The following is a 230,686-nucleotide window of genomic DNA, read 5'->3' on the forward strand; positions in this document are numbered from 1 at the left end:
TGCTGTCACTGAAAATAATACTGATGTAGCGCTAGCGTTATCAGATAATAGTGATGATACATACATTAGTAGCACGCTACCGGCTGATGCGGTGCTTAGTGTAAATGATAGCAATATATCCAATGTTTACGCGCTTAAAATGGCAACCCGAGGTAAATCGGAAACGACAGGCGTCACAGTGCTGTCTCTTGAAGACAGCAACGGCAAAGATATATTGAGAGAGAATGCTGTTGCATTTACTCGGGGTTTATCGAGCTACTCATTTCCTGCAGAAGTATCAACAAATTCAAAAACAACAGCCGATAAAATCAATTCAGGTGCGTTGTTAAGGATTAAGACGTAATGACACATATTACAGCGACTAACATCGATATGTTGAGTCGAGAAAGTGGTGCGCACATCACCGAAGTAAACGTTGATGTGTTGACTCGAGAAAGTGGTGCGCACATCAACGCAGTAAATGTTGATATGTTGACTAGAGAAAGTGGTGCGCATATCAGCGCAGTAAACGTTGATCTATTACACATGCAATTATTACCGTCTGTGCGTATTGCTGCTATTTATTTCAATACTGGCAATGTGTCATTACGCGAAATTTTTGATAAGCAAAATTCAGCAAGTTTTATGGCATTAGTTAATCGTGAAAATGGGGTTGTAACATGAGTGAAGTAAAGCATTACACAATCGTGACAACTCGCGGTCTTGAAAAAATACAATCGAAGTACCAAAATAATGAAACGGTCAATTTAACGCACATGGGATTTGGTGGTACAAATCAATACACGGCGCCGGATGAGTCTGCGATTGCCGTTCCCAATCAATGGGCTAAAATCCCACTTGAGCGCCACCCTGACACGGGGTTTATAGGTGGTGGTGCAACGATTACGAATCAAGACGAGTACAAAGGACAATGGATAGCTAACGTTGGTATTTATGATGAAGATGATGAGCTTATTATTATTTCAGCGACGCCGCTTATTGAAATGTCATTAGATAGTTCTGTTGTTGCATCATATCCAATTGATATTTTTACGGTCTTAGATAATACAGTAAATGTCATTGTCGTTACGGATACATCTATCACGCATCCCACACATGATGAATTAAATGTGGCAATAAATGAAGTGAAAGAAAACACATTATTCGTTGTTGAACGATTATTTCCTGTCGGGCACGTACACATTACGGTTAATGAAGCTAACCCTGCTACTTATGGCTATCCGGGGCTGTGGGAGATGCAAGGTGCAGATATGACGCTATTAACAACACGAACAGCGTCCGACGTTAATCAGGTGCTCGGTACAAATACGCCATCAGTGCCGCTATTGCAACATAGCCACACAGCTCAATTTAGTGGTGATAGGCTTCCTGAACACTCACATTCACAAGATAATAGAACTGCACTGGTATCACCAAATTCAGGAAACTCAGACCCAACATCTGGATCGCCATCGGGATCTAGAGGGGGCACTACATCTGGAGAGTCTGGCGGAACACCAACTGGCCACGTGAGTGTATCTAGTGCGGGTGTTGAAAACGCGACGCTAGATGTGCGTGGTAAGCACTTAACAGTGTATGTCTTTTTGCGTACTGCGTGATGATATTAACTCCTATTTAATATTAACGAAACCCAGCATTTACGCTGGGTTTTCTACATCTACATTATAGAAACTGCATAAATATCAACATCTATCTTCGCGCGATACACTAAAAATCAAATGAGCAGATAGAGAATGCCATGCCAGGAGAAGACATTGCGCGTATCGATGCAACGATGAGTAATCTTGTCGACTTGACGCGTGAGCAGAACATCACACTAAATAAAATGTTAGTCATGCAAACCACGACAAGCACTAATCAAATGGCTGATTCAAAGCGCATTGATAAACTTGAATCTGATAGAACGTGGGGTGCAAGGCTGATTATCGGCGCATTAATTAGCGCTGCAATAATTGCTTTCAAGGTAGGATAAGATGAATAAATTTAGTAAAAATAGCGCGACACGATTAGCGACTTGCCACCCTGATTTACGGCGTGTATTTACCAAAGTACTTCAGGTTTTCGATTGCTCAATTCTTTGTGGTCATCGTAGCGAAGAAGAACAAAACGCACTACCAGATGATAAAACCCAAGTTAAGTTTCCTGACAGTATGCATAACTCATTACCGAGTAAAGCCGTTGATGTTGCACCATATCCGATCGATTGGGATGACCGAGAGCGCCTTAGTTACTTTGCAGGCATTGTGATTGGCGTTGGTGCTTCAATGGGCGTTGCTATTCGCTGGGGCGGTGATTGGGATAAAGATAATGAACTCAACGATAATAACTTTGATGACTTGGTCCACTTTGAACTTATTTAAGCTTAAGAGGCGTTATGATGGGAATATTTAGTAAGATTTTCGGTACTGACTCCGCTATTCAATCGGGCTTAGATATGATTGCCAATGCCGGTGACGCCATTGTGTTTACCGATGAAGAAAAAGCACAGCAAAAAGTAACATTGCTCAAAGCGTATGAGCCATTTAAATTGATCCAACGTTTTATTGTGATGGTGTTTTGTGTGCCCTACGTGAGTTTGCACGTTGTGGTGATTGTAGGCCAATTACTTGGCATGAACTGGGGCGATATAAGCATCATGATTAATGATGCTTTTGGTTATCCAGTGCTTGCGGCTGTTGGCTTATACCTTACCGGAGGCGTAATACCCAGTCGTAAATAATTCACGAAAGGGGATTGATGAGCTTATACAGCCACCGGCTCTAAGCTCACATAATCATTGATCGTCACAACCTCTATGCCCACAAAATCATTCAACTCACAGACCGATTCAAGCAGTGGCACTAATTCATTTTTGTAAAAGATACGGTCTACTTTATTCAAATCATTACTGGTACTAAACCCTTCACGTGCAATGCTCATTAAATCTAACGGAATGCGGTGACTGGCAAGTACATCATTGGTTGTCATACTCTTGATGTCTTTGAATGCATCTTTCGCTTCAACCTGACCAATTGGCGTGAGTTCGGGTGCTTTACCATCCTTACCTTTACCGTTAATGAATAAGTTTTTAAACGCGCCTAAGCCTGCTTGTTGCTTTAACTTATTCTGAATAGCCTCTTCTTGCGCATCTGTTATGTTCGGGTCGTTCATATAAAGCAAATAACCGGCATGCGCACCATTGAGGTAATACTTACGGCGAAACAGTGTTGCATCTTCATTAAGCCAGACTGAGCTTAATGCGGCAATGTGTTGCGGCATACCGTATATTTCTTGGCAAATATCATATTCAGACAAATGAAATACTTGTCTCGCCTTGTAATCTATTCTGCCATCATCATTGAACTCATTTGGTTTGTAAGTGTAAAGACCAATGGTTGCTTGCGCGCGCATATACAGCGCGGGTAAATGTTTGATGCAAACAACATCCCCCAGAGCATTTCTAATGACGGATAAATAGCTATTACCAAACGTCAAAAAGTCATACAAAAAACGCTTAAAATCAGGTTTACTCAATAATGATGATAGCGTGACAGAACTCGCGGCCATGTTACGTTTTACATATAAGGCAGAGCCATGCATCGAATTGGCGCGGTTTGCTTTAGCTAATGTATCTAAAGGGATCGGCGGCTCATATAAGCCATCAACTAAAGCGACTTCCATATAGCTGAGAATATCACTGGCCATTACGCTTTGTGGTGTATCAAAAGTTATCAAAATAGTCTCTCTTATAAGAATGAAATAGTGGTTGAGTCATCGCGTAAAATGTCGATTGGCTCCCAGTGTAAAACGTGCATTGCAGCCCAGGCTAAATCAGCATGCGAGCCTATTTTGTTACGTGCAGAAATAAAGGTGATCTGATTACTCTTCACTGTCGTGTGTTGCCGTATCATCAAGAAGGAATGCACTAAATCATCCCATTCATCATCAAATTGCAAACGTCCTGCATTGATGATTTCACGGGCTTTATACGCCATCATGCGTTTTATCTCGGGTGAGTAATCCAGCATGGTCAGTCCTGGATAGAATTTTCTGACCAGTTCCGCGACCGCAGAGCCCACGCCGCCGATATCAATAGCCAAATAAACCACCGTGTACTTTTCACAAATACCTTGAATAGCGTTAGCCTGGTCTTCATAGCTTGAGCCTTTTAAACGAAGGCGCTCAATTATGCGAAACGAGCCCCCTTTGATAGCAGGTTTTAAGGCAACAACTAACCCCGCATCGTCAGAGCCTTCACCTTGCCCGCCGCCGCGCGGGTCATAACCCACTAATACCTCACGCCTACCAACAGGGTGAAGCGCATCAAAATCAACATCACTCCATAATGATGTATCTGCTTTACAGGCAAGCAATGCCTTAATGCTAAAGAATGAGGATGCATCGTCTAAAAATACGCAGCGCAGTAAGTTATCAAATACTGTTTTATCCGGATATTTACGGCGTAGTTTATCCATGTTGAAAAAGTTAGCGCCACCGGCTATCGCATCATCCACGGTTATCATCTGACGGAAAATACCATCAACGCCTAGCGCACCAGCTTTAAGTGCTTTATGGCTTATTTCAATTTTTAAATCTTTTCTGCCGGACCATTTTGAATATGCTTCATGGGCGGTACTCGATGGCGTCGATAAATACGTTGTGCGGTACTTGGATTGAATTGTCAGACCACCAATAAGGTCGTCTAGCTCTTTGAACTTTGGGATCCAAAATGCTTCATCAATATATAAATGGCCGTTAAAACCTTGACCTGTGCGAGCGTTCGTTGATAAGAACGTTAAACTTGCGCCATTACTGAGTTGTAAATCATCTTTCCCTTTTAATTCCACATCGCCAAGTTCAAGTGCAAATTTACGAATGTAGTTTTTAAATATCTCACTTTGCTTACGCGATGCAGATAAAAACACCTGGTTATCGCCGGTTAATATCGCATCTTCAAACGCTTCAAATGCAAAATAAAATGTTAAACCAATTTGACGAGACTTAAGGTAAAAACGCATCTCGTTAATGTCGTTATTACACTTATGATCGTGAATATTTTTTTGATACTCAAAGAACGTCTTTTCTCTGAAATTCGCCAATATATCAGGCGTGATACCTGAGATATCATTTTTAGTTTTATTGCTTGGCCTGCCACGTCGCTGTTCTGAATGACTGTCGTTATGACTGGTTTTTTTCTTACGGCGCTCAGCGGTGTCGCGTTTGTGTTTCTGCTCAAGCAGTATTTCGAGTTCTTTGATTTGCGATTCGTGCTTTCTGTCAACCCAAAGCAGGTACGCAATACGCTGACGAAGCATTAATTCAACGGGCGCATCATCGCGCATTTGCTTCCAACCAAATTTAGATATCCATTGTTGGATTGTTCTTGGCGCAATCACTAGTGCATCGGCAATCTCGGCTGTTTTATATTGGCGTAAGTAATACCCCAATGCATGCGTTTGCATCTGGGTATAAATTGGTTTTTCTGGTGGCGTTGCAATTAAATTTATCTTCATCGTTACAGTGTGCAATAACAACGGAAATACCTCAGTAAATCAAGTTTCTACATTCCCTATATAGAAATAGGTTCGATATTAAAAGAGGGCATATTTCGGTAAATTAAAATGACGCATTACAGGAGATTAACGGCATGTTTCAATCTGAACCCCTTTGTATTTTGACCGCTGGCCCTACGGTCGACGGTCGTTTAATCGAGCAACAAGTTATTGATGATATTGCAGAGCAATATGATCCGAAAACATATAACGCCCGCATTAATGAAGACCATTGGTCATGGGGCGCTAAGTTCGGTTCTGTACTGTCCGTTGAAAAACGTGAAAACCAACTATTTGCGATATTAAAACCAAATGCATTGTTCTTAAACATGATTGAACAGGGGCAACTGCTGCATACGTCATGTGAAATTACACACGATTTTGCCAAGACGGGTAAAAGCTACCTGACAGGCCTTGCATTAACAGATGAACCTGCATCATTGGGGACCACTGAGATTCATTTATCAGCCAAAGATAAAAACAAACATAAAGATGAAAACAAAGAAAGCTTAAGCAGTGGGGCAACCGTTGGTGAAAATAAAATTATTGCACCTGAAGTACCCGATGAAAAAGAAGATTTAAAGCTACTCGCAAGAATTAAAAAAATATTCAGCATAAGCCCTGAGCCAATCACGCAACTCGAACAAGAAGAGAATGAACCCATGGATAAAGAGACAAAAGAATTACTCGCAACACAAACCGAAAATATCACTGCGTTAACTGCGGCGGTGACACTGTTAGCCTCGACGACTAAACCTGTCATACCAGTGCCTGAAACAGTGCCAGAAACCGTTCCAATTGCACCTGCCGTACCAGAAAAACCGGAAGAGAGTGAAGTCTCAAAACTGTCAGCGAAGGTTGATGACTTGGTTGAAAAGCTCAACAAAATAACGGATGAAAACCCACGCGACCCAGCGGGTAAACAAGATGAATCGGGTTACTTGTAAATCATGGTGTATTTGGTTTCTCATTCTCTTTTTAATGTATTTATTATTGGATTTTAACTATGCAAGAAATAACAAAAATAGCGGTTGAAGGTTATAAAAAAGCCGTTGCAAAGCAAAACAATGTCGCTGATGTGACTGAAAAATTCAGTGTTACACCAGCGGCAACACAAAAAATAATCGCCGTTATTCGTGAGAACAATTGGTTCCTGAGCAAAATTAATATTATGCCCGTAAGCAACCAAAAGGGTGAAGCGCTTGGTTTAGGTGTCTCGGGCATGATTGCGAGCCGTACTAATACTAAAGCGGGCTCAGAGCGTAAACCGAAAGCTGTGTATAGCATGACGCCGATGCCGTATCTGTGTGAACAAGTAAACTTTGATTCACATATTCGTTACGATCAATTAGATGCATTCGCGCACTTAAATAACTTCAATAAAATCATTGCATCACAAACCCGTGAGCAAATTGATTTAAACAAAGTGACTATCGGTTTTCATGGTGAACGTAGCGCGCCTGATACAGATGCGAGCGCAAACCCAAATGGTGAAGATGTGTGTAAAGGTTGGTTGCAGGCTATTCGTGAACATAATTCTGATGCCATGCTCACCGAAGGTAAAACAGCGAGTGAAATTCGCATCGGCGAAGGTGAACCAGTGGGCGATGGTTCGGGCGCTGGTTTAGGTGATTTCATTAACCTCGATTTAGCCGTGATGAATGTAAAAGCGTTACTCGGTGATGAGTGTGCCAACGATTCTGATTTAGTGGCGTTAATCGGCTCTGATTTACTGGCTTTTGATAAAGCCAAATTCTATGCCGCACATGGTAATACGCCCAGTGAAAAATCAAAGATTGAAGATAAACAAGTGATCGGCACTTATGGAGGTTTACCGTCTGCGTGTCCACCATCATTCCCACCAACCGGCATTCTTGTTACTAGTTTCAAGAACCTGTCGATTTATATTCAAAAAGATTCGATTCGTCGTACTGCTGCAATCAAGAATGACCGACTTGATCAGCTTGAAAATTTTGAATCCATGAACATGGCTTATGTGGTCGAGCAGTTACCCAAAGCCGCCGCGCTTGAGTTTGATAACGTGAAGTTATGGATTGATGGCCAATGGGTTTAATACCCGAAAATAACGCCCTGTAAAATAACACCCCCCATGCAGGCTTTCGCTGCTTTATCAACACCGATTACGTGTTGCTATTAGCCAAGCGTTAAGCCTGCACCTAAGAGGCTTTTATGCAATTTGTCGGAAATAAAGACGATATATATGGCTCGATACTGCCCGCAACAACGCTATATCCAGAGTTGAGCATTGCAGAGTTTCAGCGTGTGTTTCATTTTTTAAGTAATGAAACAGAGGCTGGTATTTTGCACCACGCCAGGGTTGCTCGAATTACGGTTAATCAAGAGTTACTCGACACGGTAAAACCATTTAACGGCCTTGCTGGACTATCACTCGAGCGTTTTGACGAAACTGAAACGGGTGACGTTTTATATAAACAGGCTGTTTTTGCGTTAACTGCAAATAACTTAGTTGAGAATCAGTTGAGTATGAATGCCACGGTTGAAGCGACAGATCGACAAGAAGCTATACAGGCCAAAGCTGACCATTGTTTAGTGCAGTATCGTCAAGCAATCGACTTGTTACTTAACGCCAAAGCAACCTATCGGTTTGAGATAGTTTAAGGGATAGCTTATGGAAGCATTACAAAGTTTAACTGCGCTCTTTACTCAACATGTCACGGATGCAAAAAGCCTTGATGTGTGGGCTGAAGACGGTGAATTGATTTGCACCCAGGGCAGTTTTGTTGATGGTTTTGATATCGCGTACACGGTGAACATTAATATGACAGGCGTCGATGTTCAGCCGCATATATTGATGATGCACCTTGTTACCTGGTTCAATAAATACGATATGAACCGAGATGAGAAAGGCTTACCAACCCCATCATTCGCGACAGAGCTGCTGGATAAAGGCAAGTGTGACATCAAATTGAAAATTGATATTCGAGAGAGCTATTCATTGAATGAAAATGTCTTGGGCAATTGGCAGCAAAATGAGACGCGTTATGAATGTATCAGTGATTTTCATCAAGCCGTAACCGAAGACGAGTTACCAACGCTTGAGTTTATTAAAGGACCTGAAGGTGATCTTCCGTTATGCAGTTAAATAGTCCTGAACATTTAACGCATGCCATTAATGATTTGATACTAACCGGTCCTGAGAAGTTTGATTTAAACCGACGCTTGGCAAACCGTACACGGCAAACATTTCGGGCTCAAATACGCGCGCAGCGTGATATTGACGATAACCCATATCAAAAACGAACAAGGCGCAAGATAAGCACGGTTTATAAAACGGGCTCATGGGAAACCGCTAAGAATACGCAAAACAACAAAAACATGCTGGCAGGTTTTGGGCGAGCATTGAAGACGCGTGTTGATGAAAAGAGCTTTGAAGTTGGGCTAGCTGGTCTTGTGGGGAAAATGGCAAGGCTACATAACGAAGGACAAAATGTGTCATTCACGACGCGGGTTAACGGTTATTACAATACCAGGACAAGCAGATGGGAAGGCGGGACAAAAGTAAAAAATAATTACCGAATGCCAAAGCGGACATTTATCGGTTGGACACCAGCACTTGAGCGCGATCTACTTGCAATGGTTGCTGAACAATTTTTACCAGGCGTGGAGAATTAAATGCGTGAGATTAAAGTTAAACCAAAGAAAGGGTTACTCGTACGTGATCCGAATACCCGTGAACCATTAAAAGCCGCGGGCGAACTTAAGCCCCGTAATACCTATTGGTTACGTCGAATCAACGATGCTGATGTACTACTGGTTACTGAATCAAAAAAGGAAACTAAATCATGAGCATTAGTTTTGCCGCAGTCCCGAACAATGCGAGAGTTCCAGGCGTTTATATTGAAATTGATAACAGCCTGGCAAACAGCGCAGAAGCACAGCAAATTGTATTAGTGATTGGTAATGCGGTGGCTAATGCACCTGTTGGGCCGAACACGGTCGTACTTTGCATGAATGAAGATTCTGCGCGTAAGCAGTTTGGTGAGTCAGATATCACATCGATGTTGAAGTATTTCACCAAGCAAAATGAAACCCTGCCTATTTATGCGGTGAGTGTTGATGCAAGCGATACGATGAATGCCCTTGCTGCACTGGGGGATAAGCAATATCACCATATCATTTGCTCATTAAATGACGATACCACGGTGCGTGATTTAGGTGAGTTTTTAGATGCTCGTTATGAAGCGCTGCAAATGATCCCTGGTATCGCGTACTTACCCAAAAAAGGCACGCATGCGGAATTAGTGACTTATGGCGAAAAGTCTAATTGCCCATTAATTAGTTTTATCTCTATCAACGATGTGGGTGATTCGGGCAATAAACCATTGAGTGACGCCGAAGTCGTTGCAGCCTGGGCGGGACAAATAGCGCCGTCACTTGCTAACGATCCTTGTCGACCACTACAAACGCTGAAAATGAAGGGTGTGTACTCAATCGCAAGCAGTGAGTTTGACTGGGCTGAACGTAATTTACTGTTACATGAAGGGATGGGAACATATACGGTCACTGCGACTGGTGAAGTACAAGTTGAGCGACCAGTAACCGCCTATACCGAAAACGCCGCTGGTGTTGCTGATAACAGCTATTTAGATGTGATGACACCTGCAACCGCAATGTATTTTCGTGAAAAACAGCGTTCACTTATTCAAAGTAAATATGGTCGACATAAATTAGCGAAAGACGGTACTAACTTTGCACCTGGTCAAGCGATTGCAACGCCAAGCATGATTAAGGGTGAACTACTTACGTTGTACAGATCGTTGGAATACAAAGGTATTGTTCAAGACTTTGAGGGTTACAAAAAATCATTAATCGTTGAGTTAGATGACACAAATAAAGCCCGTATTAACTACCTCGATAGTCCGCAGTTTATCAACGGCCTGATCATCACAGCGGGTAAAATTCAATTTAGAAAGTAACTCAATCATTGGGTTTTGGGAGTAAATAATGAGTACGAAAATAACCAGCCGTGGTTTTTTAGATGCCGGTTCTTTAGGTCGATTACCGACGAAAGAAGGTGCCACCGTTAACTTTGGTAATATGAAACGTGATCCCGTTCTGGGTGATGCGGGGGTGCTTGGATACAGTGAAGTATTTGAAGGTGCGCCCAGTATTAAGGCCACGATTGTTCATGCTACCACCACCGATGAAACCGCTATCAAAAATTTCACTAGTGAAAATATTACGCTCAATACCAACAGTGGTAAAAGCTACACCTTGATGGATGCTTGGGTTGGTGAAGCACTTGAACTAACCGTTAAAGATGGTCAGTTAGACGTGATGTTCTTTGGTACTGAACTCATACCACAATAGTATCGAAGGGGGTTGTCATGTTATCGATATTAATAAAGCGAAAAGCGCGAGCAAGAAAAAAACAAGAAAATGAAGATAAGCCAATTCAAAGCGACATATTATCAATTAAAAGTAGCGGTAAGCAACGCGTAACACTTGAAGATAAGCCCTGGTCTGAAGTGCAAAACACCTTAAAAAGGGATTTAGAGTATTCAAGAACCTTGGCTGGCTCGCAAGAAAAAATACCGTTTAAAAAAGAACTCATTAAAAAATACAAACCATTAGTCACCAAGTTGCTTGCAACCCATGAAAATTTAGATGGGTTGGATGTCGTGTGGTGGTTCTATCAATGGCAGATTGATTGTGGCCTGTTGCCGTTAATGCACGACGCTTTTAAAGCGGCGGTGCTAAAAGGTTTAGATACACCGGCTAATTGGAAGTCGAATGGACAAACGGCGTATTGCGATATTGTTTTTAAATATTCGCATGAAGCACATAAAGCGAATATCGAATTTAATACCGCGTATTTAAGCGGTGCAATCAATGATTTGTTAGCGGGTAGTATTGCCACTAATCCACCGTTAAAAGTTAAAATGTTCCGTTTAGCGGGCGATTTATTATTACAAGCGGGTAACGCTGAAGACGCATTAACCTTGTATAACGTTGTCATGAAAATAGACCCGCAAAAAGGCGGTCGTAAAACCAAAGTGAAAGAATTAAAGGAAGCATTAGGCCATGAGTAAAGCATTAGAGTTAACGTCAACAAATTCGAAAATGGTCGCGCTCGCGTCACCAATGACTGTGGGCGGTGAAGAAGTTAACGAAATTGAACTGCGTAAACCTAACGCGGGTAATTTACGTGGATTAAATTTAATCAGTGTTGTTGAAATGCACTTTGATGCTGCGATGGTATTACTCCCCCGTATATCGAAATTAAATGAACGTGACATTTTGAATATGGAACCGGAAAACTTTGCGCCATTGATGACGGAAATAGCGGGTTTTTTCGTGAATACGGAACACTAATAGAGCGCGTAGAAACCTACTACGCCGATATTGCTATGGTGTTTCATTGGCCCCCAAGTGAAATAGACATACTCAGTCTTGATGATTTATTGCTCTTTAGAGAAGAAGCGCGAATTCGTCATGAACCAGAAAGCGCCTAGTGCGCTTTTTTTATACCTAAAAGAGAGCTAAACCGATGAAGATGAATCTATCCGTGGTGATGGGCATAGTAGATAAAACCAGTAAACCACTGCAAGGCATGGCAAGTGATTCTGATTATTACGCCAAGAAAATAAAAAAAATACAAAGTGCACAATCAGATGATTCCAGTGCATTAACCATGATTGCCTCTTACCAGAAAATCCAAAAAGAATTAGATAAAAATGCATTGGAAGGTGAAGAGGCAACAGAAAAACTTGCCAAGCTAAAAGCGCAAATGGCGGCTACAAAAGAGCCAAGCGCCGCACTGACGAATCGCCTTGCTAAGCAAACTGAAAAAGTAGCCAAACTGTCTGCTAACAATGATAAATACGAAAACAGTCTTCACCAAACAAGCAAGCAGATGAAGAAAGCAGGCGTTAATGTTCGTCATCTTGACAGTGAGTTTGATCGCCTGTCACAGAGCCAGCGCGATAATGCCAAACAGGTTGAAGCTGTCAGTAATAAATATAAACGATTACGCACTGCGATGGCGCCGGTTCAAAGACTGAGTCAGTCAATTAAAATGCCTAACCTTAAATCGGCGGCATTGGGTGAAGGGGCGGCTATATTAGGCGGGTTAAGCCTGGGCGGATTATTTAGTCAGATGAATAGCGCGGCAGCTGAAATGGACAAACTGTCTAAAGCGGCGAATAACTTAAATATGCCGGTTGAAGAACTGCAAGCGATGCAGTCTCAAGCGGAGCATGCGGGGGTGAGCTCGGACACGATGAGCGCAGCTATGGTGCGGTTTACCAAGCGGTTGGGTGTACTGCAAACTACGGGCAAGGGCGCAATGGGTTCGTTTTTACAGAAGGGTAAAAATCCATTATATAGAGAGCTAAAGGGCGCGAAGGATACACAGCAAGCTTATGACAGTGTGCTTGAGTCATTTTCAAAGTTAAAGACTAACCAGGAACAGATGGCTTTTGCTGATGCCGCGTTTGGACAAGATGGACGGAAAATGTTGATCATGCTACGTGACGGCACAAAGGGCTTAACCCTTGCGCGTAAAGAATTCAATGAAACGGGTGGAGGAGTAACATCGGAAGATGCCGCCAAAGCCGAAGCGTACAATGATGCCATGCAAAAAGTGCAGGAAAGCATTAGTTCAGTGAAGTTTGCCGTATTAGCACCGGTGATGATGAGGCTCACTGAAGTATTTACAGTATTTTCCAATAAATTTAAGGATGTAAAATGGCGCACGGATTTAATTGAAAAAATCAAAGCCGCAGTTAACGCGCTTTACGATGGATTTAAGTTTTTAGGCAACATCATTTTATTTATATCTCAGAATTTCAAAGGCATGATTGCTGTGCTCGCTATCTTCAAAATAGCGATGATTGCGATTAACGCAGCCGTTATGGCAAACCCAATCGGTCTTATGGTTGCGGCCATTGGAGCGGCCATTATTGCAATCGTTTACCTTATTGATAAATTTGTTGGCTTTGACGTGATTTTAAAAGCGGTGGGTGAGGCTATCGGTTGGGTATGGGACGGTATCAAGGCATTGATAAACATGTTGCCGGATGCTTTAATCCCCGATGGTTGGAAAGCCTCTGCAGAAGCGGCAGGGGGGGAAGTCGATAAGCTCAATGAAAAACTAAATACGATTAAAGACAAAAATGCCAAGTTAGGTATCACCACAGATGAAACCATTAATCAGACCACAACAAGTAAATCCAATGAGCAACGAAAACAAGGCTTGTCAGGGAATATTATCCCTATGTCAAAAGCAACGCCGTTAACAAACCAAACATTAAAAAGCCAAGCAGAGGTTGCAGTGACGATTAAATCAGAAAAGCCAATCAGCATAGACAAAGCAACCAGTGAGAAGGGGACTAATTTAAATTTGAATGTCGGGGATATGATGATGAGTTATTGAGTGGCAATGTAGACGCTCAATAAGGTATAGCCCTATCCATATGTATCCAATACAACCATCCTGTGCCGCCTTTTGAAATAATAAATTATGATGTTATAAGATATTATTTGTTTCTAGCATTAAGTCTCACTTTGTCAGGTAAAAGTCTTGTTTTCCTTTCATATAAAATAAAAGTATAATAAAATCAGTTGTATATGAAGTGTTGTAAATAATTAACAAGACTTTAATAATAAATAACAGGACTGCACACTTTCCCAGAACAGATTTAAATGTCAGATTTATGTTTTATCTTCTTTTTCATTGCATTAGTCGTTATTGACTAGGGTTAATTGATTTGGGGAATTGAGACGTCCTGCTATACAAATGTTATGTTCTCGAAGGTCATTTAACATTGGAGTTGTAGTGAAACTTTTATATAAATATATGTCGAATCCTGAGTATTTTCTGAAAGAAGGCTATATCAGAGCTTCTCAGTTATCTGCGTTAAATGATCCCTTTGAGGCTACCTATTGCAAAGAAGCTTTGTCTGACCTCTGTCCTCATTTTGAAATATGTGATTCACCGAGCGAGTTAATTTCCTATATTGAGGAAAACAAAAATAAAATTGGCGTGATTAGCTTAACTGAAGCTAAAGATAATTTGTTAATGTGGTCGCATTACGCTAATGAACATAAAGGTGCGGTTATCGGCTTCTGGGCAAAATCTGCTTTTAACGGCAACATGTTTACTCATTTACATGAGCCTAGATTCAACTCAACTAGCTTGTTTGACGGTTTTGAAATGTTCCATGGTGAGTGCCTTCCTGTCATGTATCGAAAACAACCTAGATACCGTGTTGATCGTTTTGACTTTGATTATTCAAACATTTCAGCGGAAGGTCAGGACAGAATCCTATTCGAAATTTTCCAACAGAAAAGCGACGAATGGATTTACGAAAAAGAGCACCGAGTTACTCTTCGGTTAGATCAAGCTGACAAAATTGTTGTGACTGATGTACATCGTTTAAAAAATAAACATGTGTTAAGCAAGCTACTTGGTATAGGTAGCGAAGATGAAAATGGTAGGTTCACCGTTTATCTGGATAAAATATCAGATGAAATAGTACGAGAAGCATATGCTAACAATTTAGTTGAGCTTAGCTTTGATCCTAGTAGTTTGTATCTATTTAAAGTAGGTCATGTTAATTCCATAATCTATGGGCTAAATGTTAGTCAAAGTACGATCGATGGTTATCAAGAGGAGCTCTATAACTATCGCAACATAGAGCAATGGAAAGCATCTTTAAATCATGACTTTTATACTTTAGAGTTCAGTGAAATAGAACGAACATAACAAACAATTTAAGAGTGATTCAGCACGCTTGGCATTTTTTGGTTTGGGTCAAGTTTAGTGATTAAGGTGTTCAAATTGAGTGTCGTGGTAGCGTACTTCACACCTTAATTGGGCGTTATAATTTCAAAGGTATTCATGCAACATTTCTTATATAAATATACCAAGTTAAGAGAGGACTTTTTTGTAGAGCCTTTCATTAGAGCAACACAGGTCGAAAGCCTGAATGATCCTTTCGAAGTAAAAGTTACTTTGCAACAAATAATCAAAGCAAGAATGGCTAGTAATACTTTTCATGGCATCGAAGAAGAGCTTGATAAGGAAAACTTTGAGTACATGATGGATGAGTTTCTTGGTATTTCTCAGCAAGACCTATCTGAAATTGGAATTATTTCTTTGACTGAAGATCCAGTGAATACACTTATGTGGTCTCATTATGCAGATGAGCATCGTGGGATTGCTGTTCAGTTTCGGTCGAATGGATCATTTTTTGATGGGGCAATTGAAGATTTTGCTGGAATCAGAAATAAGTACCGCGAAGACTATTCTGGTCTTGTGAATGAAACGCCGCAGGTTATTGCATATAGAAAAAACAGGCCACAGTTCGATTTCATCGAAGAAGTAGCAGCTAAAGACCGTGGTGACTACCCTCATAAAAAGTTTAATCAGCAATTAATTTATACGAAAGCAAATGATTGGATCTATGAAAAAGAGAGGCGAAGTGTAGTTTATCTTTATGATGCAGATAGAATTGTTTGTGATGTATCTGATGATATTGTAGAAATATGTAAAAAAAACAACATTGAACATACGGTAGAAAATCTACGTATTGAAATTAATTATCCTACCAACTTTGGTTATTCACCAGATATCTTGGATGTTCCTGATGAAATATATGACCAAAAAGAAATTAAACATGACGTTTACCACCTTTCAAGGAAAAGGAATGCATTCTATTTTTTCAAATTATCAAAAGATATGATACCGGCAATAGTTTTTGGCTGTAATGTAGATAAGCAAGTGGTTGAAAATATAAAGAAAAAATTAACCTGGAATCCAGAGCTATTTATAACAAAACCATCAGTTGACACATTTGAACTAGAGATAGAAAAATTATAACAAGGCCTTTAAACGGAACAAAAACAGTTGGCTTTGTTTCGTACCTCAACAAGTTTAGCCAACAATTTTTGTCCGCTTAGGCGGCGTTAGGCGAATCAATAAAATTTGGAGTATTTAAGTGGGAATTGATTTCTTTGAGTCAGGTCTGATGACCATTTGTGATGATGTAAAAAGATCTTTTTGGGAAATTGAGCGTTTTCATGATCTGACAGAAACAAACTGGAAGCAAAAAGACAAAGAGCTGCAAGAACATATCAGCGAGCTATTAAGTGATGTTCCAGAAGAACGTCATCATGATTATATCTCTAGTTATGGAGAAGATTTACATGAGAATCAGATACTCTTTCCTAAAATTCATCGAGCTTCAATTGTAATTTCAATTAGTAGTTATTTTGAAGATTATCTTAATCAAATAGCCCAGATTATCGAATCTGCAGTCCCTAATGCTAAAAAATATAAGCACTTTCAATTCGAGTATAAGAAAAAAAGACAGGGGTCGACAATTGCTTGTGCCAAAGACTATATTTTAAAATTTGGAAGTCTTGACTTAAAAAGTGTTGAGGGTTGCTGGGAAGATCTACAACAGATTAATCGCTTAAGGAATCAATTAGTCCATGAGGCTGGCTATTTACCTAGCTCTAGTGCGAACATACTAAACAAATATGTTTCTAAAAATAAAAACCTTTCTGGGCTGCCGAATAATAAAGTTGTTATTAGGTCTGGATTTATAACTAGCTATATCAACCTTTTGGTAAGTTTTTTTGAAGCGCTTGATAAAGAGCTTGTTAAGTTTATGAATGCATAATTAGCCTAACAAGCAGTTCAACAATGGGAGCGTAAACGGCTGCCATCGTTTTTGCAAAAGAATAATTTCGTTAGCTGTGGTCAGTATGTGGACGAAAATAAATTAAATTCATTCTATTTCAATCACTTGCAGGCACAAAAAAGCCCCAAAAAAGGGGCTTTTTTAATTATTTATACAATTTAAATAAACTTTAAAATACTGAAGTATCTTGGAATAAACCAACTTTAAGATCTTTAGCTGTGTAAATCACTTTGCCATCTACAAGCATCTCAGCATCTGCGATACCCATTACTAGGCGACGTAGTACAACGCGCTTCATTACAATCTTATAAGTTACTTTCTTATTCGTAGGCAATACTTGGCCTGTGAATTTAACTTCACCCACACCCAGAGCACGTCCTTTACCTTTAGCGCCATTCCAACCTAGGAAGAAGCCAACTAATTGCCACATAGCGTCTAGGCCTAAGCAGCCTGGCATAACAGGATCACTGTCGAAGTGACAGTCGAAAAACCACAAATCAGGAGTGATGTCTAGCTCTGCAACGATTTCGCCTTTACCGAACTCACCGCTTGTCGCATCAATATTTAGAATGCGATCCATCATCAACATATTATCTTTTGGAAGACGAATATCTGAATCGAACAATTCACCGTTACCACATTTAACTAAGTCTTCTTTATTGAAGCTATTGCGTTCTGTTGCTGACATAGGTACCACTTCAACCTCTAATTCGTTAATCATAATTATATCCTTGTTATATGGGCGTTATCTTAGCGTACATCTGTACGCCTAACAAGTCCAATCAGTTGTATCATCCCTGTTTACCAATGATTCTAGCGCATAATTGTGTAAGTTTGTTGACGAAACCAGCTTCATCGCTATCTAATTTATCTTCGTTTTCATCTGCGAGTTGCTGAATGATGTAGTAGAGACTACCTTCTTCATCTATTTTACCCGCGTTAATGTCCATTAATAGTTCAATGGCTTGTTCGATATGCGTGACAGGGTAGATGGCGAGCTGCTGGTTATTTACTGCCTCGACAACTTTATCACTTAAGTTTAGGTTGATGGTATTTGCTGCTGGGATCAGAACCCCCATATCTGTTTGACCGTTTAATTCACAGATCCGCAAAAAGCCTTCTAGTTTTTCGTTAATACCGCCAACGGCTAGTACTGTACCAAATTGATCGATAGCACCCGTTACGGCCAGGTTTTGAGCTATCGGTTTTTGCGCTAGCACAGAGAGTAGGGCGCAGGTACCAGCTAGAGCAGCACTATCACCGTCTATTTCGCCATATGATTGTTCAAATACTAAATTGGCACTAATCGGCAATGGCAATGGCTTAGCGAATGCATGGGTGAAAAAGCCTTGAATAATCATCATAGACTTAGCGTGTATGTTACCTGCCAATTCAGCCTTGCGTTCAACATCAGAGATATCGCCATCACCATTTAGGTGGCCTGTCGCGGTAATACGGATTGGCTCACCAAAACTTTCCGGGTGACCATCTATCTCAAGAACCGATAAGCCATTAATTTGGCCAATTTTACTGCCGCTTGTTTCAAGTATAATTTGTTTTTCAATAATACCTTCATTACTTAAACGAATATGACCATTAAGCGCTTCATGCTGTAGTGTTAACACTGTGTTTAAGGTCACACTATCAATAGATGTTAGCTTGTTAGTGATCGCGATTTGATGGCTATAGCTTAATAGTGTTTTTAATTTTGATTCATTAAGACTCAGGTAATTATTATGCTCACACCAACGACTACTAAGCTGTAGTAATCGTTTTAGGCCACACCCAGAGAGAGGAAGTAAATTCGCATCAGTGAGCAACAGTTTAATATAACCAATATAGTGAGCTATATTTTGTTCCGTTATGTTAAATTCAGGCGAAAAATCAATAAATGAACTAGTCAGGCTTGATAGCTCTCTGTCACCGTCTGCTATTTGGCTGATCGCTAATCGGTCACCCAGTAGGATAATCTTAACGTCAATCGGTGCCGCATCTGGTTTTAGTTCAGTTTGTATCGCTTGATTACTTGACGTCCAGGCTAATGACTGTTGCTTGATGACTGATTTTAATTGATACCACAAGGCTGAGTTATTCAGTAGCTCATCGATTTTAATTGCAATATAGCCACCATGAGCTTGATGTAACAGCCCCGGTATCAATTGAGCGACATGACTAACGTAACTGTTATTTTGGTATAAGGTATCTAAGTTACCGAATAATGTCGTCGCGTCTAAATTACTTGCATCAATGATATTCACATCACTTGACGCATCACCTAAGATTTTAAATGATTGCTCGACGTTAAACTCATTCAAGTTCGCAAGTAGAGGTACTAAACGAGGGTAATCTTTAATCAGACAGGTATTTAGCTGTTTATACGAACATTCGCCCGTAGCAATAATTTGTTCAATGAGTTGCTTAAACAGGTCGGTCTTATCTCGCCATATTTCAAATGCGTGTGCAGCACCCGTTGTTGTTACATCTTCAACATAACAAATGGATTTCGCGCGCTTATTTGGTAGATGCTGAAGCATATTTGAGAACGATTCGATGTGATTAAAGCCGTCAAAATCAGTTACGACAAGTAATTTAGCAGCTAAAGTCTCATGAAATAGTGCAAATAGTTCATTATTTTGGGGAAATAATTGATCACGCGTAGCTATATCAAACTCTTCAAGTTTGTAGGCGGTGCCAAGATCAAAGATAGGGACAAGTTTATCAGCAGTAATTTTCTCAGTTAACAAGGCTATCACTCATTGTAAGGTAGATAATCAAATTATATGAGATTGTCTTATAAACAGATAGGTTTATTCACAGCTTGAATCAAATAGTCGGCTTTCCAGCAGAATTAATAACCAGATTCGATACGGTTAACATAAATAATGTAGGGCTGAAGTGTTGGAATGACTAGCTCGCTTAAGGCAAAGCCTGATGACGATGACCTTAAGCGAGCTATTAGTAACGATCTTAGGCTTTGATTACCACATTAAATCGTCAGGGATTTGGAAGTCTGCATACGGGTCGTCGTCTTCAACTTCTGTTGTAGTATTTTCATTCAGAACAAGTACGTAAGCTTCATCTACCGCTCTAATTTTATCGATAGCAACACCAGGCATAACATAAGACTTACCGTCAAGTACGCATAAGCCAATCTGACCTCTGGTTAACGCATTGTAGCTCGGTTGGTCAACAGCGAGCGTTTTAACTTTTTTATCAAGTACATAGTTAAATGAAAGTTCACCTGCAAAATCTGTAATGTGAAGTTGCTGGATCATTTGTTTCACTTTACCATGCTCAGACTTTAGCTCTATCTTGTCTTGAATAGTTTTGTTACGTTCTGCATCTAATTGCGCTTGAGCGACTTTTTTAGCTTTGATTTCATCTTGTAAAGTAGTATCTGCGCTTTGTTGATTTTTACGCACGGCTTTATTTGTTTTATTCTTTTCTTTACGGATTTTTTTTGCTTTTTTTTCATCGCCTAAGCCGGCTTTTAAAAGCTGATCTTGAAGTGAAGCCATGTTTATAATTCCTATCGATTTGTTTTATGTGCGGATCATAGCAGTGTTGCCTTTAATTCGCTAGCGCCAAACGTTGGTCGTTAATATACAGAAGGAAGAAGTAAAAGCTGGGATCAAAAAAGGCGGTGATTAGCCGCCTTTTAACTTATTTACTGTCTTATTCTACGCGTGGGGTAATTATTGCTCGATACCCGTAATTAACCATGGCGCGTTTGCTTGCGTTAGATCACGCTCTAAATGCCAAACTTCGTTGATGTCAGCTTCTACATCTTCGTGGCTATCACGGTAACGCCCGCTGAATTTTACACTCACTTGTGAAAGTGATGCCGTTGATTCTGCACGAACTAACTCAGCATCAAGGAACATTACTTCTGTGTGTTGTGTGCCATCAAGTTCTTTACGTTGAACACGAAGTTCATTGTACAGTTCGATAGACACATATTCCTGAATTGTTTCTAAATCGTTTTCATTCCAAGCTGTTTGTAGCGTTTTGTAATGGCTACGAGCGCCAGTTAAGAAGTTAGTCAAATCAAAATCAGCTGGTAGATTGAATGGTACATCGTTACTTGAACCAGCGAAGCCACCTTGGCTAGCAGAATTAAACGTTGCGTCAGTCTGTGCTTCTTGTTTAAAAGCTGGACCTGATGCTGGTTGCGGACCGCCTTGCTGTGATGCAGCTTTAGCTTGCATCATGCCTTTAAATAAGCGGAATAGTAAGAAGGCAACACCAGCCATGATAATCATGTCCATAAATTGGAAACCCTCAAAGGCACCACCAAACATAGATGCGATCAAACCACCAACAAGTAAACCACCTAACATACCACCAAGCATACCTTTTTTGCTCATTCCTTGCTTCGCTGGTGTAGCTGCCGCTGGCGTTTGTTTTTGTGGCGCCGTTTTGTAGCTCTTACCAAAAGACTTACCACCACCGAATTTTTTCGCGTGAACTTCAGGTGCCGCTAATGAGAAAGCGAATACCATCATTAGAACAGTTAAAATATTTTTCATTATATCCCTTCAATTAATACATATGTTATTTACGTTTTTATGTAATCAGCATAATAGCAATGGTGCAGTGTGCGTCAATTGTCTTTGGTTACTATTTACACTAGTTGACATAAAATGTCCTAAGATTTGATATTTAAATTAATAAAGTGATCTGAACACGATTTATAGCACCCCATTTTTAAGTTAATCCAAATAAAGTACGTGACATGTATTCATACTTAGCCCTCTTAGCACTATAATTACCTATATAAAATGATAACAAACAAAGCTCAGCCATCGCTGCAATGTAATTTAGTCGAGGTTAATTTGATGCGAACTAAAGCGATAACAATTTCCGCAATAATATCACTCTCATTAAGCGCTAATGCGAACGATGACATTATGCCTTATGTCGTGGGTGGTGTGGATAGTAAAGCATTAGAGTTACCATGGCAGGTGTATATCGAAATTGATAAAAATGGGTCTAGATATGCGTGCGGGGGAACTTTAATTACAGATACTTGGGTCGTTACAGCAGCACACTGCTTAAATGATAGTAAATCATCATTTACTGCAGTTGATAGTAGTCAGGTAACGGTATATTCAGGTGGTATCGATAGGTCAAATAGTGGTAATCAGTCTCCTAATACATTGGTTAATCTCATTGTTCATCCGAGTTATAGTAGAGTCACCAACACCGACGATATAGCATTATTGCAATTATCAGCTCCTGTTGCATCTCCAGCACAGGCGATAAAATTAATGGATAACGGGTTACAAATCGATGCTGATATTGAATTCAAAGCTGGAATTGGTAATAACTTACTCCTATCTGGCTGGGGACGTACGTCAACAGATGGTAATCAAAGTACTGATATACTTCAAAAATCGGCCGTTACCGGTATTTCAGATGATAGCTGTGCAATCACTTGGAGATGGACTGGACGGGAGGCTAATTATATTTGCGCTAATGCCTTTAACCGGGGATCTTGTAATGGTGATTCCGGTGGCCCACTTATATGGCAAGATAAAAGCGCCACTAGTGATCGTGACCTTGGTTACCGATTAGCGGGTGTTGTGAGCTTTGGTCATGTAGATCAATGCGCGAAGAATGATACACCTGACGTCTACACTGAAGTGAGTACTTATCGTAAGTGGTTAGTGGATACAATTGATTTGAGTGGGCGTTATCAAGCGCCAGATCCTTTATTTACTCAGGACATTTTTGATGTTTCAAATTATCCTAAAGAAGAGAAGGACGGAGGGAGCCTAGGCTATTCACTTTTGCTTTTACTGACTGGATTATTGTTGTATCGCCGCTCTTAATACGTGTTTAATTATTGTGCCTATAATTATCCTATAAGACATCACTTAAAGGTGTAAGCATGCCTACGATTAGTGAATCGAGACGTCATTTCCGTATTACTGTATTGGCGATGCTATTTTATTTTTATACCCCAAGTATTCATTCACAACAATATATTTTACCTGAATCTGGTTCAAGGCTGATTGGCGAACGGGTACAACATGAAGTAAAAGTGGGTGATTATTTTCACTCTCTTTCACAGCAATATAATATTGGCCTGATCGCATTGATGGCCTCCAACCCAACCGTTGATCCATTTCTTCCTTTACCTGGCACGATATTGGAGTTACCAACTAGGATGTTGCTGCCAAACGTCCGGCATAGTGGCATAGTCATTAATTTACCAGAACTGAGATTGTATTATTTTCCTAAAAATACTAATAAGGTGCACGTTTTTCCAGTTGGTATCGGTCGAGAAGGTCGGGCAACCCCAGAAATGGATAGCTTTATTCAAAGTAAGATTAAAAACCCAGCTTGGACACCGACATCAAGAACACGCGCTGAATATTTAGAAAAGTACAAAACGGTGCTGCCGCCGACTGTACATGCGGGTGAACATAACCCGTTAGGTGATTTTGCGTTAAGGTTAGCTCATGGTCACAGTAATTATCTCATTCATGGTACGAATCAAGAATTTGGGGTTGGAATGCGAATTAGTGCGGGGTGTATTCGGATGAATCCAGTTGATATCGAGTGGTTATTTAACAATGTTAGTATTAATGATCCGGTTAAGATCATTAATAAACCGATCAAGTACACATTAGAACCGGATGGAAAGCGTTACTTGGAGGTGCATTCACCTCTGTCTTCTGACATATTATCTAACGATGATGATGAAAATAACATACTGAAACAGCTTGAACTTGATAATCGCGTAGATAAAATGGCCATAGATAAAGTCTTATTACTCCATCACGGATTGCCAATTAATATCAGTATTTAGCAGTTAATGTTTATAGCACTCATATAAAAAGGCCTTAAGGTAGAACAGCACTATACTGCAGATCTAACTTAAGACATTGGAGAGTTTATTTGCTGTAGGAAGCGGCTATATTGTCAATACGCATGTTGGCACGTTCGGCTTCTTCTTGGGCTTGTTTAGCCGCATCTGTTGCTGATTGCACCATGGATTTTAGCGCATCTTGTTCTGATTGTAATGATTGTACTTGGGCTGTTAATTCACTGACTTCAGAATTCAAACCACCAACACTATCTTTAAGATCGGCCTTGTTGTTTGCGCAGCCTGTAAGTAGTACTGCTGTCGTGATAACGCCAGCAATGAGTAATTTATTCATCATTGAAATTCCTCTCTCGATTAGTCTTAATAATCACACAGATTTGATTTGTGTCACCGTTAAGTATGTCAGAGGTTTTGGAATTTTCCACTATACAGGGTTAATAGTCAGGTAATGACTGTGTCAGATGCTCTATATCTCGATGTAATAACGCATCATCGGCTAAGTTTAATTGAACCAAACGTCGTAATTCAGAAATACTGTTAATATCAATACGTGTACAACGCATACCTAATACATGTTCTTCATTATGGATAAGAACCGCTTCCATTATTATGACTTGTTCTGCTGATAATTGAATGCTTAACGTGATGAGTTGGTTTATATCAAAGACAACATTTCTTGGTCTAGTGCAAGAAAGCCCACGCAGAGATAGATCTATTACATTTGTTTCCCACTGATGCCCATTACAGGTTAATGAAGCATCGTGGCTGAATAACACACGTTGAAACTGACGCTTATTGTTCATAATCGCACCTATTAATTAACTATATAACTTAATATATTAGGCTAAAAATGATCATTTGGCTGGTGGTTAAATCCCAAAAATTAACTATCATTATGATTATATTAAATGCATTCAATCGACGGCGGTTTGTAGTGATACAGTGAATAATTTAATGTCGTGATGAGCCCTGTGCTTACGCTTCGGTTTTTTATGATTTAAATATAACTATCTTAGTGGATTATTATCACGTACTAAACATCATAACTCTTAGTTATAAAGGCATAATTCTTCGTTACAAAAATACAGTTATTAGTCACAAAAACACAGTTGTTGCTTAAAAGATCATGGTGTAACATGGCGCAACTAACAGTTAGTCAGAATTACGAGTGGCCATAAATGCAGATTGAAGATTCATTTTTACCAATTTTAATCGTCCAAGACGGTCAAGTTAACTCTTGTAATCAAGTGTTTTCGGCATTATTAAATCTGACTATTTCTGACATTATTGATTTAAACATCAGTGGTTTATTACACCTAAAGGTTAATGGTGAATGTCGTGATATCAATACCTTATTTGATGATTCGAACGGTATTATTGAAGATGAAATTCACAGTGGTGAACTTGTAGACTGTAATTATTATCATATAAAAGTCCAATTTTATTGTAAAAAAATTGAGATTAGCACCTTTAAGTTATGTTTTAAAATCATTGAGAATAAAGCCATTGATCCCATTTCTGGGTTACCAAATGGATGGGCTATGAGTGCTCGAGCAACGCATTTATTCAACACTTCGAATCCCCTTAACCTTCGGATGCTAGTCGTCAGTGTCGATAACTTTTCTACGATAAACTTTCGTTATGGCTTTGATGCAGGCGATGAATATCTTGGCGTTTTTGGTCAACACCTGCAATCTAGATTGCAGCATGAAGGCTTAGTTGTTCGTTTTTCAAATGCCCGCTTTGGTATTTTAATCGAAAACAGAGACTATTTATCATCACTGGACTTTATTGATCATATTACGGCTATTTGCCAAAACCTATGTAACTGGTCATTAGAACCATTATGCTTAACCAGTAATCTGATGGTGAACAAATCAATTAGTATTGGTGTCAGCGCCGATCATAGCGAATATGATAATTATTTCGCGATGGAGATTGCTGCTGAGACTGCAATGAGAGAATCAGAGCGACACAGTAACTCGCACTATTGCTTTGCGAAAACAACTATTAAACCTGACTTGATGATGAATAAGTTGATTATTGATGAGTTTCCAGCGGCTATTGAAAACTCGCTGATCAAGATACATTATCAACCACAGTATGAGCTTACAAACAATAAATTAGTTGGTTTTGAGGCTCTGTCTCGTTGGATTCATCAGGATCTAGGTTACATAGCCCCCGATGTTTTTGTTCGTATTGCCGAAGATATAGGACTGCATTTCGAGTTTGATTTATGGGTATTTTCGCAAGTTTGTAAACAGCTAGTTCAATGGCGAGAAATGGATGTTTACAGCCCAAGAGTTGCGATTAATATATCCTTTAAAACGTTGGAAATGACCAATTTTGTTACTCGCTTACAAGCTATTATTGCAAAAACTGGCTGTCCTAAACATTTACTTGAAATTGAAGTCACTGAAACGGCTTCTATCACTAATATGCTGACGCTAATAGACAATGTTAGAGCGGTTAAAGACCTTGGATTACACATAGCCATTGATGATTTTGGAACCGGCTACTCATCATTAAGCTTGGTTAGAACACTCCGCTCATCTCTAGATACTTTAAAAATAGATCGTTCATTAATTGCTGACATATGTGATTCAAAGTTAGACCGAGAATTTGCACGTAAAGTGATTGGCCTAGGGGAAGTGTTAGAAGTAAAAGTACTTGCCGAAGGTGTTGAAACATTAGCGCAGCGTGATCTGTTACAAGCACTTGGTTGTGATTATGCACAAGGCTATTATTTTGATAAAGCGCTTTCTGATATAGAAGCTAAAAAGTTAATCATTAACCAAAACAGTGATTAAACTTTTCTTCTATCTATTTATAAATATTTGATAATGTAAGGATAGATTTCAATTTGTGGCTGTCTGACTGTCAATGATAGTTAACAATGATGAATAGAGGTTATCCTTATGAACAGATATTTACTTGCGACAGTTTTGACTGCGAGTTCTTTTATTTCTCCAAGCTTGATGGCTGCAGATGTAAGTTTCCCTCATTTAGAAACAACAGGAATAGGAGAAATCGTAACACCGCCAGATATGGCTCTGTTTAGTGTTCAAGTTTCAGAACTAGGTAAGACAGCAAAAGATGCTAAGAATGCTGTTGATGCCGCAATCGCAGCATTTAACCAACGCTTAGCAAACGAAGGTGTAGTGAGAACTGATATTGAAAGTTCAAACATCTCCCTTCGTCCTGAATACCTTTATAAAAAAGACAACAAGCCAGAGTTGATTGGTTACCGTGCAAATAGGCATGTCACCGTTACAGTGCGTGAGTTAGATAAATTAAATCAATTTTTGGATGGTGCGCTTGGTGATGGTATTAACAATATTAATAGCATTGAATTGAAAGTCAGTAATGAATCTCAGTATATAGAGCAAGCTCGCCAAGCTGCAATTAAAGATGCAAAACAAAAGGCACAATCTCTTGCCAGCGGTTTTGATGAGAAAGTTGACGGGGTGTGGAAGATTTCATATCGTCAATCTCAATCACGACCTGTAATGATGAGAGCGATGGCGATGGATAGTAGTGCTAATATTGAGTCATCATATCAAGATACAAAAATTGTTATTCGTGATCAGGTTGATGTTGTATTCCGCCTTAAAGATTAAGGTTCGTAGCCATTGATGTAAAAAATCAGGCCTTGCAATAGAAGGCCTGATATATTATTTATCACCAGATTATTTAGAATAACTCAGTGGCCCTGTACTTAGTGTAAAGTGATCTAAGTAAGCTGTTGAATCACGATCTACAGCCCATTTATTATCATTACCACCATGCCATAGCTGGGTAAATTGGTAATTGATTGCATGTATACCGCTTTCAGAAAATGTCATGTCTTTACGCTCAAGTACTTTAAAACCATTTACGTAAATAGTCACAATACCATTTGCTTGATGAGCGTCGTTCATTTTCACATACTGTTCGATAAGGTATGTTTTTTCACGCTTGAATGAAAAGTTTTTACCTTCATGTTGATAATCAATTTCATCACCACATGTCTTGGTCTTATCTTGATGGTAGAAGTAACCAATTGCCCGGCCATCTTCACGGAACATTGAACGTAAGCTAAAACCTTCGTCTTCACCTACAGTTGAACAACCATCGGGCTTTTCCTTCACTGCTGGATTTAAACCTGCAAGTCCTGGCATTTTACCGCCCATCGAAAAGTCATAGTCTTTACCAAAATTAATTTGGTATGAGAAATACAATTCGTTATATTCAGTTAGTTCCTTTCCTGCAGTTATTCCTTCTTTGAACTTACCTTTTGGATGAGTTACCGCTAACTTATTTGAGCCATCCATCGTGATGATATTTGCTCTGGCGTTATCAGTAACGCTTCCCCATTCGTTCTTAAAATCTGAATTAAACATTGATGAAGTATATTCACCATTCTGCTGGTTCTCGAAATCGATACTATCGATGATACCTTGCGCATTGTTATAATCAACATTTGGTACAACGTCGTGAATCTGACTTGGATCTGTTGGACTAGGATCTGGAAGCGGAGATGGATCCGGATCTGGAACCGGAAGTGGCAATGGATCTGGAGTCGGTAATGGATCTGTTTGAGCGTTGTCACCACTTGATGAAGAACCGCCACATGCAACTAAAAATGTACCTGTAAATATGCAAAGTAATAACTTTTTCAAATGAACTCCTAATTCGTCGTTGTTTAATTTTTAGGCATGCTACCGTCGTTTTTCGTACTGTGCAAGTTCGTAAAACGAGCGTTTATTGTGTTTTATGTTTGTAAGTCCTTGGTTTAGACTTCTAAGTAATTGACGTTAAAAGGGCTAAAATTATTTAAAAAATAATTTCATTTTATAGTGTTATATCTCATTTATGTGCTACCGGAAGTGATTTATATAAATGGGTGTGGGTTGATAGCATTCAATACGCTATTTTTATCCGTCGTTGTATATCACAAAAAAAACCTTATAAATCGAATCTAAACATACAAAGTGATATTAAAATGAGTAAGTCCAAAGGGTACCTTTGGGAGGCTAGGGAACTTTGCATTGTATAAAAATACGGCGTTTACAGGTGGGGATAATACATTCTTATCGTGTGCTATTTGTCATTTACGAAGTAGGGCAGATTAATAATTATTTAAAGACAAAAAAACAAAATAAATGATGTTTAAAAATAGACTGACATTTACGATTGATATATACATATTTTACAGAACAGCCCTAACATTCAGAATGTCACCCGTTAACATAGCGCATAAAAATCAGGCCTCGCAACAGCAAGGCCTGATCTCTAATTAATAACCAGATTATTTAGAATAACTCAGTGGTTCTGTACTTAGCGTAAAGTGATCTAAGTAAGCTGTTGAATCACGATCTACAGCCCAATCATCATTATTACCACCATGCCATAGCTGGGTATATTGGTAATTGATTGCATGTATACCGTTTTCAGAAAATGTCATATTCTTACGTTCAAGGACTTTAAAACCATTGACGTAAATAGTGACAATACCATTGGCTTGATTAGCGTCGTTCATTTTCACATACTGTTCGATAAGATATGTCTTTTCACGTTTGAATGAAAAGTTTTTACCTTCATGTTGATAATCAATTTCATCACCGCAATCTTTGGTCTTATCCTGATGATAGAAGTAACCAATTGCCCGGCCATTTTCACGGAACATTGAGCGTAAGCTAAAGCCCTCGTCTTTACCTACTGTTGAACAGCCATCGGGTTTGTCATTAACATTCGGGTTTAAACCTGCAAGTCCTGGCAATTTACCGCCCATCGAAAAGTCATAGTCTTTACCAAAATTAATCTGGTATGAGAAATACAATTCGTTATGCTCGGTTAGCTCCTTACCTGCATTTATCCCTTTTTTGTAAGTACCTTTTGGGTGAGTTACCGCTAACTTGTTTGAACCATCCATCGTGATGATATTTGCTCTACCAGTAACGTCGCCCCATTCATTATTAAAATCTGAATTAAACATTGATGAAGTATATTCACCATTCTGCTGGTTTTCGAAATCGATACTATCGATGATACCTTGCGCGTTGTTATAATCAACATTGGGTACAACGTCATGAATTTGACTCGGATCAAGTGGGCCTGTTTGAGGATTTTCATCAGTTGATGAAGAACCACCGCACGCAACTAAAAATGTACCTGTAAATATGCAAAGTAATAATTTTTTCAAATGAACTCCTAACTCGTCATCGTTTAATTTTCAAGCATGTTACCGTCGTTTTTTGTACGGAGCAAGCTCGCTAAGTGAGCGTTTTTATGTTTTATGTTTGTAAGTCCTTGGTTTGGACTTCTAAGTGATTGACCCTAAAAGGGCTAAAATTATTTTTAAAATAATTCAACTTTATAGTGTTATATCTCACTTATGTGCTACTGGAAGTGATTTATATAAATAGCAATGTGTTTTTAACTATAAATATGCTATTTCCTTCACCGTTTTATACCACTAGATAAACGTTATAAATTGAGTTGGAGCGGGCTAAGTGGCATTGAAATGAATAAATTCAAGGTATGTTTGTAAATGGAGGTGCTTTACACTGTATAAAAATACGGCTTTGTCACGTGGTAATAATGCATTATTACCACGTGGTATTTGTCATTTACCAAGCAAGGGTATTAACAATCATTTAAAAATAAATATAATGGATGGCTAAAAATAGGCAGGCATTTACCACTGACTTACGTGTATTTCTACAGGAGTACGCTAATATTCAGTATGTCACCCGCTAACATAGAAGGCATCAAATGATTATCCGTGATAAACCAAGTGTATTTAAATTATTTTTTATTCTAGAAGGTTCTATTATTCCGCTGGTATTTCCACAAATATTATTTATTGCGTTACTCAGTACCTTGGTCGCGGTTGCACAATACAATTTCCCTATTATATTTCCAACTTATACGATTGCACCATTTACCCTTTTAGGTGTGGCATTATCCTTGTTTTTAGGTTTCCGTAATAATGCATGTTATGAACGTTGGTGGGAGGCTAGAAAACAATGGGGGCAGTTAATAGTCGATTCTCGTAGTTTAGCGAGACAAGTACATTCATTTATAGATAGTAATAAAGAGGGTGGTGAGTTAATGCAAAAGCGATTAGTTAATCTGACCATCGCTTTTAATCATGCATTGCGACATCATCTACGCAAAACAGAACCTTGGGATGATATACGAAAATTTCTAGAACAAGAAGATATCGATTATCTTAAGAAATCCTATAACATTCCAGATTCGATATTGCGCTTGATGGGGGCAAAACTTGGTACATGTAGACATAAAAAATTATTGTCTGATTTTCTAGTTCAAAGTATCGATGAACACATTACATCGATGACAAGTGTGCAAGCTGCATGTGAACGAATCGATAATACGCCATTACCATTTGCATATAGATTACTTGTTCAACGTACATCTTATTTATATTGCATCATATTACCCTTTGGACTTGTTGCGTCTCAAGGATTTGCCACACCACTATTTTGTGCAATAGTCGCGTATACATTTTTTGGATTAGATGCATTAAGTGAAGAGTTAGAAAAACCATTTGGTTTATCTTCTAATGACTTACCACTGCACGCAATGACTCGCTCATTAGAAATTAGTCTTTTGGAATTGATGGGGGAAACTGACTTACCCGAGCCTATTAAACCTAAATCTCATTTAATAGAATAGGTATTCTCTATAATTTATAGTACTTACTTTCTATAATTATTGAGAGTAAGCACTGTAAATTAGCAAGCTAAGCTGTTTTCATTTTCAATAAATATTTAGGACCCACGCGATAAATCAACAGTGAAAACAATATTAAGCAACAACCTATCAATTTTGTCATTCCCATCGTTTCACCGTACCAAAGCATGCTTAAAATTACAGTCCACACTGGTTCTAAAATCATAATGATCGCCGCATTTGCCGTGGTAGTATTTTTTTGACCTGCAGTTTGTAATGCATAGCGTAAGCTCGTTGCAATAAATACACTCATCGCTAACCAACCCCAGGTTTCAATACCGATTAATTCTGGCCAATTTTCGGTGAGTAATGAAACGGTAATACCTAAAAGACCAGTAACAAATAATTGAATACAGGTAAGTACTAGAGTTGGTATCTTTTGAGAAAAGTGACTGTTTAGATTAAACTGAATAGCTAACATGAATGCTGCAATTGCAAACCAGATTTGGCTACCTGATAACGACCAAACACTACCTTGAGATAAGAATATCAAACCTGAAATCGCGAAGGGTAATGAAAACCAAAACATACGAGGAGGTCTATTTTTAAATAATAACCAAGCAACAATAGGTACTAACAGCATAGACAAACTCATGATAAAGGCACCTTCACCTAATGAGTCACTGATCGATATGGCATATATCCAAAGTAATATTGCAGCGCCAAGAAAGCAGCCAACGGTTGAAGCTTGAAGTAACGTTTTACGATCTAACGATAACAGACCTCGATAACAAAAAGGCAGTAATAATAATGACGCAAGAATAAACCTTAAACCGATGAAACCTGCACTGGGTAACCCTTGAATAGCTTCACTAGAAAATATCCAGCCGGCAGATGCGAGTAAGGTAGTGATAACCAATATAGAGTCGGCTTTATGGCTTTTTAACATTATGTTCCTAGAAGTAAGTTTTAGTTGGTCATGATTAGATCCGTATTTTAACGCCATTCTTTTCAACTTCCCATTGTAGGCGCTATATTTAATGAATTATATTTGCTTAGTTGATTATGGATGAAGATCGCATCAGACATTAATAAGTGCCACACTTAGTTTTTTACCAACTAGTAATAATCGCACGGTATTCACTCCTATTAATCTAAAATAAGCTTCATTAGATCGCGCTTTAGTGTTCTCGTCAACTTTAAAATGACGATTGTAAGCTGTTGTATTATAAGTATTAAATCAGATTTTGTAATTGAATGGTGAATTTAAGGTCGTGTTTTTACGACATATTAAATCTACCTGTATGTATATACAGCTATATTGGTGTTCTAAATTTAGCCACTAACGAGTCGTATGAATAGTAAAGTTATAATTAACGCCTTAAATAGTGGGGGTTTTATTAATATCTGGCAGTATATAGATGAAGAACAGCTTAAATACATTCATTTAAAATAAAAATAAATACTCTAAGCTGTTGAATTTTAATATTAAAAGAGTGATTATTTGAAATTGATAGGCGTGCTGTGTAGATTCTATTAATCCTGATGGGTAATCATAGCCAAAAATCAAAAATAGGGGGCTAAAATAGATTGAGCATAATTGGTTGTGTGAACAGTCCTAATTTCAATCGTATAAATGATTATTTGATGTAAATATTAAAATCTAATTATAATTTATTATTGTATCTTATATTTTTATTATGAATTTAAACTTTAAGTCTTTATTTGATTAATTAGTCTGCACTAGTTTAGTTCAAATTGAGAGGGGTTTTAATTCTTAATGTGCATTTATATTTGATGTATATAATTCACCCGTGATTGGGTGGTAATCTCTTTATTTCGTATAATGACCGTTAACAGAAATAAAGACTTTATATTTCAGTGTTTTAGCGCTGAATTGTTTAAGGTTGTAATGTGGTCGTTTAATGGTTGTGAAATTGAAATTGAAATGTAATTTAATACGTTCACTAATATCAAGCCTATGCATTCTAAAATTAGTCTACTAGTGAAGTAATAATTAAGGCATTAAATTAGTTATATATTAAAATGTAGAGTTAAGTTATAAGTCTTAAATGAACTTGAATTTATGTTATTATGTATTCACTTTAATTCTATTTTACATGAAATAGAATTTTACTAACTCATAGACTCAATGGTATAAATATGAAGATTAAGCCTGACGCAACCAGAAAGAACAGCACGATAAGAATGTATGAAGATTTACTCGAAAAATTAGAAAGAATAAGCGAACAATGTAATGTTTCCAAAAGTCAGTTTGTTGAAGGTATGCTTGCGGATGTTTTTGAACATGGCATGAACAAACTACTATTGGGAACCGGGATTATTACCGTACACCTGAGTAATAAGATTACAAGGAAGCATGCAGAAAATGTGTTGTTAGAAAACTATCCACAAATTAAAAATACGTTGTATATAGAAACAGATAATGATGATACTGAAATTACAGTTAACTTAAATGGTAATGAGTTCAGTCATGATGATGTTAGCTGCATGTTTCATGCAACGCTTAATGAAATGGTTCAGCTAATTGATAGCTAAGTTTCTATTAATGAACTGTAGTTTCTGGAATGGAAAGGCGAATGTCTTTCCATTATTTACATAGCTATTGTTACAGAATCTTGTTGTAGCTCTGAACCATATAGTTTTATGATAGGATTTTTTAAACCTTGCATACGAGTAGCGACGTTGGTCAGATTTAATCGGCGTTAGTTATTGTTTCCAGGCGTTCTCTAAATTCTCTAACCGTCGCAAATTTATTATTCACACCACGAGTGTAGAGCTCTACCATTCTTAATGTTTTCCATCTTCCTGCTCGCATAACTAATGAGTCATCAAAACCTGCGCTAACAAGATCGCAAGATGCACCAACTCGAGCCGAGTGACCGCTAAAAGGTCGTTCCGGTAAATCGATATGTTCTTCGAAACTAAGTGCTAGATTATGTGTGGTAATAGCATGCCATGTGTTAGCAAATACCAGTTCAACCGTTTTCGTCGATATTGGTTTATCATACGGATTAGGTGTTATATCACTCAGCTTTAGCGTTTCTAATTTACCACCTCGTGGGGTAATTCGTTTAAACAGAAATTGGCCATGGTGTGTAGCTACCTTCTGTAAATATAAAGGCAGTAATTTAGAAGTGAATTTGCTTAAATGTACAATCGAACCGTCTAATGATTTATCCGTTTTGGAATTAGTAATATTGATATTATATAGACCATTCACTTTTTGAACTTGATCGATAAACAAATTACAGGCTTCACTTTCACGTAGCAAACCGTCATAGCAAATGTTCAATAGTAAAACATTACGTATGGAAATCAGTGAGTTGATGTTAAGTTGGTCATTTACAAATCTAAGGTGATTATATGAAAAGGCCACGGCTTGCTTACGCTTTACACCTAGTTTGACCTCTTGTTTTGAGATTATTTTTAAACGAGCGGTGATCACTGTTTTGAAATAAGGGATCTCTAATCCTGCTAAACTGTGTATTTTAGAAACTGCCCAGGCATAAATACGTAACGTTTGCGCTTTGCAACCACGTTCATTTTCTTTGATAAGAAAAGATTCAAGTACAGTCGCATCTTGTAGAGGCAAGGGGATCACATTACGGCTAGCACAATAATCATTAAATTTACTCACATGGAAATGTAACGATTTTAGCGTGTTTTTTTCTAACTGTTCTTTACGATCACTGAACCTAATTAGGTTTTCAATGTGTTCTTCGCTTAAATTATTAGATGCAACAATCGATTTATTACTTATATTTATCAATGCTTTAGGCATTATACATCCGCATTTATCAAAGACCTTAAATATTTACGCGACAATTATAGCATTAACAACTGTATAAGCAAACAGTATAAATGGCTTGTTTTTTCGTGCGCTATGTGAAATCTGACGTTGTGTTCAGTATCCTAGCTAGTAGATTTCACGTATGGACGCGTAAATGACTCATTCATATAGCAATTATACGAAATAATAGAATTTATTTCAGACCGTGTTAAGGCCGTTTTACTTTCCGTCATAAGGTTTATGGTTAGTCATTACGCTAAGTTTGTTAATTCCATCTCACATGTTAATTGATAGAAATTCAATTACTACACTTTATTAACAACCATGCTTGCATACAGACCGGCCGGTCTGTATAGTGGGTTATACAAGTTCTGATAGATGTTTATTAATTTAAGTCATTATCAGTGACCCGTATTTGTAGTCAATAGAGAAATATATGGTCGACATTCGAGATTCAGAATTAACAAGACAAACCATTTTAGATATAACTGCTGGTGAAATGTGGCAGCACGGTTATAAAGCGACGAGCTTGTCAGAGATTATCAAAAAGGCAAATGTTTCTAAAGGTGCACTTTATCATCATTTTAAAAACAAACAGGCTCTGGGTTATGCTGTTTTTGAAGAGATTTTTGCAGCTCAATTTCACGAAATGTTCGAACCTGTTTTAGCACAAGATGATGCAATTACGGCTTTAACCGAATTATTTGCTGTTATGCCATCTATGGGTTGTGAAGAAGATATGATTGGTGGTTGCCCAGTTAATACGATATCTCAAGAAATGTCATCGCAAGATGAAGGCTTTAGAGAACTTGCTAATAACATGTACCAGAAGAAAGTTAGAATGTTTGCTGAATCTTTTGAGCGAATGCAACAGTCCGGTAGTATTAAACAGGATGTTGATTGCAGATCATCGGCTTTACTCATCGTATCTTGTTTTCAAGGTATGATGAGCTTGATAAAAGTATCTCGTGATAAACAGCAAATGATTGATTTACTTGATGGAATGAAGAATTACTTAAATGGTCTTAGAGCTTAGTTAAACCAGTAATTTAGGCATAAGTTAAGAATAATAGCGAATAACATTCGCTTAAATTAGTATTTATGTCTACTATTTACTGTAATAGTGAATTTTAACGTATTGTAAGAATAGAGTTTAAACATTGTTTTATGGAGCAATATTTAAGCTTTTTTTTGAACTTGAAACATACCGAGCGGTCGGTATTTAAGTTGAAAGTTTATTTGTATAAATACCTATTTTATAAGAAGGAAATAAAATGAAACAACAAATGGATGTTAACAACGATAAATTTAGTCGTTATGCTGAATGGGTAGTTAAGTGGCGTTGGCTGTTAATCGTCACCTCCGTAATGTCTGTTTTAGCATTTAGTACTGGTAGCCGGTTACTTGCGTTTAACAATGATTACCGTATATTTTTTAGTCCAGACAACCCACAACTTATTGAATATGAGCAATTACAACGCACTTATACTCAAATAGATAACATACTCTTTGCGGTTGTCCCTGAAAACGGTGATGTATTTTCAACAGAGGCTTTAGCTGCGTTGGAGGAATTAACAAATCAAACATGGCAATTGCCGTACACGTTACGTGTCGATTCACCGACAAACTTTCAACATACAACATCTGAAAACGATGATCTTTGGGTTCGTGATTTGGTCTCTGATGCGACAGATATGTCTGAAAAACAAAGGCAATCTGCCCGTGATGTTGCATTAGCTGAGCCGTTTTTAAACGGACAATTAATCAATCCTTCAACGTCTATTGCCGGTGTTAACGTTACTTTTCAGTTACCACAAAAATCTCTAGATGAAATTCCACAGTTGGTTGAAAAGGCACGTTTATTAGTGCAAGACATTGAAAGTAAATATAAAGTTAAAATTCATTTAGCGGGTATGATCATGCTAAGTAACTCATTTTTTGAGGCCGCAACTTTGGATATGTCGACACTTGTACCAGCTATGTATCTCATTATTTTATTCGTCGCCTTATTATTATTACGTTCATTTACTGCAACCTTGGGTACCTTAGTTGTCATTATGTTTTCAATTATGTCTGGCATGGGGATCGCGGGTTACATGGGGGTACAATTAACGCCGCCAGCATTAGCATCAATGACAATTATAATGACGCTATCTGTTGCCGATTCGATTCATATATTAAGCACCATTATTGCCAGTATGCGTAAGGGTGTTGATAAATTAACAGCAATCAAAAATAGCATTCGTATCAATGCATCACCGGTAATTTTAACATCGGTAACGACTGCAATTGGTTTCCTATCAATGAACTTCAGTGAATCACCACCATTTCATGACTTAGGTAATATTACCGCCGTTGGTGTCATGGCCGCTATGTTATTGTCCTTAACATTACTGCCTGCGATGATGCTCGTTTTACCATTACGTATAAAAAAGGTAGAAACACAATCAAATAAAAAAATGGAAAGGTTAGGTAGTTGGGTTATCCATAAACAAAAACCTATTTTGATCGCATCGACATTAGTCTCTGTATTGCTATTGTCCTTCATTCCTAAAAATACATTAAACGACAACTTTGTTGATTATTTTGATGAATCCATGGTGTTCAGACAAGCGAGTGAAATCATCGATGAGAAGTTTACAGGTGTTTATCAGATCCAATACTCACTCGATTCAGGTCAAACGAATGGTGTAAGTCAGCCTGAATTTCTCAATAAAGTAAGTGATTTCACAGACTGGTTACGTGAACAACCCGAGGTAAGACATGTAAATACCATTACAGACACTTTCAAACGCTTGAACATGAACTTGCATGGCGATGATAAATCTTTCTACCGTCTACCTGAAGATGCGGAGTCCGCTGCACAATATCTATTGTTATATGAACTGTCTCTTCCTTATGGTCTTGATCTAAACAACCAACTTAATGTTAGTAAATCTTCAACCCAAGTAATTGTTACTGTGAGTAATATGCCATCTGGAGATCTAGTTGATATCGCAGAACGTGGTACGGATTGGTTGCAAGTCAATGCCAATATTAGGGCCATAGGTGTTGGTCCTGCAGTGATGTTCTCGCATATATCAGAACGCAATATCGATAGTATGATCGGCGGTACCTTGATTGCGGTGATTATTATTTCACTGTTAATAGGTATTGCATTGCGCAGTGTGAAGTTGGGTATCGTTAGCTTAATTCCTAACTTATTACCTGCAGGATTAGCGTTTGGATTATGGGGACTATTTGTTGGAGAAGTGAATCTTGCAGTTGCGATGGTAACAGGCATGGTGCTTGGGATTGTGGTTGACGATACCATCCACTTTTTAAGTAAGTATCAACGAGCGCGGACTGAAAAACTGTTGGCACCTGAAGCTGCGGTTCTCTATGCATTTTCAACCGTGGGCACTGCAATTGTTGTGACTTCCTTTATCTTAATTGCCGGGTTTAGCGTGTTGGCACAATCAAGTTTTGGTATGAATTCTAACATGGCCATTTTAACCGCCATTGCCATTGCGATTGCGATGATTGCCGACTTCTTATTGTTGCCGGTTCTTTTACTCAAGATGGAAGCAAGAAGTAAAGATCACAAAGATGAAAACATGCCAAGCAAACATCTAAAAGCGGCAGATAAAAGCAAAGTTAATAAGCACACACATAAATTAGCATCTGAATAATATAAGGATATAAATCATGAGACTAGAAACAAACGAAAAACATGTAAATATAAAATATGGACTAAAATTAACCTTGTTGTTCAGTGTATTAATCACTGTATTTAATACATCATTTGCAATGGCTGAAACAACCCAAGAAAAAGGGTTATCCATTGTTGTCGAAGCAGACAAACGCGATCAAGGGTTTGGTGACTCGTCTGCATCAATGGAAATGATTTTAACTAATCGCCATGGTGAACAATCAATACGTATCATGCGTAACAAAACCATGGAACAGAAAAATGACGGTGATAAATCTCAGATCATATTTGATAATCCGCGCGATGTAAAAGGAACCGCGTTTTTGTCCTACACGCATCGAGAAGGTGCTGATGATCAGTGGCTGTATTTACCCGCGTTAAAACGAGTTAAACGTATTGCATCCAGTAACAAGTCAGGCCCTTTCATGGGCAGTGAGTTTGCATTTGAAGATATAGCCTCGCAAGAAGTCAGTAAATATACTTATAACTACATGAAGAATGAAACCTTTGATGGGCGTGAACATTTTGTTGTTGAGTTTGATCCAAAAGATAGCAAATCGGGATACTCACGTCAGGAAGTATTCATTGATACTCAAGAGTATCGCGTTTGGAAAGTAAATTACTTTAACCGTGGTGGAGAGTTACTCAAAACACTGTCAGTAAGTGATTTTAATCAATACCTTGGGCAGTACTGGCGTGCAGATACATGGACGATGATAAATCATAAAACCAGTAAAAAGACGGTGCTAAATTTCCAAAATTGGCAGTTCGATAATGGCTTCAGTGATCGTGATTTTAGCCGTAATAGTCTGTCTCGTGCGAGGTAATGAAAGGATGCATAAATCAGTAGTTTTACTTACAGTGTTAGCTTTAACTGGTTCAATTACGATCGGCGTAACAGGTGAATTATCAGGGAATGTCGGCATTGAATCGACGGCATTTTTTGAATCACCTTTGTATGAAAAACAAGAAGACCTGTATCTTTCATTGAGTACTGATATCGATTATTACCATGACTGGGATAATGGCGACCAACGCTTTGAGGTCAGTGTGTTTGGTCGTATTGATAGCGTTGACGATGAGAGAAATCATGCTGATATTAGGGAGCTTTATTATTGGCGCGCGTTTAACCGTTTTGAGTTATATGCAGGGGTTAGACAAGTATTTTGGGGGGTTACGGAATCAGCACATCTTGTTGATATTGTTAACCAAACGGATTTAGTAGAGAGTATAGATGGAGAAGAAAAACTTGGCCAACCTATGATCAATACGTTCTTTGAAACTGACCATGGTGCTTATGAAATATTCATTTTACCTGGGTTCAGAGAGCGCACATTCACAGGTGAAGCAGGGCGATTACGTCCGGGTATTAATGTCGATCAGGACAATACGATTTATGAATCAGGCCAGGAACAATCTCATATTGATTATGCATTTCGTTGGAGTCACGTTATTGATGTGTGGGATGTTGGGTTAAGTTACTTTAATGGCACGGATAGAACACCAATACTGATGCCGACAACGAATGGTAATAGTGCTGTACTGTTAACGCCTTATTACCGACAGATCCAACAATACGGTGTAGATTTACAGGCTACAATAGAAGACTGGGCTTGGAAAATGGAGACTATCGGCGTGAAGCCAGATTCTGACACCGATTACTTTGCCTCTGTTGCAGGGTTTGAATATACCCTGGTTGGATTAGCTGGAAGTAGCGCAGACTTGGGATTAATCGTTGAATATCAGTATGATCAAAGGGATGATGACACAGCTAGTCTACAGCAAAACGATGTTGTTCTTGGCACTCGTTGGGTATTAAACAATGCTGATAGTACCGAAATACTATTGATTGGCAGTACTGATTTAGATGACAATTCAGTCATGATGTCCGTTGAAGCACAACATAGATTAACAGACAGTTGGAGTATGAGTGTTGAAGCTAGGTATTTTGGCAATGCAGTGTTAGGCAATCCCACTTACGACTTGCGTAACGACAGCTATGCTAGAGTTGAGTTTAATGGTTATTTTTAACCTCGGATGTAAGTAACTCATGAGTCTTTACTTTCAGCTATGTTACCTTTACGAATAGTTATGTAATAATAGGTCCTTGTCTCGTGCTTTCATTGACAACAAGGACCTTATCAATGGACCAACCAAACCAAAAAAATGGATTTTTCTACGAACATGCCGCACTTTTAATATCAAGTTACCAACGCCTAACGGGTAGACGGCTCATTGACTGTCACGATAGTGATATTGGCGAGGCCTTGTTTAATGCTGACTTTGTGCTGGTGTCTCATGGTACTGAAAATGATCCAATATTCAATTATGGTAACAAGTCAGCATTAAAGTCATTCGAGTTAAGCTGGTCTGAATTTATTGCTTTACCATCAAGGAAATCAGCAAAGCCGATGGATCGTGATGAAAGAGCGGATCTACTGGCAAGAGTCACTCAGTTTGGTTTTATCGATGATTATCGCGGTTTACGTATATCCGCTAGCGGTCGTACTTTTTGGATAGAAAATGCAACTGTGTGAAACCTTATTGATAACAATGGGTCTTTTTGCGGTCAAGCTGCTATGTTTAAACCATAGACTTGCTAAATTACATTCTGTACAATCAGTTTCAAACTAATACTGCATTTCAATTGTGGTATTAGTTTTCCCTTCGTATAACCCTAATGATATGGATTAGGGGTCTCTACCAGGAACCTATAATTCCTGATTACGAAGAGTTTAGTACTTTAGTGCTTTTCTCTTTGTAGTGTCTGTTATTAAAGAGAAGTGCTTAATAAATCTTATTAGGAACTTAATCATGAAACAATTTATTCAAGACTTACCAAAAGTAGAACTCCATTTACATATCGAAGGCACGCTTGAGCCTGAACTCATGTTTGAACTTGCTGCGCGCAATAATATCACCATTCCATTCGAGTCATTTGAAGATGTCAGAGATGCTTATAACTTTCACAACCTGCAATCGTTTTTAGATATCTATTATCAAGGGGCGAATGTTCTTATTACAGAACAAGATTTTTTTGACCTGACTTGGGCTTATCTACTGCGCTGCAAAAACGATAATGTTGTTCATACCGAAATATTCTTCGATCCACAAACTCACACTGAACGCGGGATAAGTTTTGATACTGTCGTTAACGGTATTGAACGAGCATTATCGAAAGCGGTATCTGAACTCAATATTACCAGTCAGCTAATCATGTGTTTCTTACGCCACCTGGATGAAGAGTCTGCATTTACAACATTAGAGCAAGCATTGCAGCATAAGGACAAGATTATCGCTGTCGGGTTAGACTCATCTGAAAATGGTAATCCAGCAGGTAAATTTGAGCGCGTGTTTAAGCGTGCATTAAATGAAGGTTTTTTAACTGTTGCCCATGCCGGTGAAGAAGGTCCTGCCAGTAGTATTCGAGATGCGTTAGATTTGTTACAGATAACACGGATTGATCATGGTGTACGCTGCTCGGATGACGAGGCCTTTGTCCAAGAATTAGCACGTAAAAAGACACCGCTGACTGTTTGTCCGTTATCTAACATCAAGCTAAAAGTATTTGAGGAAATGTCTGAACACAATATTGTCGAGCTTTTGCGTAAAGGCGTTTGCGTTACGATAAATTCAGATGACCCTGCATACTTCGGTGGTTACATGACTGACAACTTTATGGCCGTTTCAGATGCACATAACATGACGAAAGCTGAAATAGCGCAATTTACTTTTAATGCGATTGATGCCAGTTTCATTTCAGCTCTTGAAAAAAAGCGGCTGTTCGCAATTAACGAAGCTTATTTAACCCTTCATCATTCATAAATAGCACTTAATCATGAGTAAAACTCCCGTAAAGTGCCATTTTTACGGGGGGATAAATTACACTGTATATATATACAGTGCAATTTCATGTTACGTGAAATCGATACTTATCTTCTTAAAACCAATCTTTTGTGCATTTGCTGCGGCAGCATCAATTGTCTTAAATGCTCGTGGTGTATTGGACTCTTCACGTTGAGAAGTCATCACATGCACATTTTTATTCGTGGTTTGGGCAATAATAATATACCCATTCATCAAAGGTGCTCGTTTTACTGTTATTTTCTTCAGGCCGCCATTATCAAACAAAACCTTTAATTCTTTAAGTTCCAAGCTATTAAATCTCTATAAATAGGGTCAAATTACAGCGTATATCTTACAATCAAAACTAAGTTTTTAGCAATCAAATTTAGAATTTGATTTGGTGTGTATATGGTAACTATATAGTAATTATGCGGCTATTTATGAGCGTCACGTTCAGAATCAGTGGTTTAAATTAAAAAAGCCCAGCTATGTTATTAGCTGGGCTTTTTATCATTAGAGTCAGTCGTTTAAATTAAAACGTTAAAAATTAGTCTTTTAACTGTTTAGATACCAACACAGCTTCTTTACTGTAATCTTTGATTTCACCTGATTGAACACGGGAAATAAACGATTGTAGTTCTTTTTTCACTACCGGCATTAAGAAATACAAACCGATAATATTGAAGATAGACATTGCAAAGATAGCGGCATCAGAGAAGTCGATAACAGCACCAAAGCTTACACTTGCGCCGATGACAACAAAACAACAGAACATAATTTTGTATACAAGCTCAGTCGTTTTACCTTCACCAAACAGGTAAGTCCATGCTTTAAGACCATAATAAGACCACGAAATCATTGTCGAGAACGCAAACATCACAACAGCTACAGCGAGCACGTATTGGAATATGTCCGCCGTTTCAGTAAATGCTGCTGCAGTCAGTGTTACACCACTTAGTTCGCCATTGTTCATGCCTGAGATTGTAATGACTAAGGCTGTCATCGTACAAATAACAACAGTATCAATGAAAGGTTCGAGTACTGAAACTAAGCCTTCTGTGATTGGCTCTTTGGTTTTTACCGCTGCATGGGCAATCGCAGCTGAACCAACACCGGCTTCATTCGAGAATGTCGCACGTTTCATACCTTGGATTAATGCACCAACAAATCCACCAGCAACACCCGAACCCGTAAAGGCACCATCAATAATTTGGGCAAATGCATCACCAATCATAGATGCGTTAGATGCTAATACAATCACTGACATACCGACATACAATAACGCCATCGTAGGGACAAGCTTACCCGTTACTTTTGCGATTGATGGCATACCACCGATAATAACCGATGCAACCATACACGCTAGAATAACACCCGTTACCCAACCATAACCTTCAGGTAGACCCAATGTTTGCACTATCATTGCATTCGCTTGGTTGCCTTGGAACATGTTGCCACCACCAAGCGCACCCAGAATAGTCATGATTGCAAAACCTACAGCTAGGAATTTACCTAAATTTGTAAAGCCGCGTTCTTTTAAACCACGGCTCAGATAATACATTGGACCACCCGATACATCACCATTTGGTAACTGGTTGCGATATTTTACACCAAGGGTACATTCACAAAACTTAGATGCCATACCTAACAGGCCACAGAGGATCATCCAAAACGTCGCGCCGGGACCACCAATAGCAAGGGCTGCACCAACACCGGCAATATTACCTAATCCGACAGTACCTGACAGCGCCGTAGTTAATGCCTGGAAGTGGGAAACTTGTCCTGGTTCGTCTTTATTCGGATCCGTGAAGTCACCTTTAACGATCTTAACTGCAAGACCAAAGCGTTTGAACTGCACAAAACCAAAATAGAAGGTGAAGATAATAGCGGCGACGAATAACCAGCCAACGATGATAGGGAAGTTTGCCCCATTAACAGGGACTGAGGTGAAAATAGTGTTAGCAAACCAACTGAGGTTTTCATTAAAGAACTGATCCACAGCCTTATCAAACCCAACTGATTCACTGGCGGCAAAAGCCGAAGAGGTAAACATGCTTAACATTACGATAATGTAGCGACTAACCTTTGTGATCATATTCAATTCCATCCATGTTTTATCTTATTTAAGCGATACCAATAGAATAATTCACTATTCAACACTGTATTTACCGCTCCATGGCAAAATAAATTAGCAATAAATAAACATTCCAGCAACAATTCACAGTGTTTCGTAGTGAATTTTTATACTTCCGTATTTATTTAGTTTAGTTTTATAGTCCACTAAAGTGGGGTATATCCAGTCGTTAAATCTAAGTATTAACTGTTGTTAGATGATCTGCTATTAACGTTTTATTGCTTACGATCTGTTAAGTTTATCACCTTTTATCAGCATAATACTCTAAATTAGTTAGTTGGTTCGGGCGTAAATACTTAAAAAGAGTTAGTCTATTTACGATCTTAAATCTAGTTTTTAAAGGTTCTAATTTTACTTAATTTGTCATTAATGCTATTACCTATTTCGGTTTTAGTCATCGATGTTTATAGCTTAATCCGCCTATTTAATTGACTCAATCGCGTATAATTAGTGTTGTGTGGCTATTTTAGTGATACATCACACTGCGAGAATAATTTTGATTTGCAATTGATAATAAATCTCATTAAGATTGATTGTCTTATAGATTTGAGGTGGATTATGGAATTGCAGCAATGCTGGATGCGTTACCTGAAGGCAGAAAAGTTAATAGAACATGGTTATTGGTCTGAAGCTCATGAGTTATATACGGAGGTATTAGACAATCTGCCGATACATATTCATCAGGCATTAGAAAATGAGAATATTAAACCGTGCCAATTTTCATGTTTGATATCAGGATTAAGAGATGCCACTGTCGCACAGTCTGAAATTCTCAATAAAATGGGGCAACAACACAGCGCATTTGCAACGTTGAACCAATCTTATGCGCTACTTCAGTTCATATCACTTGAAACAAGTAACCTTGTTCAACGAACGATGACGCTAATCGATAATAAGAGTGAAGATATTCTACGTCATATGGGCGCTTTTTGTCACGCTCAACGCGATGCTCAGTGGATGCTTAAATACGAACATATCCAGAAAGCACATCATCACTTTGCTAAGTTAAGAGTCACCTCAGATCAAGCCAATTCAACGCATTTGTTAAATTGATAAGGACGTATTATGCTAAAGCAAACTATTCTTCGCGTTCGTAATCTTTCCGTCAGTTTTACTACCAATGACGGAATGGTTGATGCGGTTAAAAATGTTAACTTTGATTTAAAATCCGGTGAAACACTGGCTATTGTCGGTGAATCGGGTTCAGGTAAATCTGTATCATCCAATGCTTTGATGTGCCTACTACCAGATAATGGTGTTGTATCTTCTCAATCGAGCATTGTCTTTGAAGGACAATCGATCTTAGATAAAACAGAGCGTCAAATGCAGTCTATCAGAGGCGAGCGAATTGGCATGATCTTCCAAGAACCTATGACGTCTCTGAACCCCTATTTGCGAGTGGGAATTCAGGTTGCAGAAGCCATTATGTGCCATCGTAAAGTGTCTAAAAAGCAGGCTCAAATACGTGTTTTAGAACTGTTTGTTCTGGTTCATTTACCAAACCCTGAACAAGCTTACAGCAAGTTTCCACACGAATTTTCAGGCGGTCAGTTGCAACGTATTATGATTGCAATGGCACTGATAAATGAACCTGACATTCTAATTGCCGATGAACCGACCACTGCGCTAGATGTGACCGTACAGGCCGAAGTCTTGGATTTAATAAAAGAAATCCAGAATAAAATGGGCATGGCTATTTTATTCATTACGCACGATCTTGGCGTTGTTAAACATCTTGCAGACCGAGTGCTGGTGATGTGCAAAGGTGAAATTGTGGAAGAAGGGGAAACAGGACTACTTTTCCAGGAACCACAACACGAATATACCAAGATGCTGATTAATTCAGTCCCGAAAGGTCAAAAAGAGCCAATCGAAGCAACGGCTCCAGAACTGCTTCGAGCTGAAAATATTCAGGTTAAATTCCTGATTAAATCTCATTTTATACCCAGTAGATGTGAATATTTTGAAGCGGTGAAAGGTATCTCGCTTACACTGAAACAAGGTGAAACCTTGGGCATTGTTGGTGAGTCAGGCTCAGGTAAATCGACTCTGGGACGTGCCATTATTGGCCTACTGCCATTCTCTGGTAACCTTTCTTATAAAGGTCAAGACCTCAGCTTACTGAGTGATAAGGACAGGTTTGATCTGAAAAAAGACGTTCAGATGGTTTTTCAGGACCCGTACGGCTCTTTGTCACCACGTATGACCGTTGGCGAAATAATTACTGAAGGCTTAAGGGTGCACAAACCCCTGATGTCTAAACAGGAAAGGTTACAAAAAGCCTGTCTCGCGCTTGAAGAAGTACGCTTAGAGCCGAACTCAATCAATCGTTATCCGCACGAGTTTTCTGGTGGTCAGCGTCAGCGTATTGCAATTGCTAGAGCGCTGATCTTGAAACCGTCATTTATCTTGTTGGATGAACCAACCTCGGCACTCGACCGATCTGTTCAGCTCACCGTGATTGATTTACTTAAAGAGATCCAGGTTAAAAACAACATTGGTTTCATCTTCATCAGTCATGACCTTTCAGTCGTCAAAGCATTATCTGATCGGGTATTAGTAATGCAAAAAGGTAGAGTGATGGAGCAGGGAACAGCTGAGGACATATTCCATAACCCGCAGCACGATTACACTAAAAAACTTATCAATGCGTCGTTTGACTTGGATGAAGAGGCTATCGAGAGTGTAGCTTAGCTTTCATTAATGAAAAATGAGATGCCGCAATACGCGGCATTTTTTATACCTACGCTATGTTGAACTCTAATATAGCCATATATTTGCTTTATGTTAGCTTGTATTTTGCAATCAATTGTTCTCTTTTTATCGGTAGCATATTGATTTTGGAAACATCTCCGTCTGTAATATTGACGATGCGTTTATCCATCACTTTAAACCATAACCAGGGGATATACGCGATTGGATACATACCAAAATAACCGTTTGGTAGTGTCGGTAATCCGTTGAAGTGACGTAGAGATTGATAGCTACGGGTCGCATTAGCATGATGATCAGAATGACGTTGTAAATGGAATAAAGCCCAGTTTGAAAACACGTGGTTACTGTTCCAGCTATGATGAGGCTGAGGCCGTTCATACTTGCCATTAGGGAGCTTCTTCCTTAACAGACCGTAGTGCTCGATATAGTTTGCTGAAGTGAGTTGCCACATTGACCAGAATGCGGAGATGAACAAATAGGGGATGACTCCCGAACCTAACCAAACGGCTAAACTGGCATAGATAGTAAAGCTCAATAATATGGATTGAAAAAATTCGTTTTTGAAAGAGTACGTTGATTTACCTAACTTATTTAAGCGTCGTTTTTCTAGGTGGTAGGCTCTTAAGATCGCACCAGGTAATTCTCTTATTGCAAAGTGATAGATGTTTTCGCCCATTTTTGAAGATGCAGGATCCTCTGGTGTCGCCACGTGCTTATGGTGACCTTGGTTATGCTCTATAAAAAAATGGCCGTAAGCAGCTACAGCGAGGACTAGCTTAGCTAATTTACGGTCAAACTTATTTTTCTTGTGGCCTAATTCGTGGCCTATATTTAAGCCATGTCCACCCACATTACCAGCCAAAAGCGCCGTCGCTAGATAACCACTCCAGCTCAGTTCATAATTGCCAATAAACCAGCCGCAGAATATAAATATAACGATAACAACTGGTACGTGCAAAATAGTGATATGACGATAAAAGGGGTCGGCTTCAAGCTGAGGAATGATAACCTCAGGGGGATTACTGGTATCTTCACCCATGACATGATCCATGATAGGGAAGAAACCATAACTAAAAAGGAAAAAGAACCAGAGTATGAATTCATGGTTAAAAGCCATAAACAAAAGTGGACCAGCAGCTGCGATACTTGGTAATAGGAGAGATAATAACCAAAAGTATCTCTTTTTATCGGTATAAGTAGTGCCATCATGAGCTGTAAAAGTCCCTAAATATTTCATACTTCACCCTCTATGAAATTAATGTGATTGTGCATTTCGATTATTTGTACTTGTTTATAATAGTCTGACTCAGGATAAGCGCTAGGTTTGATTTTATGGAGGTCGTTCAGCAAATTTGTAGTTTCCAATAATATGTTGCAACTGGTATGACCTTACGTACAATGTTATTGATATGTTACTTGGACGAGTGAGTTTGAAATGGATAATTTTTTAATAGATGACGTAGACGTTTATTGCCAAGATGGCTACAAGCTTTCGGCTACACTGTTTAAGCCCACAAGCGAAGTAAAAGCAGCAATATTGATCTGTCCTGCGACTGGAATAATTCAGCAATTTTACAAAAGCTTCGCTTGTTTTTTAGCTGAGCATGGATATGCAGTGCTCACCTTTGATAATCGAGGCATTGGACAGTCACTTACGGGGAAAGTCAGTTCAAGTACCGCATCATTACAGTGTTGGGGAGAGCAAGATATGCCTGCAGTCCTTGAATTTCTCAAAACAACCTATCCAGATAGTACTTATCACCTGATTGGCCACAGCGCTGGTGGCCAATTGGTTGGCTTAATGCATAATGCAGGAGATCTTAGATCCATCTTCACTTTTGCCAGCTCTTCAGGTCAGTTAAGAAATATGAAAATGCCGTATGCATTAAAAGCACATTTCTTTATGAATCTTTTCATACCTATGAGCAACCTACTTTTTGGTCACACTAAGTCCCAGTTACTTGGGATGGGAGAACCCTTACCTAGAGGAGTTGCCCAGCAATGGCGTCATTGGTGTAATGGACAAGGTTATGTAAAGACAGCTTTTGGGAAATCGATACATAATCATCAGTACAACACTCTCTCTACACCTTCGCTATGGGTGAATGCCACCGACGATGACATCGCGATTGATGTAAATGTGGCCGATATGTTGACCGTGTTTGAAAATATGGACGCTGAGAGACTGACCTTATCGCCAGAAGCTTGTAATTTAAGTGAAATAGGCCATATGAAGTTTTTTAGTCGTAAGGCAAGTCATTTATGGGAACACCCTTTATCTTGGTTAGAAAATAATAGCCCCCTGCAGTAAACTAAGTTATAAAAGTATTATGTGTATAAGATAAGCTGGGTTGCTTAAAATGTTCGAGTTACCGACACACATCTTGATAAAGCTGCTCGGCTAATTGCTGTATGGTATTTCCTTCAGGGTGTGTGTGGGCAAATGTTCTTAAACCATATATTCCCATCATTAGATAGTGAGCGCGTGAATCAGCGTTTCGGTCACTTACAATTTCTTTTTGATCAATTGCCGTTTGCAGCACCTGGGTAATCGCTTGTTGCCAGTTAGCTAAATGAAGCGTGATAATGTCATGTACTTCTGCATCTTGTTCTGCGACTTCATTCAGCGCTTTAGTCAGTAAGCAAGCACGAGAGGCATCGCAGCTCTGACACTCTAAAACAATATGATCCAGATAGGCTTTAAGCTCTGTAAGGACTGGGCGTTGACCACTAAAAATACCAGCGAACTCAGCATTTCTATCGAGGTGGTACTGCTCTAGTGCCGCTAACAGAAGGCCACGTTTATTCTCGAACGCACAATAGATAGAACCAGGGTGTAAACCTGTGGCTTGTTTCAAGTCTTGCATACTTGTCTTACCGTAACCTTTATCCATGAAGGAGGTCATAGCAGATCTCAGTACTTTTTCTCTATCAAATTCTGCAATACGCATGGCTAATCATTAACTCTTAGTGAGACTCTTTATATCAGAGTCATGTTGTGCAATGTCACTATTATAATCAATTTTGAATGTTTATTCAAAAATAGTTCTTGAATGATCATTCAAAAAAGAATATCTTGAACGTTCATTCAAGAATAGATTATTAATAATCAGAGGCACTATATGACTGCTAACTTATTTCAAACTTATGAACTTAATAAGACTTTATCTTTAAAAAATCGCATTCTTATGGCGCCGCTGACTCGCTGTATGGCTGATGATGAATTAGTACCGACTCAAGATATGGCTGACTACTATGGCCGTCGAGGCGAAGCGGGGTTAATTATTTCAGAAGCTGTGATCATTCGTCCTGATGGCCAAGGTTATCCAAATACCCCTGGTATCTTTACGCCAGCACAAATTGATGGTTGGAGAACAGTGACTGATGCAGTTCATCAAAATGATGGTAAAATTTTTGCACAGCTTTGGCATACAGGTCGTGTAGCACACCCACACTTTTATCAAGCAACAGGTAGTCAAGATGTAATGGCACCTTCTGCAGTCGGTGTCGATGGCACTGTTCCTCGAATGCGTGAACTGACTTACAAAACACCTAAGGCGGTAACGGTTGAAGAGATTACTCAGTTAGTGAGTGATTATGCTCAAGCTGCAGCTAACGCTATCGATGCTGGTTTTGATGGTGTTGAAATTCACGGTGCTAATGGTTATTTAATTGACCAATTCTTACATCATGACAGTAACCGTCGTAGTGATGAATATGGCGAGACTCCAGAGAACATGTCGCGTTTCGCGCTTGAAGTAGTAGATGCAATCGTTGCTCGTATCGGTAATGACAGAACGGCACTACGTGTATCACCTGGTGCATACTTCAATATGGCTGGTGATAGTCGCGACCGTACTGTTTTCGATTATCTAATCCCTGAGCTTGAAAAACGTGATTTAGCTTTCCTGCATATTGGTGTTTTCGATGACGCGATGGAATTTGACTATTTAGGTGGCCGCGCTTCAAGTTATGTTCGTAGTATATATAACAAGACACTCGTTGGTGTTGGTAGCTTTACCGCTGAAGCGGGTAGTGAAGCAATTTCGGATGATAAATTTGACCTGCTTGCGATAGGCCGCCCGTTTATTGCCAATCCTGATTATGTTGAACGTGTTCGTGATGGCAAAGAGCTGGTTGAATACTCAGATAGTATGTTGACGAGTTTGGTTTAAGGTTAAGTTGCTGGCTTAAGGCTAAGCAGTTTTGTTGTAAAGGGTTAGCATTACGCTAGCCCTTTTTATTAATGCGTGTCTTCAAGCCATTGTTTCGGTGATATCCCTAATTTCTTCCTGAATACTCTCGCCAGCGCAGAGCCATTTTCATAACCCACGGCATTAGCCACAATGGACACAGGCTTGTTTTGTTGTAATAGACCTTTAGCAATGATAATACGCCAATCAATTATATAGTCCCCAGGGCTTTGACCTACCGTCCGTTTAAATACATCGGCAAACTTTGATCGAGACATCAACGCTAGCGCTGCCATATCTTCCAATCCCCATTGTTTTTCCGGTGCGTCATGTATGGCTAACAAGACTTTAGATAGTTGTGGATGCGCTAACCCGGCAAGTAGACCATGCTGCATGATATTGTTATCAATTACATGGCGAAGCACGTAAATGATAAAGATGTCCGTAAGGGAATTAATCATCGGCAGGCGACCGCTATCTTCATTAAATGCCTCTGCAAACAACCACTGCGCTGTTTTCATTAATGCTTCGTTCTCACTGAGTTTGAAGCATAGTAATCGAGGTAAGGCATCCGCAATCGGATTAGTTGTATTTTCACTATAAACGATGTTGGCACAAACTAATTTCGGGGGATTGTCTTTGCTCGCAATTACTCGGTGGGCATGCTGTGTGGGAAAAAACATGACGGTTGGCTCGTCAATTAAATGTGAAACGCCCTGTTCATCAATAATGGTTATCTCGCCACTTTGTAATAGATGCAAGTGACCTTTGTTAGGATCTCGGTTGAAATTAGAAATACCACACAGGTTTCCGGTGAAAAATACGTCGGTGTTCATCGAGAAGCGTTGAAGAATGACTGATAACGGATCCATTATTACCTCATAGTAAACTGTTTGGACGATTGGGTTCAATATTAGGACTATGTCATCCCTTTAGACTTATTGAAAGCACTATATTTATAACCAAGGAAGACAATCTTCAAATAAGTAAACAAATAGCAGCACGCTTTTGATTACTTATTTGATTACTTATTTGATTACTTATTTGATTACTTATTAAAAATAATAAACGGAGAATATTATGAAGCTTTCAACATTTGTAAAATCAACGTTCGTAACGACGGCATTGCTAGCAAGCAGCCTTACCTTTGCTGCGAATATCGAGGTTAATGCGAACAGTAACGACATCGCAATTAGTGGTTACGATACTGTGTCTTACTTTACAAAAGGCACACCAGCGAAAGGGTCTAACGATTACACAGCCGCTTATAATGGTGCTATTTATCAATTTTCATCTGCAAGCAACCGTGATTTATTCAAAGCAGACCCAAGTAAATATGCACCACAATATGGTGGTTTTTGCGCAATGGGCGTCGCACTGAATAAGAAATTAGACACGGATCCAACAGCTTGGCACATTCGCGGTGATAAGTTGTATTTGAACTATAATAAATCGGTTCAGAAAAAATGGAATACAGATATCCCTGGTTATATCGAAATAGCACAGGTTAATTGGGTTGATATTAAAGGCCTAACGGAAGAGCAAATCGAAATCGTATACGACTAAGGAAGCACTATGAATAACAAACTATTAGTAAGCGCAGCACTGGCGGCTGTTATGTCTACGGGTGTCATTGCGTCAGCTGAAGCTGGAAGTAAAAAAGAAAAGTGTTATGGCGTCGCTAAAGCAGGTCAAAACGACTGTGCTAACTTGGCTGGTACGCATTCATGTGCGGGACAATCAACCCTCAGTGATGACAAAGGTGAATGGAAACTCGTGACAAAAGGTACCTGCTCAACATTGGGTGGATTATCAAAGAAAGAAGCCAAGAAGTTATATTTAGCCTCTAAATAAGGGGGCTAAATATAAGGACTCGAAAATAGGAGAGTATTATGTCGGTAAATAATAGCGGTATTTTAGTGGGTGTTGGCTTAAGGCACCCACACTTTACCGACATACTGATTTCAGCTAAGGACATTACTTTAGCTAAGGAAATCGACTTTGTTGAAGTCCATTCAGAGAATTTTTTCGGTCAAGGCGGTGCTGCCTTATCTGTACTTCAACAGGTAAGGGAAACATACCCTGTCAGTTTACACTCAACCTCTATGGGACTCGGCTCATTTGCAGATATCCCTGCGAGTTATTTAACACGTTTAAAGCAATTAACCGAAACGATAGATCCTTTTTTGATGTCAGAACATGCTTGTTTTACATGGGGACATTTACAAGGGACCCTACAAACTGTACACAGCGGTGATTTGTTACCTATTGCGCACACGCACGACAACCTAAAGCGCATGTGTGAACAGGTAGACAAAGTCCAAACCTACTTAGGACGTCAGCTCATAATTGAAAACGTGTCAGCTTATGTACAATTTGATGAGAGCTATCTATCAGAGGCCGAATTTTTAACGCAACTGTGTCAGCGTACCGGCGCTAAAATACTATTAGATATTAATAACATTGCTGTTAATAGCTTAAATTTTGAAGGTGGTAATATTCAACAATCGGTCTGCGAGTATATTCATACACTACCGGTAGATAGTGTTGCGCAAATACATTTAGCAGGCTGTAGCGATGTGGGTGCTGATGACATGGTCATTGACGATCACGCTCGTCCTGTTTCTGATGCTGTATGGCAAGGCTACCGCCAAGCATTGGCACGTTTTGGCTCGATACCAACACTGGTGGAATGGGATACTGATTTACCAACATGGTCAGTATTAGTTGGCGAAGCAAAAAAGGCGCGTGATATAGCAGATGCAGTATTAGGTATTAATGTAGTAAGCCAGGCGTTAGGAGCTAGCAATGTGTAAGCAGCATATAAGTGAGCAGCAACGACTGCTAGATGCTATTTGGAGTGGCGACCTCTCGAGTAAGCAGCTTTCAAATAGCACGCATGGATTTAGCGCACAAGGCATCGGTATTTATCGTCGTAACTTACTTGCAAATGCTCAGCGCGCACTCAGTATCACTTTTCCAACGGTGTTTAAGTTACTTGATAGTGATATCAGCGCCGCTTTAGTTAAGTCGTTTTTGCAAACATCACCTCCAACACAGGGTGATTGGGCACAATGGGGAAGTGAATTTGCTCATTTTATCGCTACAACCGATATATGTGAGGGTTATCCATATCTTGCTGATTGTACTTCTCTTGATTGGTTTGTTCATTGTGCATTACACGGCAGAGATCAACTCCTCGATCAAAGTTCGTTAGAGATACTAGGACGCTGTGATCCAGAAGACATATTTATTACCTTTAATCACAATGTGAAATTGATTAAAACGTCTTTTCCAATTACTGAGATCTTTGATGCCCATCATCAGGAAAATGAAGACGAACGTAAAGCTGCATTGAACAGTGCCAATGAATACTTATCGTCAGCGCTGGTGGATCATCTAGCCATGATCTATCGACCTGAATTTCAACCTTACGTAGCTAGGTTAACCTGTAGTGAGGGGCGTTTTACTCAATCTTTAATAGGCGGGCATTCACTTGCTCAGTCACTTGATGCCATCAAGGGTAAAGAATATGGAGAAGAGCATGTTCCTGATTGTTCATTTCAGCATTTTTCGTTTCAACAATGGCTACTTAACGCGATAGAAAACAATTTAATTCATTATTTCAAAGAGAGTCACTCATGAACAATTCAAAGTCACTATTGTCATCAACTTATCAAGTCTATCGACGTGTAGTTGCAAAGGTGAGTATGCTAGAACCTGTCGCGTTATTGACTGCGCGTGTTTATGTCGGTTGGGCATTCTTTTCATCGGGGTTAACAAAGTTAAACAATTGGGATAGTACGTTATTTTTGTTTGAAGAAGAATATAGTGTGCCCTTATTGCCTTATGAACTTGCTGCTTACTTAGGCACGGCTGCCGAGATTATTTTACCTTTACTGTTAATGGCTGGATTGACGAGTCGCTTCTCTGCGTTGGGATTGTTTTTCGTAAACATTGTTGCGGTTATCAGTTTAGAAGATATTGCCGCTGCCGCTTATGCTCAACATGTTTTATGGGGAACGCTATTGTTACAAGTCGTGATCTTTAGCGGAGGCCGTTTTGCATTGGATCATTTTATTAAGCGTAAGTCGATACAGTTATATTTGACCTCATTAAAAATTTGATCTGGTTAACAATTTAGGGCGTAGTTTTTAAGGATGATGTCCGACCAATATTTCCGTTTTATGATGGTATCAATTAATGGAATAACTAAGGTCGGAACATGAAATTCAATAAGATAACGCTTGTACTCTTACTTGCTAGCCCTAGCTTGTTTGCATCTCCCAATCTGACTATTTCAACCAGTACCAATAGTCGAGATTTCCCGCTTAACAGTGAATCGCCCTTAATCGTACCGCTGACTAAAGCGAGCTATACCCTAAAAGTAACGGGTATTGGGGGACGCTGCATTGCCCCTGTAGCACAAAAGGTAAAGTTCAACCAACCACTCAGTTTGAATTGCGCATCTCCGACAGAGTTACCGATTAAAATTAGATTTAATGGTGACTACGCATTTACATTTGATGCAGAGAGTAAAACGATAGTCATCAATCGCCAAGCCAAAAAATCCACTAGAAAAGCATTTAAACGTCCTCTACCGCAAGTGCAATGTCATACTTATGACGGTGGCGAGGTAACTGTTAACTTGGGTGATACTTACAAAAACGGGACTCGATTAATAGACAAACTAAGTGGGCAGGTTGTTAACGTCATTCAACAGCAGGTAACGCTAACGCCAGCAACCGACAGTGGAGGATTAATATTGTTAGAACCTTTACATAAACCAAGTAAAGAGACTGAATTTAACTGGCGTAATGCAAATATCTATTTTGTTATGATTGATCGATTTAATAACGCTGATACAAGTAATGATAATAGCTATGGTCGTCGTAAAGACGGTAAGGATGAGGTTGGTACCTTTCACGGTGGCGATTTAAAAGGCGTTATTGAAAAACTCGCTTATATTCAAAGCTTAGGCACTAATGCTATTTGGCTTTCACCTATTGTAGAGCAGGTACAAGGTTTTGTGGGTGGGGGGAATGCCGGTTCCTTTCCTTTTTATAGCTATCATGGTTATTGGACTCGTGATTTCACTAAAATAGATAACAACTTTGGTAATGAAGATGACCTTAAACGTCTTGTTGAAGAAGCGCATAAACGCGGGATGAAAGTATTACTCGATGTTGTTATAAACCATTCAGGATATGCCACTTTAACGGATCTCCAAGCAGACAATATTGCTGTCGTTAATCCATCTGCAAGCTTGCCAGAACAATGGGGCGACTGGCAACCGAGCAAAAGTCAGAATTGGCATAGTTTCAATGACAATATCGATTATAACAATGTCGAATGGCGTAACTGGTGGGGCGGTGATTGGGTTCGTACTGGCTTACCTAATTATCCTAAACCTGGCACCAATGATCGTACGTTATCTCTCGCTGGTTTACCTGATTTCATTACCGAATCGAGTAAAGCGGTTAAGCCTCCGCAGTGGCTCTTGAATAACCCTGGTACGAGAGTCATTAATCGTGATAATTATACGGTAGCTGACTATCTTATTAAATGGCAAACAGATTGGGTAAGACGGTTTGGTATTGATGGTTACCGAGTGGATACTGTAAAGCATGTGTCCGGTGATGTATGGATGCGCTTAAAAGTAGCGGCGACAAGAAGTTTAGAAGATTGGCGTGAAGAAAATGGTAAAACAGGCCAACCGTTTTGGATGATGGGGGAAGTGTGGGGGCATAGTGCTTATCGCAGTCCTTATTATGATGAAGGGTTCGACGCACTGATCAACTTTGATATGCAGAAAAAAATGGATCAAGGCGCGAGTTGTTTCAGCCAGATGGCCGATACATACCAAAGTTATGCGGATACGCTCAAGCAAGAACCAGATTTCAATCCCGTTAGTTACATGTCATCTCATGATACCGAGCTTTTCTTTGGTCGATTTAAGTCTTTTGAAATGCAACGAAATGCGGCCAGTGCACTGCTGCTAAGTCCTGGTGCTGTTCAAGTTTATTATGGTGATGAAGTTGCCCGAAATATAGGCCCTTACGCCGATGATTTCCATCAGGGAACGCGTTCTGATATGACCTGGTCACTCGATGTTGAACGTCAAAAACTACTCAAACACTGGCAAACCCTTGGTCAGTTTAGACAAGCGCACCCAGCTATAGGTGCAGGTACCCATGAAGATATTAAACAACAAAATGGTTATGCGTTCTCCCGTACGCTAGGATCCGATACTGTCGTCGTTGCATTTGCAGGCAAATCGAAATGACGATCGTTTATCAGACCGATAACTATTGTTTATAAGAGCGAGATCAATAATCCTAGCTAGCGTAACATGTTGTCCTGATAGCTAAATATGGTAATAGTGTATTCAAATGGAGGTATAAAAAGCGATAAACCCTATTCCACAAGGCACTTCTTAGTGAAAACACTTTAAATCTGTTTATACGTGATGTAGGGTTTCATAAGTGTTAACGGATTGATGATTTGTTAACATTTAATTAACTGTCGCAGAGCTATACCGAATGCTCACTTTTAGACTGCATGTATTAAAGCAAGGATTTAGCTTGAACCTACTCAAAAACGTTACGTTATCATTTAAAATATCTAGCCTTGTCATGGTGTTACTGTGTTCACTGCTATTTATCTCTGTCAATCTAATCGTTAATAGTCGTGCTGTTGTCGATAATATTGAACTCGATTCTGAAATTAGGCAGTTTTATTCAAACATAAATAATAAATGGAAAGACATTCTCAAAGCCTACGAATTTTCAGAAGATGTTGGCATGAAGTTTTCAGCGAGGGCTGTAGAACAAGAAGAACTGGAAGAAGCTACGGGTAAAGTTGAAACACTCATTAATGATTATGTTACGAGTTTAATGACCGCGAGTAGTACGCTTGAACATGAATGGAATTCAGTACTGACGCTTAGCCAAGCTGACGGAATTCTAAATACTCGAGATCAACTTGTTACACAAGCAAAGCACCTTAATAGCTCGCTTTCGATATTAACGGATGTTTGGTTAACCAAAGCCACTTTTGTTGTTCGTAAAAAAGCAGAAAAGGCCGCTCATCAAGCTTTCCCTCCGGTGATTGCCACTATTGATGCAATAAATAAAATGCATGATGAATTGGCAAGTATTCGTTCAGAGCAAATCATCGCGGCTCAGAATCAAATTGTGCTCCAATCTATGATCCTTGCAGCCAGTATATTTTTTATCGTTATTGTCATGTCTTTATTAATGCTGCGTAGACTGAAAAGTGATTTGCAATCTATTGTGTCTGTTACTCATTCCTTAGCTGAAGGGGATCTAAGTCGTTCAATTGAAGTTGGCGATAACCGAGACGAAATTAGTGAAATAAAACGTTCGGTCTTTAGCATGACCGATAATCTAAATAGTATTTTTAAATCGGTAACGTCACTGGCCAATAATTTAAATGCCTCAACAGACGGTTTACTTAGCGACAATAAACAAAGAATTGAAGATGCTGAATTTCAACATTCACAAATGGCTAAACTTTCAGGATCTGTTGATGCGTTGTATTCTGTATCGACACAAGTTTCTGCGCATGCTGATGGCGCATTAACTAAATCGGATGATGCGATAGAATCGGCCATTAAAGGGAAGGTTATTGTTAATGAGACTATTAGTTCGATTGAAAGTTTAGCCGGAGAAATTGAAAACTCGGTATCTGCGATTCAAAAACTCGACAGTGAAGCTGACAATATCACCGGTATTCTAGAAGTGATCAAGAGTATTGCAGAGCAAACAAATCTACTCGCTTTAAATGCCGCGATTGAGGCTGCGCGCGCAGGTGAGCAAGGTCGTGGTTTCGCCGTAGTAGCAGATGAAGTTAGAAATTTGGCTAAACGGACACAAGACGCCACAGCAGAAATTCATGTCACCCTTGATACACTTAAACAGAGTACGCTGGTGGCTGTATCAACAATTAACAACAGTCATTCCAAGTCACTTGAAAGTGTTAAGCATGTATCCAACGCAGGCAATGTGATTGACGAGATAAATATGTCCGTGAGTCAAATCAAAGACATAGCCAAAGAGACATCGGCAGCGTCATTGCAACAAACCAATACACTTGATGAGATCCAAACTAACGTCAACGATGTTAACCAAGTTAGCGAAGAAAATACCACTCGCGCACAAGTATCGATGTCCTCCGCATCTTCGTTATCAGATCTAAGCAAAGAGTTACTGAGTTCGATAAGTTACTTTAAGTTAAAGTAATTTAGCTAGTGCTAACTGAGCAATCAAGCTTAGCGAGTTTTTTTTGAACCGATGATCCTTTTGCCTTTTCACTTCGTATATAACCATAGCAACCGACGCTATGGTTATATACGGCGTTCTAATTAGCTCCGTTACTCATAACTCCTTGATTCAACCTAAAATGATTTTTATAATACAAAAAATACGCGGTTAGCGGCAATTTAACTGGGCGAAAATCTAAAATTAGCGATATTTTGGAAATTACAATGGAAACAGAAAGAATCAAATTGATTTCACCTTCACTCGAAGTAGTTGCTGCAATGTGGGAAGCAATTGAAGAAAGTCGAACTGAACTAAGTAAATACCTACTGTGGGTTGCTAGCGTTAATTCTGAATTGGATTTAAAGCGAAATATCCAGTTGGCCATTGATAATTTTGAACAATTTCATGGTGAATTTTTATTCCCAATAATAAAATGTTCAGATAACAGGTTCTTAGGTGTTATTGGGTTTATGGTTACAGATCGCCAAGCTAAACTGTATGAAATTGGCTATTGGTTGCGCTCATCTGAAACTGGTAATGGTTACGTAGCAGAAGCTATTTCAATCATTGAAAATTATGCTTTTAATCACCATTGTGCTTCGTATGTTGAGATACGTGTTGCAGAAAGCAATTCGAAAAGTCGTTTGGTAGCAGAACGTTGTGACTATGAATTAGAGTCAACATTAATAAATGAACGCACACTTCCTTCTGGCGAATTGGACAACACGGTTGTTTATCGCAAACGAAACTTATAATCAAATCAACCATATTTCTTTAATACGAGCAGTCTTCTTTAAAGCCCAAGCATTAAGCCATATTGATTCCATAAGCGACAAATCGATCTCAAGATAAAAATTATTGTGCCTGAACGTCAAATTCATTAAATCACTACAATACTTAGATAGTTCTGGCGTCCTAGACCATCCTGTGGAACTGCGCTGTAAGTAATCATAAATAGTAGGTATTAGAATGACGATAATGTGGGTATTACAACGCGGCTTCAAAACCTTGCTTATTACGTCTACAGCTTTACTCGTCTCTTGCTCTAGTCTGGGGCCAAGTACTATTGAACGAGATCGCATGGACTATGGACTTTCCCTTAATACGTCAATTAAACAACAACTACTTGGTAACATCGTTCGTCTACGGTATATGGAAGCACCAGTCTTTGTTGATGTCGCCTCTGTGATTAACCAGTACTCCTTGTCAGGCAGTGTTGACGCAGGGCTTGGATTTAATAGTGGTAGTAATACCGCTAATCTTGGTGCCGGTGGGCGTTGGGAAGATCGCCCGACGATCACTTACAGTCCTATCTCAGGAAAGAAATTTTCTGAAAGTTTGTTAACACCAATTTCTCCTGAGTCATTATTTGCATTAGTGCAATCAGGGTGGCCGCCCGAACTTATGTTTCGTCTGACCGTTGCACAAATTAATGGTGTGGCTGGTGCTAATCCTCCACAGCAAGCAGCCCCCGGTTTTCGTGAGACACTATCTGTTTGGACTCGGTTACGTGAAGCGCGAATTTTAGCTCTGCGACGCAGTAACAACCACAATGAAAGGGCGCGTATTGTACTATACGTGAATGATGTCGAACTTGATGATCAGACGCGTGAAGATCTGTCTTTCCTGCAGGAAACCTTAGGCTTACGTAAAGGGGCTAAAGAATTCACTTTGACGTATGGATTAATAAGTAGTGATCCTGATTCACTCGTTGTATTGACGTTATCTATATTGGACATGATGGTCGACTTGGCGCAAATGGTCGACGTGCCTCAGCAACATATCGACGAGGGCAGAACCTTTCCAACATTTGTCGATACCGGGCTTGGCGGACCTTTGTTGCAAGTACATTCCTCTATTGATAAACCGGAAATGGCCTATGTGGCAATCCGTGATCGCGGTTATTGGTTCTATATTGATGATAGGGATCTGATGAGCAAACGGACCTTTGGTGTCTTACAGATATTACTCAGCTTGACCGATTCTGGTGACACTGCTAGAGGTCCACTGTTATCGATTGGTGGTTAATCGATGGCCTTATGTCGAATCACATTTAGGCCTAACCTCATTTAACACAGACTTCACGTCGAATAAAATACAGCCTATTCATGGACTGATTGACATTACGACAGCGTTTGAACGATTTCACTAACTGAATAGGGCATAAATGCGCTAAAATAGCCGGCTATTATCTTATTCTTGAGTCTTTTATATTAATGACAACTGCAACAGCACCAACCAACTTTACTGAACTGGGTCTTATTTCGCCTTTATTAACGCGATTAACTGAAATGGAATATCAGCAACCTACACCAATTCAAGCACAAGCTATCCCAAGTGTATTAGCTGGACGTGATTTAATTGCAGGCGCTAATACAGGTTCAGGTAAGACAGCTGCTTTTGCACTGCCTATGCTGCAAGACTTATTTACAGAAAAACAAAACAGTACTAAATCAAAAGGTAACTATGTAGCTGGACTTGTTTTAGTTCCAACGCGTGAACTTGCGATGCAGGTTGCTAATAGCATCAAATCTTATGCGTCACATTTAAACGGCGAAATCAAAACCGTTGCTGTATTTGGTGGTGTATCTGTTAATACTCAGATGCTTGCATTACGTGGCGGCACAGATATTTTGGTTGCAACCCCAGGTCGTTTACTTGATTTGATTTCAAGTAACGCCATTAAACTAGACATGGTTAAAACCTTAGTGCTCGATGAAGCCGATCGCATGTTAAGCCTAGGCTTTACCGAAGAGCTATCTGCATTGATGGCGTTAATGCCAAAACAAAAACAGATTTTATTGTTCTCTGCTACTTTCCCTGAACAGGTAAAAGCGTTAACTGAAGAATTGCTTAACGATCCACTTGAAATTCAATTGCAAAGTGCAGATGCGAGTACACTAGTTCAACGCGCATTTAGCGTTAACCAAGGCGAAAAGACGGCCTTATTAGCGCATTTAATCAAGAAGCACGAATGGCGCCAAGTACTTATCTTCGTTAACTCGAAACACAGCTGTAATCACTTAGCAGAAAAACTGGCTAAACGTGGTGTTACATCACAAGTGTTCCATGGTGATAAAGGACAGAGCGCACGTATTCGTACACTTGACGGCTTTAAAGCTGGCCAGATCCACGTATTAATCGCAACAGACATTGCTGCTCGTGGTATCGATATCGATAAACTGCCAGTAGTGATCAACTTTGATTTACCAAGAAGCCCTGCAGACTACATGCACCGTATTGGTCGTAGTGGCCGTGCTGGTGAAGTTGGTTTAGCGCTATCACTTATCGATCATGTGGATGCACACCATTTCAGCATCATCGAAAAGAAAAACAAAATCAAACTAGATCGTGAACAAGAAGTTGGTTTTGAAGTTGATGAAACTATCGAAGCATACGTTCCTATGGCACCACCAGAAGGTAGCGGTAAGAAAAAACGTAAGAACAAAGCACCTATCAACGCTGACATCTGGTCAAGAGATGCAGATTCAGAATAGCTAAATAGCGTCGTGCATCACCCTGAATTTTTTGGCTGTCGACAGTTAAAAATAGGATAGGGCGTTCATAGTAAAACTTATAAATCCCCGCTAAAAGTCATCATTTTACGGGGATTTATTTTTAACTGTATATAAAAACAGTGTTATTTTCTTCCCCGGAAAATTGCCACTTAAAACGCAATGAACCCTCTAACCAAGTCACTATTAAGTGTTTTATACACTCCTTATCTGTAATATGTATACTGTAAGGATAACGGCCTAAACAATCATTATCTGAACATCCAGTATCTAAGTACCTAAACAATAAGGAATTACATATGACTCCAGCGCCTATCAAAGAGCTCGTTACCTTTGACGATTTTGCCAAATTGGATATACGAGTCGGTACTATCACCAATGTTTCAGAAGTCGCTAAATCAAATAAGCTAATGAAACTTACAGTCGATTTTGGTGACCATACACGTACTATTCTGTCTGGGATTAAACAAGAACGAGAAAACCCTCAAGAAATTGAAGGTAAGCAAGCGTTGTTCGTTGTTAACCTACCAGAGCGAAAAATGGCGGGAGAGCTATCACAAGGTATGTTATTTGATATTGGTTATGAAGATAAGATCACACCATGTTTAGCTATGCCAGAGAACACATTACCAAATGGCTCGAGAGCCGGCTAGGGAGTCTATGGATATTCGCAGAATTTGTTGGCAACAAACGATCCCACTTCGCCATCAGGTATTGTGGCCAACTAAACCACCAGAATATTGCCATGTCGATGGTGATGTAAATGGCTTACATTTTGGTGTTTTTATCGGCGAGACCATTATTTGTGTCGCCTCTGTTTATTTAGAGCAAAATGAAGCACGGTTACGTAAATTTGCTACTGATGCTAATTATCAAAATCAAGGCGTTGGCTCTAAGGTGTTAGCGCACATCATTGATTATCTCAAGTGCACTAACACAGGTTTGTTCTGGTGTGACGCTAGAGAATCTGCAGTCGGTTTTTATGAACGGTTTGATATGTACAAGGCTAGCGAGCGCTTTTATAAAGCTGACGTTGCTTATTTCAAAATGGAAATCATTTTATAACGCGATATAAACGCATGGACCAAACAAATAGCGTTCTATAATTTAGGGAGAGAAAATGACGATCGTAACAAAAATCATCAACCGTGAAATCGATGCGGTTATTATTTATGAGTCTGAAAATGTGATCGCATTTGCTGCTCACGATCCCATTAACTTTGGTCATATCCTTATCTGTCCAACGACACCCTACGAAACATTGATTGATTTACCTGCTTATGTACATGATGAAATAACTCAAGTGGCTAGAGATTTGTATCAGCGTATTGAATTAGCGTTTAAACCTGATGGTATTTCGTTCCTGCAAAATAATGGCAAATTTAATGAATTGTCGCATTATCATCTACATATATTCCCGCGCTTTGATGCGGACAAATTTGGTTGGCAAAGTGGTGATATTGGCATTCAATCAATTGACAAACTGCGTGAATCTTTAGCTCGTTTATAGTCATCTAATAAAAATATCTATTTTTCGTAAACCACCTACAAAATAGACTTGCCACAAACGCTTAGGATAACCTAAATGTAGGGCACATTGAGGTTAACTATCTATAGAGAGGAGGTGGTTTGACCTATCAATCTATAAAGGTTTAATCAATAGCACCATAATCTTCACTGTGCTAATGTTAATATATTGTCACTTTAGCTGTACTCACGTTAAATGTAATGTTTTAACAGTTATTCCTCACTATGTGAAAGAACAGGATATAAGGTCTACAAATCGATGAAAGTATTTTCTCTCTCTTTGTTTTTTCTCTCATGCTCAAGCTTTGCTACCTCACTTACTTGGGACCAACAAAGAGGCCTGTATACGCAAGCTGTCGACTTACAATCACAAGATATGTGGCTAGAAGCGTTACAAAAAACAAAGCTTATCCCCGGGTACCCATTAACCTACTTGCTTGATTACAAACAGATAAAGGCGCATTTTAGCCGTGATAACTTGCTTGAAGTACAATCTTTTATAAAGGATAACCGTGATCGTCGTGCCAGTTATGATCTGCAGAGAAGTTACTTATATTACCTAGCAGAAAACCAATATTGGGATGAGTACCTGTCTTTTTATCCGCGACTTCCTAAGTCAGTTGACTTGAAATGCTTTCATTTTCAGGCGCGATTAGCGAATGACCAAGCAGATGAAATTTGGACTGATGTGCAAAAAACCTGGTTAACGGGAACTTCCTTACCGAATGCCTGCGATAATGTTTTAGACTATTATCTTGATAATAAGCAAATATCTCAGGAATTAATTTTTAAGCGATTTCACTTAGCTTATGTAAAGAATAAAACAGCCCTTATGTCCTATTTAATCACTTTGATGGACAAAGAAAATAAGCTGTTGGCCGAGCAGCTATATGCTTTGCATAAAACCCCGGCAACGTTATTAAACAATCCTCTATTTGAGAATGCTGCATCTAATGACTTTTTAGTCGCAAGCATTAAACGTCTTGCTAAAAAGGATATTGAGTTAGGCTTAAATGCATACCTTGATTATGAACGTAAACTCTCTTTAACATCAAAAGAGCAAGACAGTTTAAAAAAATATCTTATATCGCGCATTATGATCCGTGACGAAACAACGTTATTGCCTTGGTTAGATAAATCGCTTTCGACTTTAGGAGATGTATCATTAACAGAGCGCAGGATCCGCTATGCGATTAGATTAAATAACTGGCCCGATATCGAGTATTGGCTAGCAAAGCTTAGCGAGACTAAGCCGCTGGCGAGTAAATGGCAGTATTGGCAAGCACGGGTATTGGAAAATAAACGACAACAGAATCAGGCCGATAAACTTTATCAAGCGATAGCGACTGAGCGTAATTATTACGGCTTTTTGGCTGCACAGAAATTAGGCTTGGATTACCAATTTAATCCTAATATCATCAACGAACAGCAACAAGACTTAGACCATCTTAAAGCACAGTTGGCACATATTGATGAGTTGTATTTCCATCAGCATATGTACTTACTTAAACGCGAGTGGCGAGTCTTAATTAGTAATCAAAGTATCAACCTGCAAAGGCAGCTAGGTTTATTTGCCTTCCAAAAAGGCTGGGCTCATCTTTCGGTCGTTGCCAGTATTCTTTCTAAAAGTTGGAGTGCTTTGAATATTCGTTTCCCTGCCGCTAAACCGCAATTGTTTTATGCTAATGCTGAACGATATGAACTAGATTCTAGTTATATCTACGCCATTACACGTCAGGAAAGCTCGTTTGATGAATTTGCCAATTCTCCGGTCGGCGCGAGAGGCTACATGCAACTGATGCCAGGAACAGCAAAAGATACTGCTCGTAAAATCGGCTTGAAAGGTTATAAGAAAAAAGCACAATTAACCGATGGCGATATCAATGTACAGTTAGGTACAGCCTATTTTGATGGCCTGCTTAAGCGTTATGAAGGGAATAGGGTACTTGCAACTGCGGCATATAATGCCGGTCCAAATCGCGTTGATCGCTGGCAAAGCAGCAAAGAAGGCAGAGCAGAACAAGCCTTAGCAATGGACAGTTGGGTTGAAGCAATTCCCTATAAAGAAACCCGGCGTTATGTCAAAAATGTTTTAGTCTATAACGTTATCTATCAGCATATTTTAGATAAACCGCTTGAATTTCTTAAGCCTAAAGAGATCAACGCTCGATTTTGATGTTGTCTTCATGAGCTAGACTTGTTCGATAATAAGGATAAGTCTAGCAAGTCTGAGCTTTTATTTAACTGCAACATCATAACGCCTGCAACCAACAATACTATCCCGATAATAATAAAGCCTAAGGCTGTTATTTCTAAGTAACTTAACAGTGCAATAACGACGTAACTCAAGCTTTGCGCTAGTGTTGAAAATAGCTTTAACCCACCTTCAACTCGTCCTCTTTCTTCCATTACAATGACATGATGCATCTTATTGGTTCTCGCAATACGATTATATGAATTGAAAAAACCAAGGACGATAGTCAGTAATATAATAAAAGTAGGGGAAAGATAAGATCCCATCAAAATAAGTATCATTGCCATCGCTAGAATCGATACTATCATGGCGTTTTCATGATCATAACGCGCCAAAAGCCATGCAATAAGAAATCCACTTAATAACGCTCCTAGGCCATAGCTCATCTTCCATGTAGCAAACCAACTACCGCTAATATCTTGTTCTGCAAAATAGATAGGCACAAGTTTTACCAGAAAAGTTAATACTGGATAAGATAAGCAAGACAATGCCAAGAATGTATAGAAACGTTTTTGTTTAGAAAATATGCCTTTACTTGCTATAAGTTGTTTAAAGAATGCTTCTTTCAATGATGGACTGAACTGGCGTTGGTAAGGCGTCGCTATGTAGCATAAGCCAGACAGGAATGAAGCGAATGTGGCTAAAAAGGCAAACTCAAGCATTGACCAGTGCTCAAGTAAAATAATCCCCAGAGCGCCAGCACCCAGTGTGGTTACTTGCATTACAACTTCTTGATAACTTGATATTTTAGCGTACTCACTTTGACGATAGTTTTCTTGTGTGAAAGCATTATTACAACTCCAAGCTAAATCATTACTTAACCAGAAAACTAACTGAGCGAAGGCCAAAACCCAGTAAGACTGAAGGTCGTTATAGTAAGTAATAAATACGATTAACGCTGTAGTTGCTTGTGCTAATTGCATCAATATCAAAATTGTTTTTCTTGAATGGCGATCAATCATAGTGGCAAAAAATGGCGTAAAAACAAAAGATAAAGAAGTGCAAACTAATGCTGTCATCGCCACAAAAAAGCCCATACCTTCTTCTAAAAGCATGATCCAGGGTAATGCCATCATAAACATACCTGACGATATGCCATCAAAAAATCGGGCAAATAGATAGGGGATAGTTCTATTTTTCATTTAATGCTCCATGCTTTTTATTTAGATTGCAGCTAGTCTAATACCTCAAGTTATGTTGAGGTAAAGCTATATCTTTCATATATTAAATATAAATTTAGATAGGACATCAGATGGAAATGAGCGTTGGACAAGTGGCAACAAGGGCTGGTGTTAAAGTATCAACCTTGTATTTTATGAGAGGAAAGGGCTTATCCAAAGTTGGCGAAATACTCCGCAAAAGCCTCCGCAAAAGCCTCCAATGAGGAGGCTATTTAATAACTGTGTTGATATTATTCTGTGGGTTAATTATTAGTTAGTTTCAAGTATCAATGACTTCAACGAAGATTTAAACTTAGTTTTCTGATCTTCTGTGAGCACATTATAAATATTATTTTTTAATTGCATCTCATCTATCAAAAGCTGTTTTTGCTTAACTTGAATCATATCGATTATTGACCCTAATTTGGATTCATCGAGTTTAGGCTGAGCAATCAAGCGTAGTTGCTCTTTTTTTAGTTCTATCACTTTTTCCACATCAATAACTGGACGAGAGTCTTGATACTTATCAATGAATGAAGATATTTCATTCTGTTGATCTTCCGTTAACTCTAGGGAATTAACGATTTCCTGTAACGGAGTTTGGTTTACTTGCTGTGAAGGTGAAGCACTGACCAGTGGCACATTAACTAAACTGGCTGAAATAATTACTATAGAAAATATCTTCTTTAAAGATCTCATTTTTATTTTCCCTTCATTAAGTGTGGTTGATTATATGTTAGGACTATTGATAGCTTGATCGTTTAACAAATAATCTGATTATGCCCAATAATTATAGAAGTATATTATGAATATGGTATCCGGTAGCGCTGTATTTTATCGCAGTGATGAGCAATGCCTTATAGCAAGTAGTGAACAATCGGGCTTGGTGATATTCAAGAATCAATTTTGTTCCTACATGGGATCTTTTGTTAGCAGATTTTGTTGAAGGTGATGAACAAAACTTCATTGGTTATGCAAAAATATTCGCGTTCTTGAAAGAATTAGAATACTTGAAGTCAGATAAAAACATTACTAATCAAACAGCTAAATAGATAACGCGCTGTGTGAAATCTACAGTAACTATACTGGCAAAACTTTTCAGATTTCACGTAGCACACGGGTTTTTGATAGCAAATTGAAGTACCAGGGACAGGATTTTGATATCAATGCCAATAATTTCAAACTAGACACCTCTATCTGGGTTTATATAACACTGCGCATAATGTATATTATGGTAAATATACCAGAATAGACAATAACTTCATGAACACCATTTGATTGATCTATCCTAATGTAGCCTTTCATATTTAACACTTCGTTATTTACCATAAAGTATATGATATGCATCTAAATGATTACATCATATTTTATCCAAAATATGCTGTAATCAAATATATCCAGACATATAAAAACCAAAACTTTATATGTCTGTGGATCTAACTGTAGAAATCCTCAAGCTATTTTCCTTGTAGATTCAAACAATCTACATATTGGTCAATGTTCATATATCGCTATCTGATTCTTGTTAGATCCCTGATCACCAATAAACTCTCACATCTAGAACTCATCATTCAATACACACGGTAAATATTTTTATAATGCATCATGAAATGCTCAATTAATTTTGCTACAACTTGGTATTCTTAATGTATCTTCGTTCTGATTCACTTGGGATTAAACCACCACTGTATAGATGCGTTCTAATCTGGCACAAATATTTAGTTATGTTATGAACAACCTTTTATCAGTATTAATCGATTTCGTTTTAAAGCTTATGAAAATGTTCCTAACATCATCATCTCTATATTGGATGCTGCTACAGCAAAATTGATGACTCAATATTTTCTATTACCCAATGTGATTTCCCTGCTTCTTGTTTCTAAATTATCCGCTGACAAGCTGAACTAAACTAAGTTCAGCTTGTGCATAATGCGATTTACTCTATATCGGCTCATCGTAAAATCATTTATTAAACGACATCGAGATGGTTCTTATACCTTAAGCTATCGTAACGAACATAATGTTTTTTAAAGGGTTTTTATCACGTTGTAATCGATATTTATGATAGTCTAGATAGATATTAAACATTCGTAACCGTATAGCTCGAAACCATTTTTTCATCGTGATCAACGATTAGTGACTTCAGATCTGAGTAGCCAGTACAGGTCTATTTTTAGAGGGCTAAATCACGCGTGCGGTGTGAAATCTGAAAGTTTTTGTCGGTTACCACTGGTACATTTTACAGAGCACGCGAATAAAACCCTGGTTGAACACGCCCTGCTCTGTTATTTAAGGTCTCCGTTACCTAAATTATAATCAAGGTCTCACCCGGCTCTATACAGGCCGGTTGCCTTCTTGAGCTAATAATATTCTAGATATTGACTGAATACGTATGTTTAAATTATCCATTAAACCACGAAGTGATCCTAACTTCTGTACGTAACAAGATAGATGACTTTATAGCTATCAAGATCCCCTTTTAGTACGGTTATATTAAAGCGATCGTATTGTCTTTAAATAGTTCTGCATGATGGTCTAAATTAAATATTCAAAACTAGGCTCATTTACTCACCATGATAAAAGTTATTCGTTTAACCCACTGTTAACCTTGTCATTAAAGCTTCATCTAACCATCACAATCTAGTCATCTGACTCAGGTTAACTCTTGCGTAAACTAACAAAATAATTACATATAGGGTTATATCTTGAAAATAGTGCTAGCGTTCCCACTTTTAATGCTTCTATCGGGTTGTAGTAATATCAAAGACACTTCGATAATAAAAGATGAAATAAAACAAATATCAGATGAGTTAGCTTCTAAGCAGCATCAAACTGAAGATCTCAAATACATTAAAGCAGAACTCAGAGAAAAAAAGAAATCTCTTCAAACTGAGGAAGACAAATACACCTCACTATTAAAAAAATGGGGATTACTGCCCGAATATGACCCAGTCCCCTTCAACCCGAACTCAGGTCGATTTGATGCAAGTTATCATCCTTATGTAGCACCTGTTACCTACACCCACAAACAAGACTCAATATACTTTCAGCATCGCAATGCAAATACCGATGGTAAAAACATGCACTCCTTATTGCCCTATAGCCGGGAACCGTATGTCAACTCTCAGTCAGGCTTCAAAGTTAGCAGCGAACGAATGCCAACCAATATATCCAGTGACTTAGACTTTTCAGAACAAAAGTACACCAATACTGTTTATGATGTTGTTGCCACTGATTTTGATAGCAATTTCCAGCAAGAAATCACGACCTTTTATTTTAAAAAATTCAGCAGTAGTCACATGGAGTTACGGGCTAGAGTCACGTATATAAAAGACGATCAAAAACGTTTACATGATATAGAGGACGATAATTTCAATTTAAGCAGCGATGCAGCCACCAAAGACTTTTTACTTTATAGCACTAACTCGGCGCCAGAGTTAGACGGCAAGCTCAAAGATGTCACCGAGTGTGCATACATTCAAGTTGAGTCTATGGATGTCAGCGCTGATGGGCAGGATGACTTCCTTGTTACTCAGTATTGTGGTGAAGTCAAAATATGGCGAGCAAATGATATCTTCAGTAGCAATGGGTCATTCTCACTAACACAGACCTTTACACATAACTTCTATTACAGCAACGACATAGAAAAAGTAAGCCTAGCCACAGGCAACGTCGACGGCGATCCTGCCGAGGAGCTTGTTATTGCCTTTGCTGAGGTTTGGACTCAACAAGGAGGTGGAAGCAGCCCCTACATTGAAATGCACAACATAGACAGTCAGGGGCGCTCGGCGGGTAAATGCACCAGACAGCTCGAAGGTTTTACCTATAACAGTGCTAAATCAGTCTCGGCCTCGCAAACTTCGCCACAAGATGTTGATATCTCACGCACTTATCACGTCGAATTAAACCCTTCAGCCATCACGATCGGTAATATAGATGAAGATCCAATGAACGAAGTGATCATCGGTGGCGCACCATGGAGCCATCCTGATGATGATAATGATCAGATTATATCTCAAGATAATGTTGGCGTCGTATACTGGGACCCATCAAATTCGCATAACGATTTTCATCATGGCAGTTGGGGTTCTGAAACGGCCTTCTTTACACTTAACCCAGGAACGTGGAGCTGGGGTAGAAATGTAGCGACAGACATAGGTGTTTGGGACCCATTTGGTTGGGGTAGCAATAAACTCATTTATTTTGGTGATAAGGTATTTCAGTTACCGCTAGAGTCTGAAGATCAAGGCTCACAAATGTACGTTGTTGAAAACGGGCTGGCCAAAGAAAAGAACAGCGGTATATTTCGATCTGCCTTCTCAATAGGTAATTATGCTTTGATGGATCTCGTTGCTATTGAGGGTGTGGTTGGAGAGCAGTCCGATATTATCGATGATGCAAGAGAAGAACTGTTCATTTTACCATTCACCATGTTACATGATAAAGCGGGTGATGATCGTCTCTACCATACCGAAACATCCAAACCTTCCTTTTTAGTCGCGGTACATGATGAATGGTATTACTCACATCAAACCCCTGAAATATTACCATTAAATGGTGGATGGTTTACATTTGGTGAGGTTTATCTAAAAAACAATGACAAATTAGATTGGCATATACCGCAGGCGTTTGCCCAGCATAATGATCCAAGACCAATAACCATTGATTTCACCGGTCAAAGAATGGCTCTTGAATATGAAGGAATTGAAGAACACAGCATCGGATTTTCGGATCCACTCATCCAGGGCTTATTCACCTTACCCCCTTTCCATGACGATTCATCTGGCAGTGAAAAAGCATCCGTATCCATCGGTTTTAAATCAACAAGTAAAGACAGTCTTGCAATATCAGAAGGTTATTCATGGCAGATCAAAGCGGGTATCAAATACAAAAATAAGCTTGATAAACTTAACAATAAATTTCTAGGCTCGAATGACTTTGAAGTTGTATTCAAGGGGCTTAATAAAGGCTCTACAATAACGACATCTGAAAATTACACCTATTCAACAAATGAATATACGTTTACGGAAACAAGTACTAATGGCATTCACGACCATACTTTACTGCTGTCCGTTGTCCCTTACGACCTATTCGCTTACAGCGTAAAAAATGCGTCAGATCCCGATGACATTGGAAAGTCAATCCAAGTGATGTCTCCTAGGGCTCCACAACTCACCATGATGGAGGTATCTAAATATAATGATACTGTGGCCAATAGCAGTGAGTTAGACGATCAATACTACTTACCATTCAATGTTGCAGACTTCACCTCAAGCACTGTTGGTGATCCTGCATCATACCCTTCCATTGAAAGCTATCGACAAAGGCTTGACGATGATGACTATGACGTCATTTACGCTGTTTCAGAAGGAACATCTGTAGCTAATATGGATACAACTCAAGCAATTACTAAAGGGGAAGGCGCTTCGGAAAGCACTAAAATAAGCCAAGCTTATGGTGCAGAATTTGGGGTTGTATTAGGCCGAGCAGCGATAGATATGCGCCATATGTACGAAAACGCCAAAGATATTAAGGTCACGATAGAGGATTCAAGTACCATTAAAGCATCGGTACCCGCGTTAAATTATAACGAAGGTTTTGCGCCCTATGTGTGGGGTTTACACGGCTACTTAGAACAGACTACTTCAACCGAAGGTGACGGAAACCAGCTTTTAGTGATTGATCACTGGGTCAGTTACTAATTAGGCTAACCTTAGTCACATGTTATAAGAACAAGACCTCAGTGATGAGGTCTTTTAAGTTTTCGTTATAGGTGTCTTATTATTTAGGCTGGTTTACGTGCCAACATGGTCGCAAACTGCAATTTAGCGCCATTATGCATAGTACCAACATCTTCATTGTACTTAATCAGTTCCCATCCAGCATAAGCATCACGTAACTGGCCCGTTTTTAGGGTAAAAGGAAACGGCACTGGGCATGGGTTATCTTCAGTACTCATGGCGCAAACAATCAGGTTGTAACCCCCTGGCTGAGTACTCTTATGCATATCGGCAATGACAGCATCCACATTGGCTGGACTGATAAACATGAGGGTTACGGTACATGAAATAAGGCCATAATTCGGAGTATCACCGTTACCTAGGCTCGCACTATTAATATCTAGCACCTGAGTCTTAATGTTAGTTATCTTCTCTTGATCGATAATGCTTTGCAGTGAATCAATGGCATTTGGATTAATATCGATAGCCTTGACCTTAACCAAGTTGGCCGAGATATAACGCATTACGTCCGCTTGAACAACCCATATCTAACGTATCGCACGGTTCTATCACGTTGCACGCCTCGACGACTTCACTATGCGCAGGGTTTAAGCCGTAACGGCTATTTAGATCAACTATCATGGTAACAACTTTAATTTTTGGAAATGAGGGCTATTATCCTACTACTGATATAGCCCCTTGAAATTGAGAATAGTCATTTACATCGATTTTTCTGACTCGTTACATCACGATGAACAACTAAGATGAGACAATCCCCCCACCTCAAAGAACTCAAGCGGTTTCAATCGATAGTATTTATCCTCCACTTCCTTCGACTGCTCTGCATATGGCTGTGTCATCACGTCCTGTAACTCTCTAACGAGAGCGTAATTTCCCGCAGTTGCTTGCTGATAAGCCGGCATAACAAACCACTCTCGCAAAATATATTTTGGGTTAACGCTCTTCATCTGCCTAGAGATTTCCTCATTGGTTCGAGGTGAAGCTGCATTCGTATCAGTGGCACTGTTGAGAAGTGTTTTCCATTTATCGAGCCACTCTGCCCAGCGCTTGTCTACCTCTTTACTGCCTATATCATCCGCCGCATCATTGTATAAAGTACTGTAAAAACTTTTCTTGAGTGGGCCGATGTCGTCAGGAATCGAGGACAGTTCGCGGAAGAAAATAGTATAGTCAACAGGCGCTTGCATCATGAGTGTTTGTAGCTCCTTGATGAGTACGTTGCAAAGAGCTTTATCAGACTCACTCTTCAAATTGATAAGCCCCAACTTGGTAGCCCACATAGCCTTCATTTTCGTATCCATTACTGCCGAAAATTCACTTTGGATCTCGTCGAGTTCTAACAAATCCAGCTGATGTGAGACCAGTAACGGTCGTAAAGTCGAACAAAACATATCGAAATTTTGTTGAGCTGCTCTGGGTTGATTCATGAACGAGAAGTGGTTACCACCGCCCGTCCAAGGTTGATAGTAAGGATTAAACACATCACAAAAACCAAAGGGACCATAATCAAGTGTAAAGCCACCCGCTGCACAGTTATCGCTGTTGAAGTTACCCTGGCAGAAGCCGACACGGATCCAATCAGCTATCAGTGACGTGAGACGGCCACGAAACTCACGTGCCAGCAATACCACTTTTTCTGCGGTGGTTAGTTGTGTATCGATAACGCCTGCGAATTCACGTTCAATCAAGTGCAGCACAATCTTCTCGAGTTCCTCCATCGCTTTCGAATGTTCATTTTTACGGGTTCGACGAGCAAAAAGTTCGAGTTGGCCGACGCGGATGAATGACGGTGCGACACGTGTCGAGATAGCGACGGCTTCAGATATAAGCATGTCAGGATTCTCCGACCGCGAGCCCTCCGAGTACCATGGTCGTTTCACCCTCTCGGTCTTTGAAACGTACAAACTTAAAGACCGAGAAGTGGGCACGCCCAGTGCGTGCATGTGTTCCTGAGCCAAGAACTCGCGAATACTAGAACGTAAGACAGCACGACCGTCGGCACCGCGGCAATATGGCGTGCGGCCACCACCTTTCAACTGCATTTCCCAGCGTTGACCCTTGATGACGGCCTCAAGCACAGAAATTGCACGACCGTCTCCATATCCGTTACCGGTTTGGAACGGGCATTGTTGGATGTATTCAGTGCCGAAAATAGAAAGTGCATAGCCACTCGCCCACCCGACCTTGCGCATCGGCTCTGGAACCTGAGACATGTCACCAGAAAACATACGGACGAAATCGTTAGACTCAGCCATACTATCGGCGAAGCCAAGCTCGAAAAAGAAGTGTTTGCTGTGTACTACATACTCTGGATCTTTGATTGGTGTAGGATTGACGGGGACATAATGGCCCGTAAAGACTTGTCGCGGCGCGTGATCCGCACCATTTTCTTTCGCATCAGGATCGCAGTTAAGCGTGTCCATGAGGGAATAGTTTGCCAACGTTGCAAGTTCATTGAGCGTCGATATAGTCGCGGAGGTTCTCTGAGGCTGTCGATTTGTCATATTTGTTTATACCAAGGCTCGTTAAGAGGCAGATACTGCTGACTTTACAGAATCAAAAGTATCTACACCAGTGTTAATTTCACAGCCTAAATATATAACGACTTATTTCGCCCTGCCCGCCAATTTCTCAAATGTTCGCAGTGTGCCAAGTCCTAATAGTGCCACGACTAACTCTATTAGTTGATCCATTGGTATTTTAAGACCCGTGCCACCAGCCCACTCTATTAACGGATTCACAATAAAAGGAAAGGCAAGACCAATCGCGCATACCCAACCAATGGCAGGCCGCCAACCAGCAACAAAGAGCGAACGATGTTGAGCTTCAATTTTATTAATTTCGGTCTGTAGAATACCTACTTGATATCCATGTATTGAAGCGTTTTGTTAATGCTATTTTACAAAAAGGGAGGTACTAGCTATGGCTGAATATAGTAAGGGTCATAATATTGATTGAGTTTATGATAAAAAGGCGCTGAGCGTAAAATACTCAGTGCCTTTTTATCGAGAGGTAGGATGTAAATACATTTAATCATTTAAAATAAATGATTAGTGATTACACTGATTTCAGGAGATGCTCTACTTCACATCCTCACCAAGGATATGTTTTGCAATAGCTTCTGCTTCACGGCGGTTTATAGGCGGCTTCGGCATTCCAAGCGCACCATGCTTAATCGCAGCACCTAATCTATCCACTGCATTATCCCTTCCTTCATATCTAGCTCGTATGTCTTTAAGAGAAGAAGCGCCCGCATCTTTATGGCAAGTTAAACAATCATTATCCGATAGCAGTGATTGAACATCTAAATTCTCAGGATTATAGATCTTCTTGGTTTTAGCTAGGTTAGTTAAGGCTATTATCTCTTTATTAGTTTCTTTTTCAGAGCCATAAGCAACTGATAAATAAGCAGCAATAACTTTAGCTTCATCCATGCTGATCGGCGCGCCATATTCGTTACGCATTTTATACATCTCACCGGTCCACTCTTTCAGATCCATTTCTGGTGGTTGATACATTATATAATCAACTGAATGACAAAGATGACATTTAGATTGTGCAAGCCCATATCCTGGTAACGATAATGGCTTAAGTTTTGTATCGTCTATCGGCAATGTAATTGATACGATTTCAGCTTTAGCTGTTAATGAAAATAGCGCTAATATAATAAGTAAAAATCGCATTTATACCACCTTAATGCTTGTTCGTTCAATCGAATTCCGATTATAGCCGCCATGATTCCAAGTCGCGTTCACAGGCTGTGTTTCACCACTTTTACCTGTCGCTCTTACCATAATAAGTGTTCTTCCTTTATCGCTGAAATTATAATTCAACGTCCAACCTCTAAAGGAGAATCGACCTAGATCTTCTCCAAGCGTTGTTGGCATCCATTTTGTTCCACCATCGACTGAAATTTCTACTTTTTTGATACCACTACCACTATCAAAAGCAATGCCTTTAATTTCAATATTAGCTGAAGCGCTAACTTCATCACCATTCGCTAAGCTAGTGACAAAACTTCTTATTGGGAAACGATTTACGGGTAACGTCGTTTTCGCCCTTTTATTCGGTAACTCACTTTTAGTTGGGTTATCAGGCAGTCGGTACCCCGTTGTCATAAAGAAAGCATCAAAGTTGTCAAACTCATCCTCTATAACTTTTAGGTGGGATACATGTTTAACCCAGTATGTTGCATACCAACCCGGAACGATTAATTTCACTGGGAAGCCATTTAAAAAGGGTAAAGGCTCTCCGTTCATTTCCCAGACAAGCATAGGTTCGCCGGTCATAATATGATCCATAGGCAGTGATTTTTGGAAATCCGGAGTCGTATCTCGTACCGGTTTATCCAATCCGTCAATGATGACACTTTTAGCTGCGCTTGAAATACCCGCTTTAGCTAATACGTTTTTAAGTGGTACGCCTTTGAACTTCGCATTCCCCATTGCACCATTACTTAATTGCGCACCAAAAACACGTGGTGATGAATAACCTCGGCTATTACCCGTACATTGTTGTACTGCTACGATTTCTTGCTGGCCTTCAATCGCCTTTAATTCAGCTAAACTTAGCTTAACTTCCTTATCAACTGACCCTGAAATAGTAATAGTATACTTATCAGTGTCTATGGCAACGGGAACGTCAGCTAAGTGATAACGTACAAAAAAGCGGTTATTTGGTGTTATTAATCCGTCGTTAAATACATTAAAAGGCGTTTCAAGATGAGGTGGTCTAGTATGTACGATCACAACATTCTCTTTTTGAGGAAATGTACTTAGTACTGGCTTAGGGCCATCAGCATAGCTAACGCCTTCACCATCCGAATACATTTTTCCGTCTTTCATAAACTCTTTAGAGAAAGCTGTTAATGGTGCTGCAGCTAAAGCGACATAGCTTCCTGCTTTAATGATTTCCCTTCTTAACTTATTCATTTTCATAATTGCATATCCTATTAACTTTGAGCCGGTTTGCCTTTAAACCGGCTAACAAGTTATTAAATTTTTGATAAATATTCCGATAGGGATTTAATTTCATCATCTGTAAGCTTGCGAACTACGTTTTGCATCATTTTGCCTTGATCACCAGCTCTTAGGCCTGTTCTCCAGTCAAATAATTGCTTCTCTAAGTAGTCAGATGATTGACCTGCCAATCTTGGGAATGACGGACTGCCTTGAGTTTCTTGACCATGACAAGTAGAGCAAGCTGGTAGCGCTCGTTGCCAATCACCTTGGAATATTAGGCGTTCAGTCGGATCTATAATCAGGCCTTCCTCTGATTTTTCTGGGCTAATTTCACTTATTTCTGGCGAAGCGAGTGAACTGAAATAGCTAGCAGCAAGTAATTTATCTTTAACATTTAGATCGGTCACCGCATTTTTCATCGACGTATTTTGTCTTAAACCTGATGAAAACAAGTTCAACTGATTAAAGATATATGCCGCTTTTAATCCAGCTAATTTAGGCGCACCAGGAACACTGCCAAGACCATCCGAGCCATGGCAGCCCACACAGGTACTCAGTACGGCTGGTAATGGTTTTTCATTTCGAGAGAAAATATATGTCTTCGATTGCATACGCCCAATATTTTCTTGTGGTTCATTTTGCAGAGACACAATATAAGAAGTTAAAGACAACATCTGGTTTCTCGTCAGACGATCACCAAAGTCAGGCATTTTGTTACTCATACCATTCTCAATAACGCGTTTAATATCAGCCTTAGTTGAACCATGAAGCCAGATATTGTCAGTTAAGTCAGGAGCACCTATACCCTGTGTTCCTTGGGCATCTTTTCCGTGACATGAAGAACAATTAGCATCAAAAAGGTCATTACTTGTAAATGGTCCTTTATTTAGCTCTGACACATATTGCGTTAGTTCGTCTATATCATCATTACTTAACGTGTCTTTCCAAGCTGGCATTTTGCCATGACGACCATTATATATAGTCGTATAAATATCCTGAGGTGAACCACCGTATAACCAATCTTCATCAATTAAATTAGGATAATTATGCTGCCCAGTCGCATCCTGACTATGACAAGCAGAGCAATTATCACCAAATAAGGCTTTACCACTCTGTAAAACAAGAGGTTCTTCTTGTAGAAGGGTAAACATCTTCTCATCAGAACGGGCGTTGATCACACTGTTAATATTACTGTTAAGATCAATAGATTTCGCAACATAAGCGTCATCGTTAGGTGTCCACTCGACAAAACCTTTCCAAGACGCTACACCTGGATATAAAAGGAGATAAACAATTGCACCTATAAATGCAATGAAATAAGCGGCAAAGAAAACCTTAGGAATTGGTGCATCTTTTTCTTCAATCCCATCAAACTGCTCAACCGTTTTATTACTATCTGCGGTCTTGTTTTTTCTGAACTGCGAGTAAATCACTGCAACCATAATAAAAAAGAAGATAACCGATAGTACACTTGATAATAATTTTATGGATTCCATTAATTTAAATCCCCACCTTCTTCACGCGTATCCACACCAAGACTCATCAAGTAGGAAATAAGCGCATCACCCCTCGTTTTGCCTTCAACTTTAGTTGGTGCATTTTCAATTTGCGTGTCTGTATACGGAACGCCTAGTTTTTTCATCGCTTGCATTGACGCAATGACATTGCTTACTTTGATTTCTTTTTCAAAAAGCCACGGGTATTGCGGCATAATTGAAGCTGGAACCACTGCTTGAGGGTTTATGAGGTGCTGTTTATGCCAACCTTCTGTGTACTTCAAGCCAATATTAGTCAAGTCAGGGCCAGTTCTTTGTGAGCTCCACAAAAAGTTAAACTCGTAAACATCGTCTTCCATTTTATTAGGACGACCATATCTTTTTCTTTCTGGTTCTAAATTCCGAACCATCTGTGTATGACAAGCAACACAACCTTCCGCCATATAGACATCTCGCCCAGCTAGTTCTAAGGCCGTGTATGGTTTGGCCGTTGTAATTTCTTTAAGATCGTTTGTGAAGAAAAACCCTGGAAAAACCCACACAAAGAATGAAAATAAGACTACGACTGTCGTGATCGTAATAAAAGCCATTACTGACTTGGATATTGACTCTTCCATTAATATGCTCCTTCAATAACTACTTTTTGTGTTTTTTTCACCGTCATGATGAGGTTATATACCATCACTAACATACCCAAGATAAACAGCGCGCCACCAATTGCACGCCCTAGCATATAGGGTTCCATAAACCGTAAAATATCAACAAATGAATAAGTAAGAGAACCAGATTCAGTTAGGCTTAACGATTTAACACCTTGACCTATACCACCAATCCAAAGGGAAACTATGTAGAACAATACGCCGACATGAGCGAGTACAAAGTGCACCTTAACTAGACCATATGAGTAGAGTTCTTTTTTGTATAACTTAGGAATGAAATAGTAGAAAGTTGCGATACACGTCATACCCACCCAACCTAGTGCACCAGAATGAACGTGTCCTATAACCCAACTCGTATTGTGAGCGATCATATTGAACCATCTGATCGCCATAAGAGGACCTTCAAATGTGGCTAATGCGTAATAGGCTATTGATGATAAGAAAAACCAGACTACGGGATTCTTTCTCATTTCCTCTTTATTAGAAGTACAAGTCATCCAAGCGTTATATGCGCCAGCCCATGAAGGGATCCACAATAGAATAGACATCACTATGCCAATATTTTGAATCCAAGTTGGCACTGATGTAAAGAGTAAATGGTGTGTACCAGCCCAAGTATAAAAACCGATTAAGCCCCAAAAAGTAATTAAAGAAAGTCGATATGAATAAATGGGTCTATTAACTAACTTGGGAATAAAATAGTAATTGGTACCAACAAAGCCAGCTGTCAATAAGAAGCCAACGGCATTATGACCCCACCACCACTGTACAAGTGCGTCACTCGCACCAGAAAATATTGAGTAACCTTTAAATGCATACACTGGAATGGCTAAGTTATTTATCAAATAAATTAAGCCTATAACAATAATTACCCCACCACTGAACCAGTTTGAAACAAATATATGTTTTGTTTTTCTTTTCGCTAGTGTCCCAAAAAATATATATCCAAACGTTAGCCAGAGGACAACAATAGCGATATCAATTGGCCACTCAAATTCGGCGTACTCTTTCGTTGATGTATAACCTAAAGCGATTGATATAAGGCCGATTACCAATGTTATCTGCCAACCCCAGAACAAAAACCACGATAAACCTTTCGATATTAGATTCACGACTGATGTTTTTGCCACAATATACAGCGAAAGACCGATAATGAAGTTACAAACTAGCCCAAAAATGATGGCGTTAGTATGCAAGGGTCTTATTTTCCCGAAATTTATGTACTCATTTGCAAAATTTAATTGCGGTAGATATAGCTGCAGAGCCGCCATTAAACCGATGCACATGCCTATAACGCCCCAAATGATGGCGGCAATAACAAATGCTTTCGTTAATTTTTCTTCATTTTCATACATGGGTATGTTCCCTGTTTACATCGGTTAATATGATGTGTGTTTTAATAGTCAAGTAAAGCTGTATACCTAGATAGGCGTTTAAATTAAGCTGCAGCTTCTACCATCATGCTACGAGTATAGTGATCCATACGACTGTCCGCCTTCGCCCACAGGCTGATATCATCAGCATTAGCTCTCCCCATATTCATTATTGATAACCTATCTATTAAGAAAGAAGAAGCGCGGCGTAAGACACAATAAGCCGGTAGTGATAAGCAATAGGTGTGTTTTTTAATGAGGAATTGGTAACGAATTCAAACATGTTCGGCTCTCTCTTTCTAAGAGCCAAGAGTATAACCCTCACTGTAAGTTAAAAATATTAGAATGAAGTTAACCTTGGGTTCAGGTAACCTGAACGTTAAGAATGTAAATAAAACCACCGTTAACTTTATGATAATTAGATCTTAATACTTGCAGGTATTCCACCTGATATGCTTAAAGTAGTGCAATAAGCGGATTAGATTTCTATATAGCGAGGCCTGACTAACAGGGATTACAGTGAATGTTATGACTCATTGAGATCTGTATTGATAGGAAGATGCTAGCCCTCCCTTAAAGTTGCTTCCGATAAACCCCGTCAGTACCATCAACAACCTGAAAACCAACTTTGACTAAGTAATCTCTATGTTCCTGTGTCGTTGGTTTCGCCATGAGTGTATTAACACCTATGCGTTTGAGGGCATCAGGGTGCGATTCATAGTAATAATTTGCCAATTTTAAATCACGGTATTCCGGTGTGACAAAGTCCAATAGCACTGACAGCACACCTTGTTCACTATTATTACCCACTAATACACCCGCTATGCTGTTATTCCTGAGCATATAAAACACCGTATTAGCTTCTTTCAGTTCATCTACAGTGGTCTGCAGTTCAATGTCACTCTGATTTGTGGAAATGAAATGCTCAAAGTATTCAGAGTCTACCGATGTAACAATTAGCTTAAACTGCTCATCTGTCGAATAGATTTGCCATAAAAAGTAAACATTGATTCCAGCTATCCCTAGGTTCATCAACATTGTCGGTAAAGAATCAATAAAATAGGCAAATATCGCAAACAGAATACAGCCAATGAAGTTAATGACCCGCAGCTTTATGATTGACGTCATTGTCAGAGAAATAAGCACGACTAGCGACGCCAGATAACCAAACCACTCTACCCAATCAAAATCCATTTCAATGTCCTTATGTGTTTGTTTACTATAAAGGTAGCATTGGGTAGATAAAGGGCAACGGTCAGTGCTCAGTCATATGCGTATAATACAACAGACACTATGCACGTATAGCTTTACTTGATTCGGAGATCCCAGTTGTGGTTGACAAGGTACCCCCTTGAATTTAGATACATAAGATATAAAAAAACCGCTGTAACAACAGCGGTTTCATCTTTCTATTTAGCAGATAAATGGAGCCTAGTTCCCTATCTACAAATCGACTTACATTTTGTCAATCATGTTTAGTGTAATAGCCACTGAGTTGTCAGCGGTAACTTGCTTAGCTTCTGCATAAACTAGATGCGCAGAGCCATCCGCTTTATCAGAAATAGTGCGGGTCACGACGAGAGGAGTCTTAAACATGTCTGCCACCTGCGCTACTGCAGCGCCTTCCATCTCAACAGCCATCGCATTGAACTCTGTAAGCAGCATGCTTACCACTGCTTTATCGGCAATAAATTGATCGCCAGTAGCTATGATCCCCGAATGTACGATTTCTCTTTTGTTAACTTAATAATCTAGATCACCACGGTATCTTTCAATTATTTTATGACCACAGTTTTTACATATTAAATGCAAATCTCTTAGTTCCATAAACCCAGCCGTACCTCCAGCCCCCCAGCCAGCAACAAATGCAGATATAAACTCTTTGACCTTTGCCTTTCTTCCCATATCGGAATTATTCTGAGACTTTACTATAACCCCAATATGATCGACCTCTTCATTACATTTTTTGCAAAAACGTTTTTCAGGTTCCATGTTATTCTGCTCCAGAATCAATTTTACGAATTTAACCGAATGTAGCAAATCATGTTGATGCATTTGTTATGCATTTGTTATGCATTACAGGCCACCAGCTAAATCCAAGTAGTTCCCTGTTGAAAATGATGATTTATCTGAAGCTAACCAATAAATGGCCTCTGCAACTTCAGCTGGCTCACCACCTCTTTGAAGTGGAATTATATTTTTTAACCTTTCAACTCGCTCAGGCTCTCCGCCATCAGCATGCATATCAGTATGAATTAATCCAGGACGCACACAATTAACTCGGATACCTTCGGCTGCAACTTCCAATGATAAACCTTTAGTTAAAGTATCAATTGCTCCTTTTGATGCTGCATAATCAATATATTCATTTGGAGAGCCTGAACGAGAAGCTCCAGAAGAAACATTAACAATTACACCACCGTTGCCACCATGCCGTGTCGACATTCGCTTTACTGCTTCTCGGCAACATAAAAAGTAACTAGTGACATTATTTGTAAGTATTTCATTAACCCGAGCCGCTGTCATATCCTCTAAACGTGATTGTTTTTTTAAGATCCCAGCGTTATTAACAAGAACAGATATTGCACCTAATTCGCTATCAACAGTGGAAAACATTCGAATGGCGTCGCCTTCACAAGAAACATCAGCTTGAACAGTAATACACTCTCCACCTTCAGCTCTTATCGTTTGGGCTAATTTATTCGCTGTTCCTGAATTAGATTTATAATTGATGCATACAGCATAGCCTTCTCTCGCAAAAAGTTGAGCAGTCGCTGCACCAATACCTCGCCCGCCACCTGTAATAATTACCACTTTTTGAGCGCTCATAAATCTATCCTTATATTCTGAGTTAAAGTAATGCATAACACCGTAATAACACGTGCGAACGCCTTAATGACCAACCAATTATACTTTAAACCAAAAATGCTGAGTGTAATAAGCATCGTGTTGGTTGCTTTGTTATACCCGAACTAAAACTGTCCTCAAAACTAGGAAGTAACTAATAATAAAATACTGCCTAGAAATGCAGGAATTCCTGATACAAACATAACTAAACCAAATTGATAGTTCTGTCTTTTTTGTTCATGAAAGTCAGATTCAAAATCATGACCTGAAACCATTTTATTGGTTTTATTCGCCGCAGGATCTTGTGACCAATTACGACTTTGGCTACTCCCCTCCCAAGTTAAGCTAGCAACTCCCCAGATAATAATTACGATGAAAAATAGGAAATCCATCAGACTTGTTGAGTTGAAAGCCGTAACGTATTGAGAAAGAACAAGCACAGTTAAAGCTGCTAATAGATTAGTAATAACAACCACTTTAAACAGATTTAACATAAGTTTCCTTCCTTAAAAGGCCTTTTAGGGTATAACGCCGCATTAAGCGGATACTATTTATTCTTTTCTTTATCCGACAGATACTCTGCATACTTTTTAGTAATCAATTGATGAATATGAAGTCCTGTATTACGAACAAGATACCAATCTATAGCAGCCAGAATAACAAAACCTATTATCGTTCCCATTATAAATCCTCCATGAACATTGAAATGTAACTCTATCAAATATTTAATAAAAACACTTTGAGCCTAAACACACTATTGATGCTAGATCTGGATAGTTACCTTAACTCTGTAAAATTGAAACTTTTATTTATAAGGGTCTCTATAAATCAATTTCATTATGCCTGTATGCAAAGTCAGTCTTGCCGAAAAGATCCACCTACTGAAGTTCTTTACAATCATCATGACCTCCCATTGCTGATAATGGTCATGATTATTATAGAATGGAACCGGTACGGAGCTTGGAAATGGACAAAATAGGTTAGAGATTAAACTCAGCAATCTAGATTCGCATTACAGGATCTAATAAATTAAATTCATCTGTATTGAATATCAAAGGCTCAGCATTATTTGTTATTTCTATATTAAGGTTGTTTTAATAACTTTGAATTGTTACATGCATGTGATAAACGCCTATTTCAATTACCTTTTGAATAAAAACACCAATTTATATGCAATTAAAGTGAATGATTATTTATTAAGCTGCAGGCTGTATTACACATATAGCAATGCATTATTAAAGCTAATGTATAATGGTATTTTTTATCATTATTGCATGGTTATTTAATGCGCTACTATGTTCACCAGATGAGCATATACATCATCCAGTTAAAACATAAATTATTAAATTCAGATAGAGGCTAAAATGGCACACGCAGCGCACATCAATATGATCCCACAAGATTTGGCTTTAGACAAAAAAGCTTATGCTGTTTCTATCAAAGGACTGATTAAACACACTAAAGACATTTTATTTAGTGATAAAAAACAAACATCGTTAGATATTCAATTAAAAGGCTTATCGCCGCATCTTCTACGTGATATCGGCATGATGTGATAATTGACATTAATCTTTAAGACGCCAGCATTTGCTGGCGTTTTTTGTTTCTAATATTAATAAATATTCACCGCCAGAGAGTAGATTTTTACCTATTGTCGTATCGATAAAATAATTTACGAAGAATAATGACCCCAAAGCAAACTGACAACATCAATTTAGGTACCTATACTGGAACTGTTACTCTTGATGCTTGGGCAGTATAAATCAGAAATTAGTCATGAATTATGGCAAAACCAATTACAACTGTATATAAACACAGTAAAACTTAATTCATAAAATTACCTATAAAAAAAGCGCCCTCAAGCGCTTTAGAACTCATAGTAACTAACCAAGATTAATCACTTGTACGATAACTTGCTAGTTCTGTGCTTAGGCTAACACCTTGTAATTTCAACTGGTTTACACGTTGTAAATACGCTGCACCTTTAAGCATGTGCAAAGCAACATCTACAGCGCCACGACGAGTGTAGTCTTCAAGGTAAGAACCTTTCACCCAGCTATTGAATGCTCCTAAGCTTGGGCCAGCCCAGATCTGATAATCCATTTCACGTCCCTTCTCGCCCGTGTTTGACCAGCGTGAAGAAAGACCGAGGTACCAACGGAAGATAAGTGCCATTTTACGCTTAGGACTGCTTTTTGCACGTGCGAGCATTTCTGGATCACGTTCAGTAAAGAAGGCGATCGTGCCAGCCCAGATCTCATCTAGGTTTGAACGGAAGATTTGTTTTTCTATCTTCTCACGTTCTGCAGCGGGGATATCTTCAATCGAATCATAAGTTACATACAGGTCATACAGTTTCTTCGCACGCATCGCGAACATAGAACCACGTTTTAATACCTGTAGCTTAACACCCATTTCAAACATATCAGCAGCAGGCGCCATGGTCACATCAGCCATTTCAACAGTTGATAACAGTTTACGGGTATATTCAGATGCACCCGCTTCAACACAAGCCTGATTCACAGAGCCTAATACAATATAAGCCGCGCCCATGTTAAATGCAGCGAGTGCTGCTTCAGGCGTTCCGATACCACCACCAGCACCAACACGCAATGCAGGAGAGTAGTTATACTTCGCTTGCACTTCATCACGCAGTCCGATGATAGTCGGTAGCAAGGTTAAAAATGGTCTGTTGTCAGTATGACCACCAGAATCTGCTTCAGCGGTAATGTCATCAGCCATAGGTACAAGCAGCGCTAGAGCAGCTTGCTCAGGGGTGATCTTGTTTTGTGCTAATAACTTATCCAGTAACTTTTGCGGTGCTGGTTCCATAAAGCGGCGACCAACTTCAGTACGCGATACTTTAGCGATAACCTTGTTACCGATATTAACCGACCCATCACTGTTTTTAGATAAACCAGCTACACGATACCAAACAATGTGTTCAGTTAAGCCAAGGTAAGCTGAAGCCTCTACAGTCTTAACACCCAGTTTAAGGAAACGTTCAACCGCACCACGCTCTAATGCTTCTTCTGCTGGGGCATGGATCAAGTTAACCGCATAAGGGCCATTTGGTAATTCAGCTTGAATGCGACGAATAGCGTCTTCAACAGCATCAGGAACTAAACCCGCAGCGCCGAACGAGCATAGTAGCCCTGCTTTACCTAATGCGACAACAAGTTCAACTGACGCAATACCGTTAGCCATTGCACCGCCATGGTAAGCATATTTAACCCCATGTTGTTTTTTGTACGCGTCATCACCCAGATCTTCAGGTGTTAACTTCTGTGCAAACGCCAATACATCAATATCGATATTATTGCTGATAGCACCTGCGACTGACGTATGGTTAGCGATCCCCATTACAGCAGCATTGTTTGCAACACGATTCGCCACGTAAAGCGGCTTAGACAGATCCATTAAAGCTGCTTTAATTTCTGTGTCTTGCGTATGTACTGATGCAGGGTCCACTTTCCAGCCCCAGTTAATTGCGTTGTTATTGTTAAAACCTAAACTCGACATTCTTAATTCCTTTTTTGTAGCTGCCGAATGATTACTTAATATATTCATTCCACAGCTCAATTATTTTGTCTATTAATTACTAAGTTCAAAGCGTCTAAATGGACACCTAGCCGTATTGATTAAAGTAAGTCCTAAAGCTCGTAACGCCCGTTAGGCTTCAACAATACTTAATACAATATTCTTCACTTCATAAATGCGCAGACCATCTTTAGACAGATTCGCATCACCAACAAGTCTTACTTCACCTGATTCAGTAATGATCTCGGTGATATGCACGTCCAGTGACATCTGTTTATTCAACGGCGTAATTTGGCCACGATATTTCCAATCAACTTTCGTCATCGGCGCAACAAAACGTGGACTATTAAACTGTGCACCTAAGTCATTTTTAAGCGCATAGGTTTGCATTAACTCAATAATAGCTTCAACACCTAACGAACCAGGCATAACCGGATCTTGGTGGAAGTGATAACGGAAGAACCAGTCATCAGCATCAATCGTACGTTCGCCATAAACATAAGCAACATCCGCTTTACCGCCGCCTTCAACAACAGACACAGTATCGATGAAGTTCATCTGGCCACCCGCTAATTTATAATGCGGTTTACCTGTAGGTGCTTTGTATAACGCTAAAGACTGATCTGTTAAATCGAACACATCAATATTGGCTGCGGGCGTATTATTATCAACAAACCAGGCATTTGTTGTTTTACCGTTATCAATGCCCAGTTGGTTAGTCAGTGATTCACCACTAAAGTAACCAAATACTGCTTTACCTGTATAAAATAACTCGCCATCTACAGACATATCAAACGTGAAGCTTTGAATAATTGCGCCACCAGCAATAGCCGTACTAACCAAGACTGATTTGTTCACAATCGTTTTGCCGCGTAAATCAATCTGCTTTAATAATGTGCCGCTACCATCAAGGTTACGGAAGAACAGATCTTTTTCTGGGTATTTAAGCGTTGTGCCCATGTAACCTGAAATAAAGCCATTTGGTTGCAATGCAATTTCCATGATTAATGAATATGGCATCCAGTTTTCATGGCTGTTTTTAGTAAAGTACCAAGCATCTTCAGGTACATAGTATTCTGCCACACAGCTTGATGGGTTCTTCAGATCAAGACGTTCGCCCTGCACTTCCACAACCTGCGTTACAACTTGTAAGTCACCACAAGGTGTACGTGGTGGAATACGACCTTCATAAACATCAAAGTCAGGACCAAAACAGTTAGAGATATTACCCGTCGCAAACTCAAACATATGCCAAGGTGTAAACGGTGCTTGATTAGGTACTCTATGGTGACCAGAAACAGCAGGAGCTTCAAAATGCTTAATCGGCGTCACACCTTTGCTTTTCGGTGCAGACAGGTCTGACTCTACGCGCATTAACGGACGTTCAGGAAACTTAAACGGTTCAACACCACGTTCATCCAAATCGGCACAGTTAACAATTGCAGTCGCAGGTGTAGCTTTCTCTTCAGACCTAGCAGATGTAAGAACAGGTGCTTTCAATGACACATTATGCGGCAACGTCACAGGATAAGGAGAGTTCTCATCTTGTTCGCTGATCATCACGCTCAAGTTTTTGAAATCAACAACCACTTTACCATCAAGCAAAATATCAATATTGGCTTTCATGAATGGCTGTGGATGCATACCCATCGCCGTTACTTCCATACGGTAAGTTAGGGTATTGCGCTGTGGCAGTACTTGCCCACGACAGCGTACCGTTTGTGATTCACCTGGTAACGGTTGGAAACGAGCATTGTTCACATTAGTATGCATACCAAGAGACAGCATGAAGAACATCGCCATTTGGCCACAACCTTCCGACATCAATGAACCAGCCATCACTTGATCACCTTTAAAGTGACAAGGGAAATACCAATGCTCAGGGTCTAAATCTTTCTGACCTTCTAACAGTCCTAATCCCCAATGACCACCGGTTGGATCTATTTTGGTAATACGTTCAATCATCAAGAATTTTTCAGACGAGAATTTCAACGATGGATTACGGCCACCTTGATCATATTCCGGACCAAAACAACTCGCAACGTCACCATTAACTAGTTTCATCATGTCGCTGTAGTCATATTGACCACGATTATGTTGTAATAACGGCGTGAATGATGATTTAACTGCATTGCTAAATTCGGCTTTGTCTTTATCGTTATGAATAACGCCTTTACCATCAGAAAGCTCTTCGTCAGTAAAGAAACCAGCACAACCATTACGCATGATAAGTACCTTTTTATCACCCACGTAACAATCATAATGGAAGAAGAATAATAACTGCTCGCCATTACGCGCATACGAATCAATGTGGATCTCGTAACGTAAGGTATCGCCACCGAAAGCCATCTCTTCAAGGAAGGTTAATTCGCAATCAAGTAAACGGTAAACACGTTCGCCTTTAGCTTGGAAATCAATGCCTATGTATGAAATCAACATCAAATCACACTGGCCTGACTCTACAGCAACAGACCAAGGGATCTGACCATCAATTAAGAACGGTGCATCAACAGGTACATCATATTCAGTACACATGTATGATTTCTTGTATTCATGAACCTTGGCATCAAGTTCAGTAACACGCGTTACTAATAAATAATCTGAGGTTGGTAGACGTACACGACGTGAATAGCCATCAATAATATTGTATTCAGCACCGAATACCTTACCAATATCACCTTCAGCGAACTCAACCAAATCAGCTTGATCGTAAATCACTTTTTCTGGTTTGTTATAACGTTCAATTAACTGCAGTGGTGGATAGTTGTAACCAACAGGGCCTTTGATCTGAAAACCTGCTTGTGTTGCTGCCGCTTGCGCTTTTGCTTCAGAACTCGTTAGGTCTGTCGCTACCACTGGCGTCTTTGAAACAAGAGTAGACACAAGTGTTAATGGCGTTGCTGGCACAGGGTTTGTTGGTACGGGAGTTGTTGACGCCGTATTTCTAGGTGTATTATCACTTCCTGTTTGTGTTGATAGCTTGGTTTGTAGTTCAACAAGTTGTGATAGGTTTTTCTGTGCAGCTAAGCGACTTTCTAAAAAGGCTTTATGCGTAGACGCTTGCTGATGAATTTGATTACTGGCTTTACTTTTCACTGTCACTCCAACAACGCTCGGTGCCGCTACGGGCTGCGTTGTATGTTGATGTTGAGAAAGGGGTGAACTTACAGCTGCTGCTGTAGTTTGAATATTTGGTTCTTGGATAATAGACTGTTGGGGAGTAGACGGTGCTACAACCACATGCTCATTCGTTGAATGCGCGCTAATGCCTTGTGGTTTCAGGTTGTCCATCATCACAGGCTGGTTAACTTTGTTTAAGTGTTTACCTGCAAACTGCGCTTTAATAGCGTGTAAAGATGAGCTAGCACTGTTAACAATCGCGTTACTAATTAACTGACCACCCAGTTTGATCGTTTTAACTAACTGTGGACGTCGTTTGCCAACTGGCGCAGGTGCAGCTTGATGTGCTTGCTCTGAACTCGACAAGATAAGATGTGCACAACTGTTATCACGACCAAGACCGTTAATCGCAATATGTTGACTCGTTTGTTGATCTAACAGCAAGGCCGTTTTAATGATACTCGCCATGCCAGATGCATTAAACGTATGACCAATATTGGCTTTCACCGAACCGATATTTGCACTTGGGTATAAAGTTGGTAACGCCGTTTTTTCAGCACTATTTTCTGCACTAAAACCACTTGCGTGAGCTTCAACGCTCGTTACGTCCGCAGCACTGACTCCGGCTAATGTTAATGCCTTATCCGCAGCAATCGTAATTGCCTTGGCATCGCTACCAGGGGCAAAACTCACCGCATCAATACGCGCATAGACTTGCTCAGCAGTAACTTGCGATGACGGTTTAACAACAATCGCCGCTGCACCTTCACCCACCAGCCATTGTTGCTGGTCAAGAATATTGTTGGTTAGCGAGGCGCTTTCATTTACCTGTCCACTTTCATTCACAGGACCATAGTGCTGACGCAAGGTAATGTTTTCGATTGAACCAGACAAATCAACAGCGGCAATAATAACGGCTTCAACATCACTGGTTTGGAATAGGTTTTCAGCTAACTCAACGCAACGATAAACAGAGTTTTCTTCAGCTGATACGGTAATAGCAGGACCAGAGAAATCCCATAACGCCGAAATACGTGACGCCATGATGTTACCAATGAAACTCGTGTACTGATTTAACTGTGCAGCTGAAGCGACACCATCTTTAGCAATATTAGTCAGTTCTTCACGTTGATCTGAGGTCAGGTTAATACCTTGCTGTAATAAGCTGTCTTCTATCTGCGTTGTCAAATTGACTCGACCACGATACTGATGTAACTCCAGCTCCATCCCCATCGCCACTAATACAGCGACATTACGACCTTCAACGAGACCAGCATCTTTAGCAGCATTGTCTGCTACTTGCATCATCATTAGCTGTTGTGGGATCAAGCAATCTTTTTCATTAGGCGGTACTTTAAAACGCAAGAAATCAATATCAAGCTGTTCAACGTAACTACCCTTAGGCGCTTTGCGTAACTCTAACGACTGCATTACGTCAGCGTTGCTCTCCATGCCTTTCCAGCGCTGTTCAGGTAATTCACGGAAGGTATTCTGATTATTATTTAATAAGGTTTTGAACTGGGCTAAATTACTGGTACTACCAAAATGGCTGTCCATACCAATAATAGCCAGTGGCTCACGCGGTTTAGCGACACTAAAATTAGACTCAAGTGTTTGCGTTGGCTGTTGTAATACCAAATGGGCGTTACTGCCACCAAAACCAAATACACTCACACCAGCGGTACGAGGTCGATCTGCGTTTACCCCTTGAGTCGTTGGCCAAGGCACTGTTGTCGTTGGCATTTGCTCGCCAGTAAAGTAACCGTTTTTAGATTGTAGCGGTTGTTTTAGATTAATCGTTGCGGGGATCAGGCCTTTACCTAGCGCTAGCATGGCTTTCGTCATACCAGGCATACCCGCCGCTGTTAACAAATGACCCAGGTTAGATTTAACAGAGCCCAGCAATGGTTTGTTATTTACGCGACTGAAAAAGGTTTCCATCGAACGCAATTCAACATTATCACCTTTAGGTGTACCTGTTGCATGACACTCGATATAGTCAACTGTGCTTGGGTCAACATCTGCATCGGCATAAGCACGTTCATATACTAAGACTTGACCTTTGGTATTAGGGCTTAATACAAACTCGCCTTTACCGTCATTCGATAATGCACCACCTTTAATAATGGCGTAAATATTATCACCATCACGTACTGCATCACTTTGACGTTTTAATACCATCATGCCAGCACCTTCACCAGCAAATAAGCCTTGTGAGTTTTGGTCAAATGGGGCGTGAACATTGTTAGCTGGGTAAGCTTGAAATATCGAGAAACCCATATTAACGAACATAGGATCAGACGCTGATACAGCACCCGCTAGCATCATGTCTGCTTTACCCGTATGCAGGTAATCACAGGCTAATTTGACGCTATAACAAGATGAAGCACAAGCCGCGTCCAATGCAAAGTGTGAACCACCAAGGCCCGCAGCTTGTGCAATCAATGCGGCTGGATAACCTGCGACTAACGCATTGTCAGCATGTGTTTTTTTAGCCGTTGTGTAATGCGACAATTGAAAATCAGGATGTAATACTGACTTTAAGGCATTATCAACAACCTGATGATACAAAGGCATAAACAACTGGTTAGATGACTTGGTTGGAAATGACAAATTGCCTAAAATCACACCACAGTTTTCTAATGCAGCACTGCCCCAGTAACCCGCATCTGTAAGGGCTTGTTTCGTTACATATAGTCCCCACTGATTAAGGTCATCTAAACCGGCTAAATAATCATTATCGAGTTGATAACCTGAAGCATCAAAATTGAAATCACTGATGTAACCGCCATGCACACAGTAAAACTTATCTGTGTCACCTTTGTTGGCGGTATATTTAGCAGGATCAACGCCCATTTGAACAGCGGTCGCCTTACTGCGGCAATCTTGTTGTTCAAGCAATTGCTGCCAAAATTGATCCGGAGCTTTTGACCCCGGGAACAAATTAGCAATACCTACTACTGCAATATTTTCCATAATTACTCTCTTTAAATCCATATTTCAACTGATGAGATATAACTCATCTGAACTAGATATCGATGTTGACTATTTATCTGTGTTGATTAATTGTCTGTATTTACTAATAGTTCGCGTCTGCGATATGGCCTGCTTTAACCAGGATTGACCCGTTAAACAAGCTATCTAAATTCAAATTCACGCCATGACTAATTAGCTTAGCTATCGCACGAATATAAGTAAGCTCATCACTGGTACCTTTGGCATTCACAGGTACTGATACATGGCTGCTTTGCTTTTGATTACCGTTATCGCCATTAGCTATGATTTTATCTACCCAACTACATAACGAACGACCTGGACCCATTTCAATGAATACCCGCGCGCCTTTGTCATGTAAGGTATTAACCAAGCGCGGGAAATCCACCACATCACACAGACATTTAGCGATACTGTGTGAAATGGCTTTACTGCGTTGTGGGATAGGTAAATAACATGAGCTTGAATACATTTTGGTATTAATACGCGGTGTAACGTCCATATGGTATAACTCAACCATGTGATCATATTCGGCATAAGCTGGTGCACTGTGAATGGCGTTTGCCATATTTAATGCCATTGCTCTTACGCCTAAATTCTTAATGACTCGCTGACATGCTTCTGGATAACCCGCTAACAACAAGCTATCGGGCGTATTGATAATGGTGCAATACACACGGTCTTCATCTGCAGAGGCAATCTCAACCTGTTCGATCGTTGCCTTGATGGTATACGTTTCCCAGATCTGCTCGAACGTACCGTTAGCAACATCATCCATGCCCCAATGCTGACGTAGTGTTCTTAACTCGCCGCAAAGTTGATGATTAAAGGTATTCGATTGCGCAAGACGTGCACTCATCAATCCCGGTTGCTGCCAGCAGCCTAATGCCGCATACATACTCACTTCACCCATGCTATAGCCCGTAGCAAAGTCGGCTTTAACGGCAAATACTTCTTCAAACACCTTGGTAAACACGCAAGCAAAACCCACACCGGCTTCAGCGATATTAGCCAAGTTGCCGCGTAGATCGAGATCCAACTGCTTGAGTTCTTTAAAGCTATGACGACTAATACTGCGAGGGTTAAGTAAGGTGTCTTTAAGACTGGCACCAATGTCATCAGCTAAAGCCGCAACAGGTTGATAAATCTGTGGGAATAAATGAAATAGATCACGACCTAAACCAACATACGTAGCGCCAATACCTGGGTACATGAAAGTAACGCCATTCTCTGTGCTGTTACCAGACCCGCTATTTACAACGTCTTTATTTGCAGGAAGTGCGGTAAAGTAACTGCCCTTCGGGGTTTTCCATTCTTTAGCATCTTCATTAAACACACTCGCGATACCAGCAAACGCCAAGGTTATCTCTTTGCTTAACTCTTCAGCTGTTTCGGCAATAAGTACCGCGCTATAGGCTTTATCAGTATCATTACGGCTATAACAATCTGCTGCGATCTGTTTAATATCAGTCGAAGTACCTAGGCCGGTAATACTTAGTTGTCCAGCAATAATGTCTAATTCACTGCGTAATTGTGCTTCGCTATTACCTTGTACTATAACCAGTGCTAACTCGCTCGATGCAAAGTAACCATTACTGCGTACATCAGCTACCGGATGGTTTTGTTCTGCAGACTGGAGCTGATTTTCTTGTAAAACATTTTCTTGTAAAACAATGTGGCAATAGCTTTGTACTGATAAAAAGTTTTGCTCTGATACCGCGCCATGCGTAATGCAACTATAAGCTGCAACGTGTGCAGAGCCATCAGCGTGTGGAAACCAAGGTCGAGCATCTACCGGCATATAGAATGGTGAACCCTGCCATTGTGACATTTGACTATCACTCGGCTGTTGCCAATCTTTAATCGCCGGAATATAACGCTGGTGTAAACTGATCACACATTTCAATAATCCTGCGACCTGCGAGAAACACCCGCCTTCGCCAGTCACACTACGCGCACTGCTTAATGCAGTATGCAAAGTTTGTGTATGATTATAAGCAGACATTAAGCCCTTGCTTTCAGACAATGCGATTGCCGAATCAGCGGCTGCAGTGACTTCTAACAAACCAACCTGTTCTGCATTAATGCCAGCTTGTTGTAATGCGGCATTTGCAGTATCGGTAATGTTTGCAACGCTAAGTTGAGCACTTACACCCGACTGAGCGAAACCTTTAATGTTGGCATATACATAACATTGATGAGTATTGGCAAAATTGGTTGAAGAGATAAGTAAACTAGCGATACCAGCGACACTGTTATAACCATTGAACGTTTCATCAAAGCTGATTGTTGCCGCAGCTTCAATATCACAACTAGGCACATTAGCCGAGTTATTCATTCCAATAATAGCCACGGGACAGTCTTGATTATTAACCAAATCAGTTACTTGCTTTAATGCTTGGCCTAAATCAGTAATAACAACACAGCTCGCACACGTTTTTGCCACTTGCGCTACAAGTTGTTTATCAACATCACTGCTCATATCAGCAATAAGTAATACGGCGATATCTGCTATGTTCAACTGATTATTTTGCGCTAATAGACCGACAGAGTTAAGTACTGTCTCGGCAGTAATACTTTGTTCTTCGCCATCACTGATAGCATTAGCGTCGATACTATTGCTACTAACATTACCTACATGAGCACCTTGATAAAAAGCACGTTCAACACGATCAATATTGTCCTGTCCGCTAAATTTAGCATCCATACCAATAACAGCTAATTCCGTCATATTCTCTTTAATATCCTATTTCGAATAGTAATGGCTAAAAACGCTGGCAGTCCTAAATTTGAATCTAAATTAAGCCCAGCATTTTTAGCTATTAGTATTGTTAAACAATGAAGAAAATAGACGCCATGCTAATCATGACGCCTATCCATTATTTTTTATTACTTACTGCTCAAGACATATCGTTCAAAATGTCGCTGACACTGACTTGCGCTGATTTAACTTCTGCAAGTAACTGCATATCTGCAGCAATCAATTGAATATCACAACGTGCTTTACTGCCGCGTGAACCCGATAGATCATGTTCAACTACATTAAGTCGCAGATAAAAAACTTCATCTACAACCACTTCTCGATATACAGTCCAAGCCGCTGTAACCGAAGGTAAGCTACCTAAACCAAATTGCTTGCGCACCCAGACCAACATCGCCTGATAAACCAAATCATTCGCAAAGATATTGTTGGCAGCTAAGGGGAATGCACCCTGCCTAGCTGCTGCAACATCTGTTATCTGACAAGCCAATAGCAGCCCCTTGTCATCACAAGCTAATATCTGCTTAATACCCTGCAGACTTTCACCGTGGAACAAGGTGCCATTGCTGTATAACACTTGCGCTTCATCAGCCGATTTAGATTCTGGAACCTGAAGGTTAACCGTTACCGCATCAAGAGGCTGAAAAGCTAACAATATTGTTGCTGCATAATGAAATACTGGCTTACCATCGCTTTTCAGGCTAAATATTTTAGCGGCAATACGGAGCACTGTTTCCTGTTCTGAAACAGCGGTCACAGGCGACAATTGGATTTGATAATCCGCCGCCTCATTACCATCAAAAACCACACCTTTAAACAATTTATAGTCTTCGAAACCGACATATTTTAATGCACAGTCTCGGTTACTATAAGTTGCTTGTGCTGCATCACTCATCCAGGCAATCGCGCATACCGTTGGTAATACCTGATTGCCTTTGATCATGTGGTCAGCTAAAAAGCGGTTATCGCTCACTTGAAAAGAACTGCTGTTAGTCGCTTTGATGCTTTTAATTACTAAAGCATCTGATAAACGACTAACTTGTGGCTTTTTTACAGTTGCAGCCTTTTCGTCAGCATTGGCATCTTTAGATAAATCATTACCCACAAGGATTTGTGGACAACGGTTATCATTAGCGGCTAATTCATTCAGTAATAACTGCGCACCAGCATCGAGTGGAATAATGTAAACACCACGCTGATCAAACATACGTTTTAGCTCAGGCGTTACCATGCCACCGTCCCAAGGACCCCAGTTAAAGCTCAATACTTGAGCTTGTGGGTGCAATGATTTAAAGCGGTATGCGGTTTTGTTTAAGATTTCATTAGCAATCGAGTAATCAGATTGCCCCGGATTACCGTAGAAACCAGCCGCAGATGAGAACAATACCAATTGCTTGATGTTGCTTGCTTCAGTGACAGATAACAGCGATAGCAAACCATCGATTTTAGTGCTGTATACAGACTCAAAATCACTTAGTGTTTTTTGCTCAATAAATTGGTCAGCTAAAACGCCAGCGCCATGAATGATGCCAGTGATAGCACCGAACTTAGCGATAGCTGGAGTGACTGCCGTTTGTACGCTTGCTGCATTAGTTACATCTGCAGAAACATATTCAGCTTGGCCACCAGCAGCGGTAATTGCAGACAAGGTTTGCGCAATTTCACGATTAGCTTGGATTGGTTTTATTAACTGTACGATCTTAACGGGTGTTGGTTTATCACCTGCTGCAATCAAAGCCTGCATTGCTGCTTTCTTTAATGCTGCTTCATCGTTAATACCGTTTGCCCAGCTCGGCTCATCATTTGAAAATTTTGAGCGTCCTAATAAGATGAACTTAGCTTGATACTCTTTAGCTATACGTACTACGCAATGCGCTGTTACGCCTTTTGCGCCACCACTGACTAAAAATACCGAATTAGCATCAATATTATTACCAGCAGTCAGTGCATAACTGTCAGTCGCAACACCGGTTAACGTAATGCGGGCAACACCATTTTGTTCTGCTTGTTGATAACCGACTTCAGTTAATACGCTATCCGCATCAAGTAGCTCATCACAAACAAGACTTGCAACTTGCGCTGCAGCTAATGATGTTGGCATATCTACGGCACGACAGAATACGTTATCCCATTCGTGTGACAGTGTCTTAACTAAACCGTTTAATCCGCTTTGTACTAGGTCTGTCTGTACTAGGTCTGCTTGTGCGTCATTGCTAAAACCAAGTGAACCGCCCTGCTGAGTAACGACCATGAAAGAACCACGGACTTTAGCTGCTTGAGTTACTTTACTCAATTTTGCTAACAAGAAGGCTAACATGAGGCCTTGTTTAGACGCTTGTGGGTATTCGATAGCATTAATCTCGCTACTCGCATGCAGATAGATAACGGCATCAAGTTGTGCGTTAGCTGCAATAATGTTGCTGATTTCAGTTTCATCAACAGCATTTAAAGTCACTAGGTTCACTGACTTATTAAATGCCGTCGTACTTGCTACAACCCAACTTGGTTGCAATGCTGTTACATTCCAGCCAGTTTGAAGCAGGTGTTCTGCGAGTAATACAGCGTTATCACTACCATCTGCCACGATTAAGGCATTAGCACCTTTACAATCTTGGCTTATTTTACTGATAGAGCTTAGACGAGAGATAGCAACGGTTGCGCTCGGCGCCGGTTGAAACTCTGCTTTTGGTTCTACAGCTGCCGTGATAGTAGCAACACTGTTCTGCATAAATGCATCTGACACAGCATTATTTTCAGGGCTAGTAACAACACCACTCGCCTTGCTTTGCATATAAGTTACAATTTCTTCTAACGTACGCAGTTCAGCTAAATCTTCAGGGTTTAGTTCAGGTAAATCAGTGATAATTTCCTGTACCGCACCTAGAATTTCAACACGCTTGATTGAATCAATACCAAGGTCAGCTTCCATGTCCATTGCTAATTCAAGCATATTGGCAGGATAACCAGTCTTATCTGCAACAACATCCATCATTACGTTTTGGATATGGTCTAAATCAATAGACGGTGCTGAACTTGCTACAGCAGTAGGTGCACTTTCTACAGCAACAGGAGCTGCAGGAGCTTTACTCTGCATGTAGCTAACGATTTCACCTAACGTACGTAGTTCGGCTAAGTCTTCTGGGTTTAGTTCAGGTAAGTCAGTGATGATTTCCTGTACTGCACCTAGAATTTCAACACGTTTGATTGAATCGATGCCAAGGTCTGCTTCCATATCCATAGCGAGTTCAAGCATGTCTACTGGGTAACCGGTTTTATCGGCAACCACTTCCATCATTACAGTTTGGATGTGATTTAAATCGATAGAAGGTGCAGAGCTCATTACTACAACATCAGCTACAACATCTGTTGCTGTAACTGTCTCTGCTACTGGAGCCTTGCTCTGCATGTAGCTAACGATTTCACCTAATGTGCGTAATTCAGCTAAATCTTCAGGGTTTAACTCAGGTAAATCAGTAATGATCTCCTGAACTGCACCTAAGATTTCAACACGTTTGATTGAGTCGATACCTAAGTCAGCTTCCATGTCCATGCCCAGTTCTAGCATGTCTGTTGGATAACCAGTCTTATCTGCAACAACATCCATCATCACTGTTTGAATGTGATTCAAATCGATAGACGGTGCTGAACTTGCTACACCAGTAACCGCTGTATCTGTTACAGTCGTCACTACAGGTGCACTTTCAGCTACAGGCGCTTTGCTTTGCATGTAACTAACGATTTCACCTAATGTACGTAATTCAGCTAAATCTTCAGGGTTTAGTTCAGGTAAGTCAGTAATTATCTCCTGTACTGCACCTAAGATTTCAACACGTTTGATTGAGTCGATACCTAAGTCAGCTTCCATGTCCATGCCTAGTTCTAGCATGTCTGTTGGATAGCCAGTCTTATCGGCAACCACTTCTAACATAACATTTTGGATGTGAGCTAAATCAATACCAGCAGATGCAGGCGTTGCAACAGCAGGCGCATTAGTTGCTGAAGATGTTGTTACAGGTGCAGCCGCTTGCGCTTTAACATCCATGTAGGCAACAATTTCACCAAGTGTACGTAGCTCAGCAAGATCTTCAGGATTAAGTTCAGGTAAGTCTGGGATCAGTTCCTGTACTGCGCCTAATATCTCAACACGCTTAATTGAATCGATACCTAAATCAGCTTCCATGTCCATGCTCAGTTCAAGCATATCCGTTGGATAACCAGTTTTATCTGCAACAACCTCTAGCATTACTTTGTTAATAGTTGCGACATCGATAGCCGCTTGAGCTGCGACAACTGGTGTAACAATTGGTTGTGGGATTGTTGCAACTTCTACAGTAGCCTCTGTAGCAACATACGCAGTAGTAACTGGCTCAGCCACGATAGCAACCAATGCAGGTGCTGGTGTAGCAGTAACTGCTGGAGCGATTTCTTGCGTAGGCGCTAATGCCACAGTTTGCACAGCAACCGCCGCGTTATTACTTACACTAGATACAACATTCGTCACTGTATTGGCAATAACTGGAGCAACTACTTTGTTACTAGCGGCAGCGGCTGTATTCACTACCTGAGTTACTGGGGCTGCTAACACATCAGTTTCAGCACCAGTAAGCATGGTGTTCATGTTACTCGTCTGATTGTTCAGATACGTTTCATGTACACGCAGAGTTTCTGATTGGAACTCGTTATACATAGACAGTGTACGATCTAAACTTTCCGGTAATTCATTGCTGGTTTGCGCAGCAAGTACGTTCTGTACTGTTTTCGCATAGTCTTGTGGACCCTGCATAAACTGTTCATGAACGTTTAATAACTGCTGTTGGTGTGCAACAAACTGGCCAACACTGTGTTCGATTGAAGCAACGAGATCGGCATCGCTACCATTAACAACATTGCTACTGTTAGTCGCAGAATGTGAACCGTCAGCATTAACGTAGACAATTTTTTCTACTTCAACGATACGCTCTACTTCGACAATGCGTTCTACTATCTTTTCAACTTCAACGATCTTTTCAATCACTTGTGGTTGTGGCACAACAGCAGGTGCAGCTTTGGCTTGTTTCACCGTCCAACCATCAGTTAATGCATCAGCAAACGCTTTCTTCGTTTTCGGGCTAACATAAGAAGCTGCTGATAACTTCATCAACATAGGCGATGCTTTTGGTGCAACAAGTGGACGCTTAACGGCGTCGTACGGGTCAATATTATCTAATGCGACACCAAGTACTGCCATTTGCAGAGCTGCTTGACGCATTTGCACATCAGCAGGTTGTTTTGGATTAGCATTAACGGCAATTGCCATTACATCAGATTTGTCTGCAAGGATGTTTTCAACCAATTTAGTTAATACATTCTTAGGTCCAAATTCGATAAAGATGCGACCACCATCAGCATAGATATTGTCTATTTCTTGATTGAAATGAACAGATTCCAACATATGGTTTTTCAGGTTTTTCTTAATTTCATTCGGTTTACTTGAATGCACTAAGCCTGTGCCATTAGCAAATACAGGAATGCTTGGCGCTTTAAATTTAGCGCTATCAACCGCTTTAGCAAATGGTTTTTGAGCGTGGCCAACTAATGGAGTATGGAATGCAGCAGATACCGGCAGTGGCACAACTTTAAAACCAGCATTGCTCAAGGCAGTAACAGCAACACTCACCTGCGCACTCGTACCAGCAATAACAACCTGGTTATTCGAGTTGTAGTTAGCAATAGAGACATCATCAATCGTATCAATGATAGCAGCTACTTGCAGTGGGTCACCGACAACAGCGGCCATCTTACCCGCATCAAAATCTTGTTGCTCTGGCGCAGCCATTGCTTGACCACGACTACGCGCTAACATCATGTAATCGCTTTCGCTTAATACATCTGCAGCCCATAATGCCGTTAACTCACCGAAGCTATGACCCGCAGCGAAATCAGCTTTAAAGCCTGCTTGTTGGAAAGTCTTGAACAGACCAACACTCAAGCTACCAATCGCAGGTTGTGCATGTTGAGTTAGACGTAATTGCTCTTCTTGTAGCTTACGCTCTGCATCCGTGTAAACAGGAATAGGGAAAGTCACGGCAGACAATTGGCCTAAGCCAGCCGCACAGAACTCTTTATCCATCGCTGCTGCACTGTGCATCATGCTTGGGAAGTTACAAGTTAACTCTCGTCCCATGTTCACATATTGCGAACCTTGCCCTGAGAATAGTGCAACCACTTTACCCGTTGCATCAATACCAGCTTGGCGATAGTAAACCCCAGTAGGTACTGACCATGTCGTTTTATCTGCATTAGCATTAAATTGTTTCAATGCCGTATCAATCATAGCTATCGCTTCGTTGGCATTACGCGCAACAAAACCTAAACGAGCTTGGTTAACGGAAGGCGTTTTTAACGGCCATGTTGTCACTAACTCGTTAAATACAAATGCTTGCTGGTCGGCATCGACAGCCAATTTAGTGCGCCAGTTATTTAGCTCAGCAATGATACCTTGTTGATCATTTGCCGATATCAACACAGTTTGACTCACTGAATTTAAGCGATACGCGCTATCGTGACCCGGACGGTACTCTTCTAAAATAATATGGAAGTTCGTACCACCAAAACCAAATGAACTGATACCAGCACGACGTGGAATACCATCTTCACGTGGCATCCAAGGACGCGTTTCGCTGTTTAGATATAACGGGCTATTTTTGATATCCAAAGCTTCGCTTGGCTTATCGATATGAATCGTTGCAGGTAGGATTTTATGATGTAATGCTAATGCTGCCTTGATCATACCCGCAGAACCAGCCGCAGATTTAGTATGACCAATTTGCGATTTAACTGAGCCTAACGCGATATGTTGCTTTTCATCACTGGCAGCGCCAAAGTGTTTAGTTAGACCAGCAAATTCCGCGGCATCACCCGCTTTAGTACCCGTACCATGGCCTTCAATTAGTCCACATGTTTCAGGGGCAAAACCTGCATCTTCATAAGCACGTTTCAACGCCTTTGCTTGGCCATCTGGGCGCGGAGCATAAATAGATTTGAAACGACCGTCAGAAGACGTGCCAATCCCTTTTAATACTGAATAGATTTTGTCGCCGTCACGTTCAGCATCTTCGAGACGTTTAAACGCCATCATGCCGATACCTTCACCAACGAGCATACCTTTTGAATCGTCATCAAACGGACGGATATCATCGTTAGTGGTAAAAGCCGGCGTTTTTGAGAATGACATATACATGAATGGCGAGTTATCACAACATACGCCACCCGAGATCATCACTTCTGAACGATATTCAAGTAAATCAGAGATCGCCATTTTTACTGCAGCAAGGGAGCCGGCGCATGCCGCATCAACCACACAGTTAGTACCGCCAAAATCGAAGCGGTTAGCAATTCGACCAGCAATCACGTTGCCTAACATGCCTGGGAATGAGTTCTCTTCCCAGCCGATGTAAGCTTTTTTGAATTTGTCGATGATCATAGCGCGATCATCTTCATCAACCCCTGAGGCTTTTAATACTTTTTCTAATACAGGGCCTTGTAAGCGTGAGGTTAATGGCGAAATTTGTTTCTGACCACCACCGACACCGAGCGTGATACCAATTTTATCATGGTCATAATCACTGCCTATACCGGCATCACTTAATACGTCACGAGCAACAATTAATGACAGAAGTTGTGCAATGTCAGTTAACTCTAGAATATTTGGCGGTAAACCAAATTCCATCGGATCAAAATCAAGTTCAGGGATGAAACCACCGCGTTTGCAGTATGTCTTATCCGCTGCTTTCTTGTCTGCCGAGTAATGGTCGTCAATGTTCCAGCGATCGCTAGGTACATCAATAATAGCGTCCACAGAGTCAACGATGTTATCCCAGAATTGATCCAGGTTTTTAGCATCTGCAAAAACCGATGCCATACCAATGATTGCAATCGGACATTCTTGCAAGCGAGAATTTAACTGTTGATCATCACTACTTAACACATCCTTGGCGTGCTTAATCGATGTGGTTTTCTTTTTAGCCATTGCGTTATTGCTCCTGTAAGGATCTATTTTGTGCACTAAAAACAATGCTCATCAAAACGTTCATTTGAACTCTAGATACAAACCTAGCGTACAAGTGTACTCTTAAATGGCGAAAAAAATCTACCATCGTTCATTTGATAAAATGCTTGAGGTAGATTTAGTTGTTTTAAATTTTATTCCAATCGATTTGAAATTGAACTCAAACGTTCAAAGTCCTAATTGTTATAATTTATACTTGCAACAATATACATAGCTTTAAAAATCACTACAATCCCACTAACAATGGCTAAAAAGCTAACTGATTAGACCAGGTAAACGCTAAAATAACAGATTAAAGTTTATGTTAATTTCATGACTTGGTGGATATTAGGCATGTTTTCACTCTATTTACACCATAATTAATTGCATTTAAGTTAAATTCCGTCTTTATAAAATATAAATAACTAACAAATTAATCATCTAAAATTTGTCTGATATCTCACTTTGGCGTACATTTGTACGCCTTAACACAGCTGAAAATAAATTAAAAATTACATTAAATTACACAGGTAGGCGGTTATTAAATCACAATCAAGCATTAATAGATTAAATACTCAGTTGGCATTAAGCCTAACTTAGGCAAAATAAATAGAGAAAAACAGGATAAGTTTGGATCCGTTAGTATTAATCCTTGTTCATGGCAGCTAATACATCATCAGGTATTGGTTGTAAGCGTTTTTGTTTATCTAAGCACACCATTTCAATGTCACCAATAACCGCCGCTTTAGTCGAGTTAGGACGCCAAACTTCCTGACGCCAGATAGTTTTGTATTTACCGTCGAGTACAAAGGAAGTTCGAATATCACAAACTTCAGCAAATTCGACCCCATCCTGAAAAGTCATATTGGCTTTATACACCGCAAAACCCAGGCCACGTTCATTCCAAAGTGTCGCTAATAGATCACTATCAATCACATGCTCACGTGCACGTTCAAAATATTTTAAAAAGTTAGGGTGATAAACGACACCAGAATGGTCGGTATCTTCATAATAAATTTGTACTGGATGGTGGTATATCTTTGTCATTGCAGAAATTAACTCAATTGATCAAATGGCTAAAATATATAGCATATAGATAAATGTGAAAAATAACAGGGCTATGTCATCGGATGTTATGTTGGCTGTTGTGCTAAGAGTATTGTGTTAAGAGTATTATGCGAAGGTCTTATGCTGAAAGTGCTATGTTGAAACGAGTGGAAGATATTCGAGGATAATTACATGCTGAATTAACGAGTCCTGCTTATAGTACTTATATTGACTATAAACAGAGGCTCGTTGGTGTGGAGACATTTAGTCTTCAGACACCATTTTTATATATAGCGCTTCTACTTTATCACGTGCCCAAGGGGTTTTACGTAAAAATTTAAGACTAGACTTAACACTTGGATTCTCAGTAAAACAACGAATATTGACGTAGTATCCAAGACCATCCCAACCATATTTAGCAACAAGGCTGTTAATTATGTTTTCGAGAGTTATGCCGTGAAGTGGGTTATTTATTTGAGTCATGTTTACCGTGATAAGTTGTTTATGGTTAATAGAAAATCAGTATAACACAAGATTTGGCTAAAATTAGACATCACAGAACGACTGTGAGGCTATCATTAGCCATTTTTCTAATGTATAAATCCGTGTGGCCCCGCTATTTGTCGCCGTTGCTAGCAAGTTTATCACCAAACCATTTGCTAAAGACGTTCTTTTTGACCTCGCTAGTGATGAAACTTTGTTTCAACTCCATAAGACTGTCATGTTGATCTTTTGCAGCATCATAACCAATCTGATAGATCTCCCGTAATGATTTTTCATCAGTTGCAAACGTATTGTAATTCAACAGCGCCTCAGGATAAATTTGCACATCACATTGCGACAATTTATCTAATTCAGCCCCACTGCCCTGCAGCGTAAACGCACGTAATACCACATCTTTGATACTCGAGAGTTCTTCAGCTTCAACCTGACGAATAGGCGATACGTACACGCCAATGATTTTATCGCAATCATCTTCAATAACACTTACAGGGAAGTGATTAACAATACCGCCATCTGAATACACTTGATCATCTATAATCATAGGCGAGAAAACTAAAGGGTAACTTGCCGAAGCCAGTAATGCATTAATAACGGAGCCATCTTTAAATATATGCTCTTTACCGAGTAGCATATTGGTCGCAACAATGCGTAATTCGGGGTTAAGGTACTCAAAACTATCTTCAGGGATATATTTAAGCACTTCAGGATATAATTTTGCAGGGTCTATAAAACCAGCTCGAGCGCGGGTAAACTTCCAAGAAAAAGGTTTAACATCAATGAAGAATTGCAAAATATCATCAATTTCAAGCCCTGAACAATAAAGCGCCCCAACCATAGAGCCAGCACTTGTACCCGCAATTACATTCGGTCTTATATCTTGCTCTAACAGGTATTTTAATACACCAAGATGAGCAATACCTTTCGCGCCACCGCCAGAAAGGACTAAGCCAATTTTATGTTTAGCACTATCCATCTATTTCTTTAACCCTTTAATCAACGTTAATCACTTTATATTACGCTATATTAATAGTTTATGTACCCTTTATAATACGCGCTATCGCATTCTTTATAAAAGAATTTATAAACTATAGATATAAAAAAAGAGAGCATACGCTCTCTTTTTTGTAATATCAATATGGCAACTTAAAGTTGGTGAACAGATGCCGTATTCGTTGTGCCTGATGGTACTAGTGCACCTGATACCATCACAACAATATCACCTTCTTTAGCTAGGCCAGTTGCTAGCGCAAGCTCTTTACCTTTACGGTAAAACTCATCAGTGCTATCAATCTGCTCAACGATGCAGCTGCTTACGCCTTTAGTTAGGCATAATTGTTGCGCTGCTTTTTCATTAGTTGTAATCGCTAAGATATTCGCTTTCGGGAAATATTTACGTACCGATTTAGCAGATTTACCACCGCGTGTAGCAACAACGATAAGTGGAGCAGACAATTTTTCAGTCGTCTCTACCGCGCCTTTACACACAGCTTCTGTAATACGCATGCTTTTAGCTACAATATTCGCACCTAAATCCGAAGTCATTGAGTTATCAGTACGCTCACAGATATTTGCCATGATAGACACAGCTTCAACTGGGTATTTACCTTTAGCTGTTTCGCCAGAAAGCATTACCGCATCTGTACCATCAAGTACAGCATTGGCAACATCGCCAGCTTCTGCACGTGTAGGACGTGGGTTACTGATCATTGAATCAAGCATTTGTGTTGCAGTGATTACAACTTTACCTGCTTTATTACATTTTTTGATCATCATCTTCTGTGCCATGATCACTTCTTCAACAGGGATCTCAACACCTAGATCACCACGAGCAACCATGATGCCGTCAGATTCAGCAAGGATCTCATCGAAATTATCTACACCTTCTTGGTTTTCAATTTTAGAGATAATTTGAATGTTTTCGCCACCGTGATTAAATAATACTTCACGAATTTCTCTTACGTCATCCGCTTTACGGATGAATGATGCAGCAACAAAATCAACTTCTTGCTCACAACCAAACGCAAGGTCGGCTTTATCTTTTTCAGATAATGCTGGCAGACCTACACTGATGTTAGGTAAGTTAACGCCTTTGTTTTCACCAAGTGCGCCCGTGTTTAATACTTTACATTTAACTTCAGTGTCTGTTGTTTCAGTCACTTCCATTTCAATCAAGCCGTCATCAACAAGGATGATTGCGCCAGGATTAAGGTCTTTAGCAAAGCCAGCATACGTTACAGCTACACAGTCTTTATTACCAACAACGTTAATATCTGTTGTAAATGTAAATGACTGACCAACAGTTAATATGACATCTTCACCGTTTTCTAATTTAATTGTGCGGATTTCTGGACCTTTAGTATCCAGTAAAACAGCAATCTTTTTATTTAAGTTTTCACTTACTTGACGGATATTTTGAATACGTACTGAATGTTCAGCAAAGTTACCGTGAGAGAAGTTTAAACGCATCACGTTCATGCCTGCATTAACAAGCTCTGTTAGTTTCTCTACTGATTCAGTTTTTGGACCAATTGTACAAACAATTTTAGTCTTTTTCATTCTTATAGCTCCGATGGGATATTTTATATTCTTGTAAAATTCGTGTTCTTACTTATAGTCTAGATGAGAAAGTTATTGTCATAACTGAGAATGCGACTATAAATAAATTATTTATTGAAACGAAATAGCTTTTACTGAAACGATATCGCTTTCATATGAAACCAATTATAACAAGTATCTATTAAAAAAAATAGATAGCGTTACGTAAAGAAAGGTAGAATCTATACCTAGATCAAGTTTATTCGACTCTTAAGACTAAAAACAAAGCAAGTACAGGCTAAATCATCATTAGATGTTACGTAAATGGCTTTTTTGTTATTACTTTGGGGGGTATTCAGTGGGGAATAAACACCATATACAACGAAGCTTATGGTGTTTATTAAACTTAATTAGTAGATCTTTTTACCATCTGGACGAGTTCTCAATAACCTGAGTGTCCACATGTATTGGTCAACACCACAATTAATTAAGGCTTCGATCTCTTTATTCATCATCACAGCATCCTGCTCTGGACTTTCCGATGGGAAGTTTTGCATTGCTGGTCGAATAAAGGTCTCGAATTTACCCAATGATTCATTATACGCAGCATAAACAGGAACAACCACAGCATCTGTTTTTTCCGCAAGTTTTCCCATCACAGGCAATGTGGCTTTTTGAGTAGCAAATAAAGGGGCAAACACGCTGCGTTTAGGACCATGATCTTCATCAGGTAAATAGTAACAACTTTCGCCACTTTTAAGTGACTTAATCAAAGCCCCTAGCCCAGCCTTACGGTGATAAACGGTGCCACCAAACATAGCGCGTTGGCGTGTCATCAGCCAATCGAACAGCTCATTATCAGAGTTGTTAAACATAGTACAAAATGGCGCGCCATAAGAAGCAATGTGTAGACCTGCAAAATCAATAGCGAAACTATGCGGCACTAATAAGATACAAGCCTTACCCTGTTCAAGTAATGGGAATAAATTCTCACCACCATGAACAATCATACGATTACGATTATAGGCACGGCTACGGGCACTTGGCTCTGCATAGCTTAAGATCGTTTGACAAAAAGTAACTAGATTGACCATGATAATACGGTCTTGCTCTGCATCATCCATTTCAGGAAAACACATAGATAAATTGATCTTTGCTACCTTCTTGCGCTTCGCCATCATTTTTAGACTAAATAATTTTGTTGCTATAAATCGGGCAAACTTATCGCGAGGCTTCACGGGCATAAAAGCTAATAAGTATATTGCAAACACGCCGAACCACACAGGCCAAAACTTAGGTAGCAAAAACGTCTTTTTAAAAGAAAGGTCGTACGGTTTATATTTATCAGACATATAATTTTATTAAACCTATTTAAATTACAAAAATATTACAGAGAACAAGCTGATTAGTTTATGCAGTTATGCTAGCAAAACCAACTGTTTTTTAAATTTCTATACTATGTGTCGTGTTTTAGTACGTTATTAATCAATGCTAATAGCTAAATTTAGCTGTAATTTCATCATTTAGTGTAAAAAAAGCTGTTCAACTCATTCATTTTACATATATTTTACACTTATCCCAAATTGCCATTGAGATATAGCGGTTTATCATGATAAATTTAATGTATGTGGATTATTATTGTTTTTAAATTATTTACTTATAACGTTTAAAACACTAATTAGTATCACCTTGCGTTGAATGGATTCAATCGTGCCTGCTTTATACATTAAGGTCTACATTGGTCTATTACCTCGCCACTACAATTAATGGATCTTCACTTTTACGCCATTAAATTATCGATTCCACATTGAAATGCATTTTTTATAAATGTTTTATCATTAAAGTTTGCATTAAATCTACAATGTGGCAAATTAGACACACTATTTAGAAAGTTAGCTGCAGACGCAGCATTAGAAGGAATTAGTTATGTGCTCAATATTCGGAATTCTAGACATCAAGTCAGACATTAAACCTCTTCGCGAACAAGCACTAGAACTATCAAAGTTACTACGTCACCGCGGCCCAGATTGGTCAGGTATCTATACAAGTGACAATGCGATTTTAGTTCATGAACGCCTTGCTATTGTTGATGTAAATAATGGTGCACAACCGCTATACAATGAAGAAAAGACGCACGTACTTGCTGTTAATGGTGAAATTTATAACCATAAAGATTTAAAGAAAACACTGAACGTAGACTTTGAATTCCAAACAGAATCAGACTGCGAAGTGATCCTTGCGCTATATAAAGAAAAAGGCACGCAATTTTTAGATGATCTAAATGGTATTTTTGCTTTCGCTTTATATGACGAAACTGAAGACGCTTACCTGATTGGCCGTGACCATATTGGTATCATCCCACTTTATACTGGCTATGATGAACACGGTAACTTTTATGTTGCATCTGAGATGAAAGCATTAGTGCCAATTTGTACTCAAATTGAAGAGTTCCCAGCAGGCCACTACCTCTGGAGTAAAGATGGTGTAGTAACGCCTTATTACCAACGTGATTGGAAAGAATTTGATAACGTTGCACAAAATGGTGGTGATAAAAGCATTGTTAAAAAAGGTTTAGAAGATGCAGTTAAACGTCAACTAATGTGTGATGTGCCTTACGGCGTATTATTATCAGGCGGTTTGGATTCTTCTGTTATTTCTGCAATCACGCAACAGTATGCAAAGCGTCGTATCGAAGACGGTGGTAAAACTGAAGCATGGTGGCCACAACTACACTCTTTCTCTGTGGGTCTAAATGGCTCTCCAGATTTAGCGGCTGCGCAAAAAGTTGCAGATCATTTAGGTACTATCCATCACTCAATTGAGTTCACAGTGCAAGAAGGTATCGATGCATTACGTGATGTGATTTACCACATTGAAACTTACGATGTAACGACTATTCGTGCATCAACGCCAATGTACTTAATGGCACGTAAAATTAAAGCTATGGGCATTAAGATGGTTCTTTCTGGAGAAGGTGCTGATGAATTGTTCGGTGGTTACCTGTACTTCCACAAAGCGCCAAATGCTAAAGAATTCCATGAAGAGACTGTACGTAAAGTAAATAAACTACATATGTTTGATTGCTTACGAGCGAACAAGTCAATGGCAGCTTGGGGAATCGAAGCCCGTGTACCTTTCTTAGATAAAGAGTTTGTTGATGCTTCAATGCGCCTAAACCCTGAACTAAAAATGATCACTGGTGACCGAATTGAGAAAAACATCATTCGTGAAGCATTTGAAGACTTGCTACCAGAAGAAATTGTATGGCGTCAAAAAGAACAATTCTCTGATGGTGTTGGCTATTCTTGGATTGACCAACTTAAAGTGCACGTTGAAGAAGCGGTAACGGACCAAATGCTAGCAAGTGCAGCATTTAAGTTCCCAATCAACACACCAGATACGAAAGAAGGTTACTACTATCGTGCCATCTTTGAAGATCACTTCCCTGGTGACTCTGCAGCGAAATGCGTACCATTTGGTAAGTCTGTTGCTTGTTCAACTGTAGAAGCATTGGCGTGGGATGAAAGTTTCCAAAACAATGCTGATCCATCGGGTCGTGCTGCTGGTGTTCACAACGAAGCATATGAAGACTAATACGATTTAGTACTCAATAGTCATCAATCAAAACAGCACTCCGGTGCTGTTTTTTTATTTATATACGAAAACTCCTAAAAAGACTCATGCGCTTAAACACGAATACGTAAGCATAAAAAAACGCCAATACTTTAAGTATTGGCGTTTTTATTTAAAAGAAGCCCTTTATGTCATAGGACTGCTTAATCAATAAATATAAACAGTGCGTTTATTTCTCTAGAATTGCAGTTATACCTTGACCACCAGCGGCACAAATCGAGATCAAACCACGACCAGAACCTTTCTGATCAAGCAATTGTGCTAGCGTAGCGACAACACGACCGCCAGTAGCTGCAAATGGGTGACCCGTTGCTAAGCTGCTACCTTTCACGTTTAGCTTAGTCATATCAATTGAGCCAAGCGCAGCATCTAGACCTAGTTTTTCTTTACAGAATTTTTCATCTTCCCAAGCTGCTAATGTTGATAAAACTTGTGCAGCGAATGCTTCATGAATTTCATAATAATCGAAATCTTGTAATGTAAGACCTGCACGCTTAAGCATTTTTGGTACAGCATAAGCAGGCGCCATTAATAGGCCTTCTTTCTTATCCACGAAGTCGATTGCTGCCGTCTCGCCAAATGTTAGATAAGCTTGTACTGGTAAGTTGTGTGCAGCAGCCCACTCTTCACTTGCAAGTAATACAGCAGATGCGCCATCAGTAAGGTTCGTGCTGTTACCCGCCGTCATTGTGCCGTTAACTTTATCAAAACACGGCTTTAATTTAGCCAGTTTCTCAACAGTTGTGTCTGCACGTAATACATTATCTTTCGTTAGGCCAGCCATAGGTGACACTAACGTATCGAAGAAACCTTCTTCATATGCTGCAGCTAATTTTTGATGACTTGCACAAGCCAATGCATCTTGTGCTTCACGTGAGATATTCCACTCTTTCGCTGTTACTTGACAGTGATCGCCCATCGCCATTTTGGTACGCGGTTCTTTATTTGCTGGCGTTAGTGGCGCAAAGTGTTTTAGACGTAGACGAGATAGTGCTTTCAAACGTTGTTTACCCGTTTTAGCTCGATTAAGCTCAAGTAATACACTGCGCATACCTTCACTCACTGCAATCGGTGCGTCAGATGTCGTATCAGAGCCACCAGCAATACCGGCTTCTATTTGACCAAGCGCAATTTTGTTTGCTACTTGGATAGCAGCTGCTAGACCAGTACCACAAGCTTGCTGAATATCATAACAAGGTGTTTCAGGTGCAAGACCTGCACTTAGCACGGCTTCACGTGTTAAGTTAAAATCACGAGAATGCTTAATGACTGCGCCAGCAACAACTTCGCCAAGCTGCTCACCACGTAGGTTATATTTAACTACTAAGCCACGGATAGTTTCCGTCAGCATGTCTTGGTTACTTAGTTTTGAATATGCTGTATTTGAACGTGCAAACGGGATACGGTTACCGCCGATAATTGCTACTCTTCTTATTGTTTGACCTGTCATGGTTTATTCCTTTAATTAAAATGACTTATATATGCCCGTAGCACATTAGACGTAAGATACAATAATGTAACATTGTTGATACAAGTTTAAAATAAAAACTCTAACTTGGTTATTTGTTGATCAGAGTGTTATCGTTATGCATAAAGAAAAGGCATTGATTGCAACGAGTTAATTCACAGCAAATGATCACAACATCAGAATTTATTTATTATTTAGTTATACTATACCGATTTACGATGTAATGAACTGGTCTATTTATTATTACGTGGTGGCAGATAAGTCATAGCCATCAGATAATTTTAAACACATGCTCATCTTCGATATTCAGGCTGTTCACTATAACAAGGATCAAAAAATGACGGACACATACGCAAAACTAGCTAATGGCAAGTGGACATCAGGCTTATTTAAAGCTCTTAATCTTCCCCAACCTGTCACCTTGGCACGATTCACTGAGGGCTCAGATCTCATCTCTGGTAATGTACTCATCGGCGCGGCAAGCAATTGCGAATTAGTTAAACCTATAATTCACACACTTAAAGATGCTCAACTCACTATTAGTTACCCTAATAGCACATCAAAGTTGGCTAACCTTAATGCACAATTCAATGCTGCATCACTACAAGCCACACCAATCAGTCTAAATGCCATCGCTAAGTCTGACAGATTCAACGGTATAATATTTGATGCATCAGGGATAAAAACAAGTAACGAATTAAGTGCATTACATCGGTTTTTTCAACCTGTTATTAAGCAACTTGCCCCCTGTAGTCGAGTGATCGTATTAGGCCGTCCCAGTGCACATATAAAAGAAGTCAGTAATGCAACAGCGCAGCGTTCGCTAGAAGGATTCTGCCGCAGTTTAGCGAAGGAAATAGGTAAGAATGGCAGCACCTGTCAACTTATCTATGTGCAACCTGGCAGTGAAATGTTATTAGAGGCTCCCCTGCGCTTCTTAACCTCAGCAAAATCAGCCTATATCTCAGCACAGGTGATTAACGTAAAACCCGGTACAGTAGAAGGAACTATTAACTCGGCAAAGCCACTGCAAGGAAAAACCGCCCTTGTGACAGGCGCATCTCGTGGTATCGGAGCGGCTATTGCTGAGACACTTGCTCGCGATGGCGCACATGTTATTTGCTTAGATATACCCGCATTAAAACAAGATCTTGAAAAGATAACCCACCGCTTAAAAGGTAATAGTATTATTGCAGATATAACCACTGCAGATGCCCCAGATATTATCGCTGAATTTGTACGAGAACATCCACTTGATATCATCGTACATAATGCAGGTGTAACAAAAGATAAAACGCTTGCCCGTATGACAAATAATCATTGGGACGTACTGATGGATATTAATTTGTCGGCAATGGAAAGGATCAACGAGCGACTGTTAAACGAAGATCTACTGAACGAATACGGCCGTATTATTTGTGTTTCTTCGATGAGTGGTATTGCCGGTAATTTTGGCCAGACTAATTATGCAACGTCTAAGGCTGCAGTCATTGGCTATGTCGATGCAATGCAAACGCCGCTTGCAGCGAAACACATTACCATAAATGCCGTGGCACCAGGTTTTATTGAAACAAAAATGACAGCAGCTATTCCGTTTACAGTCCGTGAAGCTGGTCGTCGCATGAATTCATTAAAACAAGGGGGGAAACCTGTTGATGTTGCTGAAGCGATTGCCTTTTTTGCTCAACCTCAGGCGGCTGGTGTGACAGGTAATACCATCAGAATTTGCGGCCAATCATTAATCGGCGCTTAGTTTAGTAAATAATGTCAAATAGTTAACTCAAGTATTTCACTTTAGTACTTGAGTTAACTCTCTTGAGATCTGCCACTTCATTCTGATTTTATTTTGAATTATTAGCCACGTGTTTACTACGGCGGTATTCAATTGGCGTCATTTTTACCCAGCGCTTAAAGGCTCGATAAAAAGTACTTGGTTCAGAAAACCCAGTGAGATACACAATCTGATCGATAGATTCGTCTGTGTTCGCCAACAGTTTTTTTGATAACTCACAACGGAAATCAGCTAATATTTGATTAAAGTTATAATCAATGTCAGCCAGTTTAGCCCTTAACATACGCGGTTTCATGTCAAGTTCCGTGGCGATGCTTTCTAATGTCACCACGCCAGATTCAAGTTGCTGTGCAATCACCTTTCGTACTTTATCCACTAAATCTTGCAGTTCTAACTTGGCGACTTTACGGCTTGCAAGCTGATCGTGTAACGCGAATAGCTCAGGTTCTGCATGCGAAGAAGGACGCTCAAGTAAATCAGCATCGAAATAAATATAATTATCTTCTGCAGAAAACTCAATGGGACATGTGAATACGTTGGTATAGGCAGTAATATCTTTTGGCCGAGCATGAGCAAAGGCTATTTTTGTTGCCTTAAATTCAGATTCTGTCACATATAAACAAAATTTAAATGCGCCTATCACTAAGCAATCGTTCAAATGACGATTAGCATCTTCCGTTAAACCATCTAAGTTCACAGATAATCGCGCTTCATTGCCTTCCGTCTTAATAGAGACACTCGCAGCATCACTGATTAATCGAAAATATTTTGTTGCGCGTTCCCAGCCAGTACCGAACGTCGGGCTACTAAGGAAAAGATACTGTAATACCTGCCCCGTGAAGACGGGCATTCTCTCACCGAGTGAGATTCCAATGTTAGGATCTTGTGATATGTCTTCTAATACTTGCCAAAAATGTGTCTGTGCATCATTAGGAGTGCGAAGGTCTTTATCATTCAACACCTCTTCACTTATGTTACAACGAGAAAGTACTTCAGTTACATCAATCTCTAACTCTTTCATTGCCTCATAAGCAATGCGTAATAACATACCCGCATCTTGCATAATTTATCCACTTTTAGCTCTATTCTTTATTCAGTTAATCACTTTAACACTATCAAAGGTATGAGTAACGAGTTTAGCAGAAGTATTTGACCGAACTGCCATAAACCGATTACGGATTCGCCAATTTAACTTCTCAAGTAAAATGATAACATAAATGCAACATATTCTAATGTGAATTATTTCAATGCGGCCTAGCCAGTTAACAAAACAACCGATCATCTCGCTGTTATATTTGAAAGCAGCGGTCAATTCGATCGTAAAAACGCAGACAAACACTTGGTCGACACAGTCGTGTACTGAGCAATTTAGCATTAGTGGGCAAAGAATAAATCCGAAAAATTTAAAGCAGTACATTAAATGTTGCGGATTTAATAGCACAAATTACGTCCCTGTGACTTATCCATTTGTGATGACTTTCCCATTATTGATGAAACTAATGACATCAACACTGTTCCCCATCTCCATATTAGGGCTCATCCATTATAGAAACCGCATGACACAACACCAACCGATAGCATTAAACGCGATATACACGAGTATATGCAGGCTGAGTAAGGATCGCATAACAGATACCGGACGTTTCATTGACATTCAAATTGATGTTTTTGTAGATGGACAATTAGCGTGGGAATGTACATCTACATTCTTACAAAAAACGAAAAAACCAGGCACTGCTCGAGTATCTCAACGCTCCGGCAGCGTGCAAATAATGAATACAGCAACGAGTAATTCTTTCGAGCCTATTTCATCGTTTAAATTTAGTTCTTTTGACGCATACAAATATGCTTATGTATCCAAAGACACAAATCCAATCCATTTACATTTTATCCCTGCGAAAATAATGGGGTTTAAAGCATCAATTGTACATGGCATGTTTGCCAAAGCACGCGTGCTCGCACAGTTAGAAAACTTGATTGATATTCAACATATTAGTATTGATGTTCAATTTAAAAATGCTATTTTTTTACCCGCTCAAGTTTGTTTGAACGTCGTATTATCACAGCAGAACAACACATTTAGTCTAACCGACTTAAACCAAGACGTGACACATTTAACAGGTGTCATAACCCCTCTTCTTAATAAAACGAATTAGCTTATGACTGTTATATCCGGCAAAGATTTAATTAAAAGTACCATCAACCTATTAAAAACACCAAAGCCTATCATTAAAGGCTTGTGGCACTTGCAGCAAGCAAAACCCGAACGTTTTATGTCTATTGGTTTATTGCTAGAACAGCAAGCCGCCAATAATTCTGACTTGATTGCAATACAATTTAAAGACCAGCGTTATAGCTACGACGCATTGAATAAGCAAGCGAATCAATATGCGCACTTTCTTCATGAATATGGCATTGGCCAAAATGACAAAGTTGCGATCATGCTGGATAATAGACCTGAAACCATCATTATTGCCCTCGCGGTTGTCAAGCTTGGTGCGATTGCCTGTATGATAAACACGACCCAACGGGACTCAATCCTTGAGCATAGCCTCAGCGTAGTCGATACACGATTACTCATCGCGGATGAATTATATATATCCGCCATTAATAATATTAAAACCAGTCTGTCATCGACGCTACAACAAAATGTCTTTTACATTCCCGCTTTAGCTGCATCAGACATGAACGATAAGTATAAAAACATAGCAACACTTGTAGCAAATTATTCAGTATTAAACCCTGAATCAACAGCGCAGATACAGCTTAAGCATTGTGCATTTTATATCTTTACCTCGGGTACAACGGGACTGCCAAAAGCAGCAAGAATGAGTCATCACCGTTGGTTTAAATCGATGGCTGGCATGGGAATGGCTTCATTACGCTTAACCGCTGACGATGTATTGTATCTATCACTGCCCTTGTACCACAACAATGCACTGACGGTATCATTGAGCGCTGTATTTGGTAACGCAGCGACCCTCGCACTCTCTGAAAAGTTCAGCTCAAGTCGTTTTTGGGATGAAGTTCGTACACATAAAGCCACTGCGTTTACCTACATCGGCGAGCTCTGCCGTTATTTATTAAATGTACCGCCTAACAATAACGACAAACAGCACAATGTAAAAAAAATCATTGGCAATGGATTACGCCCCGAGATTTGGGATGAATTCCAGCAACGTTTTGGCATCGAACATATTAATGAATTCTACGGCGCAAGTGAATGTAACCTTGTTTTCACTAACGCTTTGAATTTACCGCATACAGCTGGCGTTACTCCACTTGCTTTTACCGTAGTTAAATATGATATCGACAATGACGAACCGGTTTATAATGCGAAAGGTAAAATGATCAAGGTAAAAACAGGAGAAGTCGGATTACTGCTAACAAAAATAACCAAGCGTTCTCCATTTGATGGTTATACTGATGACAACGAAAGTAATAAAAAACTATTTAAGTCTGTTTTAAAAGACGATGATTGTTATTTTAATACCGGTGATCTCGTTAATTACCAAGGTTACCGTCATATCTCCTTTGTCGACAGATTAGGTGATACATTCCGCTGGAAAGGCGAAAATGTCGCCACGACGCAAGTTGAAGCGCAAGTTAACGATTTTGTTCAAATTGAGCAAAGTGTCGCTTATGGTGTTGAACTTCCACATCACGATGGCCGAGCGGGCATGGTCGCGCTTACTTTGAATTGCCCAATTCATGAATTTTCAGCGTCTGAATTCTATCAACATGTTAACGCGGCGCTACCAAGCTATGCACAGCCCATATTTGTACGTCTTCGTGAGCAACAAGACATCACTGGTACGTTCAAATACAAAAAAGCAGAATTGAAAAAAGAATCATTCCGCCCTAACGCTGCTACTGAGACTGTGTTAATAAAGCATCCAGGTCAAAAAAGTTACACCACGTTAGATAACAACGCGATAACGGCTATTGAGCTTAAAAAATTGTCTTTCTAACAACAACATTGCAGTATTCTTCCATAATAATTGATCTAGGCGAGCTAAGTCGCCTTTTACCCTTTCATATTGTATAAAACGACCTATGCTAGCTTTATTATTTGTATCTAATTTTTAAAGAGAACAATATGACAGTTACAATAGAAGTATGTGTAGATAATATAGAATCACTGCTGACGGCTCAAGCATCTGGAGCCGATCGTATTGAGTTGTGTTCGGCTTTAGCGTTGGGAGGCTTAACCGCCAACGCGGGCTTTGTACAAAAATCTCTTGATCTGGCAACGATTCCTATTTACGCCATTATTCGCCCTCGCGCAGGTGATTTTGTATATAGCGAACAAGAAGTTGATATCATGGTTTCTGATATCAAATTCATGAAGCTACTTGGTGTGCAAGGGGTCGTTATTGGCGCGTTAACAGCAGATGGTAATATTGACGAGGCAGCTTTAAAACGCTTAATGGCAGCATCTCGTGATATAGGCGTGACCTTCCACCGTGCTTTCGATTTGTGTAATCATCCACAACAAGCCTTGGAAATCTTAATCACTGCGGGTTGTGAACGTATTTTAACCTCTGGTCAACAAGCCCAAGCATTACAGGGTTGTGATTTAATCAAAGAATTAGTTAACCAAGCAGATGGCCGAATTAGTATTATGCCCGGTGCGGGTGTAAGCCCTATCAATGCACCAGACATTATTAGCCTTACGCAAGTAAAAGAATTACACCTGTCAGGAAAAACCACCAGAGCAAGTGCAATGAAACCTAATTCAGCAGTCAAAATGGGCACTGAATCTGAAGCAGATAGTTTAATATCAGTCACTTGTGCCAAAACTATCGCTGACATGGTCAAAATTGCTAATCGTTAAGCTAAAGAAACTAACGAATAGAGTACGACAGCGTCTAAAGCTTAAGGTAAATCATCAAAGTTCGATGTTTGCAGAATATGATAAGCAGGTTCTTCATAAGGGTGCGCAGCAATAAGTGCAGTGACTGCAGCCCTTACATTTTCAGCGCGACAAACCATTTCAACTCTAAACTCATCAACAAATTCAACCTCATTTAACTTGCCAATATGTGGTCGACTACCAAGTAAGGGTTGGAACTGCCCTGTCCCCAAACATTGCCAAGCACAACTATCATAATCACCGATGGTGCCAGCTCCGGCTTTAAATAAGGCGAGTTTGACCTCTTCAACATCGACTTGAGGCACATAAAAAATAATAACGAACATAACTTGTCTCTCCCGTAGCGCGATAACCATAGCCACATTGGTATAAATATGCGTCTACACAGGTGTAATGATACAACGACATTGATGTAAATATATTTTGTTTTGCTACTGACTAAGGTTTATATTAACAAAATCAATGAACCGAGGCTGCAGATTGTGAAGACTAACATTAAAAGTGACATCAAAAATAACAGTGACGTAAATCCATTTCAAATTTTCATGCTGATTTTATCACTTCATGTGGTTGTATCATCACTATTGCAACTCATTTTTACCTTTTCAAGTAACGTCACTGAAATATTAACGAGTGTAGATAATACGATTTGCTTATTCTTTTTCACTGACTTTGTCATACGTTTTCACCAAGCTGATAATAAATTGCAGTTTATGAAATGGGGTTGGATTGACCTATTGTCGAGTATTCCCATGGTCGAGCAATTGCAGTTTATTCGCATAATCCGTATTGCTAGAGTATTAAGATCTATCCAGAATATACGCTCATCAAAGATTATCTTAAAAATGATTTTTGAACACCGTTTTAAAGCCACCTTCTCGCTGGTATCTGCGATATCGTTCATCCTTGTCACCTTTGGTGCTATCGGTATTTTATTGTTAGAACAAGGACAAACAGGCAGTAATATTAATAATGGTATCGACGCACTTTGGTGGTCATTTGTGACTATAACGACTGTCGGCTACGGTGATTTCTACCCAGTCACCACAGGAGGACGTATCATAGCGGCGTTGCTAATGACTGCTGGTGTCGGCCTCTTTGGCACGTTTACCGGCTTCATATCATCATGGTTTGTCGATGGTGGGGAAGAGAGTCTTAAAAATACGACAAGTGTGGGTGAATTAAAAACGGAAGTTTGCGATTTAAAGCAAGATATCGCCGAACTAAAAGTACTCATTAGCCAGCAACATCAGCTCTTACAATCCCAAAAAGATAATTAATACTATTTAAAAATAATCAATAATATTTACACCGCCTTAAGCAACGTTTGCTAATCGATCAATTTTGTCCATGAGTAAGTCTTTTTTAAATGGTTTGGGAACATAATCATCCATACCAACATCAAAGCAACGTTGTATATCAGCGTCAAGTACACTAGCCGTTAATGCAATGATCGGCGTTGGCGTTATTGCAGATGACGTTTCCCATTCTCGGATATGTTCAGTTGCAGTAAAGCCATCCATAATTGGCATCATACAATCCATTAAGATGGCTTTATATTTGAATTCACCAGACGTCACTTTCGCGACAGCCTCCTCACCGTTATTGGCGATGTGGCTGTCGTAACCACACTGCTTAAGTAATAGTGTTGCTACTTTTTGATTAATCAAATTGTCTTCTACAATAAGTATCAAATTATTATCAACGCTGTTTTCAGTAACAGTGTCCGTGCTATCACTCTCAACACTTACCTGTTTAGCCTTACCCTGCTCTAATAGCACCCCTGCTGTATTTTCTTTGACGCCGAATGATTCAAGCTTATTAACCAGCGCTGCCTGAATGGTTTTTAATAGACGGTTGCCAAGTAGCGGCGTTGTCACTAAGCCATCAATACGATGGTCAAAATCATATTTATCGTCTGTATGAGATTGCACTAAAACAAACGCATACTTAAGATTTAGTTTGTTTAAAAAATCGATGTCTTTTAACGTTAGCTGAATGCTTTTTTGACAGTATATTATAACTTGATCTGTATTTTCATCTAATACTTGGCCCGTTAAATGATGAGGAAGCTCCTGCATATACGCGATTGACATAACGTTCTTTATATCACTACGTAATAATTCAGGTTGTATTTTCACACTTGAATCTATTTCATTTGTGATCACGATAATTTGAGTATTCGTTTCTACAAATTTCTGAGTTCTAATATCGACAGCTACATCAGCATAGATAGTAAAGAAGAAATCACTTCCCTTACCTTTCTCTGAATTGATCTCAATTTGTCCGCCCATCAATTCAACTAACTGCGTGCTAATGGCTAAACCTAAACCTGTACCACCAAACTCACGGGTAATCGAGCCGTCTTCTTGAGTAAATGGTTCAAAGATTTTCTTCTGTTTATCCGCTTCAATCCCGGTACCAGTATCGGCAACAGAAAAGTACAACTCAGCACGGTTATCAGCTAATATTTTAGACTTTAGTGTTAAACAAACAGCCCCACTATTGGTAAACTTAACAGCATTAGACAGTAAATTCATGAGCACCTGACGTAGTCTATGCTCATCGAGTAACAGATCATCAGGTAAATCAGCATCAATATTAACAACAAGACCCAGGTTTTTGAATGCTGCGCTTGGTATAACAATCGCGACGGTGTCGTAAACAACTTCGCGTAAATTACAATTATGATGAGAGATAGCTAAGTGGCCAGATTCAATCTTTGAAAAATCTAGAATATCGTTAATTAATATCAGTAACGTTTGCGATGAATTTTCAATGATCGCGAGATAATCTTGCTGGGTCGGTGTTAGTTTTGTGCTCGATAAAATATTGGACATACCGATAACACCATTTAACGGCGTTCTAATTTCATGAGACATGTTGGCCAAGAATGAGCTTTTCGCTACATTCGCCTGCTCTGCAGACTCCTTAGCTTGAATAATATGCCTTTCATTGATGTAGCGCTCTTCAATGAGTTTATTGAGCATTTTTGCAAACGCACTAAATTCATCTTTGCCATCTATGCTTATTTTAAGGGAGTAATCATGGCTGTCTTCAATACGCGTTAACGTGGTAATAATCTCTTTTAAATTACCGATGATACGTTGTATTAACATCCAACCTAAATAGGATGCACAGAGTAATAATGCGGTAATGAAAATTGAAAAAGCCACCACATGCATTTTAGCTTCAGCAACTTTGGCCTTAATTTTGACTGATAAATTGGCTCCAACATTTGACACGACTTCGTTGATTAATACGAGACGTTTATCCAACGCTGATATGTCGTAATTATTTGTTGTTTTAAAGTGTCCGTTTTGAATTAAGCTACGTAATGCATAACTGTCTGTGAATGCTTGATCTGAAAATGTACTTTGTAATAATGATATTTGATTGTTGTCAGCACTAATGGAAATAAAGCGTTCGATGAAAAGCTGTTGTCTTTCGACTATTGGCTGTAATAGAGGCTTTATATCCATGCCAATATCTCTGACGATTAAGTTGATATACCAATTTTCTTCATTGGCCCAAAAGTAAAGCCACTGCAATTGATATAACACCTCAATATTACTTTCAATCTCCTTATCCTTGATATCAAGGTTATTTTTTTCAAGAATAAAAAGTAACTGACTTGTTGAATCTGATATCCAGCTAGACCAATCATTGACATCAGCAGCAGCAATATCAACAAACTCTTCTTCTACGCCTTCAAGATCAGATAATAAATCAACGGCAGCCCCACTATCCTGCAGTGCCAGCGGGGCTAATTGCTTTAATTTATTAACCGATGCTGTGAATGCATTTAACTCATCTGTTGGTGTAACGACATCACTTGCTAACGCATTAACTCTCATACTGTGTAATAGCGCATTCAGATTTAGAGACTCGGTTAACAACTCCAATCGGTATTTTAATTTATCAAGTTGGTTTAATGTTGAAACAGACTCACTGACTCGATCGCCAATCAACAACGTGAGTAATAATAATGGGCATAATAATAAAATTATTAGCCGTTTTTTGATCGATACCGTATTTAGCATAAGATTATGACTTCCATGTAAAAATTTATTTGTTATTTGCTCTTTTTCTGTCTAACTTAAATGATAGATAACAGAACTAAAATTAGCAGGTAAACATGTTTAAAGGATTAAACTTACGCAGTTTTTGCGTCACAGTACTCATTATTTCGATCTCAGCACCGCTTTCTGCCAACGCAAAAGAAGAGATAACCGAAGATGAAGGTCGAAGTTTTGCTGTATTTTCATTAAATAACGACTTCCCTGAACTCAGTAAAAGTAAAGTAAGGATGATCTATAAAGGAAAAGTAAAACGAATTAATAAGAAAAATATTAATCTTGTTGATTTGACCGATGATGATAATGATAAAGCTGATTTTTACGACGGGTTACTGGGTAAATCGTTATCACAAATGAACGGCTATAGAGCAAGCTTAGCTTTTTCAGGTAAAGGTAATTTACCAACAACCATATCTGATAATGATATTGCATCCATTCTCGATTGGTTAGAAGAAAACCCCAATGGCATTGCTTACGCCACCATCAAGTCATTACCAGAAGATGTTAATGTTTTATTCGTTTTAGATCCGGAGGAATAGAGCATGAATATATCTACATATTGCTTTACGGCGACTGCACTCACACTTGCAACATTCTCAACAAACGCAAAAATCAACGTGACAGATGATATTTCACTCAGTGGCTTCGGTTCTACATCAATTACGCAGTCTGATAATGCGACACCATTGTATGTAAACAGAGAGATCACTGACGATACTTGCTACGATTGTGATACAATATTTGGTTTACAAGGTGATATACGTTTTAATGATAGCTTTAATGCATCCGTTCAGGTCGTAAAGCGCCCGCAGGATGAATGGTCATCACCAGAGTTAGAATGGGCATATCTTGGCTATAACATTTCAGACTTTAGTTTAAAAGTGGGTCGACTACGATTACCGCTGTTTCTCAGTTCCGAATACTATTATGTCGGACAATCCTATACATCAGCACGTCCCCCACAGGAAGTATATAATTCGGTCTTAGGGATTACCTCTTATGATGGTATTTCAGGAACATGGGATATTGAAATAAATGATGAGAGCTATTTAACACTAACGCCTTATGTAGGGATAGAAAGTAAGGGTGAGGTTGACATAGGTGCCACTAATTATGACTTTGATATTGAAAAAACTTTAGGTTTTAAAAGTGAGATAAGTGGCTTTGATTATCGAGTCATGTTTAATTACGCCCACTTTAAATATGCGGTTGATGTCACAACACCGCTAGGCTCGCAAAAGCTAGCAGCTGATAGCATCAACATATATACCTTAGGTGCGGAATATTCGCTAGAACAATGGATAATCACTACCGAAGTCTTAGTCGATACAATGCATTTTAATTGGTACTCCAGCTTAGCGTACAATATGGATAAGTTTACGCCTTATGTTACCTATGCTGAATCTCACCATAGCCAAAAAAACAATTCGTTATTATTAGGTGTGCGTTATGATTTAACAACAACCGTATCGCTAAATGCTGAATGGAAATATACCGATGCAAATGGTGGTAATAACGGTGAGTTACTCAAAAACCCTACCGATGGTGATTTAGATGCGCAGTTATATACCGTGATGGTTAACTTTATCTTCTAAAATAATATTCTTCATCTTTTGGAGACGAAAAAAACGCCATGTGGTTATGCCTAGACATTCCCACATGGCGTTATTTAAATCAGCTGTCGCTACATTATAAAATTATTGCTGACTCTCTACAATATCAGCAATAATTTGAGTGCGTTCAGCCGCCGTCATTGTTAAATATAAACGACTAATACGCACTGAATAACCGAACTTATCTTTACCTAATTGTTTAACCAGCTCAGGTAGCAATACAGTATCAAGATGGAATGTTTTGACGTAATGTTCAATCGCATGCTCGACACTCACAAATTCGGTACCATCAAAGCTAAATCCACCAGCGTCTTCATCTGGATCAAGTGGGATACCATTAAGACATAAAGGCCAGCCGATATAGTTAACCCTTGCTTGAACCATTGTATACATCATCCATGCGCTGCGCTTAAATCCTTCAAATGCAGCACCTTCGAACTCAGAATCTTGCAGTTCTTGCTCAGTCCAATTAGACCCGATGCTTAACGCTTTTTGGTATTTACGCGTTAACGCCGCTTTAACAACATTACGGTATTGATAAATAGACTGGCAACGCGCTTTCTTAACCACAGATAGGCACTCGTCACACGCAGGCACAGACAATGGTGCATGTGGCGCTTTATGCATATCGTCTATCAAAAACGGGATGTTAACGTTTAAGTGCGATGGTTCGCCACAAAACAAACACGTGTAGCGAACATTAAACGGGATATCTATTGCAGGATAATTGTCAGTAGACATGATACTCAGTTACTTCTTTTTCAACGTTAAAGTGCCTTTAACACGCGGCGCTGCTGGTTCAGCCTTAGCATTAGCCAGCTTTGCTTTTTCACGGTCGGCGATAATACTAAAGCGAGTCGCTGGTTTTTTATTATTTTTACGCTTTTCAGCTGATTCAAAACGTGCTCTTGATGCAATTTGCTCATCAGAAAAAGACGCTGATTTATCTTCTACAACGTCAGTCGATTTTTCATTCGCATTGGCTTTTACGTTTTCAGTCCAAAAATTAGTTGTTGAATCATCCAGGTCATCGACGTTAGTGCTTATTTCTTCTTGATTGTCAGACCAAAAATCTGTAGCTGGTGCATCACTTTCAACTTGCTCAGGGGTTGCAGCATAATCACCATAACCAAATCGTTTCTGACGTGCGGCACTATTTACACCACGTTTCGAGTGCTGACTTTTTGTTTTCGGTTTCTCTTGGCCATAGTCTGACGCTTCTTCAGTACTACTAGAGCTTTCAACCATGCTGTTTATTTCAGCCATTTCTTTATCAGTAAGTAGACGCCATTCGCCCGTTTTTAGGCCTTCCATATCGATATTCATAATACGTGTACGCGTCAATGATTTAACTTGGAATCCGAAATACTCACACATACGACGGATCTGCTGATTAAGACCTTGCGTTAAGATTATCTTAAATTCAAAGCGACCTTCACGCGTTACTTTACACGGTTTAGTGACTGTATCGAGGATCGGCACACCGCGAGCCATGTCTTTTAAGAAACGATCCGTAACTGTACTATCAACTTTAACCATGTATTCTTTTTCATGCGCGTTACCGGCACGTAAGATTTTATTCACAATATCACCGTCATTAGTTAAAAAGATAAGACCTTCTGAAGGTTTATCAAGTCGACCAATAGGGAATATGCGCGTGCTGTAATCAATCAAATCAATTACATTACCTTGAATATGACGTTCTGTTGTACATGTAATGCCTGCTGGCTTGTTTAAGGCAATATAGATACGCTTTTGCTTTTCTTTAACTGGCTTACCGTTTACAGATACCACATCATCATCTGACACTTTCGTCCCCATTTCTGGAATTTTACCATTAATAGTTACGCGACCTTGTTCAATCAAGCGGTCAGCCTCACGGCGAGAGCAGTAACCCGTGTCACTGATATATTTATTAAGTCGTGTTAGTTTGATGTCTTGTTGTGTCATGATAATTTATACTAATATTAAAGGAATTTGGAATTGCGTTAAGGTTTTGAGAATTTAAACTTCAGAAAGACCGCAATTAAGTGCCCGAAGTATAACAGAAGGCATTATTATCAAGCAATATTAGTGCATATATTTAACCGTTGAAGTTATTAATATTAATTCACCCGCAAATATTGGGTTTTTTTCACTCTTCGTGGTACATTGCCCACATTATTGGGTGATCTATAATAACCCTCATTATTTCAAGGCAGAGCAAAGAACTATGGCAGAATTAGGTAAGTTAAATACCTTAGAAATTATCAAAGAAACTGGATCAGGTTTCTACCTGGACGGCGGTGTATTAGGCGAAATTCTATTACCTTTTACAAACTCACCATTAGATATTGAAATCGGTGATGATCTAGAGGTATTTATCTACCTTGATTCAGAAGACCGCATCATTGCAACAACACAAAAAGTACTTGGTGCTGTTGGCGAATTTGTCATGCTAAAAGTAAAACAAGTAAACAATGTTGGTGCATTCCTTGATTGGGGTTTAGATAAAGACTTGCTAGTTCCTTATAGCGAACAGCGTACCCCACTACAAGTTGGTCGTGAATACCTTGTTGCTATCTACTTAGATCGTATCCATGGTCGTATCACAGCAACAACAAAACTTGATCGTCATGTAGACAATGTACCTGCACGTTACAAGATCCACGAAGAAGTTGAAATCACGCCGGTTGACCCAACAGAGCTTGGTTACAAAGTGATCGTAAATAATACGCATTGGGGTGTTGTTTACAAGAACGAAATGTTTAAGAAATTAAATCGTGGTGAAAAACAAAAAGCATATATCCAAAAAGTACGTGAAGACGGCAAAATTGATATCCTGCTTAATGAACCTGGTCACGGTAAAGTTACTGACTTTAGCCAAGTATTATTATCAGAGCTAAATAAACACGGTGGTTTCATGCCGGTAACTGATAAGACAGACCCTGAAACAATCTCTCGTTTATTTGGTGTTAGTAAGAAGACATTCAAAAGCGCAGTTGGTCAATTATTCAAGAAAGGTATAATTGATATTGTTAAGACGGGTAACGTTGGCTTACAAGTTAAAGACACTGAATAATCTTAACTATATAACGTGATGACATGAAGTGTAAGTACTGCCAATTCAATAGGTAATACTGAATGACTTTTAATCGTTAGGTAAATAGTGATGAAATAAAAATGGAAGCCAATTGGCTTCCATTTTTTATTTACGCGTTGCAATTCTAATGTTGAGCCAATGCATCCCTAATAATGAATCAATGCACTATTTGCGAAATAGACACGTTGGCTTGCTTATCCATCTCTGCAGAACCTAAAATCATAATGAGCTCATCATCAGAGTACGCAGATAAATCATTCGCTTGTTCTATAATGTCTTCCATAACAGGGTTTAACTCACCATTATGCACTCGATGCCATTGATAGAAACTAATCAGTAAAACTTGTAATACATAGCCTTCATCTAACAAGGCTATATCGATACCACTTTCTAATGCCACAGCTTCCAACGTTTCAATATCAAAGGAAATACTACCGTCATCATCAAGTTCTAGTCCTAATGAATCAAAATTAATCCCATCAGGGATACTAATTTCGACTCTAGTTAATGCGGAAATATCCATATTGCATTCCCTCTTTAAGTCAAGCATAGATACAAAGTAACACTAATTCGAAAAAAAACAAGCTTATAGCGCATACAACAAATTATGTTTCTGTTGCTGTAACCTTAACATCTGTAAAGGTAAAGGCTAACTCATCATCTTTCAGCTGAATATCAACCGCGCCACCATTTGACAGTTTACCAAACAAAATTTCATTCGCTAGGTTACGCTTGATTTTATCCTGAATAACACGCGCCATTGGACGTGCGCCCATGGTCTTGTCATAACCCTTATTTGCTAACCATTTCCGAGCATCGTTGGAAACATTCAATGCGACTTGTTTATCGTCTAATTGAGCTTCTAATTCAACTAAGAATTTATCAACAACCATATGGATCACATCCATATCTAAATGATTAAACCAAATGATATTATCTAAACGGTTACGGAATTCAGGCGCAAATAATTTGTTCACTTCGCCAAGCGCATCACTATTATTATCTTGTTCTTTAAAGCCAATTGACTGACGCACTGTTTCTGTTGCGCCCGCATTTGTCGTCATCACAAGAATAATATTACGGAAATCAGCTTTACGACCGTTATTATCAGTTAACGTACCGTTATCCATCACCTGCAACAGCAAGTTAAACACATCAGGATGCGCCTTTTCGATTTCATCGAGAAGCACAACGGCATGTGGTTGCTTGATCACTGCATCAGTTAATAAACCACCTTGATCATAACCAACATAACCTGGAGGTGCACCGATTAAACGAGACACGGTATGACGTTCCATATACTCGGACATATCAAAACGGATCAGATCTACACCCATAATTTTGGCTAAACGTTGAGTAACCTCTGTTTTACCAACACCAGTGGGTCCAGCAAATAAGAACGAACCGATTGGTTTCCTTTCAGCACCAAGGCCTGAACGTGATAAACGGATCGCATCAGTCAATACTTCAATTGCAGGGTCTTGACCAAACACAACCATTTTCAGATTACGCTCTAAGTTCTTAAGAACATCTCGGTCATTTGAAGAGACTGATTTTTCTGGTATACGCGCCATCTTCGCTACAATCGATTCGATTTCACTAATGCCAATCGTTTTCTTACGCTTATTGACTGGTAGCAAGCGCTGTTTAGCTCCCGCTTCATCCATTACATCAATGGCTTTATCAGGTAGCTGACGTTCATTAATGTATTTTGCAGATAATTCAGTCGCTGCACGAAGTGCTTTCGCGGTATAACGCACATCATGATGCTCTTCGTAACGAGATTTAAGTCCTTGCAGGATCTTAACTGTATCGTCAATAGAAGGTTCAATTACGTCTACTTTTTGGAAACGTCGGGCAAGCGCGCTGTCTTTCTCAAAAATTTGACTGTATTCAGAATACGTCGTTGAACCGATACAACGTAGCGTACCGTTACTGAGCAGTGGCTTAATTAAGTTCGCAGCATCAAGTTGTCCACCAGACGCCGCACCAGCTCCAATGATAGTGTGTATTTCATCAATAAATAAAATAGCATCATCATGTTTTTGCAGCTGCTTCAATAACGATTTAAAACGTTTTTCAAAATCACCACGATATTTAGTACCAGCGAGCAACGCACCAAGATCAAGTGAGAATACCTGAGTATTTTTCATTACATCGGGTACTTCTTCATGCACGATTCTGTACGCAAGACCTTCCGCAATTGCAGTTTTACCAACACCGGCTTCACCAACCAATAATGGATTGTTTTTACGTCGTCGACACAAGATCTGAATAGTACGGTTTAGTTCTTCTTCACGACCAATTAACGGGTCAATGCGTCCCTCAACAACTGACTTGTTCAAATTGGTTGAGAAATTTTCCAATTTTGTTGATTGATCTTCGCCGTCATTGATTGCTTGTTCTGAAGCATCTTGATTGTCTTCAACATGCGGTTCTTCATCATTTTTGCGTATTCCATGTGAGATAAAATTAATCACATCGAGACGACTCATGCCTGATTTTTTTAAAATATAGGCAGCTTGAGACTCTTGCTCACTGAAAATAGCAACAAGTACATTGGCCCCTGTCACTTCGTTATTACCTGAGGATTGCACATGAAACACTGCGCGTTGTAAAACGCGTTGAAAACCAAGTGTTGGCTGCGTCTCTCGATCTTCGTCAGACTCAGGTAAAATAGGTGTAGTCTGTTCTAAAAAGAGGAGTAGTTCATCACGAATAGCGTCGATATCACCAGAACAGCCTTTAATTGCTTCGCAGGCAGACTTGTTACTTAGTAGTGAAACCAGTAGATGCTCGACCGTCATGAACTCATGACGATTTTCACGTGCAGTTTTAAACGCTTCATTCAGCGTAATTTCTAGATCTTTGCTTAACATAGGCATCTCCCTATAACTACGTGTTGCGTAACATTGCCACCATTACGCTTATGCTTGTTCCATGGTACATAATAAGGACTGTTCGTTGTCTTTTGCATATTGCATTACCTGTGATACTTTTGTTTCGGCTATATCAGCCGTAAATACACCACAAACACCCCTGCCCCGATAATGAACAGTTAACATGATTTGGTTAGCCTTATCTATATCCATAGAAAAAAACCTTTGCAGTACATCTACAACGAAATCCATTGGAGTATAGTCATCATTATTCAAAAACACTTTGTAAAATGAAGGTGGTTTTAACTCTTGCTCACTTTCTATACTTGTTTTGAAATCAATCAGTTCATCTAACTTACTCATAATTCTATCTTAGTACCTATCACAGATTTGGGCTAATAACTTTCAACCTTTCGTCTAAGTTTACCTCATTTTAACCATTTTTAGGAATATTAACTTGACTATAGTTGCGAATAAACTAAATTTATTAACAAGATGCATTTATTTATGATCAATTAATTAACTTTATTGTTGATAATTACATACATCTATTCTCCTTAAGTTAATAAGGGTGACGACAGTTCAGTAATCAAACAATTTGCAATTACAGAAAGGATGCAGAAGTATGGCAACCGGTACGGTTAAATGGTTCAATAATGCTAAGGGATTCGGCTTCATTTGCCCAGAGTCTGGTGGTGATGATGTGTTCGCACACTTTTCAATTATACAGATGGATGGATACCGAACGTTAAAAGCGGGACAGCTGGTAGATTATGAAATTGACGAAGGACCAAAAGGCTCACACGCGATTTCTATTTCTGCGCATGAGACAAGCGAAATAAAATAACGGCCTTCTATCGTGATAAAAAGCAGCTAAGCTGCTTTTATTTTTCAACTTTACATATTTAAGCTCTTCGCAATCGCTAATATAAACAATTCAACAATTCAACAATTCAACAATTCAACAATTCAACAATTCAACAATTCAACAATTCAACAATGTATCTAAACACGCATTTAGCTCTTTAACGACTAAATTTATAATAAACATCCACAGCACTATCAACGCCACTGACTAATTCGATATAAAGTTTTGGAATGATCTCGTATCGTACAATCACTTCACTGAGTGCTGAAAATATGCCTATTCCGTAACGGATCTGAACGCCTGGTAATATGTAACCACTCATTTCAACGCGTGTATCATTTCCTTGCCCTTGAGTATCAATGGCAAAATCTTTGACTCCTAATGTATCACCGACAAATCCAATAACCCCCTCACTTTGACCAAGGCTCGAACTAATAAGCAATGTTTTGATGACATCATCTTGGCTCGTCTCATCTTCAGAACCAATATCACGACCACGTAATAAGTATGAAATCATGCGCGTCTGCTCCATGTCTGGCTCTGAAAATATTGTAAACACTGGTTTTTTAGCTGGGCCAATAAGGCGTACGCCGACAATGACATTATCTTCAGTCAGCTCGGTGTTCCGGATCGCTTCAACGTTAATGAGCGGGTTATCTATCGAACCAGAGAACACAACTTGGCCCTGACGAATATACAGATCCTGTCCAAACGAACGGTAGCGACCATTTTCAAATTGCAGTATCCCGTCAGAGAACAAGTTACCATCTTTATCTAACACGATAGTTACCGCGCCCGTTATATTAGATTTGAGACCAAAAGAATTAATTTTAACATCGTCTAGCAGCTTAATATTAACTTCAACATCAAGTGGATAGGATTGGTAGTTAGTTACATTCTCAGCATCAATAATAATAACATCATTAGACACCTGGATAGCGCTCTGTGGTAATTGCTCAACTTTGATTAGCGCAGACGGAATGACAATATCACCAGTGATTTTTGCACCGACATCGTCCCCGGCAATTTTAATTTTTGGACTGAACTGTAATTTAACGCCTTTATTATCATCAAACTCAAAATTATCGCCGTGAAGTAACAGCTCATAATTGAATGAATCGCCCCAAGCAAGGCTACCAACAGCTTTCGCGGTCCCCCTTCCAGAGTTAGCAGTGCCAGTAATCGTTGCATTTTCACCACTCACCTCAATATTAAATTGAAAGCTTTCCAATGTGACCGGTAATTCATCACCCGCTAAATAGCCATTGTTAACATTAAACTGGCCAATAACTTTAGGTTTATCTAGCGTTCCATCAATAATACCAGCGCCAGATACAACCCCATTAAGCACGTCTATTTGATAAACCAAAGGCTCCATAAATGAGAGATCAATATCAATAATATCGATTTCACCGCTCAGTTCACGCGTCGTAAATACGTCATCGATTCGAATATCAGCTGTTACACCGCCTAACTCATGGGATTGAATATTCGCTTTGACTGAGAGGCTCGATTCATCTAAACCCACTTTCATTGTTAGAGTTTCAAAATTTGCAGCATTGCTTTCTTCTTCATTATAAATAAGCATCGAACCATTAACGATACTCAATTCAGAATTTAACTGTAACGGTGTTTCTTTCCCCCATGAAACCTTACTCGCAATATTGAGTAAACCTTCAATTTCAAGGTTGCTTGCAGATTCTAACTCCAATTTATTAATATCGTAATCATGCAATTGGAATTCAAATTTATCGGCCTGATCAAGCTTGCCATCAAAACCTAAACAGAGCGTTGCTTGTTTTTCATTCCAACAATGTTGCTCAACAGAAAGGTAATTATCTTCACCTGCGTAAGAAAATTGCACATTGGGATCTATGATCCAATTGCCATATTCGGAATTTACTCGTCCTTTGGTCACTTTTCCTTGCCAAGTATCACCTAGCCAGGCGCCTGCAATCTTCAACTGCGCGTTATTTTTATCATTTTCAACGTTGAGACTGATACTATTGCGAGCACTATCTGCTTGATATTCAGCATCTACCTTATTAATCACCTGTTCGCCAATGCGTAGCTCTTCACCAGAAAGCGAGAGCACACCTTCAGGGCGTTCTGTTAAGCTAATTCGGCCATTTAGTTCGGCACGTTTTAAGCTATTATCTTGCAAAGATACATTATCAGTGAAAAAATTAAAGTTTAACCAAGGCTTAGATTTGTTGCCAATAACAGTGAAATAGCCAAAAGCACTGCCCGAAGTCCCCGAGATATAAGGCGCGAACGTTTTTACATCTATTTCACCGCCTAACTTGAATTGCTCATTAATGATACCGTCTAGTTGAATAGAATCCTCGCCGCGGAAAAGAGCAAGATTATTCAAACGCCAATATAAATTTTGGTTTAAGGTAAGCTGTCCCTGTAGTGTTAATGGATAACCTTCAACATCAGCAGCAAGATTAATATCATGTACATCGACAAGCCAATCATTATTAGATTGCGGTTGAAGTTTAAAATCAACGCGAACATCACCACGGGGTTGTAATTTTACGTCAGGCCAATATTTATCAAGATGTACACCGCTCGTCGCTACTTTACTGCTCACTGTAATCTCATTGACCCAATCAACTTTAGCTGAAGCGGTCACTGTTCCACCTAAAGTTTCAGCGTTAATCTTTGATAATGACAGTCCGTTTAAATTCCCCCTTCCCTTTACGTTTAGGTCGAGTAACGGGGCATTATCAATATCAAGTAAACCAGAAAGGCTAATCTTATAATCGTCTAAATCCCCTTGTAATGATAACGAACCCGCCGTTGTTTCAATAAATGATGGTGAGAATAATGGCCAGCCTAGATCCTGCCAATTAGCATCAATAGAAAATGGTAACGCTGACTTTAGCGGTGATAATGACGCCTTAATATTAATTTCAGTATTTTTCTGTCCCTGACCCTTATTTGTGGTTTTTTCTCGAACTGGCGCGGAAGTATTTATCGATAAGTTGATGTTATCAAGACTACCTCCGGCTTTCACATCAACGACAAGCTGGTTTAGTAATTCGGGCTGCTTTAATGTGGTTTGCACATTTACAAACAGCGGGTAGCCTTGCTGTAATAATATCTCTCCCGTTAAGCGGGTGTCAGCCTGTGGCATGACCACATTCAGTTTTTCAACACCCACTTCACCGGCGTCAATAAAACCAACTAAGTCAATTGCATTGAAGTCCAAAAATAAGTCATTAACCTGGAGTTTAGATTGCAGTAATTTAGCATCGAGTACATCAACTCGTAATGGGATGGATACCTGATAAAGTGAAAATTCATTGAGCAGTTCAGAAACAACATCTAATTGCTTGATGTTTTCAACCATAGTCTGCGCTTGCTTTGTTTCTATAGCACTGCTATTTGCTATTTCAGTCATCACTTTCACAAATACATTTGTGGTCTTGAGTGATGTAACAGTGATATCGCGCCCAGATAAATTAACCGCACCTTCAAGTCGATCTGCTGTAATGTGGGTATTGGCGACTTCAACATTGATATTACTAATATCGATGTTCTTCGCTCGAATGACCAATGGGATATTCAACTGCCAATCAGTATTAGTTATTTGATCATCAAGCGCTGCGATACGGGTTAATGCATCACCTAAATCGATACCTAAAAGTACCGGAGGCTCTTTTTCAAGTGACATTGAATAATTCACTGCTGCAGCATTAATTGAGTTGACGCAAACTTCTGCACTGAGTAAACAAGATAAATCAATTTGGTAATCTAGATCTGTAATCGACAATTGCAATAAATCACCTTGCCAATCGATTTCTTTCCAGCGGGCCTGACTTAATACACTACCTTGCTCTAATATAAGGTGCAGTGGCAAGTCGGATTTATTCAATTTATTAATAATATATTGATTACCAGCATGGCTGCCAAGCAACCCAGCAATCGCGCCAAAAAATAAAACCAGTAAAGTAAAAAATAGTGCAAATAAACGCATTACAATTCAGGTCCAATGTACAGGTGAAAAGTATACTTAGTATCAGTATCTGAGTTAACAGGCACCGCAAAGTCAAGTTTAACAGGTCCGATCGGGGTCATCCAGCGGATGCCTGTTCCGATACCCACACTAACAGGTTCAGAAAAATCATTAGTTGAAGTCCCTGCATCGGCAAAAATACCAATACGCCATTTTTCTGCAAATTGATAACCGTACTCAAGTGAACCTACAGTTAAATAACGGCCACCGATATAAGCTCCAGCATCATCGGTTGGCGTAACCGTTTCATAGTCATAACCGCGTATACTCTGGCTACCACCAGCAAAGAAACGCATTGAAGCAGGTACGCTTTCAATTTCATCAACATAAATAGCGCCAAGATCGAAACGGCCAGTAAAGAAATGTGTTCTATTAAGAGAGCGTAAATATTTCGTTCGGCTTTGTACTTTTAGCATATCAGTATCCGCGCCCCAATATTTACTCGCGGTTTCAAAACTAAATAATTGCTGATTCCCCCAATAAGGGTCAACACCGCCGCGTTGTTTCGTTCTCGCAAAACTGACACCAGGTAATATCATCAGACTACTACCAACTTGACTACCTTGCGTAAAATCTTCTTGTTCTACTTTGATAAACCAAGTTCGTAGCCACTTTGATTCGAGCTCAAACTGACGCTGTAACTGAAGCGTAAACAATTTACTGTCGGTATCTTTATTATCTTTCCGCTGAAAACCAAGCTGAATTTTAGCGATATTGGTAATTGGATCCTCAATGGGTATATCATAGTTTAATGTCAACTCCTGCTGCACTGTTGAATATTCAAAATCAGCAGAAATACTATCACCACGACTGTTGATCCAAGGCTTCTTCCAACCGAGTGACCCCCTAAAACCAACGTCACTCAAGAAGCCTACGCCGACCTCATAGGTATTACTTGGGTGGTTGATAACCGTAATAATAATTGGTACCTGACCATCTTTTCTCGCATTAAGATCTGGCACTACCGATGCTGACTGGAAATAACGACTATTGAACAAGGCTAAACTGTATTCTGCAACCAAATTAGACTCAAATTCTTGCCCTACTTTAAAGGTCGCTAACTCAGAGATAATAGACGCTGATTTAGTTTGGTTAGAGAGCACTGATTCACCAAATACATAACGTTCTTTACTATCAAAGATAAGATCAATATCTGCTAAATGCTTTTTAATACTGACTCTGACTTCACTTTTTTGCCATTTACCATCGAAATAGCCACGCGCGATCGCAAGCTTGGTAATATCCGCTTTAAGCTTGTCATAATTTTGGTGTGATAAATTAGACCCAGGGATAAGTTGCTTGGTACTGAGTAATTTCAGGAACATCGGATCATCAGCCGCGTCACCCTTAATCTGAATATTAACGTTAGCCAGTTTCACTCTTTGACCGAGTTTAATCTCGATAAAGACCAGTAGTTCATCGTCATCAAGTGTCAGATTAATGGTTATATCTGGGGCATAAAAACCGAATACTTGAATAGAATCGACAATGTTTTTTCTAACTTTAGATTCAAAAAAGCTGTAATTATTACCCTTAGGGACTGCGATTGTGGAAAGGTATGAATCAATATTGTCTTCGATATCACCTGAAACACCAGTTAATTTAAAATCGATACTGGAGACCGCGAATGCAGGTACAGAGAAAACTGCAGAATATAACAACAGAATAAGTGTGAATAGCGTGCGTAATTTCACTAACTGAGACCTTGACTTAGCACAGTTCAAATAAAGAATCGTACTTTCCATGTGAAGGAAAATGATGATTTACAGATTAGTCTAATTCATATAAAAAAACAATGGCATAGTATTTACTACACCATTGTATTTCAACTAGATGCCGTCGCTAATAATGCGCTTAGCTAGCGTAGCTGGGCAACCAAAGTGAGTCCAGTCTTCAGTCAATAATACGGTATTATATTTACGGCAGATATGCGGTAAAAACGTATCATGACAATCCGAAATCAACTGTAGGTAATCACGTGGCGTTCCCTGCTCGGCATCACGTGCACGTGAAAGCATGCGTGTATAAGCTATTTCAGCTTCGCAACGTAAATATACAACCGCAGATACACGAGGGTAATCAGCTAGTTTAGTTTGAATATCATAATAATAATCAAGGTCTTTACCATCAGGACGGCATGCTTCAGCTAAGTTTGCTTGACAGAAAACCAGGTCTGAAAATAATGAACGCTCAATGATGTAATTGAACGCAGGATCGAGATCTTTACAGATATCAGATCTTTTATTAGTAATGTAACGCTGAAACTCGATACGGCGTGTAGGGTCCACTGTAAACGCTTGTAGTAAGCGTTGAAATTCAGGGTCTGAATCAACATCTTCTAATATTAACTGCCAGTTAGCGGTATCATTATCTGTTAATTCTTTTGCCAATAAAGGCAGTAATGTTGATTTACCAACACCGATATTACCTTCGATCGCGACTAGTTTAAACGTTTGTTCATTACTCATTATAAAACCTATGATGCTAATATAAGCGGAGGATTATAGCATATTGATAGTGTCTTCCAAGCGCAACCTTGCTTAACATCTAGACAGTTTATCAAATTTAACGCTAAAAATTTATCCGTTAACGTAAATCATACATTCACCTAAGTTATTTATTCCTGTATAATATGCCGCCTTAATGGGCATATTGCCCGATTGCTAGGATATCCAATGAAATTTTCATCATATAGTTTTACTCCCGAAATTTTACGCGCGCTAGAAGCTTGTAATTATGACCAAATGACGCCTGTACAACAGCAAGCAATCCCAGCTGCTGGTCGCGGTAAAGATATTCTAGCAAACGCACAGACAGGCACTGGTAAAACAGCTGCTTTTGCTTTACCTATCTTGCAACAAATTGCAGATGCACCGAAAGAAATCCATTCATCTCACGTACGAGCGCTTATTTTAGTGCCTACACGTGAACTTGCAGCGCAAGTAACAGACAACATTAAAGCGTACAGCCAATTCATGACACTTAACGTTATAAGTGTTTATGGCGGCGTTAAAATGGAAACACAAACTAAACAGCTTAAAGCTGGTGTTGATGTATTAGTAGCGACTCCAGGTCGTTTACTAGAGCACTTACAACTTAACAATACCAACCTTGCTAACGTTGAGCACCTAGTGCTAGATGAAGCAGATCGTATGTTAGACATGGGTTTCATCACCGATATCCGTAAGATCTTAGAATGCATGACTGCTGATTACCAAACAATGCTTTTCTCTGCGACGTTATCGCAACAGATGAAGCATTTAGCAAATGAATTACTATCACAGCCAGTAATCGTTTCTGCATCAAAAGAAAACTCAACAGCGACAACAATTAAACATGTTATCCATCCTGTTGAACAACGTCGTAAACAAGAATTACTTTCTGAATTAATCGGTACTAAAAACTGGAAACAAGTTTTAGTATTTGTTAACACGAAAGAAGCTGCTAACAACATCGTTAAAGAATTAAAACTTGACGGTATTCGCGCTGATGTTTGTCACGGTGATAAAGGTCAAGGCGCTCGTCGTCGTGCCTTAACTGAATTTAAAGAAGGTAAAATCCGTGCACTAGTTGCTACAGATGTTGCTGCTCGTGGTCTTGATGTTCAAGGTCTTAAATTCGTAGTTAACTTTGACTTACCTTTCCTAGCGGAAGATTACGTTCACCGTATCGGTCGTACAGGCCGTGCTGGCGAAACAGGTAATGCGGTATCATTTGTATGTCGTGAAGAAGAGCACGGTCTTGCAGATATCGAAGCGATGATTGGTCACAAGATTGAACGTCAAGTAGTTAAAGGTTATGAAGTAAGTAACCGTGATCGCCTGATTGCAGATATTAGCGGCCGTGCATCACACGAACGTCGTCAACCTCGTCGTAATAAAGCGGTTGGTGAAGAAAAAGTTGAGCACAAGCCAAAAACAACTGCACCATCGAAAAAAGCAAGCAAAGGTAAGCACCGTAAGACAAGTGCTAAACTACACCGTAAAGGTAATGTTGCTGCACCAAAACAAAAGTAATTATCAAGTTAGCGACTATTTTTTAAAGATGGTTCTTTAGAGATAAAGCGTTAAAACGATTAGTTACAAACAATAAGGCCTTATTAAATAACCACGCTGGTTAGTTTAATAAGGTCTTTTTTAGCATTAAAATTTAATCGATACTTTCGATTATTTTATTAAACGGTACCGCAAGCAAACTATCGATCATGCTTTGTTTTTCATGATCAGCACGACAGACAAGGTATAATGCTTGCTCCATCACTGGAGCATCTTGTACTAAATGCAATAAACCCGCATCAACACTCTGTGCTATCACCGGAGAAGGTAAATAACCCACACCACCGTTACCAATAATATGATCTAATGCAACGCGACATGAATCCGTATGGATCACAGCCGTGCGCTGCAGCGCTGCAATTTTATTATGCTGAATAGAAAATCGCGTGCTCCAGTCTAAATAAACCAAAGGTAATTCGCTAATATTATTCATATCACAATCAGGCTTATGCGTGACGAGTTGCAATTGGTAATCACGTACTTTGACAATATTAAAATCATCGTTAACTGGCGGCTCGCTGGTAATTGATAGATCAATGCTCTTATCAAGTAACCGTTTCGACATATGTTGGCGCGGAACGGACTCTAAGCGTAAAGCGAGCCCAGGATCTGCGCTGGAAATACGATTTATCCAATCGGAAATCCCGTCAAACTCCCAGAATATTGCCGAGGCGCCTAATGTGATCTGAACCGATAGCTCTTCTGATAGTGCAATATCATTCCTCGCACGCCCCCACATTTGTAAAATCGACTCAGCATAAGGCAGTAAACGTTCACCCGCACTTGTCAGCTGTAAGTTACCACGCTGACGTGAAAACAGGGGATTGCCTAATTGCGATTCTAAATGACGGATCCTAAAACTTACCGCTGATTGCGTTAAAAATAAATTATCTGCCGCACGACCAAAATGTCTTGTCTTAGTGACTTCCAAAAATGTTTTAAGTAGCTCTGTATCCAAGAGTTTAGCCTTCATTAGATAAAATAAATAACCACATAATACAATATAGTTTAGATATTCAATAACAAAATATTTTTATCGTCAGCAGTAAAATTGTTCGTTTTACACAAATGCATTCCCGCCCTACCATCGCCAAAAAATAACCCCTATACAGTTTGGTAGAATGCTATGAAAATTTGTTTTGTTATGTACCCTTGGGAAAATGTTGAACCAGAAAATGATTCGACACTACGCATGATCCATGAAGTTGCGAGCCGCGGTCACACAGTTGCGATCACGACGCCAAATAATTTAACCATGCGTGACAGCATGTCGATCGCTTTTTGTAAGGTGCTTAAGAAAGGGGCTGTATCAGCAAATATTCCAGGATTTTATCGTAAAGCAGAGTTCAGAGAAGCACAGTTACCTTTAGCAGGCTTTGACGCCATTATTATGCGATCTAACCCACCGCTTGATACGATGGCGTTGAACTTTTTAGATTCAGTACGTGATGATACTTTTATCATGAATGACATTGATGGTTTACGTGTCGCGAACAATAAATTGTATACGGCATCAATGTCTGATTTGAATAAAGAATTCATTCCAGTCACCCATGTATCAAAGCAACGTGATTACCTCGAATCTGTGCTAGCCGAAAACACGAAAGACTGCATGATCCTTAAGCCATTAAATGGCTACGGTGGTTCTGGTGTGATCTTATTAGATAAAAACGCGAAATCGAGTGTTAAATCCTTGCTTGATTTTTATATCGGCGACGATCAGAACTACGTTATTTTGCAGGACTATATTGACGGGGCTGAAGAAGGCGACGTCCGTATTATGATGCTAAACGGTCAACCGATTGGCGCAATGAAACGTGTACCGGCAGATGGCGATGTACGTTCAAACATTCATGCTGGCGGTAAAGAAGTAAAACACGTACTGACAAAGCAAGAATTGCGTTTGTGTAAACATATTGGCCCTAAATTAGTCAGAGATGGTCTGTACCTTGTTGGTCTTGATGTTATCAACGGTAAATTAGTTGAAGTAAATGTATTAAGTCCGGGTGGCATCACTCGTATTAACCGTTTAAATCGCACCAAATTACAAGTAGAGATCATTGATTTCGTTGAAAGTGTTGTAAACGCAAAAAACATCAATATTGCGCGTAAAAATGAATTTCGTAAGGTGATTGCAGATGCAGCGGCTTACTGAGAAGGCGATACTCAATAATATCCGTAAACAAATACCATTCACGGCGCAGCTAGAAGATGGCAGTTTAACATTACGGATCAGTGAGTATCAGCCACATATAGCAACAGCGATTCATCACGGTCATCAAATACGTGATGCATTAAGTCAGCATATACGCTTGACTGAGCAAGAGCGTTATTATGAAGAAGATCCTTTTACCGGTGATTTTATTTCTTCACAGCCGATTGTCTTGCAAGTTGAAGATTCTCGCTATGAGTATGATCTTAACAGGCCATTAGCTGGTTGCGTGTACAAAACGGCTTGGGGTAAAGATGTCTGGTCAGACGCTTTACCGACAAGTGAAATAGCGTTAAGTAAAGCGAAACATAGTCGTTACTATCGTATTTTAAAGTGTCTTATTAGCACTTTAGAAGCAAAGTTCGGCTTATGTTTACTGTATGATATTCACGCTTATAACTATCAGCGTATTGAGACTAAGACGCCAACATTTAACATCGGCACACAACAATTAAACAGCCGTCACTGGCGTAAAGTGCTAGATAATCTACAGCGTAAATTGAAACACATTGAGTTACCAAATATCACTGTGTCAGTGGCTGAGAATGATGTCTTTAAAGGGCTCGGTTATCAAGCTAGTTTTGTTACCGAACATTTTCGTAATACCTTGATCATGCCGATTGAAGTTAAAAAGGTATACATGAATGAAGTGGGTGGTGAAAGCTTCCCATTGGTTATCGAAAAACTAAAAGAAGGCATGAAAACAGCAATCAATGAACATGCGGCAGCAACAATAACGCATTACAGCAAAGGAAAACGAAAACCACTACGGCATGTATTATCTTCTAGCTTACCCACTGAAGTCGTGAAGCTAGATAAAGACTTATATGCCCTAGCCCGTGGCATTAATACGCTCAATTACATTACGCCTAAAAATTTGAAACAGGAAAAGAAACGATTCTTACATAATCCATTTTCCTATCAGCCTAACTTCACTTATCGACAGTTAGATATCGACCCTTACAAGTTTAAGGAAAATTTATATCGATTGCCGGTCGAAACGATCTTAGATGCTGACATTCAAAAATTGTACCGTACTGTCATTGAGCAATTAGCGATGCGCATTGATTTGCTAGCCAGTATTGGCACAGAGCAATTCCTGTATAATTCGCTGCGTTATTATGGTGAACCGAATAAAGAGGATATCAGCAATGCAAAATTCATTTTGCATGCGTGTGAATATCTTCCAATTATGGATGCAAGTATTAATGCTGCAAGTGCTGTCATCGCGTTTCAACAAGCCGCTGGTGAATACGGCGTAAAATGTAAGGTTGTCGAAGCGAAGAATATGATCGCGAGAGCGATGGTAAGTGGCCGAACAATTAAGGTAAATAATGAATGCTCATTTAATGAAACAGATCTTAATGCGCTGATTCATCATGAACTGGGCGTCCATTTATTAACAACGGCCAACGCAGAAGTACAGCCATTACATATCTTTAAATTAGGGTTACCGGGGAATACCCATGCCCAAGAAGGTTTAGCTATTTTATGTGAATATTTATCGGGTAATTTACCGCTACACCGCTTGAAGACACTCGCATTACGCGTTATTGCAGTATCGAAAATGGTGGCTGGAGAATCATTTAACCAGTGCTATTTGGACTTGATTAATGATCATAATGTGACCATTGATGATGCCTTTACCATTACGTTAAGGGCTTATCGTGGTGGTGGTTTCACCAAAGATTATTTATATTTACGGGGATTAAAAGAAGCCCTGCAGATGTATAAACAAGGTGATATCAGCAGTCTATTTATCGGTAAAACGGGCTTTGACTCAAAAGTATTACTGGATGAGTTGATTGCGCGAGGAATATTGAAGTCGCCTCATTACGTACCAAAAGCGCTAAGTATGAAAAGTGAAGAAGATGCCATCATGACATTCATTCTTGATTCTATCTAGTTAAGTGAAAATTAGCAGTGATACGCTCTCAATAGAGAATGCATCGCTGCTAATAATAACATCAGGCTGTTACAGGAAATGTTATTTCCAGCGATCAGCCGCTGTCGTATCCGTCTCACGGGCATCAACCCAATGTGAACCGTCTTCAGTAGCTTCTTTTTTCCAGAATGGCGCTTGTGTCTTTAAGTAATCCATAATGAATTCACAGGCTTGGAAAGCATCGCCACGGTGCATACTTGCAACACCAACAAAAACAATTTGGTCACCTAACGCTAATTCACCTATACGATGGATCACTTTAACGCCTTGAATTGACCAACGCGTTTCAGCTTCAACTAAGATTTTAGCTAGTGATTTTTCAGTCATACCAGGATAGTGTTCAAGTGTTAAACCCGACACACTATCACCTTGGTTAAAATCACGCACTTTACCGATAAAAGTAACGATTGCACCTGTGCAATGGCTTTTACCAAGCGCTGCATATTCCGCCGCCAGATCAAAGTCTTCAGTTTGAATTTGAATTGAATCAGTAGACATCGTTTTATCCCCCAGTAACAGGTGGGAAAAAGGCAACTTCGACACCGTCTTCAACCGGTGAATCTAAGCTACAAATCTCTTGATTAACAGCCACTAATAATTTATCTGAATCAAGTGCTAAAGCCCACTTGCCGCCTTTAGCGGCGAGTTCTGCGCGCAGTGCGTTAACTGATTCAAACGGGCCTGCAATTTCTAGTGCTGCACAATCAACCAATTCTCTAATTTGTGCAAAAAATAAAACTTTAATCATGATAATACCCTGCGCAATTTAAACTTTAAAATGGCCTGACTTGCCACCAGTTTTTTCAAGTAGCTTAACACCATCAATGATAATGTCTTTTTGAACGGCTTTACACATATCATAAATTGTCAGTGCAGCAACAGATGCTGCCGTTAGCGCTTCCATCTCTACGCCAGTTTTACCCGACAACTTGCAACATGTTTCGATGCGAACAAGATTATTCTCAGGTTCAGGTGTTAATTCAACCGTTACTTTAGTCAACATCAACGGATGACAAAGCGGGATAATATCAGATGTTTTCTTTGCAGCTTGGATACCCGCAATACGCGCCGTTGCAAATACATCACCTTTGTGATGGTCGCCCGACATAATTAAAGCCAGTGTTTCCGCTGACATACGTACTATAGCTTCCGCTCTTGCTTCACGTTGAGTGATTGTTTTCTCGGTCACATCAACCATATTTGCTTCACCAGAAGCATTTACATGCGTAAATTCTTGAGACATTACTAAATCCTTTACTTAAATATGTGGCATGAAATTGCATGGGCGATGAGCGTTATTCAACTGCTCACGAAGGATCTTATTCCAACCCGTTTTGCACGCACCAGTTGAACCGGGCATACAGAAAATAACTGTCTTATTGGCAAACCCGCCGACAGCACGACTTTGAATCGTTGAAGTACCAATCTCGTCATACGACACTGCGCGGAATAACTCACCAAAGCCTTCAATCGCTTTGTCAAATAATGGCAGCACCGCTTCAGGAGTCATATCTCGAGCTGTAAAACCAGTACCGCCTGTGATAAGTACGCCTTGAATATCTTCATCAGCAATCCACTGAGATACAATGGCACGGATCTTATACTTATCATCAATAACGATCTTTTTATCCATTAGGATATGACCATCAGCAACAAGAGCGTCTGCAAGAAAACGCCCTGAAGTATCTGTCTCTTCATTACGGGTATCAGATACGGTCAATACTGCCAATTTCGCAGCTTTAAACCCAGTTTCAGCATGGCTCATTATTTTTCCTTTTAAATTCGGTCATGTAAGCGCAGTAATTATAAAAGATTACGCTTGTCGGTCGTTGATCTTGATCAGCTTGTGACTTTTACTTTATTGTTGTTGTCACGACTTTCGCGGATTAACGCATCATTAGCGATTGTATCCACCGACTTTGCAAGACGGTCATAGAGTAATACATTCACTGTGGCAGCAAGGTTCATACAGCCGACAGTCGGCACGTAAACAACTGCAGTTGCACGATCAATGACTTTTTGATCTATGGTGCCGTCTTCAGGGCCAAAGATATAAATGACATTGTCTGGATGTTCAAACGCAGGTAACGGTATTGCGCCCTCTGCAAGTTCGACACAAACAATATTTGTTGAATCAGGAATACTATCTAGCCAATTATCAACCCCTGTTAATGGTGTTTTAGCGGCTACATTTTTAGTATCTGTTTGAAAAGCAGAAGCGCGATCGTATCTTTTGCCGGTGTAATAAACTGCATCAGCTTGGTAACAACCAGCTGCACGCATTACCGCACCGACATTAGTAGGACTTTTAGGATTGGTTAAACCAATTGATACATTTTTATTTTTCATTCAATGCTTTATTTCGTTAACGCTGTTTTATAAATGTTTGGCTGATTAAGTTTTTACTTATTAACTTTTGATTTATTAGCTTTCATTTATTAAAACAGGCGGGATATTAAGAGGCTTTATAATACAGGGATATTGAGGCTATCTCAAGGTCGTAAAAAATAGAACAAAAGGCCGCATCACACGAACACGGCCTTATTCTTTATTCGCGTATTAATTGTTTATTACGTTTTATTTTTATCCGCAGTAAATGATAAAGCAAATACTGAAACGCCAGCAACTGCTACAAATCCTGCAACTAAAATAGTTGGTATCGCTGCGTATCCTAAGATATGCCAAATAACGTATTCTAACGTACTCATTATCGTCTTTCCTTTTTCAATCTACCAACCAGGTACGTCAGACATATCTGGCAGTTGGTGGGCAATACCTTTGTGGCAATCAACACATGTTTTTTCACCACTTGCTAGAGCTGTAGAATGTTGCTTACGACTACGTGGGCCTTGCTCTGAGAAGTCCATGTACTCAAAGTTATGGCAGTTACGACATTCCTGTGAATCATTTTCTTTCATACGTTGCCATTCACGTACGGCCAAATGTTTACGACGTGCTTCAAACTTTTCTTGAGTCGATATCTTACCCATCAAGAATGCCACAATTTCATTACTCGCTTGTACTTTACGTACGATTTTATCTGTCCAGTTATGTGGTACATGACAATCGGAACAGATTGCACGCACACCAGAACGATTCGAATAGTGAATTGTTTCTTTTAGCTCTTTAACGATCGGGGCGTGACAAGCAGAACAAAACTCTTCTGTATTTGTTGCTTCCATCCCCATGTTAAACGCACCCCAGAAAATAATACCACCAAGGAAGCCCATTGCAAGTACAGTACCGACAGCGGCTTTACTTGGTGTGGTTAATTTTCGCCAAAAATTTAAAATTAGTTTCATTTTTTCGCCCCATTTATTCGTTAATTAAATTAGCGTAATGAATCTACACGTTTAAAGTCATTATCGATTAATGGCGTTGCATCAACTTGGGTAACATGACATTGTAAGCAGAAATAACGACGTGGTGATACATCTGATAATACTTCACCATTGCGACCTTCGTAATGCGTCACACTGATTTTAGTAGCGCCCATTTCACCTGCGTATTTCCAGCTGTGGCAAGACAAGCATTTGTTGGCGTTTAATGACACTTCATAATGACGCGTTTGATGCGGCACAAGCGGTGGTTGATAGACGTAATCACGATCAATCGGGCTACGATCTTTAATTACACGCTTCAACTCATCCGCTTTACGCGTTGTATCTAATTCCGTAATACCACGTAGTGATACAACACCACCGTTATTTACATTTTCAATTTCGGCTGTCTCTGTCGCCAGCACTGAAACAGAAAATAACGTTCCTGCAGCGAGCAATACCGCTAATAATTTTTTCATATTCTATTCTCCGCCTAATGGCAAATAAATCTGTGTATTACCAGCAATAATTGCTGGCAATACGTGTCTCTAGAAATGCAGTTAATAATTACACTTTGGTAATTTTAATTGGACATTTTTTGAAATCCGTCTGTTTTGATAATGGATCTGTTGCATCTAAGATCACCTTGTTAATCAATACTCTCGCATCAAACCAAGGCACAAACACCAAACCTACAGGCGGTCTATTTCGACCACGAGTTTCAATTCGGCAACGCACTTCGCCACGAGGAGATTGAATCAATACTTCATCACCTCGACGTACATTGCGTTTCTTCGCATCATCAGGGTGGATATAACAAAGTGCATCCGGTACTGCACGATAAAGCTCAGGTACGCGCGCGGTCATACTGCCTGAATGCCAATGCTCTAACACACGACCAGTACATAGCCACATATCATATTCTTCATTCGGCACTTCAGGTGGCGCTTCATACGGTGCAAAGATAATATTGGCCTTGCCATCAGGCTTACCGTAGAACTCAAAGCCTTTACCTTTACCTACATAAGGATCACTGCCTTCTGCAAAGCGCCATTTTGTTTCTTTGCCATCGACAACTGGCCAGCGTAGTCCCCGCACTTGATGGTAAACATCATAAGGGGCTAAATCATGAGCATGACCACGACCAAAGGTAGCGTATTCTTCAAACAAGCCTTTTTGCACGTAGAAGCCAAATTCATGTGATTCGTCATTCAACTCTTGCGCTTCACTCACTGGAAAGGCATCAACTTGACCATTGCGGTATAAAACGTCATACAAGGTTTTTCCTCTGTGTTCAGGCATCTTAGCTAACAGTTCTTCGCCCCACACTTCTTCCACAGTGAAACGTTTTGAAAACTCAATGACCTGCCATGAATCAGACTTTGCGCCTTCGATTGGTTTAACTTGCTGGTACCAAGCTTGAGTACGACGTTCAGCATTACCATAAGCCCCCTCTTTTTCCACCCACATAGCGGTTGGTAAAATAAGATCAGCAGCTTGTGCAGTTACTGTTGGGTATGGGTCTGACACCACAATAAAGTTATCTGGATTACGGTAACCCGGTAATGATTCTTCCATCATATTCGGTGCAGCTTGCATATTATTAGTACATTGCACCCAATACGCATTCAGCGTGCCGTCTTTTAATGCCCTGTTTTGGGCAACGGCGTGTAAGCCAGGCTTTGCTGGAATAGTGCCTTCTGGTAATTTCCATATTTTTTCTGCGATAGCACGATGCTTCGGATTCTTAACGACCATATCGGCAGGCAGACGGTGAGAGAAAGTCCCCACTTCACGTGCAGTACCACAGGCCGATGGTTGACCGGTGAGTGAAAATGGACCATTACCCGGTTGTGAAATTTTACCCACAAGTAAGTGAATGTTATAAACAAGGCTGTTCATCCATACGCCACGCGTATGTTGATTCATCCCCATCGTCCATAACGACATGACTTTGATGTTTGGATCAGCATATTGCTTTGCGAGTGTGATTAGCTTTTCAACGGGTACACCTGATATCTCAGATGCTTTCTCGGCCGTATATTCAGCAACGGACGCTTTATACTCTTCAAATGTCATTGCTGACAATTTACCTGAGTTAGGGTTTTTCGCTTTTTGCTGTAGCGGGTGCTCATCACGTAAACCGTAACCGATGTCAGTTGCTGTACGCTTGAAGTTAGTGTGTTTGTTAACAAATTCCCAATTAACCGCATCATTTTGGATGATGTAATTCGCAATAAAGTTAGCCATTGCTAGATCAGATTGTGGATTAAAAACAATGCCAGTATCAGCGAGTTCAAATGAGCGATGCTTATACGTTGATAATACGTTTACCTTTACATGCGGGTTACTTAAACGATGGTCAGTAATACGACTCCATAGGATAGGATGCATTTCTGCCATGTTTGAGCCCCAAAGTACAAACGAATCAGCATTTTCGAAATCGTCATAACAACCCATTGGCTCATCAATGCCAAATGTACGCATGAACCCACCAACGGCAGAAGCCATACAGTGACGCGCATTTGGATCAATATTGTTTGAACGGAAACCCGCTTTCATCAATTTAACCGCTGCGTAACCTTCCATGACAGTCCATTGGCCTGAACCAAACATACCAATCGATGTAGGGCCGTTAGCTTTTAATGCTGCTTTCCATTTCTCCGCCATTATATCAAAAGCTTGATCCCAAGATACCGGAGAAAACTCACCATCTTTAGCGAATTTACCATCTTTCATGCGCAGTAAAGGTGTTGTTAAACGATCTTTTCCGTACATGATTTTAGATAGAAAGTAACCTTTCACGCAGTTTAGGCCTTTGTTTACAGGGGACTCAGGATCACCTTGCGTTGCTACAACCTTACCACCTTGCGTGCCGACCAAAACGGAGCAGCCTGTACCACAAAAACGGCATGCCGCTTTGTCCCATTTAATTTTAGTTTCATCGCTAGTTGCGATCAGATTTGTTGCGCTTACAGGCAGTGTTACGCCAGCTATTGCCGCAGCAGAAACAGCTGCGTTTGCTTTAACAAATGCACGTCTGGTCAGTTTCATAGATCACCCTCACATGGTGGATTTAACATTTAGCTGATACGCTATATTTTGATAATTTACATTAGTTTACAATTTTGTATTTATCTGTAGCCTTGCGCTAAATCAATTTGTGTTTCAATCACACCATACTTTTATTACTTATGTGATACCGCTATAAAGGTACTCCCTTTTGTTTACTTAAAACTACGCGCATTTATATTCAAAGCCTAAATTTTTGACAAAAAAAGGCCGCATCATAACAATGCGGCCTGAGTCTTATTTATTAACGTATTATTATTTACATATTAGTTATGTATTACGCTTTATTTTTGTCTGCAGTAAATGATAAAGCAAATACTGAAACGCCAGCAACTGCTACAAACCCTGCAATTAAAATAGTTGGTATCGCTGCATATCCTAAAATATGCCAAATAACGTATTCTAACGTACTCATAATCGTGTTTCCTTATTCAATCTACCAACCAGGTACATCAGACATATCTGGCAGCTGATGGGCAATACCTTTGTGGCAATCAACACATGTTTTCTCACCACTTGCTAGTGCTGTAGAATGTTGCTTACGACTACGTGGGCCTTGCTCTGAGAAGTCCATGTATTCAAAGTTATGACAGTTACGACATTCCTGTGAATCATTTTCTTTCATACGTTGCCATTCACGAACAGCTAAATGTTTACGACGTGCTTCGAACTTTTCTTGAGTCGAAATTTTACCCATCAAGAATGCCACAATTTCATTACTCGCTTGTACTTTACGTACAATTTTATCTGTCCAATTATGTGGTACGTGACAATCAGAACAGATTGCGCGCACACCAGAACGATTCGAATAGTGAATTGTTTCTTTTAGTTCTTTAACAATAGGCGCGTGACAAGCAGAACAAAACTCTTCTGTATTTGTCGCTTCCATACCCATATTAAAGGCACCCCAGAAAATAATGCCGCCAAGGAAACCCATTGCAAGTACAGTACCTACAGCGGCTTTACTTGGTGCCGTTAATTTTCGCCAAAAATTTAAAATTAGTTTCATTTTATCGCCTCTTTTTTCGTTTAGGCTAAATTAGCGCAATGAATCTACACGTTTAAAGTCATTGTCGATTAACGGTGCTGCATCTGCTTGTGTAACATGACACTGTAGACAGAAATAACGACGTGGTGATACGTCAGATAATACTTCGCCTTCACGTGATTGATAATGCGTTACACTGATTTTAGTCGCGCCCATTTCACCAGCATATTTCCAACTGTGGCATGACAAGCATTTGTTCGCATTTAAAGACACTTCATAATGACGCGTTTGATGCGGCACAAGCGGTGGTTGATATACGTAATCACGATCAATAGGGCTACGATCTTTAATTACACGCTTCAACTCATCCGCTTTACGCGTTGTATCTAATTCAGTGATACCACGCAGTGATGCAACACCACCGTTGTTTACATTTTCAATTGCAGCAGTCTCTGTACTTTGTGCTGATACTGAGAATAAAGTCCCTGCAGCTAGCAGTACAGCCAATAATTTTCTCATATTATGTTCTCCGCCTATTGGCAAATAAATCCGTTATTTGCCAGCATCGATTGCTGGCAAATTCATTCAGTAAGATATGCAGGTTTAATTACACTTTCGTAATTTTAATTGCACATTTTTTATAATCCGTTTGTTTTGATAACGGATCCGTAGCATCTAGACATACCTTGTTAATCAATACTCGCGCATCAAACCAAGGTACAAATACTAAGCCTACTGGTGGGCGGTTACGGCCACGTGTTTCCACACGACAACGAACTTCACCACGAAGAGATTCAATAAGAACTTCATCACCACGACGCACATTACGTTTTTTAGCGTCATCAGGATGGATATAACAAAGTGCATCCGGCATTGCACGGTATAACTCAGGAACACGACCTGTCATTGTACCTGAATGCCAATGCTCTAATACACGACCAGTACATAACCACATGTCATATTCTTCATTTGGCACTTCTGGTGGCGCTTCATACGGTGCAAAGATGATATTTGCTTTACCGTCTGGCTTACCATAAAACTCAAAACCTTTACCTTTACCTACGTAAGGATCACTGCCTTCTGCAAAACGCCATTTCGTTTCAACGCCGTTCACTACAGGCCAACGTAAACCACGTACTGTATGGTAAACATCGTATGGTGCTAAATCATGGCCATGGCCACGACCAAAGGTAGCGTATTCTTCGAATAGTCCTTTTTGAACGTAGAAACCTTGATCATTTGCATCATCATTTAATTCTTGTGCTTCACTTAGTGGGAATGCATCAACGTTACCGTTTTTATATAGTACGTCGTACATCGTTTTACCACGCACTTCAGGCATTTTAGCGATTAGATCTTCGCCCCACACTTCTTCAATCTTGAAGCGTTTAGCAAATTCCATTAACTGCCATAAATCTGATTTTGCACCTTCAACAGATTTAACTTGTTGATACCAAGCTTGGGTACGACGTTCTGCGTTGCCGTATGCGCCTTCTTTTTCTACCCACATTGCTGTTGGTAGAATAAGATCAGCTGCTTGTGCTGTTACTGTTGGGTACGGGTCAGAACAAACGATGAAGTTAGCAGGGTTACGGTAACCCGGTAAACCTTCTTCCATCATGTTTGGTGCTGCTTGCATGTTGTTATTACACATAGTCCAGTACGCGTTCAATGTACCGTCTTTTAATGCACGGTTTTGTGCAACAGCATGTAGGCCTGGCTTAGGTGGGATCGTACCTTCAGGTAGTTTCCAGATTTTCTCAGCGATAGCGCGATGTTTTGGATTCGCAACAACCATATCTGCTGGCAGACGGTGTGAGAACGTACCCACTTCACGTGCTGTACCACATGCTGATGGCTGACCAGTCAATGAGAACGGACCATTACCTGGCTGTGAAATTTTACCAACAAGTAAGTGAATGTTGTAAACAAGGCTGTTCATCCATACGCCACGAGTATGTTGATTCATACCCATAGTCCATAGTGACATTACTTTGATGTTTGGATCAGCATATTGCTTAGCAAGTGTAATTAGTTTTTCTTCTGATACACCTGAAATTTCTGATGCTTTCTCAACTGTATATTCAGCAACCGACGCCTTGTACTCTTCAAATGTCATTGCTGTCATTTTACCCGAGTTAGGGTTTTTAGCTTTAGCTTGCATTGGATGTTCGTCACGTAAACCGTAACCAATATCTGTTGCTGTACGTTTAAAGTGTGTGTGCTTGTTAACGAAATCCCAGTTTACAGCATCGTTTTGGATGATGTAGTTAGCAATAAAGTTAGCCATTGCTAAATCAGACTGTGGGTTAAACACAATGCCTGTATCAGCAAGTTCGAATGAACGATGCTTATACGTTGATAATACGTTAACTTTTACATGTGGATTACTTAAACGGCGATCTGTGATACGCGTCCAAAGAATTGGATGCATTTCAGCCATGTTTGAGCCCCAAAGAACGAACGCATCTGATTCTTCAAAGTCATCGTAACAACCCATTGGCTCATCAATACCAAACGTACGCATGAAACCACCAACAGCAGAGGCCATACAGTGACGCGCATTCGGATCGATATTATTTGAACGGAAACCTGCTTTCATCAATTTAACAGCAGCATAACCTTCCATCACTGTCCATTGGCCAGAACCAAACATACCAACTGATGTAGGGCCTTTTTCTTTTAATGCCGCTTTCCACTTCTCGGCCATGATATCAAAAGCTTGATCCCATGAAATAGGTGCAAACTCACCATCTTTAGCAAACTTACCATCACGCATACGTAATAGAGGCGTTGTTAAACGATCTTTACCGTACATAATTTTTGATAGGAAGTAACCTTTAACGCAGTTAAGGCCTTTGTTCACAGGTGCTTCAGGATCACCTTGTGTAGCAACAACCTTACCGCCTTGTGTTCCGACTAATACAGAGCAACCTGTACCGCAGAAACGACATGGTGCTTTGTCCCATTTAATTTTAGTTTCATCGCTAACTGCAATAAGATTTGTTGCACTAGCTGGAAGCGTAACGCCAGCAATGGCAGCAGCAGAAACTGCCGCATTTGCTTTAACAAACGCACGTCTGGTTAATTTCATAGATCATCCTCACATGATGGATCAATAGTTTCAATTTGGTGAAAAACAAGAGAAGTACTTAAGACATGTTCGATATTATTAATTTTATCAATAATATCGGTGACAAATTTTTGATTACTGGTTTCTAATACGACGATAATTTTACCCTCTTCACTATCACCGTAAATTTCAGCGTCTGGGAGAGCTGAAATTTTATCTTTCACGTCTACCAAAGATTCTGGTTTTACGTGAATAATTAGACTTGAGATATGGACTTCTTGTTCTGCCATTTTATGACCTTATAATTATTATAAACATATTCTTAATAACTAAAATTTAACGGTTGAGCTTCACAGCGATTGCATTAACAGGACAAACTGAGACGCAAGCACCACAACCATTACAATCAGCTAATACAACATCTGGGCTAACAAACGTTGTATTAGTAAAATTAAATTTCAAAGCTTCGGATTCACAAGACTCCGCACAACTTCGGCAATATACAGATTCAATATTTAAGCAACCGGTTGAAACAACTGCTTTATTACCCCAAGCTTGAGCTTGAGTTAAATCAAATAAATCCTCTTTACAGTGATTTACACATTCTTTACAAAAATTGCATTCTGATACGCTAAAATCGATTTCAGGAAAACCGCCATCACCAACTAGTATAATTTGTTCAGGGCAAGCAGCACTGCAATCACCACAGCGGGTGCACTTGTCAGTAAAATCTAAATCTGCTTTAAGCCAAGGTAGTCGTACAACATTGTCTTGTTCTTTACGACGAAATAACGAACGTCGTGCTAGATTAATACTCATAAAACTACCTTGTAAAATAATTCATCTTCAGATGTGTTGTTTAAAGTCCACATCAGTCTATAAAGATATTTGTTTCATGATGATACAAATACCCCACAACGAATATACTCCCTAATGGATAAGCTAAGTAAAACTTATTTTAGATCAATAAATTGATATTGAAATCAGCTTTATTAAGAAATTTATTAAAAGCATTCATTTTAATAAAACAGTTACAACAAATACTTTTGATTATAGATAAGACATTTGAAATGTGCATTTTTGTAGATGTTTAAATAGCGTAATTCAGTATTACGCTATTTAAACTTGCAGAGAACAGAGTTAATTGAAGAAGTAGATAAACTATTTTTCTAACTTTTTAGCCGCCGATAGACGCAAGATGTGATGTATTAGCGGTAAAACCGTCTTGTAAGAAGTGTGTCGATTTTTTCTCTGACATATGCCCAACCACACGACTGATTAACGCTTGTTGCTGGTTATCATCCTGAAGTAAATCACGTAATTCAACACCAGCTTCACCAAATAAGCATAAATGTAAGCGCCCTTTCGTTGAAACGCGTAAACGGTTACAAGTTGAACAAAAGTTCTTCTCATAAGGCATAATCAGACCAATTTCACCAATATAGTCAGGGTGAATAAAAACTTGCGCTGGTCCATCCGCCTTCCCCCTCACTTTACTTACCCAGCCTTGCAACATTAATTTGTCGCGAATGCTTGCACCTGATACATGGTGCTTATCGAACAACGCCTGGTTATCACCCGTCTGCATTAGTTCAATGAAACGTAGCTGAATTGGCCTGGTCTTGATCCAATTTAAAAAATCATCTAGCTCGATATCATTTAAATTACGCATCAATACCGTATTCACTTTCACAGTTTCAAAGCCAGCAGTAAAAGCAGCATCAAGACCAGCCATGACTTTATGAAACATATTCTTACCGGTTATCTGGCGGAACATGCGTGCATCTAAACTATCAATACTGACATTTAATGCATCAAGTCCGGCATCTCGCCATTGCTGTGCGTACTTGTCTAGATTAAAGCCGTTTGTGGTTGTCGCAACCTTATTAATTTTAGGTATCGCAGCTATGTCTGAGATAATATCTGTGAAGTCTTTTCGTAATGAAGGTTCACCACCAGTAATACGGACCTTTTCAGTGCCCATTTCAGCAAACCCTGTCACGATACGGCGTAATTCATCACGCCCTAAGAATTCAGGTTTACCTTCAGCTTTATAGCCATCTGGTAAGCAGTAGTTACATTTGAAATTACAAACGTCTGTAATTGATAAGCGTAAATAATAAAATTTACGCGAAAACTGATCTTGAAGTTGCATAAACACCTTTCCAAATACGGGAGGCTCAATCATTTCTGATTAAACCCTTATAGCAATTGCGAATGCTATGAGTCCTTAAGATCATATTTAAATGTATAAATTTAGATCATTAAGGATCGGAGTTTGAGTTATATTAAATTTTATGGTCGTTAAACTTAAACTATTTTTTAAGTTATTTAAAGAGATAGGTAACACTTATTATAGTAGAAAATGATAAATCATTGATCGAAATTAAATTGCCCTGTAAATTATACGTTTATTTACGGCTTAATTAACTAATTAGTAAAAAATCTATGATGAAAAATATAATCCCTTCCCATCAGTCTATTATCATTTTAATCGGTCGCGGTATGTTTAGTATACTAGCGCTGGCCTCTTTACTTACTTTTATATCCTTAGTCGCGCTTTCACTCAGCTTATCTGATGCATCATCAATTAATAAAGCTGGTGCATTAAGAATGCAAAGCTATCAAATTGCTTACAATTTATCCATCGATGAAACAGAGGTCAAACGACAGGTTCATATTGATACTTTTAACCAATCACTTGCCCACATTAAAAATAATATTGTTGATAACTGGGATATTACCACAAAGCTGAAACAAGAATTCATGGCTGTTGAGACTCAATGGCAAGCACAATCTGATATCCTACACAGTGATAATCCAGACCGATTCTTAAGTAATGTCGATGAGTTTGTATTAACCATTGATTCCTTTGTGCAGAATTTACAAAACCATTCTGAATATAAAGTTAAAATTATCACCCTTATTAAAGGATTGGGTATCGGACTTATTTTCGCAGTGTGTATTATTACCATTCGTTTAATGCAAGTTCAGGTATTAAAGCCGCTCCAGCAGATATTCACCGCATCTAATCAAATCAGACGTGGTGAATTTGATGTATCGTTTGATTTTGTTTATGAGAATGAAATAGGCTCATTAGCGAGTAATATTTCGCACATGGCAAATGATTTAAACAAGCTTTACAGTACTCTGGAACAACAAGTAGACGCGAAAACCAAGCAATTAAAAGAAGCCAAAGATAAAATTAATTTTTTATACACCACGTCACAAAAATTACACGTCACGCATCTCAATGCTGACATGCTAGAACAGACGTTACAAAGTGTCTCCGTTCTCAATGGCCTGAGTTTCTATAAATTAGTGTTAACCGGTTCCGAAGTAGAAACTATCTACCTCAATTCAGGCACTGATAACGGTGAGCAAACCCTGGACTTAAAATTAGAGCTCGAAGAACAATCTTTTGGTACCATGACCGTACTCCAACGAGAAGCAACGGATCAGGACCATTTACGTAGCTACTGCCGTATCATTTCTCGTGCTCAGCATCGCTCTCAAAGTAATTTAGAAGCACAACGTTCACTACTAATGGAAGAACGCGCAGTGATTGCCCGTGAATTACATGATTCACTCGCTCAAGCCTTGTCCTATTTAAAAATTCAGGTGGCATTACTCAAGCGACATTTAAAGAATCAAGAAATCACACCACCAACCAATGAAATTGTCGAAGAAATAGATACCAACCTAAAATTATCTTACACTCAATTAAGAGAATTATTGAATACATTTAGGCTTACTCTCGATGATGCTAACTTATCTGAAGCCATTTCGATCATGCTTGCTCAGTTGCGTCAGCGCACAACATCGAAAATTCATCTAAGCTATGAATTAGAAGAACATTTATTTAAACCCAATCAACATATACATATTCTTCAAATTATACGAGAAGCTGTATTAAATTCCATCAAACATGCCGACTCCGATGAAATAATAATTGACTGTGGTACGAATAAAAATGGTACTATCGAAGTATCTATTTCGGATGATGGGAAAGGCATACCAGCCAATCCAGTAAAATCCAACCATTATGGCTTAAACATAATGGGAGAACGCGCTTCAAAACTAGGTGCTAAACTAGAAATAAAAAATAATAAAACAAAAGGCACCTTAGTATTACTAACCTTCGACAGGGAAAACAAACATGCTTGAGAATAGTTACACAATTTTAGTAGTTGATGATCACCCACTAATGCGTAAAGGCATTGCTCAACTACTTTCATTAGAAGAAAAGTTCAATGTGATTGGTGAAGCTAGCGATGGCGTCGAAGCTATCACTCTTGCCAAGCAGCATGAACCAGATCTAGTCTTACTTGATCTGAACATGAAAGGTATGTCAGGTTTGGATACTTTAAAAGCGCTAAGAGCAGAAGAATTAAGCTCTCGTGTCGTTATTTTAACTGTTTCTGATAATAAACAAGATGTGATCCGTTTAATCAACGCAGGCGCTGATGGTTACCTATTAAAAGATTCTGAACCGGATCTATTATTAGCACAGCTTCAAGATGTATTATCTGGCCAGCAGGCACTATCTGAGAGCTTACTTGGCTATTTAGATTGCCTACATGAAGATAACAACTTCGCTGAAAAATTGGCTAAGTTGACTAAACGTGAAAATCAAATTCTACTTGAAATATCTAAAGGCTATAGCAACAAACATGTTGCAAGTAACCTGCATATTTCAGAAGGTACAGTAAAAGTTCACGTTAAAAGTTTATTGAAAAAATTAGAAGCAAGCTCACGTGTTGAAGCTGCAGTTATGTATCTTGAGTTTAATAAAACAAGCGCATAAACAAATAATCGAAGTGAAAATGTCGCGCTAGTTACATTTTCACTTCCTTTTCCAATCAATATTCATTCTAATTCCAACCTCCCGTGCAGACCCCTTAAACAAGGCTATCATTAGTTATACTTACACTGACTAAGGCTTCCCCTTGCAAACGACCCAACTGGCATTATTGCCATTAACATCGCATATTTTACCAAGCGGAAGATTGCCGATTCGTATTACCGAAGAACGCTATATTCGCATGATCAAAGATAGCACTAAAACAATGAGCGGATTTGGAGTTGTGATGATAGATCCAAATCAGACAGGCCGTTTTGGACGAATCCCGACCATTGGCACGCATGTTGAAATAATTGATTTTTATACCTTGGATGACGGTTTCCTCGGTATTAATGTTGAAGGTCGACAACGTTTCATTATTGATGATATAACGACAGAGGCCGACGGTTTAAAAGTGGCTAAAGTCCACTACATAACGAACTGGCCAGATCAAGTAGCCAAAGCTGAAGAGGTTTACCTTGCTGATAAGCTTGAAGATCTATATAAACAACACGCTGATATAAACCAACTGTGTGCATTAAAAGATATGGCGAACATAAGTTGGGTATCACAACGATGGATAGAGCTTCTGCCACTATCAGTCTCAGAAAAACAAATTTTATTACAATCACCCGACTGTAATAACTCCATATCAATACTTAAAACATTAATGCCAACATGATCATTCGAGCCTTAAATACGTTCGATAGCGCATAAACACACGCCCATTTAAAGTTTGCTTAATAATTAGCCGTAAAAATCAACTTAATGACCAACTAAATTACCAACGAAAGTAATTTCAAGATATGATGATGTTATCTATTTTACTCAATTTGACTCATCTTATGTTACAAAAATCACTTTCAGATCTTAATAAGGTTGTCGCTATTGGCGGTGGGCATGGGCTCGGCCGAGTGCTGTCTTCCCTGTCCTTTTTAGGACCAAGGTTAACAGGAATTGTAACAACAACCGATAATGGTGGTTCAACCGGGCGTCTTAGAAGCACTGAAAATTGTATTGCTTGGGGTGATATCCGTAACTGTATTAATCAGTTAGTCACTCAACCAGACATCGGCTCATTATTGTTTGAATATCGCTTCCAAAGTGAAGGTGAGTTAAAAAATCATAACCTAGGTAATCTCATGCTTGTAGCATTAGATAACCTCTGTGTGCGCCCCCTAGATGCAGTAAACCTTATCCGTAATATGCTACATGTCGAATGCCAACTCATTCCGATGTCAGAACAGCCAAGTGACTTAATTGCGGTAACGCCTTGCGGCAGTGATGTACACGGTGAAGTATCTGTAGATAAAATGCATGAATTTCCAAATGAATTAACAGTCCAACCCAACGTGTCAGCAACACAAGAAGCCGTTCAAGCGATTGAAAAAGCGGAATTGATATTATTAGGGCCAGGTTCATTCCTCACTAGTATCATGCCTCCTCTACTACTGAAAGACATACAAGTTGCTCTGCGCAGAACAAACGCAAAAGTAATTTACTTAGGTAATTTACAGCACGAGATAGGTCCAGCATCAACTATCCCGCTACAAGAGCGCTTAAAATGGTGTGAAGCTAAGTTAGGTTTTCCGCTGATTAATGCCGTGATACAGGATACAGATAAACAATCTGAACTGACTTATCCTAGTTATACCCATGATTTACGTGAAGAGGTAAATCAAAACTATCACGACAGAACAAAATTAAAAACAGCGATCGAATCAGTTGTTAATCACATTTTAATGTCAGCGCGCTGATCGCATCTTCTAAACTTTTAATTAACAATGGTAATTTCGCTTGCACTTCCGCAGTGCTATTTGATTTTGCCATTATTTCCAATTCCTCAGCATGTTGTTGCACAATCAAGGCACCGTACGTCCCTGCGCTGCTTTTTATACTATGACAGCTTTGCGCTACTTTATCATTATCAACGCTCGTCATTAACGCTTGTAGGTCTGCAATACGCTCTGTTGTTTCTTCGTTAAAAACATCCACTAACGCTGGTAACATGTCCTCCCCAACATCAACCAGTAATTGAGTGAATACCGTTTCATTAATAACTGTGTTTTCCATTTCATTACCTCTTACTTTAGATTATAGCTTTACTCAGTACAGGCTAAGAATTAATCTCAATAACCAGCGCTGTGACATCATCTTGTAACTGCTCTGGAGAAAGTGATTCAAAACGTAGCCAGAGTTTATCTAACGTACTTTGAGCTGTTTTCCCTTTAATATCAACAAGAATATCGTCAATACAGTCACAGTTTCTATCTATGTTTTCAAAAATACCATCAGAATAGAAAAATAGCTTATCTTCGGGTGTTAATTGCAAAATCACTGATTCATATTGCTCATCTGCTAGCAACCCTAATACCGTGCCTTTACAGTCAATCGCTTCATAACCAGAATCGTGTAGCAAGTAAGGTTGTGGGTGACCTGCCGATGCGATTTCACATTTCGTGCCGGTAAGTCTAATCACCGTGCAGGTTAGCATACTCGTTTCTAACAGCTGATTTAAATACAATCGATTAGATAACCCTGCAAGTAAGTTCGTTGGAGAGGTATCAACCGCTGTGATAACCCCTTCCAAATACCCCATGATGGCAAAACTATGGAATTTAGCGACTGGGCCATGCCCCATAATATCACCTAGCACGATAATCTGACTTTCACCAAAATCATGGAAGAATACAAAGTCCCCCCCACCTTCAGTCGCTGGACTATGCGCTAACGCAAAATTCCATAGCCCACTTTTTAAAGGGAGTGATGGCTTAAAGGGTCTACTCAGTGATTCCATTACCCGTTGTTGATAATGTAAGGCGAGTTGATTTGTCCTACGTATAACCCGATTACAAACAGCAAGTAATGAGGTTTTAGTGATAGGTTTAATTAAGTAACCATCAATTGATACTTCAGCGGCTTGTTCCTGGACAGATAGGTTTCCGTCCCCCGTCAAGAATACGAACGGTGTTAATGCACCTTTATCCAGATTTTCAACCTTTTGCCTTAATTCAAATCCAGACATATCTGGCATGTGTATGTCTGCGATAATAAGATCACAACCTTCGTGTGAAATAAATTTAAGCGCCTGAATAGCATCATAAAAAGTATAGACGACAAAATCATTGTTGAGATAAGCCTGGTGCGCTGATAATAAAATTCGATCATCATCAACAATCACCACTTTGAGCTTTTTATCTTGTTTTTTTAATGGGCAGGTCAATTTATTGATACCGTCGGTACTCACATAACTACCATCAGGATTATTCTGTTGGATTAGAGCTAACCCCATACCGCCTGTCAGTAGCTCGCCATTAAATATATCACGAGTATCTGCTTGATAAGGATTAAAGCGCTCACCATTATCGGACACTGAAAAATACCAATTACCATCACTACCAGCGAGTTCTATACTAAACCAGTGAACAGAGTCTGGGTTATGGAAATACAGATTTGACAGGTATTCAGCTAGCACGAGTGTCACCCGATCTATTTCTGCTTGGCCGAGTGCTAATTGATAGCACAATGCTGTCAGTAAACGTCGAACCTCGCTAATAGAGTTCAACTTTAACGCATATTTTTTGGCGAAGAGCTGTGTTTTCATCAACGACCTATATTCCCTTTTAACAGTTCGATATTTGAGATACGCTTAAGTAGCCATCGCTCAATTCTTGGAAAACGTTTTAATCGCCTTCGCACAGAGTTTCTTAATTGCATATCCAGTGGTGGGCACTCTACATCATTGATAACAGTACCGATCAAATTAATCTGGTTATTGTTAAAAATTTCCATAGTCTTTAATACCCGACTCTCTAGTGAAATACCGGGCGCTACAACAAGCAAACTGGCGTCACAGCCTCTCGCGATGACTTCACCTGGAATATTTGAAAAATTAGCCCTAGTAATAGCGCATGTATCAAATATAATAAAATTATAGCGTTTCAACCAAATCTCTATCGCATTTTTGAGTTTTTTTTCATCTCGAAAACTGATATTTTGATCTTGTTCACTTTGTGGCGCAGGTAAAATATCTATCATCTCTGAAAATGGGGTGATACAAGCGGTTTGTAGGTCAGTGTCATCCAAAGACCATGACTGCTTTTGTTTGACATACTCATTCGTGATTGCTGGTTTAAATGTGTTCAGGTCGACGATTAAGACTTTATTACCCGCGGCTTTATAACGCCGAGCTAACGCTAAAACTAACTCCGTTGAACCTTCTTTTCCTTGCGCACAATTTATAGAAATAGATTTAATATTCTCACTCATAATTGATTGATATATTTGCTCTATTTCTACGAATGTCTCTGGCAATATATTCATAATGAAGAACCCACGATGAAGAGTGTGACCACGCTGAGTGCACTTCCTAAGATATCCATAAACTGACTCCAATTCGAATCATTGTCATTAGGAATATAAATGGTATCTCCTGCATGTATAATCGGAATATCGCGGTAATCGGGCTGAGTAAAATAATTTTTCATATTAAACGTACGCGCTGTATGTTCCATTTCCCCATGTTTAGTGAGAATGACAATACGATCAATATACGCTTCAGATGTAGGGCCTCCAGCCATTGTTAATATACCTACAACATCCAATGATGCATCATATTTGTAGCGCCCTGGATTATGCACAGCCCCTAGAATCTGAACAATATTCACTGTATTGTTGAGTTCACCGCCATCTGTCTTAGCAGGGATATAAATTGTATCTCCTGGCAGTACTTGCGGTAGCAGGTTTTCATCACCCGTTTCAAAGTACATATCCAGATCTAACGTTGAGGCTTTCGCATAGCGGCGATTGCGATGCGTAATTTTAATGTGTTTAATATCGGCGTCATTAGTCGGGCCATCTGCCGCGGATAATAAATCAAGAAAATCCAATCCACTATTAAATGCATAACGTCCAGGAGCGCCGACTGCACCCAGAATATAAATTGATGATTCAGACTCTTGTTTGATCCACTTTGATTTGTTGTCTACAGGATCATCGGGCAGTTCATTGAACATTATGGTGTCACCAGCCGATAACTGCGGCAAAGATAAATAATCCCCACCTACTTTCATAAATTTTTCTAGATTAAAATACTGACGTTGTCCTAAACCATCATCTCCAACAACAATTATTTTCGCTAAATCTGCTTTTTCAGTTGGACCTTCTGCATGCCCGAGCAGATCGAGAAATGTCATACCATCAGCCCACTGGTAACGCCCAGGATTTTTGACCGCGCCGATGATTTTAATAGCCTCGTTATGTGCTTCAATCAACCACGATTTCTCAATCATGTCAGCTTTTTCGGGTAAGAAAATAACATCACCCCCGGCAATCTGAGGAAAAGGATTATTTTCAGGATCATCGGAATATTTTTTTAAATCAAAACGAAATGTATCACCATTAACTTTAAGGATTCTAATTTGTTGCGTATCTGCGTATCGATTGGGACCACCGGCATTGGCTAGCATATCCATGAAGGTTATACCTTCACGTCCTTCATAAGCGCCTGGTTTATTGACTTGCCCCATAACATAAACAACTTGTAAGCCAACTTTGATGTCTGCGACTTGAATAGGGACAAAAATAGTAGTACCTGGTTGCACTCTGGGTAATTTCGATACATCGCCGGTATCAAGGTAAAGTTTTAAATCGAATGTTTGTGGTTCTTTCAAACCCATTACTCTTATCTTACTGACATTACCGTAACGGGTGACACCACTGGCCTTCATTAAGCTTTCGATCACCGTCATACCAGGCACATAAGAGAACGTGCCCGGTGCGTTAACCTCACCAAATACCGTCACTGCTTTTTGAGTATCGCTTGCATCACCACCTGCTTTTAAGGTAGTCGCATCGAAAGTCATCTGTACATTACCAGTCAGCGGCGATGATGGCACAAAAATAACATCGCCAGATTTGAGGATTGGTAATACGTTGTCATCACCCGTTTCCAAATAACGCTTAAAATCAAAAATAATCACTTTAGCGCCACGTTGTAACTGCATATTATCAAGTTGAGCACCAGCTAGCATTCCCCCTGCTTTATTCAATGCCATCTGTACATTACCAAATTCGGGCAGCACGACTTCCCGAGGATCATTGACATAACCTAATACAGTAACTAATTTTTCTCGTGCTCTAAATTCTATATAGAGTTTCGATATATCGCGAAACACCACACTCAATGCAGATTTCAATTCCTTTAACACAACAGCTAAGGTTTTCCCTTTGACTTTAACCTGCCCGACTTCAGGTATTTGAATATAGCCACTTGCATCAACTTGAAACGGTTCTTCAAAATCCTTTTCACCAGGCATAAAAATAAACAATTGATCACCAGAATCAATCAGTTCACCAGCAGCATAAGCGATTGATGATGTCGGTATCAAAGTAAAAAAAAGCGTTAAAGATAAAGTCCAACACAATACGATAAATTTCATAATGCGATACCTTTAGGCAATGATGCATCAGTAAACTGCTCGCCTTCATTCAACAAAAAACGCCAATCTTTTACTTTATGATTTACATCTTTATTAGCCTCTGATTGCCACATTAATGTGCTAATGATAGGTGTTGAAGACCTCATGGCGTCACGGCGTAAGTTTTCATAAATAACTTTGTGGCGTAATGGTTCAGCTGTAATGTTGACTAAATAATTAAATATGGCATCAGTACGTAAATTAAGTAACTCAACATCATCTAGATTCGTTGCATAATCATTTTCAGCCAACTTATTAGTGAGACTAACTTGCTCATTGGATGTATCAATTTCATGGATCTGCACGGGAGTATGCTGCTGTTCGATGTTTATTTGCAAACTCGATATTTGTTCAACACTGACGCTAGGAACTTGTTCAAAAAGTAAATATTGGCGCATTATTTCATTGTAATCTTCTACACCTTCATTTTTTTCTGTGTCCACTCGAGACGTATTTTCATCCACGACGGTATTAATGTCGTGAGTCACAATAGCATTGTTGTAATTGACATTAGTTTGTGTATTTGTCTTCTTATCTTTGCTTTCGAACAGTTTGTATTTAGTGTATTCGACCACAATTTTCGGGTTATCTAAGAGCAGAAAACTGAACTGACGAAGACAGACTTTATACTCATCGGTCAAAATGGCGTTACCCGTTTCAAATTGCGGTGCGCAGTACAGTAAAAGATCAAGCTGATAAATCAGCGGGTGGACAAAATTAGACGTCAGTATACGCGGGGGTTGCGCACAATTAGTATGACTAGAGACTTCATTGAGTTGTACAATTAAATTAGTAATATGCTTTTCAAAAATGGCGAGTTCAACGTTAATATTTTGTGGGTCTTCTACTGCAATGGATTTTTCAACACGACTATTAATATTATTTACCGTTTTTACATATGCAGGAATACACATTTCAGCTCCCCGTAAGTTGGCAACGGACAAATGTAGATTCAAGTAATCATAGTGCTGCTGAAAGAGGGCTCGTTCTTCTGAGTGCGTTCCTATATCAGTGAAATAGCCTTCGTTAGGCCAATTTGTACATGCAGACAAAGATATACACATAGCTATCCATAGCAATAATTTATTCATTGAATACCTTACGGCATTTTATTATGCCGGGTGACTGTTATCACTTTCACTAATATCTTCGATAAAGGGAATTGCATTTTCGACACGTAGCATCGTCATCAACTTATAAGGCTGACCTGATACCTTGAGTAGAGATAACGTACGGCGTTGTGAAATGAGTCTTTTAAATAAAAAAACAATCGCGCCAATACCCGTTGAATCGATAAAGTTAACGTTTGAAAAATCCAAGATAATATTCTCCTTATGATCTTGAACTAATAATTCCAAACTAGGCTGAAGGCTGACTACATGCTCAGAATCGAGATCTGTGGCGATAGGTAAAATTATGATTCCATCATAAGGTCTTAATATGTCCATTATAACTACTCCAAAGAATACAAAATTAATTCTGATGGTAATATTAACGTGAAAATACATTAATATTTTTCAAGCTCATAGTTAATAATATAGACGTAAAAACCATAAGATGCACAAATAAAAAAACCACCCGAAGGTGGTTTATTATAATTAAAACAAGTATTAACCTAATTTAGCACGTAATGCCGAGCCAATATCTGCTAATGAGCGCACTGTTGATACACCTGCGTCTTCAAGGGCTGCAAATTTTTCGTCTGCAGTACCTTTACCGCCAGCAATAATAGCGCCAGCATGACCCATACGTTTACCAGCAGGAGCTGTAACACCCGCAATGTAAGAAACAACAGGTTTAGTTACATTTGCTTTAATATAAGCAGCCGCTTCTTCTTCTGCAGTACCACCAATTTCACCAATCATTACGATTGCTTCTGTTTGTGGATCTTTTTCAAACATTTCAAGTACGTCAATAAAGTTAGTACCTGGAATTGGATCACCACCGATACCAACACAAGTTGATTGGCCGTAACCTTCATCAGTAGTTTGTTTTACAGCTTCATACGTTAATGTACCAGAGCGTGAAACAATACCAATTTTACCAGGCTTGTGAATGTGACCAGGCATAATACCAATCTTACATTCACCCGGAGTGATTACACCCGGACAGTTAGGACCGATCATACGTACATTTTGTTGATCAAGTTTAACTTTAACTTCGATCATATCTACAGTCGGGATACCTTCTGTAATACAAACGATAAGTTCAATACCTGCATCAATTGCTTCTAAGATAGCATCTTTACAAAACGGTGCTGGTACATAGATAACAGACGCTGTTGCGCCAGTTGTTTCTACAGCATCACGTACTGTGTTAAATACAGGAAGACCTAAATGTGTTGTGCCGCCTTTACCAGGAGAAACACCACCAACCATTTGTGTGCCGTATTCTGCAGCTTGCTCTGAGTGGAAAGTACCTTGACCACCAGTGAAACCTTGACAGATTACTTTCGTATCTTTATTAATTAAAACGCTCATTTATTTGCCCTCCGCTGCTGCAACAACTTGTTGCGCTGCATCCGTTAGGCTAGATGCTGCGATAATATTTAATCCAGATTTAGCTAAAACTTCACGGCCTAATTCTGCATTGTTACCTTCTAGACGTACAACAACAGGTACTTTAACACCCACTTCTTGTACAGCACCAACAATACCTTCAGCAATCATGTCGCAACGTACAATGCCACCAAAGATGTTTACTAGTACAGCTTTAACATTTTCATCAGAAAGGATGATTTTAAATGCTTCAGCAACACGTTCTTTTGTCGCGCCGCCGCCAACGTCTAGGAAGTTAGCTGGTTTGCCACCATGGATGTTAACAATATCCATCGTGCCCATTGCTAGGCCTGCACCATTTACCATGCAACCAATGCTACCGTCTAATGCAACATAGTTTAATTCAAATTTAGCAGCGTGAGCTTCACGTGCATCTTCTTGAGTAACGTCTTGCATTAAACGTAGTTTAGGCTGGCGATAAAGCGCATTTGAATCGATAGTAATTTTACCATCTAAACAAACAAGATCACCGGCACCAGTAATGATAAGTGGATTGATTTCAAGTAGTGCCATATCAGAATCAGTGAACATTTTAGCTAGACCCATGAAGATCTGTGTAAACTGTTTGATTTGAGCGCCCTGTAAACCAAGTTTGAACGCAAGTTCGCGTGCTTGGTAAGGTTGTGCACCTACAAGTGGATCAATCGTTGCTTTATGAATTAATTCAGGCGTTTGCTCTGCAACCGTCTCAATATCAACACCACCTTCAGTTGATGCCATAAATACAACTTTACGTGAACCACGGTCAATAACCGCGCCAAGGTAAAGTTCATTTGCGATATCACCCGCAGCTTCAACTAAGATTTGTGAAACAGGCTGACCGTGTTCATCAGTTTGATAAGTAACTAAGTTCTTACCTAACCAATGCTCAGCAAATGCTGTAATTTCATCTTTAGATGTTACAAGCTTAACGCCACCTGCTTTACCACGCCCACCGGCGTGTACTTGACACTTAACAACCCATTTATCGCCACCAATTTTGTCAGCGAAAGCTGCCGCTTCATGAGGTACGTTTGTAGCGTAACCTTCTGGAACTGGCAAACCATATTCAGCAAAAAGTTGTTTTGCCTGATACTCATGCAGATTCATGCTCGTATATCCATGTTAATAGCCACTTGGGCTTGTCCCGGGAACTTACGCCTCAAAATAAGGCGCAAGCAACTTAAAAATTAAACTTAAAACTTACTATTACACATCTAAAAGAAGACGAGTTGGGTCTTCTAATAATTCTTTTATCGTTACCAAGAAACCAACAGATTCTTTACCATCAACCAAACGGTGATCATAAGAAAGCGCTAGGTACATCATAGGTTGAATAACAACTTGACCATCAACAGCCATTGGACGGTCTTGGATTTTGTGCATACCCAAGATTGCGCTTTGTGGTGGGTTGATGATTGGCGTTGACATTAATGAACCAAATACACCACCGTTAGTCACTGTAAAGTTACCACCTGTCAGGTCTTCAATTGACAATTTACCGTCACGGCCTTTAAGTGCTAGTTCACGAATATTCTTCTCGATGTCAGCAAGGCTCATCGTATCGCAATCACGCAATACCGGCGTTACTAGACCACGCGGCGTAGAAATCGCGATGCTCACATCAAAATAGTTGTGATACACGATGTCTGTACCATCGATTGAAGCGTTCACTTCAGGGTAACGTTTAAGCGCTTCAACTACAGCTTTCACGTAGAAAGACATAAAGCCTAGACGGATACCATGGCGTTCTTCAAATACGTCTTTATACTGTTTACGAATATCCATGATAGGTTTCATGTTGATTTCGTTAAACGTTGTTAACATTGCAGTTGAGTTTTTAGCTTCTAATAGACGCTCAGCAATACGCTTACGTAGACGCGTCATCGCAACGCGTTTCTCGGTACGGCCCGCTTGTAGTGCTACTGGAGCAACAGCTGGCGCAGCAGCTTTAGCTACTGGTGCAGGCGCTAATGCTTTTTCAACATCTTCTTTAGTGATTAAGCCATTTTTGCCAGTGCCAGTAATCTTAGATGCATCCAAGCCTTTCTCAGCAATAAGACGGCGAACAGCAGGACTTGCGTCAACTGATTCAGCGCTTACTTCTGCAGGTTTATCTTTTGTTTCTTCACCAGCGACAGCGCCAACTTTTAAACGTCCAATAACTTGCTGTCCAAGAACCGTTGCGCCTTCTTCTTCTAAAATTTCAACAAGAACACCAGATTCAACTGCTGGAACTTCTAGAATTACTTTATCGGTTTCAATCTCTACAATTACTTCGTCACGTTCAACAGCATCGCCAGGGCGTTTGTGCCATGTTGCGACTGCAGCGTCAGCTACTGATTCAGGTAGTACAGGTACCACGATTTCGATTGTCATTTTCATAATTCCTTTAATAAACTATTTCTGCGCAACAGTTAAAGCATCTTCAATAAGTGCTAGCTGTTGTTTTGTATGTACAGACATATAACCGACTGCCGGTGATGCAGATGCAGCACGTCCAGCGTAACTTAGTTTCGCGCCTTGCGGGATAGATTCCCAGTAGTGATGCTGACTTGAATACCAAGCACCTTGATTCTGAGGTTCTTCCTGGCACCAAACAAACTGTTCTACATGTTGATATTGTGCAAAGACAGCTGCAATTTCCGCGTGCGGGAAAGGATAAAGCTGTTCAATACGTACAATAGCAACATCAGTTTGACCCGTTTTACGACGTGTTTCGAGTAAATCGAAATACACTTTACCGCTACACATGACAACGCGTTTAACTTGCGTTGGGTCAAGTTCATCAATTTCACCGATAACATTTTGGAACGTACCTTCAGCTAGTTCAGACAAAGTCGATATAGCAAGAGGATGACGTAACAATGATTTTGGTGTCATTACGATAAGTGGACGACGCATAGGACGTACAGTTTGACGACGAAGCATATGGTAAACTTGCGCTGGTGTACTCGGTACACACACTTGCCAGTTATGCTCAGCACACATTTGCATGTAACGTTCTAGACGTGCAGATGAATGCTCAGGACCTTGCCCTTCATAGCCATGTGGTAACATTACTGTTAGACCACACATACGACCCCATTTCTGTTCGCCAGAAGAAAGGAATTGATCGAATACAACTTGTGCACCATTGGCGAAATCACCAAATTGTGCTTCCCAAATAGTCAAACCACTTGGTTCCGTTGTTGCATAACCATATTCAAATGCTAATACCGCTTCTTCAGATAACACTGAATCGTGGATAGTTAGCTCACCTTGTTCAGGTTTTAGATTCGCTAATGGTGTATACGTACTCGCGTCTTCTTGGTTATGAACAACAGCATGACGATGGAAGAAAGTACCACGGCCAACATCTTGTCCTGTAATACGTACTTTGTAATTATCATCAAGTAATGTTGCATAAGCTAATGTTTCAGCAAAACCCCAATCACACGCTTTTTCACCGTTTGCCATCGCCACACGATCGTGATAAATCTTCTGTACACGAGATTGAATCTTGTGTCCTTCAGGAACCGTCGTCATTTTGATTGCAAGATCTGTCAGGGTTTGTTGCGCTACCTGAGATTGGTACGGCATATCCCATTCATGTTTTAAGTACGGGTTCCAGTCAACAGAGTGCTGTTGCATTGGACGCCATTCTTTAACAACACATTCACCATCATCAAGTAAATCGCGATATTCGTTAATGAAACCAGTTGCTTCAGCTGCATCAATCACAGATTCACCAACAAGTTGATCTGCGTAGATCTTACGTGGTGTTGGGTGTTTTTTAATTTTCTTATACATCAATGGCTGCGTTGCACTCGGTTCATCAGCTTCATTATGGCCATGGCGGCGATAACACACTAAATCGATAACAACATCACGTTTGAATGTATTACGGAAATCAAGCGCAATCTGTGTAACCAAAACAACTGCTTCAGGATCATCCGCATTAACATGGAAGATAGGTGCCTGAACCATTTTTGCGATATCCGTACAGTATTCTGTAGAACGCATATCTTTCGGATTTGACGTTGTAAAACCAACTTGGTTGTTAACAACAATACGTACCGTACCGCCGATGCCATAAGCGCGTGTCTGCGACATATTAAATGTCTCAGCAACAACACCCTGACCAGCAATTGCAGAATCACCATGAATTGTAATAGCCAGTACTTCATCACCATTTGTGCTACCAAGACGTTCTTGACGTGCACGAACAGATCCCATCACTACTGGGTTAACAATTTCTAAATGCGATGGATTAAACGCAAGTGCTAAATGAACATTACCGCCTGGGGTATGAAAATCAGAGCTGAAACCTTGGTGATACTTCACATCACCCGCTCCCCATACGTCGCTGTGTTTACCAGCAAATTCATCAAACAGGTCAGCTGGTTTTTTACCCAGCACGTTAACCAGCATATTAAGTCTGCCGCGATGCGCCATACCAATAACAGCTTCTTTGATACCTTGTTCACCACTACGACGAATTAATTCTTTCATCATTGGAATTAGTGCATCACCACCCTCAAGGGAGAAACGTTTTGCACCAGGGAACTTAGCACCTAAGTATTTTTCTAGACCTTCAGCAGCCGTTAAGCTTTCCAAAAATCGTAATTTATCTTGTTTCTCAAATTCAGGGCTGCTTTCAACAGACTCTAAGCGACTTTGAATCCAACGCTTTTCTTCTGTAGATACAATGTGCATATATTCAGCAGCAATTGAACCACAATAAGTTTTTTGTAGCGAAGCATATAGGTCACTTAATTTCATGCTTTCTTGACCAATCGCGTATGAACCAACATTAAAGTTAGCGTCAAAATCGGCATCCGAAAGTGTGTGATATGCAGGGTCTAGATCTTGTACACGATCACGTGCCCATATACCCAATGGATCTAGGTTGGCATGCTGGTGACCACGGAAACGGAAAGCATTAATTAATTGTAATACTTTAACCTGTTTCGAATCATTATGCGGGTCGCTTACTTGCGCTGCATAGCGAGAGGTTTCTTTCGCAAGACGAATGAAATAATCCTTTACAGGACCATGTGGAACTTCTTTAGTCGAATTATCAACTTTAGGTAGACCTAAAAATACAGTTTGCCATTCTTCGCCAACTGAATCAGGATCTGCTAAAAATTGCTCATATAAATCTTCAATATATGTCTGGTTCGCACCGGCTAGATGAGAGGATTCTAACCAGGCTTTCATGACGTTATTCTGCATTCTCTGCCCTTTTTACTTTAAATGTCCATCGCGCCAGAGATGGTAGCAAAGATTTCAAATTACTTGGCCATTCCCAACGGAATGACCATTGTAACTAAAAACTAACAAAAAACATTGCTACACCGCACGTTGTAGTAACATAGATTTAATATTACCGATTGCTTTTGTAGGATTTAGACCTTTAGGGCACACATTTACACAGTTCATAATACCGTGACAACGGAATACACTAAACGCATCATCTAATTCAGATAGACGTTGGTCAGTTGCCGAGTCACGACTATCAACTAAGAAACGATAAGCCGCTAATAAACCAGCAGGACCCACGAACTTATCAGGGTTCCACCAGAATGATGGGCATGATGTTGAACAACATGCACATAAGATACACTCGTATAATCCATCTAACTTTTCGCGTTCTTCAGGTGATTGAAGGTTCTCGCGAGCAGGTGGAATAGCACTGTCATCTGTAATTAAGAACGGTTTAATACGTGCATAATTATCATAAAACTGCGACATATCAATAACAAGATCTCGAACCACTGGTAAGCCTGGTAGTGGACGAATAACAATCGTGTTGTTCATGTTTAAATCAGATAGCGGTGTAATACATGCTAGGCCATTTTTGCCATTCATGTTTACACCATCAGAACCACACACACCTTCACGGCAAGAGCGACGGAAAGATAAAGATGCATCTGTTTCTTTTAATTGAATAAGCGCATCAAGCACCATCATGTCAGAACCTTCAGGTACTTCAAGGCTCATTTCTTGCATTTTAGGTTTGCTATCAACATCAGGGTTATAGCGATAAATTGAAAATTTAACTTGCATAGGTATCCCTTTTGTTTAGTAAACGCGTGCTTTTGGCACGAAGTGTTTCAACTGTTCTTCAGTCAATAAATTAGGTGATAAGTTCACATCACGCGTAACCATTGTTTCTGATTCAGGTTGATACAGCGAGTGACATAACCAATTCGCATCATCACGATCTGGGTAATCAAAACGGCTGTGTGCACCACGGCTTTCTGTACGGAAGTTAGCAGCATGCGCTGTTGCATATGCAGTTTCCATCAAGTTATCCAACTCTAGACATTCAATACGTTGCGTATTAAATTCTGAAGATGTGTCATCTAGACGTGCATTTTGTAAACGTTTACGGATTGTACGTAACTGCTCAAGACCTTCAGCCATTGATTCACCTTCACGGAATACCGAGAAGTTAAGTTGCATACATTCTTGTAAATCTTTACGAATTTGAACCGGATCTTCACCGTCTTGGTTATTTTCCCAACGGTTCAGGCGTTCAAGAGACGCATCAACATTTGCATCAGTCGCTTCTTTAGGCTCGGGGATCTTATCCAGTTCAGTACCTAAATAGTTACCAGCAGCACGGCCAAAGACAACTAAATCAAGCAACGAGTTACCACCTAAGCGGTTTGCACCGTGTACAGATACGCAAGCGATTTCACCAACAGCAAATAAACCAGCAACAACTTCCATGTTGCCTTCTTCATTACGTGTTAGTACTTCACCATTCACATTCGCAGGTAAGCCACCCATCATATAATGACAAGTTGGGATCACTGGAATTGGTTCTTTCACTGGATCAACGTGGGCAAATGTACGAGATAATTCACAAATACCAGGTAGACGTGATTCAAGTACTTCTTCACCTAGGTGATCAAGTTTTAGTTTAATGTGTGGACCCCAAGGACCATCACACGCACGACCTTCACGGATTTCAGTCATCATTGAACGAGCAACAACGTCACGACCAGCAAGATCTTTTGCGTTTGGCGCATAGCGTTCCATGAAACGTTCGCCATCTTTATTTAGTAGGTAACCACCTTCACCACGACAACCTTCAGTTACAAGTACACCTGCACCTGCAATACCTGTCGGGTGGAACTGCCACATTTCCATATCTTGCACAGGAATGCCAGCTCGAATAGCCATACCAACACCGTCACCAGTATTAATGTGTGCATTCGTTGTAGAAGAATAGATACGACCTGCACCACCAGTTGCAAATACTGTCGCTTTCGTTTTGAAGTAGCAAATCTCACCACTTTCAATATCAATCGCAGTACAACCAGTAATAATACCTTCGTCATTTTTAACGAGGTCTAACGCATACCATTCAGAGAAAACTTTCGTTTCATTCTTTACATTTTGTTGATAAAGAAGGTGCAGTAATGCATGACCAGTACGATCGGCTGCAGCTGCAGTACGAGCCGCCTGTGCGCCACCGTATGCAAGAGACTGGCCACCAAACGGACGTTGGTAAATAGTGCCGTTTTCAAAACGTGAGAATGGTAAACCCATATGCTCAAGTTCTAAAATAGCTTCAGGACCTGTCTTACACATAAACTCGATAGCGTCTTGGTCACCGATATAATCAGAGCCTTTAACAGTATCGTACATGTGCCATGTCCAATCATCTTCATGTGAATTACCTAAAGCAACGGTAATACCACCTTGAGCAGATACGGTATGTGAACGAGTTGGAAAAACTTTAGATAAAAGTGCACAACTTTTACCTGACTTAGATATTGATAGCGCAGCACGCATACCAGCACCACCGGCGCCAATAACTACTGCATCAAATTCGCGAACTGGAATACTCACTTATAACCCCCAAAGAACAACAAAACCAACAAGCGCATAAATAAATGCAGTGGTTGTTAGAACAAACTGTAATGCACCACGTAAACCAGTTGGTTTAACATAGTCAGTTAATACCTGCCATACACCAATCCACGCATGGATGACGATAGCAATAAGGGTAAGAAGGGTGAATACTTTATTGCCAGTGCTTGCAAAAAAATCAGTCCATACTTGATAAGTAAGATCATTAAATGCAACGAAACCAACAAAATAAAATGTATAAAGTGCCATAATGATGGCTGTCGCACGGATCATGATAAAATCATGCGTACCACTACGGCCATAACTTGCTGCGTTAGTTACCATACCATTATCCCCGCTAGGATTGATAAAACAACGGTTGCAACAAAAGATACTTTCGCACTTAATGCACCCGATTCAAGCTCTTCAAAGTAACCCATGTCCATCAATAAATGACGGATGCCGCCAGCAATATGATATGCCAATGCAGTTAGGATTCCCCAAAGAATGAATGTACCAAAGAAACCAGACACAATTTCTTGTGCATTTTGGAAACCTTGTTCAGAAGATAATGATTCTGCTAGTAACCATAACAGGATACCCACAGCAAACAGCATTATTACACCAGAAATACGGTGTAGTATCGATGCGATTGCTGTGATTGGCATGTCTATAGTCTGCAGATCTAAATTTACAGGTCTTTGCTTTTTCACGATATCGCTCACTCAGCTCCATTGAGCATTGTTATTATTATGATGCGGATCACAGAATTGTATTATTTTAATAACAAATTCCTTTCAAATGAAAGCCCTTGTTTATTTCTTGTTCAAAATACAAATAAAACAATAATTATAAGTACTTAGACTACATGAACTTAATTAAAACAAGGACTCTTGATCCGTGTGTAAGTATACCTATATCACAATTTATTTACAATTATAAAAGGTCATCACGCAACATTTACGTCAGAATTGAAACATAGGTTAACCTTTTAGTGTTTTTTCTTTGATTATTCTGTAACAAAATTGACATTAGTAATTAATAGAGGTAGCTTTAAGCTCGAATTTCATGAAGAAATCTAATTATAAATAAGCAAAGGAGACGTGCTATGGCTAATCAAAAGGCCACGTTAAACCTACCCGGCCAAGAGCCAGTTGAATTTCCAATTTTATCTGGTACAGCTGGTCACGATGTTATCGACATTCGTACCCTAGGTAGTAAAGGATATTTCACCCATGATCCAGGTTTTATGGCAACGTCATCGTGTGAGTCAAAAATTACTTATATTGATGGTGTAGAAGGTATCCTACTACATCGCGGTTACGCTATTGATGATTTAGCATTTAATGCGGATTATTTAGAAGTTTGTTATATTATTCTTTATGGTGATGCACCGACTAAAGAACAATATGAAGCCTTCAAAGCAACAGTACATAAACATACTATGGTGCACGAGCAATTCGCATCATTCTTCAAAGGTTTCCGTCGTGATTCACACCCGATGTCGATTCTTTGTGGTGTATCTGGCGCACTTGCAGCGTTCTATCACGATTCATTAGACGTTACTAATCAACGTCACCGTGAAATCTCAGCATTCCGTTTGTTATCTAAAATGCCGACTATTGCTGCAATGTGTTACAAGTATTCAATTGGTCAGCCTTTTGTATACCCAGACAATAGCCTTTCATATGCTGGTAACTTCCTTAAAATGATGTTCTCAGTACCTTGTGAAGAGTATGTGGTTAACCCTGTTGTTGAAACAGCGATGGATCGTATCTTTACGTTACATGCTGACCATGAACAAAATGCATCGACCTCTACAGTTCGACTTGCCGGTTCATCAGGTGCTAACCCATTTGCATGTATCGCGGCTGGTATTGCATCACTTTGGGGACCTGCTCACGGTGGTGCAAACGAAGCTTGTCTAAACATGCTCGAAGAGATCGGCAGTGTTGATCGCATTCCTGAGTTCATCGCACGTGCGAAAGACAAAGATGACCCGTTCCGTCTAATGGGCTTTGGCCATCGTGTTTATAAAAACAAAGATCCTCGTGCAACAGTAATGCGTAAGAGCTGTCACGAAGTACTAAGTGAACTAAACATTGATGATCCACTATTAGATGTAGCAATGGAACTTGAGCGTATTGCGCTTGAAGACCCTTACTTCATCGAGAAGAAACTATATCCAAATGTAGATTTCTACTCAGGTATCACGTTACGTGCAATTGGTATCCCAGTTTCTATGTTCACGGTTATTTTTGCATTAGGCCGTACCGTAGGTTGGATTGCACATTGGAACGAAATGTTAAGTCAACCTGGACAGAAAATTGGTCGTCCTCGTCAGTTATACACTGGTGAAGCACACCGTCCATTTGAGTCACTCGCTGACCGCGACTAATACAAACGTTACCGTTAAAAGACTATAGTAAAAGGCCTCTGGATTTATTCAGAGGCCTTTTTTATTGCTGTGCTATACAAGGATTAGGCCTGCAACATAAACGACTCTCGCCAAGGTAATCTCATCGGTATACTTATCAGCTAATACCCTATTCTTCCTAGCTTTATTCAGAGCTAGCGATAATCTAATCATAAATTATCGCTACAATTTAATAGTGCATCAGAGATTAACGTATAAACTGTGTTTGTAATGTTTCGGTTAATTGTGCACTCATCATCGCTCTCAGCGCAGCTGGCTTAACAAGCTTACGTAATAAGCCAACTTTAGCAACAGCAGCCTTATCAGCAATACCGGGCTCAGTTGTAGCCGTAATTAAGATTGCAGGTGTAGTTGGGTTAATCTCTCTTAATTCGGAGATTAAAGTCAGTCCATCTTCACCATTGTCTAATTGATAATCCACTAATAAAATATCGAAATCACATTGCTTAAATAGCGCCTTAGCACTGGCAATGGAGTTCGCACCATAAACTTCACAATCCCAGCTACTCATTAGCTCTAACATACCTTCCAAAATAGCAGGGTTATTATCGATACACAGTACTGCTGTGCCAGTCAGATCTGTTGGTGCAAGCATCGGTGCTATGTGATCTTGCTGTAATGCCGTCGCTTCACTCAATTGTAAACTGAAGCGGCAACCTCTACCGGCGATGGAATCAAGTCGTAACTGATGCTGTAGTAATATCGATAGACTGTTACAGATGCTAAGTCCTAGCCCTAGCCCATCATTCGAACCATTATTGTCCTCTAACTGGCTGAACTGTTCGAACACTCTAGCTTGGTCGTTAACTGCAATACCGGGTCCATTGTCTAATAACTGGATACTTAACTGACCACTTCTTCGACGACAACCGAGCAATACTCGTCCAGGACTCGCATAGCGAAAGGCATTACCAATTAGATTTTGTAAAATACGACGTAACAGATGTTTATCGGTATTAACCCAATGTTTGGTCGGCATAATCGTAAAAATCACACCATGTTGCTTTGCTGCCGCTGAAAACTCCTTAGCAAGCTGGCTAAATAAATCATTCAAAGCAAACGTTTCAATATGCGGTTTAATACTACCGCTCTCAATTCGAGCTACTTCCGCTAAATTAACAATCATCTCGTTGGCGACTTTTAACGATAGGTCAATACTACTGACCTGACGTTGCTGGTTTTCATTTAACGTTGATTGACTCGCTAATGCAGACGTGAACAAACGTGCCGCTTCAAGTGGTTGTAGCAAGTCGTGACTACAAACTTGGAGGTAATGGCTTTTCTTACTCAAGGCTTCATCAGCAACAATCCTTGCCTTAGCTAGCTCTTTATTGGCTTTTTCTAGCTTTTTAGTTCGCTCTGCTACCCGTGTTTCTAGATCTTGATTGGCTTCTTTTAATACCTGCTCTGCTTGTCTAAATGCAGTAATATCAGAAAAAACCATTAAGAAGCCGCCATCGGGTAATGGGTTTCCTTCAATTCGAATGACCTTCCCGTCTTCACGTAAACGTTCAGAGTTATGTGATTTTCTTAAGCGCAGAAAATCGAGTCGTTTCTTTACGTGTGCTTCAATATCCCCCCAACCACATAAACCACGCTCAGCATTGAAGCGTATGAGTGACTCAACTGGACAGCCCACGCTAAGAATATCATCAGGATAATTAAATAACTCCGCGTACTGGTTATTCCAAGCGACTAACTCGAGTTCATCATTAACGATCGAGATCCCATCTCTGGTATTTTCTATCGCGCTTTTTAGCAAATTCTGGCTAAATTCCTGTCGATGACTTGATGCATTTCCCACTAAAGTGGCCAGTTCATCTAACGCAAAATCATGCCCATCTAACGCCGAGTTGAGTACCAAACGTGCAGATGACGATCCCATCACACTGGATAAAACTTTCTCGGCATGCTCAAGTGCATAGTCAGATTTTTCCTTGGCGGTATAACCTAACGTAATCGCGACCTGTTCAAAAGCTTGAAAACTTTTAGAGGCTTTGTCATCGCCCACAAACTGCGCAGTCAGTAACAATAATTCATCTACTGATATGGCTTGCCTTTTTGACTTGGCTTTACGCTTACTTTCAACTAATGAGGGTGGTAACTGCCGTTTTAAGAACAAGGCTCCTTGGATCCGTTCTTGTATACTGGTTCTCGTCACTAACGATATAAGGATCATCGTGACAATATTAACCGTCAAACAAAATAAATTTATCGCGGTTGAACTGGTAAGCAAAGTGTCTTGTAGCGGTCCTTGATAGAGACCTAACTGCGGTAAAAAATTAAGTATAGTCCACAATGAAAAGCCCAAACTGATGCCAGTAAACACCCCTTTCAATGTTGCTCGTCGCCAATAAAAAGCCGCAACTAAAGCAGGTGTAAGTTGCGCTAATGCACCTAATGCCGTAGCCCCTAAGCTAGCCAAAGCCGTCGGAGGTATGAACAAAAACACCAGATAACTCAGGAAAATAACAAATAATACTAGCACCTTACGAATGCTAAGCAGCTTTAATCTAAACGCTTTGTACTGGGTGGGATGTTTATTTTTTTTGAACAAAAATGGGAACACAATTTCATTACTGAGCATGGTACTCAAGGCAATTGTAGATACGATCACCATAGAACTAGCCGCTGAAATAGCCCCTAAGAATGCAAACAAAGTTAACCACGTTTGATCTTGATACCAAGGTAACACCAACACATACATATCTGCAGGTACGCTATTACCAAGCAGTAAGTAACCCGCTAGCCCCAGTGGCGCAGAAAAAAATGCAAAGACCAGCAAATATAATGGGAATACACGGCGACTCAGCCAAGCATCTTGTTCATCACGCAGTTCAACAATCATGACGTGAAATTGCCTTGGTAATACAAAGAAAGCAGCCATCACGATAATAATCATGCCAAACATGGCACTTAAATCGGGGAATTGTAATGCACTTTCTAAGTCCGCGTTCGCGCTGGCTTTCTGCCAAATATCCTGTGGCGAATCAAAGACAACATAACAAATGAAAATGCCGACACTGGCAAAAGCAATGATTTTAACTAACGCTTCAAACGCGATGGCCAGCATGATACCCGGATGACGTTCTGTGACATCAATATTGCGAATACCAAATAAAATGCTAAAGCCAGCCAATACAAAACTGGTCACTAAGCCCAGCTGCCATGGCATAAAATCTTGTTGGATTTGTAATTGTTGGAAAGAATACACAATCGCTTTAATTTGTAAGGCGATATAAGGCATAGTCCCAAGCAACGAAACAATCGTGACCAAAATAGCTAATGCATGGGACTTACCAAAACGAGCGGCGAGCAAATCGGCGATAGAGGTTAAATTGAAGTTAATACTGGTTTGAATAATACGCTGTAAAAACGGCCATGCGAAAACAAGCAATAAGATAGGACCTAAATAAATAGGTAAATATGAATACACATTAGTAGCAGCCTGCCCTGTCGTGCCAAGAAAACTCCACGAAGTACAATAAACAGACACGGCAAATGCATATATTAATGCTTGCCGTTTTCCTTGGATCAGATGCCGGTATTTGTCACCTAAATAAGCAATCAAAAATAACAACGCGATATAAAAAAAACTTAATAGCATCAACTGCCAATTTTCAAACATACCAGAACCTACTAACAACTATTGAAATACGACTAACGTCGAATGAGTGACTATTCTGCTAATCCACTATTAGGACGTCACAGGGGGAGCCATTCAATAACGATAATATCAATAACCAAGCTACTTAAAGATCGACAAACGACGCCGTAAAGGAAGGAATTAGAAAAATAGCTTGGTAAAGACTATGCAACATAGCAGCAAAACTACAGCAAGGTTTCAAACTCACTAATGTAATTACCACCTTTAATGGATGCGATTAACCTTAGTTTATAGCTCGCTGTATTATTGCTCCTAGCCAACTCTCGCAGGGGTGTTTGTGCTTGCCAGTAATAATTACTTTGTACTTGAGTCAAAGGGTATGCTGTCGCATTGTCATTGCTATCAACCAAAAATAACACCGCCTCATCGAGTGGAAAAGTAGAGTTGATAATCGTTGAACCAGCTTTGTCAAATACGTTAACTTTAAAGTCTCCGCTTATCAATACGCATTCACCTGCCAATACCGCACAAGAAAATTCAGGTACTAATGTGATCAACTTCGTTTCATCTGCATCATACTCTATAAAATAATCCGATGCGACATAGCCGAGTACGGCTAACAATGGCGCGACTAGTACCGCCACTTTAGTGTGCTTATTCATCAATTTAATCCTTTAAATTTTCGCTGTAATCGGCGACATCAAGTTGCCCCAACATCATTGCAGCTTGTGTTCTGTTACGTACATTCAACTTACGAAAAATAGCACTGGCATGGGCTTTAACCGTCGCTTCTGCAACACAAAGCTTGTCACCAATTTGCTTATTGAGCAGACCTTCAGAAAACATCATTAAAATACGATATTCTTGCACCGTTAACTTAGCTATAGCTTCGTCCGCAACATTGCTCACTTCTTCTTGTACTTTTTCAAACGTCCCCGGAACCCATAACTGTCCAGACAGTACCTGAGTAATGGCGGTTATGATTGTTGGTACCGATTCTGATTTAGGTACAAAACCGGATGCACCGTGCTGCATCGCTTTAACAATGATCGTTTCATCACTGTAGGCAGAGATAACCACTACCGGAATATCTGGATATTGCTTGCGAATACGGATCAGGTGATCAAAGCCATGCGCTCCAGGAATATTAAGGTCTAATAATAAAAGATCAGCATCGGCGTTTTGAACTAAACATTCACTGATAGTTTCAACCGTTTCAGCCTCGAGCCACTGTGTGGTATTAAATTGTTCTTTTAAGGCGATCAACAATGCTTGGCGAAAAAGGGGGTGATCATCAGCTATGATGATTTTTTCAGGCATTACGTGCATACTCATCCATGTATCACTACAAATAATTAACCTCCACTATACATGACAGCGTGTTACCAAACTGTGACCAAGTTAACTTGCTGCGCTCGCAGTATTCGACTTAACTCATCCAACTCACTAACTGAAAGCACTTGTGATCAAAGACTTAAGCTTAGTGTTCCCCTTCAATTCTGAATGCTGTACTTTAGCCATAAACAATTCTGCCGTGGCGATGGCATCATTCAAGGCATTATGTGCGGAATAATGCGGTAATCCATACTCACTGCGTAAATTAGTCAAATGTAACGTCGATGGCGCATAAGCTTGACTGTACCTGTCGTGGCGTTTTTTCGCTAACGCTAATGTATCAATAATAGGAAATATTGGTGCCATGCCATAAAGCTTAATGCATGCTTGTTCGAGAAAGTTTTTTTCAATCTGAGCGTAATGCACCAACATTGTTTTTCCTGCCAATGCCGTTAATAAGTCTTCGACTACGCTTGCTAATGGTCGGCCGCTGGCTTTTTCTTGATCTGTAATGGTATGGATCGTAACATTGTCACCTTCCAGTTCGCAGTGAGCTGCAACAATTTGATGATAACAACTATCTAGCCTAATCTGGCTATCCGCTAACGCAACGTACCCTATGCTTAAGATATTATCTTGTTTCGCATTCAAGCCTGTTGTTTCAAAATCAACGGCTAAAATATCACTGGCCATGATAGGCAATTCAAGATCGATAATGGGTACACTTAAGTATTGTTTTAACGCCCCTTCAGGTGCCTTCGCCAGCAAGCGTTTACGTTGTGTTTCTAAACTAAAAAACGATTGTATTAGGTTCATAATATGTCCTTACTAGATTTACCTACATCTACGGCAACGACCCGCTAACGTCTATACCATCTGACGATAACTTTGCATGGCTTTAATGACTTTAAATGCATCTTTTAAGTGTTCACGTTCCAATCGAGATATCTCTTTTGGTAGCAAGTAGCTATCCGCCTCTTCGCCATTAGCTAATTGTTTGGCTTGATGTTCAGCGCGTAACATCCCTAGCAGCTCAAATGCATCAATCAAATTAGCCGATTCAGTACGACTCAATGATGGCGTCCCAGCCGCGAGCCTTAAACGCATGATGGTATTTACATCTTCAATTCCTTCAGCAAGTGCATAAATACGCGCAAGGTTAATAATCGGCGCTAAACCATTATGCTTAAGATCCAAGCCTTTTTTATTCTTGCCATCATGGATCAGCACAAAGTCACGGAAAAATCCCAGTGGTGGTTTCTGCAATAATGCATTGCGCGATAAATGAGCTTGAAATAACGTGTTTTGTTGGGTCTGCTTTAGCATTTTACGACGAACGTCTTGTAACAACTGAATGTCGCCATGCACAGTTGCCAAATCAAAAAATACGCTGCTATTGAGTAATGCTTGCGGATCAGGTTTTATTACCCAATCAGTGAAATAGCCTTGCCATACCCGCTTTTTCTGCCGCCACTGAGGGTTAGTCGCCATGATATTACCTGGGCAATAAATATAACCACAGGCCGCTAAACCATCACAAACAAAATGTGCAAATGCCTCAAACCATAATTCTTGCTGTGGTGTCGCACTGTCGTCAATAATCAGTGCATTATCCTGGTCTGAATAAACTAACTGCTCTTGTCTTGCTTGTGAACCTGCACATAGCCATGCATAACCAACTGGCGCGTTACCTAGTTTTAATTCAGCTAATTCAATTAACCTTATGGTAAAAGCCATCGTCAGTGCACTGATATTTTTACCTAAATAATCAGCACTCGCGCCTAGTTTAGCCATACTCACTTGGAGTTTAGGTAACATCAAGCTCAATTCAACCAAGGCTTCGACAGAACTGGCTTTATGGATCACAGAACTTAAATTAACCGCATGATGTCCCTCTTGATTCATTAAATCCGTCGCAGTCAACATACCAATCAGATACCCATGCTTAGTCACGGGGAGATGGTGTATACGCTTACTGATCATTAGCGCTAACGCGTCATGACCACAAAGATTAATGTCAATTGTCGCCATGTTCGCGGTCATAATATCTTTCACTGCTTGCTGAGTATTTAACCCTTCAGCGACACAGCGTCGCCGAATATCCTTATCCGTAACAATACCAACTGGCTGTTTATCAGTCATGATAACAAGGCAGGATACGCCTTTTTCAGTCATATATTGAGCCGCATCTTGAATACTAGCCTGTGTGGTTATCGTAATAGCAGGGCTATTGTAATAATCAGTTATGGGCGCATTCGTTAAACTAGAGGCGATTAATGCCGATTCAGTTATCGCACCCATGGTGTTTTGTAATCGCTGCTGCGCAGTCTGCAACAAAAACTGTAACGCCTTGGGGTGTTCACTAAGTAGCACGTTCAATTCATTAAAATCAATTGCATATAGCAAACAGTCTTCTTCAGCACGTAGACTTATCGGTACTTGTTCGCGAATAGGGACATATTTTTCATTACTGTTCTCCTTATTACATTTCTCATTATATAAGTCAGTACATAAGACACTGCACAAATCACCTTCTGAAAATTTACCCTGTAATTCGCCCTCCTTGTCGTAATAAGCAAGTACACCCTTTTTAACGATGTACAGTAATGCCTGCTTATCTTGATACTCGTTCTTATAATCATTGAGCAAGGTTTCATTACGGTAATAACCGATTGAGGTACGTTTCGCAATAAGGTGGCAATCTTCAACATTTAACAAATTAAAGGGCGGGATAACTTTAATAAAATCAACAATATCATTTAGCGTTGCATTCATATGCTTATTCTCGCCTCTTAATCTCTGCATCTATAAATGCAATTACAATTAATGTGTACGTTAAGTTTTAACCCTATACCTCTAAATCGTCAACATCCTAAAATAATATATAGACGAAAGTTGTATAGGGTTATTTTTTAAAGGTTGCTAAATTTACAACATGCTAGTGCGAACGCTGACGATTTGTCATTCAAGTTAAGGACAACTGATTCAAGTGATCGATAACTATCTAATTTTACTTATTAAGATTTAATCGTTTTTTTTGGGAGAAAGGATATGGAACAAGAAAACGCCTATTGGCAATCCAATATACGACTGATATTAACCTGTTTAGTAATTTGGTTTGTTGTGTCATTTGGCTGCGGCATTTTATTCGTCGAGCAATTGAATGAATTCCGTCTCGGTGGATACAAGCTTGGTTTCTGGTTCGCACAACAAGGTTCTATTTATACCTTCGTTGGTTTAGTTTTTTGGTATGCCGTACAGATGAATAAACTGGACAAAAAACATAATGTTGAGGAAGAATAAATGAGCGAATTAAAACTCTATACCTATATCGCCGTATTTGGTTCATTTGCCATTTATTTTGCCATTGCTTGGTTTGCCCGCGCTAAAACAACCAGTGATTTCTATGCTGCCGGTGGTGGTATTACGCCATTACAAAATGGTATGGCGATCGGCGCCGATTGGATGAGTGCAGCGTCATTCTTATCAATGGCAGGCCTTATCGCCTTCCTCGGTTATGGTGGTTCAGTCTTCTTAATGGGTTGGACTGGTGGTTTTGTACTACTTGCAACCTTGCTTGCTCCCTATATGCGTAAACACGGTAAGTTTACCGTCCCTGAGTTCATTGCCGATCGTTATGACTCCAAAACGGCTCGTGTTGTTGCGATTGTCTGTTTAATTGTAGCGTCAGTAACTTATATTATTGGCCAAATGAAAGGTGTGGGTGTTGCTTTCTCACGCTTCTTAGAAGTTGACTACGATCTAGGTTTAGGCATAGGTATGGTTGTGGTATGGGTTTATGCCGTACTTGGTGGTATGAAAGGCATTACTTACACGCAAATTGCGCAATATTGTGTACTTATCTTTGCTTATACTATTCCTGCGGTATTTATTTCATTACAACTAACAGGTAATCCAATCCCACAACTTGGTTTGGGTAGTACCCTTGCTGATGGTAGCGGTGTTTACCTCCTTGATAAAATCGATATGGTTGTTACCGACCTTGGATTTAAACAATATACCACTGACAATATGGGCGGCACGTTAAACATGTTTGCTTACACCATGTCACTGATGATTGGTACAGCCGGCCTACCCCATGTAATTATGCGCTTCTTTACGGTTCCAACAGTGAAAGATGCACGTGCTTCAGCTGGTTATGCATTAGTATTCATCGCGTTACTTTATACTGTCGCGCCAGCGGTAGGTGCTATGGCACGCTTCAATCTAATGAACACGATTGAGCCAACAGCAGGTCAACCACTTGAATATGAAAAACGCCCACAATGGTTTAAAGATTGGGAAAAAACCGGTTTATTGAAATTTGAAGATAAAAATGGCGATGGTAAAATCCAATATGTTGCTGACCCAGTCAAAAATGAAATGGTTAAAGTTGACCGCGACATTATGGTTCTAGCGAACCCTGCAATTGCAAATTTACCAAACTGGGTGATTGCACTGGTTGCTGCGGGTGGCTTAGCGGCTGCACTATCAACAGCAGCAGGTTTGTTATTGGCGATTTCATCAGCGATATCACACGATTTAATGAAAGGTATAATAACACCTAATATGTCAGAGAAGTCGGAACTTAAACTCAGTCGAATAGTAATGACGATTGCCGTTATTGTCGCTGGCTACCTCGGGCTTAACCCGCCTGGATTTGCCGCGGGAACAGTTGCCCTCGCCTTTGGCTTAGCAGGTTCGTCATTATTCCCAGCACTAATGATGGGTATCTTTTCGAAGAAAATTAATGGTCGTGCCGCGGTAGCAGGTATGTGTTCAGGTTTAGGTATCACAATGCTGTATGTATTCCAACATAAAGGCATTATGTTTATCCCTGGTACATCATTCCTCGGTGGTATGGAAGAAAACTGGTTCCTTGGTATTTCACCAAATGCATTTGGTGTGGTTGGTGCGATAGTTAACTTCTCAGTTGCTTTCATCGTCACTAAAGTAACAGGTGATGCACCATTACATATTCAACAGCTGGTTGATAATCTGCGTTTTCCTCGTGGTGCAGGTGCAGCTGCCGACCATTAGTAAACCGCTATAGTGCGATTGAAATAACCCAATCGCGCTATTCATACAGTAAGTTAGATAATAAAAATGCCGTTCATCAATTGATGAACGGCATTTTTGTATTTACAATTTATCCACTTATGGCTGCGCTGTATTAAACGTTTATATAAAAAGACTATATATTAGCGAGCTAAAGTCTGCATAAACTTGCGTAAATCTGTATTAACGATTACTAACAGCATTGTGCACTGACAATATTGCGAACAACAACCAAATCTTCAGGTGTATCAACACCAGCAGCAGGAGCTTCAAGCGCTTCTTCAACATGAATTTTCTCACCATGCCAAAGTACACGCAGTTGTTCTAATGATTCAATTTGTTCAAGTTCAGTTTCTTGCCACTGAACATAATCACGAATAAAACCAGCACGGTATGCATAAATGCCAATATGACGTTGGTAAACAGGTTTAATCTCAGTCACAGGCGCATGCATAAAGTTATCACGATGATATGGGATCGGTGCACGGCTAAAATACAAAGCATAGCCCTGTTTATCCGTCACAACTTTAACCGCATTCGGGTTAAATACTTCTTCCACATCGGTAATAGCAACAGATAGTGTCGCCATACGTGCTTCACTTTGTTTACCTAGATTTTTAGCAACTTGCTCAATAATACGCGGTGGAATTAATGGCTCGTCACCTTGCACATTCACGATGATATCATCATCATTAAAACCAAGCTTACTGCATACTTCAGCTAAACGTTCTGTACCCGAATTATGGTCAGGAGAAGTCATACACACTTCATAACCTAATCCGGTAACAGCCTGCTCAATACGCACATCATCGGTAGCAATAACAACGCGTGACGCACCGCTTTGCAATGCTTGCTCAGCAACACGCTGGATCATTGTCTTACCACAAATATCAACTAACGGTTTGCCGGGTAAACGGCTTGACTGATAGCGCGATGGGATAATAACAATAAAACTCATTTTGCTAATTCTTCAGACGTTAACTGACGAGCTTTAACTTGCAGTAATACTGGAATACCTTCAGTAATAGGATAAGCAAGACGGTCTGCATTACAAATAAGTTCATTATTGCTTTTGTCAAAATGTAATTTACCTTTACAAACAGGGCAAGCAATAATTTCAAGTAAGTTATGATCCAAAGTCATGGTTTAATTCCTTTAATTTTAATAATAACTGCGGTAAAAAATCGCCATCTAAACTTGCGTTTACCGGTAAATAATACCAATTATCCTGAGCGAAAGACTGACACTTAACGGCATCTTTTTCAGTCATGATAACGGTGCGCCCCGCTGCGAACTGAGCAATATCAGCAGCAGTGAAAGCATGATGATCGGGAAATGAAAGATGATCTTCAATAACATAATCGTGTTTTTCTAAAGTGTTATAAAAACGCTGTGGATTACCAATGCCAGCAATAGCAACATTAGCAACCTCTGTACCGGAACCAACACCTGTTTCTGCAGCTTCATTATTGCTTACTTTACGTAGCGGAGCTGCAACCAAACGCATGTTCGCCTCGCCAGCTAAACCGTTACCGCCATTACAAATAACAAAGTCCGCCGTTTTTAGACGCCAAGCACCTTCGCGTAAAGGCCCCATCGGTAATAAGTGACCATTACCAAGACGGCGTTTACCATCGATAACAATCAATTCAATATCACGTTGCATCGCATAATGCTGTAAACCGTCATCAGTGATAATCACGTCTACATCAAAGTGAGCTAACAAATGCGCAGCTGCGGCTGTACGCACAGGACTAATAACAAGTGGGCATTGCGTGCGTTTATGTAACATAAACGGTTCGTCGCCGCTGTATGCGACAGGCGAATCGTTATTAACAATATAGGGATATTGTGGTGCTTTCGAGCCATAACCGCGGCTGATAATCCCCGGTTTGTAACCCGCTGCGATGAGCTGTTCACATAAATAAACGACCAGGGGTGTTTTACCTGTGCCACCCACCGTAATGTTACCCACAACTATAGTTGGTACAGCAGGTTTAACACTGGCTTTAATACCCAGATCAAATAACTTACGGCGACTGCATGTAATGGCAGCAAACGTCACACTTAGTGGCGCCAGTAACCACTTTGACCAGTGGTTACCATACCAAATATCCTCTTCAATTTTCACACTAGCTCCTGTTATTCACACTCGTTCCTATGTTTCACACCTAACGCGCGCTTAGCCGCCAAGTTGTAAACGGTGTAACTGGGCGTAATGTTCACCTTTTGCAAGGAGTTCGGTGTGCGAGCCACTTTCAATGATAGAACCCGCTTCAAGCACTAAGATACGGTCGGCAGCTTCAATCGTCGTTAAACGATGGGCTATCACTAATGAGGTTCTGTCTTTTTGTAGTGTTTCAAGCGCTTGCTGAACCTTTTTCTCAGATTCTGCGTCCAGCGCCGATGTTGCTTCATCAAGAATCAGAATAGGAGCATCTTGTAATAACGCGCGCGCAATAGCGATACGTTGACGTTGACCGCCCGAGAGCATTGCGCCGTTCTCACCAACCATCGTATCAAAGCCATTTTCAAAGCCTTCGATAAACTCTAATGCATTAGCTTTTGTTGCGGCTTCAATAATCTCTTCGCGCGTCACTTCATTAATACGACCATAAGCGATATTCGCAGCTACCGAGTCATTAAATAAATGCACATTTTGCGATACTAAGGCAATTTGGTTACGTAACGATTTCAATTCATAATCATGAAGAGATCTATCATCAATACTAATCTCGCCCTTTTCTATTTCATAAAAACGCGTAATCAAACTAGCCAATGTTGATTTACCACTGCCAGAACGGCCAACAAGCGCAATCATCTCACCCGGCTGTGCGGTAAAATTCATATTCTCTATCAAACGTGCACTCGCTGTTGGATACGTGAAATCAACATTCGAGAAAGTGATTTTACCCGCAACACGTTCCGGTACATACGTACCCGTATTTTTCTCGGTTTGCAGATCCAGAATATCAAATAAGCTATTACACGCTGCAATTGCTTTTTGGATTTCAGAGTTCACGTTCGTGATGTCACGTAATGGACGTAATAATGCCATCATAGAACCAACAATCGCAACAAATTTACCAGGGGTAAGCTCCGCTCGAATAGAATCAAAAGAGGCAAGATATAACACCACACCAAGTGCGAACGATGCAACAATTTGTACTAACGCATTACTCGCGGCACTCGTTGTCGCCATTTTCATTTGTTGTTGGCGGATATGATTACTCACAGAACCAAAACGTTCACGCTCTGTTTCATGCCCTGCAGACATTAATACGTCTTTATGACCATGTAACATTTGTTGCGCTGTTGATGACACATTACCCATCGCTTGTTGTAAGCGTCGACTGATCACACGAAAACGACGACTCACAGAGCCAATAATGATACCAACTAATGGGGCAATAAATAATAGCACCAGAGATAACTGCCAGCTCTGATAAAACATCCAAATAAGCAAACCAAGAATGAACGCACCACTACGGAACACATTCACGATGGTTTTAGATGCAGCACCTGAAACTTGAGTGGAGTCATAAATGATTTTTGATACTAGTTCACCTGATGGGGTTTTATCAAAAAAGCTCACCGGTAAATGCATCAGATGATCGAATAATTGACGTTGTAAACGCATGACGACTGTATTACCGGCTTTTGCCATGCAATAACTTGAACCAAACGAGGCTAAACCACGTAAAGTCACCATGCCGACGACAAACAATGGCATCCATTTCAAGAATGCGGACGTTTCAGCGTTAAAGCCATCATCGACAATCGGCTGGAGAATATTAAGTAACGTTGCATCGACAATACCGTAACCGAGCATAGCCAGAACGCCAAGGCCTAAAGTAGTTTTTAAGTCGAGAACATATATAGAAAATCGCTTGACCGTCTGCCAAGCTGTACGCTGTTGATCCATGAAAACTGTCTTGTTATTGAGATAGGGGTTCATTTTAAACCTAGGTTAGCCAAAACACCAAACTTTCCAAGCTTAGAAGCTCATAATAACTGTTTTTTAACCATATTAACGTAAAAGGGCTGTTCCAAATGGACCAACCCTTTAAACGATTCTGCATTAACCGCTTTGGTTAATAACCCTAACCAGCATAATGTTATGCTGCGTTACTATTAATCCCCTCCACTTTGGTATGATCAAGCTGTGCAACAATTGTTCTATTACCACCAATATTCAGTAGCCAAGCGAGTGCGGGTAAGAAACATAATGCACCGAGCATATTCCAAATAAACATGAAGGTAAGCATCAATCCCATATCGGCTTGGAATTTAATAGGCGAAAGAACCCAAGTACATACACCAATAGCTAACGTGATACCCGTAAATGCAACTGCTTTACCCGTACTTGATAGTGCATATTTATAAGCATCTTGTAAGTTATCGCCCATTTTTAAACGCGCTGATAATTGGCTATAAATATAAATGCCGTAATCAACACCAATACCAACACCTAACGCGATCACAGGTAAAGTAGCCACTTTCACGCCGATTCCTAATGTCGCCATTAACGCTTGCCCTAAAATAGAGGTCAATGCTAACGGTAAAATTATGCATATCAATGTTTTAACTGATCGGAATGTCAGGAAACATAATATAGCAACAACACCATACACCCACATCAGCATTTGATATTGGGCTTTTTCAATCACACTGTTGGTTGCTGCTTCAATACCAGCATTACCAGCGGCAAGCGCAAAGTTCACACCCTCTGTTTTATTTGCAGCTGTGAAAGCTGTTATATCTGCGATCACCGTTTCTAGTGTATTAGCTTTATGATCATCAAGATAAATAATCAGCGGTAACATACTGCAAGTATTATTCATAAATGCTGCTGGCGCACGGCCAACTGCAGCGTTAAGCACTAACTGATTTGGGCTCAAACCTTGCCATTTCGGGTTGCCTTCATTCATACCAACAATGGCTTTCTTAGCAATTGTTGCAACAGATAGTGTCGACTGGACACCTGGGATACCCTCGACATGTGCTTGTAATTGATTCACTGCATTTAAAGTATGATAACTACTGCACTGCTCTGCCGGCGTTTCGACCATCAATACCATAATGTCTGTACTTGCTTGGTAGTTATTAACCACATATGCATTATCGAGGTTATAACGACTGTCAGCACGCAACTCTGGCGCGCCAGCATCAAGATCACCAATTTTCAGTGATTGACCTTGATATAAGCCGACGGCAAGACAGACAACACCAAATAGTAGTGCTGACTTAGCCCACTTCGCATCGGCAAAACGACTAAAAATCGTCACAATTAAGGGGGTTTTCGATTGTTCCGCGAGTAAGTATTTAATGCCCGCTGGTGAAACCCCCGTCCAAGACATCAAAATAGGTAACAAGATCAAGTTCGTTAACAAAATAACCGCAACACCAACGCTTGCTGCAGTAGCAAGATCTTGAATAACTTCAATTTCAATCACGTTTAAAGTAATAAAACCAAGGCCATCACTTAACAGTGCGATCAAACCTGGAATCGCTAATGCTCTAAACCCAAGACGCGCTGCTTGCTCAGCTTTATTACCGGCAGCCATATGCTGACCGATAGCGCTAATAAGTTGTACACCATGGCTCACCGCAATCGCAAATACTAAAAACGGCACTAACATAGAGTAAGGATCCAGTCCCTGCCCCAATAGATTAAGTAGTCCCAGTTGCCAAATAACCGCTACCAATGCACACGTAACTGTCACCAAGGTACTTCTTAAGCAACGGCTGTACAGATACAACAAGGCAAAAGTAATGGCAATGGCCGTTAAGAAAAAGATAACCACTTCCGCCGCACCAGCAATTAGATCACCTACCACTTTAGCAAAACCAGTAATGTGAACCTTTACTCCATTCACTTCATACTTACTGCGGATCTCCTCTAATGTATTTGATAGTTGATTGTAATCGAGTGGTTTACCTGTATCCGGGTTAATGCTCATTAAGGGTAATAAGAATACTGCCGATTTTAAATTATCACCGACTAAATAACCTACTTGTCCCGATAACATCACGTTACGACGCAATCGATCCAACGTCCGCTGACTGCCATCGTAATCACTCGGGATCACAGTGCCACCGACAAACCCATCTTCGGTCACTTCAGCCCAAGTTACATTTGCTGTCCAAATTGATTTCATCCCCGAACGGTCAACGCCAGAAATGAAAAATAACTCATCATTTAGAGTGCGCATTTGCTCTTGAAACTCAGCATTAAAGATATCGCCATTTTCGTTTTCAATAACAACACGTACACTATTGCCTAAGCTCGCTAACTCTTGTTTATAATTTAAATAATTTTGCACATATTCATGCTGCACTGGGATCATCTTTTCAAATGACGCACTCGGTCTCACTAAACTTGCGTTATACGCCAAAAAAGCAGTCAGTAACACGATCACTGCAAACACGATGTATTTAAAACCAAATAACTGTTTCTCGATCCAAATAGTAAGCTTTTCCATATTACTTCAGACCTCCCTGTACGAGTTCATTTTTACTGCTCGTTTGCCAACCGCGTAACCCAGTCGTAAGCACATTATCATCAACAACTTTAACTGCGGTGATATCGATACGTTGATTTGACGTTGAAATATTACTGAAGGTTTTCCCGTTATAGACTAGCTTTAGTCCACCAGCGCCGACTAATAACAGCTCTGTACTATTGAGCCAATCAGCAGAGAAGATATGATTAGTCACCCCTGTATTCAGGTGCTGCCAAGTATCACCCTGATCTTGTGATGCAAACATATTGCCACGTAACCCGTAGCTGTAGAGCGTCGAGCCATTAACGTCGATACCAAACAAAGAACCCGTGTAATCTATATCTAAAGCACGCCACTTGTTACCGGCTTCAGAACGAGAGGCCACCATAGCAAGGCCTGCTTCACCGACAACATAGATATTATTATCTGCATCTGTCGTTATCGCATTTAGATGGAACCCTTCAGGGTTTGGGACTTGGTAGCCGATATATTGCCAACTATTACCTGCGTCTTTGGTTTCTAACATTGCGCCATAAGCACCAACCACAAGGCCATAATCGGACGTAGTGAATCGCACATCAAAAAATGAAATTTCAATGCCTGCATTAGCCGTTAAATCTTCGAGTTTATAAATCGCATCATCGAGTTGCATCTCTAACTCATCAAGCGCATCTTCATCGATACTGTCTTGATCAACATTATCGCCAGCAATAACCCCCTCAGCTTCAGCAAGTTCAAACTGAGCGGTTAAGATCACAATTTGCTGTTCTAAGCTGGTTTTAAGCAAACCCGTTAACTGTAAGCCATCAAACACTTTAATCCAGTTATGACCGCCATCAATGGTTTTTAATATTACCCCTTGATGGCCGACAGCCCAAGCCACTTTATCATCGACAAAGTCGACTGCGGTGATTGTCGTTTGCACCGGGACACGGGCCTGAACCCAAGCCGTCGCAGCACTAGATCGCACAAGAATACGGCCGTATTCACCAACCATAATCTGACGTTTCTGGAAATATTCAATATCTAAAAAGACGCTTTCTTCGACAAGGCTATTCATTTCAGCTGCCAGCTGCAACACGTTGTTATCAACATAATTGCTTGCATTATTATTTACATCACTTATCGCTTGCTCTGCGCTGGCACTATGTACAGGTAAACTTAATGCACATAACAGCGCTAGCGATTTTTTATCCATTCGAGGCATTTGTATCACCTTAATCCCTTAAGTTTACGAAGGTCTTTCACTAAGACCCATATTTTATCCAATGGCACTCCATCACCACGTTATATAATCATATCAATTACTACAAATTAACGGCTATTTTTGAATGTTCATGTTCTCCTCGGTACGCCCCCGGTGTAATGCCTTTCCAACGTTTAAAAGCCCGTGAGAAATTAGCCACGTTAGAAAATCCTAACAAATAGCTTATTTCCCCTAAAGATAAACGGTTTTGGTCTAAGTGCTGAACAGCGGTTGTTTGGCGTATATTTTCGACTAAATCCTTATAGCTGGTTCCTGAATCATTTAATTTTCGCTGTAAGCTACGTTGACTAAAGTTCAGTTTCCCAGCCACAAAGTCAATATTGGGAACACCCGTGGCCATCACAGAAACAACTTCGGAACGTACTTGGCTGACGACATTATTACAATCAAGTCCAGCAAGATAATCATCTGCCGCTTTATCACTGAGAGAGACAAGATCCGGTGCAAAGTTTGGTAGGCGCTTCGATAATAATTTACTGTCCATAACTAACATAGACTTACCTGAATTAAACTCGATTGGGCAACCGGTATGAGCTTCAAACTTATCGACGCATCGCGCAGATACTGTGGTATATATTTTCACGGGAGAGAAACCTGGATTTGACAGGTCACGGCATATTTTTATAATCGACAGTAGCATCGTTAGTTCAAGTTGTGCACCGATGCGATCAATCTTATCCGCAGATTCATTCAGGTTCAGTTCCAAATAACAAAACTGTCCATCTTCAGTTAAATTAATGCGGCATGCACTACTAAGTACGCGATCATAATGCACTAAACGGCTAAATGCGTCTTGTAATGATGAGGATGCTTGCAGTGCATAGCCTAATGCATGGAAGGTGGTTGCGACGATGCATTGGCTCACTTTTATCGATAAAAGCGGATCGTCCGTGAGTAATGCTGATTGTTCAAAGAGTTTGTTGCAAAGTTTAACCGGTACACGGCTGCCTACACTGGTGACATCTTCAATGCAAAGGTCTGATTTAGAAAGTAGTTCAAAAGGTTCGATCCCTTTCCATAATAACGCTTTATATAAGGCTACTAACCAGCCCCCAATAACATCTCCTTGTCCATCCATTATCAGCACTCCTTTGCTTATATTCGCGTAGCTTCATTAATAATGGTTTATAAATGACGTACCTACCAAAATCAAATCAAACCATATAGAACAAATATTTCACATGAGCAACATAATCGCAACAACTTTAATGCAAAAGTAGGAGCTAAAGTTATTAATAGTTCAAACGTTTGATTAAATTATTATAAAGGTATTAGATTACTTACAAATTTAATACCTATATATAGGGTATTTATTAAAGGATCTCACTGAATACGTCAGCAGCTTCGATATCGAGGATACCAGAACGATTGACTGTTATTTTATGTCGTTGATAAACAACTTTAGCACTATCATCTTTCAAGCCAACAACCACGTTAACTTGATAGCGACGTTCAATAGCCTCTTTACTTATTTTACCGTCATTTTCAGTATAAACAGCCCCAGTCCCACGTTCTAAATAACGAATAAGCGGTCTAACACTAAAAAATATCTGCTCTTGAATACGATCATAGCCTGGTTGGAAACCTTTATTACTGACCTTCGTATCTAACCGATAGTGTAATAAAATAGATTCTTGCTTATTCTGTGGTCGGCGTCGGTATAAAACATCACGTACTACTTTAGGTAATTTACTCTGTTTAATAAAATCTAGCCAGATACGCTGCTTTGAAATGATTTGTTTATTTGATGTATCGATTAAATGTCTTGACCATTTTGGACGTCCCTTACGGATCCAGCGCCACAAGGTATTATTAAACTCGTCTTTAAAGATCTCCCTGAAACCATAAATAACCGACAGCACAGCAATCAGAGCATAGGTTAGACCTTTCAGTTCGCCTTGTGCAAAGAAGATCATACTTAACACAATCACCATTACCAGAGATGTCGCCGTACCTTTAACTATTTTTTTCTGGTGCGTGCCGAGTGCTTTGGTCTCTTCTTTAAAAATCACACCATGCTCGATTAAACGGCGTAACAATCGCATCTTATTGGCTATTCGGTTAGGATCTAACAAGGTATTCGGCGAGTTATAACCATTTTCTAAACGATACTTAGCTTCACCTCGGCAAAAACCGATAATCTCTGCACGCTCATCCAGAAATTCATTGCTCTTTTTACGCTTCGATAATGCTTTATAGCAACATTGCTCACTAAACCATGAAAGATAGTTATCTACATTATTAAAATACGCTTTTAATTTTTCATCTGCTGGGGCGTTACGACGAAACTTCTTAATGATCGATTTAGCTACATCATTAAGTTCAATTAGCGCAGAGAAGAATAATGTTTGATCAATTTGCTCTTGAATATTGCGGATGTCTTTTTCAAATGCTTTAGCGAATTGATAAGCAAAGAGGTTTAGATTAACCCGGTATTCGTCTGGAGAACGTTTCATTCGGCTCGCGAAACGGCTTTGCACTAATGGTAAGTGTAGTCCCTCAGAATAGTACGCGCGCTTGCCTTGAATACCACGGTAAAAATAATCATCTTCAGATAATGTACGGGGGTTAATACCCATCTCGTTAGGTAATAAAAAGTATACATCGACACGACGATAATCACCCTGTGGAATAAGGTGGTTAAGTTTAAATGATAATTTGTCTTCTTGTTTTAAAACAATCTTAGCCACGCCCTGTTTGTCCTCTAGTTATTACACTTACTCCTACCTCTTGGCCATTAATACCTACTAGTGATTATAAGTGTAAGTATTAGTACCAAGGGGTATTTTATGGTTAAGTATATTAGCCTTTACAACGACAAATAAGAAGTTAAATCCAAATAGTTAGCTGAATTTTTATTTTTATCTTCAATTGATGAAAAATAAGGCATTTCTCCCATTAATGGGGCTGCGAGTGCCACTTTCAAGGTTGCGATCATGTCATCATAATTAGCTATATCAGTTGTCGGACTATTCGCGATCCAACCGATTAGATTAGCCCCAGAATGGGCAATGGCTTGTGCTGATAATATGGCATGGTTCAAACAGCCTAACTTAATCCCTACTACAAGAATAACATCTAACTCATTTTCAGCCACCCAAGATGAAAATAAGTGGCTGTTATCAGTATTATTTCTATTCATGCTTATCGGCAAATGCCAGCCACCAGCTCCTTCTATAACGGTAATCTCGATATCATCAGGCACGAGTGAAAGCGACTTATTCACTAACGCTAAATCAATCGATTCACCTTGATTGTGCGCCGCTATATGCGGGGCAATTGGCGCTTGATAAGCGATAGGATTCACAATTTTATAGTCTAATAACTGTGATGCATGCTGTTGTAGTAATACAGCATCTTCATTACGTAACCCCACTGATGTTAATTCACAACCCGCTGAAATGGGTTTCAATCCGACGGTCTTAAGCCCTAATTTGTTTGCATAATCAAGTACCGCACAGCTAACCACCGTTTTTCCTACGTCAGTGTCTGTACCAGTAATAAATACTTTTTTACTATTTGTTGTCATCATTGATCTTAGTGTCTCTTGTCTTAGTATTGCTTTAAATACTGTCTTAAACATTTCATTAAATATGACTTTACATGTTGCCTTAAACAGGTTCGCTAGCACTTACGTAATAAGCAGTAAGCGAGTTTGTAACTAAGCGGTAATAAGCCTTGGTTATCACGTAAGGTTTCATAGTTGGCTTTGAATGCCCTTAACTCACCTTGAGTTGTCGGTTTAGCGTCTTTATCATGAACATGATTAGCACCAATGCCTTTCAGGCTTTGCATTACTTCTTTCACACTGGAGTAATACATGGTTTGAATTTCAACCTGAAATGCTTCAACGCTTAAACCGGATTTTAATAATGCAGTTTTAATTTCACCTTCAGACAAAAATCGATTCACATGTCGATGTTGATTGACGCTCGACCAGGATTGCGTTAATTCATCTAGACTGCCAGCAACTAGCGTACTAAATAGCAGTAAACCATCTTTATTTAGACAACGTGAAGCCTCGATTAAAGGGGTCGCTAAATCATCACACCATTGCAATGCCAAGTTTGATACACACAAATCGACACAACGCGACTGTAAAGGTAACGCCTCTGCGTCTGCATTTAACCAGTAAATAGGCGGTATTAACCTGTCCTGTTGCGGATATTGATGCACTTGCTGCTCACGCTGTTGCTTAGCGTGTGCGAGCATACCGAAAGAGAGATCCACTGCGAACAACTGATTACTACAATTCCCAAGCGTCTGTAATAACGCCCCACTACCACAGCCGAGATCAACAGTCGTATTATAACGTGCCCCGTTACCTTTATTGGGAAGGTGCTGCAAAAGTCGAGCGCTAGACAATCTCTGTAAGATCGCATGTTGATCATAACTCGCAGCGGCTTTACCAAAACAGCGTGCGACAGCATTCTTATCAATCATGTTTACCTCCAGCAGCATTACGACGACTATCTTCACTGTTATCTAAATTGTGATCGCGATTACTATATGAATAGTTATTTGGATAGTGATATGAATTATTATCTAGCGCATCTTTTAAATGGGTCAATAACAAATCGATGTCAGCAATACTATGATTAGCTGATAATGTAATACGTAATCGTGAAGTTCCAACTGGTACTGTCGGTGGCCTAATAGCTTTAACGAGTAGCCCGTGAACCGCAAGTAATTGGCTTATGTGCATCGCTTTACTGGCATCGCCAATTAGCAAAGGTTGAATAGCAGTATCAGATGGCATTAAAGCAATATTACGTAAAAAACATTGCTGCTTAAAATAACCAATAAGCTGATTTAAATGTGTTACCCGCCATGTCTCAGTCATCATTATCGTTAACGCTTTATCTATACATAACGCCATCGCACCGGGCATTGCCGTTGAATAAATATAAGGTTTGGAAAAGTTAACTAAGTAGTCGATAACATCTTTCGATGCCGATACAAACGCCCCAGACACACCAACGGCCTTACCAAATGTCGCCATATACAAATCAACATCTCGGGCTAATAAACCATGTTGATTGAGGCTATTTTGACCCTGCGGTAATACCCCAAAACCATGCGCATCATCGACTAATAGCCAACTGTCATGGACTTTACACTGCTGACTAACACTCTGTAAGTCAGCCATATCGCCATCCATGCTAAAAACACCTTCGGTAACAACCAGAGAATTAGTATGTGCAGCGCGATATTGTTCGAGTATTTGTGCAAGGTGCACACTGTCATTATGCTTAAAACGTTTCATCGTCGCAGGGGAATACATCCCAGCCTCAATAAGTGAGGCATGATTCAGCTTATCCTGCACCAAAAGATCATTTTTATTCAACAGGGCTTTAATTAAAGCTTGGTTAGCACTGTAGCCAGAGTTAAATAACAAACTTGATTCATAGCCAGTTATTTCAGCTAACTTCTCTTCAAGCGCAGCGTGCGCGTGACTATAACCAGACACCAAAGCAGAGCCACCGCTGCCCACACCATATTCATTGGCGCCACGTTGCCAAGCTTCAATAACATCTGGGTGTGTTGATAATCCCAGATAATCATTGGCGCAAAAATTAATCACGCCATGACTGATTGCGCGCGTACGTAATAATGAACTAGAGGCTTGAGTACGTAATGCTTGCGTAATAAATTCAAAAGCCATTAAAGTACAGTGCTCTTTTCACTCACAACGCTAGCGTCATAAAATAGCGATGGCGATGCTTGTTCGGCAATTTCATCAAGCAGTTGTGCAGATTGTGCTTCATCGCTCGCCTCACGAATACGTGCAGGGTGCAGGCCTAACTTTTTAAATAAAAGTTTATCACTGTCTTCATCTGGGTTATCAGTGGTCAATAACTTACAACCGTAGAAAATCGAGTTAGCGCCAGCCATGAAACACAGTGCTTGCGTTTGTTCACTCATTGCCTCACGCCCTGCCGATAAGCGAACATACGATTTAGGCATGATGATGCGTGCAACAGCAATGGTGCGAACAAATTCAAATGCATCTAAATCAGGTGCATCTTCAAGTGGTGTACCGGCCACTTTAACCAACATATTAATCGGCACACTTTCAGGGTGATGCGGTAAGTTAGCGAGTGACTTAAGCAGACCAAAACGGTCTTGTTGCTGCTCACCCATACCAACGATACCACCAGAGCACACTTTCATACCCGCTTCACGTACGTGGTCTAACGTATTTAAGCGATCTTGATAAGTACGTGTCGTAATAATTTGCTCGTAATACTCTTCCGATGTATCTAAATTATGATTATAATAATCGAGTCCAGCTTCAGACAATGATTGTGCTTGGTCAGGGGCTAGCATCCCTAGCGTCATGCACGTTTCAAGGCCCATCGCTTTAACACCTTTAACCATATCAATTAAGTACGGCATATCGCGTTTATGTGGGTTTTTCCATGCAGCGCCCATACAGAAACGACTCGCCCCATTGTCTTTTGCTTCAGCAGCACGTGTCAGTACTGTTTCAACTTGCATCAAACGTTCTTTTTCAATCCCAGTGGTATAACGTGCACTCTGCGGGCAGTACTTACAATCTTCCGGACAAGCGCCGGTTTTAATTGATAGCAGTGTACTGATCTGCACACTGTTCGGATCAAAATGTTGACGGTGTGCCGTTTGAGCCTGAAACATCAAATCATTAAACGGTTGGTTAAAAAGTGCTTCAATCTCATCAATTTGCCAATCATGGCGAACACGGTTAGTCATCTAAAATCCTTTATTTGAATTTGTGCGTAAACTCGATTAGTCTATCCAGCATAGCCGCAAGGTCAACCAAATGCTAAAAACAAGGTTTACAATGACTCAAAAAACAAACGATATCTTAATGAAGTTCGACCAGAAGCACATCTGGCACCCATATACCTCAATGACAAAACCTTTACCTTGTTATCACGTCGATAGCGCCAATGGGGTTTATTTAACATTAAATGACGGTACGCAACTTATCGACGGCATGTCTTCTTGGTGGGCATCGATTCATGGCTATAACGTACCCGCGTTAAACCAAGCGATGCAGGTGCAAGCAAGTAAAATGTCCCATGTCATGTTTGGTGGTATCACTCACGAGCCCGCAATAAATCTCTGCCAGAAATTGGTTGATATCACCCCTGCAGGTTTAGAGTGTGTATTTTTATCTGATTCAGGGTCTGTAAGTGTCGAAGTAGCCATGAAAATGGCCATTCAATATTGGCACCATCAACAACCGACGAAGAAGAAGTTCGTCACCATACGTAATGGTTATCACGGTGATACTTTTGGCGCGATGTCAGTTTGCGATCCCGACAATGGCATGCACGAATTGTTTACTGGATTTCTAGCACCGCAATTCTTTATTAACGCGCCAAGTGTGAAGTTTGATGAAGCATGGCAAGACAGTGCAATGCAAGATTTAGCCGACACATTGGCTGAAAATCATCAACACATAGCCGCGTTTATCTTAGAGCCTATCGTACAAGGCGCTGGTGGTATGAAGTTCTACCACCCTGAATTTCTGCGTCAGGCAAAATTACTTTGTGAGCGTTATGAAGTACTGCTGATTGCCGACGAAATTGCGACAGGCTTTGGCCGTACCGGCAAATTATTTGCTTGTGAACACGCAGCCATCACTCCCGACATTATGTGTCTAGGCAAAGGCATTACCGGTGGTTATATGACCTTAGCGGCTACGTTAACGACTCGACACGTAGCCGAAACTATCAGTAATGGTCCAAGCGGTGTATTGATGCACGGACCCACATTTATGGGCAACCCCCTCGCCTGTGCTGTCGCCAACGCCAGTATTGATTTATTAATGACCAGCGACTGGCAACAACAAGTCGCGGGCATTGAAAAGCAAATGCAACAGGCATTATTGCCATTAACTGAACATGACAATGTTACCGATGCACGTGTACTTGGCAGCATTGGCGTGATTGAAACTGCGCAATCTATCGATCTAGCAAAAGCACAGGTCGTGTTTGTTGAATTAGGCGTGTGGATCAGACCATTTGGTAAACTCTTGTATATTATGCCTCCGTATATTATTTCACAGGCAGAACTGGATAAACTATGCGGCGTGATCAAACAAGTACTTGACGCTGACATTTGGGTTTAATCACATTATTTTTTTTAAAAGACTAGTTTAGTTTCATAACAAAAATCAATTAGATTTTATTTCCTTTTAACTTGCAATATCAGCAAAATAAGCTTTGCTAAACTAAGGGAAGCAGTCAGTCAATATGACAAACGATCTGACAAAGGTTCCGCATAATTGCCAAGATAATGAGACGAGTGATGGCTAGCCATTATGTGCTAAACGTTACTCATTAATAGTTGTCTTGGCTTAATTTTAGTTTGCGAGGTCATTTATGTTTAACTCTGTCTTGATAGTGGGTTTAAGTTTAATTAGTTTTTCAGCTATCACCTATATTATTTACATTAAGATAATTGAACCGCTTGCAAGTATTACTGGTTACATTCACGAAGCCAAATTTGAACATGACATCATTAATAAACTTGAACATGCAACAGACTCGCATGGTTTATCTGAGCGCTACAATTTAATGCTCGATAACAACATCAGTGAATCGAGCTATTTTGAAAAACTAGAACAAAGCTTAAAACAGCGCACAGCTCAGAGTGCGAATAGCCAGCACTCAGATAAGCAGCCAATAAAGCTAAACAGCAGCATATTAAATCAGGCGAGTTTACTGCGACAAAAGAAAAAACAAATTAATTATCATTAGGATCCTTAACAATTTGCCAATATCAGTGTTAATTTACTAAATAATAAGCAAACAAAATGATTTTTCATTGTTTTTACTTGTATACTGAAACTGCAAAGGTAATATAACCTTACTTAAATAAACATTTTTCGCTCAGCAAGAGCTTTTTATGCTGGAGAGCAATAATCCTATGACGCATTCGTCAGTTAAAGATATTTTTGCCGGTAAATTCCCGGTAGGTAGCACAGTTACAACAAAAGGCTGGATCCGCACACGTCGTGATTCTAAAGCTGGTATTTCTTTCTTAGCTATTTACGATGGTTCGTGTTTCGATCCTATCCAAGCAGTTGTAAGTAAAGATTTACCGAACTACGAAGCAGATGTATTAAACCTTACTGCTAGTTGTTCAGTTGAAGTTACTGGTGTCGTTGTTGAATCACCAGGTAAAGGTCAATCATTCGAAATCCAAGCAACAGAAGTTATTGTGCTTGGTTTAGTAGAAGACCCTGATACATACCCAATGTCAGCTAAACGTCACAGCATCGAGTACCTTCGTGAACACGCTCACCTACGTGGCCGTACTAACGTTATGGGTGCGGTTATGCGTGTTCGTAACTGTTTATCACAAGCTATTCACCGTTTTTACCATGAAAATGGTTATAACTGGTTAAGCACACCACTTATTACTGGTAGTGATTGTGAAGGTGCTGGTGAAATGTTCCGTGTAAGTACACTGGATATGAATAACCTGCCTTTAACTGATAAAGGTGACGTTGATTACAAAGAAGATTTCTTTGGTAAAGAGACTTTCCTAACAGTATCTGGTCAACTTAACGCTGAAACTTATGCTTGTGCGATTGGTAAAGTTTATACTTTCGGTCCAACGTTCCGTGCTGAAAATTCAAACACAACGCGTCACCTTGCAGAATTCTGGATGGTTGAACCTGAGATTGCGTTTGCTGATTTAGATGATGCAGCAAAACTAGCTGAAGATATGCTTAAATATTGCTTTAGAGCAGTACTAGAAGAACGTATGGATGACATGCAGTTCTTTGCACAACGTATCAACAAAGAAGCGATCACGCGTTTAGAAAGCTTTGTAGATTCTGACTTTGCGCAAATTGATTACACTGATGCAATCAAGATCTTAGAAGAATGTGGTAAAGAATTCGAATTCCCAGTTTCTTGGGGTATCGATATGTCTTCTGAGCACGAACGTTACCTTGCTGAAGAACACTTCAAAGCACCTGTTGTTGTTAAAAACTACCCGAAAGATATCAAATCATTCTACATGCGTATGAATGAAGACGGTAAAACAGTTGCAGCAATGGACGTACTTGCACCAGGCATCGGCGAAATCATCGGTGGTAGCCAACGTGAAGAACGTTTAGATATGCTAGATAAGCGTATGGAAGAAATGGGCTTAAACAAAGAAGATTACTGGTGGTACCGCGACCTACGTCGTTTTGGTACAGTGCCACATTCTGGTTTCGGTCTAGGCTTCGAGCGTCTAGTGTCTTATGTAACTGGTATGCAAAATATCCGTGACGTAATTCCTTTCCCACGTGCACCACGCACAGCGGAATTCTAATTTAAGCACTTACTTCTATTGATAGGAAGTAGCTTAAAACAAAAAGGCTGGTGAGATAATTATTTATCTTACCAGCCTTTTTTTATCGTGATATTTTCTCAACGCTTATCGCATTAGTAATCAACCACGCATCAATAAGTTAAACGCTATAGCGATTAACCGTCAATATCAATCAAGTTCATTACCATCAATTTACGAATGACGCTTACGTACATAACGTTGATCTTAGCGATCTTAGTGACGTCTGTTAAAGAGTGGCCTGCTTTCAATAATTCAATTGTTTGTAATACTTGTTCTTTGTTCATAATAGCCTCGGTAGTGCGTTTGATTTGGTTTATGCGGCTATAATAAAGAATTTTATAATACAGCATATATCATATTCGAGAAATTTTCCGAATATGATATATTTTGACTACATTTATATAAATTAATTTAAAAAACTATAAAGAAATAACGGTTAAACTATGAATAAGCCATGCATAACAATAGATAAACTCATTTAAATGATTATTATCTATTACCTTTAGCAAATAACATTTAGCTTTGCTGCTGTTTTATAAAACTTACTATCTGCTTCAGTGCAGCTTTGCTTTCAGGAAGTTGCTCAAATAAGGGGAATACATGAGGCATCTCACGCCAAACTTGCAAGTGCGCTTCCACACCCTGCGCTTGCATAAACTCGGCAAGTCGTGTCGAGTCATCGCGCATTAGCTCAGTGCTGCCAGCGTGTAGCATAAACGGGGGGAAGCCAGTAAAGTCACCAAACAAAGGGGAAATCTCTTCATTGTGTAAATCATCATTGCGAGATTCTAGATAAAGGTTTCGACAATGTAGCATCACCTCTAAGCTAAACAATGCATCACTATAACGGTTCTCTACCGCAGATAAACCACTCTGAGTCATATCAGCATTAGGCGATAGCAACACACCACATTTAGGCATAGGCAGTCCATCACGTTTCGCTCGATGCAATAACGCTAACACCAAGTTACCACCAGCAGAATCACCCGCCAATATAATATCTTCAGGCGCGGTACCTGAATCAAGTAATGATTTATAAATGATATAACAGCAATCAAGTGCAGCAGGGAAAGGATGTTCAGGTGCAAGCGGATAATCTGGCACGATGGCATGTAAATCTAACGGTTCAACTAAGCGAGCAATGAAATTATTGTGCATTGCAGGTGTTTTAAAGACAAATGCACCACCATGTAAATATAGTAGTTTTGTTTTACTGCTTGAAAATTTCAGTTTTATGTCATCGCACAAGATACCGTTGTGCATAGACTGAGAGCGCTCTATCTTTGAGCTCGTGCCAAATGAAAATTTATCTAACGCGCGCATCTGAAAGCGCAGTTTATTAGCATCTTTGGTATTTTCAATTGAACGCTTTACGGTTTGTTTTAAAAATAAATTTAGTGCTTTGGCTTGCCAACTAATCAAAATAACCTCGGGATTTTTATGCCTATAGCAGAAATACTAGCAATACAACTCAGTCGCTTAGGCTAAGACATAACACTAATCCTATGTACGCATTTCAAGCCAGTCTGAATTAACAAATTAGTAATCTATCAAAGGTAGCATGAAATATAGCAAAGGAATAAAAAGATGGTAACTAGGTTACCATCTTTTTCGTTAACGTGAAGAGATCAGCACAGAATGTTGCTTCGCATTATCAAGAATCTCATCCGATAAAATACCGCAAGCAGCTTCGACATGACGAGATAAGATATCTAAATCAGGTAACTCATTCTTGCACCCAACCAGACCGAAAAACACTTCGTCATGATAGCTATATAACGTAATATTTAGTGCTGTACCAGCAGACAACACCGACACAGGGTAAACCTCAGTGAGTTTAGCACCAGCAAGATAAGCGATATCTTGTTGCCCTCGCACATTAGACACAATCACAGAGCCCAATGGCGGTAAGAACTTAGACACACCTAACCATTCCGAAATTGACGCACTTGCCTGGATCAATAATGAAAAATTCACCACCGACTCCGCCGATAAACTAAACAAATCATCTTTAACACTGCTTGTTCGTTTAAAAATGGTTTCTAAATGATCTAATGCATCAGCATCTATATTACCGAGTTCAACCCCTGTTAGCGCGTTTCTTCGACCATCGCCAATGCGAACAGGCACCTGAGCAACAAGCGGCTTACGCAATAAAATACCTTTTTCTTTCAAATAACGATTTAGACCAATATCAACACAGCATAAGATCACATCATTTAATGTCACGCCAGTTATCTTACTGATCGAACGCATTTTTTCAAATGGTAGTCGCCCAAAAGACACAATACGTGAGCGTGTTGCTGGTACCGAGAAAGGCGTTCTAGGTGCGCAAAATGGTAATGCAGGTCCTTCATCACGGAGGTTTAGGAACTTTAATCCCATGCGCGTGCTTAATCGAATAAGACCAGGTATGGACTTAAGCTGTTTTAAACCACTAATGTACATCGACAACGCACTTTCAATCACCCCTGCTGATTCTTTATAACCTGGGCGAAATGATGGGATCTGCCAAAACGGACGGTAATCATTAACCGATTGATCACTTTGTAAATAGCCAGACAACCAGCTGTTAGCCATTTTTCCATCAGCCATCGCGTAGTGAATTTTGGTAAAAATAGCAAAACGGCCTTCAGATAAGCCTTCAATCAAATACACTTCCCACAATGGGCGTGTTCTATCAATCAAATGTGAATGCAGACGTTCAACTAAATCACGTAATTGTTCATCGCTACCCTCACCAGGGAGCATTGACATACGAATGTGATAGTTGAAATCGAATTGGCTATCGTGAGTCCAGTAGTATAAGCCACCTAGGCTTTTCTTTAATTTAAAGTTAAAAGGGGTCGCAACAGCGGGATCCATAATTAACTTTTGAAAAAGATCGCGGGCAAAATTGCCTTCGTAATCTTTTGGCGGTTCAAAAATTTGCAATCCTGAAAAATGTTTCGGACTTGCAGTACTCTCACTCAATAAAAATGAGGTTTCTACCAGTGATAGATGTTCCATAATATCAAACCCTTACCGTGCTTTATCTATATGAACATGCTGCAGTTGGCAACAGTTCATCCAGTGTTTCTTCGATGCTTTGCTTTAACACAAAACTGACTGGAAACAGCAAGATCCCTAATTTCAATTTGATTCTGATACTTTCAGCATCCGCATGTAAATACCCTCTAGTATGTGCATGTTGAATATGAAGTTTATCGCCTTGCCATTCTAATTTGAGGTCATATTCTTGTGCTATATCAACCATTACTTTATCTGCGATACGAATAATTTGATGATGCGGCAAACTATGATCACGAATGATTTCAATACTACCCATAATGTGCTCCACTCGCCGACTACAACGTTAACGAGTTGTTAATCTAATGGCCAATATTATAGGGAAAATAACTAGAAAGCGCTTACTAAATCAAACAGCACGAAGAGTCGGAAGAACTGCATTTAAGTGCGAACTGAATTGAGGAATTAATTGAGGGCTTAATTAAGGTTTTGTGGTTTCAGGCGTATCTTGATTACTGTTAGTTAATAACACTAGCCAAAATCCAGCTGACGTAAAAATAGCATGCCTCCACCATGAAAGCGTCGCTGTATTTAAATGTGATAATTGTGAAGCAATACCCCATAACAATGCCGTTCTAAAGCGGCCACGGGTGTAATTATTCACTAATAACGTTGCAATTAAAATCAATGCTCGGCGTAATTGTGGGCTTGTTACTTTGACGCCACATACTTCATGCACAAAATGCTCACAGTTATTTTTCAACAAATGATAACGTTTTTTATCTGCGATCAATTGTTCTGCGTTGGCAATAATATCATCTGCAGGTAAGCTACCCGGTAAAAATCCATGATCGATGATGATCTTCTCATCTGAAAAATCACTCAAGCTCACCAAGCCTCGGCCAGAACGGGAACGAGAATTTTCGAAAACATGACCACAGCCATCCGAGATACCAACATGATGGTAAAGTGGAAATTGTACGCTAAGTAAATGTCCTTTTGGATATTCTGTAGTCATCTTAATTCCTTAGTGCTATTACTGTTACTTATTACAATAGTTCATGTAATTCAGTTCGCATTAACTATCCATTCTAGTGACAAAATTTTCAGTGTCTAGATGACGTATTTTTTTACACGATACGTCTGGTGTACCTAGGTACAGGAAGCCCACTATTTCATCTTTTTCTTCAAGTTCAAGCTTTTGTTTTATATGGTCATTGTAAGCAAACCAACCCGTTCGCCAAATACCATTAAAACCTTGTGCTTGAGCCGCCATTTGCATAGCCATCACCACACAACCCGCTGACATTAATTGTTCTGATTCAGGGATCTTTGCGTGCGCTTCAATTCTAGCAATAACTGTAATTATTTGCGGTGCTCGAAACGGTGCATTCGTCGCCTTTAATACGTCTTTTTCTGTTTTTCCAAGATTAAACGCTGCATCTCTAAAATAGTGCGATAACGTATTTAAACCTTCACCTTCACTGATGATAAAACGCCAAGGAGTTAGTCCACCGTGATCGGGGACACGTAATCCTGCATTAATAATATTATCTAACACTTCACCACTAGGCGCAGGTGCAGATAGTTGATTACAAGAATGGCGGTTTACTAATAGATCAATTGCGTCCATTACTTACTACTTTGAACAATGAGTGATAGCTAAAGTATTCAATGTTGGCCATGAAATATCAAGTGCTAAATAACATAAGATCAAAAAAGCCCATACAAGATATGGGCTTAATGCGACTTTAACGTTGCTTTAAATGATGGGTTAAATCATAACTTACAAATAGTACTTAAATCGAAGCTGCTAGCTCAGCACCTTGACGGATAGCACGTTTTGCATCCAGCTCTCCCGCTTCAAATGCACCACCAATCAAGTGCGTTGTCACTTTCTCAGATTGTAACTGCTCGAACAGCTCTCTAAATGGTTCTTGCCCTGCACATAAGATCACATTATCAACGTCTAACACTTTTTTAACGCCATCAACGGTAATATGTAAGCCTAGATCATCAATAAGGTCATAAGAAGCACCTTTGATCATTTCTACATTCTTCTTCTGCAATGTAGCTCTGTGTACCCAACCACTTGTTTTACCTAGGCCTGCACCGACTTTAGTATCTTTACGCTGCAATAAGAATACTTCGCGCGCTGGCGCTGTATTTTTAGCAGGCGTTAGACCACCAACAGTTTGGCTGTCATCTGTTACACCCCACTCACTTAACCACTGCTTAGTATTAGTTGATGGTGACGCACCTTCTTCTTCAACCAAATACTCTGAAACATCGAAACCAATGCCACCAGCACCAATAACAGCAACACGTTTACCTACTGGTTTGTGGTCACGCAATACTTCAATATAACTGAGCACTTTCTCATGTTTAATGCCTGGAATTGCTGGTGTTCTCGGTTTAATACCCGTTGCGACAACAACATCATCGTAGCCTTTGCCTGCTAGTTTTTTAACTGTCACTAACTCATTTAAGTGTAAGTTAATGCCAAGTACTTCGATTTGTTTCGCATAATAACGCAGTGTTTCGTAAAATTCTTCTTTGCCTGGTACTTGCTTAGCATAGTTAAATTGACCGCCAATTTCTGAACGACTATCAAAGATATCTATTTTGTGACCACGCTCTGCGGCATAACAAGCAAATGACAGGCCAGCAGGTCCCGCGCCGACAACTGCAATACTTTTTGATTTTGTCACCGCTTCGAATTTCAATTCAGTTTCAAAACATGCCTGTGGATTAACTAAACAAGAAGCGCGTTTCGCTTTAAATACGTGGTCTAAACAGGCTTGGTTACAAGCAATACACGTATTAATTTCGTCTGCTTTACCTGCTGTCGCTTTCGTAACAAAGTAAGGATCCGCCAGCATTGGACGTGCCATAGAGACCATATCAGCTTGACCTGACGATAAAATAGTTTCAGCCACTTCAGGGGTGTTAATACGGTTGGTAGTCACTAAAGGCACGTTAACATGTTCCTTCATTTTCTCTGTGACCCAGCTAAACGCGGCTCGTGGTACGCTGGTTACAATCGTAGGTACACGCGCTTCATGCCAGCCGATACCGGTATTAATGATAGTCACGCCCGCTTTCTCAAGCTCTTTAGCTAATTCAACAGCTTCTTCAAACGTACTACCGTCTTCAACAAGATCTAACATTGATAGACGGAAAATAATAATAAATTCGTTACCAACACGCTGACGAATTGATTTTACAATCTCAATAGGAAAGCGCATGCGATTTTGATAACTACCACCCCATTCATCGGTACGCTTATTACTGCGACGACAAATGAACTGGTTAATAAGATAACCTTCAGACCCCATCACCTCCACACCATCATAACCAGCAAATTTTGCCAGCTCTGCCGTTTTAGCAAAATCTGAAATAGTGCAGCGAATAGAGCGTTTTGACATCGCTCTTGGCGTAAACGGGTTAATCGGCGCTTTGCTCTTACTCGCACTTACACTAAACGGGTGATAAGCGTAACGACCAGCATGCAAAATTTGTAGGGCGATTTTACTGCCATTGTCATGTACAGCTTGGGTAACAACTTGGTGTTTCTTTGCCTGCCATTTGTAAGACAGTTGCATACCATGTGGCATCAAACGACCACGTAGGTTTGGTGAAATGCCACCAGTAACAATTAAACCGACACCGCCTTTTGCACGTTCGGCATAAAATGCGGCCAGTTTTTCAAATCCATTTTTTTCTTCTTCTAAGCCTGTATGCATTGAGCCCATTAAAACGCGGTTTTTCAATGTTGTAAAACCTAGATCTAACGGGGCTAACATATTCGGATAATTGCTTGCAGACATAACGCCACTCCCAGTGGTAAGACAATTGCTACTTAATTGCTGTTTACTTGCTATCTATTTGATGCACAGCTGTTATTTATTTGATGTACAGTTGTTATCTATTTATAATTTAGAGTAATTAATTTAATCGTTCATTTCAAACGCTATTTTAACTAATACAGCGTACAAGTGTAGCTATAAATTAATGATTTCGTTGATTTTCAATCATTAACAATACATTTAGTCATATTTAAACTAAGCTAAACTCATCATTATTTTTGATTAATGAGAACTTGATCTACTACACGCTGTCATAGGTCCGCACTCTAAATTCTTTAATCTAAACTGTATTTATGGCTTAATACACAAAACAACATCTATAACTGTCTAATCCCATAGGATTTACTAGGAATATATAATGAGAAAATTATTCTCAATACTCGGATTCATCCTGTCTAAAATAGGCAGATCGATTACCTTTACTCGTAATTTGATCCTAAATCTTTTTTTCATCACTTTTATTGCCATTATTGTTATCGCACTACAACAACAAGATAATACGCCAGTTGCATACGCAGATAATACTGCCTTGGTGCTCAATCTAAATGGTGTATTAGTTGACCAACCCAAATTAGTCGATCCGTTTGACCAAGTGATCGGTGAGTTAGTCGAGTCTAAAAGTGTCGTCAATGAAATTGCGATTTCAGATGTTGTTAATGTGATACATAACGCTAAAACAGACAATTCAATTTCAGCGTTAGTCTTAGATCTCGCGCTGTTAAAACCGGCTAGTTTAACTAAGTTAACGGACATTTCAGAAGCACTCACAGCATTCAAAAAAAGTGGCAAGCCGATTTATGCATATGGCGATCATTTTAGCCAAGAGCAATACTTTCTAGCCTCTTTCGCAGATGAGATCTTATTGAATCCAGCAGGTGGTGTATTGCTACAAGGCTACGGCAGTTACAGCTTATACTTCAAAGACGCGATCGAAAAATTAAATCTATCATCACACGTATTCCGTGTCGGCACTTATAAATCATTTGTCGAACCATTTACCCGCAGCAGTATGTCAGCAGAAAGCAAAGAAGCTAAGTTAAATTGGCTAAATCAACTTTGGGATACCTATACCAGCATTGTCGCTAACAATCGTGGCATTAACGCCGATGATGTAGCACCAAAAGCTGAGCTATTTATTACGAGACTGCAATCAGTAAACGGTGATATAGCCCAATATGCTTTACAACAAAAATTGGTAGACCAGTTATTGACACGTGAGGAAATATCGCGTTATCTGACTAAAAAGCTGAATGGTGAATCCGAACAATTTGAACAAATTGAATTTCTTGATTACCTCGCGATGCAACCGACTCAGTTTCAAGAGCAAAGCTTTGCAAATAAACCTGGCGTGGGAATTATTTTCGCTAATGGTCAAATTCTTGATGGCAATCAACCTGCCGGTGCAATTGGTGGTAAATCACTAAGCAAGCTATTATTACAAGCTAAAGATGATGATAAAATCAAAGCACTGGTATTACGTATCGACAGCCCTGGTGGTAGCGCATTTGCGTCAGAGCAAATTCGAACTGCGATATTAGAAGTAAAACAAGCAGGTAAACCTGTGGTTGTATCTATGGGCAGCGTAGCTGCATCTGGTGGTTATTGGATTGCCTCTGCCGCTGACGAAATTTGGGCTAAACCAACAACAATTACCGGCTCAATTGGTATTTTTGGTATGTTTGCAACCACTGAAAAGTTACTGGCAAAAATGGGGATTTACAGTGACGGTGTTGGTACAACTGATTACACTGGACTGTCAGTAAATCGTGAATTACCTGCGCACATGGCGCAAATTATTCAAATGACGGTTGAAAATGGCTACAGTAACTTTCTTAATGTGGTTGCTGAAGGTCGAGATATGACAACACAACAAGTTGATGAAATTGCGCAAGGCAGAGTTTGGACTGGTAGTGATGCACTTCGACTAGGTCTTGTTGATAGCCTTGGTAGCCTTAATGAGGCGATTGAATCTGCAGCGACAAAAGCGGAAGTATCAAGCGATTCATTAATATTAATTCAAACACCACGCAGTGAACGCGATAAATTACTCTCAATGTTTACGCAGTCTGTTGCAATGCAGGTATTAACCGAATTTAATATCAATCCGAACGGTAACGTGGCGACTTGGTTAGCAGCGGTAAGCAATCAAGCTGCACAATTCAATAACTATTCAGATCCTCAAGGTCTGTATGTCGAATGCCTGGTTTGCGAGATTAAATAGTAACTGATGAATAAAATACGTAATAAAGTAAATACGTAATAGTCGTTATAACTCGCTCTATCATGTGCGGTAAATTTGCCGATTTACCGCACAATTCAATTCCCCCCCTTAATTCCCCTATTAAATTTCATTTTTATTCAGTAAATTAGCATCAAGCTATTCCATTAATTGATTTCAGCACTATAATCCCCCTTAAAAACGCACAGGGAATTTATTAATGGCTAAGAAATCAATCTACATTGCATATACTGGTGGCACGATCGGTATGCAACATTCAGAGCACGGTTATGTACCGATGGAAGGATTCATGACAGATTGCTTAGCGCGTCTACCTGAATTTCACCGCGAAGAAATGCCTGATTTCACACTTCATGAATATTCGCCGTTAATCGACTCTTCAAATATGTCTCCGTCTGATTGGCAACAAATTGCTGAAGATATCCAAACCAACTATGACAAATATGATGGCTTTGTGATCTTGCATGGTACCGACACCATGGCATATACAGCATCTGCATTAGCATTTATGTTAGAAAACCTTGGCAAACCCGTTATCGTTACCGGTTCACAAATCCCACTGGCAGAGATTCGTTCTGACGGACAAAGTAACTTACTTAACTCACTTTACTTAGCCGCAAACTACCCTGTTCACGAGGTATGCTTATTCTTTAATAACCAATTACTACGTGGTAACAGAACGACTAAAGTACATGCTGATGGTTTCAGCGCCTTTGCTACGCCGAACTGCGAAACCTTATTAAAAGTAGGTATTAACATCGAGGTGTTATTGGGTGACGTAAAACCAATTGCAGAAAAAACCCTTACTGTCAGTAATATTACGCCACAACCGATTGCGATCGTAACGCTTTATCCAGGTATCTCAACTGAAGTAATTGGCAACATCCTATTACAACCAGTAAAAGCGCTCATCTTACTTAGCTATGGCGTTGGTAATGCCCCGCAAAGCGCAGATATCTTAGATGCTCTGGAAGCGGCAAACAAACGCGGTATTGTGGTTGTTAACCTAACGCAGTGTATCAAAGGTAAAGTAAACATGGGCGGTTATGCGACAGGTGATGCATTAGCACAAGTTGGCGTTATCTCAGGTTTCGATATGACGACTGAAGCTGCATTAACTAAGCTACATTACTTGATCAGTAAAGACCTACCAAGCGAAGAAATCAAAGTACTGATGCAACAGAATATTCGTGGTGAATTAAGCCACTAGGCTATAACCATGTTGCGTTAACATGGCAATTGATATGTCGTGATAAAGTAGACAAATAAAAAGGGAAAGACGCATGTCTTTCCCTTTTTTTATCTTCATATGTTACTAACCGATTTAAAGCTATCTACTTAAAACTTCATTTTTAAATACTCATTCAAAAGTCTTTCAAGACGATAACAGTAAGTAACTAGTTAAAAGTTAAGCCACAGCGCCTTCAGTTACAACGTCTGCTGTTTTTTTATGCTTAGCTAACAGATAACCAACCACAATCAATCCGCCTTGGAACAACATAACAGCTGTCACCGCATAAAGTCCTTGATCAGAAAACGCTGAAACAACACTGCTGGCTAAGAAACAAAACATCGTCTGTAAGAAGTTAAGTAAGCCAGCTGCTGTCGCACTGCAATTTTTGAAATCAGCCAGTGCAGCATTAATTACCAATGGATAGATTGCACCATTAGCAACCGCTAAGAAACAGAATGGGATCAAAATAGGCCAAATCGTCGTGGGGGCCGTTACAAAAGTGATCACAAACATTGTCACTACTGTTGCGATAAACAAAGTAATTAACCAAGGCAGTAATTGCTTCGCGCTAAAGCGAGCTAACAAGCTACGACAACCATAACCACCAACAAGGAAAGCGACTGTCTGCGGTAAGTAACTCAGACCAATATCAGCCCCTGTATAACCCATCGCAGTCATAATGAAGGGTGAACCAGTTAAATAGGCGAAGAAAGCAGCAGAGCATGCCGCAAATATCAACATGTTACCCATGAATATTTTTGATTTTACAATTTGCTTATAATCTCGCGCTAACTGTACGGTTAACTTTTCTTGTTTTTTATCTAAAGGTGCACTTTCTTCTTGTCCTGTTGTCGCAAAAGATAAAGCTAAACCAATCACCACAAGCACAACAAAGATGCTACGCCAGCCGAAGAACTCTTCTAGACCAGCACCTAACAAAGGTGCTAATGCAGGAGACAAAGCAACTAGTGGCATAATCGTCGCAAAAACACGTTCCGATGCTTTACCTTGGTAACGGTCGATTACGACAGCTTGCCAGATTACCGTGCCCGCACACGCACCTAATGCTTGACCAAAACGCGCGACTAAAAACAATTCAATGCTGTTAGAAACAGAGATGACCACTGTGGAAACCACAAAAATAGTCATGCCCACAAACAGCATTTTTTTACGGCCAATGCGATCAGATAAAGGGCCATATACTAATTGGCCTAACGCCATACCCAACAAGAAGATGCTTAGCGATAAACTGATCAGTGTTTGTGTTGTACCAAACTCATGACGGATAGTTTCGAATGCAGGTAAATACATATCCGTTGCTAGAAAACCCAACATGCTTAATCCAGAAAACCAGATCATTGTGCTCATTGACGCGTTTCTTTTGCTGTTCACAGTGCCGTTACTTTTTATATTACTTTTAATATTGTTCATTACTTAACTACATAGACGAATGATGATGTTGCTAGTTTAATACTGGCATTTGCGTTTGAGAAACGCTAATATTTCACCATTGCCATCAAAAAAATTGATACGTATGTTTTCTCAACAAGATCTGCAGGTTATCGACGCTGTTGCACGACGTGGTAGTTTCACTGCGGCAGCAGACGAACTCTGTAAAGTACCCAGTGCCATTAGCTATACAGTGCGGAATATTGAAGAACGCTTAGCCGTGGCTTTATTCATCCGTTTACACCGAAAGGTAGAGCTCACCCCAGCAGGTGAATATTTTGTCATTGAATCACGCAAGTTACTCAAACAAATGGCGCACATGAAATTTCAAACCCAGCGCGTAGCAAATGGTTGGAACGAAAGTGTGTCTCTCGCGTTAGATAACGTCGTCCATGAAGGCCGTATCAATACCATGGTCGGTGATTTTTATAACGCATTTCCGGATGTTGAACTGCTGTTAACCATGGAAGTATACAACGGTGTTTGGGATGCCCTAACGGATTCACGTGCTGATATCGCCATTGGCGCGACAGCCACAATCCCAGTGAGCGGTGGGTTTGATTACCGTAGTATGGGCGAACTAAAATGGACATTTGTCGTCAGTCCCAACCACCCACTGGCCAATGCAACACAAGCAATTAGTAATGAAGCGCTCGCAAAATACCCTGTGATTTGTTTAGAAGACACCGCACGCAAGTTGCCTAAGCGTACAACTTGGTTACTCGACAACCAACGCCGTCTAGTCGTACCAAACTGGCACAGTGCAACACAACTATTAAAAGGTGGCTTAGGTATTGCGATCATGCCTGCGCACATGGCCAATAAATTATTACTAACGGGTGAGTTAATAGAGAAAGAGGTCATTACAAGCTTGCCAGTTAGCGATTGTTGTTTAGCCTGGAATACCAAACGCATGAGCCCCGCTATCGCCTGGTTATTAGATTATTTAGGAGACAGCGAGCAATTACATCAACAATGGTTGGAATAATAACTGTTATGCTTGCCATTGATCTCCTATAATTAGGTCTATTGATTGTATTTAAAAGGATTTACTTTTCCAATGGCAACTTCACCCTCAACTTTTCGTCAGCGTTTTTCACGTGCGCCGCGCTATCAACGTCTCTGTAGTTATGCACTCGTTGCCTATACCTTGTATGCCTTACTGTTAGGTTTACTCGTTCCGTATCTGGCAAAAAGTATCGCACCAGAGAAACTCAGTGCTTTACTCGGTCGTCCGGTACAAATACAAGATGTCAGTGTTAACCCGTTTACGCTTAAGTTTGAAGTCAAAGGTTTCGCCATTCAAACGCCCGAGCAAGAAGATTTTACGGGTGTGGGACGTTTAACCCTGCAAGTTAACTTATGGAAAAGTCTATTCAATGGCAGCATCAACATTGAGACTATCGAAATTGATAATGCTTTTGCCAAAATCGAAAAATTAGATGCCACTCAATTTAATTTCTCTGATATTCCAGAGCACATGGCAACACAAGCAGCACTGGCTGAGGCTGCAGAACCAGTTACTGAAGAACCGATTAATGAAGAATCAGCCGACAGCAGTCAATTACCGCATATCCAAATTGCTAATATCAGTATCACCAATACGGCATTTAATTTTAAAGATCAGCCTACCGGTACTGAACTTGATTACCCAGCAATCAATTTCATCCTGACTAAATTCAATAGTATTGCAATGCTTGAAAATAAACAGCAGGACAATGCACCGACACCGACTTACAACAGCTTTGATTTAAGTATCGAAGGCAGTGATGAAAGTGCAGTAACCACGGCAGGTAGATTCCAGTTAACGCCATTAGAAGCACAAGGCGAACTCGCACTTAAGCACATTAAACTCACCACATTCTGGCCGTTTATTGCCAAAGAAATTATTGCTGAGTTAGAATCAGGCGTTATTGACTTAGCCACTAACTACCGCTTTATTGCTGACATAACACCAGATGCAGAAACACCGACCCCACAGTTAATCACTGACACCGGTGAGTTTGCACTACGTTCACTGGTATTTACATCTGCCGATAACGAATTGATTAACCTGCCCTTACTTACTGCTGCAGGCATCGCGTTAGATTTAGAAAAGCAACTTGTGGGAATTGATAATGTCAGTACCGATGGCTTGCAACTTCATGCCAGTATTAATAAAGGCGAAGTCGATTTAGCGACATTACTAACACCAGCGTCAGTAACTAGCGAGCCAACTTTGAGTGTCGTAGCTGCTGTGCCAGTGGAATCTAAACAAACCACAGCAGAACAAGACTCCGTTGTTAGTTCGGTTGTCGATGTCATCGAAACCGTATCAGAAATAGAAGTCGAATCAGTTGTTGAACAAGTAGCAGCAATTGAAGCAAGATCAGATGCCCGCGTATGGGTGGTTAACCTTGGGGAGTTCAATTTAACCAATTATGATATCAACATCGTAGACTCATGGATAACAAAGGCCACCAAATGGCGTATTGCCCCACTAAACTTCAGCACCAACGCAATATCAAGTAGCTATGACGCGCCAATTGACTATGAACTCGCACTGAGTATTAATGATAACGGTAGTTTTACTTCTAAGGGTAGCGTTGATATTAAGCAACAATCAATTGATGCTTACCTAAGCCTAGAGAAGCTGAATTTAACTCAATTTCAGCCTTATATTACGCCTTATCTGAATATCACCATTGACAGTGGTTACTTCAACACCAAAGGTGACCTTTTCGCAGATAGTCAGGGGACAGCCCGCTTTAGTGGTGAAGTTCAAGTTGAAACTCTTGCTATTCATGACAACAAGTTGAATAAATCACTGCTCAAATGGCAAGACTTTACCATCAACAGTATCGCACTTGATCAACAAAAAAATAGCCTGTTGATCGACCACATCAAGTTGACCCGACCTTATGCACAAGTCATCGTCGCCGCAGACAAAAGCTCAAACATCTCGGACTTAGTGATAGAGCAGAAATCGTCTGAGGATACGAAAGAATTAGCGGACGAAGTAACAGCAACAGACTCAAAGCCAGCTGAAAATAAAGAGCCAGCGGCTGATATGTTGATTGAATTAAATAAATTCACGCTACTTGCAGGTAAAGTCGATTATACCGACAACGTACTTAAGCCGAGTTTTGAAGCAACTATCGATAAGATAGAAGGTCATATCGGTAAAATATCATCGACCACAACCAAAAATGCAGAAATTGACATGCAAGCCATCGTTAATAAATATGCGCCTATGACTTTAAAAGGTGTGGTTAACCCGTTAATCCCAGAACCTTTTATTGATGTAGAGTTTGTGTTTAATAACTTTGAATTACCGTCAATGACCCCCTACTCTGGTACTTATGCTGGTTTAGATATTGATGAAGGCCAGCTGTCTCTTGCTCTTAAATACAAATTAGAAAATAATCGCTTAGAGGGTAGCAACGATATTTTAATTGACCAATTAGATATGAATAATACTAAAGACAGTGACGTGGGTAGTATTTTGCCTGTTACTTTAGCGATTCCATTACTAAAAGACAGCAGTGGCGCAATCGATTTAGGTGTTAACGTATCAGGTGATATTAATGATCCAAGCTTTAATGTCGGTGAGATTGTTTTAAAATCATTAAGTAACATTATTCTTAAAGCCGTCACATCGCCGTTTACACTTTTAGCAAGCCTTGTTGATACTACTGAAGACTTAGATAAGGTCAGCTTTGCCAATGGCTCAGCAATACTCCCGCTAACAGAGCAAGGTAAACTGAATACATTAGCTAAAGCCCTCGCTAAACGCCCTGATATAAAACTAAATATCAAAGGTAGCTATGACAGTAATTTAGATAAGCAATCACTGCAAAATAGCAGCCTAAATGACAAGTTAACTAAATCGTCAGGCATTGTTATTTCGCCAGAAACGAATGAAACGACACTACCAGAATCAGCAAAGGTAAGCAGTTCACTCGTTAGTTTGTATGAATTAGAGACCAAGGGTAACGCTGATTCATTACGTACTGCAATTGCAACGCAGCAGCCAGCATTAGCTAAAACTGAATTGGAGCAAGTATGGTTACGCAGCTTATATACTGAGACAAGTAAGCTACAAACTGTTACTGATAAACAATTAAAACGTTTAGCAAAAAATCGAGCTGATGCAATTAAAACCCATTTACGCGATGTCAGTAAAGTCGAGTCAGGCCGGGTCTTTGTGTTAAGTCATCAAACCAATGTGCCCTCAACAAGCACGGAAACAACCTTGACCATGGTCGTTAAATAACAAATCAAATAAATCGAAAAATAAATCGTCTGTAAACCTAGCATCGAGCTCATTGATACCCACCATTAAAATCAATGAGCTCGACAACTCCCCCCCCGATTCCGCCAACCCAATCTATCCCTTATTATCACAAGATCCCTGAACACGACAACCAAGCTTAGTCCCGATAAATATACAAATCACAGATCATGTCTTATGCTTAAGCTAGGTTGAATCGAGTAAACAAGTTGGATTTAGCTACATTAATTAAAATAACCAAACGAGTTTAAATTAAGCAAAACTAATTTGAATGCCAAGTTGTTTACTATTGACTGATGAATACGTCTTCAGTTAGAGGTAATTGGAGGCCGGTTTATGGTTGAAGGTAATTTCATTACGATAAAATCTGAACTATTGATAAGACACATTCGCCAATTTATGAATAACAAGCTCAGCTACGAAATACTCAGTAGCTACAGCTGGGAGATACTAAAGGACTGGCAACGTTTAAACATAGTAGACAACAAGGTTGCCAGCTCAAAAGAACAAGTGTTTTGGTACTTAGTCTTTGAGCTGCAAACTCAAGATGAAGTATCCTTACTGCACAATAAAGATCTTAGTTCCAAATTCGATCATTGCATTCTATTTTTACAAGGACAGCTTGATATGCCCAAAAATTGTGTGGGCATCAGACCAAATAAACCATCATGAAACAATAACGAAAGATAAAGAGTAACCAGCACACCTTACAGCTCTATTTCCTAGATAATGTACTGGTTGATATACCGAGTGCTTAATCGTTCTATCTACTGACGTTTACAGCTCTTTTTCAGCTGTTAATGCCGCAATTTTGACAATCACCTGCACCGCTTTCTCCATGCCCTCGACCGTTATGAATTCATGAATGCCATGAAAGTTATAACCGCCAGTGAAAACATTCGGACAAGGCAGTCCCATAAAGGATAATCTCGCGCCATCCGTACCACCACGAATCGGTTTAATGTCTGGTTCAACATCGCAATCTATCATCGCTTGTTTAGCAAGTTCAATTATATGCCCGTGTGGTTCGACCATTTCACGCATATTGTTATAACTGTCACTTATTATCAGCTCTACGCGCTCAGTGCCAAGCTGCGTATTTAGCGCCGCCACTTTTTGCTGCATAAAGGCTTTACGGTGCGCTAATCCAGCTTTATCAAAGTCGCGAATAATATAATTTAATGTCGTTTTAGCAACACTCGTTTGCATTGAGTTAAGATGATAAAAACCCTCATAACCTTCTGTACATTCAGGCGTTTCATCCGCAGGCATCGTCACCTGGAATTGCGCCGCAATCCCCATACTGTTAACCATTTTATCTTTTGCAGATCCAGGATGGACATTAACACCGTGACAAATTACGTTTGCCGAACTGGCATTAAAATTTTCAAACTCTAATTCACCGACCGGGCCACCATCAATGGTGTAAGCCCATTGTGCATTAAAGCCTGCTACATCAAACAGATTAGCTCCACGTCCAATCTCTTCATCTGGTGTGAACGCAATGCAAATATCACCATGTTTAATGTCTGGATTTGCTTGTAAATATGCAACAGCAGTTATAATTTCAGCGATACCAGCTTTATTATCGCCACCCAGTAATGTGGAACCATCTGTGGTAATTAAGGTCTGCCCATGTAGCTGTTTCAATTCTGGATACATAAGCGGTGACAGTTTTTCACCGTGACCTAAATGTACATCACCACCTTGATAGTTTTCAACAATTTGGGGCTTAACTCCCTTTCCTGAAGCATCTGGAGCCGTATCCATATGGGCTATAAACCCGATAATTGGCACATTTGTGCTAACATTACTTGGTAGGCGTGCCGATACGTAGCCATTACTATCGCGTTTTACGTCGACTAAATTTAGCGCCATTAACTCCTGCTGTAACTGTTCAGCGAAGACCGTTTGGCCCGACGTGCTAGGACAATTATCAACAGTAAAATCCGATTGAGTATCAAAACTGACATAACGTAAAAAACGTGAAATCAATGTAGTCATTATAATGCCTTAATAATTAAGTGACGAGTAAGTCGTTATTATGTGTGGCTATTATGCATAATATTAGCTAACTATATATTGTCCTTAATCATAAATAGGTATTTCGTTCATTCTAGGCTAAGAGGTTTATCATGCGAAACACAACGATAAAATGGCAAAGATTGTTGCGCTACAGCCTTTTGTTTACAGTTTCATCCATGATCGTTGCTGCCCTAGGTCTACTTTTCTTTACTGAAGATTGGCAGCTGATATTCAATGTTGAAGTTCAAATAACAGCGATCAAATTGTCATTTATTGCTGTTATTTATATTGCCTTTCCCGTTTTACTGATCCGCTTTTGCTATTATTTCTACCAATTAGTAACACAAGGTAGAAAGGAAGGCATCTCGTTGTTTTGTTATCAAACTTTATTCAACCCTATCAACTTTTTATTTCGTCCTAGCTTACTGACCAAATCAGGTTTGACCTCTCGTCGTCGCTGTCTCATTTCAGTCATTCTATTAATTGCTTTATACGGCTCAATTTTTGCCATGAGCAGCCTAGATGCATAAAGCTATAAACTTACCGACCTGAAAGTCAGGAAACACGTGCTTTTGGTTGTTACAGGCAAATTACCAGTTAAAACTTCCATTTCCACTTAAATCGCTATATCATGCTGTGCATTAGTCTAGTTAAATTAACTATAGTACTTAAAAGACAACAAGTTAGTGAATTATCATTTGTTTGACCACCAAATTTATAATCAATTAATAGGGAACTGTTATGTTAGGTACTGCCAACAGCAAAAGTGCAACACGTGTATTATTATTAGGCTCTGGTGAACTGGGTAAAGAAGTCGCGATTGAGTTTCAGCGTTTAGGTGTTGAAGTGATTGCCGTTGACCGTTATGACAATGCACCAGCAATGCAAGTTGCACACCGAAGCCATACCATCAGCATGCTCGATGGTGACGCGTTAAGACGTGTTATTGAGCTTGAAAAACCAGATTATGTTATTCCAGAAATCGAGGCTATCGCGACAGACACACTGCTTGAACTAGAGCAAGAAGGTGTCAACATTGTACCGACAGCCCGTGCCACTAAGTTAACCATGGACAGAGAAGGCATACGTCTTCTTGCCGCAGAAACCTTACAACTCCCTACTTCACCTTATATCTTCACCGATAATAAAACTGAATACCTTGCCGCCGTTGAACAAATTGGGATCCCGTGTGTGATCAAACCAGTGATGAGTTCATCAGGTAAAGGTCAAAGTATTATTCGTGATGAAGATGATATTGACCAGGCTTGGGACTATGCACAAGAAGGCGGTCGTGCAGGCGCAGGGCGTATCATTATTGAAGGTTTTGTTAAGTTCGATTTCGAGATCACCATGCTTACTATCAGCGCTGTTGATGGCATTCATTTCTGTGCACCAATAGGTCATCGCCAGCAAGATGGAGACTACCGTGAATCATGGCAACCACAGGTAATGTGTGATGAAGTGCTTGCTAAGGCGCAGGCAGTATCAGAAAAAGTAGTGAAAGAATTAGGCGGTTATGGTCTATTTGGTGTCGAACTCTTCATTCGTGGAAATGACGTGTTCTTTAGCGAAGTATCACCACGCCCACATGATACCGGCATGGTGACATTAATCTCACAAGACTTGTCTGAATTTGCATTACATGTACGCGCTGTATTAGGCCTACCGATTACCCACATTCAACAGTTTGGCCCGTCTGCATCTGCAGTTATCCTTGCCGAAGGTCACTCGACTAATATTGGCTTTAATCAACTAGCCCCTGCGCTGGCTTGTGTACCTGGTAGTCAAATTCGTTTATTTGGTAAACCTGAAATTGCTGGACAGCGCCGTTTAGGTGTCACGCTTGCGCGTGGTATTAATACCATTGACGCGATTGATAAAGCGACTAAAGTAGCTAAGACAGTTGAAGTAACTTTCGACTAACCTCATTAGCTATAAATGCTATAAAAAGTAGTTATAAAAAATAGATGTAAAAAAGGCTAACAAGTTAATACTCGTTAGCCTTTTTTGTATCTTACCATTCACTAATCAAAAGCTATAAACTTAACATCACACCCGCAATCGCAGCGCTCATTAAGTTAGCCAATACACCAGCGAAAATAGCACGGAAGCCATGTTTAGCAATAAACTGACGACGTTCAGGGATCATGCTGCCTAAACCACCAATCAAGATAGCCATCGTACTGATGTTAGCAAAACCACATAATGCAAAAGTAATAATAGCTTGGGAATGTTCGCTTAACTGATCTTGTACTTCCATCAATTGAATAAAGGCAACAAACTCATTCACCACGATCTTATTACCAATTAATGAACCTGCAACAATCGCTTCATTCCATGGCACACCAATCAACCAAGCAACAGGCGCAAACACATAGCCTAAAATGATTTCAAAGCTTAACGTCATATCAAACCAATTGCCGATACCACCTAACATGCCATTCAACAACGCGATAACACCAACAAAGGCTAACAATGTAGCACCAATCGCAGTCGCCATGCTTAAACCAGCCATCGCGCCGTCAGCAAGTGCTTCAACTACGTTTGTTGCACGTGGTAATTCAACTTTAGTGATTTCGTCTGCATGAATTTCATTTTTTGCTGGCGGAAACAAGAACTTCGCCATTAACAAACCTGCAGGCGCAGACATAAATGACGCCGCCACTAAAAATTTAATTTCCACACCAATCATCGCGTAACCGACTAACGTGCCACCAGCAACCGATGCCAAACCACACGTCATCACAGCGAAGAACTGTGAGTCGCTCATGCCTTTCAAATACGGTTTAACCACTAATGGCGCTTCAACCATACCAACAAAGATATTGGCAGTAGCCGCGAGTGACTCGGCACGGCCTGTGCCTAGTAGTTTCT

195 protein-coding genes, 1 pseudogene and 2 riboswitches (2 of these 198 only partly in view) are annotated in these 230,686 nt (G+C 39.9%); of the genes and pseudogenes, 84 read left to right on the forward strand and 112 right to left on the reverse strand.

All coding sequences use genetic code 11. The features are described 5' to 3' along the window. The 6 genes from JFU56_RS00240 to JFU56_RS00265 all read left to right on the forward strand — a co-directional run. Nucleotides 1–343 carry the final stretch of a hypothetical protein gene (locus JFU56_RS00240; protein WP_198435291.1) on the forward strand. Its footprint begins 692 nt before the window's first position, so the window shows 343 of its 1,035 coding nt (coding positions 693–1,035); the start codon falls outside the window, past its left edge; its stop codon occupies nt 341–343. Beyond that, nucleotides 343–663 (forward strand): hypothetical protein, encoded by a 321-nt coding sequence (locus JFU56_RS00245; RefSeq protein ID WP_198435292.1) that lies wholly within the window; start codon nt 343–345, stop codon nt 661–663. The genes JFU56_RS00240 and JFU56_RS00245 overlap by 1 nt, the downstream gene beginning before the upstream one ends. After that, nucleotides 660–1,598, forward strand: coding sequence for a phage tail protein (locus tag JFU56_RS00250; protein ID WP_198435293.1), 939 nt, complete (start codon nt 660–662; stop codon nt 1,596–1,598). Before JFU56_RS00245 ends, JFU56_RS00250 begins: the two co-directional genes overlap by 4 nt. A 140-nt stretch (nt 1,599–1,738) precedes the next feature. Continuing rightward, nucleotides 1,739–1,972 carry a hypothetical protein gene (locus JFU56_RS00255; protein ID WP_198435294.1) on the forward strand — a complete coding sequence of 78 codons (234 nt, stop codon included), beginning with the start codon at nt 1,739–1,741 and terminating at the stop codon, nt 1,970–1,972. A 1-nt stretch (nt 1,973) separates the two neighbouring features. Beyond that, nucleotides 1,974–2,360 carry a M15 family peptidase gene (locus tag JFU56_RS00260; RefSeq protein ID WP_198435295.1) on the forward strand — a complete coding sequence of 129 codons (387 nt, stop codon included), beginning with the start codon at nt 1,974–1,976 and terminating at the stop codon, nt 2,358–2,360. Between the two features lie 14 nt (nt 2,361–2,374). Further along, a complete protein-coding gene (locus JFU56_RS00265; protein ID WP_198435296.1) occupies nt 2,375–2,719 on the forward strand; it encodes a hypothetical protein in 345 nt (114 codons plus the stop codon). Nucleotides 2,720–2,742: 23 nt separating this feature from the next. Here the strand turns inward: JFU56_RS00265 and JFU56_RS00270 are convergent, their stop codons facing one another. Beyond that, the gene (locus tag JFU56_RS00270) at nt 2,743–3,714 is read right to left on the reverse strand and encodes a phage portal protein (protein WP_198435297.1); all 972 of its coding nucleotides are present in this window, start codon (nt 3,712–3,714) and stop codon (nt 2,743–2,745) included. An 11-nt stretch (nt 3,715–3,725) separates the two neighbouring features. Beyond that, nucleotides 3,726–5,492 carry a terminase large subunit domain-containing protein gene (locus JFU56_RS00275; RefSeq protein ID WP_198435298.1) on the reverse strand — a complete coding sequence of 589 codons (1,767 nt, stop codon included), beginning with the start codon at nt 5,490–5,492 and terminating at the stop codon, nt 3,726–3,728. Nucleotides 5,493–5,626: 134 nt separating this feature from the next. Here JFU56_RS00275 and JFU56_RS00280 point away from each other — a divergent pair, with 134 nt between their 5' ends. From JFU56_RS00280 to JFU56_RS00350, 15 genes are all read left to right on the forward strand, one after another. Beyond that, nucleotides 5,627–6,478 carry a GPO family capsid scaffolding protein gene (locus JFU56_RS00280; RefSeq protein WP_198435299.1) on the forward strand — a complete coding sequence of 284 codons (852 nt, stop codon included), beginning with the start codon at nt 5,627–5,629 and terminating at the stop codon, nt 6,476–6,478. Nucleotides 6,479–6,537: 59 nt separating this feature from the next. Continuing rightward, nucleotides 6,538–7,605: a phage major capsid protein, P2 family gene (locus JFU56_RS00285; RefSeq protein ID WP_198435300.1), complete on the forward strand. Its 1,068-nt coding sequence runs from the start codon at nt 6,538–6,540 to the stop codon at nt 7,603–7,605. A 116-nt stretch (nt 7,606–7,721) separates the two neighbouring features. Next, nucleotides 7,722–8,171, forward strand: coding sequence for a head completion/stabilization protein (locus JFU56_RS00290; RefSeq protein ID WP_198435301.1), 450 nt, complete (start codon nt 7,722–7,724; stop codon nt 8,169–8,171). Nucleotides 8,172–8,181: 10 nt separating this feature from the next. Continuing rightward, nucleotides 8,182–8,655 carry a phage tail protein gene (locus tag JFU56_RS00295; protein ID WP_198435302.1) on the forward strand — a complete coding sequence of 158 codons (474 nt, stop codon included), beginning with the start codon at nt 8,182–8,184 and terminating at the stop codon, nt 8,653–8,655. Then, nucleotides 8,646–9,185: a phage virion morphogenesis protein gene (locus JFU56_RS00300; RefSeq protein ID WP_198435303.1), complete on the forward strand. Its 540-nt coding sequence runs from the start codon at nt 8,646–8,648 to the stop codon at nt 9,183–9,185. The genes JFU56_RS00295 and JFU56_RS00300 overlap by 10 nt, the downstream gene beginning before the upstream one ends. After that, nucleotides 9,186–9,359, forward strand: coding sequence for a DUF2635 domain-containing protein (locus JFU56_RS00305; protein ID WP_198435304.1), 174 nt, complete (start codon nt 9,186–9,188; stop codon nt 9,357–9,359). Continuing rightward, nucleotides 9,356–10,489 carry a phage tail sheath subtilisin-like domain-containing protein gene (locus tag JFU56_RS00310; protein WP_198435305.1) on the forward strand — a complete coding sequence of 378 codons (1,134 nt, stop codon included), beginning with the start codon at nt 9,356–9,358 and terminating at the stop codon, nt 10,487–10,489. The genes JFU56_RS00305 and JFU56_RS00310 overlap by 4 nt, the downstream gene beginning before the upstream one ends. A 28-nt stretch (nt 10,490–10,517) precedes the next feature. Continuing rightward, the gene (locus JFU56_RS00315; protein WP_198435306.1) at nt 10,518–10,883 is read left to right on the forward strand and encodes a phage tail tube protein; all 366 of its coding nucleotides are present in this window, start codon (nt 10,518–10,520) and stop codon (nt 10,881–10,883) included. A gap of 17 nt (nt 10,884–10,900) precedes the next feature. Next, a complete protein-coding gene (gene gpM, locus JFU56_RS00320) occupies nt 10,901–11,605 on the forward strand; it encodes a phage terminase small subunit (RefSeq protein ID WP_198435307.1) in 705 nt (234 codons plus the stop codon). Next, a complete protein-coding gene (locus JFU56_RS00325) occupies nt 11,598–11,888 on the forward strand; it encodes a phage tail assembly protein (protein ID WP_198435308.1) in 291 nt (96 codons plus the stop codon). The genes gpM and JFU56_RS00325 overlap by 8 nt, the downstream gene beginning before the upstream one ends. Before the next feature lie 35 nt (nt 11,889–11,923). Then, nucleotides 11,924–12,028, forward strand: coding sequence for a GpE family phage tail protein (locus tag JFU56_RS00330; RefSeq protein ID WP_198435309.1), 105 nt, complete (start codon nt 11,924–11,926; stop codon nt 12,026–12,028). A gap of 35 nt (nt 12,029–12,063) precedes the next feature. Beyond that, nucleotides 12,064–13,950, forward strand: coding sequence for a hypothetical protein (locus tag JFU56_RS00335; RefSeq protein ID WP_198435310.1), 1,887 nt, complete (start codon nt 12,064–12,066; stop codon nt 13,948–13,950). Nucleotides 13,951–14,352: 402 nt separating this feature from the next. Next, complete coding sequence (locus tag JFU56_RS00340) at nt 14,353–15,282, forward strand: DUF2971 domain-containing protein (protein ID WP_198435311.1); 930 nt, start codon at nt 14,353–14,355, stop codon at nt 15,280–15,282. Nucleotides 15,283–15,417: 135 nt separating this feature from the next. Next, nucleotides 15,418–16,398, forward strand: coding sequence for a DUF2971 domain-containing protein (locus JFU56_RS00345; protein ID WP_198435312.1), 981 nt, complete (start codon nt 15,418–15,420; stop codon nt 16,396–16,398). Nucleotides 16,399–16,516: 118 nt separating this feature from the next. After that, nucleotides 16,517–17,203 carry a hypothetical protein gene (locus tag JFU56_RS00350; protein WP_198435313.1) on the forward strand — a complete coding sequence of 229 codons (687 nt, stop codon included), beginning with the start codon at nt 16,517–16,519 and terminating at the stop codon, nt 17,201–17,203. Nucleotides 17,204–17,393: 190 nt separating this feature from the next. Here the strand turns inward: JFU56_RS00350 and fabA are convergent, their stop codons facing one another. From fabA to JFU56_RS00370, 4 genes are all read right to left on the reverse strand, one after another. Next, nucleotides 17,394–17,912: a bifunctional 3-hydroxydecanoyl-ACP dehydratase/trans-2-decenoyl-ACP isomerase gene (gene fabA, locus JFU56_RS00355; protein WP_198435823.1), complete on the reverse strand. Its 519-nt coding sequence runs from the start codon at nt 17,910–17,912 to the stop codon at nt 17,394–17,396. A gap of 103 nt (nt 17,913–18,015) precedes the next feature. After that, entirely contained in the window at nt 18,016–19,977 is a 1,962-nt protein-coding gene (locus JFU56_RS00360; protein ID WP_242065776.1) for an AAA family ATPase, read from the reverse strand. A gap of 225 nt (nt 19,978–20,202) precedes the next feature. Beyond that, entirely contained in the window at nt 20,203–20,742 is a 540-nt protein-coding gene (locus JFU56_RS00365) for a DUF2058 domain-containing protein (RefSeq protein WP_198435315.1), read from the reverse strand. A 177-nt stretch (nt 20,743–20,919) separates the two neighbouring features. Continuing rightward, nucleotides 20,920–21,753, reverse strand: a complete 834-nt coding sequence (locus JFU56_RS00370) for a Tim44 domain-containing protein (protein ID WP_198435316.1) — start codon at nt 21,751–21,753, stop codon at nt 20,920–20,922. Nucleotides 21,754–22,062: 309 nt separating this feature from the next. Here JFU56_RS00370 and JFU56_RS00375 point away from each other — a divergent pair, with 309 nt between their 5' ends. After that, nucleotides 22,063–23,058: a trypsin-like serine protease gene (locus JFU56_RS00375; RefSeq protein ID WP_198435317.1), complete on the forward strand. Its 996-nt coding sequence runs from the start codon at nt 22,063–22,065 to the stop codon at nt 23,056–23,058. 59 nt (nt 23,059–23,117) lie between these two features. Beyond that, a complete protein-coding gene (locus tag JFU56_RS00380) occupies nt 23,118–24,041 on the forward strand; it encodes a L,D-transpeptidase family protein (protein ID WP_198435318.1) in 924 nt (307 codons plus the stop codon). Between the two features lie 85 nt (nt 24,042–24,126). Here JFU56_RS00380 and JFU56_RS00385 read toward each other — a convergent pair whose 3' ends face one another. Together JFU56_RS00385 and JFU56_RS00390 are read right to left on the reverse strand one after the other, a co-directional pair. Further along, nucleotides 24,127–24,396 (reverse strand): Lpp/OprI family alanine-zipper lipoprotein, encoded by a 270-nt coding sequence (locus JFU56_RS00385; RefSeq protein WP_374221016.1) that lies wholly within the window; start codon nt 24,394–24,396, stop codon nt 24,127–24,129. A 97-nt stretch (nt 24,397–24,493) separates the two neighbouring features. Then, on the reverse strand, nt 24,494–24,862 hold the full coding sequence (locus JFU56_RS00390; RefSeq protein WP_198435319.1) for a PilZ domain-containing protein: 369 nt from the start codon (nt 24,860–24,862) through the stop codon (nt 24,494–24,496). A 375-nt stretch (nt 24,863–25,237) separates the two neighbouring features. On the opposite strand from JFU56_RS00390, the gene JFU56_RS00395 reads away from it, so the two are divergent. Next, on the forward strand, nt 25,238–26,869 hold the full coding sequence (locus tag JFU56_RS00395) for a bifunctional diguanylate cyclase/phosphodiesterase (RefSeq protein ID WP_198435320.1): 1,632 nt from the start codon (nt 25,238–25,240) through the stop codon (nt 26,867–26,869). Between the two features lie 108 nt (nt 26,870–26,977). Continuing rightward, nucleotides 26,978–27,679: an oxidative stress defense protein gene (locus tag JFU56_RS00400; RefSeq protein WP_198435321.1), complete on the forward strand. Its 702-nt coding sequence runs from the start codon at nt 26,978–26,980 to the stop codon at nt 27,677–27,679. Nucleotides 27,680–27,748: 69 nt separating this feature from the next. On the opposite strand, the gene JFU56_RS00405 is transcribed toward JFU56_RS00400, so the two are convergent. Next, nucleotides 27,749–28,720 carry a polysaccharide lyase gene (locus tag JFU56_RS00405; protein WP_198435322.1) on the reverse strand — a complete coding sequence of 324 codons (972 nt, stop codon included), beginning with the start codon at nt 28,718–28,720 and terminating at the stop codon, nt 27,749–27,751. A 629-nt stretch (nt 28,721–29,349) separates the two neighbouring features. Then, on the reverse strand, nt 29,350–30,243 hold the full coding sequence (locus JFU56_RS00410; protein ID WP_198435323.1) for a polysaccharide lyase: 894 nt from the start codon (nt 30,241–30,243) through the stop codon (nt 29,350–29,352). Between the two features lie 572 nt (nt 30,244–30,815). On the opposite strand from JFU56_RS00410, the gene JFU56_RS00415 reads away from it, so the two are divergent. After that, the gene (locus JFU56_RS00415; RefSeq protein WP_198435324.1) at nt 30,816–31,742 is read left to right on the forward strand and encodes a bestrophin family protein; all 927 of its coding nucleotides are present in this window, start codon (nt 30,816–30,818) and stop codon (nt 31,740–31,742) included. 67 nt (nt 31,743–31,809) lie between these two features. Here JFU56_RS00415 and JFU56_RS00420 read toward each other — a convergent pair whose 3' ends face one another. Next, nucleotides 31,810–32,688 carry a DMT family transporter gene (locus JFU56_RS00420; protein ID WP_198435325.1) on the reverse strand — a complete coding sequence of 293 codons (879 nt, stop codon included), beginning with the start codon at nt 32,686–32,688 and terminating at the stop codon, nt 31,810–31,812. A gap of 1,214 nt (nt 32,689–33,902) precedes the next feature. Between JFU56_RS00420 and JFU56_RS00425 the strand changes: the two genes are divergently transcribed. After that, complete coding sequence (locus JFU56_RS00425; protein WP_198435326.1) at nt 33,903–34,298, forward strand: ribbon-helix-helix protein, CopG family; 396 nt, start codon at nt 33,903–33,905, stop codon at nt 34,296–34,298. Nucleotides 34,299–34,455: 157 nt separating this feature from the next. On the opposite strand, the gene JFU56_RS00430 is transcribed toward JFU56_RS00425, so the two are convergent. Then, nucleotides 34,456–35,544: a tyrosine-type recombinase/integrase gene (locus tag JFU56_RS00430; protein WP_198435327.1), complete on the reverse strand. Its 1,089-nt coding sequence runs from the start codon at nt 35,542–35,544 to the stop codon at nt 34,456–34,458. A 445-nt stretch (nt 35,545–35,989) separates the two neighbouring features. On the opposite strand from JFU56_RS00430, the gene JFU56_RS00435 reads away from it, so the two are divergent. The 6 genes from JFU56_RS00435 (at nt 35,990) to JFU56_RS00460 (ending at nt 43,069) form a co-directional block, all read left to right on the forward strand. After that, nucleotides 35,990–36,589 carry a TetR/AcrR family transcriptional regulator gene (locus JFU56_RS00435; protein WP_198435328.1) on the forward strand — a complete coding sequence of 200 codons (600 nt, stop codon included), beginning with the start codon at nt 35,990–35,992 and terminating at the stop codon, nt 36,587–36,589. A gap of 238 nt (nt 36,590–36,827) precedes the next feature. Beyond that, complete coding sequence (locus JFU56_RS00440) at nt 36,828–39,224, forward strand: RND family transporter (RefSeq protein ID WP_198435329.1); 2,397 nt, start codon at nt 36,828–36,830, stop codon at nt 39,222–39,224. A gap of 16 nt (nt 39,225–39,240) precedes the next feature. Continuing rightward, complete coding sequence (locus tag JFU56_RS00445; protein ID WP_198435330.1) at nt 39,241–40,071, forward strand: outer membrane lipoprotein-sorting protein; 831 nt, start codon at nt 39,241–39,243, stop codon at nt 40,069–40,071. Nucleotides 40,072–40,078: 7 nt separating this feature from the next. Beyond that, nucleotides 40,079–41,275, forward strand: coding sequence for a hypothetical protein (locus JFU56_RS00450; RefSeq protein ID WP_198435331.1), 1,197 nt, complete (start codon nt 40,079–40,081; stop codon nt 41,273–41,275). A 113-nt stretch (nt 41,276–41,388) separates the two neighbouring features. Further along, nucleotides 41,389–41,781 carry an MEKHLA domain-containing protein gene (locus tag JFU56_RS00455; protein WP_198435332.1) on the forward strand — a complete coding sequence of 131 codons (393 nt, stop codon included), beginning with the start codon at nt 41,389–41,391 and terminating at the stop codon, nt 41,779–41,781. Nucleotides 41,782–41,891: 110 nt separating this feature from the next. Further along, nucleotides 41,892–41,991, forward strand: a riboswitch (purine riboswitch). A 67-nt stretch (nt 41,992–42,058) separates the two neighbouring features. Then, nucleotides 42,059–43,069 carry an adenosine deaminase gene (locus JFU56_RS00460; protein WP_198435333.1) on the forward strand — a complete coding sequence of 337 codons (1,011 nt, stop codon included), beginning with the start codon at nt 42,059–42,061 and terminating at the stop codon, nt 43,067–43,069. Between the two features lie 90 nt (nt 43,070–43,159). On the opposite strand, the gene JFU56_RS00465 is transcribed toward JFU56_RS00460, so the two are convergent. Next, complete coding sequence (locus tag JFU56_RS00465) at nt 43,160–43,399, reverse strand: plasmid replication protein RepB (RefSeq protein ID WP_198435334.1); 240 nt, start codon at nt 43,397–43,399, stop codon at nt 43,160–43,162. A 238-nt stretch (nt 43,400–43,637) separates the two neighbouring features. Continuing rightward, a complete protein-coding gene (locus JFU56_RS00470) occupies nt 43,638–45,185 on the reverse strand; it encodes a sodium:alanine symporter family protein (protein ID WP_198435335.1) in 1,548 nt (515 codons plus the stop codon). Between the two features lie 597 nt (nt 45,186–45,782). Between JFU56_RS00470 and JFU56_RS00475 the strand changes: the two genes are divergently transcribed. Both JFU56_RS00475 and JFU56_RS00480 read left to right on the forward strand, forming a co-directional pair. Then, nucleotides 45,783–46,277 carry a hypothetical protein gene (locus tag JFU56_RS00475; protein WP_198435336.1) on the forward strand — a complete coding sequence of 165 codons (495 nt, stop codon included), beginning with the start codon at nt 45,783–45,785 and terminating at the stop codon, nt 46,275–46,277. A gap of 12 nt (nt 46,278–46,289) precedes the next feature. Next, complete coding sequence (locus JFU56_RS00480) at nt 46,290–47,918, forward strand: ABC transporter ATP-binding protein (RefSeq protein WP_198435337.1); 1,629 nt, start codon at nt 46,290–46,292, stop codon at nt 47,916–47,918. Between the two features lie 88 nt (nt 47,919–48,006). Here JFU56_RS00480 and JFU56_RS00485 read toward each other — a convergent pair whose 3' ends face one another. Beyond that, complete coding sequence (locus tag JFU56_RS00485; protein WP_198435338.1) at nt 48,007–49,176, reverse strand: alkane 1-monooxygenase; 1,170 nt, start codon at nt 49,174–49,176, stop codon at nt 48,007–48,009. Between the two features lie 198 nt (nt 49,177–49,374). Between JFU56_RS00485 and JFU56_RS00490 the strand changes: the two genes are divergently transcribed. Then, nucleotides 49,375–50,250: an alpha/beta fold hydrolase gene (locus JFU56_RS00490; protein WP_198435339.1), complete on the forward strand. Its 876-nt coding sequence runs from the start codon at nt 49,375–49,377 to the stop codon at nt 50,248–50,250. 58 nt (nt 50,251–50,308) lie between these two features. Here JFU56_RS00490 and JFU56_RS00495 read toward each other — a convergent pair whose 3' ends face one another. After that, nucleotides 50,309–50,890 carry a TetR/AcrR family transcriptional regulator gene (locus tag JFU56_RS00495; RefSeq protein ID WP_198435340.1) on the reverse strand — a complete coding sequence of 194 codons (582 nt, stop codon included), beginning with the start codon at nt 50,888–50,890 and terminating at the stop codon, nt 50,309–50,311. Between the two features lie 171 nt (nt 50,891–51,061). Between JFU56_RS00495 and JFU56_RS00500 the strand changes: the two genes are divergently transcribed. Further along, on the forward strand, nt 51,062–52,114 hold the full coding sequence (locus JFU56_RS00500) for an alkene reductase (RefSeq protein ID WP_198435341.1): 1,053 nt from the start codon (nt 51,062–51,064) through the stop codon (nt 52,112–52,114). 68 nt (nt 52,115–52,182) lie between these two features. Here JFU56_RS00500 and JFU56_RS00505 read toward each other — a convergent pair whose 3' ends face one another. Continuing rightward, on the reverse strand, nt 52,183–53,004 hold the full coding sequence (locus JFU56_RS00505; RefSeq protein ID WP_198435342.1) for an AraC family transcriptional regulator: 822 nt from the start codon (nt 53,002–53,004) through the stop codon (nt 52,183–52,185). A 208-nt stretch (nt 53,005–53,212) separates the two neighbouring features. Between JFU56_RS00505 and JFU56_RS00510 the strand changes: the two genes are divergently transcribed. From JFU56_RS00510 to JFU56_RS00575, 14 genes are all read left to right on the forward strand, one after another. Beyond that, nucleotides 53,213–53,698 carry a YHS domain-containing (seleno)protein gene (locus JFU56_RS00510; protein ID WP_198435343.1) on the forward strand — a complete coding sequence of 162 codons (486 nt, stop codon included), beginning with the start codon at nt 53,213–53,215 and terminating at the stop codon, nt 53,696–53,698. Between the two features lie 9 nt (nt 53,699–53,707). Beyond that, nucleotides 53,708–53,986 carry a DUF2282 domain-containing protein gene (locus tag JFU56_RS00515; protein WP_198435344.1) on the forward strand — a complete coding sequence of 93 codons (279 nt, stop codon included), beginning with the start codon at nt 53,708–53,710 and terminating at the stop codon, nt 53,984–53,986. Between the two features lie 38 nt (nt 53,987–54,024). Beyond that, nucleotides 54,025–54,948: a DUF692 family multinuclear iron-containing protein gene (locus JFU56_RS00520; RefSeq protein WP_198435345.1), complete on the forward strand. Its 924-nt coding sequence runs from the start codon at nt 54,025–54,027 to the stop codon at nt 54,946–54,948. Beyond that, the gene (locus JFU56_RS00525) at nt 54,941–55,777 is read left to right on the forward strand and encodes a DNA-binding domain-containing protein (RefSeq protein WP_198435346.1); all 837 of its coding nucleotides are present in this window, start codon (nt 54,941–54,943) and stop codon (nt 55,775–55,777) included. Before JFU56_RS00520 ends, JFU56_RS00525 begins: the two co-directional genes overlap by 8 nt. Continuing rightward, complete coding sequence (locus tag JFU56_RS00530; protein WP_198435347.1) at nt 55,774–56,259, forward strand: DoxX family protein; 486 nt, start codon at nt 55,774–55,776, stop codon at nt 56,257–56,259. The genes JFU56_RS00525 and JFU56_RS00530 overlap by 4 nt, the downstream gene beginning before the upstream one ends. Nucleotides 56,260–56,357: 98 nt before the next feature. Continuing rightward, entirely contained in the window at nt 56,358–58,418 is a 2,061-nt protein-coding gene (locus JFU56_RS00535; RefSeq protein ID WP_198435348.1) for an alpha-amylase, read from the forward strand. A 298-nt stretch (nt 58,419–58,716) separates the two neighbouring features. After that, a complete protein-coding gene (locus JFU56_RS00540; protein ID WP_198435349.1) occupies nt 58,717–60,396 on the forward strand; it encodes a methyl-accepting chemotaxis protein in 1,680 nt (559 codons plus the stop codon). Between the two features lie 245 nt (nt 60,397–60,641). Next, nucleotides 60,642–61,172 (forward strand): GNAT family N-acetyltransferase, encoded by a 531-nt coding sequence (locus JFU56_RS00545; protein ID WP_198435350.1) that lies wholly within the window; start codon nt 60,642–60,644, stop codon nt 61,170–61,172. Between the two features lie 214 nt (nt 61,173–61,386). Then, nucleotides 61,387–62,445, forward strand: a complete 1,059-nt coding sequence (locus tag JFU56_RS00550) for a hypothetical protein (RefSeq protein ID WP_198435351.1) — start codon at nt 61,387–61,389, stop codon at nt 62,443–62,445. Nucleotides 62,446–62,633: 188 nt separating this feature from the next. Further along, on the forward strand, nt 62,634–63,914 hold the full coding sequence (locus JFU56_RS00555) for a DEAD/DEAH box helicase (RefSeq protein WP_198435352.1): 1,281 nt from the start codon (nt 62,634–62,636) through the stop codon (nt 63,912–63,914). 317 nt (nt 63,915–64,231) lie between these two features. Continuing rightward, nucleotides 64,232–64,585: a tRNA-binding protein gene (locus JFU56_RS00560; RefSeq protein WP_198435353.1), complete on the forward strand. Its 354-nt coding sequence runs from the start codon at nt 64,232–64,234 to the stop codon at nt 64,583–64,585. A gap of 7 nt (nt 64,586–64,592) precedes the next feature. Then, nucleotides 64,593–64,997: a GNAT family N-acetyltransferase gene (locus JFU56_RS00565; protein WP_198435354.1), complete on the forward strand. Its 405-nt coding sequence runs from the start codon at nt 64,593–64,595 to the stop codon at nt 64,995–64,997. A 55-nt stretch (nt 64,998–65,052) separates the two neighbouring features. After that, the gene (locus tag JFU56_RS00570; RefSeq protein WP_198435355.1) at nt 65,053–65,442 is read left to right on the forward strand and encodes an HIT family protein; all 390 of its coding nucleotides are present in this window, start codon (nt 65,053–65,055) and stop codon (nt 65,440–65,442) included. Between the two features lie 276 nt (nt 65,443–65,718). Beyond that, nucleotides 65,719–67,635, forward strand: coding sequence for a transglycosylase SLT domain-containing protein (locus JFU56_RS00575; RefSeq protein WP_198435356.1), 1,917 nt, complete (start codon nt 65,719–65,721; stop codon nt 67,633–67,635). Between the two features lie 8 nt (nt 67,636–67,643). On the opposite strand, the gene JFU56_RS00580 is transcribed toward JFU56_RS00575, so the two are convergent. Further along, entirely contained in the window at nt 67,644–68,855 is a 1,212-nt protein-coding gene (locus JFU56_RS00580) for an MFS transporter (RefSeq protein WP_198435357.1), read from the reverse strand. Between the two features lie 288 nt (nt 68,856–69,143). After that, the gene (locus tag JFU56_RS00585; RefSeq protein ID WP_198435358.1) at nt 69,144–69,572 is read right to left on the reverse strand and encodes a Spy/CpxP family protein refolding chaperone; all 429 of its coding nucleotides are present in this window, start codon (nt 69,570–69,572) and stop codon (nt 69,144–69,146) included. A 227-nt stretch (nt 69,573–69,799) separates the two neighbouring features. Here JFU56_RS00585 and JFU56_RS23150 point away from each other — a divergent pair, with 227 nt between their 5' ends. Together JFU56_RS23150 and JFU56_RS00595 are read left to right on the forward strand one after the other, a co-directional pair. Then, nucleotides 69,800–69,925: a hypothetical protein gene (locus tag JFU56_RS23150; RefSeq protein WP_256432188.1), complete on the forward strand. Its 126-nt coding sequence runs from the start codon at nt 69,800–69,802 to the stop codon at nt 69,923–69,925. 1,653 nt (nt 69,926–71,578) lie between these two features. Further along, the gene (locus JFU56_RS00595) at nt 71,579–74,575 is read left to right on the forward strand and encodes a hypothetical protein (protein ID WP_242065777.1); all 2,997 of its coding nucleotides are present in this window, start codon (nt 71,579–71,581) and stop codon (nt 74,573–74,575) included. An 83-nt stretch (nt 74,576–74,658) separates the two neighbouring features. Here JFU56_RS00595 and tehB read toward each other — a convergent pair. The 14 genes and pseudogenes from tehB to JFU56_RS23155 form a co-directional block, all read right to left on the reverse strand. After that, nucleotides 74,659–75,235, reverse strand: a pseudogene (gene tehB, locus JFU56_RS00605) (tellurite resistance methyltransferase TehB). A 104-nt stretch (nt 75,236–75,339) separates the two neighbouring features. Beyond that, the gene (locus tag JFU56_RS00610; RefSeq protein WP_198435359.1) at nt 75,340–77,118 is read right to left on the reverse strand and encodes a YdiU family protein; all 1,779 of its coding nucleotides are present in this window, start codon (nt 77,116–77,118) and stop codon (nt 75,340–75,342) included. Between the two features lie 102 nt (nt 77,119–77,220). Continuing rightward, on the reverse strand, nt 77,221–77,490 hold the full coding sequence (locus tag JFU56_RS00615) for a 3TM-type holin (protein WP_306341621.1): 270 nt from the start codon (nt 77,488–77,490) through the stop codon (nt 77,221–77,223). A gap of 204 nt (nt 77,491–77,694) precedes the next feature. Continuing rightward, nucleotides 77,695–78,297 carry a c-type cytochrome gene (locus tag JFU56_RS00620; RefSeq protein ID WP_198435360.1) on the reverse strand — a complete coding sequence of 201 codons (603 nt, stop codon included), beginning with the start codon at nt 78,295–78,297 and terminating at the stop codon, nt 77,695–77,697. Next, complete coding sequence (locus JFU56_RS00625; protein ID WP_198435361.1) at nt 78,298–79,551, reverse strand: molybdopterin-dependent oxidoreductase; 1,254 nt, start codon at nt 79,549–79,551, stop codon at nt 78,298–78,300. A 56-nt stretch (nt 79,552–79,607) separates the two neighbouring features. Beyond that, on the reverse strand, nt 79,608–81,071 hold the full coding sequence (ccoP, locus tag JFU56_RS00630) for a cytochrome-c oxidase, cbb3-type subunit III (protein ID WP_198435362.1): 1,464 nt from the start codon (nt 81,069–81,071) through the stop codon (nt 79,608–79,610). Beyond that, on the reverse strand, nt 81,071–81,688 hold the full coding sequence (locus JFU56_RS00635; protein ID WP_198435363.1) for a cbb3-type cytochrome c oxidase subunit II: 618 nt from the start codon (nt 81,686–81,688) through the stop codon (nt 81,071–81,073). The genes ccoP and JFU56_RS00635 overlap by 1 nt, the downstream gene beginning before the upstream one ends. Beyond that, nucleotides 81,688–83,085, reverse strand: a complete 1,398-nt coding sequence (locus tag JFU56_RS00640; RefSeq protein WP_198435364.1) for a cbb3-type cytochrome c oxidase subunit I — start codon at nt 83,083–83,085, stop codon at nt 81,688–81,690. The genes JFU56_RS00635 and JFU56_RS00640 overlap by 1 nt, the downstream gene beginning before the upstream one ends. Nucleotides 83,086–83,676: 591 nt before the next feature. Beyond that, a complete protein-coding gene (locus JFU56_RS00645) occupies nt 83,677–84,297 on the reverse strand; it encodes a hypothetical protein (protein WP_198435365.1) in 621 nt (206 codons plus the stop codon). 261 nt (nt 84,298–84,558) lie between these two features. Beyond that, nucleotides 84,559–84,831: a 5'-methylthioadenosine/S-adenosylhomocysteine nucleosidase gene (locus JFU56_RS00650; RefSeq protein WP_306341622.1), complete on the reverse strand. Its 273-nt coding sequence runs from the start codon at nt 84,829–84,831 to the stop codon at nt 84,559–84,561. A gap of 15 nt (nt 84,832–84,846) precedes the next feature. Beyond that, nucleotides 84,847–85,095: a hypothetical protein gene (locus JFU56_RS00655; protein WP_198435366.1), complete on the reverse strand. Its 249-nt coding sequence runs from the start codon at nt 85,093–85,095 to the stop codon at nt 84,847–84,849. Between the two features lie 84 nt (nt 85,096–85,179). Beyond that, the gene (locus tag JFU56_RS00660; protein ID WP_198435367.1) at nt 85,180–85,932 is read right to left on the reverse strand and encodes an SDR family oxidoreductase; all 753 of its coding nucleotides are present in this window, start codon (nt 85,930–85,932) and stop codon (nt 85,180–85,182) included. Nucleotides 85,933–86,093: 161 nt separating this feature from the next. Then, nucleotides 86,094–86,444 (reverse strand): hypothetical protein, encoded by a 351-nt coding sequence (locus tag JFU56_RS00665; RefSeq protein ID WP_198435368.1) that lies wholly within the window; start codon nt 86,442–86,444, stop codon nt 86,094–86,096. Nucleotides 86,445–86,497: 53 nt separating this feature from the next. Beyond that, nucleotides 86,498–86,632, reverse strand: coding sequence for a hypothetical protein (locus JFU56_RS23155; protein ID WP_256432187.1), 135 nt, complete (start codon nt 86,630–86,632; stop codon nt 86,498–86,500). Nucleotides 86,633–87,314: 682 nt separating this feature from the next. Here JFU56_RS23155 and JFU56_RS00670 point away from each other — a divergent pair. Then, complete coding sequence (locus tag JFU56_RS00670) at nt 87,315–87,506, forward strand: hypothetical protein (RefSeq protein ID WP_198435369.1); 192 nt, start codon at nt 87,315–87,317, stop codon at nt 87,504–87,506. Between the two features lie 337 nt (nt 87,507–87,843). On the opposite strand, the gene JFU56_RS00675 is transcribed toward JFU56_RS00670, so the two are convergent. The 9 genes from JFU56_RS00675 to lpxM form a co-directional block, all read right to left on the reverse strand. Next, entirely contained in the window at nt 87,844–89,472 is a 1,629-nt protein-coding gene (locus JFU56_RS00675; RefSeq protein ID WP_198435370.1) for a PfaD family polyunsaturated fatty acid/polyketide biosynthesis protein, read from the reverse strand. A gap of 150 nt (nt 89,473–89,622) precedes the next feature. Then, nucleotides 89,623–95,586, reverse strand: a complete 5,964-nt coding sequence (locus JFU56_RS00680; RefSeq protein ID WP_198435371.1) for a beta-ketoacyl synthase N-terminal-like domain-containing protein — start codon at nt 95,584–95,586, stop codon at nt 89,623–89,625. Nucleotides 95,587–95,689: 103 nt separating this feature from the next. Beyond that, complete coding sequence (locus JFU56_RS00685; protein ID WP_198435372.1) at nt 95,690–98,335, reverse strand: PfaB family protein; 2,646 nt, start codon at nt 98,333–98,335, stop codon at nt 95,690–95,692. A 169-nt stretch (nt 98,336–98,504) separates the two neighbouring features. Continuing rightward, nucleotides 98,505–106,373, reverse strand: a complete 7,869-nt coding sequence (locus tag JFU56_RS00690; protein WP_198435373.1) for a type I polyketide synthase — start codon at nt 106,371–106,373, stop codon at nt 98,505–98,507. A gap of 663 nt (nt 106,374–107,036) precedes the next feature. After that, nucleotides 107,037–107,438: a thioesterase family protein gene (locus tag JFU56_RS00695; RefSeq protein WP_198435374.1), complete on the reverse strand. Its 402-nt coding sequence runs from the start codon at nt 107,436–107,438 to the stop codon at nt 107,037–107,039. A 264-nt stretch (nt 107,439–107,702) separates the two neighbouring features. After that, nucleotides 107,703–107,921, reverse strand: a complete 219-nt coding sequence (locus JFU56_RS00700) for a VF530 family DNA-binding protein (protein WP_198435375.1) — start codon at nt 107,919–107,921, stop codon at nt 107,703–107,705. Between the two features lie 133 nt (nt 107,922–108,054). Then, complete coding sequence (locus tag JFU56_RS00705) at nt 108,055–108,915, reverse strand: patatin-like phospholipase family protein (protein WP_198435376.1); 861 nt, start codon at nt 108,913–108,915, stop codon at nt 108,055–108,057. Nucleotides 108,916–109,085: 170 nt separating this feature from the next. Beyond that, nucleotides 109,086–110,498, reverse strand: a complete 1,413-nt coding sequence (gene pykF / locus JFU56_RS00710; protein WP_198435377.1) for a pyruvate kinase PykF — start codon at nt 110,496–110,498, stop codon at nt 109,086–109,088. A 389-nt stretch (nt 110,499–110,887) separates the two neighbouring features. Then, nucleotides 110,888–111,829: a lauroyl-Kdo(2)-lipid IV(A) myristoyltransferase gene (gene lpxM / locus JFU56_RS00715; protein ID WP_198435378.1), complete on the reverse strand. Its 942-nt coding sequence runs from the start codon at nt 111,827–111,829 to the stop codon at nt 110,888–110,890. A gap of 574 nt (nt 111,830–112,403) precedes the next feature. On the opposite strand from lpxM, the gene asnB reads away from it, so the two are divergent. Then, nucleotides 112,404–114,071 carry an asparagine synthase B gene (asnB, locus tag JFU56_RS00720; protein ID WP_198435379.1) on the forward strand — a complete coding sequence of 556 codons (1,668 nt, stop codon included), beginning with the start codon at nt 112,404–112,406 and terminating at the stop codon, nt 114,069–114,071. Nucleotides 114,072–114,279: 208 nt separating this feature from the next. Here the strand turns inward: asnB and JFU56_RS00725 are convergent, their stop codons facing one another. Next, on the reverse strand, nt 114,280–115,560 hold the full coding sequence (locus JFU56_RS00725; RefSeq protein WP_017223546.1) for an acetyl-CoA C-acetyltransferase: 1,281 nt from the start codon (nt 115,558–115,560) through the stop codon (nt 114,280–114,282). Nucleotides 115,561–115,915: 355 nt separating this feature from the next. On the opposite strand from JFU56_RS00725, the gene JFU56_RS00730 reads away from it, so the two are divergent. Continuing rightward, nucleotides 115,916–117,331, forward strand: a complete 1,416-nt coding sequence (locus JFU56_RS00730) for a 3-oxoacyl-ACP reductase (protein ID WP_198435380.1) — start codon at nt 115,916–115,918, stop codon at nt 117,329–117,331. A gap of 88 nt (nt 117,332–117,419) precedes the next feature. Here the strand turns inward: JFU56_RS00730 and JFU56_RS00735 are convergent, their stop codons facing one another. Beyond that, a complete protein-coding gene (locus tag JFU56_RS00735) occupies nt 117,420–118,433 on the reverse strand; it encodes an AraC family transcriptional regulator (protein ID WP_198435381.1) in 1,014 nt (337 codons plus the stop codon). A 493-nt stretch (nt 118,434–118,926) separates the two neighbouring features. On the opposite strand from JFU56_RS00735, the gene JFU56_RS00740 reads away from it, so the two are divergent. From JFU56_RS00740 to JFU56_RS00750, 3 genes are all read left to right on the forward strand, one after another. Next, entirely contained in the window at nt 118,927–119,526 is a 600-nt protein-coding gene (locus JFU56_RS00740; protein ID WP_242065781.1) for a MaoC/PaaZ C-terminal domain-containing protein, read from the forward strand. 3 nt (nt 119,527–119,529) lie between these two features. Further along, on the forward strand, nt 119,530–121,341 hold the full coding sequence (locus JFU56_RS00745) for a long-chain-acyl-CoA synthetase (protein ID WP_198435383.1): 1,812 nt from the start codon (nt 119,530–119,532) through the stop codon (nt 121,339–121,341). Nucleotides 121,342–121,469: 128 nt separating this feature from the next. Further along, nucleotides 121,470–122,207, forward strand: coding sequence for a copper homeostasis protein CutC (locus JFU56_RS00750; protein ID WP_198435384.1), 738 nt, complete (start codon nt 121,470–121,472; stop codon nt 122,205–122,207). Between the two features lie 41 nt (nt 122,208–122,248). Here the strand turns inward: JFU56_RS00750 and JFU56_RS00755 are convergent, their stop codons facing one another. Then, nucleotides 122,249–122,572 (reverse strand): NGG1p interacting factor NIF3, encoded by a 324-nt coding sequence (locus JFU56_RS00755; protein WP_198435385.1) that lies wholly within the window; start codon nt 122,570–122,572, stop codon nt 122,249–122,251. Between the two features lie 156 nt (nt 122,573–122,728). Between JFU56_RS00755 and JFU56_RS00760 the strand changes: the two genes are divergently transcribed. Beyond that, nucleotides 122,729–123,526 (forward strand): ion transporter, encoded by a 798-nt coding sequence (locus JFU56_RS00760; protein WP_198435386.1) that lies wholly within the window; start codon nt 122,729–122,731, stop codon nt 123,524–123,526. A 36-nt stretch (nt 123,527–123,562) separates the two neighbouring features. Here the strand turns inward: JFU56_RS00760 and JFU56_RS00765 are convergent, their stop codons facing one another. Next, nucleotides 123,563–126,289, reverse strand: coding sequence for an ATP-binding protein (locus JFU56_RS00765; RefSeq protein WP_198435387.1), 2,727 nt, complete (start codon nt 126,287–126,289; stop codon nt 123,563–123,565). A gap of 95 nt (nt 126,290–126,384) precedes the next feature. Between JFU56_RS00765 and JFU56_RS00770 the strand changes: the two genes are divergently transcribed. After that, nucleotides 126,385–126,864, forward strand: coding sequence for a hypothetical protein (locus tag JFU56_RS00770; RefSeq protein WP_198435388.1), 480 nt, complete (start codon nt 126,385–126,387; stop codon nt 126,862–126,864). Between the two features lie 3 nt (nt 126,865–126,867). Then, entirely contained in the window at nt 126,868–127,920 is a 1,053-nt protein-coding gene (locus JFU56_RS00775; RefSeq protein WP_198435389.1) for a hypothetical protein, read from the forward strand. Between the two features lie 102 nt (nt 127,921–128,022). On the opposite strand, the gene JFU56_RS00780 is transcribed toward JFU56_RS00775, so the two are convergent. Further along, a complete protein-coding gene (locus tag JFU56_RS00780) occupies nt 128,023–128,679 on the reverse strand; it encodes a hypothetical protein (protein ID WP_198435390.1) in 657 nt (218 codons plus the stop codon). 9 nt (nt 128,680–128,688) lie between these two features. Further along, nucleotides 128,689–129,888 (reverse strand): 23S rRNA pseudouridine(2604) synthase RluF, encoded by a 1,200-nt coding sequence (gene rluF, locus JFU56_RS00785; protein ID WP_198435391.1) that lies wholly within the window; start codon nt 129,886–129,888, stop codon nt 128,689–128,691. 262 nt (nt 129,889–130,150) lie between these two features. Between rluF and JFU56_RS00790 the strand changes: the two genes are divergently transcribed. Then, complete coding sequence (locus JFU56_RS00790) at nt 130,151–130,999, forward strand: S1 RNA-binding domain-containing protein (RefSeq protein WP_198435392.1); 849 nt, start codon at nt 130,151–130,153, stop codon at nt 130,997–130,999. 178 nt (nt 131,000–131,177) lie between these two features. On the opposite strand, the gene JFU56_RS00795 is transcribed toward JFU56_RS00790, so the two are convergent. From JFU56_RS00795 to clpS, 3 genes are all read right to left on the reverse strand, one after another. After that, nucleotides 131,178–131,543 carry a hypothetical protein gene (locus tag JFU56_RS00795; protein ID WP_198435393.1) on the reverse strand — a complete coding sequence of 122 codons (366 nt, stop codon included), beginning with the start codon at nt 131,541–131,543 and terminating at the stop codon, nt 131,178–131,180. An 82-nt stretch (nt 131,544–131,625) separates the two neighbouring features. Beyond that, nucleotides 131,626–133,899: an ATP-dependent Clp protease ATP-binding subunit ClpA gene (clpA, locus tag JFU56_RS00800; RefSeq protein WP_198435394.1), complete on the reverse strand. Its 2,274-nt coding sequence runs from the start codon at nt 133,897–133,899 to the stop codon at nt 131,626–131,628. Nucleotides 133,900–133,947: 48 nt separating this feature from the next. Further along, nucleotides 133,948–134,262 carry an ATP-dependent Clp protease adapter ClpS gene (clpS, locus tag JFU56_RS00805; protein WP_019440075.1) on the reverse strand — a complete coding sequence of 105 codons (315 nt, stop codon included), beginning with the start codon at nt 134,260–134,262 and terminating at the stop codon, nt 133,948–133,950. Nucleotides 134,263–134,524: 262 nt separating this feature from the next. Between clpS and cspD the strand changes: the two genes are divergently transcribed. After that, the gene (cspD, locus tag JFU56_RS00810; RefSeq protein ID WP_198435395.1) at nt 134,525–134,746 is read left to right on the forward strand and encodes a cold shock domain-containing protein CspD; all 222 of its coding nucleotides are present in this window, start codon (nt 134,525–134,527) and stop codon (nt 134,744–134,746) included. Nucleotides 134,747–134,924: 178 nt separating this feature from the next. Here cspD and JFU56_RS00815 read toward each other — a convergent pair whose 3' ends face one another. From JFU56_RS00815 to JFU56_RS00825, 3 genes are all read right to left on the reverse strand, one after another. Beyond that, a complete protein-coding gene (locus JFU56_RS00815) occupies nt 134,925–138,752 on the reverse strand; it encodes a translocation/assembly module TamB domain-containing protein (protein WP_198435396.1) in 3,828 nt (1,275 codons plus the stop codon). Beyond that, nucleotides 138,752–140,485 (reverse strand): autotransporter assembly complex family protein, encoded by a 1,734-nt coding sequence (locus JFU56_RS00820; RefSeq protein ID WP_198435397.1) that lies wholly within the window; start codon nt 140,483–140,485, stop codon nt 138,752–138,754. Before JFU56_RS00820 ends, JFU56_RS00815 begins: the two co-directional genes overlap by 1 nt. A 135-nt stretch (nt 140,486–140,620) precedes the next feature. Beyond that, nucleotides 140,621–141,259, reverse strand: a complete 639-nt coding sequence (locus JFU56_RS00825) for a deoxynucleoside kinase (RefSeq protein WP_198435398.1) — start codon at nt 141,257–141,259, stop codon at nt 140,621–140,623. 207 nt (nt 141,260–141,466) lie between these two features. Here JFU56_RS00825 and JFU56_RS00830 point away from each other — a divergent pair, with 207 nt between their 5' ends. Beyond that, nucleotides 141,467–142,807: a DEAD/DEAH box helicase gene (locus tag JFU56_RS00830; protein WP_198435399.1), complete on the forward strand. Its 1,341-nt coding sequence runs from the start codon at nt 141,467–141,469 to the stop codon at nt 142,805–142,807. 133 nt (nt 142,808–142,940) lie between these two features. On the opposite strand, the gene JFU56_RS00835 is transcribed toward JFU56_RS00830, so the two are convergent. Next, nucleotides 142,941–143,804 carry a LysR family transcriptional regulator gene (locus tag JFU56_RS00835; protein ID WP_198435400.1) on the reverse strand — a complete coding sequence of 288 codons (864 nt, stop codon included), beginning with the start codon at nt 143,802–143,804 and terminating at the stop codon, nt 142,941–142,943. Nucleotides 143,805–143,972: 168 nt separating this feature from the next. Here JFU56_RS00835 and gshB point away from each other — a divergent pair, with 168 nt between their 5' ends. Both gshB and JFU56_RS00845 read left to right on the forward strand, forming a co-directional pair. Continuing rightward, a complete protein-coding gene (gene gshB / locus JFU56_RS00840; protein WP_198435401.1) occupies nt 143,973–145,001 on the forward strand; it encodes a glutathione synthase in 1,029 nt (342 codons plus the stop codon). Next, nucleotides 144,985–146,964 (forward strand): flavohemoglobin expression-modulating QEGLA motif protein, encoded by a 1,980-nt coding sequence (locus JFU56_RS00845; protein ID WP_198435402.1) that lies wholly within the window; start codon nt 144,985–144,987, stop codon nt 146,962–146,964. Before gshB ends, JFU56_RS00845 begins: the two co-directional genes overlap by 17 nt. Before the next feature lie 81 nt (nt 146,965–147,045). On the opposite strand, the gene moaE is transcribed toward JFU56_RS00845, so the two are convergent. From moaE to moaA, 16 genes are all read right to left on the reverse strand, one after another. Then, the gene (moaE, locus tag JFU56_RS00850; RefSeq protein WP_198435403.1) at nt 147,046–147,501 is read right to left on the reverse strand and encodes a molybdopterin synthase catalytic subunit MoaE; all 456 of its coding nucleotides are present in this window, start codon (nt 147,499–147,501) and stop codon (nt 147,046–147,048) included. A gap of 4 nt (nt 147,502–147,505) precedes the next feature. Further along, nucleotides 147,506–147,751, reverse strand: a complete 246-nt coding sequence (gene moaD / locus JFU56_RS00855; RefSeq protein WP_198435404.1) for a molybdopterin synthase sulfur carrier subunit — start codon at nt 147,749–147,751, stop codon at nt 147,506–147,508. Nucleotides 147,752–147,769: 18 nt separating this feature from the next. Beyond that, nucleotides 147,770–148,246 (reverse strand): cyclic pyranopterin monophosphate synthase MoaC, encoded by a 477-nt coding sequence (gene moaC / locus JFU56_RS00860; RefSeq protein ID WP_198435405.1) that lies wholly within the window; start codon nt 148,244–148,246, stop codon nt 147,770–147,772. Nucleotides 148,247–148,261: 15 nt separating this feature from the next. Further along, on the reverse strand, nt 148,262–148,768 hold the full coding sequence (gene moaB / locus JFU56_RS00865; protein ID WP_198435406.1) for a molybdenum cofactor biosynthesis protein B: 507 nt from the start codon (nt 148,766–148,768) through the stop codon (nt 148,262–148,264). Between the two features lie 74 nt (nt 148,769–148,842). Then, complete coding sequence (locus JFU56_RS00870; protein WP_198435407.1) at nt 148,843–149,352, reverse strand: RNA methyltransferase; 510 nt, start codon at nt 149,350–149,352, stop codon at nt 148,843–148,845. 221 nt (nt 149,353–149,573) lie between these two features. Continuing rightward, nucleotides 149,574–149,711, reverse strand: a complete 138-nt coding sequence (locus tag JFU56_RS00875) for a TIGR02808 family protein (protein ID WP_198435408.1) — start codon at nt 149,709–149,711, stop codon at nt 149,574–149,576. 21 nt (nt 149,712–149,732) lie between these two features. After that, nucleotides 149,733–150,305, reverse strand: coding sequence for a NapC/NirT family cytochrome c (locus JFU56_RS00880; RefSeq protein WP_198435409.1), 573 nt, complete (start codon nt 150,303–150,305; stop codon nt 149,733–149,735). 29 nt (nt 150,306–150,334) lie between these two features. Beyond that, nucleotides 150,335–150,802 carry a nitrate reductase cytochrome c-type subunit gene (locus JFU56_RS00885; protein ID WP_198435410.1) on the reverse strand — a complete coding sequence of 156 codons (468 nt, stop codon included), beginning with the start codon at nt 150,800–150,802 and terminating at the stop codon, nt 150,335–150,337. Nucleotides 150,803–150,890: 88 nt separating this feature from the next. Continuing rightward, a complete protein-coding gene (napA, locus tag JFU56_RS00890) occupies nt 150,891–153,377 on the reverse strand; it encodes a periplasmic nitrate reductase subunit alpha (RefSeq protein ID WP_198435411.1) in 2,487 nt (828 codons plus the stop codon). A 295-nt stretch (nt 153,378–153,672) separates the two neighbouring features. Next, nucleotides 153,673–153,810 (reverse strand): TIGR02808 family protein, encoded by a 138-nt coding sequence (locus JFU56_RS00895; protein ID WP_198435412.1) that lies wholly within the window; start codon nt 153,808–153,810, stop codon nt 153,673–153,675. Nucleotides 153,811–153,831: 21 nt separating this feature from the next. Further along, nucleotides 153,832–154,404: a NapC/NirT family cytochrome c gene (locus tag JFU56_RS00900; RefSeq protein ID WP_198435413.1), complete on the reverse strand. Its 573-nt coding sequence runs from the start codon at nt 154,402–154,404 to the stop codon at nt 153,832–153,834. Between the two features lie 30 nt (nt 154,405–154,434). Further along, complete coding sequence (locus JFU56_RS00905) at nt 154,435–154,902, reverse strand: nitrate reductase cytochrome c-type subunit (protein WP_198435414.1); 468 nt, start codon at nt 154,900–154,902, stop codon at nt 154,435–154,437. Between the two features lie 88 nt (nt 154,903–154,990). Beyond that, the gene (gene napA, locus JFU56_RS00910) at nt 154,991–157,477 is read right to left on the reverse strand and encodes a periplasmic nitrate reductase subunit alpha (RefSeq protein WP_198435415.1); all 2,487 of its coding nucleotides are present in this window, start codon (nt 157,475–157,477) and stop codon (nt 154,991–154,993) included. After that, nucleotides 157,474–157,746: a chaperone NapD gene (locus JFU56_RS00915; RefSeq protein WP_198435416.1), complete on the reverse strand. Its 273-nt coding sequence runs from the start codon at nt 157,744–157,746 to the stop codon at nt 157,474–157,476. The genes napA (JFU56_RS00910) and JFU56_RS00915 overlap by 4 nt, the downstream gene beginning before the upstream one ends. 46 nt (nt 157,747–157,792) lie before the next feature. Beyond that, the gene (gene napF / locus JFU56_RS00920) at nt 157,793–158,275 is read right to left on the reverse strand and encodes a ferredoxin-type protein NapF (protein ID WP_198435417.1); all 483 of its coding nucleotides are present in this window, start codon (nt 158,273–158,275) and stop codon (nt 157,793–157,795) included. 358 nt (nt 158,276–158,633) lie between these two features. Beyond that, a complete protein-coding gene (moaA, locus tag JFU56_RS00925) occupies nt 158,634–159,611 on the reverse strand; it encodes a GTP 3',8-cyclase MoaA (RefSeq protein WP_198435418.1) in 978 nt (325 codons plus the stop codon). After that, a riboswitch (molybdenum cofactor riboswitch) is annotated at nt 159,599–159,745 on the reverse strand. (Overlaps the previous gene by 13 nt.) A 162-nt stretch (nt 159,746–159,907) precedes the next feature. Here moaA and narQ point away from each other — a divergent pair. The 4 genes from narQ to yvcK all read left to right on the forward strand — a co-directional run bounded on the left by narQ (nt 159,908) and on the right by yvcK (nt 164,056). Next, nucleotides 159,908–161,623: a nitrate/nitrite two-component system sensor histidine kinase NarQ gene (gene narQ, locus JFU56_RS00930; RefSeq protein ID WP_256432364.1), complete on the forward strand. Its 1,716-nt coding sequence runs from the start codon at nt 159,908–159,910 to the stop codon at nt 161,621–161,623. Continuing rightward, complete coding sequence (narL, locus tag JFU56_RS00935; protein WP_198435420.1) at nt 161,616–162,263, forward strand: two-component system response regulator NarL; 648 nt, start codon at nt 161,616–161,618, stop codon at nt 162,261–162,263. Before narQ ends, narL begins: the two co-directional genes overlap by 8 nt. 142 nt (nt 162,264–162,405) lie before the next feature. Then, entirely contained in the window at nt 162,406–162,981 is a 576-nt protein-coding gene (locus JFU56_RS00940; RefSeq protein ID WP_198435421.1) for an LON peptidase substrate-binding domain-containing protein, read from the forward strand. 124 nt (nt 162,982–163,105) lie between these two features. Next, nucleotides 163,106–164,056, forward strand: coding sequence for a uridine diphosphate-N-acetylglucosamine-binding protein YvcK (gene yvcK / locus JFU56_RS00945; RefSeq protein WP_374221019.1), 951 nt, complete (start codon nt 163,106–163,108; stop codon nt 164,054–164,056). Here yvcK and JFU56_RS00950 read toward each other — a convergent pair. From JFU56_RS00950 to sdhC, 14 genes are all read right to left on the reverse strand, one after another. Then, complete coding sequence (locus JFU56_RS00950; protein WP_198435422.1) at nt 164,028–164,372, reverse strand: Hpt domain-containing protein; 345 nt, start codon at nt 164,370–164,372, stop codon at nt 164,028–164,030. The genes yvcK and JFU56_RS00950 overlap by 29 nt on opposite strands. 43 nt (nt 164,373–164,415) lie before the next feature. Continuing rightward, nucleotides 164,416–165,903 (reverse strand): SpoIIE family protein phosphatase, encoded by a 1,488-nt coding sequence (locus JFU56_RS00955; protein WP_198435423.1) that lies wholly within the window; start codon nt 165,901–165,903, stop codon nt 164,416–164,418. Continuing rightward, entirely contained in the window at nt 165,903–166,622 is a 720-nt protein-coding gene (locus JFU56_RS00960; protein ID WP_198435424.1) for a cellulose synthase operon protein YhjQ/BcsQ, read from the reverse strand. The genes JFU56_RS00955 and JFU56_RS00960 overlap by 1 nt, the downstream gene beginning before the upstream one ends. Continuing rightward, complete coding sequence (locus JFU56_RS00965; protein ID WP_198435425.1) at nt 166,619–168,739, reverse strand: SLBB domain-containing protein; 2,121 nt, start codon at nt 168,737–168,739, stop codon at nt 166,619–166,621. Before JFU56_RS00965 ends, JFU56_RS00960 begins: the two co-directional genes overlap by 4 nt. Beyond that, the gene (locus tag JFU56_RS00970) at nt 168,736–169,869 is read right to left on the reverse strand and encodes a hypothetical protein (protein WP_198435426.1); all 1,134 of its coding nucleotides are present in this window, start codon (nt 169,867–169,869) and stop codon (nt 168,736–168,738) included. Before JFU56_RS00970 ends, JFU56_RS00965 begins: the two co-directional genes overlap by 4 nt. A gap of 21 nt (nt 169,870–169,890) precedes the next feature. Continuing rightward, complete coding sequence (locus JFU56_RS00975) at nt 169,891–170,226, reverse strand: STAS domain-containing protein (protein WP_198435427.1); 336 nt, start codon at nt 170,224–170,226, stop codon at nt 169,891–169,893. 162 nt (nt 170,227–170,388) lie between these two features. After that, on the reverse strand, nt 170,389–171,258 hold the full coding sequence (sucD, locus tag JFU56_RS00980) for a succinate--CoA ligase subunit alpha (protein ID WP_198435428.1): 870 nt from the start codon (nt 171,256–171,258) through the stop codon (nt 170,389–170,391). Beyond that, nucleotides 171,259–172,425 carry an ADP-forming succinate--CoA ligase subunit beta gene (gene sucC / locus JFU56_RS00985; protein WP_198435429.1) on the reverse strand — a complete coding sequence of 389 codons (1,167 nt, stop codon included), beginning with the start codon at nt 172,423–172,425 and terminating at the stop codon, nt 171,259–171,261. 99 nt (nt 172,426–172,524) lie between these two features. After that, nucleotides 172,525–173,694: a 2-oxoglutarate dehydrogenase complex dihydrolipoyllysine-residue succinyltransferase gene (gene odhB, locus JFU56_RS00990; protein ID WP_198435430.1), complete on the reverse strand. Its 1,170-nt coding sequence runs from the start codon at nt 173,692–173,694 to the stop codon at nt 172,525–172,527. A 21-nt stretch (nt 173,695–173,715) separates the two neighbouring features. Then, on the reverse strand, nt 173,716–176,532 hold the full coding sequence (sucA, locus tag JFU56_RS00995; protein WP_198435431.1) for a 2-oxoglutarate dehydrogenase E1 component: 2,817 nt from the start codon (nt 176,530–176,532) through the stop codon (nt 173,716–173,718). A gap of 117 nt (nt 176,533–176,649) precedes the next feature. Next, nucleotides 176,650–177,366 carry a succinate dehydrogenase iron-sulfur subunit gene (locus JFU56_RS01000; RefSeq protein ID WP_198435432.1) on the reverse strand — a complete coding sequence of 239 codons (717 nt, stop codon included), beginning with the start codon at nt 177,364–177,366 and terminating at the stop codon, nt 176,650–176,652. Between the two features lie 15 nt (nt 177,367–177,381). Then, nucleotides 177,382–179,163 (reverse strand): succinate dehydrogenase flavoprotein subunit, encoded by a 1,782-nt coding sequence (gene sdhA, locus JFU56_RS01005; protein ID WP_019440039.1) that lies wholly within the window; start codon nt 179,161–179,163, stop codon nt 177,382–177,384. Continuing rightward, nucleotides 179,164–179,508: a succinate dehydrogenase, hydrophobic membrane anchor protein gene (sdhD, locus tag JFU56_RS01010; RefSeq protein WP_198435433.1), complete on the reverse strand. Its 345-nt coding sequence runs from the start codon at nt 179,506–179,508 to the stop codon at nt 179,164–179,166. It abuts the gene before it with no gap. Further along, nucleotides 179,502–179,888 (reverse strand): succinate dehydrogenase cytochrome b556 subunit, encoded by a 387-nt coding sequence (gene sdhC / locus JFU56_RS01015; protein ID WP_006034209.1) that lies wholly within the window; start codon nt 179,886–179,888, stop codon nt 179,502–179,504. Before sdhC ends, sdhD begins: the two co-directional genes overlap by 7 nt. A gap of 383 nt (nt 179,889–180,271) precedes the next feature. Between sdhC and JFU56_RS01020 the strand changes: the two genes are divergently transcribed. Continuing rightward, a complete protein-coding gene (locus JFU56_RS01020; protein ID WP_198435434.1) occupies nt 180,272–181,561 on the forward strand; it encodes a citrate synthase in 1,290 nt (429 codons plus the stop codon). Between the two features lie 226 nt (nt 181,562–181,787). Here the strand turns inward: JFU56_RS01020 and JFU56_RS01025 are convergent, their stop codons facing one another. The 5 genes from JFU56_RS01025 to JFU56_RS01045 form a co-directional block, all read right to left on the reverse strand. Beyond that, on the reverse strand, nt 181,788–185,228 hold the full coding sequence (locus JFU56_RS01025) for a PAS domain-containing hybrid sensor histidine kinase/response regulator (RefSeq protein WP_198435435.1): 3,441 nt from the start codon (nt 185,226–185,228) through the stop codon (nt 181,788–181,790). A gap of 203 nt (nt 185,229–185,431) precedes the next feature. Then, the gene (locus JFU56_RS01030; RefSeq protein WP_198435436.1) at nt 185,432–185,869 is read right to left on the reverse strand and encodes a hypothetical protein; all 438 of its coding nucleotides are present in this window, start codon (nt 185,867–185,869) and stop codon (nt 185,432–185,434) included. 4 nt (nt 185,870–185,873) lie between these two features. Then, complete coding sequence (locus tag JFU56_RS01035) at nt 185,874–186,536, reverse strand: response regulator transcription factor (RefSeq protein WP_198435827.1); 663 nt, start codon at nt 186,534–186,536, stop codon at nt 185,874–185,876. A gap of 117 nt (nt 186,537–186,653) precedes the next feature. Next, entirely contained in the window at nt 186,654–187,358 is a 705-nt protein-coding gene (locus JFU56_RS01040; protein WP_198435437.1) for an exonuclease domain-containing protein, read from the reverse strand. A gap of 51 nt (nt 187,359–187,409) precedes the next feature. Continuing rightward, a complete protein-coding gene (locus JFU56_RS01045) occupies nt 187,410–189,317 on the reverse strand; it encodes a DUF294 nucleotidyltransferase-like domain-containing protein (protein ID WP_198435828.1) in 1,908 nt (635 codons plus the stop codon). Between the two features lie 276 nt (nt 189,318–189,593). Here JFU56_RS01045 and JFU56_RS01050 point away from each other — a divergent pair, with 276 nt between their 5' ends. Beyond that, the gene (locus JFU56_RS01050) at nt 189,594–189,845 is read left to right on the forward strand and encodes a DUF4212 domain-containing protein (RefSeq protein ID WP_198435438.1); all 252 of its coding nucleotides are present in this window, start codon (nt 189,594–189,596) and stop codon (nt 189,843–189,845) included. Continuing rightward, entirely contained in the window at nt 189,846–191,582 is a 1,737-nt protein-coding gene (locus tag JFU56_RS01055; protein ID WP_198435439.1) for a sodium:solute symporter family protein, read from the forward strand. It abuts the gene before it with no gap. A 211-nt stretch (nt 191,583–191,793) separates the two neighbouring features. Here JFU56_RS01055 and kdsB read toward each other — a convergent pair whose 3' ends face one another. From kdsB to bioB, 12 genes are all read right to left on the reverse strand, one after another. After that, nucleotides 191,794–192,558, reverse strand: coding sequence for a 3-deoxy-manno-octulosonate cytidylyltransferase (gene kdsB, locus JFU56_RS01060; RefSeq protein ID WP_198435440.1), 765 nt, complete (start codon nt 192,556–192,558; stop codon nt 191,794–191,796). Then, a complete protein-coding gene (locus tag JFU56_RS01065) occupies nt 192,555–192,743 on the reverse strand; it encodes a Trm112 family protein (RefSeq protein WP_242065784.1) in 189 nt (62 codons plus the stop codon). Before JFU56_RS01065 ends, kdsB begins: the two co-directional genes overlap by 4 nt. Continuing rightward, nucleotides 192,727–193,731 (reverse strand): tetraacyldisaccharide 4'-kinase, encoded by a 1,005-nt coding sequence (gene lpxK / locus JFU56_RS01070; protein WP_198435441.1) that lies wholly within the window; start codon nt 193,729–193,731, stop codon nt 192,727–192,729. Before lpxK ends, JFU56_RS01065 begins: the two co-directional genes overlap by 17 nt. A gap of 51 nt (nt 193,732–193,782) precedes the next feature. Continuing rightward, nucleotides 193,783–195,525, reverse strand: a complete 1,743-nt coding sequence (gene msbA, locus JFU56_RS01075; RefSeq protein WP_242065785.1) for a lipid A export permease/ATP-binding protein MsbA — start codon at nt 195,523–195,525, stop codon at nt 193,783–193,785. A gap of 193 nt (nt 195,526–195,718) precedes the next feature. Then, nucleotides 195,719–198,085: an RND family transporter gene (locus tag JFU56_RS01080; RefSeq protein WP_198435443.1), complete on the reverse strand. Its 2,367-nt coding sequence runs from the start codon at nt 198,083–198,085 to the stop codon at nt 195,719–195,721. Between the two features lies 1 nt (nt 198,086). Continuing rightward, on the reverse strand, nt 198,087–199,313 hold the full coding sequence (locus tag JFU56_RS01085) for a YCF48-related protein (protein WP_198435444.1): 1,227 nt from the start codon (nt 199,311–199,313) through the stop codon (nt 198,087–198,089). A gap of 100 nt (nt 199,314–199,413) precedes the next feature. Continuing rightward, on the reverse strand, nt 199,414–200,451 hold the full coding sequence (locus tag JFU56_RS01090) for an AraC family transcriptional regulator (protein ID WP_198435445.1): 1,038 nt from the start codon (nt 200,449–200,451) through the stop codon (nt 199,414–199,416). A 235-nt stretch (nt 200,452–200,686) separates the two neighbouring features. Beyond that, nucleotides 200,687–202,063: a hypothetical protein gene (locus JFU56_RS01095; RefSeq protein WP_198435446.1), complete on the reverse strand. Its 1,377-nt coding sequence runs from the start codon at nt 202,061–202,063 to the stop codon at nt 200,687–200,689. Between the two features lie 119 nt (nt 202,064–202,182). Further along, entirely contained in the window at nt 202,183–202,905 is a 723-nt protein-coding gene (gene bioD / locus JFU56_RS01100) for a dethiobiotin synthase (protein WP_242065786.1), read from the reverse strand. A gap of 92 nt (nt 202,906–202,997) precedes the next feature. Beyond that, nucleotides 202,998–203,816 (reverse strand): malonyl-ACP O-methyltransferase BioC, encoded by an 819-nt coding sequence (gene bioC, locus JFU56_RS01105; RefSeq protein WP_198435447.1) that lies wholly within the window; start codon nt 203,814–203,816, stop codon nt 202,998–203,000. Next, the gene (gene bioF / locus JFU56_RS01110; protein WP_242065787.1) at nt 203,809–205,038 is read right to left on the reverse strand and encodes an 8-amino-7-oxononanoate synthase; all 1,230 of its coding nucleotides are present in this window, start codon (nt 205,036–205,038) and stop codon (nt 203,809–203,811) included. The genes bioC and bioF overlap by 8 nt, the downstream gene beginning before the upstream one ends. Next, nucleotides 205,038–206,105, reverse strand: coding sequence for a biotin synthase BioB (bioB, locus tag JFU56_RS01115; RefSeq protein ID WP_198435448.1), 1,068 nt, complete (start codon nt 206,103–206,105; stop codon nt 205,038–205,040). The genes bioF and bioB overlap by 1 nt, the downstream gene beginning before the upstream one ends. A 91-nt stretch (nt 206,106–206,196) precedes the next feature. Here bioB and bioA point away from each other — a divergent pair, with 91 nt between their 5' ends. From bioA to asnS, 3 genes are all read left to right on the forward strand, one after another. Further along, a complete protein-coding gene (gene bioA / locus JFU56_RS01120; RefSeq protein WP_198435449.1) occupies nt 206,197–207,492 on the forward strand; it encodes an adenosylmethionine--8-amino-7-oxononanoate transaminase in 1,296 nt (431 codons plus the stop codon). Nucleotides 207,493–207,745: 253 nt separating this feature from the next. Then, on the forward strand, nt 207,746–208,123 hold the full coding sequence (locus JFU56_RS01125) for a hypothetical protein (RefSeq protein WP_198435450.1): 378 nt from the start codon (nt 207,746–207,748) through the stop codon (nt 208,121–208,123). A 169-nt stretch (nt 208,124–208,292) separates the two neighbouring features. After that, nucleotides 208,293–209,693, forward strand: a complete 1,401-nt coding sequence (gene asnS, locus JFU56_RS01130; protein ID WP_198435831.1) for an asparagine--tRNA ligase — start codon at nt 208,293–208,295, stop codon at nt 209,691–209,693. A gap of 155 nt (nt 209,694–209,848) precedes the next feature. Here asnS and JFU56_RS01135 read toward each other — a convergent pair whose 3' ends face one another. The 7 genes from JFU56_RS01135 to JFU56_RS01165 all read right to left on the reverse strand — a co-directional run bounded on the left by JFU56_RS01135 (nt 209,849) and on the right by JFU56_RS01165 (nt 216,553). After that, nucleotides 209,849–209,998: a hypothetical protein gene (locus JFU56_RS01135; RefSeq protein WP_198435451.1), complete on the reverse strand. Its 150-nt coding sequence runs from the start codon at nt 209,996–209,998 to the stop codon at nt 209,849–209,851. A gap of 232 nt (nt 209,999–210,230) precedes the next feature. Further along, nucleotides 210,231–211,136 carry an alpha/beta hydrolase gene (locus tag JFU56_RS01140; protein WP_198435452.1) on the reverse strand — a complete coding sequence of 302 codons (906 nt, stop codon included), beginning with the start codon at nt 211,134–211,136 and terminating at the stop codon, nt 210,231–210,233. A 192-nt stretch (nt 211,137–211,328) separates the two neighbouring features. Then, nucleotides 211,329–212,723, reverse strand: coding sequence for a wax ester/triacylglycerol synthase domain-containing protein (locus JFU56_RS01145; protein WP_198435453.1), 1,395 nt, complete (start codon nt 212,721–212,723; stop codon nt 211,329–211,331). 22 nt (nt 212,724–212,745) lie between these two features. Further along, a complete protein-coding gene (locus JFU56_RS01150; protein WP_198435454.1) occupies nt 212,746–213,042 on the reverse strand; it encodes a polyhydroxyalkanoic acid system family protein in 297 nt (98 codons plus the stop codon). Nucleotides 213,043–213,204: 162 nt separating this feature from the next. After that, a complete protein-coding gene (locus JFU56_RS01155; protein ID WP_198435455.1) occupies nt 213,205–213,741 on the reverse strand; it encodes a lecithin retinol acyltransferase family protein in 537 nt (178 codons plus the stop codon). A gap of 60 nt (nt 213,742–213,801) precedes the next feature. After that, nucleotides 213,802–214,356, reverse strand: a complete 555-nt coding sequence (locus JFU56_RS01160) for an NAD(P)H nitroreductase (protein ID WP_198435456.1) — start codon at nt 214,354–214,356, stop codon at nt 213,802–213,804. A gap of 166 nt (nt 214,357–214,522) precedes the next feature. Further along, entirely contained in the window at nt 214,523–216,553 is a 2,031-nt protein-coding gene (locus JFU56_RS01165) for an NADPH-dependent 2,4-dienoyl-CoA reductase (RefSeq protein ID WP_198435457.1), read from the reverse strand. Nucleotides 216,554–216,950: 397 nt separating this feature from the next. Between JFU56_RS01165 and sppA the strand changes: the two genes are divergently transcribed. Continuing rightward, nucleotides 216,951–218,813 carry a signal peptide peptidase SppA gene (sppA, locus tag JFU56_RS01170; RefSeq protein ID WP_198435458.1) on the forward strand — a complete coding sequence of 621 codons (1,863 nt, stop codon included), beginning with the start codon at nt 216,951–216,953 and terminating at the stop codon, nt 218,811–218,813. A gap of 217 nt (nt 218,814–219,030) precedes the next feature. Next, the gene (gene ansA / locus JFU56_RS01175) at nt 219,031–220,041 is read left to right on the forward strand and encodes an asparaginase (protein ID WP_198435459.1); all 1,011 of its coding nucleotides are present in this window, start codon (nt 219,031–219,033) and stop codon (nt 220,039–220,041) included. Nucleotides 220,042–220,239: 198 nt separating this feature from the next. On the opposite strand, the gene punC is transcribed toward ansA, so the two are convergent. Beyond that, on the reverse strand, nt 220,240–221,433 hold the full coding sequence (gene punC, locus JFU56_RS01180; protein WP_198435460.1) for a purine nucleoside transporter PunC: 1,194 nt from the start codon (nt 221,431–221,433) through the stop codon (nt 220,240–220,242). A gap of 166 nt (nt 221,434–221,599) precedes the next feature. On the opposite strand from punC, the gene punR reads away from it, so the two are divergent. The 3 genes from punR to JFU56_RS01195 all read left to right on the forward strand — a co-directional run bounded on the left by punR (nt 221,600) and on the right by JFU56_RS01195 (nt 226,459). Beyond that, on the forward strand, nt 221,600–222,502 hold the full coding sequence (punR, locus tag JFU56_RS01185; RefSeq protein ID WP_198435461.1) for a DNA-binding transcriptional activator PunR: 903 nt from the start codon (nt 221,600–221,602) through the stop codon (nt 222,500–222,502). A gap of 72 nt (nt 222,503–222,574) precedes the next feature. Next, entirely contained in the window at nt 222,575–225,769 is a 3,195-nt protein-coding gene (locus tag JFU56_RS01190) for a DUF748 domain-containing protein (protein ID WP_198435462.1), read from the forward strand. 354 nt (nt 225,770–226,123) lie between these two features. Next, nucleotides 226,124–226,459 (forward strand): hypothetical protein, encoded by a 336-nt coding sequence (locus JFU56_RS01195; protein WP_198435463.1) that lies wholly within the window; start codon nt 226,124–226,126, stop codon nt 226,457–226,459. A 105-nt stretch (nt 226,460–226,564) separates the two neighbouring features. On the opposite strand, the gene pepT is transcribed toward JFU56_RS01195, so the two are convergent. Then, a complete protein-coding gene (gene pepT / locus JFU56_RS01200) occupies nt 226,565–227,791 on the reverse strand; it encodes a peptidase T (protein WP_198435464.1) in 1,227 nt (408 codons plus the stop codon). Between the two features lie 197 nt (nt 227,792–227,988). On the opposite strand from pepT, the gene JFU56_RS01205 reads away from it, so the two are divergent. Then, nucleotides 227,989–228,342, forward strand: a complete 354-nt coding sequence (locus tag JFU56_RS01205) for a 5'-phosphoribosylglycinamide transformylase (protein WP_242065788.1) — start codon at nt 227,989–227,991, stop codon at nt 228,340–228,342. A 211-nt stretch (nt 228,343–228,553) separates the two neighbouring features. Beyond that, nucleotides 228,554–229,735 (forward strand): formate-dependent phosphoribosylglycinamide formyltransferase, encoded by a 1,182-nt coding sequence (gene purT, locus JFU56_RS01210; RefSeq protein ID WP_198435466.1) that lies wholly within the window; start codon nt 228,554–228,556, stop codon nt 229,733–229,735. A gap of 112 nt (nt 229,736–229,847) precedes the next feature. On the opposite strand, the gene JFU56_RS01215 is transcribed toward purT, so the two are convergent. Beyond that, nucleotides 229,848–230,686: the 3' portion of a NupC/NupG family nucleoside CNT transporter gene (locus JFU56_RS01215; protein ID WP_198435467.1), read on the reverse strand. The gene runs 361 nt beyond the window's last position; only the last 839 of its 1,200 coding nucleotides appear in the window; its start codon lies beyond the right edge, outside the window — the gene reads right to left on this strand; its stop codon occupies nt 229,848–229,850.

The sequence above is a fragment of the Moritella sp. F3 genome (assembly GCF_015082335.1).
Classification (GTDB): Bacteria; Pseudomonadota; Gammaproteobacteria; order Enterobacterales; family Moritellaceae; genus Moritella.

What these genes read in the sequence shown, in the direction of transcription:
- JFU56_RS00245 (WP_198435292.1), top strand. Translation starts at nt 343, where the DNA reads ATGACACATATTACAGCGACTAACATCGATATGTTGAGTCGAGAAAGT.
- JFU56_RS00250 (WP_198435293.1), top strand. Translation starts at nt 660, where the DNA reads ATGAGTGAAGTAAAGCATTACACAATCGTGACAACTCGCGGTCTTGAA.
- JFU56_RS00255 (WP_198435294.1), top strand. Translation starts at nt 1,739, where the DNA reads ATGCCAGGAGAAGACATTGCGCGTATCGATGCAACGATGAGTAATCTT.
- JFU56_RS00260 (WP_198435295.1), top strand. Translation starts at nt 1,974, where the DNA reads ATGAATAAATTTAGTAAAAATAGCGCGACACGATTAGCGACTTGCCAC.
- JFU56_RS00265 (WP_198435296.1), top strand. Translation starts at nt 2,375, where the DNA reads ATGATGGGAATATTTAGTAAGATTTTCGGTACTGACTCCGCTATTCAA.
- JFU56_RS00275 (WP_198435298.1), bottom strand. Translation starts at nt 5,492, where the DNA reads ATGAAGATAAATTTAATTGCAACGCCACCAGAAAAACCAATTTATACC.
- JFU56_RS00280 (WP_198435299.1), top strand. Translation starts at nt 5,627, where the DNA reads ATGTTTCAATCTGAACCCCTTTGTATTTTGACCGCTGGCCCTACGGTC.
- JFU56_RS00285 (WP_198435300.1), top strand. Translation starts at nt 6,538, where the DNA reads ATGCAAGAAATAACAAAAATAGCGGTTGAAGGTTATAAAAAAGCCGTT.
- JFU56_RS00290 (WP_198435301.1), top strand. Translation starts at nt 7,722, where the DNA reads ATGCAATTTGTCGGAAATAAAGACGATATATATGGCTCGATACTGCCC.
- JFU56_RS00295 (WP_198435302.1), top strand. Translation starts at nt 8,182, where the DNA reads ATGGAAGCATTACAAAGTTTAACTGCGCTCTTTACTCAACATGTCACG.
- JFU56_RS00300 (WP_198435303.1), top strand. Translation starts at nt 8,646, where the DNA reads ATGCAGTTAAATAGTCCTGAACATTTAACGCATGCCATTAATGATTTG.
- JFU56_RS00305 (WP_198435304.1), top strand. Translation starts at nt 9,186, where the DNA reads ATGCGTGAGATTAAAGTTAAACCAAAGAAAGGGTTACTCGTACGTGAT.
- JFU56_RS00310 (WP_198435305.1), top strand. Translation starts at nt 9,356, where the DNA reads ATGAGCATTAGTTTTGCCGCAGTCCCGAACAATGCGAGAGTTCCAGGC.
- JFU56_RS00315 (WP_198435306.1), top strand. Translation starts at nt 10,518, where the DNA reads ATGAGTACGAAAATAACCAGCCGTGGTTTTTTAGATGCCGGTTCTTTA.
- gpM (WP_198435307.1), top strand. Translation starts at nt 10,901, where the DNA reads ATGTTATCGATATTAATAAAGCGAAAAGCGCGAGCAAGAAAAAAACAA.
- JFU56_RS00325 (WP_198435308.1), top strand. Translation starts at nt 11,598, where the DNA reads ATGAGTAAAGCATTAGAGTTAACGTCAACAAATTCGAAAATGGTCGCG.
- JFU56_RS00330 (WP_198435309.1), top strand. Translation starts at nt 11,924, where the DNA reads ATGGTGTTTCATTGGCCCCCAAGTGAAATAGACATACTCAGTCTTGAT.
- JFU56_RS00335 (WP_198435310.1), top strand. Translation starts at nt 12,064, where the DNA reads ATGAAGATGAATCTATCCGTGGTGATGGGCATAGTAGATAAAACCAGT.
- JFU56_RS00345 (WP_198435312.1), top strand. Translation starts at nt 15,418, where the DNA reads ATGCAACATTTCTTATATAAATATACCAAGTTAAGAGAGGACTTTTTT.
- fabA (WP_198435823.1), bottom strand. Translation starts at nt 17,912, where the DNA reads ATGTCAGCAACAGAACGCAATAGCTTCAATAAAGAAGACTTAGTTAAA.
- JFU56_RS00365 (WP_198435315.1), bottom strand. Translation starts at nt 20,742, where the DNA reads ATGGCTTCACTTCAAGATCAGCTTTTAAAAGCCGGCTTAGGCGATGAA.
- JFU56_RS00370 (WP_198435316.1), bottom strand. Translation starts at nt 21,753, where the DNA reads ATGAAAAATATTTTAACTGTTCTAATGATGGTATTCGCTTTCTCATTA.
- JFU56_RS00375 (WP_198435317.1), top strand. Translation starts at nt 22,063, where the DNA reads ATGCGAACTAAAGCGATAACAATTTCCGCAATAATATCACTCTCATTA.
- JFU56_RS00380 (WP_198435318.1), top strand. Translation starts at nt 23,118, where the DNA reads ATGCCTACGATTAGTGAATCGAGACGTCATTTCCGTATTACTGTATTG.
- JFU56_RS00385 (WP_374221016.1), bottom strand. Translation starts at nt 24,396, where the DNA reads ATGATGAATAAATTACTCATTGCTGGCGTTATCACGACAGCAGTACTA.
- JFU56_RS00390 (WP_198435319.1), bottom strand. Translation starts at nt 24,862, where the DNA reads ATGAACAATAAGCGTCAGTTTCAACGTGTGTTATTCAGCCACGATGCT.
- JFU56_RS00395 (WP_198435320.1), top strand. Translation starts at nt 25,238, where the DNA reads ATGCAGATTGAAGATTCATTTTTACCAATTTTAATCGTCCAAGACGGT.
- JFU56_RS00400 (WP_198435321.1), top strand. Translation starts at nt 26,978, where the DNA reads ATGAACAGATATTTACTTGCGACAGTTTTGACTGCGAGTTCTTTTATT.
- JFU56_RS00415 (WP_198435324.1), top strand. Translation starts at nt 30,816, where the DNA reads ATGATTATCCGTGATAAACCAAGTGTATTTAAATTATTTTTTATTCTA.
- JFU56_RS00420 (WP_198435325.1), bottom strand. Translation starts at nt 32,688, where the DNA reads ATGTTAAAAAGCCATAAAGCCGACTCTATATTGGTTATCACTACCTTA.
- JFU56_RS00425 (WP_198435326.1), top strand. Translation starts at nt 33,903, where the DNA reads ATGAAGATTAAGCCTGACGCAACCAGAAAGAACAGCACGATAAGAATG.
- JFU56_RS00430 (WP_198435327.1), bottom strand. Translation starts at nt 35,544, where the DNA reads ATGCCTAAAGCATTGATAAATATAAGTAATAAATCGATTGTTGCATCT.
- JFU56_RS00435 (WP_198435328.1), top strand. Translation starts at nt 35,990, where the DNA reads ATGGTCGACATTCGAGATTCAGAATTAACAAGACAAACCATTTTAGAT.
- JFU56_RS00440 (WP_198435329.1), top strand. Translation starts at nt 36,828, where the DNA reads ATGAAACAACAAATGGATGTTAACAACGATAAATTTAGTCGTTATGCT.
- JFU56_RS00445 (WP_198435330.1), top strand. Translation starts at nt 39,241, where the DNA reads ATGAGACTAGAAACAAACGAAAAACATGTAAATATAAAATATGGACTA.
- JFU56_RS00450 (WP_198435331.1), top strand. Translation starts at nt 40,079, where the DNA reads ATGCATAAATCAGTAGTTTTACTTACAGTGTTAGCTTTAACTGGTTCA.
- JFU56_RS00455 (WP_198435332.1), top strand. Translation starts at nt 41,389, where the DNA reads ATGGACCAACCAAACCAAAAAAATGGATTTTTCTACGAACATGCCGCA.
- JFU56_RS00460 (WP_198435333.1), top strand. Translation starts at nt 42,059, where the DNA reads ATGAAACAATTTATTCAAGACTTACCAAAAGTAGAACTCCATTTACAT.
- JFU56_RS00470 (WP_198435335.1), bottom strand. Translation starts at nt 45,185, where the DNA reads ATGATCACAAAGGTTAGTCGCTACATTATCGTAATGTTAAGCATGTTT.
- JFU56_RS00475 (WP_198435336.1), top strand. Translation starts at nt 45,783, where the DNA reads ATGGAATTGCAGCAATGCTGGATGCGTTACCTGAAGGCAGAAAAGTTA.
- JFU56_RS00480 (WP_198435337.1), top strand. Translation starts at nt 46,290, where the DNA reads ATGCTAAAGCAAACTATTCTTCGCGTTCGTAATCTTTCCGTCAGTTTT.
- JFU56_RS00485 (WP_198435338.1), bottom strand. Translation starts at nt 49,176, where the DNA reads ATGAAATATTTAGGGACTTTTACAGCTCATGATGGCACTACTTATACC.
- JFU56_RS00490 (WP_198435339.1), top strand. Translation starts at nt 49,375, where the DNA reads ATGGATAATTTTTTAATAGATGACGTAGACGTTTATTGCCAAGATGGC.
- JFU56_RS00495 (WP_198435340.1), bottom strand. Translation starts at nt 50,890, where the DNA reads ATGCGTATTGCAGAATTTGATAGAGAAAAAGTACTGAGATCTGCTATG.
- JFU56_RS00500 (WP_198435341.1), top strand. Translation starts at nt 51,062, where the DNA reads ATGACTGCTAACTTATTTCAAACTTATGAACTTAATAAGACTTTATCT.
- JFU56_RS00505 (WP_198435342.1), bottom strand. Translation starts at nt 53,004, where the DNA reads ATGGATCCGTTATCAGTCATTCTTCAACGCTTCTCGATGAACACCGAC.
- JFU56_RS00510 (WP_198435343.1), top strand. Translation starts at nt 53,213, where the DNA reads ATGAAGCTTTCAACATTTGTAAAATCAACGTTCGTAACGACGGCATTG.
- JFU56_RS00515 (WP_198435344.1), top strand. Translation starts at nt 53,708, where the DNA reads ATGAATAACAAACTATTAGTAAGCGCAGCACTGGCGGCTGTTATGTCT.
- JFU56_RS00520 (WP_198435345.1), top strand. Translation starts at nt 54,025, where the DNA reads ATGTCGGTAAATAATAGCGGTATTTTAGTGGGTGTTGGCTTAAGGCAC.
- JFU56_RS00525 (WP_198435346.1), top strand. Translation starts at nt 54,941, where the DNA reads ATGTGTAAGCAGCATATAAGTGAGCAGCAACGACTGCTAGATGCTATT.
- JFU56_RS00530 (WP_198435347.1), top strand. Translation starts at nt 55,774, where the DNA reads ATGAACAATTCAAAGTCACTATTGTCATCAACTTATCAAGTCTATCGA.
- JFU56_RS00535 (WP_198435348.1), top strand. Translation starts at nt 56,358, where the DNA reads ATGAAATTCAATAAGATAACGCTTGTACTCTTACTTGCTAGCCCTAGC.
- JFU56_RS00545 (WP_198435350.1), top strand. Translation starts at nt 60,642, where the DNA reads ATGGAAACAGAAAGAATCAAATTGATTTCACCTTCACTCGAAGTAGTT.
- JFU56_RS00550 (WP_198435351.1), top strand. Translation starts at nt 61,387, where the DNA reads ATGACGATAATGTGGGTATTACAACGCGGCTTCAAAACCTTGCTTATT.
- JFU56_RS00555 (WP_198435352.1), top strand. Translation starts at nt 62,634, where the DNA reads ATGACAACTGCAACAGCACCAACCAACTTTACTGAACTGGGTCTTATT.
- JFU56_RS00560 (WP_198435353.1), top strand. Translation starts at nt 64,232, where the DNA reads ATGACTCCAGCGCCTATCAAAGAGCTCGTTACCTTTGACGATTTTGCC.
- JFU56_RS00565 (WP_198435354.1), top strand. Translation starts at nt 64,593, where the DNA reads ATGGATATTCGCAGAATTTGTTGGCAACAAACGATCCCACTTCGCCAT.
- JFU56_RS00570 (WP_198435355.1), top strand. Translation starts at nt 65,053, where the DNA reads ATGACGATCGTAACAAAAATCATCAACCGTGAAATCGATGCGGTTATT.
- JFU56_RS00575 (WP_198435356.1), top strand. Translation starts at nt 65,719, where the DNA reads ATGAAAGTATTTTCTCTCTCTTTGTTTTTTCTCTCATGCTCAAGCTTT.
- JFU56_RS00580 (WP_198435357.1), bottom strand. Translation starts at nt 68,855, where the DNA reads ATGAAAAATAGAACTATCCCCTATCTATTTGCCCGATTTTTTGATGGC.
- JFU56_RS00585 (WP_198435358.1), bottom strand. Translation starts at nt 69,572, where the DNA reads ATGAGATCTTTAAAGAAGATATTTTCTATAGTAATTATTTCAGCCAGT.
- JFU56_RS00610 (WP_198435359.1), bottom strand. Translation starts at nt 77,118, where the DNA reads ATGACAAATCGACAGCCTCAGAGAACCTCCGCGACTATATCGACGCTC.
- JFU56_RS00620 (WP_198435360.1), bottom strand. Translation starts at nt 78,297, where the DNA reads ATGCGATTTTTACTTATTATATTAGCGCTATTTTCATTAACAGCTAAA.
- JFU56_RS00625 (WP_198435361.1), bottom strand. Translation starts at nt 79,551, where the DNA reads ATGAAAATGAATAAGTTAAGAAGGGAAATCATTAAAGCAGGAAGCTAT.
- ccoP (WP_198435362.1), bottom strand. Translation starts at nt 81,071, where the DNA reads ATGGAATCCATAAAATTATTATCAAGTGTACTATCGGTTATCTTCTTT.
- JFU56_RS00635 (WP_198435363.1), bottom strand. Translation starts at nt 81,688, where the DNA reads ATGGAAGAGTCAATATCCAAGTCAGTAATGGCTTTTATTACGATCACG.
- JFU56_RS00640 (WP_198435364.1), bottom strand. Translation starts at nt 83,085, where the DNA reads ATGTATGAAAATGAAGAAAAATTAACGAAAGCATTTGTTATTGCCGCC.
- JFU56_RS00645 (WP_198435365.1), bottom strand. Translation starts at nt 84,297, where the DNA reads ATGGATTTTGATTGGGTAGAGTGGTTTGGTTATCTGGCGTCGCTAGTC.
- JFU56_RS00655 (WP_198435366.1), bottom strand. Translation starts at nt 85,095, where the DNA reads ATGGAACCTGAAAAACGTTTTTGCAAAAAATGTAATGAAGAGGTCGAT.
- JFU56_RS00660 (WP_198435367.1), bottom strand. Translation starts at nt 85,932, where the DNA reads ATGAGCGCTCAAAAAGTGGTAATTATTACAGGTGGCGGGCGAGGTATT.
- JFU56_RS00665 (WP_198435368.1), bottom strand. Translation starts at nt 86,444, where the DNA reads ATGTTAAATCTGTTTAAAGTGGTTGTTATTACTAATCTATTAGCAGCT.
- JFU56_RS23155 (WP_256432187.1), bottom strand. Translation starts at nt 86,632, where the DNA reads ATGGGAACGATAATAGGTTTTGTTATTCTGGCTGCTATAGATTGGTAT.
- JFU56_RS00670 (WP_198435369.1), top strand. Translation starts at nt 87,315, where the DNA reads ATGGCACACGCAGCGCACATCAATATGATCCCACAAGATTTGGCTTTA.
- JFU56_RS00675 (WP_198435370.1), bottom strand. Translation starts at nt 89,472, where the DNA reads ATGTCGAGTTTAGGTTTTAACAATAACAACGCAATTAACTGGGGCTGG.
- JFU56_RS00680 (WP_198435371.1), bottom strand. Translation starts at nt 95,586, where the DNA reads ATGGAAAATATTGCAGTAGTAGGTATTGCTAATTTGTTCCCGGGGTCA.
- JFU56_RS00685 (WP_198435372.1), bottom strand. Translation starts at nt 98,335, where the DNA reads ATGACGGAATTAGCTGTTATTGGTATGGATGCTAAATTTAGCGGACAG.
- JFU56_RS00690 (WP_198435373.1), bottom strand. Translation starts at nt 106,373, where the DNA reads ATGGCTAAAAAGAAAACCACATCGATTAAGCACGCCAAGGATGTGTTA.
- JFU56_RS00695 (WP_198435374.1), bottom strand. Translation starts at nt 107,438, where the DNA reads ATGACAAAGATATACCACCATCCAGTACAAATTTATTATGAAGATACC.
- JFU56_RS00700 (WP_198435375.1), bottom strand. Translation starts at nt 107,921, where the DNA reads ATGACTCAAATAAATAACCCACTTCACGGCATAACTCTCGAAAACATA.
- JFU56_RS00705 (WP_198435376.1), bottom strand. Translation starts at nt 108,915, where the DNA reads ATGGATAGTGCTAAACATAAAATTGGCTTAGTCCTTTCTGGCGGTGGC.
- pykF (WP_198435377.1), bottom strand. Translation starts at nt 110,498, where the DNA reads ATGAAAAAGACTAAAATTGTTTGTACAATTGGTCCAAAAACTGAATCA.
- lpxM (WP_198435378.1), bottom strand. Translation starts at nt 111,829, where the DNA reads ATGTCTGATAAATATAAACCGTACGACCTTTCTTTTAAAAAGACGTTT.
- asnB (WP_198435379.1), top strand. Translation starts at nt 112,404, where the DNA reads ATGTGCTCAATATTCGGAATTCTAGACATCAAGTCAGACATTAAACCT.
- JFU56_RS00725 (WP_017223546.1), bottom strand. Translation starts at nt 115,560, where the DNA reads ATGACAGGTCAAACAATAAGAAGAGTAGCAATTATCGGCGGTAACCGT.
- JFU56_RS00730 (WP_198435380.1), top strand. Translation starts at nt 115,916, where the DNA reads ATGACGGACACATACGCAAAACTAGCTAATGGCAAGTGGACATCAGGC.
- JFU56_RS00735 (WP_198435381.1), bottom strand. Translation starts at nt 118,433, where the DNA reads ATGCAAGATGCGGGTATGTTATTACGCATTGCTTATGAGGCAATGAAA.
- JFU56_RS00740 (WP_242065781.1), top strand. Translation starts at nt 118,927, where the DNA reads ATGACACAACACCAACCGATAGCATTAAACGCGATATACACGAGTATA.
- JFU56_RS00745 (WP_198435383.1), top strand. Translation starts at nt 119,530, where the DNA reads ATGACTGTTATATCCGGCAAAGATTTAATTAAAAGTACCATCAACCTA.
- JFU56_RS00750 (WP_198435384.1), top strand. Translation starts at nt 121,470, where the DNA reads ATGACAGTTACAATAGAAGTATGTGTAGATAATATAGAATCACTGCTG.
- JFU56_RS00755 (WP_198435385.1), bottom strand. Translation starts at nt 122,572, where the DNA reads ATGTTCGTTATTATTTTTTATGTGCCTCAAGTCGATGTTGAAGAGGTC.
- JFU56_RS00765 (WP_198435387.1), bottom strand. Translation starts at nt 126,289, where the DNA reads ATGCTAAATACGGTATCGATCAAAAAACGGCTAATAATTTTATTATTA.
- JFU56_RS00770 (WP_198435388.1), top strand. Translation starts at nt 126,385, where the DNA reads ATGTTTAAAGGATTAAACTTACGCAGTTTTTGCGTCACAGTACTCATT.
- JFU56_RS00775 (WP_198435389.1), top strand. Translation starts at nt 126,868, where the DNA reads ATGAATATATCTACATATTGCTTTACGGCGACTGCACTCACACTTGCA.
- JFU56_RS00780 (WP_198435390.1), bottom strand. Translation starts at nt 128,679, where the DNA reads ATGTCTACTGACAATTATCCTGCAATAGATATCCCGTTTAATGTTCGC.
- rluF (WP_198435391.1), bottom strand. Translation starts at nt 129,888, where the DNA reads ATGACACAACAAGACATCAAACTAACACGACTTAATAAATATATCAGT.
- JFU56_RS00790 (WP_198435392.1), top strand. Translation starts at nt 130,151, where the DNA reads ATGGCAGAATTAGGTAAGTTAAATACCTTAGAAATTATCAAAGAAACT.
- JFU56_RS00795 (WP_198435393.1), bottom strand. Translation starts at nt 131,543, where the DNA reads ATGGATATTTCCGCATTAACTAGAGTCGAAATTAGTATCCCTGATGGG.
- clpA (WP_198435394.1), bottom strand. Translation starts at nt 133,899, where the DNA reads ATGTTAAGCAAAGATCTAGAAATTACGCTGAATGAAGCGTTTAAAACT.
- clpS (WP_019440075.1), bottom strand. Translation starts at nt 134,262, where the DNA reads ATGAGTAAGTTAGATGAACTGATTGATTTCAAAACAAGTATAGAAAGT.
- cspD (WP_198435395.1), top strand. Translation starts at nt 134,525, where the DNA reads ATGGCAACCGGTACGGTTAAATGGTTCAATAATGCTAAGGGATTCGGC.
- JFU56_RS00815 (WP_198435396.1), bottom strand. Translation starts at nt 138,752, where the DNA reads ATGCGTTTATTTGCACTATTTTTTACTTTACTGGTTTTATTTTTTGGC.
- JFU56_RS00825 (WP_198435398.1), bottom strand. Translation starts at nt 141,259, where the DNA reads ATGAGTAATGAACAAACGTTTAAACTAGTCGCGATCGAAGGTAATATC.
- JFU56_RS00830 (WP_198435399.1), top strand. Translation starts at nt 141,467, where the DNA reads ATGAAATTTTCATCATATAGTTTTACTCCCGAAATTTTACGCGCGCTA.
- gshB (WP_198435401.1), top strand. Translation starts at nt 143,973, where the DNA reads ATGAAAATTTGTTTTGTTATGTACCCTTGGGAAAATGTTGAACCAGAA.
- JFU56_RS00845 (WP_198435402.1), top strand. Translation starts at nt 144,985, where the DNA reads ATGCAGCGGCTTACTGAGAAGGCGATACTCAATAATATCCGTAAACAA.
- moaE (WP_198435403.1), bottom strand. Translation starts at nt 147,501, where the DNA reads ATGTCTACTGATTCAATTCAAATTCAAACTGAAGACTTTGATCTGGCG.
- moaD (WP_198435404.1), bottom strand. Translation starts at nt 147,751, where the DNA reads ATGATTAAAGTTTTATTTTTTGCACAAATTAGAGAATTGGTTGATTGT.
- moaC (WP_198435405.1), bottom strand. Translation starts at nt 148,246, where the DNA reads ATGTCTCAAGAATTTACGCATGTAAATGCTTCTGGTGAAGCAAATATG.
- moaB (WP_198435406.1), bottom strand. Translation starts at nt 148,768, where the DNA reads ATGAGCCATGCTGAAACTGGGTTTAAAGCTGCGAAATTGGCAGTATTG.
- JFU56_RS00870 (WP_198435407.1), bottom strand. Translation starts at nt 149,352, where the DNA reads ATGAAAAATAAAAATGTATCAATTGGTTTAACCAATCCTAAAAGTCCT.
- JFU56_RS00875 (WP_198435408.1), bottom strand. Translation starts at nt 149,711, where the DNA reads ATGAGTACGTTAGAATACGTTATTTGGCATATCTTAGGATACGCAGCG.
- JFU56_RS00880 (WP_198435409.1), bottom strand. Translation starts at nt 150,305, where the DNA reads ATGAAACTAATTTTAAATTTTTGGCGAAAATTAACCACACCAAGTAAA.
- JFU56_RS00885 (WP_198435410.1), bottom strand. Translation starts at nt 150,802, where the DNA reads ATGAAAAAATTATTAGCGGTATTGCTCGCTGCAGGAACGTTATTTTCT.
- napA (WP_198435411.1), bottom strand. Translation starts at nt 153,377, where the DNA reads ATGAAACTGACCAGACGTGCATTTGTTAAAGCAAACGCAGCTGTTTCT.
- JFU56_RS00895 (WP_198435412.1), bottom strand. Translation starts at nt 153,810, where the DNA reads ATGAGTACGTTAGAATACGTTATTTGGCATATTTTAGGATATGCAGCG.
- JFU56_RS00900 (WP_198435413.1), bottom strand. Translation starts at nt 154,404, where the DNA reads ATGAAACTAATTTTAAATTTTTGGCGAAAATTAACGGCACCAAGTAAA.
- JFU56_RS00905 (WP_198435414.1), bottom strand. Translation starts at nt 154,902, where the DNA reads ATGAGAAAATTATTGGCTGTACTGCTAGCTGCAGGGACTTTATTCTCA.
- napA (WP_198435415.1), bottom strand. Translation starts at nt 157,477, where the DNA reads ATGAAATTAACCAGACGTGCGTTTGTTAAAGCAAATGCGGCAGTTTCT.
- JFU56_RS00915 (WP_198435416.1), bottom strand. Translation starts at nt 157,746, where the DNA reads ATGGCAGAACAAGAAGTCCATATCTCAAGTCTAATTATTCACGTAAAA.
- napF (WP_198435417.1), bottom strand. Translation starts at nt 158,275, where the DNA reads ATGAGTATTAATCTAGCACGACGTTCGTTATTTCGTCGTAAAGAACAA.
- moaA (WP_198435418.1), bottom strand. Translation starts at nt 159,611, where the DNA reads ATGCAACTTCAAGATCAGTTTTCGCGTAAATTTTATTATTTACGCTTA.
- narQ (WP_256432364.1), top strand. Translation starts at nt 159,908, where the DNA reads ATGAAAAATATAATCCCTTCCCATCAGTCTATTATCATTTTAATCGGT.
- narL (WP_198435420.1), top strand. Translation starts at nt 161,616, where the DNA reads ATGCTTGAGAATAGTTACACAATTTTAGTAGTTGATGATCACCCACTA.
- yvcK (WP_374221019.1), top strand. Translation starts at nt 163,106, where the DNA reads ATGATGATGTTATCTATTTTACTCAATTTGACTCATCTTATGTTACAA.
- JFU56_RS00950 (WP_198435422.1), bottom strand. Translation starts at nt 164,372, where the DNA reads ATGGAAAACACAGTTATTAATGAAACGGTATTCACTCAATTACTGGTT.
- JFU56_RS00955 (WP_198435423.1), bottom strand. Translation starts at nt 165,903, where the DNA reads ATGAAAACACAGCTCTTCGCCAAAAAATATGCGTTAAAGTTGAACTCT.
- JFU56_RS00960 (WP_198435424.1), bottom strand. Translation starts at nt 166,622, where the DNA reads ATGAATATATTGCCAGAGACATTCGTAGAAATAGAGCAAATATATCAA.
- JFU56_RS00965 (WP_198435425.1), bottom strand. Translation starts at nt 168,739, where the DNA reads ATGAAATTTATCGTATTGTGTTGGACTTTATCTTTAACGCTTTTTTTT.
- JFU56_RS00970 (WP_198435426.1), bottom strand. Translation starts at nt 169,869, where the DNA reads ATGAATAAATTATTGCTATGGATAGCTATGTGTATATCTTTGTCTGCA.
- JFU56_RS00975 (WP_198435427.1), bottom strand. Translation starts at nt 170,226, where the DNA reads ATGGACATATTAAGACCTTATGATGGAATCATAATTTTACCTATCGCC.
- sucD (WP_198435428.1), bottom strand. Translation starts at nt 171,258, where the DNA reads ATGAGCGTTTTAATTAATAAAGATACGAAAGTAATCTGTCAAGGTTTC.
- sucC (WP_198435429.1), bottom strand. Translation starts at nt 172,425, where the DNA reads ATGAATCTGCATGAGTATCAGGCAAAACAACTTTTTGCTGAATATGGT.
- odhB (WP_198435430.1), bottom strand. Translation starts at nt 173,694, where the DNA reads ATGACAATCGAAATCGTGGTACCTGTACTACCTGAATCAGTAGCTGAC.
- sucA (WP_198435431.1), bottom strand. Translation starts at nt 176,532, where the DNA reads ATGCAGAATAACGTCATGAAAGCCTGGTTAGAATCCTCTCATCTAGCC.
- JFU56_RS01000 (WP_198435432.1), bottom strand. Translation starts at nt 177,366, where the DNA reads ATGCAAGTTAAATTTTCAATTTATCGCTATAACCCTGATGTTGATAGC.
- sdhD (WP_198435433.1), bottom strand. Translation starts at nt 179,508, where the DNA reads ATGGTAACTAACGCAGCAAGTTATGGCCGTAGTGGTACGCATGATTTT.
- JFU56_RS01020 (WP_198435434.1), top strand. Translation starts at nt 180,272, where the DNA reads ATGGCTAATCAAAAGGCCACGTTAAACCTACCCGGCCAAGAGCCAGTT.
- JFU56_RS01025 (WP_198435435.1), bottom strand. Translation starts at nt 185,228, where the DNA reads ATGTTTGAAAATTGGCAGTTGATGCTATTAAGTTTTTTTTATATCGCG.
- JFU56_RS01030 (WP_198435436.1), bottom strand. Translation starts at nt 185,869, where the DNA reads ATGAATAAGCACACTAAAGTGGCGGTACTAGTCGCGCCATTGTTAGCC.
- JFU56_RS01035 (WP_198435827.1), bottom strand. Translation starts at nt 186,536, where the DNA reads ATGCACGTAATGCCTGAAAAAATCATCATAGCTGATGATCACCCCCTT.
- JFU56_RS01040 (WP_198435437.1), bottom strand. Translation starts at nt 187,358, where the DNA reads ATGAACCTAATACAATCGTTTTTTAGTTTAGAAACACAACGTAAACGC.
- JFU56_RS01045 (WP_198435828.1), bottom strand. Translation starts at nt 189,317, where the DNA reads ATGAATGCAACGCTAAATGATATTGTTGATTTTATTAAAGTTATCCCG.
- JFU56_RS01050 (WP_198435438.1), top strand. Translation starts at nt 189,594, where the DNA reads ATGGAACAAGAAAACGCCTATTGGCAATCCAATATACGACTGATATTA.
- JFU56_RS01055 (WP_198435439.1), top strand. Translation starts at nt 189,846, where the DNA reads ATGAGCGAATTAAAACTCTATACCTATATCGCCGTATTTGGTTCATTT.
- kdsB (WP_198435440.1), bottom strand. Translation starts at nt 192,558, where the DNA reads ATGAGTTTTATTGTTATTATCCCATCGCGCTATCAGTCAAGCCGTTTA.
- JFU56_RS01065 (WP_242065784.1), bottom strand. Translation starts at nt 192,743, where the DNA reads ATGACTTTGGATCATAACTTACTTGAAATTATTGCTTGCCCTGTTTGT.
- msbA (WP_242065785.1), bottom strand. Translation starts at nt 195,525, where the DNA reads ATGGATCAACAGCGTACAGCTTGGCAGACGGTCAAGCGATTTTCTATA.
- JFU56_RS01080 (WP_198435443.1), bottom strand. Translation starts at nt 198,085, where the DNA reads ATGGAAAAGCTTACTATTTGGATCGAGAAACAGTTATTTGGTTTTAAA.
- JFU56_RS01085 (WP_198435444.1), bottom strand. Translation starts at nt 199,313, where the DNA reads ATGCCTCGAATGGATAAAAAATCGCTAGCGCTGTTATGTGCATTAAGT.
- JFU56_RS01090 (WP_198435445.1), bottom strand. Translation starts at nt 200,451, where the DNA reads ATGGATGGACAAGGAGATGTTATTGGGGGCTGGTTAGTAGCCTTATAT.
- bioD (WP_242065786.1), bottom strand. Translation starts at nt 202,905, where the DNA reads ATGATGACAACAAATAGTAAAAAAGTATTTATTACTGGTACAGACACT.
- bioC (WP_198435447.1), bottom strand. Translation starts at nt 203,816, where the DNA reads ATGATTGATAAGAATGCTGTCGCACGCTGTTTTGGTAAAGCCGCTGCG.
- bioF (WP_242065787.1), bottom strand. Translation starts at nt 205,038, where the DNA reads ATGGCTTTTGAATTTATTACGCAAGCATTACGTACTCAAGCCTCTAGT.
- bioB (WP_198435448.1), bottom strand. Translation starts at nt 206,105, where the DNA reads ATGACTAACCGTGTTCGCCATGATTGGCAAATTGATGAGATTGAAGCA.
- bioA (WP_198435449.1), top strand. Translation starts at nt 206,197, where the DNA reads ATGACTCAAAAAACAAACGATATCTTAATGAAGTTCGACCAGAAGCAC.
- JFU56_RS01125 (WP_198435450.1), top strand. Translation starts at nt 207,746, where the DNA reads ATGTTTAACTCTGTCTTGATAGTGGGTTTAAGTTTAATTAGTTTTTCA.
- asnS (WP_198435831.1), top strand. Translation starts at nt 208,293, where the DNA reads ATGACGCATTCGTCAGTTAAAGATATTTTTGCCGGTAAATTCCCGGTA.
- JFU56_RS01135 (WP_198435451.1), bottom strand. Translation starts at nt 209,998, where the DNA reads ATGAACAAAGAACAAGTATTACAAACAATTGAATTATTGAAAGCAGGC.
- JFU56_RS01145 (WP_198435453.1), bottom strand. Translation starts at nt 212,723, where the DNA reads ATGGAACATCTATCACTGGTAGAAACCTCATTTTTATTGAGTGAGAGT.
- JFU56_RS01150 (WP_198435454.1), bottom strand. Translation starts at nt 213,042, where the DNA reads ATGGGTAGTATTGAAATCATTCGTGATCATAGTTTGCCGCATCATCAA.
- JFU56_RS01155 (WP_198435455.1), bottom strand. Translation starts at nt 213,741, where the DNA reads ATGACTACAGAATATCCAAAAGGACATTTACTTAGCGTACAATTTCCA.
- JFU56_RS01160 (WP_198435456.1), bottom strand. Translation starts at nt 214,356, where the DNA reads ATGGACGCAATTGATCTATTAGTAAACCGCCATTCTTGTAATCAACTA.
- JFU56_RS01165 (WP_198435457.1), bottom strand. Translation starts at nt 216,553, where the DNA reads ATGTCTGCAAGCAATTATCCGAATATGTTAGCCCCGTTAGATCTAGGT.
- sppA (WP_198435458.1), top strand. Translation starts at nt 216,951, where the DNA reads ATGAGAAAATTATTCTCAATACTCGGATTCATCCTGTCTAAAATAGGC.
- ansA (WP_198435459.1), top strand. Translation starts at nt 219,031, where the DNA reads ATGGCTAAGAAATCAATCTACATTGCATATACTGGTGGCACGATCGGT.
- punC (WP_198435460.1), bottom strand. Translation starts at nt 221,433, where the DNA reads ATGAGCACAATGATCTGGTTTTCTGGATTAAGCATGTTGGGTTTTCTA.
- punR (WP_198435461.1), top strand. Translation starts at nt 221,600, where the DNA reads ATGTTTTCTCAACAAGATCTGCAGGTTATCGACGCTGTTGCACGACGT.
- JFU56_RS01190 (WP_198435462.1), top strand. Translation starts at nt 222,575, where the DNA reads ATGGCAACTTCACCCTCAACTTTTCGTCAGCGTTTTTCACGTGCGCCG.
- JFU56_RS01195 (WP_198435463.1), top strand. Translation starts at nt 226,124, where the DNA reads ATGGTTGAAGGTAATTTCATTACGATAAAATCTGAACTATTGATAAGA.
- pepT (WP_198435464.1), bottom strand. Translation starts at nt 227,791, where the DNA reads ATGACTACATTGATTTCACGTTTTTTACGTTATGTCAGTTTTGATACT.
- JFU56_RS01205 (WP_242065788.1), top strand. Translation starts at nt 227,989, where the DNA reads ATGATCGTTGCTGCCCTAGGTCTACTTTTCTTTACTGAAGATTGGCAG.
- purT (WP_198435466.1), top strand. Translation starts at nt 228,554, where the DNA reads ATGTTAGGTACTGCCAACAGCAAAAGTGCAACACGTGTATTATTATTA.